At 43.1% G+C, this 230686-nt stretch carries 219 protein-coding genes, 3 tRNA genes and 3 pseudogenes (1 of these 225 running past the window's edge); 179 read left to right on the top strand and 46 right to left on the bottom strand.

What is annotated here, in order from left to right:
* The 10 genes from A5878_RS13645 to A5878_RS13600 all read left to right on the top strand — a co-directional run.
* Positions 1 to 1887, top strand: partial view of a glycoside hydrolase family 65 protein gene (locus A5878_RS13645; RefSeq protein ID WP_060791429.1) — the 3' portion only. Its footprint begins 225 nt before the window's first position; 1887 of the gene's 2112 nt are visible here — the last part of the coding sequence; the start codon falls outside the window, past its left edge; it ends in the stop codon at positions 1885 to 1887.
* A gap of 78 nt (positions 1888 to 1965) precedes the next feature.
* Positions 1966 to 3300, top strand: coding sequence for a hypothetical protein (locus tag A5878_RS13640; RefSeq protein WP_060791428.1), 1335 nt, complete (start codon positions 1966 to 1968; stop codon positions 3298 to 3300).
* 169 nt (positions 3301 to 3469) lie between these two features.
* Positions 3470 to 3838, top strand: coding sequence for a type II toxin-antitoxin system RelE/ParE family toxin (locus tag A5878_RS13635; protein WP_060791427.1), 369 nt, complete (start codon positions 3470 to 3472; stop codon positions 3836 to 3838).
* Positions 3825 to 4100, top strand: a complete 276-nt coding sequence (locus A5878_RS13630) for a helix-turn-helix transcriptional regulator (RefSeq protein ID WP_005228477.1) — start codon at positions 3825 to 3827, stop codon at positions 4098 to 4100. Before A5878_RS13635 ends, A5878_RS13630 begins: the two co-directional genes overlap by 14 nt.
* A gap of 252 nt (positions 4101 to 4352) precedes the next feature.
* Positions 4353 to 5708, top strand: coding sequence for a guanine deaminase (gene guaD, locus A5878_RS13625; protein WP_060791426.1), 1356 nt, complete (start codon positions 4353 to 4355; stop codon positions 5706 to 5708).
* Positions 5709 to 5757: 49 nt separating this feature from the next.
* Positions 5758 to 7041 carry a uracil-xanthine permease family protein gene (locus A5878_RS13620; RefSeq protein WP_086295820.1) on the top strand — a complete coding sequence of 428 codons (1284 nt, stop codon included), beginning with the start codon at positions 5758 to 5760 and terminating at the stop codon, positions 7039 to 7041.
* Between the two features lie 328 nt (positions 7042 to 7369).
* Positions 7370 to 7984 carry a LysM peptidoglycan-binding domain-containing protein gene (locus A5878_RS13615; protein WP_060791425.1) on the top strand — a complete coding sequence of 205 codons (615 nt, stop codon included), beginning with the start codon at positions 7370 to 7372 and terminating at the stop codon, positions 7982 to 7984.
* Positions 7985 to 8273: 289 nt separating this feature from the next.
* Complete coding sequence (locus A5878_RS13610) at positions 8274 to 8675, top strand: MmcQ/YjbR family DNA-binding protein (RefSeq protein ID WP_060791578.1); 402 nt, start codon at positions 8274 to 8276, stop codon at positions 8673 to 8675.
* Positions 8676 to 8904: 229 nt separating this feature from the next.
* Positions 8905 to 10614: an ABC transporter ATP-binding protein gene (locus A5878_RS13605; protein ID WP_086295682.1), complete on the top strand. Its 1710-nt coding sequence runs from the start codon at positions 8905 to 8907 to the stop codon at positions 10612 to 10614.
* Between the two features lie 2 nt (positions 10615 to 10616).
* Positions 10617 to 12386: an ABC transporter ATP-binding protein gene (locus tag A5878_RS13600; RefSeq protein WP_060791423.1), complete on the top strand. Its 1770-nt coding sequence runs from the start codon at positions 10617 to 10619 to the stop codon at positions 12384 to 12386.
* Positions 12387 to 12592: 206 nt separating this feature from the next.
* On the opposite strand, the gene A5878_RS13595 is transcribed toward A5878_RS13600, so the two are convergent.
* The gene (locus A5878_RS13595) at positions 12593 to 12910 is read right to left on the bottom strand and encodes an RNHCP domain-containing protein (protein ID WP_010749914.1); all 318 of its coding nucleotides are present in this window, start codon (positions 12908 to 12910) and stop codon (positions 12593 to 12595) included.
* Between the two features lie 514 nt (positions 12911 to 13424).
* Here A5878_RS13595 and A5878_RS13590 point away from each other — a divergent pair.
* From A5878_RS13590 to nfsA, 3 genes are all read left to right on the top strand, one after another.
* Positions 13425 to 13751 carry a hypothetical protein gene (locus A5878_RS13590; protein WP_060791422.1) on the top strand — a complete coding sequence of 109 codons (327 nt, stop codon included), beginning with the start codon at positions 13425 to 13427 and terminating at the stop codon, positions 13749 to 13751.
* Between the two features lie 136 nt (positions 13752 to 13887).
* Entirely contained in the window at positions 13888 to 14469 is a 582-nt protein-coding gene (locus A5878_RS13585) for a TetR/AcrR family transcriptional regulator (RefSeq protein ID WP_060791421.1), read from the top strand.
* A 127-nt stretch (positions 14470 to 14596) separates the two neighbouring features.
* Positions 14597 to 15337, top strand: a complete 741-nt coding sequence (nfsA, locus tag A5878_RS13580) for an oxygen-insensitive NADPH nitroreductase (protein ID WP_060791420.1) — start codon at positions 14597 to 14599, stop codon at positions 15335 to 15337.
* A gap of 693 nt (positions 15338 to 16030) precedes the next feature.
* Here nfsA and A5878_RS13575 read toward each other — a convergent pair.
* Positions 16031 to 16693, bottom strand: a complete 663-nt coding sequence (locus tag A5878_RS13575) for a GntR family transcriptional regulator (protein ID WP_060791419.1) — start codon at positions 16691 to 16693, stop codon at positions 16031 to 16033.
* 180 nt (positions 16694 to 16873) lie between these two features.
* On the opposite strand from A5878_RS13575, the gene A5878_RS13570 reads away from it, so the two are divergent.
* Positions 16874 to 18160, top strand: a complete 1287-nt coding sequence (locus A5878_RS13570; RefSeq protein ID WP_060791418.1) for a PTS sugar transporter subunit IIC — start codon at positions 16874 to 16876, stop codon at positions 18158 to 18160.
* A gap of 5 nt (positions 18161 to 18165) precedes the next feature.
* Positions 18166 to 19926, top strand: coding sequence for a beta-glucuronidase (gene uidA, locus A5878_RS13565; RefSeq protein WP_060791417.1), 1761 nt, complete (start codon positions 18166 to 18168; stop codon positions 19924 to 19926).
* 282 nt (positions 19927 to 20208) lie between these two features.
* On the opposite strand, the gene A5878_RS13560 is transcribed toward uidA, so the two are convergent.
* A complete protein-coding gene (locus A5878_RS13560) occupies positions 20209 to 21000 on the bottom strand; it encodes an L-threonylcarbamoyladenylate synthase (protein ID WP_172462582.1) in 792 nt (263 codons plus the stop codon).
* 322 nt (positions 21001 to 21322) lie between these two features.
* Here A5878_RS13560 and A5878_RS13555 point away from each other — a divergent pair, with 322 nt between their 5' ends.
* The 7 genes from A5878_RS13555 to A5878_RS13525 all read left to right on the top strand — a co-directional run bounded on the left by A5878_RS13555 (position 21323) and on the right by A5878_RS13525 (position 28662).
* Entirely contained in the window at positions 21323 to 22243 is a 921-nt protein-coding gene (locus A5878_RS13555) for a cation transporter (RefSeq protein ID WP_060791415.1), read from the top strand.
* 58 nt (positions 22244 to 22301) lie between these two features.
* Entirely contained in the window at positions 22302 to 23138 is an 837-nt protein-coding gene (locus A5878_RS13550) for a YitT family protein (protein WP_005234105.1), read from the top strand.
* Between the two features lie 270 nt (positions 23139 to 23408).
* Entirely contained in the window at positions 23409 to 25007 is a 1599-nt protein-coding gene (locus A5878_RS13545) for a mannitol dehydrogenase family protein (protein ID WP_060791414.1), read from the top strand.
* Between the two features lie 3 nt (positions 25008 to 25010).
* Positions 25011 to 26087: a mannonate dehydratase gene (gene uxuA, locus A5878_RS13540; protein ID WP_010749907.1), complete on the top strand. Its 1077-nt coding sequence runs from the start codon at positions 25011 to 25013 to the stop codon at positions 26085 to 26087.
* Between the two features lie 16 nt (positions 26088 to 26103).
* Entirely contained in the window at positions 26104 to 27492 is a 1389-nt protein-coding gene (uxaC, locus tag A5878_RS13535; protein ID WP_060791413.1) for a glucuronate isomerase, read from the top strand.
* Positions 27493 to 27631: 139 nt separating this feature from the next.
* Positions 27632 to 27958 carry an MGMT family protein gene (locus A5878_RS13530; protein ID WP_086295681.1) on the top strand — a complete coding sequence of 109 codons (327 nt, stop codon included), beginning with the start codon at positions 27632 to 27634 and terminating at the stop codon, positions 27956 to 27958.
* Positions 27955 to 28662 carry a GntR family transcriptional regulator gene (locus A5878_RS13525; RefSeq protein WP_060791412.1) on the top strand — a complete coding sequence of 236 codons (708 nt, stop codon included), beginning with the start codon at positions 27955 to 27957 and terminating at the stop codon, positions 28660 to 28662. The genes A5878_RS13530 and A5878_RS13525 overlap by 4 nt, the downstream gene beginning before the upstream one ends.
* A gap of 94 nt (positions 28663 to 28756) precedes the next feature.
* On the opposite strand, the gene A5878_RS13520 is transcribed toward A5878_RS13525, so the two are convergent.
* Positions 28757 to 29956, bottom strand: coding sequence for an enolase C-terminal domain-like protein (locus A5878_RS13520; protein WP_005234111.1), 1200 nt, complete (start codon positions 29954 to 29956; stop codon positions 28757 to 28759).
* A 290-nt stretch (positions 29957 to 30246) separates the two neighbouring features.
* Between A5878_RS13520 and A5878_RS13515 the strand changes: the two genes are divergently transcribed.
* On the top strand, positions 30247 to 32076 hold the full coding sequence (locus tag A5878_RS13515) for a glucose PTS transporter subunit IIA (RefSeq protein ID WP_086295680.1): 1830 nt from the start codon (positions 30247 to 30249) through the stop codon (positions 32074 to 32076).
* Between the two features lie 53 nt (positions 32077 to 32129).
* Here the strand turns inward: A5878_RS13515 and A5878_RS13510 are convergent, their stop codons facing one another.
* The 3 genes from A5878_RS13510 to A5878_RS13500 all read right to left on the bottom strand — a co-directional run bounded on the left by A5878_RS13510 (position 32130) and on the right by A5878_RS13500 (position 34253).
* Complete coding sequence (locus tag A5878_RS13510) at positions 32130 to 32900, bottom strand: ABC transporter permease (RefSeq protein ID WP_005228499.1); 771 nt, start codon at positions 32898 to 32900, stop codon at positions 32130 to 32132.
* Entirely contained in the window at positions 32893 to 33828 is a 936-nt protein-coding gene (locus tag A5878_RS13505; protein WP_005228500.1) for an ABC transporter ATP-binding protein, read from the bottom strand. The genes A5878_RS13510 and A5878_RS13505 overlap by 8 nt, the downstream gene beginning before the upstream one ends.
* A gap of 176 nt (positions 33829 to 34004) precedes the next feature.
* The gene (locus A5878_RS13500) at positions 34005 to 34253 is read right to left on the bottom strand and encodes a helix-turn-helix domain-containing protein (RefSeq protein ID WP_005234115.1); all 249 of its coding nucleotides are present in this window, start codon (positions 34251 to 34253) and stop codon (positions 34005 to 34007) included.
* Positions 34254 to 34446: 193 nt separating this feature from the next.
* On the opposite strand from A5878_RS13500, the gene A5878_RS13495 reads away from it, so the two are divergent.
* Positions 34447 to 34710 (top strand): hypothetical protein, encoded by a 264-nt coding sequence (locus A5878_RS13495; RefSeq protein WP_005228502.1) that lies wholly within the window; start codon positions 34447 to 34449, stop codon positions 34708 to 34710.
* A 13-nt stretch (positions 34711 to 34723) separates the two neighbouring features.
* On the top strand, positions 34724 to 35641 hold the full coding sequence (locus A5878_RS13490; protein ID WP_010749901.1) for a LacI family DNA-binding transcriptional regulator: 918 nt from the start codon (positions 34724 to 34726) through the stop codon (positions 35639 to 35641).
* Positions 35642 to 35702: 61 nt separating this feature from the next.
* On the opposite strand, the gene A5878_RS13485 is transcribed toward A5878_RS13490, so the two are convergent.
* Entirely contained in the window at positions 35703 to 36476 is a 774-nt protein-coding gene (locus A5878_RS13485) for a MerR family transcriptional regulator (protein WP_086295679.1), read from the bottom strand.
* A 114-nt stretch (positions 36477 to 36590) separates the two neighbouring features.
* Between A5878_RS13485 and A5878_RS13480 the strand changes: the two genes are divergently transcribed.
* The 5 genes from A5878_RS13480 (at position 36591) to A5878_RS13460 (ending at position 42428) form a co-directional block, all read left to right on the top strand.
* On the top strand, positions 36591 to 37472 hold the full coding sequence (locus A5878_RS13480) for an HAD-IIB family hydrolase (protein WP_060791410.1): 882 nt from the start codon (positions 36591 to 36593) through the stop codon (positions 37470 to 37472).
* Positions 37459 to 37812 (top strand): DUF1827 family protein, encoded by a 354-nt coding sequence (locus tag A5878_RS13475; protein ID WP_010749898.1) that lies wholly within the window; start codon positions 37459 to 37461, stop codon positions 37810 to 37812. The genes A5878_RS13480 and A5878_RS13475 overlap by 14 nt, the downstream gene beginning before the upstream one ends.
* Positions 37813 to 38061: 249 nt before the next feature.
* Positions 38062 to 39528 carry a nicotinate phosphoribosyltransferase gene (locus tag A5878_RS13470; protein WP_005228507.1) on the top strand — a complete coding sequence of 489 codons (1467 nt, stop codon included), beginning with the start codon at positions 38062 to 38064 and terminating at the stop codon, positions 39526 to 39528.
* Positions 39529 to 39590: 62 nt separating this feature from the next.
* Positions 39591 to 40415, top strand: coding sequence for an ammonia-dependent NAD(+) synthetase (gene nadE, locus A5878_RS13465; RefSeq protein ID WP_060791409.1), 825 nt, complete (start codon positions 39591 to 39593; stop codon positions 40413 to 40415).
* A 192-nt stretch (positions 40416 to 40607) separates the two neighbouring features.
* Positions 40608 to 42428, top strand: a complete 1821-nt coding sequence (locus tag A5878_RS13460; protein ID WP_081091699.1) for an LTA synthase family protein — start codon at positions 40608 to 40610, stop codon at positions 42426 to 42428.
* Between the two features lie 67 nt (positions 42429 to 42495).
* On the opposite strand, the gene A5878_RS13455 is transcribed toward A5878_RS13460, so the two are convergent.
* Both A5878_RS13455 and nrdI read right to left on the bottom strand, forming a co-directional pair.
* Positions 42496 to 44145 carry a DNA mismatch repair protein MutS gene (locus tag A5878_RS13455; RefSeq protein WP_086295678.1) on the bottom strand — a complete coding sequence of 550 codons (1650 nt, stop codon included), beginning with the start codon at positions 44143 to 44145 and terminating at the stop codon, positions 42496 to 42498.
* Between the two features lie 41 nt (positions 44146 to 44186).
* Positions 44187 to 44636: a class Ib ribonucleoside-diphosphate reductase assembly flavoprotein NrdI gene (gene nrdI / locus A5878_RS13450; RefSeq protein WP_060791576.1), complete on the bottom strand. Its 450-nt coding sequence runs from the start codon at positions 44634 to 44636 to the stop codon at positions 44187 to 44189.
* 136 nt (positions 44637 to 44772) lie between these two features.
* Here nrdI and A5878_RS13445 point away from each other — a divergent pair, with 136 nt between their 5' ends.
* Positions 44773 to 45150 carry a VOC family protein gene (locus tag A5878_RS13445; RefSeq protein WP_005228512.1) on the top strand — a complete coding sequence of 126 codons (378 nt, stop codon included), beginning with the start codon at positions 44773 to 44775 and terminating at the stop codon, positions 45148 to 45150.
* 93 nt (positions 45151 to 45243) lie between these two features.
* Positions 45244 to 45810, top strand: coding sequence for a GNAT family N-acetyltransferase (locus A5878_RS13440; RefSeq protein ID WP_005228513.1), 567 nt, complete (start codon positions 45244 to 45246; stop codon positions 45808 to 45810).
* 4 nt (positions 45811 to 45814) lie between these two features.
* Here the strand turns inward: A5878_RS13440 and A5878_RS13435 are convergent, their stop codons facing one another.
* Positions 45815 to 46336, bottom strand: coding sequence for an LURP-one-related/scramblase family protein (locus tag A5878_RS13435; protein WP_005228514.1), 522 nt, complete (start codon positions 46334 to 46336; stop codon positions 45815 to 45817).
* Positions 46337 to 46375: 39 nt separating this feature from the next.
* A complete protein-coding gene (locus tag A5878_RS13430; RefSeq protein WP_010749892.1) occupies positions 46376 to 47245 on the bottom strand; it encodes a Cof-type HAD-IIB family hydrolase in 870 nt (289 codons plus the stop codon).
* 132 nt (positions 47246 to 47377) lie between these two features.
* Between A5878_RS13430 and A5878_RS13425 the strand changes: the two genes are divergently transcribed.
* The 5 genes from A5878_RS13425 (at position 47378) to A5878_RS13405 (ending at position 50930) form a co-directional block, all read left to right on the top strand.
* The gene (locus tag A5878_RS13425; RefSeq protein WP_060791407.1) at positions 47378 to 48067 is read left to right on the top strand and encodes a uracil-DNA glycosylase; all 690 of its coding nucleotides are present in this window, start codon (positions 47378 to 47380) and stop codon (positions 48065 to 48067) included.
* A 141-nt stretch (positions 48068 to 48208) separates the two neighbouring features.
* A complete protein-coding gene (gene pta / locus A5878_RS13420; RefSeq protein ID WP_005228517.1) occupies positions 48209 to 49192 on the top strand; it encodes a phosphate acetyltransferase in 984 nt (327 codons plus the stop codon).
* Between the two features lie 215 nt (positions 49193 to 49407).
* Complete coding sequence (tsaE, locus tag A5878_RS13415; protein WP_060791406.1) at positions 49408 to 49881, top strand: tRNA (adenosine(37)-N6)-threonylcarbamoyltransferase complex ATPase subunit type 1 TsaE; 474 nt, start codon at positions 49408 to 49410, stop codon at positions 49879 to 49881.
* Positions 49874 to 50398 (top strand): GNAT family N-acetyltransferase, encoded by a 525-nt coding sequence (locus tag A5878_RS13410; protein ID WP_010749888.1) that lies wholly within the window; start codon positions 49874 to 49876, stop codon positions 50396 to 50398. The genes tsaE and A5878_RS13410 overlap by 8 nt, the downstream gene beginning before the upstream one ends.
* A 16-nt stretch (positions 50399 to 50414) precedes the next feature.
* Positions 50415 to 50930 (top strand): GNAT family N-acetyltransferase, encoded by a 516-nt coding sequence (locus A5878_RS13405; protein ID WP_060791405.1) that lies wholly within the window; start codon positions 50415 to 50417, stop codon positions 50928 to 50930.
* A 75-nt stretch (positions 50931 to 51005) separates the two neighbouring features.
* Here A5878_RS13405 and A5878_RS13400 read toward each other — a convergent pair whose 3' ends face one another.
* Together A5878_RS13400 and A5878_RS13395 are read right to left on the bottom strand one after the other, a co-directional pair.
* Positions 51006 to 51539 carry a 3'-5' exonuclease gene (locus tag A5878_RS13400; RefSeq protein WP_010749886.1) on the bottom strand — a complete coding sequence of 178 codons (534 nt, stop codon included), beginning with the start codon at positions 51537 to 51539 and terminating at the stop codon, positions 51006 to 51008.
* Positions 51540 to 51623: 84 nt separating this feature from the next.
* The gene (locus A5878_RS13395) at positions 51624 to 52376 is read right to left on the bottom strand and encodes an exodeoxyribonuclease III (RefSeq protein ID WP_060791404.1); all 753 of its coding nucleotides are present in this window, start codon (positions 52374 to 52376) and stop codon (positions 51624 to 51626) included.
* Positions 52377 to 52590: 214 nt separating this feature from the next.
* On the opposite strand from A5878_RS13395, the gene A5878_RS13390 reads away from it, so the two are divergent.
* The 4 genes from A5878_RS13390 to A5878_RS13375 all read left to right on the top strand — a co-directional run bounded on the left by A5878_RS13390 (position 52591) and on the right by A5878_RS13375 (position 55571).
* A complete protein-coding gene (locus A5878_RS13390) occupies positions 52591 to 52866 on the top strand; it encodes an AbrB/MazE/SpoVT family DNA-binding domain-containing protein (RefSeq protein ID WP_005234145.1) in 276 nt (91 codons plus the stop codon).
* The gene (locus A5878_RS13385; protein ID WP_060791403.1) at positions 52860 to 53210 is read left to right on the top strand and encodes a type II toxin-antitoxin system PemK/MazF family toxin; all 351 of its coding nucleotides are present in this window, start codon (positions 52860 to 52862) and stop codon (positions 53208 to 53210) included. Before A5878_RS13390 ends, A5878_RS13385 begins: the two co-directional genes overlap by 7 nt.
* A gap of 138 nt (positions 53211 to 53348) precedes the next feature.
* Positions 53349 to 54233 carry a UDP-N-acetylmuramate dehydrogenase gene (murB, locus tag A5878_RS13380; RefSeq protein WP_370447898.1) on the top strand — a complete coding sequence of 295 codons (885 nt, stop codon included), beginning with the start codon at positions 53349 to 53351 and terminating at the stop codon, positions 54231 to 54233.
* Between the two features lie 117 nt (positions 54234 to 54350).
* Entirely contained in the window at positions 54351 to 55571 is a 1221-nt protein-coding gene (locus A5878_RS13375; RefSeq protein ID WP_060791401.1) for a hypothetical protein, read from the top strand.
* A 66-nt stretch (positions 55572 to 55637) separates the two neighbouring features.
* On the opposite strand, the gene A5878_RS13370 is transcribed toward A5878_RS13375, so the two are convergent.
* Genes A5878_RS13370 through A5878_RS13355 form a run of 4 tightly spaced genes read right to left on the bottom strand, consistent with a single transcriptional unit; the run spans position 55638 to position 58609 of the window.
* Positions 55638 to 56282, bottom strand: a complete 645-nt coding sequence (locus tag A5878_RS13370) for an ECF transporter S component (protein ID WP_060791400.1) — start codon at positions 56280 to 56282, stop codon at positions 55638 to 55640.
* A gap of 2 nt (positions 56283 to 56284) precedes the next feature.
* Positions 56285 to 56842, bottom strand: a complete 558-nt coding sequence (coaC, locus tag A5878_RS13365; protein ID WP_005228528.1) for a phosphopantothenoylcysteine decarboxylase — start codon at positions 56840 to 56842, stop codon at positions 56285 to 56287.
* A 31-nt stretch (positions 56843 to 56873) separates the two neighbouring features.
* Complete coding sequence (gene coaB, locus A5878_RS13360) at positions 56874 to 57623, bottom strand: phosphopantothenate--cysteine ligase (RefSeq protein WP_086295677.1); 750 nt, start codon at positions 57621 to 57623, stop codon at positions 56874 to 56876.
* Positions 57620 to 58609 (bottom strand): acryloyl-CoA reductase, encoded by a 990-nt coding sequence (locus A5878_RS13355; protein ID WP_060791398.1) that lies wholly within the window; start codon positions 58607 to 58609, stop codon positions 57620 to 57622. Before A5878_RS13355 ends, coaB begins: the two co-directional genes overlap by 4 nt.
* A 386-nt stretch (positions 58610 to 58995) precedes the next feature.
* Between A5878_RS13355 and A5878_RS13350 the strand changes: the two genes are divergently transcribed.
* From A5878_RS13350 to A5878_RS13315, 8 genes are all read left to right on the top strand, one after another.
* Complete coding sequence (locus A5878_RS13350) at positions 58996 to 59538, top strand: helix-turn-helix domain-containing protein (protein WP_015510239.1); 543 nt, start codon at positions 58996 to 58998, stop codon at positions 59536 to 59538.
* A 16-nt stretch (positions 59539 to 59554) separates the two neighbouring features.
* Positions 59555 to 60643, top strand: a complete 1089-nt coding sequence (locus A5878_RS13345; protein WP_005234156.1) for an ABC transporter ATP-binding protein — start codon at positions 59555 to 59557, stop codon at positions 60641 to 60643.
* A 12-nt stretch (positions 60644 to 60655) separates the two neighbouring features.
* A complete protein-coding gene (locus A5878_RS13340) occupies positions 60656 to 61465 on the top strand; it encodes an ABC transporter permease (protein ID WP_010749878.1) in 810 nt (269 codons plus the stop codon).
* Entirely contained in the window at positions 61462 to 62298 is an 837-nt protein-coding gene (locus tag A5878_RS13335; RefSeq protein ID WP_005228535.1) for an ABC transporter permease, read from the top strand. The genes A5878_RS13340 and A5878_RS13335 overlap by 4 nt, the downstream gene beginning before the upstream one ends.
* Positions 62295 to 63368 (top strand): PotD/PotF family extracellular solute-binding protein, encoded by a 1074-nt coding sequence (locus A5878_RS13330; protein ID WP_074933293.1) that lies wholly within the window; start codon positions 62295 to 62297, stop codon positions 63366 to 63368. Before A5878_RS13335 ends, A5878_RS13330 begins: the two co-directional genes overlap by 4 nt.
* 442 nt (positions 63369 to 63810) lie before the next feature.
* Entirely contained in the window at positions 63811 to 65568 is a 1758-nt protein-coding gene (locus A5878_RS13325; protein ID WP_060791396.1) for a 1-deoxy-D-xylulose-5-phosphate synthase, read from the top strand.
* A gap of 290 nt (positions 65569 to 65858) precedes the next feature.
* On the top strand, positions 65859 to 67037 hold the full coding sequence (locus A5878_RS13320) for an MFS transporter (RefSeq protein WP_086295676.1): 1179 nt from the start codon (positions 65859 to 65861) through the stop codon (positions 67035 to 67037).
* A gap of 127 nt (positions 67038 to 67164) precedes the next feature.
* Positions 67165 to 68052, top strand: a complete 888-nt coding sequence (locus tag A5878_RS13315; RefSeq protein ID WP_060791394.1) for a MurR/RpiR family transcriptional regulator — start codon at positions 67165 to 67167, stop codon at positions 68050 to 68052.
* Positions 68053 to 68087: 35 nt separating this feature from the next.
* Here the strand turns inward: A5878_RS13315 and A5878_RS13310 are convergent, their stop codons facing one another.
* Positions 68088 to 68909 (bottom strand): MBL fold metallo-hydrolase, encoded by an 822-nt coding sequence (locus A5878_RS13310; protein ID WP_060791393.1) that lies wholly within the window; start codon positions 68907 to 68909, stop codon positions 68088 to 68090.
* Positions 68910 to 69380: 471 nt separating this feature from the next.
* Here A5878_RS13310 and A5878_RS13305 point away from each other — a divergent pair, with 471 nt between their 5' ends.
* Entirely contained in the window at positions 69381 to 71237 is a 1857-nt protein-coding gene (locus A5878_RS13305) for a beta-glucoside-specific PTS transporter subunit IIABC (protein WP_086295675.1), read from the top strand.
* An 11-nt stretch (positions 71238 to 71248) separates the two neighbouring features.
* Positions 71249 to 72673, top strand: a pseudogene (locus A5878_RS13300) (6-phospho-beta-glucosidase).
* 122 nt (positions 72674 to 72795) lie between these two features.
* On the opposite strand, the gene A5878_RS13295 reads toward A5878_RS13300, so the two are convergent.
* Positions 72796 to 73680, bottom strand: a complete 885-nt coding sequence (locus A5878_RS13295) for an AraC family transcriptional regulator (RefSeq protein WP_060791392.1) — start codon at positions 73678 to 73680, stop codon at positions 72796 to 72798.
* A 131-nt stretch (positions 73681 to 73811) separates the two neighbouring features.
* On the opposite strand from A5878_RS13295, the gene A5878_RS13290 reads away from it, so the two are divergent.
* Together A5878_RS13290 and rhaM are read left to right on the top strand one after the other, a co-directional pair.
* Entirely contained in the window at positions 73812 to 74918 is a 1107-nt protein-coding gene (locus tag A5878_RS13290) for a glycoside hydrolase family 105 protein (protein ID WP_086295674.1), read from the top strand.
* Between the two features lie 39 nt (positions 74919 to 74957).
* Entirely contained in the window at positions 74958 to 75269 is a 312-nt protein-coding gene (rhaM, locus tag A5878_RS13285; RefSeq protein ID WP_060791390.1) for an L-rhamnose mutarotase, read from the top strand.
* Positions 75270 to 75425: 156 nt separating this feature from the next.
* On the opposite strand, the gene A5878_RS13280 is transcribed toward rhaM, so the two are convergent.
* The 3 genes from A5878_RS13280 to A5878_RS13270 are packed head-to-tail and all read right to left on the bottom strand — an operon-like array spanning position 75426 to position 79268.
* The gene (locus A5878_RS13280; RefSeq protein WP_005234181.1) at positions 75426 to 76877 is read right to left on the bottom strand and encodes a response regulator; all 1452 of its coding nucleotides are present in this window, start codon (positions 76875 to 76877) and stop codon (positions 75426 to 75428) included.
* On the bottom strand, positions 76874 to 78643 hold the full coding sequence (locus A5878_RS13275; protein WP_060791389.1) for a sensor histidine kinase: 1770 nt from the start codon (positions 78641 to 78643) through the stop codon (positions 76874 to 76876). Before A5878_RS13275 ends, A5878_RS13280 begins: the two co-directional genes overlap by 4 nt.
* Entirely contained in the window at positions 78612 to 79268 is a 657-nt protein-coding gene (locus tag A5878_RS13270) for a DUF624 domain-containing protein (RefSeq protein ID WP_060791388.1), read from the bottom strand. Before A5878_RS13270 ends, A5878_RS13275 begins: the two co-directional genes overlap by 32 nt.
* 264 nt (positions 79269 to 79532) lie before the next feature.
* Between A5878_RS13270 and A5878_RS13265 the strand changes: the two genes are divergently transcribed.
* From A5878_RS13265 to A5878_RS13180, 16 genes are all read left to right on the top strand, one after another.
* Positions 79533 to 80843: an ABC transporter substrate-binding protein gene (locus A5878_RS13265; RefSeq protein WP_060791387.1), complete on the top strand. Its 1311-nt coding sequence runs from the start codon at positions 79533 to 79535 to the stop codon at positions 80841 to 80843.
* Between the two features lie 189 nt (positions 80844 to 81032).
* The gene (locus A5878_RS13255; RefSeq protein WP_016608843.1) at positions 81033 to 81992 is read left to right on the top strand and encodes a carbohydrate ABC transporter permease; all 960 of its coding nucleotides are present in this window, start codon (positions 81033 to 81035) and stop codon (positions 81990 to 81992) included.
* 3 nt (positions 81993 to 81995) lie between these two features.
* A complete protein-coding gene (locus A5878_RS13250) occupies positions 81996 to 82829 on the top strand; it encodes a carbohydrate ABC transporter permease (RefSeq protein ID WP_005234188.1) in 834 nt (277 codons plus the stop codon).
* 75 nt (positions 82830 to 82904) lie between these two features.
* Positions 82905 to 84518: a glycosyl hydrolase family 28 protein gene (locus A5878_RS13245; RefSeq protein ID WP_060791385.1), complete on the top strand. Its 1614-nt coding sequence runs from the start codon at positions 82905 to 82907 to the stop codon at positions 84516 to 84518.
* A 424-nt stretch (positions 84519 to 84942) separates the two neighbouring features.
* Positions 84943 to 86196: a glycoside hydrolase family 28 protein gene (locus tag A5878_RS13235; RefSeq protein WP_060791384.1), complete on the top strand. Its 1254-nt coding sequence runs from the start codon at positions 84943 to 84945 to the stop codon at positions 86194 to 86196.
* 418 nt (positions 86197 to 86614) lie between these two features.
* Positions 86615 to 88129, top strand: coding sequence for an extracellular solute-binding protein (locus A5878_RS13230; RefSeq protein ID WP_060791383.1), 1515 nt, complete (start codon positions 86615 to 86617; stop codon positions 88127 to 88129).
* A 267-nt stretch (positions 88130 to 88396) separates the two neighbouring features.
* Positions 88397 to 89065 carry a DUF1961 family protein gene (locus A5878_RS13225; protein WP_060791382.1) on the top strand — a complete coding sequence of 223 codons (669 nt, stop codon included), beginning with the start codon at positions 88397 to 88399 and terminating at the stop codon, positions 89063 to 89065.
* Positions 89065 to 89739, top strand: a complete 675-nt coding sequence (locus tag A5878_RS13220) for a YesL family protein (RefSeq protein WP_060791381.1) — start codon at positions 89065 to 89067, stop codon at positions 89737 to 89739. The genes A5878_RS13225 and A5878_RS13220 overlap by 1 nt, the downstream gene beginning before the upstream one ends.
* Positions 89714 to 92227: a hypothetical protein gene (locus A5878_RS13215; RefSeq protein ID WP_060791380.1), complete on the top strand. Its 2514-nt coding sequence runs from the start codon at positions 89714 to 89716 to the stop codon at positions 92225 to 92227. The genes A5878_RS13220 and A5878_RS13215 overlap by 26 nt, the downstream gene beginning before the upstream one ends.
* Positions 92212 to 93159 (top strand): sugar ABC transporter permease, encoded by a 948-nt coding sequence (locus A5878_RS13210; protein WP_005234199.1) that lies wholly within the window; start codon positions 92212 to 92214, stop codon positions 93157 to 93159. Before A5878_RS13215 ends, A5878_RS13210 begins: the two co-directional genes overlap by 16 nt.
* An 11-nt stretch (positions 93160 to 93170) precedes the next feature.
* Positions 93171 to 94049 carry a carbohydrate ABC transporter permease gene (locus A5878_RS13205; RefSeq protein ID WP_005234200.1) on the top strand — a complete coding sequence of 293 codons (879 nt, stop codon included), beginning with the start codon at positions 93171 to 93173 and terminating at the stop codon, positions 94047 to 94049.
* Positions 94050 to 94135: 86 nt separating this feature from the next.
* The gene (locus A5878_RS13200) at positions 94136 to 96346 is read left to right on the top strand and encodes a helix-turn-helix transcriptional regulator (RefSeq protein WP_060791379.1); all 2211 of its coding nucleotides are present in this window, start codon (positions 94136 to 94138) and stop codon (positions 96344 to 96346) included.
* A gap of 193 nt (positions 96347 to 96539) precedes the next feature.
* A complete protein-coding gene (locus tag A5878_RS13195) occupies positions 96540 to 99212 on the top strand; it encodes a beta-galactosidase (RefSeq protein WP_060791378.1) in 2673 nt (890 codons plus the stop codon).
* Positions 99184 to 100023, top strand: a complete 840-nt coding sequence (locus tag A5878_RS13190; RefSeq protein WP_008380772.1) for a sugar phosphate isomerase/epimerase — start codon at positions 99184 to 99186, stop codon at positions 100021 to 100023. The genes A5878_RS13195 and A5878_RS13190 overlap by 29 nt, the downstream gene beginning before the upstream one ends.
* 286 nt (positions 100024 to 100309) lie before the next feature.
* A complete protein-coding gene (locus A5878_RS13185; protein WP_256925791.1) occupies positions 100310 to 100960 on the top strand; it encodes a substrate-binding domain-containing protein in 651 nt (216 codons plus the stop codon).
* A 271-nt stretch (positions 100961 to 101231) separates the two neighbouring features.
* Positions 101232 to 101999 (top strand): histidinol-phosphatase, encoded by a 768-nt coding sequence (locus A5878_RS13180; RefSeq protein WP_060791376.1) that lies wholly within the window; start codon positions 101232 to 101234, stop codon positions 101997 to 101999.
* 69 nt (positions 102000 to 102068) lie between these two features.
* Here the strand turns inward: A5878_RS13180 and add are convergent, their stop codons facing one another.
* The 4 genes from add to A5878_RS13160 form a co-directional block, all read right to left on the bottom strand.
* The gene (add, locus tag A5878_RS13175) at positions 102069 to 103085 is read right to left on the bottom strand and encodes an adenosine deaminase (RefSeq protein WP_086295672.1); all 1017 of its coding nucleotides are present in this window, start codon (positions 103083 to 103085) and stop codon (positions 102069 to 102071) included.
* Positions 103086 to 103236: 151 nt separating this feature from the next.
* Positions 103237 to 104343: an alanine dehydrogenase gene (ald, locus tag A5878_RS13170; protein ID WP_086295671.1), complete on the bottom strand. Its 1107-nt coding sequence runs from the start codon at positions 104341 to 104343 to the stop codon at positions 103237 to 103239.
* 148 nt (positions 104344 to 104491) lie between these two features.
* Positions 104492 to 105214 carry a C39 family peptidase gene (locus A5878_RS13165; protein ID WP_086295670.1) on the bottom strand — a complete coding sequence of 241 codons (723 nt, stop codon included), beginning with the start codon at positions 105212 to 105214 and terminating at the stop codon, positions 104492 to 104494.
* A 100-nt stretch (positions 105215 to 105314) separates the two neighbouring features.
* Positions 105315 to 107246 (bottom strand): ABC-F family ATP-binding cassette domain-containing protein, encoded by a 1932-nt coding sequence (locus A5878_RS13160; protein WP_086295669.1) that lies wholly within the window; start codon positions 107244 to 107246, stop codon positions 105315 to 105317.
* 217 nt (positions 107247 to 107463) lie between these two features.
* Between A5878_RS13160 and A5878_RS13155 the strand changes: the two genes are divergently transcribed.
* Complete coding sequence (locus A5878_RS13155) at positions 107464 to 108138, top strand: redox-sensing transcriptional repressor Rex (RefSeq protein WP_005228549.1); 675 nt, start codon at positions 107464 to 107466, stop codon at positions 108136 to 108138.
* Between the two features lie 93 nt (positions 108139 to 108231).
* Here the strand turns inward: A5878_RS13155 and A5878_RS13150 are convergent, their stop codons facing one another.
* Positions 108232 to 108594 carry a thioredoxin domain-containing protein gene (locus A5878_RS13150; RefSeq protein WP_086295668.1) on the bottom strand — a complete coding sequence of 121 codons (363 nt, stop codon included), beginning with the start codon at positions 108592 to 108594 and terminating at the stop codon, positions 108232 to 108234.
* 220 nt (positions 108595 to 108814) lie between these two features.
* Between A5878_RS13150 and A5878_RS13140 the strand changes: the two genes are divergently transcribed.
* The 15 genes from A5878_RS13140 (at position 108815) to A5878_RS13070 (ending at position 121057) form a co-directional block, all read left to right on the top strand.
* A complete protein-coding gene (locus A5878_RS13140; RefSeq protein ID WP_086295667.1) occupies positions 108815 to 109762 on the top strand; it encodes a permease in 948 nt (315 codons plus the stop codon).
* Between the two features lie 3 nt (positions 109763 to 109765).
* Positions 109766 to 110596 carry a TIGR03943 family protein gene (locus A5878_RS13135; RefSeq protein ID WP_086295666.1) on the top strand — a complete coding sequence of 277 codons (831 nt, stop codon included), beginning with the start codon at positions 109766 to 109768 and terminating at the stop codon, positions 110594 to 110596.
* A gap of 145 nt (positions 110597 to 110741) precedes the next feature.
* Positions 110742 to 111008 carry an IreB family regulatory phosphoprotein gene (locus A5878_RS13130; RefSeq protein ID WP_005228556.1) on the top strand — a complete coding sequence of 89 codons (267 nt, stop codon included), beginning with the start codon at positions 110742 to 110744 and terminating at the stop codon, positions 111006 to 111008.
* The gene (gene ruvX, locus A5878_RS13125) at positions 111008 to 111439 is read left to right on the top strand and encodes a Holliday junction resolvase RuvX (RefSeq protein ID WP_005234242.1); all 432 of its coding nucleotides are present in this window, start codon (positions 111008 to 111010) and stop codon (positions 111437 to 111439) included. The genes A5878_RS13130 and ruvX overlap by 1 nt, the downstream gene beginning before the upstream one ends.
* 22 nt (positions 111440 to 111461) lie before the next feature.
* On the top strand, positions 111462 to 111779 hold the full coding sequence (locus A5878_RS13120; protein WP_005228559.1) for a DUF1292 domain-containing protein: 318 nt from the start codon (positions 111462 to 111464) through the stop codon (positions 111777 to 111779).
* A 104-nt stretch (positions 111780 to 111883) separates the two neighbouring features.
* On the top strand, positions 111884 to 112306 hold the full coding sequence (locus tag A5878_RS13115) for an NUDIX domain-containing protein (protein WP_060791370.1): 423 nt from the start codon (positions 111884 to 111886) through the stop codon (positions 112304 to 112306).
* Between the two features lie 145 nt (positions 112307 to 112451).
* Positions 112452 to 113555, top strand: coding sequence for an alpha-hydroxy-acid oxidizing protein (locus A5878_RS13110; RefSeq protein WP_010749842.1), 1104 nt, complete (start codon positions 112452 to 112454; stop codon positions 113553 to 113555).
* Positions 113556 to 113732: 177 nt separating this feature from the next.
* Positions 113733 to 114359: a glycosyltransferase family 32 protein gene (locus A5878_RS13105; protein WP_010749841.1), complete on the top strand. Its 627-nt coding sequence runs from the start codon at positions 113733 to 113735 to the stop codon at positions 114357 to 114359.
* A 113-nt stretch (positions 114360 to 114472) separates the two neighbouring features.
* A complete protein-coding gene (locus tag A5878_RS13100) occupies positions 114473 to 114982 on the top strand; it encodes a GNAT family N-acetyltransferase (RefSeq protein ID WP_010749840.1) in 510 nt (169 codons plus the stop codon).
* Between the two features lie 122 nt (positions 114983 to 115104).
* A complete protein-coding gene (locus A5878_RS13095) occupies positions 115105 to 115947 on the top strand; it encodes a DUF368 domain-containing protein (protein ID WP_060793123.1) in 843 nt (280 codons plus the stop codon).
* 258 nt (positions 115948 to 116205) lie between these two features.
* On the top strand, positions 116206 to 117657 hold the full coding sequence (locus tag A5878_RS13090) for an amidase (RefSeq protein ID WP_060792810.1): 1452 nt from the start codon (positions 116206 to 116208) through the stop codon (positions 117655 to 117657).
* Between the two features lie 12 nt (positions 117658 to 117669).
* Complete coding sequence (locus A5878_RS13085; RefSeq protein WP_060792811.1) at positions 117670 to 118521, top strand: transporter substrate-binding domain-containing protein; 852 nt, start codon at positions 117670 to 117672, stop codon at positions 118519 to 118521.
* The gene (locus A5878_RS13080) at positions 118521 to 119201 is read left to right on the top strand and encodes an amino acid ABC transporter permease (protein WP_060792812.1); all 681 of its coding nucleotides are present in this window, start codon (positions 118521 to 118523) and stop codon (positions 119199 to 119201) included. The genes A5878_RS13085 and A5878_RS13080 overlap by 1 nt, the downstream gene beginning before the upstream one ends.
* A 276-nt stretch (positions 119202 to 119477) precedes the next feature.
* Complete coding sequence (locus tag A5878_RS13075; RefSeq protein WP_060792813.1) at positions 119478 to 120116, top strand: GyrI-like domain-containing protein; 639 nt, start codon at positions 119478 to 119480, stop codon at positions 120114 to 120116.
* Complete coding sequence (locus A5878_RS13070; RefSeq protein ID WP_005234281.1) at positions 120113 to 121057, top strand: ROK family protein; 945 nt, start codon at positions 120113 to 120115, stop codon at positions 121055 to 121057. The genes A5878_RS13075 and A5878_RS13070 overlap by 4 nt, the downstream gene beginning before the upstream one ends.
* A 46-nt stretch (positions 121058 to 121103) precedes the next feature.
* Here A5878_RS13070 and A5878_RS13065 read toward each other — a convergent pair whose 3' ends face one another.
* Positions 121104 to 122303 (bottom strand): AI-2E family transporter, encoded by a 1200-nt coding sequence (locus A5878_RS13065; protein WP_060792815.1) that lies wholly within the window; start codon positions 122301 to 122303, stop codon positions 121104 to 121106.
* A 201-nt stretch (positions 122304 to 122504) separates the two neighbouring features.
* Positions 122505 to 122873, bottom strand: coding sequence for a PaaI family thioesterase (locus A5878_RS13060; RefSeq protein WP_016612672.1), 369 nt, complete (start codon positions 122871 to 122873; stop codon positions 122505 to 122507).
* Positions 122874 to 123061: 188 nt separating this feature from the next.
* Here A5878_RS13060 and menB point away from each other — a divergent pair, with 188 nt between their 5' ends.
* The 6 genes from menB to menC are packed head-to-tail and all read left to right on the top strand — an operon-like array spanning position 123062 to position 130402.
* Positions 123062 to 123877: a 1,4-dihydroxy-2-naphthoyl-CoA synthase gene (menB, locus tag A5878_RS13055; protein ID WP_005228595.1), complete on the top strand. Its 816-nt coding sequence runs from the start codon at positions 123062 to 123064 to the stop codon at positions 123875 to 123877.
* Complete coding sequence (gene menE, locus A5878_RS13050) at positions 123877 to 125376, top strand: o-succinylbenzoate--CoA ligase (RefSeq protein WP_060792816.1); 1500 nt, start codon at positions 123877 to 123879, stop codon at positions 125374 to 125376. The genes menB and menE overlap by 1 nt, the downstream gene beginning before the upstream one ends.
* Complete coding sequence (locus A5878_RS13045; protein ID WP_086295665.1) at positions 125354 to 126718, top strand: isochorismate synthase; 1365 nt, start codon at positions 125354 to 125356, stop codon at positions 126716 to 126718. The genes menE and A5878_RS13045 overlap by 23 nt, the downstream gene beginning before the upstream one ends.
* Positions 126711 to 128423: a 2-succinyl-5-enolpyruvyl-6-hydroxy-3-cyclohexene-1-carboxylic-acid synthase gene (gene menD, locus A5878_RS13040; RefSeq protein WP_060792818.1), complete on the top strand. Its 1713-nt coding sequence runs from the start codon at positions 126711 to 126713 to the stop codon at positions 128421 to 128423. The genes A5878_RS13045 and menD overlap by 8 nt, the downstream gene beginning before the upstream one ends.
* Positions 128420 to 129259, top strand: a complete 840-nt coding sequence (gene menH, locus A5878_RS13035; RefSeq protein ID WP_086295664.1) for a 2-succinyl-6-hydroxy-2,4-cyclohexadiene-1-carboxylate synthase — start codon at positions 128420 to 128422, stop codon at positions 129257 to 129259. The genes menD and menH overlap by 4 nt, the downstream gene beginning before the upstream one ends.
* Before the next feature lie 15 nt (positions 129260 to 129274).
* The gene (gene menC / locus A5878_RS13030; protein WP_086295663.1) at positions 129275 to 130402 is read left to right on the top strand and encodes an o-succinylbenzoate synthase; all 1128 of its coding nucleotides are present in this window, start codon (positions 129275 to 129277) and stop codon (positions 130400 to 130402) included.
* Between the two features lie 72 nt (positions 130403 to 130474).
* On the opposite strand, the gene A5878_RS13025 is transcribed toward menC, so the two are convergent.
* Together A5878_RS13025 and A5878_RS13020 are read right to left on the bottom strand one after the other, a co-directional pair.
* Positions 130475 to 132013: an AMP-binding protein gene (locus A5878_RS13025; RefSeq protein WP_086295662.1), complete on the bottom strand. Its 1539-nt coding sequence runs from the start codon at positions 132011 to 132013 to the stop codon at positions 130475 to 130477.
* A 194-nt stretch (positions 132014 to 132207) separates the two neighbouring features.
* The gene (locus tag A5878_RS13020) at positions 132208 to 132831 is read right to left on the bottom strand and encodes a DapH/DapD/GlmU-related protein (RefSeq protein WP_015510201.1); all 624 of its coding nucleotides are present in this window, start codon (positions 132829 to 132831) and stop codon (positions 132208 to 132210) included.
* Positions 132832 to 132925: 94 nt separating this feature from the next.
* Between A5878_RS13020 and A5878_RS13015 the strand changes: the two genes are divergently transcribed.
* The 4 genes from A5878_RS13015 (at position 132926) to A5878_RS13000 (ending at position 137894) form a co-directional block, all read left to right on the top strand.
* The gene (locus A5878_RS13015; RefSeq protein WP_086295661.1) at positions 132926 to 134119 is read left to right on the top strand and encodes an NAD(P)-dependent oxidoreductase; all 1194 of its coding nucleotides are present in this window, start codon (positions 132926 to 132928) and stop codon (positions 134117 to 134119) included.
* A 54-nt stretch (positions 134120 to 134173) separates the two neighbouring features.
* A complete protein-coding gene (locus A5878_RS13010) occupies positions 134174 to 134827 on the top strand; it encodes a GntR family transcriptional regulator (protein WP_061053152.1) in 654 nt (217 codons plus the stop codon).
* Positions 134828 to 134962: 135 nt separating this feature from the next.
* Positions 134963 to 136177 carry a glycine betaine/L-proline ABC transporter ATP-binding protein gene (locus tag A5878_RS13005; RefSeq protein WP_086295660.1) on the top strand — a complete coding sequence of 405 codons (1215 nt, stop codon included), beginning with the start codon at positions 134963 to 134965 and terminating at the stop codon, positions 136175 to 136177.
* Positions 136170 to 137894 carry an ABC transporter permease/substrate binding protein gene (locus tag A5878_RS13000; protein WP_005228611.1) on the top strand — a complete coding sequence of 575 codons (1725 nt, stop codon included), beginning with the start codon at positions 136170 to 136172 and terminating at the stop codon, positions 137892 to 137894. Before A5878_RS13005 ends, A5878_RS13000 begins: the two co-directional genes overlap by 8 nt.
* Before the next feature lie 119 nt (positions 137895 to 138013).
* Here A5878_RS13000 and A5878_RS12995 read toward each other — a convergent pair whose 3' ends face one another.
* Genes A5878_RS12995 through A5878_RS12985 form a run of 3 tightly spaced genes read right to left on the bottom strand, consistent with a single transcriptional unit; the run spans position 138014 to position 139917 of the window.
* Entirely contained in the window at positions 138014 to 138850 is an 837-nt protein-coding gene (locus A5878_RS12995; protein WP_086295659.1) for a histidinol-phosphatase HisJ family protein, read from the bottom strand.
* Positions 138851 to 138869: 19 nt separating this feature from the next.
* Positions 138870 to 139511, bottom strand: coding sequence for a sugar O-acetyltransferase (locus A5878_RS12990; protein ID WP_005234309.1), 642 nt, complete (start codon positions 139509 to 139511; stop codon positions 138870 to 138872).
* A gap of 13 nt (positions 139512 to 139524) precedes the next feature.
* Positions 139525 to 139917, bottom strand: coding sequence for a VOC family protein (locus tag A5878_RS12985; protein WP_086295658.1), 393 nt, complete (start codon positions 139915 to 139917; stop codon positions 139525 to 139527).
* 171 nt (positions 139918 to 140088) lie between these two features.
* Here A5878_RS12985 and A5878_RS12980 point away from each other — a divergent pair, with 171 nt between their 5' ends.
* Positions 140089 to 141069, top strand: coding sequence for an ROK family protein (locus A5878_RS12980; RefSeq protein WP_086295657.1), 981 nt, complete (start codon positions 140089 to 140091; stop codon positions 141067 to 141069).
* A gap of 89 nt (positions 141070 to 141158) precedes the next feature.
* On the opposite strand, the gene rnhC is transcribed toward A5878_RS12980, so the two are convergent.
* Positions 141159 to 142085 carry a ribonuclease HIII gene (gene rnhC, locus A5878_RS12975; protein WP_086295656.1) on the bottom strand — a complete coding sequence of 309 codons (927 nt, stop codon included), beginning with the start codon at positions 142083 to 142085 and terminating at the stop codon, positions 141159 to 141161.
* 216 nt (positions 142086 to 142301) lie between these two features.
* On the opposite strand from rnhC, the gene zapA reads away from it, so the two are divergent.
* The 8 genes from zapA (at position 142302) to A5878_RS12935 (ending at position 149612) form a co-directional block, all read left to right on the top strand.
* Positions 142302 to 142742, top strand: a complete 441-nt coding sequence (zapA, locus tag A5878_RS12970) for a cell division protein ZapA (RefSeq protein WP_005228634.1) — start codon at positions 142302 to 142304, stop codon at positions 142740 to 142742.
* A gap of 23 nt (positions 142743 to 142765) precedes the next feature.
* Entirely contained in the window at positions 142766 to 143320 is a 555-nt protein-coding gene (locus A5878_RS12965; protein WP_005228642.1) for a CvpA family protein, read from the top strand.
* Positions 143321 to 143398: 78 nt separating this feature from the next.
* Complete coding sequence (locus A5878_RS12960; protein WP_060792829.1) at positions 143399 to 145762, top strand: endonuclease MutS2; 2364 nt, start codon at positions 143399 to 143401, stop codon at positions 145760 to 145762.
* Between the two features lie 96 nt (positions 145763 to 145858).
* Entirely contained in the window at positions 145859 to 146173 is a 315-nt protein-coding gene (gene trxA, locus A5878_RS12955) for a thioredoxin (RefSeq protein ID WP_005228645.1), read from the top strand.
* Positions 146174 to 146455: 282 nt separating this feature from the next.
* Positions 146456 to 146782, top strand: a complete 327-nt coding sequence (locus tag A5878_RS12950; protein WP_015510192.1) for a PadR family transcriptional regulator — start codon at positions 146456 to 146458, stop codon at positions 146780 to 146782.
* Positions 146769 to 147449, top strand: a complete 681-nt coding sequence (locus tag A5878_RS12945; RefSeq protein ID WP_060792830.1) for a DUF2812 domain-containing protein — start codon at positions 146769 to 146771, stop codon at positions 147447 to 147449. Before A5878_RS12950 ends, A5878_RS12945 begins: the two co-directional genes overlap by 14 nt.
* Before the next feature lie 17 nt (positions 147450 to 147466).
* Entirely contained in the window at positions 147467 to 148366 is a 900-nt protein-coding gene (locus A5878_RS12940) for an ABC transporter ATP-binding protein (protein ID WP_060792831.1), read from the top strand.
* Positions 148359 to 149612, top strand: coding sequence for an ABC transporter permease (locus tag A5878_RS12935; RefSeq protein WP_005228656.1), 1254 nt, complete (start codon positions 148359 to 148361; stop codon positions 149610 to 149612). The genes A5878_RS12940 and A5878_RS12935 overlap by 8 nt, the downstream gene beginning before the upstream one ends.
* A 71-nt stretch (positions 149613 to 149683) precedes the next feature.
* Here A5878_RS12935 and A5878_RS12930 read toward each other — a convergent pair whose 3' ends face one another.
* On the bottom strand, positions 149684 to 150397 hold the full coding sequence (locus A5878_RS12930) for a gamma-glutamyl-gamma-aminobutyrate hydrolase family protein (protein WP_060792832.1): 714 nt from the start codon (positions 150395 to 150397) through the stop codon (positions 149684 to 149686).
* Positions 150398 to 150484: 87 nt separating this feature from the next.
* Positions 150485 to 150859, bottom strand: a complete 375-nt coding sequence (locus tag A5878_RS12925; RefSeq protein ID WP_005228659.1) for a VOC family protein — start codon at positions 150857 to 150859, stop codon at positions 150485 to 150487.
* A 147-nt stretch (positions 150860 to 151006) separates the two neighbouring features.
* Between A5878_RS12925 and A5878_RS12920 the strand changes: the two genes are divergently transcribed.
* A complete protein-coding gene (locus A5878_RS12920) occupies positions 151007 to 151450 on the top strand; it encodes an NUDIX hydrolase (RefSeq protein ID WP_060792833.1) in 444 nt (147 codons plus the stop codon).
* A gap of 45 nt (positions 151451 to 151495) precedes the next feature.
* Here the strand turns inward: A5878_RS12920 and yidA are convergent, their stop codons facing one another.
* The 3 genes from yidA to A5878_RS12905 are packed head-to-tail and all read right to left on the bottom strand — an operon-like array spanning position 151496 to position 154499.
* The gene (gene yidA, locus A5878_RS12915) at positions 151496 to 152314 is read right to left on the bottom strand and encodes a sugar-phosphatase (RefSeq protein WP_086295655.1); all 819 of its coding nucleotides are present in this window, start codon (positions 152312 to 152314) and stop codon (positions 151496 to 151498) included.
* A 9-nt stretch (positions 152315 to 152323) separates the two neighbouring features.
* A complete protein-coding gene (locus A5878_RS12910) occupies positions 152324 to 153694 on the bottom strand; it encodes an HD domain-containing protein (protein ID WP_010749809.1) in 1371 nt (456 codons plus the stop codon).
* Positions 153678 to 154499, bottom strand: coding sequence for a lipoate--protein ligase family protein (locus A5878_RS12905; RefSeq protein ID WP_060792835.1), 822 nt, complete (start codon positions 154497 to 154499; stop codon positions 153678 to 153680). The genes A5878_RS12910 and A5878_RS12905 overlap by 17 nt, the downstream gene beginning before the upstream one ends.
* A 223-nt stretch (positions 154500 to 154722) precedes the next feature.
* Here A5878_RS12905 and A5878_RS12900 point away from each other — a divergent pair, with 223 nt between their 5' ends.
* Both A5878_RS12900 and rpoE read left to right on the top strand, forming a co-directional pair.
* Complete coding sequence (locus A5878_RS12900; RefSeq protein WP_005228669.1) at positions 154723 to 155160, top strand: DUF1934 domain-containing protein; 438 nt, start codon at positions 154723 to 154725, stop codon at positions 155158 to 155160.
* A gap of 84 nt (positions 155161 to 155244) precedes the next feature.
* A complete protein-coding gene (gene rpoE, locus A5878_RS12895) occupies positions 155245 to 155853 on the top strand; it encodes a DNA-directed RNA polymerase subunit delta (RefSeq protein ID WP_005234347.1) in 609 nt (202 codons plus the stop codon).
* A gap of 165 nt (positions 155854 to 156018) precedes the next feature.
* Here rpoE and A5878_RS12890 read toward each other — a convergent pair.
* Positions 156019 to 156090 (bottom strand) — tRNA-Arg (locus A5878_RS12890).
* A gap of 51 nt (positions 156091 to 156141) precedes the next feature.
* Between A5878_RS12890 and rpoN the strand changes: the two genes are divergently transcribed.
* The 27 genes from rpoN to A5878_RS12760 all read left to right on the top strand — a co-directional run bounded on the left by rpoN (position 156142) and on the right by A5878_RS12760 (position 182500).
* Entirely contained in the window at positions 156142 to 157461 is a 1320-nt protein-coding gene (rpoN, locus tag A5878_RS12885) for an RNA polymerase factor sigma-54 (RefSeq protein WP_172462581.1), read from the top strand.
* A 245-nt stretch (positions 157462 to 157706) separates the two neighbouring features.
* A complete protein-coding gene (locus A5878_RS12880) occupies positions 157707 to 158744 on the top strand; it encodes a sugar-binding transcriptional regulator (RefSeq protein WP_005228675.1) in 1038 nt (345 codons plus the stop codon).
* Positions 158745 to 158784: 40 nt separating this feature from the next.
* Positions 158785 to 159786 (top strand): type I glyceraldehyde-3-phosphate dehydrogenase, encoded by a 1002-nt coding sequence (gene gap, locus A5878_RS12875; protein WP_008380858.1) that lies wholly within the window; start codon positions 158785 to 158787, stop codon positions 159784 to 159786.
* Positions 159787 to 159885: 99 nt separating this feature from the next.
* Positions 159886 to 161076, top strand: coding sequence for a phosphoglycerate kinase (gene pgk / locus A5878_RS12870; RefSeq protein WP_005234355.1), 1191 nt, complete (start codon positions 159886 to 159888; stop codon positions 161074 to 161076).
* 63 nt (positions 161077 to 161139) lie between these two features.
* Complete coding sequence (tpiA, locus tag A5878_RS12865) at positions 161140 to 161895, top strand: triose-phosphate isomerase (protein WP_086295654.1); 756 nt, start codon at positions 161140 to 161142, stop codon at positions 161893 to 161895.
* Positions 161896 to 162007: 112 nt separating this feature from the next.
* Positions 162008 to 163309 (top strand): surface-displayed alpha-enolase, encoded by a 1302-nt coding sequence (eno, locus tag A5878_RS12860; protein WP_005234360.1) that lies wholly within the window; start codon positions 162008 to 162010, stop codon positions 163307 to 163309.
* Between the two features lie 527 nt (positions 163310 to 163836).
* A complete protein-coding gene (locus tag A5878_RS17725; RefSeq protein WP_256925790.1) occupies positions 163837 to 164952 on the top strand; it encodes a hypothetical protein in 1116 nt (371 codons plus the stop codon).
* A 138-nt stretch (positions 164953 to 165090) separates the two neighbouring features.
* The gene (locus A5878_RS17720; protein WP_256925789.1) at positions 165091 to 167382 is read left to right on the top strand and encodes a Cna B-type domain-containing protein; all 2292 of its coding nucleotides are present in this window, start codon (positions 165091 to 165093) and stop codon (positions 167380 to 167382) included.
* Positions 167383 to 167522: 140 nt separating this feature from the next.
* Entirely contained in the window at positions 167523 to 168479 is a 957-nt protein-coding gene (locus tag A5878_RS12850) for an alpha/beta hydrolase (protein WP_015510185.1), read from the top strand.
* Between the two features lie 17 nt (positions 168480 to 168496).
* The gene (locus A5878_RS12845) at positions 168497 to 168769 is read left to right on the top strand and encodes a GNAT family N-acetyltransferase (RefSeq protein WP_060792847.1); all 273 of its coding nucleotides are present in this window, start codon (positions 168497 to 168499) and stop codon (positions 168767 to 168769) included.
* A gap of 155 nt (positions 168770 to 168924) precedes the next feature.
* Positions 168925 to 169161 (top strand): preprotein translocase subunit SecG, encoded by a 237-nt coding sequence (gene secG / locus A5878_RS12840; RefSeq protein ID WP_005228700.1) that lies wholly within the window; start codon positions 168925 to 168927, stop codon positions 169159 to 169161.
* Positions 169162 to 169284: 123 nt separating this feature from the next.
* Positions 169285 to 170037, top strand: coding sequence for a carboxylesterase (locus A5878_RS12835; protein WP_060792848.1), 753 nt, complete (start codon positions 169285 to 169287; stop codon positions 170035 to 170037).
* A 3-nt stretch (positions 170038 to 170040) separates the two neighbouring features.
* A complete protein-coding gene (gene rnr, locus A5878_RS12830) occupies positions 170041 to 172401 on the top strand; it encodes a ribonuclease R (protein ID WP_060792849.1) in 2361 nt (786 codons plus the stop codon).
* A 15-nt stretch (positions 172402 to 172416) separates the two neighbouring features.
* Complete coding sequence (smpB, locus tag A5878_RS12825) at positions 172417 to 172875, top strand: SsrA-binding protein SmpB (protein ID WP_008380870.1); 459 nt, start codon at positions 172417 to 172419, stop codon at positions 172873 to 172875.
* A gap of 293 nt (positions 172876 to 173168) precedes the next feature.
* Positions 173169 to 173888 (top strand): F0F1 ATP synthase subunit A, encoded by a 720-nt coding sequence (atpB, locus tag A5878_RS12820; protein ID WP_008380872.1) that lies wholly within the window; start codon positions 173169 to 173171, stop codon positions 173886 to 173888.
* 32 nt (positions 173889 to 173920) lie between these two features.
* The gene (gene atpE, locus A5878_RS12815) at positions 173921 to 174133 is read left to right on the top strand and encodes an ATP synthase F0 subunit C (protein WP_005228705.1); all 213 of its coding nucleotides are present in this window, start codon (positions 173921 to 173923) and stop codon (positions 174131 to 174133) included.
* 88 nt (positions 174134 to 174221) lie between these two features.
* On the top strand, positions 174222 to 174746 hold the full coding sequence (gene atpF / locus A5878_RS12810) for a F0F1 ATP synthase subunit B (protein WP_005228706.1): 525 nt from the start codon (positions 174222 to 174224) through the stop codon (positions 174744 to 174746).
* Entirely contained in the window at positions 174733 to 175275 is a 543-nt protein-coding gene (locus A5878_RS12805; protein WP_010749797.1) for a F0F1 ATP synthase subunit delta, read from the top strand. Before atpF ends, A5878_RS12805 begins: the two co-directional genes overlap by 14 nt.
* Positions 175276 to 175298: 23 nt before the next feature.
* Complete coding sequence (gene atpA / locus A5878_RS12800; protein ID WP_005228708.1) at positions 175299 to 176855, top strand: F0F1 ATP synthase subunit alpha; 1557 nt, start codon at positions 175299 to 175301, stop codon at positions 176853 to 176855.
* 15 nt (positions 176856 to 176870) lie between these two features.
* Positions 176871 to 177773, top strand: a complete 903-nt coding sequence (locus A5878_RS12795) for a F0F1 ATP synthase subunit gamma (protein ID WP_086295653.1) — start codon at positions 176871 to 176873, stop codon at positions 177771 to 177773.
* 26 nt (positions 177774 to 177799) lie between these two features.
* Positions 177800 to 179206, top strand: coding sequence for a F0F1 ATP synthase subunit beta (atpD, locus tag A5878_RS12790; RefSeq protein ID WP_005231864.1), 1407 nt, complete (start codon positions 177800 to 177802; stop codon positions 179204 to 179206).
* A gap of 31 nt (positions 179207 to 179237) precedes the next feature.
* On the top strand, positions 179238 to 179660 hold the full coding sequence (locus A5878_RS12785; protein WP_005228716.1) for a F0F1 ATP synthase subunit epsilon: 423 nt from the start codon (positions 179238 to 179240) through the stop codon (positions 179658 to 179660).
* A gap of 160 nt (positions 179661 to 179820) precedes the next feature.
* Positions 179821 to 180054, top strand: a complete 234-nt coding sequence (locus A5878_RS12780; protein WP_008380880.1) for a DUF1146 family protein — start codon at positions 179821 to 179823, stop codon at positions 180052 to 180054.
* A 90-nt stretch (positions 180055 to 180144) separates the two neighbouring features.
* The gene (murA, locus tag A5878_RS12775; RefSeq protein WP_016608772.1) at positions 180145 to 181437 is read left to right on the top strand and encodes a UDP-N-acetylglucosamine 1-carboxyvinyltransferase; all 1293 of its coding nucleotides are present in this window, start codon (positions 180145 to 180147) and stop codon (positions 181435 to 181437) included.
* Between the two features lie 21 nt (positions 181438 to 181458).
* A complete protein-coding gene (locus tag A5878_RS12770) occupies positions 181459 to 181635 on the top strand; it encodes a DNA-directed RNA polymerase subunit beta (RefSeq protein WP_005228723.1) in 177 nt (58 codons plus the stop codon).
* 91 nt (positions 181636 to 181726) lie between these two features.
* The gene (gene yidD, locus A5878_RS12765) at positions 181727 to 182002 is read left to right on the top strand and encodes a membrane protein insertion efficiency factor YidD (protein WP_016608771.1); all 276 of its coding nucleotides are present in this window, start codon (positions 181727 to 181729) and stop codon (positions 182000 to 182002) included.
* A gap of 39 nt (positions 182003 to 182041) precedes the next feature.
* A complete protein-coding gene (locus A5878_RS12760) occupies positions 182042 to 182500 on the top strand; it encodes an N-acetyltransferase (RefSeq protein WP_010749792.1) in 459 nt (152 codons plus the stop codon).
* A 123-nt stretch (positions 182501 to 182623) separates the two neighbouring features.
* On the opposite strand, the gene A5878_RS12755 is transcribed toward A5878_RS12760, so the two are convergent.
* On the bottom strand, positions 182624 to 183919 hold the full coding sequence (locus A5878_RS12755; protein WP_086295652.1) for an ISL3-like element ISEfa11 family transposase: 1296 nt from the start codon (positions 183917 to 183919) through the stop codon (positions 182624 to 182626).
* A gap of 227 nt (positions 183920 to 184146) precedes the next feature.
* On the opposite strand from A5878_RS12755, the gene A5878_RS12750 reads away from it, so the two are divergent.
* The 11 genes from A5878_RS12750 (at position 184147) to A5878_RS17545 (ending at position 191509) form a co-directional block, all read left to right on the top strand.
* Positions 184147 to 185028, top strand: coding sequence for an ROK family protein (locus tag A5878_RS12750; RefSeq protein ID WP_086295651.1), 882 nt, complete (start codon positions 184147 to 184149; stop codon positions 185026 to 185028).
* 284 nt (positions 185029 to 185312) lie between these two features.
* Positions 185313 to 186500 (top strand): ABC transporter substrate-binding protein, encoded by a 1188-nt coding sequence (locus tag A5878_RS12740; protein ID WP_010749790.1) that lies wholly within the window; start codon positions 185313 to 185315, stop codon positions 186498 to 186500.
* A 108-nt stretch (positions 186501 to 186608) separates the two neighbouring features.
* Positions 186609 to 187487 carry a branched-chain amino acid ABC transporter permease gene (locus A5878_RS12735; protein ID WP_005228742.1) on the top strand — a complete coding sequence of 293 codons (879 nt, stop codon included), beginning with the start codon at positions 186609 to 186611 and terminating at the stop codon, positions 187485 to 187487.
* 9 nt (positions 187488 to 187496) lie between these two features.
* Positions 187497 to 188474: a branched-chain amino acid ABC transporter permease gene (locus A5878_RS12730; protein WP_005228744.1), complete on the top strand. Its 978-nt coding sequence runs from the start codon at positions 187497 to 187499 to the stop codon at positions 188472 to 188474.
* Positions 188455 to 189231: an ABC transporter ATP-binding protein gene (locus A5878_RS12725; protein WP_015510179.1), complete on the top strand. Its 777-nt coding sequence runs from the start codon at positions 188455 to 188457 to the stop codon at positions 189229 to 189231. Before A5878_RS12730 ends, A5878_RS12725 begins: the two co-directional genes overlap by 20 nt.
* Complete coding sequence (locus tag A5878_RS12720; protein ID WP_015510178.1) at positions 189231 to 189932, top strand: ABC transporter ATP-binding protein; 702 nt, start codon at positions 189231 to 189233, stop codon at positions 189930 to 189932. The genes A5878_RS12725 and A5878_RS12720 overlap by 1 nt, the downstream gene beginning before the upstream one ends.
* Positions 189933 to 189935: 3 nt before the next feature.
* Complete coding sequence (locus A5878_RS12715) at positions 189936 to 190583, top strand: CBS and ACT domain-containing protein (protein ID WP_060792870.1); 648 nt, start codon at positions 189936 to 189938, stop codon at positions 190581 to 190583.
* A 126-nt stretch (positions 190584 to 190709) separates the two neighbouring features.
* Positions 190710 to 190943, top strand: a complete 234-nt coding sequence (locus A5878_RS12710) for a DUF2969 domain-containing protein (protein ID WP_005228752.1) — start codon at positions 190710 to 190712, stop codon at positions 190941 to 190943.
* An 85-nt stretch (positions 190944 to 191028) separates the two neighbouring features.
* Positions 191029 to 191112 (top strand) — tRNA-Tyr (locus tag A5878_RS12705).
* Between the two features lie 4 nt (positions 191113 to 191116).
* Positions 191117 to 191188: transfer RNA gene (locus tag A5878_RS12700), tRNA-Gln, on the top strand.
* 153 nt (positions 191189 to 191341) lie between these two features.
* Complete coding sequence (locus A5878_RS17545) at positions 191342 to 191509, top strand: hypothetical protein (protein ID WP_167823179.1); 168 nt, start codon at positions 191342 to 191344, stop codon at positions 191507 to 191509.
* 49 nt (positions 191510 to 191558) lie between these two features.
* Here A5878_RS17545 and A5878_RS12695 read toward each other — a convergent pair whose 3' ends face one another.
* Positions 191559 to 192164 (bottom strand): TetR/AcrR family transcriptional regulator, encoded by a 606-nt coding sequence (locus A5878_RS12695; protein ID WP_005228762.1) that lies wholly within the window; start codon positions 192162 to 192164, stop codon positions 191559 to 191561.
* A 174-nt stretch (positions 192165 to 192338) separates the two neighbouring features.
* Between A5878_RS12695 and A5878_RS12690 the strand changes: the two genes are divergently transcribed.
* Entirely contained in the window at positions 192339 to 196565 is a 4227-nt protein-coding gene (locus tag A5878_RS12690; protein WP_060792869.1) for a 2-hydroxyacyl-CoA dehydratase, read from the top strand.
* Between the two features lie 198 nt (positions 196566 to 196763).
* Positions 196764 to 197471, top strand: a complete 708-nt coding sequence (locus A5878_RS12685; RefSeq protein ID WP_060792868.1) for a GntR family transcriptional regulator — start codon at positions 196764 to 196766, stop codon at positions 197469 to 197471.
* Positions 197472 to 197664: 193 nt separating this feature from the next.
* Here the strand turns inward: A5878_RS12685 and A5878_RS12680 are convergent, their stop codons facing one another.
* Entirely contained in the window at positions 197665 to 198306 is a 642-nt protein-coding gene (locus tag A5878_RS12680; protein ID WP_060792867.1) for a YigZ family protein, read from the bottom strand.
* Between the two features lie 110 nt (positions 198307 to 198416).
* On the opposite strand from A5878_RS12680, the gene A5878_RS12675 reads away from it, so the two are divergent.
* The 16 genes and pseudogenes from A5878_RS12675 to cls all read left to right on the top strand — a co-directional run bounded on the left by A5878_RS12675 (position 198417) and on the right by cls (position 214749).
* Positions 198417 to 198710, top strand: coding sequence for a hypothetical protein (locus tag A5878_RS12675; protein ID WP_005228767.1), 294 nt, complete (start codon positions 198417 to 198419; stop codon positions 198708 to 198710).
* Positions 198711 to 198782: 72 nt separating this feature from the next.
* The gene (locus A5878_RS12670) at positions 198783 to 199103 is read left to right on the top strand and encodes a PTS sugar transporter subunit IIB (RefSeq protein WP_005228768.1); all 321 of its coding nucleotides are present in this window, start codon (positions 198783 to 198785) and stop codon (positions 199101 to 199103) included.
* Between the two features lie 106 nt (positions 199104 to 199209).
* Positions 199210 to 200520 carry a DEAD/DEAH box helicase gene (locus A5878_RS12665; RefSeq protein ID WP_086295650.1) on the top strand — a complete coding sequence of 437 codons (1311 nt, stop codon included), beginning with the start codon at positions 199210 to 199212 and terminating at the stop codon, positions 200518 to 200520.
* A gap of 196 nt (positions 200521 to 200716) precedes the next feature.
* Positions 200717 to 201193 (top strand): ComF family protein, encoded by a 477-nt coding sequence (locus A5878_RS12660; RefSeq protein ID WP_228084615.1) that lies wholly within the window; start codon positions 200717 to 200719, stop codon positions 201191 to 201193.
* A gap of 137 nt (positions 201194 to 201330) precedes the next feature.
* The gene (gene hpf / locus A5878_RS12655; RefSeq protein ID WP_005231866.1) at positions 201331 to 201888 is read left to right on the top strand and encodes a ribosome hibernation-promoting factor, HPF/YfiA family; all 558 of its coding nucleotides are present in this window, start codon (positions 201331 to 201333) and stop codon (positions 201886 to 201888) included.
* Between the two features lie 184 nt (positions 201889 to 202072).
* Positions 202073 to 203020 carry a LacI family DNA-binding transcriptional regulator gene (locus A5878_RS12650; protein WP_005228774.1) on the top strand — a complete coding sequence of 316 codons (948 nt, stop codon included), beginning with the start codon at positions 202073 to 202075 and terminating at the stop codon, positions 203018 to 203020.
* 156 nt (positions 203021 to 203176) lie between these two features.
* Positions 203177 to 204442 (top strand): extracellular solute-binding protein, encoded by a 1266-nt coding sequence (locus tag A5878_RS12645; protein ID WP_060792863.1) that lies wholly within the window; start codon positions 203177 to 203179, stop codon positions 204440 to 204442.
* 160 nt (positions 204443 to 204602) lie between these two features.
* A complete protein-coding gene (locus A5878_RS12635) occupies positions 204603 to 205892 on the top strand; it encodes a carbohydrate ABC transporter permease (RefSeq protein ID WP_060792862.1) in 1290 nt (429 codons plus the stop codon).
* Positions 205893 to 205894: 2 nt separating this feature from the next.
* Complete coding sequence (locus A5878_RS12630; RefSeq protein WP_016608756.1) at positions 205895 to 206728, top strand: sugar ABC transporter permease; 834 nt, start codon at positions 205895 to 205897, stop codon at positions 206726 to 206728.
* A gap of 10 nt (positions 206729 to 206738) precedes the next feature.
* The gene (locus A5878_RS12625; RefSeq protein ID WP_086295649.1) at positions 206739 to 207554 is read left to right on the top strand and encodes a DUF1189 family protein; all 816 of its coding nucleotides are present in this window, start codon (positions 206739 to 206741) and stop codon (positions 207552 to 207554) included.
* A 248-nt stretch (positions 207555 to 207802) separates the two neighbouring features.
* Positions 207803 to 210187: pseudogene (gene secA, locus A5878_RS12620) on the top strand (preprotein translocase subunit SecA); the annotation flags it as partial.
* 45 nt (positions 210188 to 210232) lie between these two features.
* A pseudogene (locus A5878_RS17830) lies at positions 210233 to 210307 on the top strand (SEC-C metal-binding domain-containing protein); the annotation flags it as partial.
* Positions 210308 to 210395: 88 nt separating this feature from the next.
* Positions 210396 to 211503, top strand: a protein-coding gene (prfB, locus tag A5878_RS12615; RefSeq protein ID WP_100214389.1) for a peptide chain release factor 2 whose coding sequence is annotated in 2 segments (ribosomal slippage) — positions 210396 to 210467 and positions 210469 to 211503 — 1107 coding nt in all. Because the reading frame shifts where the segments join, the coding sequence is not laid out codon by codon here.
* A gap of 112 nt (positions 211504 to 211615) precedes the next feature.
* Entirely contained in the window at positions 211616 to 212302 is a 687-nt protein-coding gene (ftsE, locus tag A5878_RS12610) for a cell division ATP-binding protein FtsE (RefSeq protein ID WP_005237293.1), read from the top strand.
* A complete protein-coding gene (gene ftsX, locus A5878_RS12605) occupies positions 212295 to 213179 on the top strand; it encodes a permease-like cell division protein FtsX (protein WP_010749773.1) in 885 nt (294 codons plus the stop codon). The genes ftsE and ftsX overlap by 8 nt, the downstream gene beginning before the upstream one ends.
* A 124-nt stretch (positions 213180 to 213303) precedes the next feature.
* Complete coding sequence (cls, locus tag A5878_RS12595; protein WP_005228785.1) at positions 213304 to 214749, top strand: cardiolipin synthase; 1446 nt, start codon at positions 213304 to 213306, stop codon at positions 214747 to 214749.
* Positions 214750 to 214813: 64 nt separating this feature from the next.
* Here the strand turns inward: cls and A5878_RS12590 are convergent, their stop codons facing one another.
* Positions 214814 to 214933: a DUF4044 domain-containing protein gene (locus A5878_RS12590; RefSeq protein WP_005237290.1), complete on the bottom strand. Its 120-nt coding sequence runs from the start codon at positions 214931 to 214933 to the stop codon at positions 214814 to 214816.
* Positions 214934 to 215265: 332 nt separating this feature from the next.
* Here A5878_RS12590 and A5878_RS12585 point away from each other — a divergent pair, with 332 nt between their 5' ends.
* The 16 genes from A5878_RS12585 (at position 215266) to A5878_RS12510 (ending at position 230376) form a co-directional block, all read left to right on the top strand.
* A complete protein-coding gene (locus A5878_RS12585; protein WP_005228786.1) occupies positions 215266 to 215634 on the top strand; it encodes a DUF3397 domain-containing protein in 369 nt (122 codons plus the stop codon).
* Positions 215635 to 215832: 198 nt separating this feature from the next.
* Positions 215833 to 216264, top strand: a complete 432-nt coding sequence (gene mraZ / locus A5878_RS12580) for a division/cell wall cluster transcriptional repressor MraZ (RefSeq protein ID WP_005228792.1) — start codon at positions 215833 to 215835, stop codon at positions 216262 to 216264.
* Between the two features lie 25 nt (positions 216265 to 216289).
* Positions 216290 to 217249: a 16S rRNA (cytosine(1402)-N(4))-methyltransferase RsmH gene (rsmH, locus tag A5878_RS12575; RefSeq protein ID WP_060792860.1), complete on the top strand. Its 960-nt coding sequence runs from the start codon at positions 216290 to 216292 to the stop codon at positions 217247 to 217249.
* A 5-nt stretch (positions 217250 to 217254) separates the two neighbouring features.
* Positions 217255 to 217674, top strand: coding sequence for a cell division protein FtsL (gene ftsL / locus A5878_RS12570; RefSeq protein WP_005228796.1), 420 nt, complete (start codon positions 217255 to 217257; stop codon positions 217672 to 217674).
* Entirely contained in the window at positions 217675 to 219870 is a 2196-nt protein-coding gene (locus A5878_RS12565; protein WP_060792859.1) for a penicillin-binding transpeptidase domain-containing protein, read from the top strand. It abuts the gene before it with no gap.
* Positions 219871 to 219889: 19 nt separating this feature from the next.
* Positions 219890 to 220852 (top strand): phospho-N-acetylmuramoyl-pentapeptide-transferase, encoded by a 963-nt coding sequence (gene mraY, locus A5878_RS12560; protein WP_010749769.1) that lies wholly within the window; start codon positions 219890 to 219892, stop codon positions 220850 to 220852.
* Between the two features lie 12 nt (positions 220853 to 220864).
* Positions 220865 to 222223 carry a UDP-N-acetylmuramoyl-L-alanine--D-glutamate ligase gene (gene murD / locus A5878_RS12555; protein WP_086295648.1) on the top strand — a complete coding sequence of 453 codons (1359 nt, stop codon included), beginning with the start codon at positions 220865 to 220867 and terminating at the stop codon, positions 222221 to 222223.
* 15 nt (positions 222224 to 222238) lie between these two features.
* Positions 222239 to 223333 carry an undecaprenyldiphospho-muramoylpentapeptide beta-N-acetylglucosaminyltransferase gene (gene murG, locus A5878_RS12550; protein ID WP_005237281.1) on the top strand — a complete coding sequence of 365 codons (1095 nt, stop codon included), beginning with the start codon at positions 222239 to 222241 and terminating at the stop codon, positions 223331 to 223333.
* 86 nt (positions 223334 to 223419) lie between these two features.
* Positions 223420 to 224403 (top strand): cell division protein FtsQ/DivIB, encoded by a 984-nt coding sequence (locus A5878_RS12545; protein WP_060792856.1) that lies wholly within the window; start codon positions 223420 to 223422, stop codon positions 224401 to 224403.
* A 153-nt stretch (positions 224404 to 224556) separates the two neighbouring features.
* Positions 224557 to 225879 (top strand): cell division protein FtsA, encoded by a 1323-nt coding sequence (gene ftsA / locus A5878_RS12540; protein ID WP_005228814.1) that lies wholly within the window; start codon positions 224557 to 224559, stop codon positions 225877 to 225879.
* A gap of 31 nt (positions 225880 to 225910) precedes the next feature.
* Entirely contained in the window at positions 225911 to 227155 is a 1245-nt protein-coding gene (gene ftsZ, locus A5878_RS12535; RefSeq protein WP_005228816.1) for a cell division protein FtsZ, read from the top strand.
* A 12-nt stretch (positions 227156 to 227167) separates the two neighbouring features.
* Positions 227168 to 227839 carry a YggS family pyridoxal phosphate-dependent enzyme gene (locus A5878_RS12530; RefSeq protein WP_060792855.1) on the top strand — a complete coding sequence of 224 codons (672 nt, stop codon included), beginning with the start codon at positions 227168 to 227170 and terminating at the stop codon, positions 227837 to 227839.
* A 16-nt stretch (positions 227840 to 227855) separates the two neighbouring features.
* Complete coding sequence (locus tag A5878_RS12525) at positions 227856 to 228509, top strand: cell division protein SepF (RefSeq protein WP_010749764.1); 654 nt, start codon at positions 227856 to 227858, stop codon at positions 228507 to 228509.
* A gap of 26 nt (positions 228510 to 228535) precedes the next feature.
* A complete protein-coding gene (locus A5878_RS12520; RefSeq protein ID WP_005228822.1) occupies positions 228536 to 228799 on the top strand; it encodes a YggT family protein in 264 nt (87 codons plus the stop codon).
* 18 nt (positions 228800 to 228817) lie between these two features.
* Positions 228818 to 229600 carry an RNA-binding protein gene (locus A5878_RS12515; protein ID WP_010749763.1) on the top strand — a complete coding sequence of 261 codons (783 nt, stop codon included), beginning with the start codon at positions 228818 to 228820 and terminating at the stop codon, positions 229598 to 229600.
* 20 nt (positions 229601 to 229620) lie between these two features.
* Positions 229621 to 230376, top strand: a complete 756-nt coding sequence (locus A5878_RS12510) for a DivIVA domain-containing protein (RefSeq protein ID WP_005228824.1) — start codon at positions 229621 to 229623, stop codon at positions 230374 to 230376.
* Positions 230377 to 230686: the final 310 nt, after the last annotated feature.

The raw sequence follows: 230686 nt of genomic DNA, 5'->3' as shown, positions 1-230686 counted from the left end.
CATCAAACGATTTGCAAACTGCCCAACTTGCGTGGAGTTATTTTGAAAATCGGCGAGGAGGATTCTTCGGTTGAGGAATGGCAAGTCGAACGAACCCAAATGAGTCTTAAATTAGCTGATGGGGTTCTAACGGAAAGTTATCAGATCACTACTCCGACTGGAAAGTCTTTTGAGTTGGGGTTAACTTCGTTTGCGTCAATGACGCGCAGTGAACTCTATGTTTGCCGCTATGAAGTGATAACAGCCGATTTTTCAGAACCGATCGAACTATCCCACACATTAAATCAGCAATTCTCTGTCAATAAAACAGATGATCCTCGAGTTGCCAGTAAGAATCATCAATTGGAAAAAGAACAAATGGGCGCATACCAAGTATGGACAGCACCAAATAGTCAAAAGAAAATCGCTATTCAGCTACATCAAGAAAAGCAGCATTTGACTGTTGGAGAACCGTCAACTTCGATTTTTCAGGTCAAATTGTTGCAAAGGATTGGTGAGACACCATTTCAGCAGAGCGTCGATGAGTTTTCTGTCTTATTAAAAGAACAAGCGGATTACTATCAATCTTTCTGGCAAGCCAGCGATATTCAAATCGTGGGGGATGACTATTTGCAAAAAGGGATCCGTTTCAATTTGTTTCATTTGAACCAAGGTGCAGGGCGTGATGGAAAAACGAATTTTGCCGCAAAAGGGCTTACAGGTGAAGGATATGAAGGACATTATTTTTGGGATACAGAAATGTATCTACTGCCTTTCTTCATTTATACGAACCCCGAGATAGCCAAAAGCTTGCTTTCCTATCGTGCAAGTATTTTGCCGCAAGCCAAAAAACGAGCAAAAGAATTGAATCAAGCTGGGGCATTGTTCGCTTGGCGTACGATTGACGGTAATGAAACGAGTGCCTATTATCCAGCAGGTACAGCACAGCTGCATATCAATGCCGATATCGTTTATGGCTTTCAATTATATGAACGTATCACGGGTGATCAACCCTTTATTGAAGAAATTGGTAAAGAAGTCGTTTTTGAAACAGCGAAATTCTGGTTTCATTATGGCACGTTTGCTGTAAAAGAAGGACAAGAGCGGTTTTGTATTCATGGAGTGACAGGACCAGACGAATACAGCGCTTTGGTAAACAACAATTTTTATACAAACAAAATGGTACAAAATAACTTACGCTATGCGGTCGAATTGGCCAAACGATACCATGTCTATCAAGAATTGATTGCCGATTGGGAAAAAGCGGCTGACTTGATGTACTTCGGTTACGATGAAGAGCGGCAGCTAACGAAACAAGATGATTCCTTCTTAGATCAAGCGCTGTGGCCATTTGAGGAAACACCTGCTGAGAATTATCCGCTTCTACTTCACTATCATCCAATGATCATTTATAAGTATCAAGTATGCAAGCAAGCAGATACGGTTTTAGCAGAGATGCTGTTTACCCATGAATTTTCAGCAGATCAATTAACAAGAGACTATGACTATTACGAGCAGGTGACGACCCATGACTCCTCGTTGTCTCGTTCCATCTTTAGTGTGATGGCTAGCCGAATCGGCGACACTGAAAAAGCGTATCGCTACTTCATGGATACCGCACTGATGGATCTCAATGATTTGCAAAAGAATGTTGTAGACGGTGTTCATGCTGCCAATATGGGCGGCAGCTGGTTGAGTTTGATTTATGGTTTTGCTGGTCTGACCTATGATCGCGGACTTCACTTGGCGAATCATTTGCCACAGAAAATCGAATCACTGACCTTTACGATCACTTATCAGCAAGAAGCAATCAGAGTGAAGCTTCAAGGGGGAGAAATCGAATGCCAGTTACAGCCGAATAGTAAATTAAAGGTGGTGGAGGATAGGAATGGCCTTTGGATTAAATAGAGGACTTGCTTATAATGACTACCTACTATCAAGAATAGAAAAAATAATAAGACTACAATCAATAGTAGAGGAATTTAGATGATATACAAAAAATCCCATACCGCACTTTTGATCATCAGCAATACGATCACGATCATCCCGTATCTTTATTTCTTATCTTTGAGCAAAGAGCAGTCGCTAAGTGCAGCATTAGCCTTTGCGCTCTTTTATACCTTTCGCATGACAGGGGTCTTTTTCTTACAGACGCTTACGGCGCTTTTCGCACCATCGCTGTTAGCAGCCAGTGTCTTGATCGGCGGTGCTGGCGCATTGGTGGGTATCTTGAGCACTTGGTGGAGCGTGGCACTCTTGCCAGCTGCTGGTTTGTTGGGGGTCAGTGCTTCTTGGCTGCCGCCAGCTGACCTGATGGTACGCCAAAAAGCCAAGCTCACTGAACAGCCGCTGAAAAATGATTGGAAGGAGGCGCTGTTCTTTCTTTTCGTTTTATTGTTTGCCTTACGGTTGCCTGATGACCTTCAGGGCATTGGTCTATTTGGCAGTTATCTTGCACTCTTTGTGCTGGCGGCTAAGAGTAGTCAAACCTTCAAAAACCTACCGAAAAGACCGCTGATGCAGCGCAACCAGTTATTCAACAAGCAATTTTTGTTGTATTTCTTTTTCTTTCTCTTACTGTTTGGCTTGCGAGCAGCCAGGCTGATCAAGTCGAATGCCCTCTTTGAGTGGGCGATCACTGGTTTCTTGTTTCTCTTTGCTTTGCTGCTGATCACTTTAACGAAACGCAGCCGATCGTGGAAACAGCCACTTCATCTAAATGTGCTCACCTTCATTCGTGGGGTGATCGGAAACTTTCTTTTTCTTTTCGGCTCGGTGTATGTTACCGGTCGATTTGGAGCACAAGCGCTAAGCACGCACGTTTACTTACCATATGCACTGGGCCTTTTTGGTGCCATGTTTCTCGGAGGAAAACTCGCACGCTTGCTAGAAAAACAGTTAGTACCGGCGTATTTGCTTGGATTGATGGTTGGTGTTCTTCTATTTAGCAGCGATCTTTTGATCCCAATAAGTTTATTTGTCATTAGTTTCTTTAATGCGGGATTGAATCAATGGCTCACGAAACAGTATTTGACGGCAAAACCCGAAGCAATCGAGCAGCGGAGTTTAGCCAAGTATGCCACACAAAGCAAAGGGAGTCTGGTACATCAATTTCTTTTGATGACACTCCTATTTGTCATTCTTCGTTTTGAACATCAGCCGCTGGCTTTCTTGTTTCAGCTATCAGGAACGACGGCAACGAATCAGACCTCAAGGATCCAAAGCTTTTTAGAGCCAGCAAAATGGGGCTCGATTGCAGGATTACTGTGTTTGCTAGTAGGTGGATTGGTGGTATTTCGTAGGAATCGTAAAGAAAAATAATGGAGAAATGATTTGGAGTTGATTCGGTTTCATCGACAAAGAGAATGTTAAGTAGTTTTGTATCAACTAGAAAAAAAGATGAAACCAATTATAGGGAATAAAGTCTAAGAAAGAATAATGAACGGTAACTTGAATCGACAAATGATGGCATATATGCTATCATTTGTATATGGACAAACCTAAGTTTGAGTTTTATGAGCGACCAAATGGACACAATGAATTTATTGAGTTTTTTGAACAGTTACCTGAGAAAGACCAGAAAAAAATGTTAGCAGTCATTGCGAATGTGGAAGAACATGGAATACTGATCGCTCAAAAAATGAAATGGGTGAAAAAACTGGGAGATAACCTATTTGAGCTGAGATCAGGAATTGGAGGAAACATTCAAAGAGCTTTATATTTTCATTGGCTAGGTTCTAAATTCATTATTACCCATGGTTTCACCAAGAAAACGCAGAAGACGCCAATTCAAGAAATAGCAAAAGCGATAGAGATCCGAAAAGAATTTGAGGAGGAGATCAAAGATGCCAACAGTTAAATTCAATGATTTTTTAAAAGAAAAAATGAAAGATACTGAATTCAAAGCTGAATATGAAGCTGAAAAAGCGAAACTTGCTAGTGCTGTAGCATTGATGAAAGCGCGAGAAAGTGCAGGACTCACACAAAGAGAACTTGCAGAGCTCGCCGCTGTTCCTCAGTCAACCATTGCACGTATTGAGAGAGGGGATAATACAAGTTTCGAAACATTATCCAAACTTGCTTCCGCCCTCGGAAAAACCCTGACCGTTAGTCTAGTTTAGGTAACGCCTTAGTTATAGATAAACCAAGCGAATATTCTCAAAAAGCAGACACTGTCTTATTTCTAGACGGTGTCTTTTTTTGAAATCGCATAAAAACCGAACGTTCAGCGTTTTATCTTCCTTTATGATAGTGAATTTTATTGCACTATTTTCGAATAGCGTTAAAATAAGAACATCGTGTTAGTGAAAAAGGAACATTAAATGAACGGCTTTTTCCTGACAATGTCTTAGAGAACGGGGGAAATCAAACAAATGGCAACCATTCGCTATTTTAAAGGAGATGTTTTCCATACGCCAAGTGATGGAAAATTGGAGTATATAGAAGAAGCTTTGATTCAAGTCGATGACGCAGGGATCATCACGAAAGTTACTGCCAAAACAGATCAAGGGTATGAGGCAGAGCTGGCAAAAGCATCAGAGAATCTTCAGGCTTTATCTGAAGGCCAGTGCTTTTTACCAGGGTTTGTCGATCTGCATGTCCACGCACCACAATGGCCGCAAGCAGGGATCGCGTTAGATGAACCGTTAAATGTCTGGTTAGATGAATGCACGTTTCCACTGGAGGCAAAATATGCCGATCCAGCATTTGCCAAAGCTGTCTATCAAGATTTGGTGGCGCAGCTATTGGCAAGAGGAACGACAACGGTTCTTTATTTTGCAACGATCCATCTAGAAGCGAGCCTTCAATTGGCGAAGACTTGTGCCGCTCTTGGTCAACGGGGATTAGTCGGAAAAGTCGTTATGGACGATCCCCAAGCCAATCCTGCTTTTTATCGAGACGCGTCAACAGAAGAGGCATTAGCGGATACAGAACGTTTTATTCAAGAAGTACAAGCAATCGCAAAGACCGCCCCACAAGGCGTTTATCCTGTGGTCACTCCGCGATTTGTCCCCAGCTGTACCGATGAAGGCTTGGCAGGGTTAGGCGCATTGGCTGAAAAATATGATGTTCATGTTCAGACCCACTGCAGTGAAGGGCAATGGGAACATGACTTTGTTCAAGAACGATTTGGTAAAACGGATACCGAAGTGCTGCAAGATTTTGGCTTGTTGCGTGAAAAAGCAGTGATGGCTCATGGCAATTTCATCAGCCCAGCTGACGGTGTTCGTTTTGTTGAAACCGGCGCCGCAGTTGCGCACTGTCCCATTTCAAATGCCTACTTTGCCAATGGCGTGATCCCAATCAAGCGCTTGAAAGAACAAGGAGTCACGATTGGTTTAGGAACAGATATCTCCGGCGGTTTTTCACCGAGTTTGTATGACAACATCAAACAAGCTGTGATGTCTTCGAGAATGTTAGAAGATGGCGTGGATGTCACGCTTCCTCAAAACACACGAGGAGTAGCTGATTCTCGTATATCCGTGATCGATGCGTTCTCATTGGCGACAAAAGGCGGCGGTGAGGCACTGAAATTACCAGTAGGTGTCATCAAAGAAGGGTATGCGTTTGATGTGCAAGTGATCGATACGCGACAAAAAGAAAATCCTTTGCCTGACTTCGGTGTGTTCACCTCACCCGAAGCAAGACTACAAAAAATCCTGTACTTAGCAACGATGCAAAATATTCGCCAAGTCTGGGTCCAAGGAAAAAAAGTACACGAAAAATGAGGAGAATGAGACAGTGGAATCAACGAAAAACAAACATTTAACGATCGGAATGAATGAAGACATTCCCTTTGGTCAAGCAGTACTTTTAGGATTACAGCATGTGTTGGCAATGGACGTGTATGTGCCGCCATTTATTATCGCAACCGCGGTGGCGATGTCCTCTTCAGACGCATCAGGTTTGATCCAATCGACCTTTTTAGGAGCAGGGATCGCTTCTTTGATCCAAGTCCTCTTTTTCTTGAAATTACCCGTATGTCAAGGACCATCCTTTGTACCCGTTGGAGCGATCATCGGTATTTATTTTGGTGCCAACGGTATGGACACGGTGTTAGGTGCCAGCATTGTTGGTGCTGCAGCAGTCATTTTACTAGGTTTTACTGGCATCTATAAGTATATCGTTCGTCATTTTATTCCTACGATCGTCAGTGGGACGATCATCATGATCGTTGGTTTGACGCTGCTGCCAACAGCATTTACCAGCAATATCTATCCTGCCACTGAAACACTAAGTGCCAATCAAAACATGTTGTTAGCTGCGATTACTGCGGCGATTTTGATCTTGTTTTCCATGTTAGGCGATTATTTTCCAGGAATGGGGAAATACTTCCGAATCAGTTCGGTCATTATTGCTTTGGTTATCGGTACCGTGATTGCTTCCTTTATGGGAGGCGTTGATTTTCAGTCGGTGGCAGATGCTTCTTTCTTTAGTCTGCCAAAACTGGTATTTCTAAACTATGGCCTGCATTTTGATGTTTCAGCGATCTTAACGATGCTAGTGATCTATATGGTTCTCCTAGCAGAAACAACAGGTACTTGGTATGCGGTCAGTTCTGTGACAGAAGAACCTGTTACGGATGAACGGATCAATAAAGGCGTGATCGGTGAAGGGTTAGGCTGCTTGGTTGCCGCCTTAGTTGGAACGACACCTGTAACTGGTTATTCTACCAATGCAGGGATTATTTCGATTACAGGGGTTGCTAGTAAAAAAGTCTTTGTGATGGCGTCCGTCTGGTTTATCCTATTGTCCTTCATGGGAAAACTTTCAGCCTTGATTCACGCAGTACCTTCTGCTGTCATCGGCGGCGTGTTCGCGGTCGTCTGCGTCATTATTTTGTTGAGCGGCTTTCGGGTCATTAAGAATGAAGAGTTTTCCGAGCGGGAGTTGTATATTATCGGGGTACCGTTGATTATTGCCATCGGCTTGTTGTTTATGCCAGCAGAAATCAAAGAATCTGCGCCTCAATTCTTACAATATTTATTAGATTCACCGATTGCTTTAAGCGCTATTGCGGCGATCATCATGAATAAATTGATCCCAGTGAAGAAAAAATAGAAAGTAAATGAGGAACGAGACCTTGTCTTGTTCCTTCTTTTGTTACAATCCTGTGTAAAAAGAGGGTTTTTTGTAATATAGGAAAGGTTTTCTAAGGTTAACTGGTTTACCTGAAAACAAAATAACTGTAATGTTAAAAATTACAGCAGAGTAAAGCTTGATATGATAGGATTCTCAAATTCTTACGAAACGTAAGGCAACTGTCGTTTTCGTAATCATCTGTAATGAATTCTTTACCTATGAAATATTCTTCGATGTTAGACTTGTTTATGCGCTTGAGTCATCTCAAATGACGCAAAATGAGTTTCAAAGAAGGAGATTTAATTATATGAAGTCTTTAAAAACTGTTTTACTTAGTACAGCTGTCCTTGCCGGTTTCGGCCTTTTCTTAGGTGGGAAAGACGCCTTTGCAGACGAACAATACACTGTTCAATCTGGTGATACATTATCAACAATCGCTACTAACTTTTATGGTTATAGCTCTGATGATACGATCAATGCGATCGTTGAAGCAAACGAGATTGCTGATAAAAACTTGATTTTTGTTGGGGAAGCATTGATCATCCCTACAGATGGCACTGCCACTTATACAGAATCTGCAAACACGACTGCTGCAGCAAGTGTACAACAACCAAGTGAACCAGCAGCTTCACAATCAAGCAACACACAATCTGCTGCAAGCACACAAAGCAGCTCAAGCTACAGCTCTTCAGCTAGCGGCTCAGAAGCTTCAGCAAAAGAATGGATCGCAAACAAAGAATCTGGTGGTTCTTACACAGCGACAAACGGACAATACTATGGCCGTTACCAATTAACCAACTCTTACTTAAATGGTGACTATTCAGCTGCTAACCAAGAAAAGGTTGCCGATGAATATGTTGCATCACGTTATGGTTCTTGGTCTGCTGCCAAAGCATTCTGGGAAGCAAATGGTTGGTACTAAGATTCTCAAATGAATCTTGTCCATGACATCTAGTAATCAATTGCCCTTATTGGCGAGTATAACTTACTCGCTGATGAGGGCTTTTTTGTGTCCTCTGAGAAAGGTGAATGAATGTAACGCCGCTTACAGCTGCATGTAACGTCATTATCAGTCGACATGCCACTGATAAAAAATCCCTTTTTCCACGACAACCATGTATAATAGTAGGAAATAGAGCAGCAAGCGATTCAATCTGTCAAAATTGAGGCAGAAAATGGCGATTTTGATAGCAGAAAGTGGGGGACACACAATGAGTACATCGATTGAAGAAAAAATTGCACAAAAAATGCAGCGATTTCAAGCTTTTGGGGAAGGCTTGCCGGGAGCCAAAGTCTATTATCGCAAAGATTGGGATGCAATCTACTTTGATTTAGTAGGAAAGCAGTTTGGGATCATGAGTCCACAACCAGAAGAAACAGCGTTTTTGACTTTGAAAAATCTGCCCGAGGTCAACGAAACGCTGCGAGAGCAATTTCCTGACGTCATCATTCCAGGGTATTATGCCAATAAGACCCATTGGAATACCATCAAGTTGGCATCTGATGCCTTGATGGAAGAAAACATCGAACAAATGATTTTGGTTTCCTACGATTTAGTCAAACAAAAGCTGACAAAAAAACAAAAAAGTGAGCTGGAAAACAGCGAATCGTAAGTCAAAGATTTAGCGACAAAAAATAATCAAACCAGTATCGAGGATCATCATAATCCCTTTACTATTCGTTATTTTCGACAACATTTATGTAATATTTTCAAAGAGCTTTCATGAAAGCTCTTTTTGTTTTATTTGTTCGCTTGTTTCCCGTCGTGATCCATGGTAAATTGTTGTGCAACCGAAATTTTTTGGCAGTCTTTTCTGCTAAACACAAAGGAGTGGTACGTATATGGATCTGGTCTTACGCCATGTCAAAAAGTACAAAGCGGCAACCGGCATTGCCTTATTATCGGTCATTTTAATGGTCGTTGCTGCATTATGGCAGCCGAAGCTCTTGCAGCAAGTGCTAGAATCAATTATTACCGAAAACAATGATGAAATGAAAAAAATTGGTGTGCAGCTGATTGGGCTAGCATTGCTAGGCCTTGTTGCAGGGATTATCAACACGATTTTTTCTGCGAAAGTGGCGCAAGGCGTTAGTGCCGATATTCGGGAAGAGATGTTTCGGAAAATCCAGACATTCTCATTTGGTAATATCGAAACCTTCTCGGCAGGAAACCTAGTGGTGCGCTTGACCAATGACATCACGCAAATTCAAAACTTAGTGATGATCTCGCTGCAATCGTTGTTTCGCATCCCGTTCTTATTTATCGGTGCCTTCATTTTGGCGATGACAACTATGCCGCAACTTTGGTGGATCATCGTCTTACTAATTATCGCTGTCCTAGTGATTACGGCACTCTCCTTTACACGGATGGGCAAACACTTTATGATCATCCAGAACTTGATCGACAAAATCAATGGGATTGCCAAAGAAAATTTGATGGGGATTCGTGTGGTGAAATCTTTTGTTCAAGAAGAAAACCAGCTACAAGGCTTTTCCAAAGTCAGTGAAACGTTAACGAAGCATAATATTATCGTAGGAACCCTGTTCTCTGTAATGATCCCCTCCTTTATGCTGGCAGCCAACTTAGCCGTCGTCGGCGCGATCTTCTTTGTCAGTGATCTAGCGAAAGATGATCCAACCTTGATTGGGGGAATTGCCTCATTCATGAATTATTTGATGCAAATTATGATGGCGATCATTATCGGCGGCATGATGATGATGATGACATCGCGGGCTGCAGTTTCGCTTAAACGGATCAAAGAGATTCTAGATACCGAACCGGATCTGCAATACCAAGATGTCCCAGAACAAGAGTTGTCTGGAAGTGTCGCTTTTGAAAACGTCAGCTTCCGTTACCCTGGGGATGAAAAAAATGCCCTAACGGCTATCAGTTTTACCATCAAACCTGGTGAAATGATTGGGATCGTAGGGGCGACTGGTGCCGGCAAATCAACACTGGCGCAGCTGATTCCTCGTTTGTTTGACCCAACGGAAGGTGTCGTGCGAGTTGGCGGCGTTGACTTGAAAGAAGTCAATGAACAAAGCTTGCGTAAAACGGTCGCTTTTGTCTTGCAAAAAGCGATCCTCTTTTCAGGAACGATTGCCCAAAACTTGCGGCAAGGGAAAAAAGACGCCTCAGAATCTGAGATGTCTCGCGCAACGGAAATCGCCCAAGCCAGTGAATTTATTCAAAAATTGACCGCTGGGTTTGAAGCGCCGGTCTCCGAGCGCAGCAGCAATTTTTCTGGAGGGCAAAAGCAACGCTTATCGATTTCTCGAGGAGTGATCGGTGAACCGAAAATTTTGATTTTGGATGATAGTACGAGTGCATTAGATGCTCGTTCGGAAAAATTGGTTCGCGAAGCGTTTGAAAAACAATTAAAAGACACGACAACGATCATCATCGCGCAAAAGATTGCCTCTGTTGTGAAAGGCGACCGCATCTTCGTTTTAGATAATGGACGTCTGGTTGGTGAAGGAAGCCATGAATTTTTAGCCAATAACAATGCCATCTATCAAGAAATCTTCGCAACACAGAAAGGAGAGGAGTAACCATGACAGATTTGTTCAAAGCGAGTAAATTTTTCTACCATTACTTAAAACAATACAAGTGGTCGTTTCTATTCATTTTTGTGACGGTGATTCTGGCAACGTATCTGCAAGTGCAAGCGCCAGTCTTTGTCGGAGAAGCGTTCCAAGAGTTGGCGAATTATGTTGGTGGTTTGATGCAAGGGGTCGATGATAAATCAGCTTTTCTATCGATCATTTGGAAATTGTTGATTTTTTATGTCTTAGCCAGTGCAGCCAATTTTGTTTATAGTATCTTGTTCACGCAAGTGGTGGGGAAATCAACCAACAGAATGCGGATCGGTTTATTTAATAAACTGGAAAAATTGACGATCAAATTCTTTGATTCTCATCAAGACGGTGATATTTTGAGCCGTTTTACCAGTGACTTGGATAACATCCAAAACAGTCTGAACCAAGCATTGTTGCAAGTGCTGACCAATGTAGTCTTAATGGTGGGAATCTTGATCATGATGTTCCGTCAAAACGTTGAATTGGCATGGGCAACGATTTCTTCTACCCCGATTGCGGTGTTGATTGCGGTGATCGTGATCCAAAAAGCCCGCAAATATGTCGATCTGCAACAAGATGAAGTCGGAAAATTAAACGGCTATATCGATGAAAAAATCAGTGGTCAACGAATCATCATCACCAATGGACTGCAAGAAGAAACCATCGACGGTTTCTTGGTCCACAACCAACAAGTCCGCGAAGCTACCTACAAAGGGCAAGTCTACTCTGGGCTGCTTTTCCCCTTGATGCAAGGGATGTCCTTGTTGAACACGGCAATCGTGATTTTCTTTGGTGGCTGGTTAGCATTAAACGGTGACTTAGAACGTTCCGTTGCTTTAGGATTAGTTGTGACCTTTGTCCAGTATTCGCAGCAGTATTATCAACCATTGATGCAGATCTCTTCTGGTTACAGCATGATTCAATTGGCGATCACCGGTGCGCGCAGAATCAATGAAATGTTTGATGAACCCGATGAGGTCAAACCAAAAGACGGGATCAAAGTGAAGGGCATCAAAGAGGCGGTTGCTTTGAATCATGTGGACTTTGGGTATGACAGTCAAAAATTGGTCCTAAAAGATGTCTCGATCACAGTCAACAAAGGCGAAATGGTCGCATTGGTCGGGCCGACGGGTTCAGGAAAAACGACCATCATGAACCTGTTGAATCGCTTCTATGATGTGAATGGTGGTTCTGTGACCTTTGACGGCATCGATATCCGGGAGCTAGATTTGGATCTGCTGCGTTCTCAAGTGGGAATCGTTTTGCAAGAATCCGTGTTGTTCTCAGGGACGATTCGCGAAAACATTGCTTTTGGGAAACCAGAAGCGACTGAAGCCGAAGTCATTGCAGCAGCGAAACAAGCCAATATCCATGAGTTTGTTATGACGTTGGAAAAAGGCTATGACACGGAGATCACCGAAGAGAACAATCTTTTCAGTACTGGTCAAAAACAATTGATGAGTATTGCCCGAACGATTTTGACCAATCCAGAATTGTTGATTTTGGATGAAGCCACCAGTAACGTTGATACCGTGACCGAAGCGAAAATTCAACGAGCAATGGATGAAGCGATCAAAGGACGAACCAGTTTTGTGATCGCCCATCGCTTGAAGACGATTTTGAATGCCGACCGCATCGTTGTCTTGAAGGACGGCGAAGTCATTGAAGAAGGCAATCACCATCAATTGGTGGCGGCTGACGGCTTTTATGCGGAACTGTATCACAATCAATTCGTTTTTGAATAAGCGCAAACCAACGTAAAATCATCAAGAAGACACTAGCAGGACAGCCCGCAATTTCGTCAACCAATCGACGAAACAGCGGGCTGTTTTTTTAGGTTACAGCAAGCGCTTCTTATGACGACAATGTTTATGAGCAGTTAGTGGTATAAGGGGTCCGTTGTTCTGATAACCAAAAAAGACCAGCCTTAAGCATGGTCTTCTTTGGTTTTTTAGTGATACGCAGCGGTTTGAGCCAACCACTCAATAAAATGGTCTGGCTGTTGCGTATCCTGTGCCACGATATTCCACTGCTGGTTTTTGCAGCGGGTGCATTCATGCAGCAGCTGATAGCCTTTTTTGGAATGTTGGCGATAGTCAATCGGTCGCATCAAGCCATGGCAAGTATTTTGACGATCACCCGGGCGAATATCCACGTGTAACGAGTAGAGACACTGGGGACAATGGTTGCGGTAAGAACCATTGGTCAAGGGTGCCACAGGCGTACTGCAGTTTTTACAAACAAAGGTCGTATTTTCATCTTTTCTCATTTTGCTTTCCTCCAAAAGAATGATTTCTTTTGAGAGAAAAGGGTTCCGTTCGTTCTTCATCAGGCTTCTTTGGCTAGGGACACATTCACCGTCCGTAACGATTACTTCTGCTTCCAGCTTCATGCGATTTCGCAATCCGTACCACGCTTAGTTTTTTCGTTTTGTGCTAAGCACTGTGTTGCGGCAGCCCACAACCCAGCAGTAAGTGTAGTCCAAAGTCACTGTCATTGGCCTCGTCCCCTAGAAAGCAATTGAGGAATGCTTTTTCATCGAGTACCTCCTATGTGTTTATGAGGGTATTATAGCAGAAATAAAGTTGGAATTCTAAGACAGATAAAACCAGATCGTAATTCATCCCTCTTTTTTATCGTTAAAAAAATAAAATGTAGATAATAATGCTATTTTGTGACAAAATATTTACATGTAGGTTTCGCTCGATTTTATTTTGGTCACTGAAGAAGAGACATAGAATCACAAAATGGAGGAAGGATGACCTAACGAAAGGAGAACAAAAATGTTTGGTACGAACAAGAAATCCGAAAATACGAATGGTACACAAGGCAAGAAACGAAAAAAGAGTTTGACTGTAGAAGACCTGATCAACCAATATCTTGAAGAAAAAGAGATCCATGAATTGAGTGATGGTCTGTCTGTTCAGATTTTTAATGACTTAGCTGCTCACCGCGGACTGTTCATGGAGATCCCCAAACTCAGTTACAAAGATCTCGGAGCAGCTATCCAAATCGATCAAAACTGGATTAAAATCAAGCAACAAGATACGATCATCAAACAGCAGGCAGAGATCATTCAGCTTTTGAAAGAAACACGAGAAATAAACTAATAAATGAAGCTTAACAATAGCATTTGTGTAAAAGAGAAGGGACAGGCAGGTGAAAACTCAAAATAATATTTGACTGGTTGGTACATAAATGATATTCTGTTTATGTACTGATCGGTAAAGAAAAGGAGCTGGAAAGATGCGAGGACGTCCTAAAAAACACAATAAGGAAGAAGCAGTGAAGATTGCTATGCATGAATTTTGGTCCCATGGCTATGAAGCCTGTTCAACCGAAAATCTATGTCGCGAAACAGGGTTGGGGAAAGGTAGCTTTTATAACACATTTGGTAGTAAGCACGATTTATACGTAGAAACACTGCGTGTATATCATGAGCGCTGGATTCAAGAGCAAAAGCAATTATTGGATCAGGAAAAAGGGCTTTTAGAAAAATTAACAGCATTATTGAATTGGGCAATTGAAGTAGATTTTCAAGAAGACAGCACTGGCTGTTATTTGATCAATGCAGCGATGGAAAGAGGCAGTATTGATCCAGCCGTGGTGTTATGGTCCGAACAACATGCAAAGGAACTTGAGGCAGAAGTTGAAAAGCATATAGAAAAAAGTCTGCTTAGTGGAGAGATCAAAACGACAAAGACAGCCAAAGAACTGTCCCTTTGTTACCTTAATGCCTATTATGGACTGCGAACCTTGAATGCTTCGATGAGAAACAAGCCGATGGCACAACAAATTGCTGAAATTACGATAAAGAATTTATTGTAGTGGTCCAATTTCTAAGCAACAATCCAGTAATTTCACAAGCTTTGCTAATGACAAAGACACACAAGTACGATGTGAAAATAAAGAATAGGTCGAGAGAAAATGTATCTATTCGAGAAAGAAGGGTATTATGAACGAAACAGTAAGCACGATTCTTAATCATGTATCAGTTCGCAAGTTTAGTGAGCAAAAACTTACACAGGAAGAAATCAAGACACTCGTTGCAGCGGCTCAAGCAGCTTCGACCGCAAGCTATCAACAATCTTATTCAATCATCGGTGTTGAAGATCCACGTCTGATGAAAGAGATTGCTGCAGTCGCTGGAAATCAGCCTTTTATTGCAGAGGGAGGGCACTTTTTTGTTTTTTGTGCTGATTTGTATCGCATAAAAAAGATGGCAGAGGCAAAAGGAATCGATTTGACAGAAACGTTGTCAGGAATTGATGCCTCAATAGTGGGTGCTGTTGATGCTTCTCTGGCAGCCCAAAATTTGGCGATAGCTGCGGAATCAATGGGGTTAGGTATTTGCTATATCGGCGGGGTGCGAGATGCAATCATCGAAATTACTGAGCTACTAGATTTACCTGATTATGTCTATCCTGTATTTGGAATCGCTGTAGGTCACCCTATTGAAACAAATGAAAAAAAACCACGGATACCATTTGAAGGAATTTATCATGAAAATACATATTCTCGTAATAAAGAAGACATCATTCATGCCTATGATGATGAAACAAAGTGCTATTATGCGAAGCGGACAAAAACCAATGCGGACCGCTCCTGGTCTACTACAGCAATAGGCAGCTTTTCCCGCTTGCCTCGACTATTTATGAAAGAGTATTTAAATCAAAGAGGATTGAGCAAACGATAAGGCTTTTTGTGGCTTGTTACACCGCTCTATTTTCGAACTAGGAAAACAGGAAAGTGATGATGCTGAGCGCATGATCACTTTTTTTGCAGCGATTTAAATTGATGTGACTTAATTCATTCGAGGTGAAAATAGGAAATTCATAGTAAAAAATCATGAAGCCGAGAAAGGAAGAAAATAAATGTTTGACAATCCCTGCAAACCATAAACACAGTAAAAAGAGAAAGAAAGCCCACACACAGTTGACAATAAATTGGCTCACGTTGACTCGAAGTAAGGAAGATAGCCACGAATTCTTAGAAGACCGCGAATATTTTTATGGAGGTTGCACATCTTTCTCACCAAAATCTTGTGAGCCCAACTCAAATCGAAATAAACTGAATCCTAATTAAGTAGCAGACACTTTTACTAAGCAATAGGTAGAAGTCATGAATTTTTTTTGAGAGTGTGCTTAGCCATTTTATGTCTACTCAAAACAGCAAGGACGATTATTCGTTGCTAAATGATACCTAAACGTTTTTGAATAATTGAACGTAATAAATCATGTCATTCCAGAAGAATAAAAGACCAGTTGGAAAGTTTCCGAACGGGTCTTTTATTCTTTGTTCTTTATCAATGCAGTTAGGGACAAACAGCGGATTATGTTTTATCCATTCATATAAGCAATCCAATTTCTGCGGATTTAAATGCGTAGAATTAATCAAAGTACTCATGAAACTCACCATAAACAGCTTCATAATTTTCATCAACGAGGTCTAAATGACGAGAAACTAAATTTGCGATAAGGTCTGCATCTTTGGCTTTCAGCGCTTCATAAATATCCCAATGCTGCTGCAGGATGTTCATCCAGTCAAAGTCTTTTACTTTTAAGGTCAAATGGCGGTAGCGATTCAAATGAACATTTAAATCCAGCAACCAAGTATAAACATGTGTTTTATCGGTCACCAGGTAAAAAAATTGGTGAAACTCTTCGTCCAATTCAAAGAATTTTTCCGAGTTGCCGTTTTTTAGGTAAATCTCTTGCATTTCGACGATTTGCCGAAGGGACTCAATTTGTGCATCATCAATAATCCCAATAGCTTCAACAACAATAGCAGATTCTAATTTTTCTCTTACAAATTTTGCTTCCCGAACTTGCTGCATATTGATTTTGGAGATAAATGTTCCGCTTTGAGGTCTTATGACTAACAACCCTTCTCTTTTCAGTTGAAGAATGGCCTCTCTAACGGGAGTATCACCGATATCCAGCATAGACACAAATTGTTTTCTTGAGATTTTTTCCCCAGGCAATAATTCCAATCGAATAATCTTTTCTTTAATGATGTGATAAGCTTCGTCTTTATAGCTTGCTATAGTCATTTGGCGTCTCCTATTTTTATTAATATATTAGTTTGTCTTTTCAGTATAACTAATAAAGATAAAAAAAACTATTGCAACCTTTGAAAGCGCATGCTAATATTCTAATATATTAGTTAACAAGTGCACATTTTAATTAATAGCAAAGGAAGAAGTTTATATTATAGAGAGAAGGAGAAACAGATGGAAAAAATAATGGCTACTTTTGATGGGGTCTTGGCAGGGGTCACGAAATTCAGTAATAATAAGTATATAAAATCGATTTCTGATGCAATGATGGCACTGATCGGTATTATGATTTTTGGTTCATTTGCAGTTATTTTTCGTGCATTCCCAATACCAAGTGTTGCGGAATTTTTTGTCACTATCGGACTTGATGTGTTTTTTGGCGCAATCAACAATTTGACGATTGGGGCAATTTCAATTTATCTTGTCTTTTTGATAGCAAAAAATTTGACGGCCAAATTTAACTTGGGAGAAGATGGTACAACTGTCGGATTGATTGCTATCATGAGCTTCTTGATCTTTACACCATTAGGCAGTTATACCGTCGACGAGGCTAATATCACTACGATTCCACTTACTTGGATTGGAACGAGCGGTATGTTTTCTGCAATAATAATTGGCCTTTTAGTTGGTCGAGGCTATGTATTTATTAAGGAACGGAAGTGGACAATCAAAATGCCTGCGAGTGTCCCACCCATGGTATCGCGTTCATTCGAAGCACTGATCCCAACTATTTTATTGGGTACACTTTCCGGTTTTGTCGCGTACTTGTTTAGTCTTACTTCCTTTGGCAATCTGCATCAGCTGATTTTTACGATCGTTCAAACGCCGTTGCAAGGAGTCGGAAGTTCTATCTGGGCGGTCATACTGATTATTGCTTTTCAACAATTTTTGTGGTTCTTGGGTATTCATGGAACGAATGTTATTGGACCAATCGTCACACCGATCTGGATGGCTTTGAATGTTGAGAATCTGACTGCCTATGAAGCAGGGCAGCCATTGCCGAATATTGTTACTCATGCATTTATCAATATCGTTTGCTGGGGAGGATCGGCATTGGGACTGGTCTTGCTGATGCTGTTTGTAAGCAAAAGCCAACGCTATAAAGAGATGGGAAAAATTTCGATCATCCCTGCATTATTTGGTATCACTGAACCGGTAATTTTTGGAACTCCATTAGTTCTAAACTTTAAAATGGCTGTACCTTTTATTTTCAATAATTCGATTTGTTTAGGAATCGCGTACTTCTTAACCAGTATCGGATTCATCGAACGAACGATTGGTGCACAAGCGATCTTTGGATTGCCAGTAGGGTTTCATGCTAGTATTGGCGGTAGTGTATCGATCATTATTCTGCAGCTTCTTTTGCAGTTGATTTTGTCGCCGATCCTTTGGTATCCATGGTTCAAATTGATCGATAAAGATGCATACTTAGAGGAACAAAAACATGCAGAAAGCAGGTAAATAAAATGTTGTATCCCGTGATGAATGAAACACGTTCGCTGATCGATTTAAGCGGCATCTGGCGTGTTCAAGTTGAAAAACAGAATGAAGCAATTGATCCAGCGAAACCTTTGAAAGATCCTTTCTTGATCGCGGTACCAGGGTCTATTGATGACCAAGTAATTGATGAAACAATTAGGAAACATGTTGGAAACTTCTGGTATGAAACAGAAATGATGATCCCAATTTCTCTAATGGATGAAAGAAAAGTGTTGCGCTTTGCCTCCGTGACTCATGAAGCAGTTGTTTATATCAATGGAATAAAAGCAGCTCACCATATTGGCGGATTTACTCCCTTTGAAATAGACATTGATTCTTTGGTTCATGCTGGGAAAAACGATTTAAAAGTGTGTGTTTCAAATATCTTGGATGAAAGTACACTGCCATGTGGATTTTATCAAGAAAAAAATGGCCGACCATCGGTAACACCTCGTTTTGATTTTTACAATTATTGTGGTATCCATCGTCCTGTGAAACTATACACAACGAAAAAAACATATATTGATGATATCGTGATCCATTATGAGTATCACGGTGGGGTAACAACGGTTCGGCCAGAAGTGTCTATTACTGGGAACTATGATACCATCAAGCTGAAAATTTGGGATGAAGACAATCAGTTGATCGCCCAAAGCAGTGATGTTGAACAACCGTTAGTAATCTCTGAAACTCGACTCTGGCAACCACTGGATGCTTATCTTTATCGATTGGAGGTATCGCTCTTTGATAAAGAACTTTTGATCGATACCTATACTGAAGAATTCGGTGTTCGAACGATTCAAATAAAACAGAATAAAGTCTATATCAATGATAAAGAGTTTTATTTTAAAGGTTTTGGCAAACACGAAGATTTCCCTGTATTAGGTAAGGGGTACAACGGCGCCGTTGCGAATCTGGATAAAAACCTTATGAAATGGCTGGGTGCGAATTCTTTTCGAACATCGCACTATCCTTATTCAGAAGAAGAAATGCGGCTTGCTGATCGTGAAGGAATCGTTGTTATTGACGAGGTTCCTGGTGTGGGACTGTTTACTAATTTTCACGTAGATGTCAATTTGAACAATAACAAGAAAAATACTTGGGAGACGCTGAGAACACATGAGAACCATCACAAGGTGATTCAAGAGTTGATTGAACGTGATAAGAACCATGCATGTGTGGTTGTATGGGCGATCGCGAATGAACCAGCTAGTCATCAAGAAGGTGCCGGAGCATATTTTAAACCGTTGGTTGAATTGGCTAAAGCATTAGACCATCAAAAACGGCCTATTGTGATACCAAACATCGTCAATGCATCGCCAGATTTAGATCAAGCAGCAGAACTCGTTGATATTCTTTGTTTGAATCGCTATTATGGCTGGTATATAGAGCACGGGGATCTTGACTCTGCAATGATAGGGCTTCGACAAGAAATTGAAAAGTGGCACGAAAAGTACCCTGATAAACCGATCATGTTTTCTGAATTCGGAGCGGACACGATTTCAGGCTTGCATTCACTCTATCGGACACCTTATTCAGAAGAATTCCAAATTGATTTTTACAAAGCCAATTTTGAAGTGCTGGATGCTTTAGATTACGTTGTTGGGGAACACTTATGGAATTTTGCTGATTTTGCAACAGCTGCGAATATTCGTCGGATCGATGGCAATAAGAAGGGGATATTTACTCGCGACCGCAGACCAAAATCGATTGCCTTTGAAATCAAAAAACGCTGGGAAGCACGATAAGAAAACATACCTTTACCCAACGGATGACTCAAACAGCAATCTATACAGCAGATAGACTAAACGATGTCCGATTTCTTAAACGTATGGTTGCTGGAGGTTCGAAAAATCAAGCGAAAGAATCAATGAAATTGCTGAAAAAAAGAGAGTGAAGACCCGCAAGGCGGTCTTCACTCTCTTTCGTTTGTTTCGATGGCAGTTTCCAACTGCTGTTGAATCTGACGAAATATAGCTGTACTGATTTAGAATAGAGGATCAACAAGCGTTTGTCTATTACAAAAAGACTTAATAGTACTCCCCGTGGCGATAGTCCCATGAGTTGAAGTGATCAGAAAGGTACATTTGGATTTTTTCAACATCGAGTCCTTTACGGATCAAGACAGGTGCGGGTGTGATGGAGCGTTGGTCTCCTTGCTCAGGAATCAAGTTGCCGTCTTTATCAACGAAAGAAACCATGACTCCTTGCTCATAGCGGGTTTCCAGCGTTTTGTCTGGTTGGATCGATGCAACATAGTCGTTGCCTTCAATGATTAGATCGGCTTCTTGCGCGATTTGTTCGCCGATCCCTTCAACAAGTCCGCGGTTTCCTTTGCCTGAAGGGTTCGCTGAGCTGGCGAAAAGCAATTTCTTTTTCTGATCCCAAAGTTCTTTTGAAATCTGCTCACCAGGGACACCGAATTTGATCACAAAACAGCTGGTTCCCCGAACGTCCGTCATCAATTCTTCTGAACCATCGTTTGGGATATAGGCTTTTCCTGATTCTTTCCAAGGCAAAATCGCACCGAATAACACGTCATTGTTCCAGCAAGTTTCGTAAACGGCGGCGGTTTCCGCATTTAATTCGGCTAATTCATGTAGCTGTTCCAATGAGCTGCAAAGAACGACGCCTGGTTTGTTACGCTTGCGATTCTTTGCTGAAAACTTGCGTTCCAGCCCTTTTTTATCAGAGACGGCAATGATATAGCCGACTTTGGTTGGGCAAACGATCACTTTGCTTTCTTCATTCAAATAGTTGATCGCACGTTGATTTGGTTCTCCTGTCCATGGGACTTGTTTTGTTTCTTTCACTCTCTTCATCCTCCCTGTCTTCCAATGAATCGCCGTCATGAAAAATATAACGGAATATTCTGAAAATTCTGATTGAATATGGTTACCCTTGATGATAAGGGAATCAATCTGTGTAGTCAAGGGGATTTACACCAGAATGTAAAAAGAGAGGAAGAGGAAAACCGTATATACGTTATTAGAGAATAGAGTGAATGATTGACAGCAACACTATTTTTTTCCGCTTTGTATGAAAAAATTGACTGTTTTTCATGTTATTTATATGGGAAGATAGGCTTATAGATAGAAGAACGCAATCAAAAGAATAGTTTTTTTGTGAAAGATGAGGAATATCATGAGTGAAAAGAAAAAAATACGCAAGCTTTTGTTGGCATCGATTGTCGCTGGGAGTATCTATGGTGGCGGTGCCTTGCTTTTTGGGTTGCTGGTCAGTTATAACGTCCTCTTGTTAGATGGGGTCTATACATTGATTGGTGCAGTGATGTCACTGATTGCTTTGTACGTGGCAAAATATATCCAAGCCCAAGATTTTGAACGTTTCCCATTCGGTAAAGAGGCATTGATGCCATTAGTGGTATTTATTCAATATAGTATCATCCTGCTGATCTCGATTTATGGGATCATTGAGTCTGCTTTTAGTTTATTACACGTCAGTGATGGCATGATTGATCCAATCGGTTTGTATTTCTCGCTGGTTGGTACGATCTACTGTTTCACTTTTTACTTGTACTTAAAAAAGAAACCACTGACCCATCCCTTTTATTGGGTGGAACTAGAACAATGGCGTTTCGGCTTTTTCTTTAGTCTGGGTGTCGTCGGTTCATTTCTTGTGTCCTGGCTGATCCAAGCCAGTCCCTATGGGGATTTTGCGATGTATGTCGACCCAATCATCTCCATCGGGATCACCTTGTTCTTTATCCAGCTTTCGATAAAAGAGTTGAAAGCAGCGATTTTAGAATTGACTTCTTCTACTCCAAAAGAAGAACTGCGGGAGACCATCATGACGATCGTTGAAAAAGAATTGCGCGCAGAAGAAGTGGTGGACTTTGTGTTACGTACCGCCAAAGTCGGTAATCAAGTCATTGTGGAATTAGATGTAGTGATTTTACCTGCAACTCCTCTCGATACAGTAGGTCAGCAAGATCCCTTGCGAGAACGATTGAATCAGGCAATCAGCCAACAGATTTCCGATTATTCCCTCTGGCTAAACATAAATTTTGTCGGTGACATCAAATGGGCGTATAGTGAGGAGTAAGAATGGCTGCAAAGCAGCTTGAATAAACCGTGAAAATAACAGGGAAAAGAGGAAACAAATGACAATTCTGAAAACCTATGGAAAAATCACCGCAGCACTTTTCTTGTTAGCGGCAAGCATCAATTTATTTTTGGGCCCGCATCATGTGGCAGCTGGCGGTGTCAGCGGAATCGGTATTTTATTAGAGTCAGCACTCGGTTGGGATCGAGCGGCTGTGATCATGGTCTTGAATATTCTCATGCTTATTCTTGCCTATGCCTTTTTAGGGAAGGGGCCTTTTTTGAAAGTCCTCTATGGTAGTTTTGCTTTTCCAGTAGCAATTGCTTTAGTCCCAGAATATATGGTGGCTGAAGACCGGTTGCTTTCCGTGATTTTTGGCAGTGCGATTTTTGCTTTAGGAGTAGCGATTTTGTACAAAAATCAGTCTTCCAGCGGCGGCACAACGATTCCACCGCTGATTTTCAAGAAATACTTTAATTTGAATCCAGCGATCGGCTTGCTGGCGACCGATGCGATCGTTGTTTCCATGAACTTGTTCGTTTTCGGGTTTGAAGAGTTCTTGTTTGCGATCTTATCGATCGTGATCACCTCTGGTGTGATGACCTACATTGAAACCGGCTTTAACCGAAAGAAATCTATCATGATCTTAAGTGAAAACCACGTGAATGAGATTCGAGAAGCGGTCTTTGATAAAACAGCTCGGGGTGCGACCCTGTTGGCTGCCCAAGGCGGTTACCAGCAAGCCGACAAGCAAGTGCTGCTGATCGTGGCCAGCGACCAAGAGTTTATGCAGATCAGACAAATCATTGAGACCATTGACCCCAAAGCGTTTGTGATCGTCAATAATGTCTCAGAAGTACTGGGGCAAGGTTTTAGTTATCATCCCATTGAGTGATGCGAAACACAGTCAAATTCTGCTATGCCTAATAAAAAACACAGCGAAGTGAACGCCACTTCACTGTGTTTTTTTGTCTTGTTCATTTAACGCAGTAAGGTCAAACCAGAAATGGAACAGTCTAGAGAAAATACTAGCCTTTGTTCGCAGGGAAGAATCATTCTTGCGAACAAAAAAATTGCAGGTTTCTCTCTTGAAAATGCTTGCATTTTTCTTTTGCGTAGATTAGAATACTAATATATCAGTTTGTGTAATTTAAGGAGGATATTCATGTTTGATCACAATGTCTTGAAAAAGGCGCACGTCATTTTTCCTGCTGAAAAAAAAGCAGCGATTGATGCTCAAACAGCAATACAGCCGAGATGGCTTCATTTTGGCGGAGGAAATTTATACCGAGCGTTTCATGCAGAAATCGCTCAATCCTTGATTGATCAGAACGAATTATCGAGCGGCATCGTTGTCTGCGAAACATTTGATGAACAGATAATCGATCAAGTATATACACCTTATGAGAATGATATTCTAGAAGTGATCATGCATGAGGATGGTCAATTAACGAAAAAACTTTTGCAATCGACAGCTGCCAGTTATTATTGTCATCCATCTTGCACCGATAGTTATCAAAAGGTACGTCAGTTGTTTAGCGATCCTTCTGTGCAGCTGGTCACCGTAACAATCACAGAAAAAGGCTATGGCTTAAAAGACAGTCAGGGGAATTTTTTGCCTGTCGTCCAAGCGGATCTCGCTGCGGGTCCTCATCAGGTCAACCATACAATGAGCATTTTGGCTAGCTTTTTATGGGATCGTTTTCAATCAGGGGCTCTTCCGATTGCTATGGTCTCCACCGATAATTTTTCGCAAAATGGGCTCCGTTTCCAAACGGCGATGGTCACCATCGCAAAAGAGTGGCAAAAGCTGGGGCATGTTTCAGAAGCGTTTGTCCGATACTTAGAAAACAACGCGCAAGTGACGTTTCCGTGGTCAATGATCGATCGGATTACGCCAAATCCTTCAACAGCAGTTGCAGAAGAATTAGCAGCAGCTGGCATTCAGCAGTTGCCAGTCATCCGGACCGATAAAGGAACGACGATCGCTCCGTTTGCTAACACAGAGGCGACTCATTACTTGGTGATTGAAGATGATTTCCCGAACGGTCGCCCGAATTTAGACAAAGCAGGGGTGATCTTGACGAGTCGAGAGATCGTAGACAAAACCGATAGTATGAAAGTCACAACTTGTTTGAATCCACTGCATACGGCAATGAGTTTGTTCGGCTGTTTACTCGGCTATACATCCATTGCTGCGGAAATGACCGATCCAGATATTGTCGCTTTGATCAAAGGAATCGGCTATCGTGAAGGCTTGCCGGTAGTGGAAGATCCTGAGATCATTCAGCCAAAGAAATTTATCGATGAGGTGGTCGGTCTTCGTTTACCGAATCCGCTGATTCCTGACACCCCACAGCGCATCGCCGCAGACACCTCACAGAAAATCGCCATCCGTTTTGGTGAAACCATCAAAAAGTATGTGGAGAAAGAAGGCTCGGCTTCTGAGCTGACTTTTATTCCTTTAGCGATTGCTGGCTGGTTGCGCTATCTCTTAGCGATCGATGATGAAGGCCATCCATTTGTCCCAAGTCCTGATCCCCTCTTAGCAGAATTGCAAGAGATTTTACATGAATGTCAGTTGGGGTCAGCCGCCGATGTTCAAGAGATCATTCGACCAATCTTAGCAAATCCGCAGATTTTCGGGTTGGATCTCTATCAAGCAAGAATCGCTGAAAACGTGGGTCATTTGTTCGCTAAGATGCTAGCAGGAACCGGCGCAGTCCGTAAAACATTACATGAAACAGTAGAAGGGATCGAATAAAAAATGGAAATGACATTTCGTTGGTATGGAAAAGAATACGATAAAATCAAGTTAGCAGATATCCGTCAAATTCCTGGGATGAAAGGCATCGTCGGTACACTCTTTGATTTGCCTGCTGGAGCAGTTTGGCCCAAAGAACGGATCAAGGCGCTCGTGGAAGAAGTCGAAGCAGCTGGACTTTCTCTGAAGGTGATCGAAAGTGTCAATATTCATGATGACATCAAGATTGGCTTGCCTTCGAGAGACCTGTATATCGAAAACTACAAAGAAACGATTCGTAATTTGGCAGCATACGGGATCGAAGTGATCTGCTATAATTTTATGCCGATTTTTGATTGGATCAAAACGGATCTCGATTATCGCTTAGCCGATGGTTCTTCTACGATGGCATTTGAAAAAGCAGGGATCGACAAAGACCCAGAAGAGATCGTCAAAGAAGTTGAGGAGTCAAGCTCTGGCTATACCTTGCCAGGCTGGGAACCAGAACGTTTGGCTCATGTCAAAGAATTGTTTGCTGCGTATAAGGATGTCGATGATGACAAATTAAGAGAAAACTTTGCTTATTTCCTAAAAGCCATCATTCCCACCTGCGAAGAGGTCGGCATCAAGATGGCTGTTCATCCAGATGATCCTCCCTATTCGATTTTTGGTCTGCCGCGTATCGTTAAAAACCGTGATGATCTGGATTGGGTCTGTAACGTGGTCGACAGTCCGTCAAATGGTATCACACTTTGTACTGGCAGTATCGCCGAAGACCCAGCCAATAATGTCTATGAGATTTTGGCTGAGTTTTGTCGCCGGGATCGAATTCCTTTTGCCCATGTTCGTAACATTCAATACTTGGGCAATGACAAAGACTTTTATGAAGCACCGCATCTCTCCTCTGAAGGCTCGTTAGACATGTATCAGATCCTAGAAGCGATGTACAAAAATGGCTTTGACGGCTATATTCGACCAGATCATGGGCGAATGATCTGGGGAGAAACGGGACGTCCAGGCTATGGCTTATATGATCGGGCGATCGGCGCTTCCTACTTATTAGGGTTGTGGGAAGCCATCGACAAGAGCGTGGGGCGTTAAGAAAAGGAGCGAAGAAATGTTTTTAACTGACGATTTTATTTTGAAAAACAGCTTTGCCAAAGAGTTATACCATGGGTATGCAAAAAAGCAGCCGATCATTGATTACCATTGTCATTTAGATCCGAAAGAGATTTTCGAAGACCAAAACTTCACCAATCTGACCCAAGCGTGGCTGGCGGGGGACCATTACAAATGGCGCTTAATGCGAGCCAATGGTGTTGCAGAATCTTTGATCACTGGCGATGCTGATGACTACGAAAAATTCTGTGCTTGGGCGCAGACCTTGGAGGCTTGCATTGGCAATCCATTATATGTCTGGACCAATTTGGAATTGAAGCGAATCTTTGGTATTGATGAGCGGTTGACACTAGCCAATGCAGCAAGCATTTGGGAAAAAGCCAATCAACAGTTGCAGACGAAGGAATTTTCACCACGAGGGCTGATCAAAAAGATGGCCGTTGAGGTGATCTGTACGACGGATGATCCCATTGATTCGTTGACGTATCATCAAAAGCTGGCAGAAGAATCCTTTGCTGTGTATCCTACCTTTCGTCCTGACAAAGCAATCAATCTGCAGAATTCAGAATTTCCAGCATACCTTAAGCAATTGGCTGCAGCTGCGAACAAAGAAATCACTAGCTATCAAACGCTGGTTGAAGCATTGGCCGTACGTATTTTTTACTTCCAGCAACGGGGCTGTCGTTTAGCAGATCACAGTCTATCACGTCTTGGAGAGGAAGCCTACGATACCGCTGCACTTGAAGCGATTTTTCAGAAGCGTTTGACCACTGGGACACTGACTAATGAAGAAATCAGACAGTTTCAAACCGGCTTGCTGATTGACTTGATGCGCGAATACGCGAAGCAAGGATGGACCGCGCAATTGCATCTGATGGCGACTCGCAACAACAGTCAAAAACTTTTCCAACAACTAGGACCTGATAGCGGCGGTGATGCGATGGGGGACGATCGTCTAGCGAGCGGCTTAAGTCGGACATTGGCGCAGCTTCAGGCGGAAAGCTTATTGCCGAAGACGATTTTGTATTCACTGAACCCCAAAGATTATCCAGTGTTGACTGCGCTGATGGGGGCGTTCCAAGAAGAGAGCAAAGGCAAGCTGCAATTAGGCTCTGCTTGGTGGTTCAATGATACGTATTCTGGTATGCGATATCAGTTGACGACCCTAGCAGAAGGCGGGATTCTTGGAAACTTCGTCGGCATGCTGACGGATTCTCGCAGCTTTTTGTCTTATCCACGCCACGAGTATTTCCGGCGGATTTTGTGTCAGGTGATCAGTGAATGGGTAGAAGACGGACAACTGCCAGCAGATGAAATATATTTAGGGCAGATCGTCGCAGATATCTCTTATCACAATGCGAAAACCTACTTTGATTTTCCAAACTAATGACTACTCGATTCGTACTTGGCTTGCTAGAGAAGGAATCGAGTGTTTGTATGGCTATTGCTAAAGTTGCGTCTGTTCATTTACTATTGGCAGGGAATCCAGTACTATGATAGAAAGAATCAAAGAAGGAGCGAACAGTATGAATCCATTCTATGAAGAAGTCTATGCGCTGGCGCGGCAGATCCCTTTTGGTAAAGTCGTCTCCTATAGTCAGATTGCGTGGAAATTGGGACAAATCAACGGCGCGCGAGCAGTCGGTCGAGCGATGCGCTTGAGCCCTCAGGATGTCCCTGCCCATCGAGTCGTGCGGGCAGATGGCGTCTTAGTTGGTCTCACCGCCAATGTGCGAAAAGCAGCACTCGTCGATGAAGGGGTGGTCTTCAAAGCCAGTGGTCGTATCGATATGAAGGCTTGCAGTTGGTCCATGAGCGAGATCGCTCCCGCTCAAATGAAGGAGCCATTATGAAAAAACGTGAATTTATCGTGCAAGATCTGTTGAGTAAAATCTATCAGGAAGAATTTTCTGCCGGCAAATTACCCAACCAAAGAACCCTTGCGCAAACCTATGGCGTTTCTCGGTTTACGATCCAGCAAGCAATCAAAAACCTTGAAGAGATCGGGATCGTCAAAGTAGTACAAGGTTCAGGGATTTTTATCCATGAAAAATGGGTCAAAAACCCAATGATCTTTAATTCCTTGACCCGCACCCCTTATGACCGCATCCATTCCAAAATGATTTCCTTGAATAAGGCGGCAGCAACGTTGGATGAACAGCAGATTTTCCAAATAGGCCCAGACGAGGAAGTCTGGACCTTTAAACGAGTGCGGATCGTCAATTATAAAATCGAACAGCTGGAAACCTCTAAATTGCCCGTCAGCCTATTTCCTGAATTGACACAAGAAATCGTGGAGCACTCGATCCAACGCTATGTCGAAAGCTGCGGATACCGCATTTCCCACTACATCACAAGCTATACCCCCATCACCACATCGACCGCGCAATCGGGTATTTTATTGTGCAAGCGGGGAACACCGGCAATGCAGATCAGCAATCGGGCGATTTTAGAAGACGGCCGCGTGTATGAGTTCAGCAATATCGTTGCCATTGATTATGCCGTGACCTACATCCGTCCCTTTGACCGTGAGATCCATCGCTCACGCATCGATTGATTTTGGGAAAGCAAAGGTGCCAGTTGCGTCGTCTTTACCCAGAGAGAAGAAAGACATCCCCTGTCGATTGGACAGGGGATGTCTTTTGTTGTGTTTAAGGAGTGATCAAAGTGCCGTCTGGTGTACGGCTCTGGGTCCATTCGTGAGGACGGTAAACCACGGGAAATTCCGCAGCTGCTGCTTCATCGAACGTGATTCCGATCCCACTTTTCTCGATGGGATAAAAATAGCCGTTTTCAGGTTGTGGACTACCACCAAAGACCGACTGGGTATTTGCTGGGATCGCAATCGTTTCTTGGATCGCGGCATTGTGGAGATGGATATTTAGATGGGTATTGACGGCTAAGCCGACAGGGCTGATATCAGACGGCGTATGCCAAGCGATCCGAATGCCCATCGCATCGCAGAAGTGAGCCAATTTCAATGCTGGCGTGATCCCACCGATTTGTGAGACATGGGCACGCATAAAGTCAATCTGTTGATTTTTGACTAGCTCTTGCCATTCCATCGGATTATTGAACAATTCGCCGGTCGCGATCGGGGTCGCCGACTGGCTGCGGAGTTGCTGCAACCACTTGTTTTGATCCGGCGGCAAAATATCTTCTAGGAAAAAGAGATTGAAAGGCTCAGCGGCTTTTGCAAATTGAATCGCTTGGTTTGGATGTAGCCGTTCATGCACGTCATGCAGCATTTGAAATTGATTGCCGTATCGTTCTTGGATCGCAGCAAACATTTTCAGTGTTGTGTCCATGTAGTCTGTTTGATCAAAATAGGAACCAGCGATGGGCTGATCGGGTGTTTGCAGTTGGCTAGGATTTCCACCATAAAAGCCTAATTGGCAACGGATATAGCGATACCCCTCAGCCAAGAAGCGATCGATTTCTTGATAAAGGTCTTCGAGATTATCTGCCACGGCATGGGTATAGGCGGGAATCGCCGTACGCGCTTTTCCACCTAACAGTTGATACAATGGCATATCGGCTAATTGTCCCTTGATGTCCCATAAAGCCATGTCGACTCCTGAGATGGCATTGTTGGTGATCGGACCATTCCGCCAGTAAGAATTGACATTCATCACTTGCCAAAGATCTTCGATTTGATTGGCATCGCGGCCAAGTAAGAGGGGGCGTAAATACTCGTCAACGACGGTTTTTACGGCTAGTGGGCGAAACTGGAAGGTTGCACAACCTAACCCAGATACGCCTTTGTTCGTTTCTACTTTAACGACAACAAGGTTATGACGATCAGGTTTGATCGCAAAGGCTTTGACGTCGGTGATGATTGTTGGTGTCATTTCATTCACTCCAATTTTTGTCTCTAGTTGCTATAGCCATTGAAACATGCTTGGCAACCGCTGTCAATTTGGTCTAATAAAAACTGGATATACACCATAAAACCAGTCCAATTTTCGCCTATTTTATAATAAAACGTTGATATATAGCGTTTTTATTCTGGTTTTATCAAAAAAGGACTGGTTTTACAAGTCTGTGTGAGCATGCTACTATGTGTGTGAAAACGGAAACACCTGAAAGGGCGCCCGTCAAAAGGATCAGGACCGTTAGCAAACAACAGGGGGAAAAAAAGATGACCAAAGAAGACATCGTAAAACAGATCATTAAAGATGTTGGCGGATCAGACAATATCAACAATGCATGGCACTGTATGACTCGCTTGCGTTTTGATTTAAAGGATGAGAAAAAAGTCGACTATGCGGCGTTAGAAAAAACACCCAAAGTCGTAGGAACAAAATATCAAAGCAATCAGCTGCAAGTAGTGATAGGAACGGATGTTGCTGATTATTATGCACCTTTAGCAAAAGAATTAGGACTTGATGAAGCGAACCAAGGGGAAACATCAGAGAAAAAAGGAGCCGTTTCCTTATTTATGGATACCGTTTCTGGCGTTTTTGGTCCGATCGTTCCAGCTATCGCTGGCGCAGGAATGATCAAAGGATTGATGGCTGGATTGGTGGCATTGAATGTCATCTCTAATCAAACAGATACCTATTTAGTGATCGACATGATTGCGAGCGGCGTATTCACATTCTTGCCATTTTTTGTTGCTGCTTCTGCCGCTCGGATTTTTAAAACCAATCAATATTTAGCGATCGCAATCGCGGCAACGCTGCAATTTCCAACGATGACCAATGCGGTAGCCGAAGGGACAATTTCCGCCTTTCGTTTGTTCGGCGTATTGCCAGTACCCGTCTTTAACTATGCAGGGACAGTGATTCCCATTATCTTTGCCGTGCTGGCGCTCAGTTATATTTACCGTTGGGTCGATAAACTCTTACCACAAGTGCTGCGTACCGTGTTTACACCGACGATTTCGTTGTTTGTCGCTGGTATCTTGACATTAACGGTCATTGGCCCAATCAGTATCCATCTAGGAAACTTATTGGCTGCTGGCGTGGCTGGATTATTCACTATCTCGCCTGTCTTAGCAGGAATCGTGGTAGGGGCGATTCGACCAATCGCAATCTTCACGGGACTGCATCATGCCATGACCCCGATCGCTTTGCAAAACTTTGCCAATCAAGGATATGATATGCTGATGCCAATGATGTTTATGGCAAATATGGCAATCACCGGCGCAACAGCAGCTATTTATTTCAAAGTCAAAACCAAAGAAGAAAAATCGATCATTCTATCGTCGGCGGTTTCAGGCTTGTTAGGGATCACAGAACCTGCGTTATTCGGGATTTTGTCGAAGTATAAAAAAGCCTTTATCGCAGCAACAGTTGGTAGTTCTGTGGCTTCTGCCTTCATCAGTTTCTTCGGTGTTCGTATTTATGGGTACATTCTTTCAAGTATTTTTAGTTTGCCAGCCTATATCGGGGAATACTTTATCTACGCCGTTCTAGGGATCATCTTGGCGATCGGCTTATCTTTTGCCATGAGCTGGTTCTTGGTACCAAATCAAGCAGCAGAAGGCGATCGTTACACCAACGAAGTGGATCTGCATGCCGTGACCCATGGTGAATACGTCCCATTAGAAGATGTACCAGATGAAGTTTTTTCAACGAAAATGATGGGAGAAGGCTATGCCATCGAGTCACAAGATGGCCAAATCTTTGCACCAGTCAGTGGCGAAGTCACCACTGTGTTCCCTTCAAAACATGCCGTCGGGATCAAAACCCAAAACGGCGTTGAAGTTCTTGTGCACATGGGGATCGATACAGTTTCCCTTGGCGGTCAAGGCTTTGAAGTCTTTGTCAAAGCTGGGGAGCAAGTAACTCCGCAAACCAAACTGGCACAAATGGATCTGCCGTTTATCAAGCAGCAAGGCAAAGAAACCATGGTGATCGTTTTGATCACCAACATGGATCGCGTGCAACAATTTTCTGGAAGTACTGATTTAGAAGGCAGACACCAAGCCGGTGCATTACTGGAAAAAGTCGTTTTGAATGCCTAATAAAAGAAAAAAGATGAGCTTCGTTAACGAAGTTCATCTTTTTTTCTTTGCAATTAACTACGCAGCCCGCGGCCTTTTTGGATCAAGTACCAGCATACGCTGTATAAGACGACAATGAACAAGACCAAAATACCGATGGAGAGGAAAATCGGGACATCGATGGTGCCCAAAAATCCGTAACGGAAACCAGAGATCATATACACGATCGGGTTGACTTTGGAGATCGTTTGCCAAATTGGCGGTAGCATGCTGATGGAGTAAAAGACGCCTCCAAGATAGGTCAATGGTTGTAAAACAAAGGTTGGCACGATGGAAACATCGTCAAAGGATTGGGCGAAGATCCCATTTAGCAACCCTGCTAATGAAAATAAGATGGCGGTCATGACAAGGGTTAAGACAACGATGACCCAAGAATAAACATGTAATGGGACGAAGAAAAGGGAAATGATGGTCACCAATGTGCCCACCAAGATACTACGGCCAAGTCCGCCAAAGACAAAGCCCCAAATGATGACGTGGGTAGGGACCGGCGCCACTAAGAGTTCCTCAATGTTTTTTTGAAACTTCTGTGAAAAGAAGGAAGATGACACGTTAGAGTAAGAACTAGTGATCGTCGACATCATGATCAGCCCAGGAACGATAAATTCCATATAAGAAAAGCCGCCCATTTCGCCGATGCGGCTGCCGATCATTTTCCCAAAGATAATAAAGTATAAGGAAGTAGTGATGACGGGTGGGACGAGGGTCTGCACCCAAATCCGTAAATAGCGGTTGGTCTCTTTGACCGCTAAACTTTTTAAGGCTGTAAAATAAAGACTAAACATGGTTTTCCTCCGCTTCGTGTGATTCTTCGGTGATTTTCAAAAATAGTTCTTCCAAGCGATTGGATTTGTTGCGCATGGAGAGGACATTGATCCCTTGCTGACTGAATTGGGCAAAAAGATCGTTGACGCCTTGATCTCGAGCGACTTCAACAGCGATGGTCTGTTCATCTTCCATTTGGATCGGATACCCAGTGATCGTTGGTGCTTGCTTGATCGGTGCGATATCAAAAAGAAAGGTTTCAAATTGCAGTTTTGCCAATAAGGACTTCATGCTGGTGTTTTCGATCAGTTCACCAGATTGGATGATCCCGATGTTGCGGCAAAGCATTTCCGCCTCTTCTAAATAATGGGTCGTCAAAATGATCGTTGTGCCCTTTTGGTTCAATTCCCGCAAAAAGCTCCACATTTCCCGCCGTAATTCGATATCGACACCTGCCGTCGGTTCATCCAAAATCAATAGCCGTGGTTCATGCATCAGGGCACGAGCAATCATCAAACGGCGTTTCATCCCGCCCGACAGCATCCGCGCACGAACATTGCGTTTTTCCCACAAATTCGACTGCTTCAAGTATTTTTCGCTGCGCTTGATGGCTTCGTTGCGAGGGACACCATAATACCCAGCTTGATTGACAACGATCTGCTGGACCGTTTCAAAGGGATTGAAATTGAATTCTTGGGGAACCAGACCAATCTGTTGTTTGACTTGGACCAATTCTTTGTCTAAATCGTAGCCGAAGACTTTGACGCTTCCCGAAGATTTATTGACAAGAGAGGTGATAATGCCGATGGTGGTGGACTTTCCAGCGCCGTTTGGGCCTAACAAGGCATAAAAGTCGCCTTCTTCCACCGTCAAATTTATGCCCCGCAACGCTTCAACGCCGGTAGCATAGACTTTGCGTAAATCGGTTAGTTCTAGTGCATAGGTCATGTTTGTTTGAACTCCTTCTATGTATGATGGTTTATTCTATCATTTTTTTTCAAGAAGAACCGCATGATTTGATTTTTTTCATTTGATTAGATAACAATTGTTGCTAATCGATGAAAAGTGGGAAAGAGGCAAAAGAAAAAACGACCATTTGATCGTTTTTTCGATAAAGTCGATTGTTAGCATAAATACCGTTCTGGTCGTTCTGTCTGTCCTAATAAGTAATCGACAGAAACATTATAGAGGGAAGCTGCGTGTAGCAGCGTCAATACATCGGGTAAGCGATCGCCTGCTTCGTATAAGGTGTAATCGGGGTAAGACACATCGAGATGCTGGCATACTTCTTTTGGGCTCAATCCGCGTTCTTCTCTTAAAAATTTGAAGCGGCAACGCAAGGTGTCTAATAAAAAAGCTTCTTCTAATGTCACTTTGCGGTCCTCCTTAAAAAATAGCGCTTTTTTTCGCACTGTTCTCTTTTTATTGTACCAAAAAAAGCAAAATATGCGAAGTGATTCACATGAAGGGCGATCGGTTTTTGTCAAAAAGCGAAACAAATGACTTGCTCTGAGACGCGTTTCATACAGTATGCTTGATTTATAAAAAGGAAGGCGGGATGGAAACATGAATACATACATGAAGAAAAATGGTGCGGAATGTTGTTATGTGACGTTGGCATTTGATGGACAACAACTGGTATTGACGAAGCCAAAAGGGTTCTTTCAAGAACGGTTAGTAGAAATTCCTGTGGATGAGATCAGTCACTTGACGTGTGATGAACACTTCGGGTCTCAGCGTATCGGATTTATCCATCACAACGATTACTATGAATTTTATACATGTGGGTTAAGTGTGATAGACTATATGAAAGAACAATTATTCGTTTAAGGAGCAGTGAGTCATGGCAAACATTCGGGATATTGCACGCTTGACCGGCTATTCGGTCTCAACGGTTTCACGAGTCATTAATAACAATCCTTATGTCAGTGAAGAAAAGCGTCGTAAGATCCTGGCTGTCATGGAAGAGGTCAACTATATTCCGAATTACACGGCGCGGGCATTAAGTGTCGGCAAAACCAAAAACATCGGCGTGATCCTGCCGTTTGTCAATCATCCCTATTTTGATCGATTATTGAGCGGCATCACGACAGCAGCGTTTGCTCGTGGCTATAAGGTGACTCTTTTAGCCACGAACTATGATCCGCAAGTAGAGGAAGCATATTTGCAAGAATTTGCGGCGAAAAGCTTTGATGCTTTGATCATTACCTCGCGGGCGAATCCGATCGAAACCTTATTGCCTTATCGTTCATACGGACGCATCGTCTTTTGTGAAAATATCTCGTATTTGACTGACGGCTGCACTTATATCGATCGAGAGGAATCGATCAAGGAGGTCTTCACGTATTTTAAGGAACAAGGCATCCAGAAAATCGGCGTGACATTGGGACGTAGCCGCAAGCTCAGCAGCAATTCAAAAATCACGGTCCGTTTGGCTCATGACTATTTTTCGACCTTTTCCGAAGACTTGATTTTTTGGGATTGTTTGACGGAAGAAGATGGCAAAGAAGCGGCTGCTTATTTTGCAGATAAAGGGGTCGAAGCGATTTTCACCAATGGGGATCATGTTGCTGCTGGGATCCAGTCGCAGGCGCCGGGAGAATGGCTCGTGATTGGACGGGACAATCTATACATCAGCGAGCTGCTGCAGCTTTCAACGATCGATCATCACTTGCAAGCTTGCGGGGAGACCGCCGTCCAATTGGCGGTAATGGAAAAAAGCGGCAACTATCGCATGCCCTATGAGTTCATCAAACGATAGCTACAGACGAAACGATGCGCAAACAGTGCCCCTGAGCGGGCAGTGCTTGCGCATCGTTTTTTTAATGGGATTTGGTGTAATGGTCAATGATCTGTTTCAACAGCTGCGCGCTGCCGAAGCCTGCTTTTTGATCGTAATAGGCGGTAAAACGCTCGTCTTGAACGTACATTTCCCCTAAAGATCGGTGATATTCTGCTGAGTAAAAGGGCGCTGCTTGTTTAAGCCATGCTTGATGCGCAGCAAAAGCCATTTGGGCTTTGTCAGAAGGGATTCGTTTCCCTTCCTTTTCAGTCAATAGCTCTTTTAACAGCTGCAATAAGCGGTTTTCGTTGTCGGTCAGTGCTTGATAATCGACTTGGGTCATCTGCTGCCACTTTTGGTTGCTTTGTTCGATGATTTCCTCACCGTAGGCTTCTCGTAATTCGGCACCGTAGTTCGCTTCGTTTTCACGAATTTTTTGTTCCTTAAAATAACGGAATTTCTCTTGATCGGTCATCGTCTTTTCTCCTTCATAATAATCAATTGTTTGCGCCAAGGTGGTCAAAAGACTGTCCAGGGCTGCTCGCTCTTGTAAAAGCTGTTGGTAATGTTGCAACAAGACCATTTGGATCGATTCTTGTGGCTCATCCAAGATTCCGCGGATTGTTTCTAATGACAGCCCAAAAGACTTAAAATATAAAATCTGCTGTAGGCGATCGACTTCCTGTCTCTCGTAGATACGGTAACCAGCTGAGTTGGTGCGTTGCGGTTGTAACAACTTGATCTGATCATAATACCGCAGGGTACGGCTGCTGACTCCTGACAGTTTAGCTAAGGCACTGATCGTATATTCCATCGGCTTTTCCCTCCTTACACCTGTATCCTAAAGGTTGACGTAACGACAAAGTCAAGAAAATTTTTTTGCGTTTTTTAAAATGTGCTATAATTATAACAAAGAAAGGAAGATAAGATGCAAATAGTTTTTTCTGATATTGATGGGACGTTCCAAGAAATGGGGCACCCGATTCATGAGATCAATAAAGAAGCCATCCGTTGTTTGCAAGCCCAAGGGGATCACTTTGTGTTTGTCACAGGGCGAGGATTTGAGCTTGTTCAAGATATGATGGCGGAAGAAGGCCTTTCCTGCGATGTGATTTTTGGAAACGGCGCTGGTCTGATGGTAAAAGGAGAAGCGCCTGTTTTGACGCATACCTTGCCCTATAAGACATTGGCGCAAGTGATTGGTATCTTAGAAACAGAAGAGGTTTTTTATTTCTTACATACTGACCATGGCATCATTTCCCCACAAGCGTATTTGTATGAAGCGCAGTTTCAAGAAAGCCGCAAGCAGTTACTCGCGGAGTTAGGGGAGCGAGGACAAATCATCGCTGACTACAAATATGAGTTCTTTTACAACGAATGTCTTCATAAAGACGACGTGCTGCAGTTTATGAAGGAACATCCAGAGATAAAGGTCATCAAAATCGAACTGATGGAAGCGTCAGACGAAAAAAGAGAACGGCTGCGGGCGATGATCCAATCAGAAACGGCTGCGATTTTTCAATCCTTTGTCCAAACACTGGAGATCGTTGATCCATTGGCGACCAAAGGTGCCGCGATCCGTTCCTTTTTAGAAGCTTTTCCCGCTGCCAAAAGCTACGGGATCGGTGATGGTGAAAATGACCTTGCGATGTTTGAAGCGGTGGATGTTTCTTTGGCTGTAGCAAATGCCAGCCCAGCGATCAAAGCAGTTTGTGATCGAACCATTGAGCGCGCGGAAGACGGCGGTGTTGGCCGCTTTATTTTAACAGAATTAGTTTCGAGAGAGGATGTTGTGCATGAAGTTGATTGAAACCCCAGTAAACCAAAATCTAAATATGGAAACTTTTTACCCGAACATCTCCAAGTATCTATTCGACAAAATAGCGATCAAATACTATAAATTGTACTCGCTTGATCGGACGCAGATTCTCTATGTGGATAGTTTTGATACGATTTCTTTAGTATTGATCAACAATAAAAAGAAAATCAGTCGGGAAGAAGTCGACACAGCGATTCATCGTTTGCTGAAGGTCGATCGCAAAGACGTGACCGTCAATGTTAATATTCGTAAAGAAATGGAAGCAAGAGGCATCACCTTTTCTAAACCGAGGAAAGATGTCATTCTTGTTCAATTGCCTGTGAAAGAATAGTAGTTGAAAGAAGTTGGGACATGCACGTTGCAAGAGCAATCAAACGTTGAACAAAGGGGCGACCTTATACGCGCGCAGGAATGATGCGCCAATAAGTAGGAGGCTGACCCATGCTTTTGAGCAATTTGTTCTCAGATGGATTGCCTTGTACTAGCAAAAACCCAACTTTTTTTTGAAAAAAACAAGATTTTCTGTCTTTTGTGTTTTTTTTGCTATAATGAGAAGAAGTAAGCTAGAGGGAGTAAGAACATGCAGAAATTATTTAAAGATGACAGCTTGACGCTGCACACCGATCTCTACCAAATCAACATGATGCAAACCTATTGGGAGTTAGGCAGAGCCGATCGTAATGCGGTGTTTGAATGCTATTTCCGTGACATGCCTTTTGAAAACGGCTATGCGATCTTTGCCGGTCTGGAACGATTGATCGACTATTTGAACGATTTATCCTTTTCAGAAACGGATATTGCCTACTTGCGAGAAATCGGCGGCTATCCAGAAGCCTTTTTAGAGTATCTAAAGGAGTTCAAGTTTGCTTGTACCGTTCGTTCTGCGTTAGAAGGCGATTTAGTCTTCAACAATGAACCGATCATTCAAGTAGAAGGGCCGTTGGCACAAGCACAGTTGATCGAAACGGCGTTACTGAATATGGTCAATTTCCAAACACTGATCGCCACGAAAGCGGCCCGCATCAAATCCGTGATCGGCACGGATCCCTTGTTGGAATTTGGTTCACGACGGGCACAAGAATTGGATGCAGCCATTTGGGGGACCCGAGCGGCTTATATTGGCGGAGCAGATGCGACGAGTAATGTGCGGGCAGGGAAGATTTTTGGCATCCCAGCCAGCGGAACCCACGCCCATTCCCTCGTGCAATCCTACGGCAATGACTATGATGCATTTATGGCATATGCCCAAACCCACAAAGATTGCGTATTCTTAGTCGATACCTATGATACATTGCGCTTAGGTGTGCCAAATGCGATTCGTGTGGCCAAAGAGATGGGGGATAAGATCAATTTCTTAGGTGTGCGGATCGACAGCGGCGATATGGCGTATATCTCGAAAAAAGTCCGTGAACAGCTGGATGAAGCGGGATTCACGGAAGCCAAAGTCTATGCTTCCAATGATCTAGACGAAAATACGATTCTAAGCTTGAAAATGCAAAAGGCGAAAATCGATGTGTGGGGTGTCGGCACCAAGCTGATCACCGCTTACGATCAACCGGCATTAGGCGCGGTTTATAAACTGGTGGCCATCGAAAATGAGCAGGGAGAAATGATCGACACCATAAAATTATCCAGCAATGCTGAAAAGGTTTCGACTCCTGGGAAAAAACAAGTTTGGCGGATCACCCGTAAATCTGACGGCAAGTCAGAAGGCGATTATGTCACGCTATGGGAAGAAAATCCACAAGCAGAAGACGAACTGTTCATGTTCCATCCTGTTCATACCTTTATCAACAAAACAGTGACGAACTTTGATGCGCGACCATTATTGCAAGACATCTTTGTGGATGGCCAGCAAGTGTATCAAGTGCCTGACTTAGAACACATCAAAGCCTATGCGACGAATTGCTTGGATTCCCTTTGGGACGAGTACAAACGTGACTTGAATCCACAGAAATACCCAGTCGATCTTTCGCAAGAATGCTGGGATCATAAAATGCGCACGATTGAAAAAGTACGTAAACAAACCAATGGCGCGATTTTGTAATCCGCAACTGCGCTGGTCCTAGGATCAGTCAGCTGCTTCAAAAAATAAGAGGAGGCGTTTCTATGACCATGCAACAAGAAATTATCAAAGAATTAGGAGTCTTACCGACCATCGACCCGAAAGAAGAAGTTCGTAAGAGTATTGATTTTTTAAAGGCGTATCTGCAAAAGAATCCGTTCTTGCATACGTTTGTCTTGGGGATCAGTGGTGGACAAGATTCGACGTTAGCTGGACGGCTTGCGCAATTGACGATGGAGGAAATGCGCAGCGAAACCGGGAATCCCAACTATCAGTTCATAGGGGTACGCTTACCTTATGGGGAACAAGCAGACGAAGAAGATGCCAAAAAAGCACTAGCGTTTATCCAACCAGACATTGAGCTGCGGGTAAACATCAAAGCCGCCGTCGATGCGCAAGTACAAGCGGTGGAAGAAGCAGGGTTAGCGGTTTCCGACTTTAACAAAGGCAATATCAAAGCCCGTCAACGGATGATCACGCAATATGCCATTGCAGGTGAAAAAGCAGGGGCTGTTCTGGGAACAGATCACGCTGCTGAAAATATCACCGGCTTCTTTACGAAATACGGCGATGGCGGTGCCGATATCTTACCACTGTTTCGTTTGAATAAACGCCAAGGACGTCAACTCTTGCAATACTTAGGCGCGCCAGAAGCGTTGTATACAAAAGTCCCAACTGCGGACTTGGAAGATGGCAAACCTTTAGTGGCAGATGAAGCAGCTTTAGGAGTGACCTACAACGACATCGATGACTATTTAGAAGGCAAGGAAATTTCGGCTGAAGCCCAACAAACCATTGAAAACTGGTGGAACAAAACGCGACACAAACGCCACTTGCCCGTCACGATTTTTGATGATTTTTGGAAATAAACGAAACCAGTGATTGAGTTCCATTCGGATAGAAAGAAGAGTCTAGGGGGCAAGAAACCTTAGACTCTTTTTTTATGAGACTTGCTTTCTTTAAAAATAACAAAAGCTTCTTACCTCGGCTTTACTTTCTTGCCTCGAAAGCATAAAATACGAGGGTACCTAGAACGTGTAGAAAAGGAGGAATGTTCCTTCGTGAAAATAAATATCCACCCTTATCTGAAGATCGCATTAAAAGGCATCGCCATCGTCCTGTTGATCATTTTCAGTAATTTATATTTGCAATGGTGTCAAAACAATCTTTCCGTTGAATTAGCTCTGAAATTTGCCTTTTCGTGGCATACAGCAAAGTTTTTCTTGGCTTGTGGGGTGCTACTGCTGGTGTATGGGGTGTTTGCCAGCTTGGCAGGTTCGGTACTGATCGGAGGCGTCTTTTATAGTGTCGTCATCGGAATCTTAGGGTATGCCAACCACACAAAGATGGTCTATCGCCAAGAACCAATCTATCCCGATGATTTAAAGATGGTCACTCAATTCGACCTTCTACGAACCATGATCGGCAATGGCGCCTTTTTCTTAGCCATCCTCTTCGCTCTGGCGGCGATCGGGGCGATCGGCTGGAGTATCTATCGCAGCCGCAAATTAAACCTGCGTTTGCAAGTGATGCGAGGAGCGGTGCTGGTCGTATGCTCGCTGGGCTTAGTCTATGTTTCTCACTTCAATGACAGCAACAACCTTTTACGCAAAGCCTACAATCAGACGGCGCTCTGGATTCCGTATTCACAAAAAATGAACTACTACAATACGGGATTTATTGGTGGGTTTTTGTACAACCTGCGGGTAGATGCCATGACGAAGCCTGAGGGGTATTCAAAAGAAGCGATCCAAGCGATTGCGGACACCTACAATGCACAGGCTGCGGAGATAAATCAAGACCGTGAAAGTGAAGCACCAAATATCGTCTATGTAATGAGCGAGAGCTTTTCCGACCCGAACCATTTAAATGGCTTGTCGATCACCGGCGATCCGTTGAAAGACTATTACCACGTCGCCGATCAAACCATCAGTGGAAAAATGCTTTCGCAAAATTATGGGGGCGGTACGGCAAACATCGAGTTTGAAGCGTTGACTGGTTTTGCCATGGGCCTATTGAATCCACAGATGACAACGCCTTACACGATGCTGGTGCCGAAATTGACGCAACTGCCATCCTTGGTTTCTTTCTTGGAACAGTCCGGGTATACGGCAACGGCGATCCATCCTTACGATACATCGATGTACAAACGCAAGGATGTCTATGGCGTGATGGGGTTTGAACAGTTTATCGATCAAGAGACGATGACCTATACCGACAAAATCGAAAATAATCCTTATATTTCTGATGAGGCGGCCTACAAAGAAGTGCTGGCATTGTTGGAAAACGATCAGCAACCGCAATTTGTCCATTTAGTAACGATGCAGACCCATATGCCGTATGCTGGTAAATACGATACCTTGAATTACCAAGCAAGCGGTCCGGGCAATATGGCTTCTTTGGAAAACTACCTGCAGGATATCTCCTACAGCAGTACAGCATTGAAAAACTTTGTAGCTGAATTAGAGCAGCTGGATCGGCGAACGCTGGTTGTCTTTTGGGGGGATCATTTACCAGGCATTTATGCCGATGAGATCAAGGAGCAAAATGAAACGGCTGCCCTGCATGAAACGGAGTTTTTGATGGTCGATTCGCAAGGAAATTTTGCCCCAGAAGATGTACCAGTAACAAGTCCCTTTTACTTTGCGCCGAACCTATTAGAAGCCAGTGACCAACCAACGAGCGGGTTTTACCAGTTGTTATTGGCCTTGCAAGATGAGCTGCCAGCTTTTGAAATGGGTCAATACTATCAAGGCGGGCAATGGCAGACGACCCTTGCGTTGGATCAAGAAGCCCAAGAAATCTATGATGCCTACAATTTGATCCAATACGATGTGTTACAAGGAGAGCAATACAGTTTAGCGACTGGTTTGTTTGACTAAATGAAACGTAAAATAGCGCCTTATCCCAGTGTTAGTCACAGGATAAGGCGCTTTTGTTTGTATGAAGTTATAAATCCTGCCATTTACGGTTTTGATCAAAATCATTGGCGGCGGCATAGGCGTCTTGAACGATCGTTTCAGGGTAGCCCATGACTTTTAAGAGGGCGATCGCGTTGCGGCTCAAGGCAGGACCGGATTTGATCTTGTAATCAAAGGAGATGCCGTCATCTTCTGTGACTTGTTCAGAAAAATGAATGTTGCGGCAATCATTTTTCAAAATTTCAGTCAGCTCAATATCATGAGTGGCGACAAATGCCAATGATGGGTAGGCTCGCAGCCAATGGATGATGCTGGCAGAAGCAGCGATCCGTTCCACCGTATTGGTTCCTTTTAAAATCTCATCAACAAAACAATAGCAGCGCTGGTTCGTGGCAACGGTGTCTAGCAGGCGTTTGATGGATTTGATTTCCGCGACGAAATAGCTGTCGCCTTCAAACAAGTCATCTTCGACAGCCATCGAGGTAATGACATGACCGGGAACCATCGTAAAGGCTTCGGCAACTGCTGTCTGGATCGTTTGTGCCAAAATGCAATTGATGGCGATGCTTTTGACATACGTCGATTTGCCCGAGGCATTGGAGCCAGTCACGAGGGTATTGTGGGTCCAAGCAACATCATTCATGACTGCTTCACTTAGAAGCGGGTGATACGTACCCGTTGCTTGTACACCTCCGCTTGTTTGGAAGGTCGGTAGGCAAGTGATGGGCATATACGTGCGAAAATTTAAAATGGCGGCTGCGACTTCCAATTTTCCCAGCAAATTCCACAGATCGATGGCTGCTTGTTGGTGCTTTGCCAGGGTAGTAGTGACCGTTTGATAGGAAATAAACGGCAGCATAAAAATGATATTGATGTATTCAAACAACATGTCTCCTTCGCTGCCGTTTTTGGCACGAAACGAAAAGGCGAAACGAGTGATCTTTTTTAATGGTGCCAAGGATTGTTTGATCTCATCTTGGAGGGGCGTGTTGATTTTAGCGATCTGACTGCCACAGGCAATCGTTTGAACCAAATAGCGCATGCTGTTCAGTTCTGTTTCCAGCTTGGCTTTTTTGATGGAGTAATAGATCGTATTGAAAACGACACTAACCAACGTCAACAGGATGCCTTGGACAAACCCCAGCAGGAGCAGCAAGATGCCGACTAACGGCAGCACACCTAAAAAGACAAAGAACGGCAGAGAGCCGATCGATTGCGCAGCTTCATTGGCCAAGTAGGCTTTCGAAAAATTATCATCTTGTTTTCCTAAACGAGCAAACGTATATTGGGATTGTTCGCGTGCGGCACTGTCAGCAGCAAAAAAGTCGATCAATTTGGTCAGCTGTTTGTCCGTCTTGAAGCGAAAATTGCGTAATTGCTGGTACAATGCTTCTGAACCAACACTGGAAAACGTCAGATTAATGGACTCAAACAACGAAAAGCCATCCAAGTCATACCAAGTGATGTCATCGACCTCGCTATCAAAATCGTGAAACTTCTTCTCAGTCAGCCAAGCCTTTTTCAAACTCGCTTCTTTATCAAAGCGGGGCTGACGGGGAAGCTTTCCCCAAGCAAGCCGAACGTAACGGCGTACTTTGTATCGATTCCAGATATCTAATGCGGTCAAGATGAGAATGCTGGCGAGTATGATTAAAATGACCATCGTTTGTGGTTCCATATGCAAAAGTCCTCCTAATGGCTAATGAATGCTGGCTAAAGTTAAGTGTTGCTGTGGGCAGGATCGCTTTCTTTCAAACAAGCATAGATCCGTTCAATATCTTGGGTCGTGCCTCGCAGCTCGAAATCCGCTAAGAACGGGATCGAAAATTGCTCCGCATATTGCTTTGCGGTCAAGCAATATTGATAATTGAAGTTTTTGTTGCCACTGCCGATCACGCCTAAGCAAAGAGCTGCGTTGTTTTCATAGTCAATGTATTCCCGCATGGTTTCTGTGAGAATCTCCTGATCGCCGTTATCGACGCCATTTCCACCTTCTAAATAGGTAGGGACAAAAACCACATAAGGTTCGTCTTCTTGTTCAAAGACACTATTGTCATGAATTTCTTTGGCTTCCCAAGTACTCGGAGTGTCTTGCTGATCCGCATAGGCCAACAAGCGGTTGACGAATGCACGGGTATTTCCAGAGATTGAAATATAAAGTAGTTTCATTTTTTTCATCACCTTCCGCTTTCTAGTATAACAGAAACCATTTATGAAAAGAGGAGAACTTCGGCAGTCTTTTCTAGTAAAATGCAGCCAAAGGCTTTAAACTGAGAGAGGAGTCCAATACAAAGGAGTGGCAATAATGTTTTCAAAAATGCATCATGTGGCGATCATCGCCAGTGATTATCAGCAGACCAAAGAATTTTATGTAGAGAAATTAGGCTTTGAAGTGATTCGTGAACATGCGCGCCCAGAAAAGAAAGATGTAAAAATCGACCTGCGCTTTGGGGAATCAGAAATAGAACTGTTTGTGGTGGAAAACCCACCAGCAAGACCAAGCTTTCCCGAAGCAGCTGGCTTACGGCATTTGGCATTTGCGGTAGAAAATATTGAAGCAGTCGTGGCAAAGTTAGCCGCCAAAGGAATTGCGTGTGAACCGATTCGTTTCGATACCTTTACGAATAAGAAAATGACCTTTTTCCAAGATCCAGACGGCTTGCCGTTGGAATTGCATGAATAAATAAGGAAAACTTTGTGTGGATCCTTTGTCGATTCAACTTGGTTTTTCTTGAAAGAATTGTTATTCTATGTATAGAAGCAAGGAGGAGAAAACGTGATAAGATTTGCAAAAAAAGAAGATCGCTTTGTCATGGCTGAACTTGTTTTAGTCATTTTAAAGGATATGGAATTGCCCTTTGTCAAAGAGATCGGTGAAGCAAAGACCTTAGAGATCTTGGCAGATGCCATGTTAGAACCCGACTATCGTTACGGCTTTCGCCGTGCGTTGGTCAATGAGATTGACGGGGAGGTTGCTGGGGTCGCCTTTGGATACCCAGACAAAGAAGAGGCGACGATCGATCAGCCTCTAGATAAAGTGCTGGAACAGTACGGTTTGAGTAAAGACATGAAGCTGTTTATCGATGAAGAAACCTTACCAAATGAATGGTACTTAGATACCATCTGTGTGGCTGAGAAATTTCGCGGTAAAGGTGTCGGCTCAGCCTTATTAGAAGCGTTGCCGAAAATTGCTTCTAGAGATGGCTATGAGGTGATCGGCTTGAGTGTTGATCGAGCAAATCCCCATGCGAAGCGGCTCTATGAAAAGCATGGCTTTGAAGTCGTGGCCCAAAGAGAGATCAGTGGCCACCTATACGACCATATGCAAAAAAGAACCAGCTGATTTTTCAGCTGGTTCCATTTGTTAGTCGTAGCTCAAGAGGATGGTCTTTCTTGCGGTGCCGATTGTACAGCCAGTAATCCATGACGGCAGCGATACAGATGCAGACTGGTGCATCCCGATCATCAACGACATCCAGTACATAATAATCCCCCGTCAATAAGGTCGCCTTATCCATTTCCATGATCTTTTTATTGAAATGATGGATCCCATAGCGATGATTGTAGATATCGCCGTGGACCGCCCAGTGAAGCTGCTGGATATAGTAGAAATCACCCGGCCAGTTAAAGATTTTCTGCAGTGTACCGACTTTCTCAAAGTCTTTGTAGATCTCAAAGCGCGTACCAAAAGTAAAACTGATTTGTTTGATACTAGCAACCATTTGCCCATTCAAGCGGTAAAGGGAAAGAGCATCACCCTTAGTTCCCCAACGGCCCACCATTAAAAACAGTGATTTGCCTGTTTCATCTTTGACAATGGTGCGTGTGACTCTGCTAAGTTGTCTGTCTTGGATGAAAAATTCTGACATACTTACGCCTCCTCATGTATCCCCAAAAAGCTGCGTGATTTAAAGATTTTCATCAATTGCCCGAACAATCGCTTTGCCGACACCAGACTCAATATTGGTGTCCGTCAAATACTTCGCGGCTTCTTTTACCTCTAACTCGCCATTTCCCATTGCAAAACTAACGCCTGCCAGTTGCAGCATACTTACGTCATTTAAGTTGTCACCGATCGTCATCACTTCCTCCAGTGAGATCATCCGATCTTTAGCGACATGCGCCACTGCGATTCCTTTTTGCGCGTTTCGGTGGTTGATCTCAATATTGTTTTGTCCAGAAGAAGTCACCACTAAATCGCCGTACCCATCGATGATTTTCGTGATAGGACCCAATACCCGCGCACCATCTTGATGGAAGCAGATCACTTTCAAAAATTCTAATTCTTCGATCGAAAACAACTCACTGAAATCATCGACATAATTGATCGGTAAAAATTCTAAACGGGCAGCTGTCATAGCGATCGCCATCTTATGGGTTAAATGGGGCATAGCTTCTGCCGTATGGATCGCAAAATTTTCGATCCGACGTGTCTGACTTTCCGAATAGATCCCATTGCTCGTTGAGATCTCAAAATAGATGTCGTTTTCTTTGAGTAGGTCGATCAACGAACGAGTTTGTTCATGGCTGATCGGCACAGTAAATAATGAATTGCCCGCTTCGTCGTAGACTTGGGCACCATTCAAGGTGATCATTGCACAGTCGATCCCGGCTTCTTGCAGCGGCGGCAAAGCCTCTTTGCGGTTACGGCCAGTTGCGACCATAAATTCGATTCCTTTGGATTGGGCATATTTGATTGCTTGGATATTTTCTTCTGAAATCTGCATACTAGCATTTAAAAGCGTACCATCCATATCAGAAGCAATTAATTTGATCATTGTCAGCGTCCTTTCTTAATCGTTTCTACAAATAGTGTACCATAAATCGCGCATTTTTTTTCTTTCGAAGAGTAATTCTTGTTTCTAAGGGGAGGGATTTGTTATCCTAGAAGAAAACAAAGGAGATTCGCCATGAAACGACTATTGGACAATGATTGGCAAGAGCAATTGCAAGAATCATTTGAGCAACCCTATTACCAACAACTACGGGCTTTCTTGAAACAAGAATATGCCCAGCAAAAGATCCATCCAGCGATGGATCATATTTATGAAGCACTTAAACTGACACCATACCATGACGTAAAAGTTGTCATCTTAGGTCAAGATCCTTATCATGGCCCTCACCAAGCCCACGGACTGTCGTTTTCCGTACAGCCGGGGGTCAAAATACCGCCTTCGTTGCGGAATATTTACAAAGAATTAGCTGATGACTTAGGGATTCCACCTGTGTCCCACGGTTATCTCGTACCTTGGGCGCAACAAGGGGTCTTATTGTTGAATACCGTGTTGACAGTACGTGAAGGGCAAGCCTATTCACATCACGGGCATGGCTGGGAGCAGCTGACTGATACGATCATCGAAAAATTGAATCAACGAGAAGAACCGGTCATTTTTGTGCTTTGGGGCAAACCCGCCCAAAAGAAAGCCGCTTTGCTAGATACTAGCAAACATATTATTATAACAGCGCCTCATCCAAGTCCGTTATCAGCGCATCGAGGATTCTTTGGTTCGAAGCCTTTTTCTAAGATCAATCAAGCATTGCTGGCGTTAGGGGAAGAACCGATTTCCTGGGCGTTGCCAGAAAAAATAACACAGTTGTAAAACTGTGTTATTTAGAATGAGTAAACTTGTGAAAAAGGTAACGATATTTAAAATAATCGACTAATACAGGATTTTTATCTGTTCTTTTTTTCGCAATTATTGTACAATGGAAGGGTATAAAAAAACTGGAGGTCTTTACCCGTGGAATTATTCGAAAGTTTAAAATTTAAAATCGTGCGTCGTCATATCAAAATCGTTTTTCCTGAAGCAACAGATCCTCGTATCCTAGGTGCTGCTAGCCGTTTACGTTCAGAAGAATTAATTGAACCTGTTTTGATCGGTAACCCGGTTGAAATCGAAAAAGCAGCGGAAGCTCGCGGAATCAACGTATCAAACTTTGAAATTTTAGATCCTGAAAATTATGATCGTTGGGATGAAATGGTTGAAGCTTTTGTAGAACGCCGCAACGGCAAAGCAACGAAAGAGCAAGCAGAAGAAATCTTAAAAGATGTCAACTATTTCGGTACAATGTTGACTTACATGGGCATTACTGAAGGAATGGTTTCAGGAGCGATCCATTCTACGGGTGATACAGTAAGACCCGCTTTACAAATCATCAAAACAAAACCAGGTGTGAGCCGTACAAGTGGTGCTTTCTTAATGGTTCGTGGTCGTGACCAAGAAAAATACTTGTTCTCAGACTGTGCCATCAATGTAAACCCAACTGCACAAGAATTGGCAGAAATCGCTGTTGACTCAGCGAAAACCGCTGAATTATTTGAAATCGATCCAAAAGTTGCTATGTTAAGCTTCTCAACGAAAGGGTCTGCGAAAGCACCAGAAGTAGATAAAGTCGTTGAAGCAACAAAAATCGCCAAAGAATTGGCACCAGAATACCAAATCGATGGAGAATTGCAATTCGATGCTGCGTATATCTCAGCAGTTGCGCAATTGAAAGCTCCTGAATCTGAAGTAGCAGGTAAAGCAACCGTCTTTGTTTTCCCAGATTTACAATCAGGAAACATTGGTTACAAGATCGCCCAACGTTTCGGTAACTTTGAAGCGATTGGACCAATCTTACAAGGATTGAACAAACCAATCTCTGATTTGTCTCGTGGTTCAAATGAAGAAGATGTCTACAAATTATCAATCATTACTGCGGCACAAACACTAATGGAAAAATAAGCAGCCAATCGCTACACTGATGAAAAACTGATCCCTTGAGGGTCAGTTTTTTGTTTTGCTCTTGGAAAGTTGAGGGCAGCAAAGCAGGGGGCGTCGGCAAAAAGCAACGATCCAGTGATCGTCGGGGAATTTTCCCAAAGCTCCTTCTTTACAATTCCTTGAAAAACAAGCTATACTAGCAACTAGTAAATTAGATTGATCAAAGGATGGGGACTATGTTTACCATTAACGACTTAGAAGCAACCGCAGCATTTGCAAAAATCATTGGAGAGGCAGCCGAGCCAGGTGATAATCTGGTGTTGACGGGCGATTTAGGTGCTGGCAAAACAACATTGACGAAAGGCATCGCCTTGGGGCTAGGGATCGAGCAACTGATCAAAAGTCCGACCTATACGATCATTCGTGAATATACCAATGGGCGGCTACCGCTGTATCATATGGATGTCTATCGGGTGGAATATGGTGCAGATGATTTAGGACTGGATGATTATTTCGAAGGGGATGGCTTGTGTGTGATCGAATGGGGCAATCTCTTAGAAACCTCCCTGCCAGAGGATTATTTAGAACTGATTTTGGAAAAAGATGATACAGATGAACAGAAACGTCTTGTGAAATGTCATGCATATGGCACCAAAGCAACCGCCTTTTTGCAACGGATCACAACAAAATGGCAGGCAGTCCATGAGTGAGATCCAATTACAGATCAAAGAAGCCACGGGTGCTGATGCCAAAGCTGTGTTAGCAGTCAGTCAGCAGCTAGGAGAAGAAACGGATTTTCTCTTGATGGACGAAAGCGGCTTGGCGTTGCCAGAAGCCTTATTGGCAGAACAGCTGGACGCTATCTATGAACGGGACGACTATTTGCTGTTGTTGGCATTTGATCAAGAACAATTGATCGCCATGGCATCAGTCAAAGGCCATGAAGAGTGGCAATTAGCCCATGTCGGGGAGATCGGTATCTCGATTTTAAAAGACTATTGGGGCTTGGGCTTAGGTTCGCTCCTGATTGAAGAATTACTGGACTGGGTAGTAGAAGTTGGCGAATTGACCCGCATCGAGTTGACCGTCCAAGCGAGAAATCTACGGGCGATCCATCTGTATCAAAAATTTGGTTTTCTAACAGAAGGCTGTATGAAAGAAGCGGTGCAAACCCGCGAGGGGCAAAAAGTTGACGTCTTGATGATGGCACGTCTTTTTGAATCATAAAAAAGGAGTGAAGGAAATGGAGTTTCGGGAACCGACGATCGCAGACTGCGATCAAATCGAAGCGTATCGGCAAGCGTTCGAGAAGAATCAAGAAGTCATCCACGGTGGGGCAGGACTTGTAGAAAGTCCCACAGCCAAAGACTGGCTAGAGGGATTGGTGGATTTTAAAACAGCAGAAACGGTACCAGAAGGATTCGTTCCCGCCCGTACCTATCTGGCTATCCAAGATCAAAAAGTGGTCGGTCTCTTGAATCTGCGTCTGACACTTAATGCGTATTTGCGCCAAATTGGCGGACACATTGGGTATTCAGTGCACCCAGACCATCGAAAGCAAGGCATCGGCTCGGCAATGTTGGCACAGTCATTGGTAAAGGCCAAACAACTTGGCTTGAACAACGTGTTAGTAACCTGTGAAGAAGCCAATCGCGCCTCCGCCAAAGTCATTGAAAACAACGGTGGTAAACTAACTGAAAAAGTCATTGATCCTGAAGATGGCGCTATAATCTGTCATTATTGGATCGATCTGACCTAAAATGAATCCTTTCTTAAATGAAAACGTGCGTCCCAAAGGCTAGCGCAATGCTGACTTTAGGACGCACGTTCTTATTTATTTGACTAAAACCAATTTTTTTAATGGATCGATACCAAATTCTTCTTCTTGACGCAATAAGATTTGGGCACATGCCCGACTATCTTCTAGTGCATCATGGTGGTTTAGTAAAGGAATCTGTAATTGCTCACAAACCGTGTTTAATTTATGATTTGTAAACTCTGGATACAGTTTGCGGCTCGTTCGCACCGTACATAAGGAAAGATAATTTGGTTGTGACAACCCATAATAATCAAGACATCCCGCCAAAACCCCAGTATCAAAACCAGCGTTATGCGCAACGATCAAACTGTTCAATTGATAATATTGTTGGATTTGTTTCCATACGTCAGGAAACTTAGGCGCTTCTTGCACATCTTCTGGACGAATGCCATGAATTTGAATGTTTTTCCAAAAAAATTCCGTTTCCGGTTGGATCAATGTGTAATATTCGCCCACGATTTTGCTATCTTGTACCATGACTAGTGCAAGGGAACAGGCACTATGCTTTTGATAATTTGCTGTTTCAAAGTCCATTGCGATAAAATTCATCAGACTCACCTCATTGCCATTCTAGCACAAAATCAAAGAATGAAAAGCGAACAAACGTTAAGAAAAACTGAAGTTTTCTTACGGTTATTTGAGATCCAGTTCCACCGGGCAATGGTCACTGCCGATGATATCTGTATGGATCTTGGCATCTAGCAAGCGCTCATTTAAGTCATCCGAAACGACAAAGTAATCGATGCGCCAGCCGGCATTGTTTTTGCGAGCGTTGAAACGGTAGCTCCACCAAGAATAAATGCCTTCTGCATCTGGATAGAAATAACGGAACGTATCGGTAAAGCCAGCAGCCAAAAGAGTCGAAAACTTTTCCCGTTCTTCAGGTGTAAACCCAGCATTTTTTTGATTGGTTTTCCAGTTTTTGATATCGATATTCTTATGGGCAACATTCAAATCACCACAGAGAATCACTGGCTTTTGTTGTTTCAATTCAGTCAAGTAAGCCAAAAAGGCATCTTCCCAAGTCATGCGATAATCTAAGCGGCGCAATTCATTTTGAGAATTCGGTGTGTAGCAAGTAATCAAGAAAAATTCAGGATACTCTAGTGTGATGACGCGACCTTCCGTATCATGTTCTTCGATTCCTAATCCATAACGGACGGATAGCGCAGGTTCTTTTGCGAAAATCGCCGTGCCGGAATAGCCTTTCTTCTCCGCATAATTCCAGTATTGATGATAGCCTGGTAAATCCAATTCAATCTGACCTTCTTGCAGCTTTGTTTCTTGTAAACAAAAGAAATCAGCATCGAGGGCTTCAAACACTTCAGAAAAATTTTTTTTAACGATGGCCCGTAAACCATTCACATTCCAAGAAATAAATTTCATTGAGACTCCTCCTTATTTTCCACTACGCCTCCCATTTTACCTAAAAAAGCCAGAAGCGCAAAGCAAGTGAGCGGAATGAGGAAAATAAGGAGGAAGAATGAGGATTAAATTTGGATGCTAGAGAAAATTCGTTTGTGGTACGAAAAAGGATTAATAAATCCTTACTTTTCCTTACATTTTATGTTACAATCGTTTTGAAAAGGGGGCAGTTCACATGACGATCAAAGCGCAAGTTTCAGCGAAAATGACTTCGAAAAATCAAATAACTATTCCAAAAAGTGTGCGGCAAAAGTTAGGCTTAAAAGAGAATCAGCGGGTAATTTTTGAATTTACTCCAGAAGGCGAGATCAAGGTAACAGGCGAAAAAGCAGCACCTTCCTTTGAAGATTTTTGGAAACAAGAATTAGCGATCGTAGAAGAAACGGGGAAATTTGATACAGGTGAGATGTTTTTTGGAGAAGATTTAGGTGAGGAGAATATTGAATGGTAAGACAAGGAGATATTCTTTTTATTGACTTAAATCCCACCAAAGGAAATGAAATGGCAAAAAAAAGACTGTGTGTGGTGGTTAGTAATGATTATTATAACAAGAGTTTCAATACCGTCTTAGTGATGCCACTCAGTAGCTCAAAAAAATATGTAGAAGAAAAATTCGCTCGATCGAATGCGTTTCAAACAGTTACCGAAACACAAAAGAGTAAAGTTCAAGGGACGATTCTTTGTCAGCATATTCGCAGTGTGGACCTCTTGCATCGCAGCAACTTAGAAGTAGTCGATAAAGTCACTACGGAGATGAAAGAACGATTATCTGAAATAACAAAACACTTTTTTTGAAGTTTACTCTTTATTAATCAGGTCATTCGATTATTAAGCTTTTCTTTGATTCACCAGAGGTAGCAACTTTTCCTTGAACATGCTAAAATAAGTGAGATGTTTATTGTGAAAGGAAACCTTCTCGTGAATAAAGACTTGATGATTGCGCAATTCCCTGAAATTGCCTTATTAAAAGATGAACCCTTATTGAACTATACGTATACAAAAACTGGTGGACCGGCAGACATTTTGGCTTTTCCCAAAACAGCAGAAGAGGCTAAACAGCTGCTTGATTATTGCCGAGAACAAGCGATTCCTTGGATCGTCTTAGGAAACGCCAGCAACTTGATCGTCCGTGATGGTGGTATTCGCGGCGTGGTGATCATGCTGTCGGAAATGAACCAAATCGTGGTAGACGGCACTTCTTTGATCGTCGATGCTGGAGCAAAGTTGATCGATACCACCTATGTCGCTTTGCATGAATCCTTGACTGGTTTTGAATTTGCCTGCGGGATTCCCGGCAGTGTCGGCGGTGCCGTCTTTATGAATGCAGGCGCTTATGATGGCGAGATCCAAGATGTCTTTGCGTCCTGCGACGTTTTGCTGGCTAATGGTCAAATCGTGACATATACCAAGGAAGAAATGGAATTTGCTTATCGTCATAGCAAGTTGCAAGAGCAAAAGATGATCATTTTGAGCAGTCGCTTTGATTTAGCAAAAGGCGATCAAGAGCAAATTAAAAAGCGGATGGATGAACTGACAGAATTGCGGCAATTGAAGCAACCGCTAGAATACCCCTCTTGTGGGAGTGTCTTTAAACGTCCAGTCGGTCATTTTACCGGCAAGCTGATCCAAGATGCAGGCTTACAAGGATTGAAATGGGGCGGAGCCCAAATTTCGGAAAAACATGCGGGCTTTATCGTGAATGTCGATCAAGCCACTGCAACGGATTACGTCGAACTGATCGCTCATATCCAACAAGTCATCAAAGAAACCTTTGATGTCACCTTAGAAACAGAAGTCCGAATCATCGGCGAAGAATAGATTAGCGAGAAGATTGTCCCGAGGGGCAGTCTTTTTTTTATGAGAGCTGATAAAAAAGAGCTTAGGTTTGTAAGCTTTCTCAGTCTTCGGTACAATAAACGAAAAGGAGTGAGCAGGATGAAAAAGTGGGGACGCGTCATTTTGTTTGTTGGGTTCGCCTTTCTTTTCGGTGGTTGTACGAAATTACCGCAAGAACAGTTTGCCGAACAGTTGACGAATCAGCAAGCAGCGAATGCTGGTGAATTCCAAGCGACGATCGATACCTTTGAGATGGGCAGCAGCAGCGAATACGGTCAAGAAGCCGATAGGTATGCCTCCATGTTGATGTCACAGTTAGTCGGTTCGTCATTTAAAGGGGACTTCGTCCAGGACAAAGAAACCAAAGCGATTTTACTCAATCTGGCAGTCGCTTTTGGGGGGCAGGAGCTGCCGATCAAGCTGATCGTCGATCCAGAAAAACAAGAAGCGTATGTGTCAGCTGAAATCTATGAAACACTGCAAGGGTATATCAGCGCATTTGGTAGTGACAGTTATGGGCCAAAACCAGACGCTGCGGAATATGAAGGCAAATACCTGCGCATCGATCAAGAAACCTTAGATTCTTACTTTGGCGAAGGAACTTTTGCAGAGGACGGTGAGGGGACAACCGAAGCAGAAAAAGAGCCTGAAAACCTCTTTACCATGAACAGTCTTTTTCATAATGAGACGTTTGCTGACTATTTGAAAACCTTCGAACCGGATGCTTTCAAAAGAGATGGAGATACGATCAGCCATACGTTTACCAAAGAAGAATTGGCAGATTATGCAACCTATGCCCAAGAACACGGCGCCGATCAAAAGCAAGTCGCCGAATTAGAAACGATGTTGGAAGAAGTCGAGCAGTTTGACTTAACCATGACCATCAATACGAAAACAAATCAGCAGAAAATGGCTTTTCACTTCGTGCAAGCGGATGAGCTGCAAACCACTATCGGAGCCACGGTGACTTTTACAGGGAAGAAAAGTGATACTGCCGTTGCGATCCCCACAGCGGAAGAATTGATTGACCCAGAAGAATTGTTTTCTCCCTATGATTATGGCTGGGATGACAGCTATGATGATGGGTATGAGAATGATTATGATGATGAGTACTGGGATAGCTATGATGAAGCCGATGATTGGTCTTCTTATATGCTGACGGATGAGGAGTTTGAAGAACTGCTGCTGCAAATCAAACAAGAGCTGCCTTATTTGACCCAAGCAGATATCGATGATTATCTGACATTTTATGAAGAGTATTTAACCCAAGAGCAGTATCAAGAGCTTGTCGAAGCACTCCAAGTGACACAAAGTTTATAAGACACTCCAAAGGGAAGCGACCGCCTAAGTTAGCCAAAAAGCTAACTTTGGGCGGTCGCTATTTTTTTAGATACGATTTTTTTTGCGGTTCATGACTAAGCGCAAAAGGACGGTTCCAACTGCCATCGTGGCGATTCCCGCTACAATGGCTTCAGGTACACCTTGGGCGAAGATTACACCCAAAATCGCTGCATAGACAGCATTGCCAGCTTTCCCCACAATCTCCGCATATTCTTGCTGGAACAAGAAGTAGATCAAGTTCATTACCAGGATCGTATTCGTCAAGCCTCCAGCAACACCAGCAATCAGTAGCGAAAGACTTTGCTGTTTGTTTTTCCAGATTTTTTGACAGCCTTTGTACACAAAGTAAGGAACGACACCAATCAAAATACGAGGAATCAACGCTACGAGGATCGCTTTCCAGCTTCCTTGATCACTCCCATAAATCGGTACGAAAGGGGAGAAGACAAAAGAAAGCGGGGTGATGATCCAGGTCGAACGCACCATACTGATGATCCCAAAGGCGCCGCCTAAAAAGCCGCCGATCCGAGGTCCCAATACAATAGAAGCGATGATCACAGGAATATGCATCGTTGTCGCATTGATTGGTCCTAAGGGAATAAACCCAAGAAAGGGAACCGATGCTAAAAGAATCAAGATTCCTAAAAAGAAAGCTGTTAAGACAAGTTCAAAAGTTGATATTTTTTTCATTGTTAGACACTCCGTACTTCCAAAGCAGTCAATGCTTTTTCGAGAATCGTTTCTGTTGCTGCTAATGCGCCTCTGCCGAAATCACCGCAAGCCAGTAACGCTTCACGGGGTTCAATCTCTTGGAAGCCGACTTCTTTCAAAATCCCCAAATTTCTTTGAACAATCGGGTTTTCGTACATGACGGTATTCATGGCTGGCGCAATCAAGCGGGGCACGGATAACGGCAACGCTAAGGCAACTGTTGAGATCAAATCATCGGCTATCCCATGCGCCAGCTTGCCAATACTGTTGGCACTGGCTGGGGCGAGCAAGAAAAGATCGGCTTGTTTGGCTAGTTCAATATGATTGATGCGATCTGGTTGACGTTCTTGCATAACATCTACATGGATCGGGCGTTTGGATAATGACTGTAACGTCAAAGGCGTAATAAATTGTGTGCTGTTTTGAGTCATTAAGACATCCACTGCATAGCCCTTTTTGGTTAATTCATTGGTTAGGTCGGCTGCTTTGTATGCAGAGATACTGCCGCTGACGCCAAGCAGAACGTGTTTTTGTTTCATGTTTCTTTCTCCTTTTCTAAAAAACATCTAGCTAAGCACGCAGGTCATTGCGTAATGTGTCAACGATCAAGGTTGCGATCTCAGCTTTTGTGCGGCCAGTCCCGATTTGTCCTTCTTGTGTCAAAAGGTGTCCGACATGCTGGTTTCCAGAAATTTGCGTCAAGTCGTTGGCCAACACATAATCCGCTTGGCTAGCCAGCAGACTTTTTCGTGCGACCGCAAACAACTCGGCTTCCGCTACGTCTACTAATAATTTGAATCCGACTAATAAGGTTGTCGGCTGTAATGCTTTGATGGTTTGGATCACTTTCGGGGTTTTCTTCAACACTAAAAACAAATGATCAGTATTGGAAGAAACTTTGCCTGCCGTTGATTCAGATTGTGAGAGCACGTGTGCCATCAATGCCGGAGTGACCTGGTTGTCATAAGCTGGTAGGGCATCGTTGATTGCTTCATAAAACGCTGCTTCTGAAAAATGAGCAGCAGGGGTGAAATCACTGACTGCCATACTGTGGATCACAGCAGCATACGAATGGGTCGTCAATAAATCGGTCAACTGCGTCAACAAGTCCGTGGTCCCTTCAATGAAATGACAGGTAACGCATGGATCGGTCGGCGGTTGTTTGGCAGTTTTCGTCGTAACGTAATCGATGGCCACCTCAGGGTATTGCAGCCATTCCTTGGCAATGGCTTGACCAAGTGAGCCCGTGGAATGATTCGTGATTGCACGGACATCATCGATTTTTTCGGAAGTACCGCCAGCCGTAATCAAAATTCTCATTGCGCTTGTGACACCTCAACGATCGTCCGTCCTTGGTGCGTGCCTGCTAATAAAGCTGCCAACGTTTCTGGCAAGTCTTCCAAAGTGATGGCTTTCGTGTAAAGCTGATCGATCACATTCCACTCACCCGCTAATTTCTCCCATAATGCCGTGCGGATCTCATGGGAAACATTGACCGAATCGATCCCAATTACGCGAATCCCACGCAAAATAAATGGTAAGACAGTCGTTTCGATTTTGATTCCACCAGCATTGCCGCATAAGAAGGCACCGCCCCCATAAGCGATTTGCGGAAGCACTGCCGCAAGCAATGGACCGCCAACTGTATCGATGACCGCTGCAAACGTTTGTTTTGCTAATGGTTTGTCCTTTTCTGGTACCACGTCATCAGGACTGACGATTTTCGCTGCGCCTAGGTCCAACAACCATTGCGCATCGGTTTTCCGAGATAGCGCCACTATATTTGTATAGCCCAGTTTTTTCAATAAAGCAATGCTGACACTGCCGACGCCACCGCTAGCGCCTGTCACCAAAATAGCAGCGTCTTTTGCTAAGTGCAGCTGTTCTAATTCTTGCACCGCTAAAGCTGCTGTGAACCCAGCAGTGCCATAGGTCATACTGTCTTTTGCTGAAAAACCAGCAGAACGTTTCACGAGCCACTCGGCTGGGACCCGTTGAAATTGACTGTAACCGCCTGGGTGAGAAACCCCTAAGCCATAACCTGTCACTAAGACTTGGTCGCCTGGGGCAAAATCAGCAGACTGACTGTCCACGACTTCCCCTGCTAAATCGATTCCCGGCGTCATCGGATACGTGCGGATCACGCCGCCATTTTCTTTTGCTGCCAAGGCATCTTTGTAATTGACATCTGAGTAATCAACACGGACAAGCACATCGCCTGCTGGCAGCTCGTCAAGGGTTGCAGTTGTGAGTGAAGCAGTAAAATTTGGTTCATTCATGACACGAAAGGTAGAGAAATTCGTCATTTCAGACACTCCTTTGATGGTTTGTACTCATAATACCATAAGTTTTATTTTTTTAACCAGTGAAGCAAGAAAAGGCAGGTCTTCTTATCAAAAAATCAGCAAAAACAGATCATTATTAAATCTACCTTTTCTTCGTTAAAATAGAAGTTGTTCTTTTAAACCTTTAAAAAGCGAAAATGCCGGGACCACCAATCGTTTCCTTTATAACACAAGCGTTTAGCGTCACTCCTTTTTTTGATCAGGGAGAAAAGAATTCAAAAAAATGAAGAAAAAAGGCTTGTGTTTTTTGCAATTATTTGTATACTAGAAAAAGTGAAATTAAACATGAAGTTTACTTATAGCAAACTTTTTTATTTGAAGTTGTGTCAATCAAAGGGGGAATGAACATGGAGATTGGCGAGAAGCTGCGCAATTTGCGCGTTCAAAAGAATTTGACCCAAGAAGAATTAGGCGAGCGGACCGATTTGACGAAAGGCTATATCTCACAGTTGGAACGTGATTTGAGTTCGCCTTCTATGGAAACTTTTTTTACGATCTTAGAAGTTTTAGGCGTGACACCAGAGGAATTTTTCCGAGAAGAAAATGCGCAGCATCAAGTGGTTTATCGCGAAGAAGACAGCACGCTTTATTATGATGAAGAAAATGGCTATGAATTGAAGTGGCTGATTCCCGATTCCAATGAAAAAGAAATGGAGCCAGTCTTGCTGACCTTTGATAAAGCGGGCGAATACAAGACCTTTGAACCATCGTTAGCAGAAACATTTATCTATGTCTTAGAGGGCAGTGTGGCCTTGACACTAGGAGAAACGCAGTACAAGGCTCGTAAAGGCCAATCGATTTATTATCAGGCGACTGAGCCGCATCAATTAAAAAATATTGCGGGCAAAAAAAGCCGTGTGCTTGTAGTCGTGACAGATTCTTATTTATAGTACAGGAGGAAAGAGTGTGGGAAAAACAATAATTTCATTCAACAATGTGGTGAAGCGATTTGATGATGATGAAACAGTTTTGAAAAAAGTGAGTTTTGATATTGAAGAAGGTCGCTTTTATACATTGTTAGGTCCTTCAGGTTGTGGAAAAACAACCATCTTACGCATCATTGCGGGTTTTTCGGACGCAACAGAAGGCGACGTTTATTTTGATGGACAAAGAATCAATGACGTTCCTGCCAATCAACGGCAAGTGAATACTGTCTTTCAAGATTACGCCTTATTCCCACATATGAACGTTTTTGAAAATGTGGCATTTGGTCTGCGAATCAAAAAATTACCAAAAGATGAAGTGAATAAAAAAGTCTTAGAAGCGTTGCGGCTAGTACAACTTCCTGGTTATGAGAATCGTGAAATCAGCGAAATGTCAGGAGGCCAACGTCAACGGGTCGCAATCGCACGAGCGATCGTCAATGAGCCCAAAGTATTGCTTCTTGATGAACCATTGTCCGCATTGGACTTGAAATTGCGAACTGACATGCAATACGAGCTGCGGGAATTGCAGCAGCGACTAGGCATCACCTTTATTTTTGTCACCCATGACCAAGAAGAAGCGTTGGCGATGAGTGATGAGATTTTCGTTATGAACAAAGGGAAGATCGTCCAAAGCGGCACACCAGTGGATATTTACGATGAACCAATCAACCATTTCGTGGCGGATTTTGTCGGTGAAAGCAACATCGTCACAGGTACGATGATCGAAGACAACTTAGTGGAGTTTGTCGGCAAGCAATTTGAATGTGTCGATGGCGGGATGCGGCCGAATGAAGCCGTTGAGATCGTGATCCGTCCAGAAGATTTGAATTTGACGACCGTTGAAAAAGGCAAGCTGGTCGTTGAAGTAGACACGCAATTGTTCCGAGGCGTGCATTACGAAATCATTTGTTACGATGAACAAGGCAACGAATGGATGGTTCACTCTACAAGAAAAGCCACTGAAGGAAGCAAGATCGGTCTTTCCTTTGAACCAGAAGATATCCACGTCATGCGTTTCAATGAGTCCGAAGAAGATTTTGATGCTCGTTTAGAGAGCTACGAAGATTAGGAGGGAAAGCTAATGACGAAAATGCGTCGTTTTTATGCGATACCCTATGTCTTTTGGTTATTGCTATTTGTTATTGCACCAGTCCTATTGATCATCTACCAATCCTTTTTTGATATGAACGGCAACTTTTCGCTGGTCAATTATCAAAGCTACTTAGGTTCTGGCAAATATTTGATCATGACCTTAAACTCGGTTTGGTATGCCTTTTTGATCACCGTGATTACCTTAGTGATCAGCTACCCGACAGCCTATTTCTTAACTAAGCTGCGTCACAAAGATTTGTGGCTGCTGTTGATCATCTTACCAACGTGGGTCAACTTATTGTTAAAAGCCTATGCGTTTATTGGGATTTTCGGCATTCATGGCAGTGTCAACAACTTCCTAGAAATCATGGGTGTTGGACCAAAGCAGATTTTGTTTACCGACTTTAGCTTTTTGACGGTTGCCGTCTATATCGAACTGCCCTTTATGATCATGCCGATTTTTAATGCCTTAGAAGAAATGAATCCCTCTTTGATCAGTGCCAGTCGCGATTTAGGGGCAAACAGCTATGATACGTTTCGACGAGTGATTTTCCCTCTGTCGTTAAACGGGGTGAAAAGCGGCGTCCAAGCCGTCTTCATTCCGTCGCTCTCCCTCTTCATGTTGACCCGTTTGATTGGGGGCAATCGCGTGATCACGCTTGGTACGGCGATCGAGCAGCACTTTCTCGTTACCCAAAACTGGGGCATGGGTTCGACCATCGGCGTCATTTTGATCATCGCCATGTTCCTCGTGATGCTGTTTACGGGAGAAAAGAAAAAAGGAGGGCAACGTAAATGAAAAAATTTCGCTGGTCGAATCTTTATCTGATCGTCGTCTTTATTCTTTTGTACGTGCCGATCTTTTATTTGATTTTCTATTCCTTCAATGAAGGAGGCACCATGAATGCTTTTACGGGTTTCACTTTTGAACATTACCAATCCGTCTTTCAAGATACCCGCTTGATGATCATCGTGTTGAACACCTTTATGCTGGCATTTTTATCAGCATTACTGGCAACGATCATCGGCACATTTGGAGCGATGGGCATCTACTATACCCGCAAACGTCGAACGAGAACGGCATTGTTGAGTTTGAATAATATTTTGTTGGTTTCACCAGATGTCATCATTGGTGCCAGCTTCTTGATTTTCTTTACGATGATCGGCAACTTGTTCCGTGGGTTTAGCTTAGGCTTTTTCAGCGTATTGCTTTCGCATATCGCCTTTAGTATCCCGATCGTGGTCTTGATGGTCTTGCCGAAACTGCAAGAGATGAACGATTCAATGATCGATGCTGCCCGTGATTTAGGCGCGAATAATTTTCAAGTCATTAAAAATATCATTTTGCCTTTCTTGACACCGGGCATCATCGCCGGCTATTTCATGGCCTTTACTTATTCACTCGATGATTTTGCCGTGACATTCTTTGTGACAGGCAATGGCTTTAGTACCTTATCGGTAGAGATCTATTCTAGAGCACGTCAAGGAATCAGTTTAGAAATCAATGCATTAAGTACACTTGTCTTCTTATTCTCCATGATCCTGGTGGTAGGCTATTACTTTATCAGTAAAGAAAACGGCGCGAAGAAATTGCGTAAAAACCGCCGTGTGGAGGTGGCAAATCTGCGATGAAACGACTACAATCTCTGATTATCGGTATTGTTGCGATCGTCCTGATCTTGCTCTTTGGTGTCCGTGAATTGGAACGCTCCTCTGGTATGGCAGGCGCTGAGGTCGTCAACATCTACAACTGGGGCGACTACATCGACCCTGATTTGATCAGTAAGTTTGAAGAAGAGACAGGCTACAAAGTCAATTATGAAACCTTTGACTCAAATGAAGCGATGTTCACGAAGATCCAACAAGGCGGTACGTCCTATGACATCGCCATACCGAGTGAATACATGATTGAGAAAATGATGGAACAAAATCTTTTAAAACCATTGGATCACAGTAAAATCAAAGGGTTAGACAATATCGACCCTCGCTTTTTGGACTTGAGTTTTGATCCTGGCAATCAATATTCCATCCCTTATTTCTGGGGAACACTGGGGATCGTCTATAACGATAAATTCTTTGATGAAGGTGAGATCACCCAATGGGACGATCTTTGGAAACCCGAATTAGCAAATAGCATCATGCTGATCGATGGCGCGCGTGAAGTGATGGGATTAGGTTTGGACAGCTTAGGCTATTCTCTAAACAGTAAAGACGACGATCAGCTGCAAGAGGCATTCAATAAGCTACGGACCATGACCCCAAACATCAAAGCCATCGTCGCAGATGAAATCAAGATGTACATGGCAAATGAAGAAGCATCGGTTGCGGTCACATTTTCTGGGGAAGCAGCCGACATGATGTACGAAAACGAGCACATTCATTACGTGATCCCTTCGGAAGGCTCCAACCTGTGGTTTGATAATATGGTCATTCCTAAGACCTCACAAAACGAAGCCGGCGCCTACGCCTTCTTGAACTTTATGCTGGAACCCGAGAACGCTGCACAAAACGCAGAATACATCGGCTATTCCACACCTAACCAAGCAGCCATGGCATTACTGCCTGACGAGATCACCGAAGACGAACAATTCTATCCATCCGATGAATTAATGGAACACCTCGAAGTCTATGAAAACTTAGGTGCTGAGTATCTGGGCATCTATAATGATTTGTTCTTGGAATTGAAGATGTATCGGAAATAAGCAAACTGCCATTAAGCAGGGAATGGATCCTGTTTAATGGCAGTTTTTTTATAATTTACTATGACATATCAAATGAACCTCTAGGAATATGTATTAGAAAAGAAAATTTATAGAGAATAAACCTGCAATTGTTTCAATAATTAGAAAAAATCAACCTCGTTTTATTCAAAATGTTTCAAAAACCACTTGACCTAAAGTCAACTCTAGGTGGTATCTTTTTAGATAGAAGAAATGAGCAGCGATTGTTGAAACTCAGAAAAATTACGATTTCCCTTTAGGATAACTTGCTATTTCACGGTTTGACAGGAATTTAAAAAAGAGCGTCCAGCTCCGATTGCCGCTTTTTTCATTCCAGAAAACGATCCACTCATTTCGACTTCGTGTCTTTTTCCTTGTGAGTAAACACACGAACCATTCAAACATTTTTACAGGAGGTACGTACATGTTATTAGAAAAAATCAAAAGCCCCAAAGCGTTAAAAGAATTGACCAGTGGGCAACTTCAAGAACTGGTAGTAGAAGCACGAACTGCTTTATTGGAAAAAATCAGTCACCATGGGGGGCACAATGGCCCCAATCTGGGGATGGTCGAGATGACGATCGCGTTGCATAAAGTCTTTGATTCCCCCACCGATAAGCTGATTTTTGATGTGTCTCATCAGACCTATATCCACAAAATGCTGACGGGACGCGCCCATGCCTTTCTTGATGCTATGCAGTATGATGCGGTTTCTGGTTACACGAATCCGAAAGAAAGCGAGCACGATCTCTTTACGGTCGGTCATACCTCCACCTCAGTTTCGTTGGCAAATGGTGTGGCGAAAGCCCGTGACCTAAAAAATGAAACGTATAACGTCGTTGCCGTCATTGGCGATGGTTCTCTATCAGGTGGCTTAGCGTTTGAAGGCTTGAACAATATTGTGGAATTAGGCACCAATACTATCGTGATCCTCAACGACAATGACCAATCGATCGCGGAAAACCATGGAGGGATGTATCAGAATTTGCGGGCATTACGGGAAACCAAGGGGCAAGCAGCAGACAATCTGTTCAAAGCGATTGGTTTTGAGTACCACTATTTAGATGAAGGACATGACCTCGCTGCATTGATTGGTTTATTTGAAAAAGTGAAAGACATTGATCATCCTGTTTTATTACACATTCATACGATCAAAGGCAAAGGCTTCAAGTTTGCGGAAGAAAATCGTGAAAAGTTTCATGCAGGCGGTCCCTTTCATTTAGAAACAGGCGAATATATTTCTGCTGGGGGCAATCAAGTAACCTACAACAGCTTAACGACGGATTATTTATTAGAAAAAATGGCGACAGATCCTAAAGTCGTGGCAGTAAACGCTGGTACACCGATGCTGCTTTTTTCTCCAGAACAACGAGAAAAAGCAGGTAAACAATTTGTAGATGTGGGTATTGCAGAAGAACATGCGGTATCGATGGTTGCTGGGTTAGCAAAAAATGGAGCGAAACCTGTCTGGGCCGTTTTTTCTACCTTTATGCAACGTAGTTTTGATCAAATTTCCCATGATTTGGCCTTAAATCATCTGCCTGGAACGATTCTGGTATACGGTGCATCGATTCATGGAATGAATGACGAGAGCCATCTGGGAATTTTTGATATCCCCTTTTTGGCACATATTCCCAACCTTATTTATCTTGCGCCAACCTCTAAAGAAGAATATCTAGCAATGTTGGATTGGTCGTTGGAACAAACCAACGCTCCAGTTGCGATCCGGGTACCGGTTGGACCTGTCAACGAAACGGCAGTGGCAGCCTATACTGACTACAGCGATCAAAAAAATGAGGTGACTCAAGCTGGCACGCAGGTAGCCATCGTCGGTGTCGGAACCTTTTATGCGCTAGCGGAAGAGATCGCAGAACAATTGAAAATGCAACATGGAATTACCCCAACGGTGATCAATCCTAAGTTTATTTCAGGGGTCGACAAAGAGTTGCTGGATGCTGTGGCACGAGCGCATAAACTCGTTGTCACGTTGGAAGACGGCATACGAGAGGGCGGCTATGGACAAATGATTGCCAGCTATCTTGGTGATCGTGAGATTGCCGTCAAAAACTATGGCTTAGAAAAGAAATTTTATGATAACTACCGAGCAGCGGACGTTTTATCCGAACTTGGTATCACTGCTGAGGCAATTACGAAAGATATCATAGAACAGCTGCAGAAATAAGTTCTCTTAGGGTGTCTTGTGTAGCTGATAGGATTGTTAAAAAATGAATGATCGAAGGAAACCTTGCAGAAAAACAGACTGCAAGGTTTTTTCGCAGACAATCGGTGACGGTCTGCAGCAAATGCAGAAGACCAATGCTTTTCAAGCATAAAGCCTCAGCGTAGGAAGCATTGGTCAAATGCTGGCGATCCAGCAAATAATAAAGAGGTAGGGAAAAGATTGCTTTGTTGACTTATTCGGTTGAGCTCAGAGAAACAAAAAAGTATTTTGTAAAAAGAAAAGGGGGAACTATGAAATTTTTTTCAATGAAGTTGCTGGCACTACTGTCGGTGGCAATGGTCGTTTATTCTGCACCAGCGATTTCTGCCAATGTTCCCGCAATTGCGGCAAGCTTTCCAGAAGTAGATGCGGTCTACGTCGGGTTACTGACCACGATTCCGTCATTATTTCTTTTGCTGGGGATTTTTACTACCGGCATGATCGAAAAAAGGATCGGCAAGAAATATACGATGGTCACCGGCTTGGACATTGTGGCTATTTTTGGCACGCTGCCGGCATGGTATCAAGGGAGCTTTCCCGTCTTGTTTCTTTCGCGCGCGATTCTTGGCTTCGGGATCGGCTTATTCAATCGTTTGGCGATTCAAATGATTAGTTTGTTGTTTCAAAATGAGCCGCAAAAGAAAGCCAAGGCCCTTGGGTTAGAAAGTGCCGTCGGTGGTTTAGGTGGTATCTTTATGACTTTGCTGGTTGGGCAGCTAGTGAAAATCAGTTGGGAAATCTCTTTCTTCGTTTATGGCTTTGCCTTGATCAGTCTCTTTTTTGTTCAGGTATTTATTCCCAACGAAACAAAAACGACCACCGATGCGGCTCTGATAGCGAACGTCACGGTTTCAACAGAACGGAAACAAAAGTCATTTGTTTTGGGTGTGCTCTTGTTTCTAATCGTTGTCTTGTTTATCAACTACAATCTGCAGATCACCCCGTTGTTGTTGGAAAAAGGAATCGGTGATGCGACCGATGGCAGTAACATGATCGCCGCCATTGCGACGGGGGCATTTATCGCCGGCAATGCCTTTGGCTTGATATATAGCCGCCTACATCGCCGGTTGCTGCCCATTGCGGCATTGCTTGCAGGAAGCAGCATCTATTTGACCTATCCCTTGCAGACGGTGGGGCTGCTCTTGGGTTGTTCTTTACTACTAGGCTTTGCCTTTCGCAGCATCATGCCTTTTTTCACCCACTTACTGACGACTGGTGGTGAAGCGGAAGCTAAGTTTGGCACGATCGTCTCGATCGTTGCTTACAATTTAGGGGTCACGTTAGCACCTTATGCATCACGCTTGCTGATACTAGTCAGCGGCAATGAAACAGCAGGAATGCAGATGATCCTATCAGGGGGCTTGTTGTGCTTGATTGGTGTCCTAGCTTTTTTGGGAAATAAATACTTTCTGTATTTTGAACGAGGATAGGCGAAAGCTAGCTTGATCCTCGTTTTCCGTCTTCATTTCATCCTTCTCATCGCTTATAATAAAAAGAAACAATGATGAGTTGAGCGTACTAGACAAACTGCAGGCGTCAATCAGAGGGGAGAACCAGATGTATCTTTTTCAAAAAATTGAAGAAGCAGCGTTTGAACAAAATGATGCGAGACGAACGATCGGTGACTTTTTATTAAGCAATCGAGAAAAAGTTAGTGAGTATAGCATGGAAGAAATCGCAAAACTGACCCATACTTCCAAGCCGACGCTGGTCCGTTTTGCAAAATATTTTGGCTTTTCTGGTTGGAAAGAATTTGTATATACCTTCATGCACGAATTGGCTCATTTTGATGATGGGTCAGCAGCAATCGATGTGAACATTCCTTTTGATGAAGCTGCAGACACATTAGAAATCATTGAAAACTTGGCGAACTTGCGTATGCAAACGATTAAAGAAACAGCGGCACTTATGACCGTAAAAGACCTGAATCAAGCTGCGAGGCTCATCAATGGCGCTCAAACCATCGTCATCTATGGGCGTAGTCCAAATTCTTATTTCGGACAGCTGTTTAAACGCAACTTAAACACGATCCATAAAAAAGCCTTTCTTGCAGATGCGGATGAATCTGGCTTGATTTCTAATACGCTGACCCCACAGGATTGTGCCATTCTGATCTCTTATTCTGGTAATAATTCAGAAACGTATCCTATGAAAAATGTGAAAACATTGTTGAAAAATGGTGTGCCGATTATCAGTATTACGAGTGGTGGAGAGAACTATTTGCGGGACTATTCGACGATCGTCTTGACGATTGCTAGCCGAGAAAAACTGTATTCCAAAATTGGAAATTTTTCCACAGAAGAATCGATTCAGTTCCTTTTGACAGTTTTGTTTGCTAAGATTTTTTCCCTCGATTATCAGGAAAATATCCAGATGAAAATCACCAATGCTCGTTTTTTAGAGACGAGCCGAAAAACGACATTTAAAGAGATGGCAGAAGAATAAAAGGACCGCACCGAATATGGTGTGGTCCTTTTTCCCTATTGTACATTGTTAGGAGTGGTTGATTTCAATTCGATTGGCTCACCGGCAGCGACAAGACGAATCCGCTTTGGATTGACGATCCGATCGTACAAAGCTTCAGGATCCCCATTAAAGGCATCGATATGCGGAGCATCCACTGTTCCCCAATGGGAGAGGATCAATTCAGCATGCGGATAGGTGTTTGCCAGCTTGACGGCATTCTCAAAGCCGATGTGCCACGCGTTGTCGTTAAAGTCAAACAAGATAGCATCTGGCTGAGGCATCTCTAATTGCTCTGGTAAAAGACGAGAATCTCCAGGAATCCACAAGGAGCCATCAGGTGTATCGATCCAAAAGCCACAATAGTCCTCAATTTGGAAGACACGATCAAATTTTGTCGTTTCATTTTGCCAAAGGTGATACGCCTTTGTTAAAGAAATCTCCAAATTTTTAACGGTGAATGAATCATAGATTTCGTGACCTTGGGCAGCAACTTGAAAGTGCTCTTGCATAAGTTCGGCAACATATTTGGGTCCATGGAAGCTATCGGTAACCGGGACTAATTTTTCAATCGTTGGAATGCCGTAGTGATCATTATCTGAATGGGTGATCAATACCGCATCTAAGTGAGGGACTGCCGCCGGTTTGATTGGCAGATCGATCAGTAACGGCAGGTCAAATCCTTCTAAGACCGGATCGACCATGATACATGTATCACGGCTGTTTAGAAGAATACCGGAGTTTCCTAACCAGCGAATGATCGTTTGATCTGTTTTTTGAAAAGCTTCTTCATGAAAGAAAATCGTTTTTGGGGGTATTGCTTGTTTCGCGTTTGTCATGTTTCTTCGTTCCCTTCGCCTGTTTTTTATAAATCCAACGCAGCATCGCCGTTCGTAACAGGCTATGCTGAATCGTTGTTCCATTATGAGGTGCTTCAACGGTTTGGGGGAAAGAAGCTGCAGTTCCAGTAATTTTAAGAGAGTATTGTGCCGCCTTTTTTTACATGATTATTCTATGGCGTGCGCTCATCGATTGTTTTTGATTGCCACAATTCAAAAGTGTCGCATTCATAGAGTAAAATATACCATTGTTTCTCCTGGCTTCGTCAAGGCAATGCGGGGGCTTTTCGTGGAATAAATTTCGAAAAAAGAGCGGTATTTAATGAAAAGGTGAAATCCATTTCGACTTTAGGAAAATGTATTGGAACCGCTCTCTAAAAATGGTACATTGCTGGCAGAAAGAACAGTATGTTTTACCGGTGAGCACATACAACATAGATTTTCTTTGAAATTTATCTAGGGGTGGAATGTATGAGTGAAAATTATCAATCATTAGCAAAAAAAATCGTCCAGTATCTGGGGGGACAAGAAAATATCACGGATGCCTATCATTGTCAAACACGATTACGCTTTAAAGTCAAAGATGAAAAGCGTATAGATGAAGGAGAACTAGAGGCACTCGATGGGGTTGCCAAATTCATCAATAATGCAGGGGTACATCAAGTCGTGATTGGAACCCATGTCAAAGATGTCTATGAAGAAGTCACAAAATTGGTTTCGCTTCAATCATCAGGGACGTCAGATCCTGGGGAGAAAAAAGGACCGGCAGCTGCAGTGATCGATTTTGTGGCAGGAACGTTTCAACCAATTATTCCGGCATTGTCCGGTGCTGGAATGGTTAAGGCAGTTTTGGCTTTGTTGATCGTCTTTGATGTGATCACCGCTGATTCGCAAACCTATTACATGCTGAATCTTTTTGCAGATGGTGTTTTCTTCTTCTTACCAATGATCCTGGCCTTCACTGTGGCACAAAAATTGCGATGCAATCCGATTTTAGCGGCTTCAGTGGCTGCTATGATGATGCATCCTAATTGGGGTGCCTTGGTCACAGCAGGCGAACCCGTTCACTTTTTTGGGGTTATTCCTTTTACATTAGCAAACTATACGGGATCAGTTATTCCGATTCTGATCGTGATTTTTCTCCAATCGTATGTCGAAAAGTTTTTGAACAAAGTGATTCCAAAATCAGTAGAACTGGTTTTTGTTCCAATGCTAACATTCTTGATAATGGGTACATTAGCCTTCTCGCTATTTGGACCGATCGGTAGTATCTTGGGGGGCTATTTGGCAACTTTCTTTACCTTCTTAAGTGTCCATGCTAGCTGGGTTCCAGCGGTTTTGATTGGGGGCTTTTTACCAATCATGGTGATGTTTGGTTTGCACAATGGGATTGCTCCTTTAGGGGTGATGCAAATGGCAGAACTTGGGTATGACAGTATTTTTGGTCCAGGGGCATTAGTCTCAAACATTGCTCAAGCAACCGCAGTAGCAGTTGTCGCATTGCGTACGAAAGAGAAAAAGACTAAGCAGTTGGCGGTATCAGGGGCGATCACTGCCTACATGGGGATTACTGAACCTGCTTTATATGGCATCAATTTGCCAAAAAAATATCCGTTAGTTGCGGCAATGATCGGTGGGGCTTCTGGTGGTTTGTATGCTGGCTTGACCAATACGCATCGCTTTGCGACCGGTTCGTCTGGTCTCCCAGCAGTCTTACTATATATCGGTGATGATACGATGCGCTATTTTTGGAACATCATTATCGCATTGGTGATTGCAGCTGTGGTGAGTGCGGTCGTTACCTATGTCTTAAGTTTCAAATATGAAACAAAAGTGACAATTGATGTTCCAGATATGAAAGCAGTAGTCTTAGAAGATACCCTATTGATCAATCCTGTACCAGGAACCGTGATGCCACTGAATCAAGTCAAAGATGACGCATTTGCTTCTGAAGCACTCGGAAAAGGATTTGCGGTCGATGAACCCATCGGTGAAGTCATTGCGCCTTTTGATGGGAAAGTCGCTGCTGTTTTTCCTACCAAACACGCGATTGGCTTGGTTTCAGACACGGGAATTGAATTGTTGATCCATGTCGGTTTAGACACAGTGGAACTAAATGGTCAGTATTTTGATGCGTTAGTAGAAGCAGAGCAAAAAGTTACAAAAGGACAGCGACTGCTGACGTTCGATGTACAGCAGATAAAAGCTGCAGGATATGTCACACAAGTACCGATCATCGTTACCAATACACCACAATATACCGCAGTCGAACTTGTGAAGGAAGGATTGGTAGCTAAAGAAGAGGAAGTACTTGTAGTCAAAGTTTAGGAGGAAATAACATGGGATTATCAGATGATTTTTTATGGGGTGGTGCAACGGCTGCCAATCAAGCAGAAGGAGGCGTATTAGCAGGAGGACGTGGCTTATCAAATGTCGACCTCTTACCAACTGGTCCTGATCGCGCAAAGGTCGCTGCTGGTGAACTGGAAATGTTGGAATGGCAGGAAGATTCTTTTTATCCAGCCCAAACGGCCATTGATATGTACCACCATTATATGGAAGATATTGCCCTTTTTGCCGAAATGGGCTTTAACGTGTATCGGATGTAACTTTCTTGGTCACGGATTTTTCCGAATGGCAATGACGAAGCGCCCAACGAAGAAGGACTGCTTTTTTATGAGAAAATCTTCAAAGAATTGAGAAAACATCAAATCGAGCCATTAGTTACGATTGCCCACTTCGATGTTCCGCTGCGTTTGATCAAGGAATTTGGTGGCTGGAAAAATCGCCGACTCATTGATTTCTATGTGACTTATGCGGAAACCGTCTTCCAACGCTATCGCGGGTTGGTCAAATATTGGCTGACGATCAATGAAATCAATATTTTGCTACATCAGCCCTTTGTAGGTGGCGGGATCGTCTTTAAAGAAGGGGACAATCGTCAAGAAATCAAATACCAAGCAGCGCATCATCAGTTAGTCGCCAGTGCCTTAGCAACCCAAAAGGCTCATGAAATCGATCCGACCAATCAAGTTGGTTGTATGCTGGCTGGTGGCAGTCATTATCCTTATACTTGCCGACCTGAAGATTACCAAGAAGCAATCAATCGTGATCGCGAAGGCTATTTCTTTATCGATGTGCAAGCCCGAGGCAAATACCCCAATTATGCCTTGAAAAAATTTGAGCGAGAAGGCTTAACAATCAAAATAACACCTGAGGACGAGGCAATTTTAGCGGCTTCTCCTGTTGATTTTGTCAGTTTTTCTTATTACTGTTCTCGAACGGTCAGTGCCCACCCAGAAGACTATGCGCAAGCGACAGGGAATCTCTTTCCATCAATTAAAAATGAACATCTATCATCGACTGAGTGGGGGTGGCAGATTGATCCGTTAGGACTGAGAAATTCATTGAATCAATTGTATGATCGCTATCAAAAACCGTTGTTTATCGTAGAAAATGGGTTAGGGGCGATCGATACCCCTGATGAGAATGGGTTTGTCGCAGACGATTATCGGATCGACTATTTAAAAAAACATATTCAAGCCTTCAAAGATGCAGTGATGATCGATGGCGTGGAACTACTTGGTTATACTACTTGGGGTTGTATTGATCTTGTAGCAGCCAGCACCGGTCAAATGAGTAAACGCTACGGCTTTATCTACGTGGATCAAGACGATCAAGGCAACGGCACCTTGAAACGAACCAAGAAAAAATCCTTTGAGTGGTATAAAAAAGTGATCGCTTCAAATGGGGAAGTTTTATAATATACAAAAAGAATGACACGTTTCCTCGTGTCATTCTTTTTGTATTGTGTCATCTAACATCAGGAAAGGGAAGCAGCAACTCTTTTTTCACGAGCCAATGATTGGCGCTTTGCAACGGCTTGCTATTTCTTCCCTGCAAAATGCGTAAAACGGACAAACTGATTTTGGGCTTCTTCTTGTAAAAATTCTTTTGGTGTCAGCTGAAATTCTTGTTTGAAGCAGCGTAAAAAATGGGTATAGGAGTTGAAGCCGCAAGCTTCAAAGGTGGCGGTGGCGCTTCTGGTTTTACGTAAAATTTCTTTGCTCTTTAAGAGTCGTTTCTTGACGACATAGGCATGAAAGGCGACGCCAGTTTCTTTTTTGAAGGTCCTTGAAAGCGAGTATGGGCTCATGAAAAGGGCTCTGGCGACGGTCTCTAAGGAGAGATCAGCGGTCAAATGCTGATTGATATAGGTAATGGCAGCCAAAATGTCTTTATTTTTGTAAAGTGAGTCGGATAAAAACAGCGGTTCTTTTTCCTGATAGGCAATCGTATTGATGGAAATCAAAAACGCGATCAAATGATTTTGATAAAGTAAGTCGGTGCCATAATTGCTATCCGTTTTTTTGCGCAAAGGACGCAACAGCTGGTCTAGTTGGTCGGCATCGATCGATAAAATACGACTGTTGATGCCGCCGTTGCTACGAAAACAGGCAGTGAGATCTGTTTGGGTAGTGGAGAGGGCAGCGAGATAACTAGGATTGATATACAGGTAGGTTCGCTCGAAAAAATCAGAAGTTTGATGGACGATTCGATGCAAGACATTCGGAGGAATCAAGATGATCGTACCAGGTTCTAGAGGGAATTCTCCGCCATCGATAAAGAAGACCGCTGATCCTTTTAAGGTACAGTGAATCTCATAAAAACTATGGTAATGATAAAGGGTATTGTTTTCTTCTACGATGTCTTTGATATGAAAGGCCTCAAAACGATCGTTGATCATCGTGTCCGCACTTTGCTTCTCCATGATTGGCTCCTTTCGTGCTCGTTTGATTTTATCATACAAGAATAGATAGTAAAGTGTCAATAACTGCTATTTTTGTGTAAATGTAAGCGTGTTACGATCAATCTATCAAAGAGAAATGAGAGGATGAACCAATGGTGATTTTAGAACAGTTATTTGTGGAAAAACGTGTCGTGGAAGAAAAAATTGATCGCATGATCGAAAATTTAACGACGATCAAGGATGATAATGGTGAATTTCTATTAGACTTTGACGGCTTGATCGTTGATGATAAAAGCTGGGGGATTTGGAACTGGCCGCAAGGGGTGGGACTATACGGCATTTATAAAAACTACCAAATCACCAAAAATCCCAAAGCGCTCCAAGTTGTGGAAGAATGGTTTGAGCAGCGGATGTTAGAAGGCGCGCCGCCTAAAAATGTCAACACGATGGCGCCGCTTTTGGCAATGGCGTATCTTTATGAAGACACCAAAGATTCTCGTTACTTGCCTTACCTTGAACAATGGGCGGAATGGGTCATGCATGATATGCCACGAACCGATGAAAATGGTCTGCAGCATGCGACCTATGGACCAGAAAATCGCAACCAGCTTTGGGACGATACCTTGATGATGACCGCTTTGCCTTTGGCGAAAATTGGCATGTTGCTGAATCGTCCGGCTTATATCGAAGAAGCAAAACAACAATTTATGATCCATATCAAATACTTAGTGGATAAAAAAACTGGGCTTTGGTTCCACGGCTGGACCTTTGAAGAACGCCACAATTATGCGCAAGCGCTTTGGGCTAGAGGCAACTGCTGGATCACCATTGCGATTCCTGAGATCATTGAAATTCTCGACTTGCAAGAAGGAGATGCGTTATGTGGCTTCTTGATCAATACCCTCTTAGACCAACTAACTGCCTTGCAAGAAATGCAAGATGAAAGTGGCCTGTGGCACACCTTGTTAGACGATCCTAGCTCGTATGTGGAGGCTTCCGCGACGGCTGGTTTTGCCTATGGGATTTTAAAAGCCGTTCATAAGCGTTACATTGACAAAGCTTGGGAAGATGTTGCCTATAAAGCTTTAGCCGGTTTGATCGAACAAGTCGCAGAAGATGGAGAAGTCCAAAATGTTTCCATCGGTACTGGAATGGGAGAAGACTTGGCGTACTACAAAAACATTGCGATTACGGCGATGCCTTATGGGCAATCACTGACAGTCTTAGCATTTACTGAACTATTGGTTTCATTTTGTTAAGTTAAACACCTTACGCAATAAAGAGAGGAGCAGACAAAGATGATCAAAAAAGCGATTCGGATGAAGCTACATCCTGGTTATGAAGCAGAATATGAAAAACGGCATCGTGAACTATGGCCAGAACTAAAAGAGCAGCTCATAGCACACGGGGCGAAAAGCTACCAGATTTTCTTAGATCCAGAAACCCTTGCGTTGTTTGGCTACCTTGAGATTGAAGATGAAACCCGCTGGCAGCAGTTAGCGGCAACCGAGATCAACCAAAAATGGTGGCATTACATGGCAGAACTCATGGAAACAAATCCTGATGATTCGCCAGTGACACAGGAGTTAAAGGAAGTCTTTACGCTGTAAGCTAGACAAAAATGTTCATTTCTTAAAACGAACACGGACGCATCAGTTGTTTGAAATCAATCACTCGTTAGTCAAAGAGGTAGTTCGCTCACATTCGTGAGCGGACTACCTCTTTTGTTGAAATAGCAAAACAATGCTTTCGTTATAGAAGAAACGTTAAGAGAGAAGGGCTTTTTCTTGCTGCTTCAAAAATTTCTTTGGTGTCATACCAGTAATCTTTTTGAACGTTTGAACAAAATATTCGGGCGCATTGCTAAAGCCCGTCATCGCTGCCACTTCGTAGACTTTGTAGTTTTTCTTCAGCAGTTCTTGTGCTTTTTGGATGCGGTATTCGGCTAATTTTTGATTGAAGCGAATCCCGGTTTCTTTGTAATAGGTTTTTCCTAAGTATTCAGGATTTAAGTACAAAAGATGGGCTGCGATCCATTTCAATGACAATGCTTCATGGTCATAATATTCTTCGATGATCAGGTTGACTTTTTGGGACAGCTGCATGTTCTCGCTATCATCTAAGCTGCCCCGCATCAAATCGATACAGTGAAGCAGCATAAACTGGAGTTCGTGCCAATTATTCAAGAGCATGATCTTTGGGGAATAGTCATCAAAGTAAATGTCTTTTTTGATGCGATGGTTTTCAAAAATTGCCGATAACAAATCGTTGACCTGCAGCCGCAATAGTTGGACAGGGTAAAGCTCCATGCGACAGGTAGAAAAAAAGTTTTCCGTAAGAACTTGGGCTAAAGTCAGTTCGCCTTTGTCGATCAATGCCAAAAGTTTTTCACGGTATTCCATATAGAGACTATTTTCATAGACATTTTCTTGTGAGATTTGGGCTTCTTGGATGACTTCAAAGGTATCAAAATAAAACTCCTTATCCAAGTTCCGCTTGCCTAAATGATAACTGAGTAAAAATTTTTCGGGAGTTTCGACCCAGCAATTGATGGCGATCCCTTTTCCTAGATGCGCAGCCTGTACCTTCGTTTTAAAAAAGAGATTAAAGGTATTTTCCGTACTGAAGTTCAGGATATAGCCAACTTTGTTTTGATGACCGATCACCAACTCGTGATGGTTCTCATAGCTTTCGATCCGCTTAGCGATGGCGTGATAGAATTTCGAATCAAATAAGTACATACAAAATGGAAAAACGAACGATTCAGGCAGCGGTTCTTCTCCGCAGCTATTGATGTATTGTTCAATTTGTTGTTTTAAATAGAGGGTAGATTCCATTTGGCGACGTTCAGAGCGTTCGATCGTCTCAGCCAACGCTTCTGAAAGCTTGCTCGGAAAAACAGGTTTTTCAAGGAAAAATTTGACCCCTAAAGCCATCGCTTCTTTGGCAAAGGAGAAGCTGCCAAAGCCTGTCAAAATAATGATTTGAATCGCAGGATTGATGGCTTTTAATTTTTTGATCAAGGCAAGTCCATTGACTTTAGGCATATTGATGTCGGTAATCACGATGTCGATGGTGTTTTGCTGACAAAATGCCAAGGCTTCTTCACTGTCTGTGTAAATTCCTTTGACCACTAATGGGAAATCAAAAGAAGCAACGAGGTTAGCGACACCATTTGCTATCAAGGGTTCATCGTCAACAACGAGGATATTTTTCATGTTTCACTCACTCCTTTTAAGGGGATCACAAAGCGCACCGTCGTCTTTTTGAAGGGAATCGAGGAGACGATGGCTAACGACGCTTGATCACCATAATGCAGTTGCAATCGTTTTTGAATATTGGTCAATCCGATGCCGCCTTCTTTTTCAATCGAGAAGTTGGCTTTAAAACCAGGGCCATTGTCAGCGACACTGACTTGGAGAAAGGTTGCTTGTTGTTCAATTGTAAGGACGAGGCGACACGTCTCCTTCATATCATTGACGGCGTATTTAAAGACATTTTCAATCAATGGTTGAATCAGTAACTTAGGAATCTTAAAGGACAAGTCATTCACCAAAATTACTTCGATATACTCGATCCGTTTCCCGAAGCGAACGTTTTGAATATTGATATAAGCATGCACGATATCTAACTCATCTTGCAGCGTCGTGAAGTCAGACTTGGTATCGATTTTTTTACGAAACAAATAGGCAAGGGAGGTGACCATCTCTGAGATCTGCCACTGCTGATTTTCAATGGCGATCCAGTTGATCGAGTCTAACGTGTTGTAGAGAAAATGTGGATCTAATTGTGCTTGCAATCCCTTAAATTCGATTTCTTGGGACAAAATACGCATTTCATAATTGTCCTTGATCAAGGCATTTAATTCATCGATCATCGTATTGTAGCTTTCGTAAAGGACCATGATCTCTTCTTGACTATTTTCTGGGACAGCGAGGGTTTTTAAAGAGGCCAGTTTTTTCGTTTTCCGCAGAACGGCCATTTGCGAAGCCAAGTCAGCTAAAGGACGGGTCAGCTGATTGCTTATTTTCCGAATCACAACAATAATCAAACATAAAAAAGGCAAACTCACAGCGATGGAAAGGCCTTGTAGTTTATAAAGATCCGCTAAGACTTGGTTTTCAGGCAGTAAATAAATGAAGGTCATATTCGGCATCGTCTTCCGATCCATTGCATAGTAGTACTGGCGATTATCAAACGTCATGGAGCCGATCGATCGCTGGAAGGTTCCCATTTTCTGCTGCAAGGTATTTTGATCCGCAGCGAGGGTTTGCTCGTCATTTGCGGTACTATAAAATTGGTTCTGATACGCCATGAAAAATTGGTTTTGTTCAGAGACAATGGGAAGACTTTCGATCTCGTTACGAAAGAAGGACGTATTGACTAGAAATATCACCGTACCAATATAGGTTAAAGAAAGATCGGCTGTTGAATAGATTTTTCGCAGGTAGACACCTTGAGAAAGGTCCTTTGCAAAAAACCAACTCCCTTTGGCAGGCTTATCGGGCAAAGTCTCGATCATATCTTTGATGGTTTGGCCATTAAAGATATGGTCGGTCTCGGCTAGAAAGTTGATCATGTTTTCGTTCGTTGGGGTAAAGAGATAGACGTTTTGAATCGTTGATTCATTGCGTACGAGGGCGTTGATTTCTGCACTTAAGGCATTCTTTTGGTCGATCGCCTCTAAGGATTGCAAGGAATCTTGTGCCAAGATCCTTTGTAGGCCATTTTGGATCGGTGCACTATCGATAATGCGAAAAGAGAGGGTTTCGACGGCAGTTAAACGTTTGGCGATATTTGTTGAAATGATCGAGACATCTTTATACGCGGCTTCTTTCAGCTGCGCCATGTAGACTTGTCGCCAAACTAAGGTCAGGAGAACAGCCAATGAGACGATAATTGCCACCGTCGCAAAAAAGACAAAATGTAACTGTCGCTCAAAAGGCTGCTTTTTAAAGTGATTGATCAGCTTCTGGGACTTCATGGACACTGCCTCGCTTTGCTTGCAATTGTTTGGTTTTTTCAATCATCTGACCATGAAAAAATTCAGCGAAAAACAAGAAAATCACCAGTCCAAAGACGAGTAACAAGGAGGTTTTGGCAGTCAATAAGAGAAACAATAAATACCAGGTAAACAACAAGGCAAGGGCTTGCAGTGGGTAGCGAAAGACTAGAAAGATACTGACGTACAAGGTCTGTTTCCAAGCGTGTTGTTCGGCTTTGGCATAGGTCATAAAGCTGATGAATGCAGTGTAAAGGAGGAGAATCGTTAAAAGTAAATAGACAGGACGCAGCCAAGCCATTTCAGTCGGGAAAAAATGAGTAATCCGTAAGTTAAACAACAACAGAAGTACTGTACTTAATAGTCCAATGCCAAAAAGGGAAAAGGTGCGAAAGGCTTGCTTGTAGGCTTGCCAGAAGGCAACAGCTGAATAGTCATGGCCAGTTTTACGAAAATCATGTAAACATTTGATCGTGACAGCGGTGGCAGGACCGAAGCCAAAAATCCCCAACCCTAAAAGGGTAAAGAAAAGCCATAAAAGGTTTAATTTAGCAAAATAAGCTGTTACCGTAAAAAGACGAAACAGTCCGGTTTGTATTTTTTTCATTGTTTCCACCTACCTTGTTTTTTGAAAAGTAAGCCTTTTCAACGCTAGTATAGCATAGTATATTGGAAAAAATAGAGCATGTCTGTTTTTTTACATTTTTCATCTGTTTTTCTATTTTTTTCTAGCTATTGCCGGTGAAGGCTTAGCCTTCAGCAAAAACGGCAGTCTAGTTTTTCACATATTTGCTCTTGTTTTTTCATTTTTATTAACGAGGATTTCCATTACAATCACCTTGTAAGCGCAAACAAAAAGGAGTGTAGAAGAATGAAGAAAACTTTTTTAAAAGCAGCGAGCTTGTTGTTTCTTGGTGCGACCTTAGCAGCTTGTGGCAACAACGGCAATAGTAGCGGAAGCTCAGAAGCTGATGCAGATGGGAAAACGACGATTTCCTTTACCTGGTGGGGCTCAGAAGTCAGACACGAGAAGTATATCGAATCGATCAAAGAATTTGAGAAGCAAAATCCTGACATCAAAGTTGAATATGAGTATGGTTCTTGGGATGACCATTGGAAAAAACTAGCAACAAAAGCGGCTTCTGGAGAATTACCTGATGTGATCCAGATGGATGTGCAGTACATTGCGCAATATGGAACGAAAAATCAATTAGCAGATATGTCGGAATTTATCGGCAATGAGATTCAAACCGATGATATCAAAGAATCAATTTTAGCAACTGGCGAGTTAGATGGAAAAGTTTTTGGCATACCAACTTCTGTCAATACTATGGCGATGCTCTACAATCCATCATTGGTAGAACAAGGGGGCACTGGGATCGACTTTAGCAATTATACCTTCGATGACCTTGTAGAAAGTACGGCAGCGATCGCTGAAGCAACCGGTGATTATGGTTGGAATGATAACAATGACAACAGTACGATTTTGCAATACTTTTTACGTACTAAAGGCGAAGATCTATACCAATACGATGCAGACGGCAAACCAGAGATCGGTTTTTCCAAAGAAAACTGGGTTGAATTTATGGGGGCTATCGCGGACCTTACGGAAGCCAAAGCAATGCCAACCGCAGAAGTGACTAGCAATGCCAACAGTATGGATCAATATCCGTTTTCACAAGGAAAAGCAGCCTATATGATGACTTGGTCCAATCAATACTTGACCTATAAGGCCTCCGCCGCAGAAGATGTCGAAATCAACTTGGCTCGTCCATTCGACTCAGAAAACGGGGCGATGGCGTATCGACCAGGGTTCTTTTATTCGATCGCGAATGCTTCTGAATCAAAAGAAGCAGCTGCGAAGTTTGTTGACTTTTTAGTAAATAGTGAAGAAGCCAATAAGATCATCGGTACTGAGCGGGGGATTCCTTCCAATGATGCCATCAAAGAATTGCTTTATGCCGACATGACACCAGAAGAACAAGAGTCCTCTGATTTCTTAGATGATATTGCAGACATCGTTGGTGATCCATCCCCAATCCCACCAATTGGGTTTGCTGAAATCAACACGTACTTTAAAGAGCTGTACGCAGAGATCACTTATGGCACGATGACACCAGAAGAAACTTATGATGCCTTTACGCAACGCTGCGAAGAAATTTTTGCAGAAAACTATCAATAAGCATAGCTGCGGCGCCTTTACTGACTTTTTCAGTAAAGGCGTTTTTTTAGGAGAAACAATGGAGGCAAAAAATATAGGTCCTCTAGTTTTTCACATTTCTGTGCTTTTTTTTCTATTCATTCTTAAGAAGCACTTCGTTAAAATCAACTTGTAAGCGTAATCAACTATAGGAGGTAGGAAGTGAAAATTATGGAACTACAATCAAAATCACCCACGGCAAAAGAGCCTGGGAAACTCAAAAGCTGGTTTAATCGATTACCAGAATCAAAACAGAATATGGTTACAGGCTACTTATTTATCTCACCCTTCATCATTGGCTTTTTTGCTTTTATTATCGTCCCGATGGGGATTTCTCTTTTTATGTCTTTTCATGACTATGATCTATTGACAGAGGCGCAATTTGTTGGCTGGAATAACTTTAAGACGATTTTTACGAATGATCCCAAGTTTGTTCAGTCACTGACTGTTACGCTGAAATATGTTGTGTTGGCAGTCCCTTTACGGCTGATCGTCGCATTAGCAGTGGCGATGCTGATCAATCGCCCATCGAAATTAAGCGGTGCTTATCGGGTATTATTTTATATCCCTTCGATTTTAGGTGGGAGCGTGGCGGTCTCGATCATGTGGCGGAATCTTTTTGGCGATTCAGGGTTGATCAATGGCGTGCTAGCGGCGATCGGCTTAGACCCGATCTACTTCTTTAAAAGTCCTGGCTTAGCGTTGATGACCTTGATTTTATTAGCAGCGTGGCAATTTGGCTCGTCGATGTTGATTTTCTTATCCGGTTTGAAAAATATTCCGAAAGATTATTACGAAGCTGCGGAAATTGATGGGGCAGGAAAAATCAGACAGTTTTTCAATATCACGGTTCCAGTCCTGACGCCAATCATCTTTTTCAATCTGATCTATCAAACGATCATGGCCTTTTTGACGTTTACACCTGCGTTTATCATTTCGAATGGGACGGGTTCACCTCGTAACGGCACGTTAGTCTATTCCTTGTACATGTATCAACGAGCCTTTACCGATTTCAAAATGGGCTATGCTTCAGCCTTAGCGTGGATTTTACTGGTCATCGTTGGGTTGATTACGATTCTGTTGTTCGCAACATCGAAATTTTGGGTGTTTAAAGAAAACGAGGAGGTTTGATTGATGCGTGAACAAAAACAAAATTATTTTTTTGATGCCGTGATCTTAGTTGCTGCATTACTGATGCTTTATCCGATTTTCTGGCTGCTGTTTAGTGCCTTTAAACCTAGTAGTGACATTTTTCGAACGGCAACGGAGTTGATCCCCCGAAGCTGGACGTTAGAAAATTTTACCAAGGGGTTTGAAGGGATCGCAGGGATTCCCTTCATTCGCTATATTTTCAACTCGTTGCAAATCGCGTTGATTTCAATGGTAGGGGCGGTCTGTTCTTCGGCTGTCATTTCTTATGGATTTGGTCGAATTCCTTTCAAAGGAAAAGGCTTTTGGTTTGCTTGTATCTTGGTCACGATGATGCTGCCGCAAGAGATCATCATGGTGCCTCAGTATCTTTGGTTCAATCAATTAGGCTGGCTTAACTCGATTCGTCCGGTAACCGTTCCTTCATACTTCGGACAAGCTTTCTTTATTTTCATGATGGTTCAATTCGTCTCTGCGATCCCGACAGATTTAGATGAAGCAGCAAAAATGGACGGCTGTGGACGGGTCGGTATTTTCTTCCGTGTGATTCTACCGTTGATGAAGCCTTCCTTGGCAAACGCTGCGATCTTCTCTTTCTATTGGAAATGGGAAGAACTGATCGGGCCGATGCTGTACCTTACACGTCCGCAAAACTACACGGTATCGATTGCCTTAAAGCAGTTCCTAGATGCTAGCAGCACCTCCAATTGGGGAGCGATGTTCGCGATGTCTGTCGTCTCCTTGCTGCCTGTGTTGATCATCTTCTTTATTTTCCAAAAATACATTGTTGAAGGCATCAGCACGACTGGTCTTAAATAAGTGTGGAAAAAGATATTCGCTGTTTTGGAATATCTTTTTTCTATTGAATGAATTCGTTGAAGAAAGGACAAACCGATGCAACCATTTCAAGTAATTGATTTTCATGTCGTACCAAGCACGATCGGCGATCATCAAGCGACCCTTATTTGGGAGAAGCCGCTGCACGCCCAAGCTATTTTGGGTTATCAATTGTTTTTAGACAACGATTTGATCCAAACCAGACCAACAAACAAGACGCATTGGACATTGACAAACTTATCTGCCGATCAAACGTATCAAGTAACGATCATCTGCCTCGATCATCAGGGGTGCCTGCTTACAAATACCGCAGTCACGACGACCTTTCGTACAAAGAAAAAAAGTGTTGTGTTAGATGTTACGCAAGCACCCTACCATGCTGATAGCGCAGGCAAAGAAGATAGTACCGCCATTCTCCAGCAAGCGATCAACGATTGCCCTAGCAATGGCACTGTCTGGATCCCAACAGGGGCGGTGATTCTTTCTGGTGCTTTGGAGCTAAAAAGCAATATGATTTTTCAGGTAGATGGCACATTGCAAGCAAGCCTCGACATAGAAACGTATCGGGTTGCCCCTCACGAGTATTTAGGAAGCGTGAATCAAGAGGGCTTACCATTAAGCCGTTATGAAGGCTGGGAATTGTTTTGCTTCCGTTCATTGATCAACATTGGGTATATCGATCGGGGCGATCGAGGGCGTATCGTTTGTGAAAATGTCCGTCTTTGTGGCAAAGGGACGATCATTGGTGGCGGGAATCCATTAGGACTAGCGATGCGAAACTCTTATGCAGACCGTGAACAGTATCCAGAATATGTTTCTGATGGAAAACCTGGAAGACGAGTAAGGGGACGTTTGATCTGTATGATGCAGGCCAAAAACATCCATTTGACAGAGCTGACGTTGATTGATCCACCATGCTGGACTATCCATATGATTTACTGTGACACCGTTGTGACCCATGGGGTGACTATTCAGTCCAAAGGCATCGACAATGGCGATGGATGGGATCCAGATTCTTCGCAAAACTTGCTGATTTTTGACACCGTTTTTGATACGGGTGATGATTGTATCGCAATCAAATCTGGCAAAAATCCAGAAGGAAATCAGATCAATAGACCAGCGAAAAATATTCGGCTGTTTGATTTGGCTATTCGTGGGGGACATGGCATCGCGATTGGTAGTGAGCAATCTGGTGGTGTCGAAAATATCACTTTTCGAGATTGTCAACTGACCAATACGCTTTATGGGCTAGAATTGAAAGCGCAGAATGATCGTGGTGGCTATATTCGTCAAGTGACGATCATCGATTGCCTGTTGGATCGTTTCATGGCTCATCCTGTTGCTTACAATGCCGATGGTCAGGCAGCCCAACAGTTACCAATCATTTCGGATATTTTGGTCAAGAATACCTGTATCGTAGGGCAGAACCCTTTGGTCGAGCTAAAAGGGTTTGTCGATGAACAAGCACAGCAGGTTTCACCGATCCAACGCGTTACTTTTGAGTCAGTTGCCTTTGAATCAGCTAAAGGGCAAAAGAAAATGATTTTTGAACAGTGTCAGGAGGTCAGTTTTAAAGAAGCAGTGATCATTGATCGAGCGGCCATAAGTGACGCAATAAGTTGCCAAGAAACCGTCGAACTATCCATGGTGGGGCAAAAGAAACTCACGTAGAACAAGCTTTTGAAAATGACATGCGTTGTTTCTCCCAATGAGAAACAGTTAGTTAAGCACCTTATTTCCTCCCTTGACAGGTTGCGCCTTTTTGCTTTTGTAGACAAAAAGGCGCATTTTTCTAACAAGAAAGGACGATGCAAAAAAAGACGATCCCCAGAAAACAAAAAGGACTTTCTTTTCCCGCTAAGGGGACTATAGTAAAGAATGTAGGAAAAAAGGACGCCAGAAAGCACATGGGAAAGGACAACGAGATGTGCCACGAGGATCACTTTACTTGATGGCCAGCGCCAGTAAGCACCACTCAGTTCTATCCAACGAAATGATAGATGAAAAAAAGGTTGGCAATGCGCAAAGTTTAAAAGTCATGGGTATCGACAAACCTATTTGCAGCTTAAAACAAAAACATAGGAGGCAAGCAAGAATGGAAGACATCACGCAATTATTGCAACGAGAAATTGACCAAGCATCAACTGTGCAGGGAACAGTGATTACACCACCCGGCGCCTATCAAATCGGCGCATTGTTTTTAAAAAGCAATGTGCACTTGATTGTCTCAGAGGATACGATTCTGTATGGTAGTCAAGAACTGGCCGATTATCCCGAAGTAGATAATCGGGTCGCAGGGATCAATATGAAGTGGCCTGCAGCGATGATCAATGTTTTTCACGCAGAAAATGTCATGATCTCTGGAAAAGGAAAACTTGATGGTCGTGGAGAAACATGGTGGCAAACGTTTTGGGGAACAGATGAAGCCAGCGGGATGATGGCGGATTATGCAAAGAAAGGCTTACGCTGGGCAGCAGATTATGATTGCAAGCGCCCACGAAATATCCTTGTTTATGAAAGTCAGCAAGTAACCATCAAAGATATTTCGTCTGTACAGTCGGGTTTTTGGAATACCCAAATCACGTATTCTCACCACATATTGATCGACGGCATCACGATAGACAATGGAAAAGGGCCTAGTACTGATGGCATCGATATTGATTCCTGTGAAGAAGTCACGATTCAAAATGCCCACATTTCCTGCAACGATGACAATATCTCGATCAAGGCGGGACGTGGGGCAGAAGCCATAGCCCAGCAAAGAAGCTGTCGGAAAATCACGATCAAAGACTGTCAGTTAGGGTATGGTTCAGGAATTGCTATTGGTAGTGAAACTTCGGGTGGGATCGAAGAGATCAAAATCCAAAAAGTCGTCTTTGAGCAAACTGGCGCAGGGTTTCGGATCAAATCCGCCAACAATCGAGGTGGATTTATACGCAAGGTCACTGCTTCGGATTTAACGATGAAGGATGTTGGCTTTCCTTTTCTCTTACAAACAAATTGGTACCCAGATTATAGTTACCCAGAACTGCCAGCTGATTATGAGGAAGAGATTCCCGACTATTGGCACAAATTGATGGCACAACCAGCTATTCCAGTAGGTCCAGCAAAGGTCTGCGACATTACTATTGAAAATGTGCAAGCCACCAAAACAGGACAACAAAGCGTGCGTGCTTTTTTCATCGAGGCCAGCCCAGCAGAACCGATCCGCAATCTAACATTAAAAAATCTTTCCATCCATGCCGACGAGTTCGGCAAGATTGCAGGGGTTGAGAACTTAAAGATGGTGGAAACGATCGTCACTGCGTTAGCGCCAACATTGGATCAAAATGATGTGTATGAGCGGTAGTACTCTTTCTGTCAAATATGAATGAGTGTTGATCCGCTTAGTACTAAAAAACTGATGAATTATCAAAGAAGACCAATGAGTTGGTCTTTTTTTCATGATAAGATGTTCCCAAAGCTCTAACGAATAAGAACTTCAGTACGTAGGCTATGCTTTCTATAACTAGAATTTAAGAATGATAGGAATCAGAAAAACTGCGATAATAAGATTGATTGAGCGAACTAAGAACACGAAGAACTATTTATTCTTTTTCCTATAATTTACGATACCTGCAAATGTAAAGCAAAACTCCCTATCTAGCCATATATCAACGATTAACAAAAAATGTCAATTGCTGGAAATCCTGCTTTTCGTTATGCTTTTGGTATTGAAAGCGGTTTATTTAATCGGGCTCAACAACAAAATCTAAGGAGGAAAAGTAGTGAAAAAATTAAGTACGATTCTTGGTTTGGGGTTACTATCAGTCGCCTTTTTGTCGGCATGCGGGAAGGAGGAAGCAGGCTCCACAACAGATTATGATACGATTTCGATTTTATCGCCGTACATTGAAACTGAACCACCTGCAAGTGACAACGAGATTTTGAAGCAATTAGAAGCTTACACTGGCAAAAACATTGATATTACCTGGGCACCCAATACATCCTACGAGGATAAAATGAATATTACGTTAGCTTCAGATGATATTCCAGAAGTGATGGTCATTCAAGGAAAATCAGGAGGGTTTATCAAGTCAGCAGAAAATGGCGCTTTTTGGGATTTGACCGACTATTTAGCTGATTATCCTAATCTCTCTCAATCTAACGAGGATGTTTTGCGTAATTCTTCTGTGAATGGCAAAGTGTACGGAATTTATCGGAAACGTGATGCGATGCGGACGGCGGTGATCATCCGAAAAGATTGGTTAGAAAACTTAAACTTAGATGTACCAGAAACGATCGATGATCTCTATGAGGTTGCCAAAGCATTTACTGAGAACGATCCCGATGGGAATGGTGAAAATGATACGTTTGGTTTGATTATTCCCCAATGGCCTGGCTCGATCAATTCAAATAGTCCTTACGATGTGTTAGCTACTTGGTTTGGGGCAGGAAATGCTTGGAAAGAAATAGACGGCACTTTAGAGCCATCCTTTATGCAACCAGAATACCTAGAATCAATGCAATTTGTTAAAGATATGGTGGAACAAGGCTATGTCAATCGTGATTTTGCAACCATGGCAGCAGATAAATGGGATGAGCCGTTTATCAATGGACGTGGTGGGATCATTATTGATACGTATTCACGAGCAGCACAAATCAGTAATAAATTATTGCAAGCTGGAGAAGAAGACCTCGTCGTCTTTACAGGGAATTTAAAAGATAATAGCGGTACGATGAATGCGTTACCGACAGATGGCTATTCTGGTTTCTTGGCGATTCCTAAGTCGAGTGTCCAGACAGAGGAACATCTAAAAGAGGTGTTGACGTTCCTTGATAAATTAAATGATAAAGAAGTACAGGTATTGCTGAACAACGGAATCGAAGGAATCAATTTTGAAGTAGTGGATGGAATGTCCGTCGCATTAGAAGGATCAGAAGCTGAAGCGTTAGCCAATGCGGTCAAAGGGTACTCACAAATTGGGATGAATGTAACGGAAGATACCCTGTACTATATTGCTAAGCCTGATACAGAAGCGGCTACTGAAAGCTATGAAAAACGATTGTCATTGATGGAAGCTGATTTAGAGCACGCTGTTTTTAACCCAGCAGCCTCCTATAATACAGATACGTATGTAACAAAAGGGGCACAGCTTGATCAGATCATTAGTGACGCGCGGGTTCAATTTATTGCAGGACAAATCGATGAAGGGGGTTGGGAAGCTGCGATCGAACTTTGGAAGAATCAAGGAGGCACGCAGCTGATGGAAGAAACGAATGCCCTTCATCAAGCACAATAACGACAGTCGAAGAAGGTTGAGTGGATCTTGCTCTCAACCTTTTTCTTTTTCAATGATTTTTTTCAGCTAATAAAATGGAGTACTATTCAGGTGAGACGAGACAGGTAGTAAGAAATCAGAAAAGAAAAAATGGAAAAAGACAAGTGAAAAACCTAATCTAACGCTTGATATCAAGGAATTCAAAAAAAGTCAATTGTTAGAAATGTAGGTCAAGTTTACTATGAAAAGAGAAAAGTAGCTCATATACGCATAAAAGGAGAAGAAGAAATGGTAGCGAAATTGATCTATGAAAATCCGCTGAATCAAGCAGCAGATATTCAACACTTTATTGCTGAAGGAGAGCCCAAAATTACTTTCCAAGACGGGATGATTCTGGCGAATACGTATTCTGAAGAATCAAACAAACAACCACATTTTGTTTTATGGCTGCCTCAACAATTTCCAGCGGACCTACGAATCACCTGGCAGTTTCAACCACTGGCTGAACCAGGCTTATGTATGCTCTTTTTTGCAGCAACCAATCGCAAGGGTGGCTCGATCTTCGATTCTGGAGTACCCAAACGAACCGGAGCATATCCCGAGTATCATTCTGGAGGGATCGATGCTTACCACCTTTCTTATTTTCGAAGAAAGTATGAGGAGGAACGGGCGTTTGAAACGTGTAATTTGCGCAAAAGCCATGGGTTTCATCTGGTCGCCCAAGGCGCAGATCCACTTCCGAGTGTAGCAGATGCCCGAGGGTTTTATCACCTAAGAATCGATAAGGTAGGTGCAACGATTTCCTTTTGGATCAACGACTTATTGGTGTTAAGGTACCTTGATGAGGAACAGTTTGGTCCCGTATTAACCAAAGGAGCGATCGGATTTCGGCAAATGGCGCCACTGAAGGCCCGCTATAAAGACTTAAAGGTATATTCCTTAGAGGAGGAACGGTGATGAATTGGCAGAAAGCATATCAAGCAGCAGATTTTGTCTTTTATTGTTTGCTGATAAATGTAACCGTTATTATAGGTGCACTAGTAGGTGGGATCATCTTTGGACTGGCGCCTAGCGTACAAGCAGGATTCCACGTAGCAAAGAAAACCCTTAAACAGGAATCGCCGCCTTTTTTTCAAACGTTCTTTGGGTATTACCGCAGGAACTTTTGGCGATCGAATCGCTTGGGCTTACCGATCATTCTCTTTTATTTGTGCCCCATGGTGGTGATCCAGCAAGGATTTTTAGCGGCATTGACTCAAACAGGCTTGATCCTATTGATCGTTAGCCAATGCGTCGCGATCGCTGTGATCAATACATTGCATAGCATGTACGAATATTATGTGCTCCCAACGAAGAAGTACCTAGGCGCTTCGCTACGCTTTCTTTTTTTTCAACCTATTGGCACCTTTTTAGGCGTCCTTTGGTTTGGGATTTGTAGTACGATCAGCTTTTTTCTCCCCGGTCTCCTTCCTTTTTTAAGTATTGGGATGTGGATCATTGGCACAATGGGGATTTACTTGAAATTATTTGATGAAAATGAACAAAAGCTAAAGCAACAAAACGATGCAGTTCAACCTGCAGAGAGGGAAGAGGAGGAGATCGAACATGGCATTGAAATGGCTCAAAAATAAACCTAAGGGAAAACGTGGGCTGAGTTTTGGGTATCCATGGGAAAAAGGGGCTTTACAACCTGAGGTTCTAAGGGAGGAACTGTTTTTGCTGGGGGAGGAGCCGCTGCAAACGAAAGTACTGGCTTACTGGCCAGATGGCAGTGTGAAATGGACAGGACACAGTGGTCTGGTGGCAGAAACGACGCAGTTACTTTTTCAAAGAAAACAGCGTGTCCAGAAGAAACAGGCGATTGCTAGGGAAGCTTACAACGGTATTTATTTTGACAACGGTACGATCAAAGGCTTCTTCCCGAAACATGGGGAAGGGAAAAATGTATTGGACTGGGTAGCGGTCAATGGGCAGAAAAAATTGCAAGATCTTCACGCAATCCTGCAATACCAAAACAAAAAGGTGCAGTCCAAAGTAACGGACTTGATGTTGGAAGAAAATGGTTCCGAGAAAGCCGTTATCAAAGTATCGGGCGTCATTGAGATCAATCAAGAAGTGGTGCAAGAGTTTATTTTACGGTTCCGTATCTTTCGCGAAATCAGCAAATTGGAAATCATTCATACGGTCATTATCATCAAACCACTTGTTTATGAAGGCATGGGGATAGCATTTGATTATGCGTTCACAGGTGAAAATTGGAATCGACAAGTCAAATTTATTGCAGATGCTGTGTATCATGAAGCGGCGCAATTGTTACTTTCACGGCGACACTATCAGCAAAACATTCCCTATCAAGAACAAGCCAGTGGCCAGCTCGTTTCATTGACCCCAGCGGACGAGCCGATGCTGTCTCATGCGGTGGAAAATGCTATTTGGGACAATTTTCGGGTCAATCAAATCAATCATCGGTCATTTGAATTAGAAAAACAGACCGAAGCTGGGTACTGTTGGTTGCCCATTGGGGATGGCGAGCATTATTCAGGTACCTTTTACGCTGGGGGAGAAACCGGCGGCGTTGCTTGCAGCATGGAGAAATTTTGGGAAAAAGCACCATCTGCGATCGAGGTGACAGGCATCACCCAAAAAGAAACCCAAATCACGATGTGGCAGTGGTCACCGAATGCCAAGCCAATGGATTTTCAGCACTATTCCAAACGGGATCATATGCTTAGCGGATACGAAGGAATGGAAGAGATTCGTTCGACCGCAGTTGGTGTAGCAAATACGACGCGTTGTTGGTTGGATCTATATGAAGAAGCCCCGTCAGAAGAAGTGTTGCTGGGCTTAGCTCAAGAAAACCAAGAACCTGCCCAGATCGTTTCATTGCCAGAGCGTTATCAAGAGACGAAGGTTTTTGGCAGGATCAGTTTACCAGATGAATCAACGAAAACGAAACAGTTGCTGGAGCAACAATTGGCTGAGATGCGTCAATTCTATTTAGCAGAAGTCCAACAAAGAAGTTGGTATGGCTATTGGAACTATGGTGATGTCATGCATACCTATGATCAGTTTCGACACCAATGGCGCTACGATCTTGGTGGGTACGCTTGGCAAAACACTGAATTGGTCCCTAACATGTGGCTTTGGCTAGATTTCTTACGGACTGGTGATCCAAGCGTCTACTATCTGGCTGAAAGCATGACGAGACATACTTCAGAAGTCGATCAGTATCATGCTGGTGAATACAAAGGATTAGGGTCACGGCATAATGTCGTTCATTGGGGCTGCCAAGCAAAAGAAGTTCGAATTTCAATGGCGGGTCTCCATCGCTACTACTACTATTTGACAGCGGATGAACGCATTGGGGAGATTATGGAACAAGTCAAAGACAATGAAACCTATGCTTTTGATGCGTTACCACCGATGCGCGAGTTTTATGAACGAGAAACGAAGCGGATACCGATTCGCATCGGACCAGATTGGGCTGCGCTAGTCTCGAACTGGTTTACCCAGTGGGAACGGACGAATGATCCTGTTTACCTTGAAAAAATTCGCACGGGCATCACCTGCATCAAAGCCATGCCCCAGCGCCTATTGTCTGGTCCCACAGTGTTATTTGATCCACAAGACAAAACCTTATCTTATATGGGAACTGGGAATTTTGGCGGCTATCACATGGTCATCTCCTTTGGGGCGCCGCAAGTTTGGTTAGAACTTGCTCAAGTGCTGGAAGACCCCGAGTGGACAGAGATGTTAGGGGAGTTTGGCTGGTTTTATAGCTTGAGTCCTGAGAGAAAAGCAGAAGAATCAAACGGGGGACTGACGGAACCTCATTTTGCCTGGCCAATGTTTGCGTCGACGATGATGGCCTTTGCTGGGCGAGTGCGTAACGATCAAGCAATCAGTCAAAGGGCTTGGCAGTTATTGCTTGATAATGACAAATCGGGTGTTCCATTGCCGATCGAAGCGACCATTGAAGCAGCGACAACGTGGAAAAAAATAAAAGAAATGCCGTGGGTATCGACCAATGTGTTGTCACAGTGGGGTCTAAATACGATTTGTTGTTTAGCACTGATCGGAGCGGAGTTAGAGGAGGAGAATGAATGGAAACAACAATAAAAAAAGTGCCGAAAACGAAAGAGCAATGGGGGAGTTTTCTCAACCATTTTAAACAAAATAAATGGCTCTATATTTTGACGATTCCCGGGATCATCTATTTTGCAGTATTTCGTTATGCACCGATGTATGGGTTGATCATTGCTTTCAAAGATTATGTGCCTTTTTTAGGAATCGCAGATAGTCCATGGGTCGGAACACAAAATTTTATGGATTTCTTCAATAATCCTGATTTCTTTCGGATCTTGTGGAACACGTTGATGATTGCCTTTTTAAACATCTTCTTTTCGTTTCCAGCACCCATCTTTTTGGCACTGTTACTGAATGAATTGCGCAACAAGCTGTTTCAGCGGACCATTCAAACCTTCGTCTATGTACCACATTTTCTTTCATGGACGATCGTCGTTAGTCTTTGGCATATCTTATTCAACATCGATCATGGAGCGATCACTCAATTTATCGCTTCGTTGACAGGCGTTGAAATCGACTTTCTCTCAGACCCGCAATGGTTCCGCCCCATGATCGTAATGCAATCGATTTGGAAAGAGATCGGTTGGGGGACCATTATTTATTTAGCTGCCTTATCAGGTGTGGATCAGGAACAATACGAAGCCGCGATCATGGATGGTGCAGGACGTTTTCGTCGTGTGTGGCACATCACTTTGCCTGCGATTCGTTCGACGATCATCATTATGCTGATCATGCGGATCGGGTCGATTTTGTCTACTGGGTTTGATCAGATTTTCTTGATGACCAATCAGTTGAACCGAACAGTAGCAGATGTTTTTGATACGTATGTGTATATGATGGGGATCACCAATGGCGCTTACAGTTACTCAACAGCCGTCGGATTATTTAAATCGATCGTTGGGATCATCCTCGTACTTTGTACCAATAAATTAGCGAAACGCTTTGGCGAAAGCGGCTTATACTAAGGAGGAAAAAGATGGATACTTTACACAATACGAAGGCAGGGAAAATATTTGACATTTTTAATGCGCTATTTTTGGCATTGATTGGGTTATTCATGGTGATTCCTTTTATTTATGTGATCGCCGGTTCATTTGCTACGGAGTTAGAATTGACCACACGTTCGTTTTTCTTATGGCCAAATGAGATCAGTCTCGACTCCTATCGCTTTATTTTTTCAACCAACACCTTTATCCGTAGTTTGCTTGTAACGGTCGGCGTTACCATCGTTGGCACGCTGGTGCAGCTTTTCTGTACCTTCACCTTTGCCTATCCTTTATCACGCAAGCACCTAAAAGGACGGAACACCTTGTTGAATCTCGTGATTTTTGCAATGCTCTTTTCAGGTGGGATGATCCCAACGTTTATCGTGGTGAAAAATTTAGGACTGATCAATTCTTATTGGGCATTGATTTTGCCAATCGCGATCAATCCGTTCAACTTAATGATCATCAAAAACTTTTTCCAAGAAATGCCGATCGAGTTGGAAGAATCCGCCAAGATGGACGGCTGTACGGAACTAGGGATCTTATGGAAAATCATTTTGCCTTTATCAAAACCAGTGATCGCGACCTTCACCCTTTTTTACGCCGTTGGTATCTGGAACGACTTCATGAGTGGATTGCTCTATATCAACGATTCAGCAAAATGGCCGATTCAGTTATTGTTAAGACAGATCACGATGGCCTCCAGTGGTGCCAATGCGTTAGCAAGTATGGACCCAAACTATGTGCCGCCTGAACAAGGAATCAAATTTGCAGTCATCATTGTGGCGACTTTGCCAATTTTGATCTTCTATCCGTTTTTGCAAAAACATTTTGCCAAAGGAATGCTGATTGGATCCGTCAAAGGATGATACACTTCAATAGTTGTGGATAGGTTGTCATGCGTTTTTTCGCATGACAATTTGTTACATAAAATCTATTACAAGGGTGTTTGGGAATGAAGTACTTTAAAACAGGCGGTTTTCATCGAAAACTGCAGCTAGCCAGTCTATGGATCGTCGTGCCGCTATTAGCCGTTGCAATCTTTTTGCATGCCTATTTGATCGGACCATTACAACGATCGTATCAAGAACTAAATAATCGCCAAGTCGAAGGAATCGTTAGTAACATCAACCAACAGTTCTCGCAGCTGGAAGTGACTTTAAGCGTTTGGGGGCAATCGTTTCAAAGGCGCTACCAAGAAGATTTATTGGAAACGACAAATTATCAGACGCTGATCCAGCTGTCGGAAGAATTGTTTTATTTAACAAATAGCTCCAATTATGTCAATCGAATCGGTATTTATTCACTAGGCGAGACGCCTTTTGGGATTGAAAGTGGCGGCACGTATGAATTAACGCTCGAGCAAACCAAAACAGCATTTGAACGCTATCGGATCGATAATGGTAGGCAGTACCAGTGGAAGATCATTGAAGAAGAGGATGAATTGATTTTTGTACAAAACATTGATAGCCAAGGCGAAGATCAGCCTAAAATTTTTTTAGTTGCAACGATCGACGAGCAATCATTATTAAAGTATTTTTATGATACCCAAATTGAAAATGGACTCGCAGCGATTTCCTTTAATCATGAGAGTTTTCGTTTTATTGGCGATCAGAACTTAGCAAATGTTATCCAACCACTGAGTGAAGAGCATCAAGGAACCTGGGTCGAATCGATCAATGGCAATGATTATAGCATGATCGCCGTAAACAGTACGCGGCTCAACCAAATATGGACCTTTTATACCGTTGTTCCCTTAGCATTGATTACCGAGCCAGTCACTCATTTGGCTAGAGTGCTGATCGTCGTAAGTATTCTTTTTATTGCTTGTGTGGCAGTCATGAGTCTCTTTTTAGCCAAAAAACAATACCAACCTTTTGAAAAAACAATGGATCAGCTCTTTGGTAATACCCAATGGAAAAAAGAAAACGATCTGGAGTTTTTGGTGGACCGTTGGCAACAATTAAGTCGTGAAAAAGGATTGTTACAAAATCAGGCGGAACGCTTTCAAGATTCGCTGAAGCGACAAGTGATCCAACATTTGATGGAAGGGTATTATGGCTATTTGTCAGAGGAAGAATCGCAACAATTACTGCAGCAAAAAAACTGGCGCTTAAGTGACCCAGGGTATCGCTTGTTTTATTTCCAACTCAATGATCTATTAAGCAATCAAGCAAATTCCCAAGATGAAACCCATATTTTGTTTGCGCTAGAAAACATTATAACGGATGTCACAGCCATGTTTTTCCCTGAATCAACCATCGTTTCTTCAAATGAAGGACGGATTTTGGTTTTTGTGGTCAATCAAGAGCAACAACTGACAGATTACTTCACGATGGTCACCAAGCAAATCAATTTGATCGTCTGCCGTTATGTCACCATCGTTAGTTCGCAACAAGAAACAGAGATTCGCAAGTTGCCTGAAGTTGCCCAACGTCTCAAAAAGCAAATCCATCTGCAACGGTTGATTTCCGAAAATCAAGTGCTTCAAGGAGAGAAAATGCGCCCACTGCCGAAGTATTCTCTTTCGCAAGAAAATTTGATTTTAACAGCGCTGAAAAGTGGCTATCATGAAGAATTGCAACGAAGTCTCCAGCGGTTTTTAGAACAGGTCGTGGCAGAAAACAATCAACAGGCTGCGGTGATCTATGTGGTCAATCGACTGTACGATCAAGTCGATTACCTTTTAAATGAAAATGGGGTCTCACGAACGGATTATGTATCGAAAACGGTTGTGTTAGAGCGAATCGAACGACTTTTAGCCATCAATCAGATCCAAGCCTTTTTGTACCATCATTTCTTAAAACCCGTCTCCATCCTCTGGCAAGAAAATGTCGCTAATTCTTATAGTGAAATGATCCAAAAAGTAGCGGAGTACATCCATTCTGATTTTCGCAATGAACAAATTTCGTTAGAATACGTTGCGGATCGTTTCGAAGTAGACCCAATCTTTTTGAGTAAGGAGTTCAAGCGTGCCAAGCAGGTCAACTTTATTGATTATTTAACCAATGTTCGCATCGTAGAAGCAAAACGGCAGTTGCTCGAAACTGATCACCAAATCAATGAAATTGCAGAAAACCTTGGGTATAATCCCAGTTACTTCAATCGTTTATTTAAAAAGTGCACGGGAATGACCCCAGGACAATATCGAAAAGGTCAGAGCTGATCACTGTTGGTTGCTGCGGAAAAGCTCGTATTTTCGCAGCTTTTGCTCTGATTTTTCCATGTTTTCGTCAGCAAATGTTTTGTATAATAGAAAAGAAAGCGATTTCCAATGCAGCTTATGTTCAGCAAGAAAACCAGTGGACTTGTCGAAGCTGTTGGAAATCTGATAGTAAATAGATGGAGGAAGAAAAGAAATGAAAATCGTTCTAGGCGGAGATTCAACCGTGGCGGATTATCCCCTTGATCAACAGCCAATGATGGGCTGGGGACAAGCTTTACCAAGCTATCTGTCCCCAGAAGTAGACGTACACAATTTTGCGAAAAACGGCAGTACGACTCGTTCGTTTATCGAAGAAGGGTTGTTTAAGCAGCTCCTGCAAGAAGTCGAACCGAATACAGTCGTCCTACTGCAATTTGGACATAATGACCAAAAAGAGAAAAATCATGTCACGATGGAGGCGTACATTGCTCATTTGACAGACATGATCCGTCAAATCAAAGAAAAAGCAGGAATCCCGATCCTGTGTACACCTGTTGAACGACGTGTAGGGGAAGAGGGACGACTGGCGCATACGTTGTCAGCGTTTTTATCGGTCTTAAGAGAACTTAGTCGAACGGAAGAAGTGGATTTGTTTGATTTAAATCGCTATACCTATCATTATTATGACACATTAGGACTAGAAGCTTCCAAAGCGCTCTTTGTTTGGTTAGCACCGGATGAGCACCCCAATTATCCTGCAGGTCTCGCAGATGATACCCACTTTTCAAAGGTCGGGGCGCATATGATCGCTCGCTATGTAGCGATTCGTTTACAGGCGTTTTTCCATGAGCAACCACTGTTTCCTGATATTTATTACGGCGCCTGCATGTATCCAGAAGTCTGGTCGGAAGAAATCATGCAAAGTGATAGTCAAACGATGAAAACGTTGGGCATGAATTTTGCTAGAATTGGGGAATTCATGTGGCGTGACTTGGAGCCTCAACCTGGAGAATATGATTTTGCGTTGTTGGAACGTGCGCTAGAACAGTACCAAGCAAATGGCATCGATGTTTGCTTATGTATTCCAACGCCAACTCCGCCCCGCTGGTTTACAAAACAGTACCCAGAAGCTTTAATCACTAATCAAGATGGGACGAAGATGCATCATGGCTCAAGACAGCATGTCTGTACCAACAACGAGGACTTTCGCCGCTATGCCTATCGTTTGACGAGAAAAATCGCTGAGATTGCCGAAAAACATGAAAATGTCGTTATGTTGCAATTGGACAATGAGTTTAAATGTCATGTCGATCTATGTTACTGTACGACGTGCCAAACGCGTTGGCATACGTATTTAAAAGACAACTATCAATCCGTGACCAACCTCAACGAGTGTTGGGGCACGAAGGTGTGGAGTGAGTGGTATGACGCATTTGAGGATGTCGTCTTGCCACTAACGACCCCGTTTTTGCATAATTCTTCCCTGATGAATGCCTTTCGCCGCTTTACCACCGATACGTTGAATGAGTTTGCGCATGATCTTTGTCATTTTATCCGAATGGAGACCGCGTTACCCATTACCCATAACTCCGCTTTTGGTTTTAACTTGCAAAATGATGAGCTATTTGCTGATTTAGATATTGCCGGTTTTGATACGTATGCACCGGCAGACAACTACCCAGCGTATACGATGAACTTGGATCGTTGGCGGAATGTCAAACCGCGCAACAAAGAAATGTTATTGTTAGAAACTTGTACTGCCAATGCTGGTCATATTGAAAATTATGCGACTCCTCGTCCTCATGGGTTTGTCACAAGTGAAGCGTTCATTGGCTATGCTGGTCATTTGAAATCCTTCTGCTTTTGGCATTTTCGTGGACATCGCTATGGTGTGGAGCAACCCCATAGTGCCGTGTTAACTGCTTGGGGAGAGCCAGATTGTGGGTATGAAGAGGTAGTTCGGATTGGCGAACTAAGACAACAGATCGCACCACTTTTAGCGGAAACGAAGTATGTATCGGCAAAAATAGCCATTATCTACTCGGATTACTCGAAACGTTTTTACACGATCGATCATGGGGGTGTTTATGATTATCGCAGCCTGTTTACCGAATTTTACGGCAGTCTGATTCGCCAAGGGATTCGTGTAGAAATCATTCAAGAAAATAGTCCGTTAGAAGAGTATGATGTTGTTCTTGCCCCATTTGTTCGTTGGATCAGTCCTACCTTGTTGAAAAAATTTGCCGCCTTTACTGAAGCAGGAGGTAAGCTGATTTTAGGCCCGATGACGGGGGATCGGACCAAAGAGCTGGCGTGGCCAGCGACAAATGGCTTAGATCGTTTAGGAGAATGGCTCGGGTTTGACGAAATCCAGCAATTTACGGTGAAAGGACTGACTTATCAGCTAACCTATGACGGCCTAAAAGAACCTTTGGATCATTTGGTCACAGTTTTTCATTGCCCAGAAGATTGGGAAACGATCGGACGAGGGAATGACCAAACGCTACTAGCTAAGAAACAACTGGCTCAAGGAGAGATCATCTATTTAGGTGCGCTACCTAGCAATTTAACAGACAGTTTGATATGGCAGTCGTTTTGTCACAAAGAACTTTTCCCTTATGAATCAGAGCGCCTGTTGATCAAATGTTCGGAAGGTGTGATGAAGTATCGCCGAGAGTCAGCGACCCATGTCCAACTCTGGATCAGTAACTTAGGGATGACGACAGCTGACTTTACCTTACATCTCCCCGGTTTCGAACGCTTATCAGGTGAAGCGCTGGCGCGGGGTAACCATAGGTTAGAACCTTATGAAAATTTGATTATTGAATGGGAAAAAACAGTAGAAAGCGAGGAGTCAGATGATTCATTTAGCCATCCGAGGGCATGACCTCTCAGGAGAATATACACCCAAGCAGCTAGCACAAGCGGTAGGAGCAAAGAAAATAAGAAACGTTCAGTTTGCCTTGAATGCGTCTTTTCCAGACCTAAGTGCTCCTGAAAAAATGAGTCCAGGTATGGGGACCTTCTTCAAGAATGAATTCCAAGAACAAGGCGTTCAAATCGCTTTGTTAAGTTGTTATAGTAACTTGATTCATCCCGAACCAGAGGAACGAGAGAAAATCTTACAGAAATTTGAGCGCTACTTATTCCATGCCCGTTATTTTGGTGCCAGCATGGTGGCTTCAGAAACAGGCTCAGTCATTGCCGCGCTGGGATATAGCGAAGAGAATTTTTCGGATGAGGTTTTTGAAGACTTGATCCATGTGATCCAGCGACTCGTTCGAGTAGGAGAAAAACATAAAACCATGGTAGGGATCGAAGCAGGAATGAATCATCCGTTGTATTCGAATCAGCGCATCGCCGAGCTGATTGAACGTGTTCCTTCTGATTATCTAGGGATCATTTACGATCCAACGAATTTGATCACCGCAAAAACGGCTGCTGATCAAGTTGCATTGGTAGAAGAAGCGTTTACTCTTTTTGGCGAGAAAATCGTCTGCTTGCACCTAAAGGATTTTCAACTCTCGAGAGAAGAAGTGATCCCTGTCCCGTTAGGTGAAGGACAAATACGGTATCCAGAAATTTTACAGCTTCTGATCAAACACAAGCCATACTGTTACGTGGTGTTAGAAGAAACAAAAGACGCTGGGATCGATCGTGCGGTGGCGTTGATTGAAGGCTTAGATTTAAAAAATTAGCTGGGTGCTTTTGTAAATGATTGTTTAAGAGAACACGGGAGTGATTTTCTTGTTTTCTTCAAAGACGCTGACATTAATGCAAACTTTTATCGAGCATAGAAAAGTTGTTTATGGTGAGATTTCATCTAAACAGCTTTTTTATTTTCATAAAAACAGAAAATATGATGCAAGGTTTGTTATTATAGAATAAAAAGAAAGCATTTTAGAGTGTTGCATTCGGATAATAGATCAAATGGAAAAGGATTTAACAATTACGAGACATGAAAAAGAGAGAAAGGAGGGACCAATGGCAAACATGCAAGATGGGGTAATTTTATGTACCAACCTTTGTACGCAAGGTCCGTTGTTGCAAAAGGTTCTCAAATTACCTCTAGTGAGTGTGGGTAGAGTCCTTAGCGATGAAGTATCCTCCGTTTCTGCGGATAATACCTCAGGTGGACAGTTGGCAGCACAGATCTTAATCCAAAATCGTTGTCGCGAGATCCTCTTCGTTAATGGACCAAAGACATTACATTCCGTTCAAGAAAAATCAGCTGGTTTTTATCAAGTGATGGACCAATACCCAGAGATCCATGTTCACGAGGTCATACTCGATTTTGTAAATGTCACGCAAACATCCTTTGATCAACTTTTTCGTCAATGGCCTTCTATCGATGGCATTTTTGAGGCAAGCGATTTTTTGGCAGCCTGCGCTTTAAGTTCCCTTCATTCAGTGGATAAAAAGGTTGGTGAAGCGATTCAAGTGATTGGTTATGAAAACACCAATGTTTGTCTTTGTACTAGCCCTTTGCTTTCGTCCATCGCACGACCTTTAGAGGAGATGGTGGATTGGACGACCCAGCTACTTTTTCAAGAGGTACAAGGAGACAAAACCGCACCAAGACACGTCCTCTTGAAAAATTCATTTGTCCCAAGAGAAACGACTCAATGGAAGTGATGGGAAAAGAAGCAACCGTTTGCAGCTTTCTTTTGATTGTCTTGGGATAGCCGCAATTCTATAATGAAATGGACTGGAATAAATCCAGATTGATGAAGTTGCTAAGTGATAGGTGTTGATAGCTAGGAATATTTTTAAAAAAATGGTTCCGCTTACAAAATGTTCTGTAAAATAGCGAACGGCTTGAAGGATAACGCCTCAAGAAGAGCGTACCTAAAATGCGATCACAAGAACAAATTAACCTAAATGTAATATGAAGGAGTGATTAACCATGTGGAAAGCAAACTATCATACCCACACAACTCGATGCAAACATGCACGGGATTCTGATGAAGACTATGTAATCAAAGCCATCCAAGCTGGCTTTAAGGAAATTGGCTTCGCTGATCATTGTCCCTGGCCCTTTGAGGCTGGGTATGTCTCCCTCATGCGGATGGATGTTGCGCAATTGGAAGATTACGTTTCATCGGTGAGAAGCTTACAGGAAAAGTACCAAGGACAAATCGATGTGAAATTAGGATTAGAGTGTGAATATTTTGAAACAATGATCCCTTGGCTAGTTGCAGAGAAAGAAAGGCTGTCGATCGACTATTTGATTTTTGGCAATCACTTTCCTGAAATCGAAAGCAATCACTATTACGACCATACACCCGGGGATTCGGTAAAAGCGATCAAAGATTATCTCCGTGTTTCTTTACAGGGAATTGAATCAGAAATTTTTGCTTATATGGCACACCCAGATGTGTTCATGCGGGGCTATAAAACCTTCGATTCTCATTGTGAAGAAGTTGCCTACCGCCTATGTGAAAAAGCCAAAGAGTATCAGCTGCCGTTGGAGTATAATTTGGCAGGCTATACGAACGGTGGCTATCCGCATCCTGAATTTTGGAAGATCGCCAAGGAAGTCGGCTGCTCTTGTATTATTGGGATCGATGCCCACGAGAGTGCTGCTTTAACGAATACAGAAATTTACGAAAGAGCTCTTTTAGAAATCGATGCCTTGGGGTTAACACGGATCGATCGGCTCTTCTTTGCGTGAAGGAAAGAAAGTTGATCGTTTTGGAAATAAAACATGGACGCCAGTGGGGATCACTAGCGTCCATGTTTATTAGAATTGCCATTCTTGAATTTTTTTCAAGAGTACCGCTTTGTCGGCAGCTTCCGCAAAGGAATGCTGAACGGCAGTTTCGTTTAAGAAGCGCATCTCTGATTCGGACATGTCGCAATGATGAGCCATTTGCAGGTATTCATTGGTCAATGTCGTGTTTGAGACCGTTCGGTTATCGGTGTTCAAACAAAAAGGGACCTTGGCTTTCAGCCATTCTCTTAATGGGTATGCCGAGTATGTGGGAATCGCACGCGTATGAACATTGCTGGTAGGGCAGCCTTCGATACAGCGATTTTGTTCTCGAACAAACGCTTGAGCAGTAGGATCTCCTTTTAAGGCGATGCCGTGGCCAATCCGCTGCGCACCGCTTTCGATGGCTTGATAAATGTTTTGCACACAGCCGCATTCGCCTGCGTGTAAGGTCAGCTGGACACTTTGGTCCTTGAGGAACACTTGATAGCTGGCAGCTAAATCAGGGACGTACCCGTCTTCTTCTGGACCTGCCAGATCAATGCCGACGACTTTTTCATCGGTAAGAGCGATCGCTTCATCAAAAATCGCCGTAATAGCTGGTAGGTCTTCTTGACGCATCCCAATGACCAAAACATTGCCTTTGATTGGGTAGCGTTCTTCTGCTCGTGCGATGCCTTCGATCACGGCTTGGATGGTCTGGCTGCAAGTGAGTCCTTTGTCCATCGATAAGCTGGGAGCAAAGCGGATCTCAATATAAGCGACCCCATCTTGAGCGGCTTGTTCCATCACGTCATAGGCGGCAGCTGCTAACGCTTCTTGTGTTTGCAAATACGGCCGAACGAAATCAAAGCAGCGAAGATAATCCCTCAGGTCATGACAATCTTTGGGGGCTTGCATCTGTGCTTTCACAGCTTCTATGTCTTGCTCGATCGGTAGTTCTTGCTGATTGGCGATGGCGATCAATGTTTCTGGACGAATGGAACCGTCGAGGTGGCAGTGAAGTTCTACTTTGGGAAATGCTTGGATTTGTTGTTGAGTAAGCACAGTGTTCCTCCTGTCTAGGTCGAATTTTTTTAAGTATGAATATAGCATACTTCCAAAGCCCATGCTACCCAAAAAAGGAAATTCTCATAGAAAGCAAAACAGCAGCCGCGAATTACTTGTGCGGCTGCTGGTTTTATTGTGGGAGAGTGGCTCAAATCAATTCCGATAGATCGGTAAAAGGCAATGACAGATCGTGAGCGGCTTCTTTTGAAGTAAATGCGCCCTCATAGGCGATGACCCCTTTGGCAAGTGCCTGATTTTCTCGCAACGCTGCTAAAGGATCGTTCGCTAGCTGCTGGGCATACGGCAAGGTGGCAATGCTCAATGCGATGGTTGCCGTTTGCGGCACAGCACCTGGCATATTCGCGACTGCATAGTGAATAACTTCTTCCCGGATATAGGTTGGCTCGTCGTGGGTAGTGACTTTGTCTTCGGTCTCAAAAATTCCGCCTTGGTCAATGGCAATATCGACGATCACGGATTTTTCAGGCATCTGTTTCACCATGTCGCGGGTCACTAAGCACGGGGCTTTTTGTCCTGGCAATAAGACGGCTCCTACCACCAAGTCTGCGGATTGGATCGTTCGTTCGATATTCAAGCGATTGGAATACAAGGTTTGAACTTGACCAGAAAACTGTCGATCCAGCTCTTGTAAGCGTGGGATCGAAACGTCTAAAATCGTCACTTGTGCGCCTAAACCTACAGCGACTCTCGCGGCATTCTCACCGGCAACGCCACCACCAATGATCGTTACCCGACCTTGACGGACGCCGGGAACACCTGAAAGCAGGATCCCTTTTCCGCCATATATTTTTTCGAGAAATTGTGCGCCGATTTGAACAGACATTCTTCCAGCGATCTCACTCATAGGCGATAGCAGAGGCAGGGTGCCGTTCGCCAGCTGGACGTTTTCATAAGCAACAGCGATCACTTTGCTGTCGATCAATGCTTGAGCAAGCTGTTGATTGGCGGCTACGTGGAAATAGGTGAATAAAACCAGTCCCTCATGCAAAAAGGGGTATTCTTCTGGTAAAGGTTCTTTGACTTTCATAACCAATTCAGAGGCCCAAACCTCTTCAACGGTAGCAATCGTAGCACCGACTTCCTGATACGCTTGATCAGAAAAGGTTGATCCTGCACCAGCGCCTTGTTCAACGAAGACTTCGTGTCCGTCTTGGACTAACTCATAGACTCCCGAGGGCGGCAATGCCACACGATTTTCATTGTTCTTGATTTCTTTTGGGATACCGATTTTCATAGACTTCACACCTTTCTTTCTTCCATTATAATAGAAAGCGGATTCCTAAGGGGAGAAAGAATGGTTTTTTTATTAAAAAAGTAAGATCCAGTTGCTGCCTACGCCACGACAAAGAAAAAAGCCCCGAAAGGGGACTTTTTTCGATCAATCAGCTGAAGGTCCAAAAGCGTAAGCTTTGATCAGCGATTTCATCTAGTGTGTAATAGATAGCGTAATGGGATTTTTCTGGATCATCATTTGGATCTAAGACAAACACTTGATCGTCCATCATTCCACCTAAGACCATAATATGGCCGCCATCTGTAAATTCCCCTGGAGTCACAGAAACGATGACCGGATGATTTTGTTGCAAGTAAGCTTCAACACTGGCTAGATCTGTGCCAAGATCATAGTAGTTGTAGCCGTTTGCATCGGCAAAATCAGAAAAAATCCGCCAGTCCGTTCCTTGGCCGTCAACGTAATAATGATCTCCTGCCCAATTGAGGACTTCCAGTGGCGAAATGGGATAGCCTTCAAGATAGGATTGAACCATCGCAAGAGAAGCAATCGCACAGCCGTTTTCTGCTAAGGTTTGGCTGCCGTCATTGCCATAGGATCTATCGGCCCAATCTTCGTTCGTCTGCAAGAAAATCGGTGTCGTGATGTCCATTTCCCATAAATAAGCATTGATGTCATCACTAAAGATAGCCTGAGAATAAATATATTCGTCGTCATAACTCTCATCATAGGCAACGACGGTATGCACGTGTTCAGACAACTCTCCGTACAACACGTGATGAGAGATTCGATTGAACCCTATCCAAATCAACACCAATCCTGCCAAAACAACCATTGGCCGACGCTTTCGATAAACATCTGTCTGTTTTTGCATTTTTCCCTCCTTGTTTTACGAATCGTACGTATTCATCCTGTTCTTTTAAGTAAAACAAAGGAGAGGGCGCTTGTCATCGGCCTACAGACCGATTCCTCGATCAACTGTCAAATGCTTCTAGTTCTAAGCTAGTATTTTCCCATGCTTCTAGTAGAGCTTCTTGTTCAGTGCGGGCTTGTTCTAACGCTTGATTCAACGCGGTCAATTTGACATGATCATTCAACGCATCTGGTGCGGTCATGTCTTGTTCCAGTTGTTGGATCGTTTCTTCTATTGCGGCAAGTTCTTCTTCGATTTGGGTGACTTTTCGCTGTAAGGTTCTAACGGCTTTTTGCTGTTCCTTGCTTTGGACAAAGTTTTGCTTGCCCGCTGAGAGGGTGGTTTCGGTTGTTTTTGCTTCCAACATCGCTGCGATCTCAGCTTCTTCTTGTTTCTTTTCTAAATAATAATCGTAATCGCCGAGATAGAGCTTGCTGCCGTTTTCAGACAGTTCCACGACCTTGGTGGCGATTCGATTGATAAAGTAGCGGTCATGAGATACGAAGAACAAAGTGCCTTCATAATCGATCAGGGCATTTTCTAAGACTTCTTTGCTGTCGATGTCTAAATGGTTGGTTGGCTCATCCAAAATCAAGAAATTGTCATGGTCCATGGCTAATTTTGCCAAAGCGACACGGGCTTTTTCGCCGCCGCTTAACAGCGTGATCGGCTTTTCAACATCTTCTCCCGAAAATAAGAAGCTGCCTAATATATTGCGAATCTCGACTTCAGGTGTGGTACTGTGGTCATCCCAAAGCTCATGGAGGATCGTTTTGGTTGAGTGCAGATCGGATTGGGTTTGGTCATAGTACCCGATTGAGACATTGGCGCCAAAATGCACCTTTCCTTGAATAAAGGGGATTTTATGAATCAGCGATTTCAATAAGGTTGATTTGCCGATCCCATTCGGTCCCACTAAAGCGATCGCATCTTTGCGCCGAACATCTAAGTCGATGGGCGCCGATAAAACTTCTTCTTCAGAATAACCGATAGCGGCATTTTCTACTTGCATCACAACATTTCCTGAAGGCTTTTCAATAGAAAAAAGGAAGTGGGCGGATTTTTCATCTCCTTGCGGGCGATCCAGCCGGTCCATTTTCTCTAATTGCTTACGGCGGCTTTGCGCGCGTTTGGTGGTAGACGCACGGACAAGGTTGCGGGCAACAAAGTCTTCCAGTTTATTGATTTCTTCTTGCTGTTTTTCAAAGGCTTTCCATTCACTTTGCAACTGCTCCGCTTTCAGGGTCAAATAGCGGCTGTAATTGCCTTTGTAATGGCGCATTTTTTGACGACTCAGTTCGTAGACTTCGTTGACGACTTTGTCTAGGAAGTAACGGTCATGGGAAACGATCAGCAACGCACCGGCATATCCTTGCAGATAGTTTTCCAACCAAGATAACGTTTCGATGTCTAAATGGTTGGTCGGTTCATCGAGGATCAAGATATCAGGTTTTTGCAGCAGCATTTTTGCTAATGCCAAGCGGGTTTTTTGACCACCAGAAAGGGTGTTGATAGCTTGCGTGTAAAAAGAAGGATCAAACTGAAAACCGTGCAAGACGGAGCGAATCTCATTTTCATAGCCATAACCGTTTTTTTCTGCAAATTCATGTTGCAACTGGTCGTATTCTTTCAGGAGATTGCCAGAGTCAGCAGCAGGATCTGCTTCGGAGATGGCGATCTCTAAGGTACGCATGCGCTGCTCCATCTGCCGAACCGTTGCAAAAGCTCCTAGCATTTCTTCCCAAACGGTGGCCTCACTAGCAAGTCCGGTATCTTGAGCTAAGTAGCCCATCGTAGCGGTCTTGTTTTTAGCGATCGTTCCTTTATCAGGACTTTCGAGTCCAGCAATAATTTTCAGTAGCGTTGATTTACCAGCACCGTTGCGCCCAACAAGCGCGATTCGGGAATTGCTGGCAATCTCTAATTGGATATTTTCAAATAAAACCTCGGCTCCGAAAAGACGGGCGATTTGGTTGGCTTGTAATAAAATCATGTATATGTCATTCCTATCTTTAAGAAACTTGTCTGTATCAAGGTTGCAATACTACAAGTCTATCATATTTTAAGGGAAACGGCGATTGGGAAAAAGTTTGATTTTACCATTATAAAATTTATATTTCAAATTATGAGCATTCAAATTGATTTTTGAACAATGTATTTGTTATGATAGCTTCATCACAAGTGAATTTTTCACAATGGGGGAGTATTCTTTGAAAGATCATCAAATTCCAAAGGCAACAGCGAAGCGATTGCCTTTATATTATCGTTACTTGCGTATTTTGCACCAAGCTGGCAAATTAAAAGTTTCTTCGACCGAACTAAGTGAAGCTGTTCAAGTTGATAGTGCGACGATCCGCCGCGACTTTTCCTACTTTGGTGAATTAGGAAAACGCGGCTATGGCTATGATGTTGAAAGCTTGATGCAGTTCTTTGCGAAGACATTGAACGAAGACCACATGACGAATGTAGCTTTAGTCGGTGTCGGAAACTTGGGGAGCGCCTTGTTGAAATACAAATTTCACCAAAGCAACAGCATTCGGATCAGTGCCGCATTTGATGTCAACGAAGATCTAGTTGGTCGAATCGTAGATGGTGTGCCGGTCTATCCAATGGATGACATGAAGGAACAAGTGAAGATCCAGCAGATCGATGTGGCTATTTTGACGGTTCCCGCACAACATTCACAAGATTTAGTGAACGAGCTTGTGAAAGCTGGCATTAAAGGAATCTTGAACTTTACACCTGCACGGATCACTGCACCAAAAGGCGTGCTGATTCAAAACGTTGACTTAACCAATGAATTGCAAACGTTGATTTATTTCTTGCATTCAGGCAACGTCTTGTCCCATGAAGAACCAGTAGAAGAACCATCACTAAGCGAATAATCGCATCACATAAATAGGAACCAACAAAACAGCTGCCAGATCGTAGTATATACAACGATCTGACAGCTGTTTTTTGCTTTTTCACCACTGATCTTACTCGTCTAACTGGTCAAAAAGTGATTCGTAGGAATCTTGCTCTTCAACGCTTGTGAGCGCTTCTTGATATCGCAAGATTTGTTGAGTCAAACGTGTGAAATCGATGATGCGGGCTTCACGATGCACTTCTTTCCCATTCGCGAACAAGAGGACGACAGGAACCGTCAAGACCAAAAATAAAGTGGCTGCTTCTGGCTCTGCCAGCGTGTTGATGGTAAATAGGGGGAGTTGCTGGGATTGTGCCAGTTTTTGGATGCGTGGTTTGTCTGCAACACAAATACTGCAATTCGGTTGAGAGAGATAGAGTAGTGCCAACGGTTGTTGGGCGAGCTGCTCTTGGATCGGTTGATTTTTTTGCATAAGTCATTCCTCCATGGAAAATGTACGCTGTTCTTGAGGAAAAGTCAAAATATCTGCTAGCAGCTGATCGCTTAGGTGAGTAAGAAGGATTCAAAGATAAGGGAAATCTAAAGCAACGATTAAAAAAATAGGCTGCTTTAAAAAAAACGTTGTATAAAAAAAGGAAAAAACGTATAGTAATTCCAGCGTTTCGAATTTATTGATAAAGAAGGTTAAAGTTATGTTTCAGGCATTACCGAATTCTGTCCTGCAAATGAGTGTTATTTTTTTATCTATCGTCATTGAAGCCTTGCCGTTTGTCCTATTGGGCTGCTTGATCTCAGGTGCCTTACAAGTCTTCTTGACACCAGAAAGAGTCACGAGACTCTTACCAAAAAACAAATTGGCATCGATCACAGTTGGTTGTGGTCTGGGGGTCTTTTTTCCTTCCTGCGAATGTGGGATCGTACCGATCGTTAATCAGTTCGTAAAAAAAGAGGTGCCAGTGTATACGGCGTTTGCCTTTATGCTGACTGCACCGATCATCAATCCAATCGTGATTTTTTCTACATTCATTGCCTTTGGAAATTCCGCGAAGTTCGCCTTTTTGCGTGTACTGGGCAGCTTATTGGTCGCAATGGTCGTGGGGATCTGGCTGGCGTATTTTAACAAACAAGAGGTCTTAAAAACACGGCTTGCCAATCAATTAAGTGGCGGGAATGAGCAGGCAGCTCACCCACACCATCAGGGGCATGATCACGCCCACCATCAAACGGAAAAGAGCAGTCATCCGCTCCTTCGGCAGATTCGTCATTTGCTGCAGCATAGTTTGGATGAGTTTTTCGATACTGGGCGTTATTTGATCATTGGTGCGTTGATCGCCTCAGCGATGCAGACCTATCTGCCAACTGGTTTGATGCTGACATTAGGCTCCACGAAGCTGTTAGCGGTCTTCGTCATGCTGCTGTTAGCATTAACGTTATCCCTATGTTCCGAAGCAGATGCCTTTATCGGCTCTTCGTTGTTGAGTTTATTCGGCACTGGACCAGTCGTCGGTTTCCTGGTTTTTGGTCCAATGGTAGATATTAAAAACCTGTTGATGATGAAGCGGTACTTTTCGGGGCGTTTTATCGCTTCTTTAGTTGGATTAGTCGCAATCGTCGTTTCAATTTATGCATGGGTGGTGTAAAGAATGGTTCGTTTTTTGATCTTATCAGGCTATTTTGAATTGATGATGTACTTGCAAGTGACGGGCAAACTCAATCAGTTTATCAACATTCATTATCGCTATCTCGCTATTTTATCCATGATCATTTCTTTATTATTGGCTTTGGTCCAGCTGTATTTTTGGGTCAAACAAGAGCCTGAGCATCATCATGACGATGAGCATCAGCATGGATTGGAGAAAAAACACCAACGAGTGATTGCGTATTTTCTATTAGCCTTACCGATCATCGTGGGTCTCTTTTTCCCCACCGTTAGCTTGGATACGACGATCGTTGAAGCAAAAGGGTTTAATTTCCCCCTAAGTGAAGAATCTGTGGGGGATCCAGAAATGACGACCCAATATCTGAAACCCGATACAAGTCTTTATTTTAACAAAGAAGATTATGACACTCAGATGGATGCAGCGTTGGTACGTTACGCCAAAGATGAGACGATTGCGGTAACGGAAGAAAATTACTTGGAAGTCATGGAGTTGATCTATACGTACCCGAGCGAATTTATTGGCAAGAAAATCACCTATGATGGATTTGTGTACCATGCAGATCAAGATGATGCCAATGAAATCTTTTTGTTTCGTTTTGGCATTATCCATTGTGTGGCTGATTCAGGCGTTTTTGGCTTGCGAGTGGAATTACCGCAACAAACAACGGCAGAAAATAACCAGTGGCTCCATGTAGAAGGGACGATCCAATCGAAGTACTATCAACCCTTTAAACGAGACTTACCGATGGTGGTAGCAGACCAAGAGAAGACGATTGAAGCACCAGAAAACCAGTATGTCTACCGCGCTTTCTAGCTTTTTTTAAGAAAGTTCATAAAAACATCATAAACCTTTGTTATAATGGAGAAAATCTAAGCATATGTTTGTAGTTTTATCAAACGTTTAGTACAATATAGTAGGAACATATGCTAAAATCTATACAAAAGAGAGGTGTCGTGAAATGGGTTTTACAGATGAAACAGTTCGCTTTGATTTTGATGATAGCCGTAAAAAAGAAGTCAGCGAAACATTAGCTATCGTCTACCGAGCATTAGAGGAAAAAGGATACAATCCGATCAATCAAATCGTCGGTTATCTCCTTTCTGGCGACCCGGCTTACATTCCTCGTTATCGGGATGCCCGGAATTTGATTCGTCGTCACGAACGGGATGAGATCATGGAAGTTCTGATCCGTTATTATTTAGGCAATCACGGGATCAACCTATAATGAGAATCATGGGATTGGATGTTGGTTCGCGGACAGTCGGCGTGGCGGTCAGTGACCCAATGGGCTGGACAGCACAAGGGATCGAGATCATTCGCATCAATGAAGATGAAGGCAATTTCGGTTATGATCGACTTGCTGAATTGGTGAAAGAATATGAAGTCTCACGTTTTGTGGTAGGACTACCTAAAAATATGAATAATACGATCGGACCTAGAGCGGAAGCTTCTATGGCTTACGGCGCAGCGATCGAACAGCAATTCGGTTTGCCGGTCGTTTACCAAGACGAACGTCTGACGACCGTTCAAGCAGAACGAATGCTGGTAGAACAGGCGAATACATCGCGTGCCAAACGAAAAAAAGTGATTGATAAATTAGCAGCAGTCATGATTTTGCAGAATTATTTAGATGGTGCTGGGAAACAGCTGTTTTAATTTACAGAAAAGAGGAAAATAAATGTCAGAACATACACACGATCATAACCACGATCACGATCATGAAGGACATGAACACATTACTTTAATCGATGATCAAGGAAATGAAACCTTATACGAAATTCTATTAACGGTTGACGGTACGGAAGAATTCGGCCGCAACTACGTCTTGCTTTATCCAGCAGGCGTACCAGAAGAAGAAGACGTTGAATTACAAGCGTACGCTTATATTGAAAACGAAGACGGTTCTGAAGGTGAATTAGAACAGATCGAAACAGAAGCAGAATGGGATATGATTGAAGAAGTCTTCAACACATTCATGGCGGAAGAAGAAGAGTAATAAGTTGCAAGTGCTGACCCTTTCCATAAGGGATCAGCACTTTTTTTGATTTAACGACTGTTTATTTTAGAAGCATGTCTGCTTTTTTGAAAGGAATGAGAAAAATGAGTAACGTAACGATATTCGAGCTTGAAAAGATCGCAGAAGAGCAGCTAGTTTTTGCCGTGATCATCAGCAAGTACCAAGAAAAGTTCGTCTATGTCAAACACAAAGAACGAGACACCTTGGAGATTCCTGGAGGCAAGCGAGAACTAGGAGAAAGCATCACAGAGTGTGCTGCCCGTGAATTAAAAGAAGAAACAGGCGCCAAGCACTTTACCCTAGAACCGTTATTTATCTATGGTTTAGAAAAAAACGGGGAGGCCGATTACGGCTTGGTGTTTGAAGCCCAGATCACGGACTTGCAGGATGAATTGACCTCAGAGATCGAAGCAATCTATGTAATGGCAGAGCCGCCTGCCAACTGGACATATCCAACGATTCAGCCGTTGTTATTGGCAGAATATTTCGTACGAACAAAAAAATAATTCAGCCCACTCAAATGGAGGGCTGTCTTGAGTGGGAAAGTAAAAGAAGCCTATTTGACAGGAGTGAGCGAATGAGTTGCGTGATCCTGCAATCAGGGGTAGGATGAAAATGTAAACGTTATCTTATTGGAGAGTAGGGAAAGGCATGGAAAAAATTTATCAAGCAAGTACCGCAGAAGGAGCAATCGATTTTATCAATATGCGCGATTTGGAGATCGCGGCAGAGGAAGTGATTCCTAAAGGTGGGTATGGCTATATCAGCAGTGGTGCGGGGGATATTTTTACCTATCAAGAAAATGAACGCGCCTTCAATCACAAATTGATCATTCCTCATGTCTTAAAGGACATTGAATTACCGGACACAACGTTGTCCTTTGGCGGCGATACGTTGTCAGCGCCAATCATTATGGCGCCTGTTGCCGCCCACGGCTTAGCAAATGTTGCGGCAGAACAAGCGTCAGCCAAAGGTGTTTCACGTTTTGGCACGATCTATACGGCGAGTTCGTATGCCTCTTGTACGTTGGAAGAAATCCGAGCAGCTGGTGGTCAAGAAGCGCCGCAGTGGTTCCAATTTTATATGAGTAAAGACGATGGCATCAATAAAGACATCTTGGCGATGGCAAAACGCAATGGCGCCAAAGCGATCGTTTTGACCGCAGATGCAACTGTTGGGGGCAATCGAGAAACGGATCGCCGCAATGGCTTCACCTTTCCGTTGGCAATGCCGATCGTTCAGGCCTATCAATCAGGGATCGGACAAACGATGGATGCCGTTTACGGCTCCTCAAAACAAAAATTAAGTCCCCAGGATGTCGCTTTTATCGCCAAAGAATCTGACTTGCCAGTTTATGTCAAAGGGGTGCAATCAGAAGAAGATGTGGAACGAGCTTTAGGGGCAGGTGCACAAGGGATTTGGGTCTCAAATCACGGGGGACGCCAATTGGATGGTGGTCCAGCTTCCTTTGATTCCTTACAGATCGTGGCTGAAGCAGTGGCAGGTCGGGCGCCGATCGTCTTTGATAGCGGGGTACGGCGAGGACAGCATGTCTTTAAAGCGATTGCTTGCGGAGCAGATCTAGTGGCGATCGGCCGCCCAGTGATCTATGGGTTGGCTCTAGGTGGTGCTACCGGTGTTCAACAAGTCTTTGATTTCTTCAAAAAAGAATTGGAGATGGTCATGCAGCTTGCGGGGACGCAAACGGTGGCAGATATTAAAAAAGCCGTTTTACGGGACAATCGCTATTTATAAGTAATCCCTCAAAAAGGCGCTAGAATCGCTGATTCTGGTGCTTTTTTTAATGGATTTTTCTAATCATGCCCAGGAGCAGGAGCAACTGCTTTCGCTGAAAAAAGTGTATATGATTTTGAAACAATTGCAAAATCAGCTACACTTAAAAGAGACCAATAAACTAAAGGAGAGAGATTGATGATTCCAAAAATTATTCATTATTGCTGGTTTGGCGGCAATCCATTAGGTGAACAAGAAAAGAAATACATGGATACCTGGAAAAAATATTGTCCGGATTATGAGATCAAACGTTGGGATGAATCAACGATCGACCTTTCAAAATTCGGTCCTTATCTAAAAGAGGCCTATGACCAAGAAGAATGGGCCTTTGTGTCAGATGTGGTTCGTTTGTATGCGTTAGTGACAGAAGGCGGTATTTATATGGATACCGATATCGAGGTGGTCAAACCTTTAGATGAGCTCTTGACACTGGAGGCATTTATGGGCTTTGAGATCGAAACCAAGATTTCTACTGGGATCATTGGAGCGGTGCCGCATCATCCCTTTATGGAAGAATGGTACCACGATTACGATGACCGAAAATTTGTCCGGGCAGAAAAAACGGAAGATGTCGTCACCAATGTGATCCGAGTGACGGAACTGTTGCAAAACCACGGATTAGAATTGAATAATCAACGACAAACCGTTAAGGGTGTAGAAATCTTCCCGCAAATGACGTTTTCACCAAAAAGCTATATCACTGGTGAGGTCGAGGAAGATCCGAGTACGATGGTGATCCATCAGTTTTCTGGCTCTTGGTTATAAAAGAGTAAGTCTATGAAAGGACGGACAGTGGGGAAAGCTGTCTGTCCTTTTTGCTTTTGCAAGGGATGATGGAGATGTGATAGAATAGCTTGAAAAAATGAGGAGGCGTTTTGATGGCTATCAAACGATGTACTTTGGCAGATTTAGAAGAATTGGGAGAAATCAGCGTATCCACCTATTACGATACATTTGCTCCTTTCAATACGGAGGAAAATACTCGTATCTATCTAGAAGAAGCCTACAATCTGCCGAAACTGACCCGAGAGTTAGAAAATCCGCAGTCGGCGTTTTATTTTTTACAAGATAATGATCAAACCGTAGGATATATCAAACTTAACTGGGGTGAGGCGCAAACGGAAGCAATCGCCCCAGAGGGGTTGGAAATTGAACGAATCTATATTAAAAAAGAACATAAGCGCAGAGGCTATGGCAAAACACTGCTGCTGTTTGCCCAAGAGACCGCTAAAGAGCTGCAGAAAAAGTCGATCTGGTTAGGCGTTTGGGAATTTAACGACAATGCGTTGGCTTTTTATCATACGATGGGCTTTGAAAGAGTTGGCAGTCACTCCTTTTTTATGGGGGATGATGAGCAGACGGATTTCTTGATGCTGAAAGAACTTTGAATTCTGCCTTTGTATGAGGAATTAGAAATTACTTTCCATTTTTTTGGCAATCAAGTATAGTTAAAGGGATTGATGAAAAAAGAACGATTGGTGAAAACCATCGCTAAGGAGAGCAATTGTAAATGGAAAAACAGAGAAACGAAAGTATTTTGTCACGTTTTCTTAAAGGCGTGGTGATTGCCTTGGGCTTTATCTTGCCTGGTGTTTCAGGTGGCGTATTGGCAGCCATCTTAGGCATTTATGAGCGGATGCTGCGCTTTATGGCACATCTGACGAAGAATTTTAAAGAGAATCTCCTCTTTTTCCTGCCAGTAGGGATCGGGGGAATCGTAGGGATCGGGCTTTTATCAAAGCCATTAGAGTGGCTGCTGCAAAACTATCAAATCATCGTTTTGTGGGGCTTTGCGGGGGCAATTATTGGGACATTACCGGCACTTGCCAAAGAATCTACTTTAAAAAGCAAACGAACAACCGGTGATTTGATTTGGTTCTTCGGCAGTATGGTCATCGGCTTCTTGTTCCTCTATTTTATGGGTGATATCTTAGGAACGATCCCTGCCAATTTCATAGGTTTTGTGATCGCCGGCGGTCTGATCGCGTTAGGTGTTTTGGTTCCTGGCTTGAGTCCTTCAAACCTTTTGCTCGTTTTGGGACTTTATGATCCGATGTTGAAAGGCTTTAAGAGCTTTGACATCATGGGGGTCTTTCTACCGATCGCCATTGGCGGCTTGGCAGTGATGCTGCTGTTTTCGAAATTGATGGAGTGGCTATTGACCCATTATCATTCAAAAGTCTATCACTTCATTTTAGGGATCGTTATTGCCTCAACGATATTGATCGTGATTCCTCCGGTGGCAAACTATAGCGGCTTTACTTGGGTAACGGCTGTCATCGGAATTATTTTGTTTGTCTTGGGGGCTTGGTTAGGTCTTTGGATGAGCAAGCTGGAAGAAAAATATAAGTAAATCAAAACGGCACATCGTTTGGCGATGTGCCGTTTTTGTTAGGTAATGATGGGGACAGCTAAGAAGAAGCGTTGGTCGACAACTGGTAGTAAAAAGATGGGAACGTTTGATAACGATATGATACAGGTTTAAAAACTGTTCTATTTTTGTTGAAAGATTTCCTAGTGTTTGGTATATTGTAGTCTATATAAAGAAGAATTTTTCATGTGTTACAGTTTAGATAATTGTTTGAGGGTTTGAGGAAAAGGAGGGGCAAGCATGCAAGATGCGACCTATTGGGCGGAACAATTGCGGCAAGGAAAAATCAGTTTTGCAGAGCGGGTGGCGATGATCGAAGAAAAAGTCAATCAACAAAATCCGCTTTTGAATGCGCTTGTAACATTTGATCCGCAAGCAGCGATCCAGCATTACGAGCAGCATCTTCAAAAAACGGTTTTTGGGGGACAACCCATGCCGTTAAAAATACTCGGCCAAACCAAAGCAGGGTGGCCAGCAACGTCAGGAGCCAAACTGTTTGCTAAAGCACGAGCCAGCCGCACGGCACATTTTGTCTCTCGTTTAGAAGAGGCAGGCTTTGTGCCGTTAGGGCAAACCAATGCACCAGAATTTGGATTCAAAAATATCACTGATCCAACATTGTATGGGCCTACACGTAATCCGTGGAATCCTGCCTATTCAGCTGGTGGTTCCAGTGGTGGTGCGGCAGCGGCAGTGGCTTCGGGGATGTTTCCGATTGCGGGTGCCAGTGATGGCGGCGGATCGATCCGCATTCCAGCATCCTTTAGCGGATTGATCGGTTTGAAGCCAACCCGTGGCACGATGCCAGTGGGTCCTAGTGAATGGCGCAGCTGGCAAGGCGCTTCTATCAACTTTGCGTTGACGCTTTCCATGCGTGATACGGAACAGTTGTTTTATGCGTTGCGGACGTCACAGCCGACTGCCCCTTATCAGGCACCGCAAGTAGAATGGCATCATCAGCAAGCGAGTCAAAAAACGCGGTTGAAGGTTGCTTTTACTATCGCATCGCCGACCGGTGGCCAAGTGTCTGAAACCGCCATCCAAGCAGTCCGAAGTGCAGCCGCATTTTTAGAAAAGCAGGGGCATGAAGTCGTTGAAGTGGGCTATCCAGTGGCTGGTCAGCAAATGATGACCACCTATTACGCCATGAATGGCGGCGAAACAGCTGCGATGTTTGCTGAGATCAATGCTGCTCGTCAAGTACCGGTCAGACGGGAAGAGATGGAATTGATGACCTGGGCACTTTACCAATATGGCAAAAAACTGCCTGCCGCCGATTACGTTCTTGCCTTGCAGTGGTGGGATCAATTGGCAGAAAAAATGGAAGAAGTCTTTTCAACCTATGATCTCTTTTTGACCCCGACGACGGCTTATCCAGCCCCTTTGATTGAGGAAGCCTTACAAAGCGATAGCATTCGCCAAAGACTGCATGAGATCGAATCGCTTGGAAAAAGTGCTGCGGGTGAGTTGATCGAAGAAATGTTTGCCAAGAGCTATGCTCTGACACCTTACACTCAATTAGCCAATTTAACGGGGCAGCCAGCCATCAGCTTGCCAACTGCTCTTAGCGAGGAAGGGTTGCCGCTAGGGATCCAATTTATGGCGTCTAAAGGCAGAGAAGATCTACTTTTCCAAGTCGGCTATTTATTTGAAACACAGCAACGATTTCTGTTGCCAAAACAAGGAGACTAAGAGGAGGATATTATGAAACAAGTTAGAAAAGGGAAAATCGTTGCAATGGTTGGCTTTTTAGGTTTATTTGCGGGAGTCTTGTTAAGTGCCTGCAGCAAACCAACGGAAGAAGACACCAGTCTAAGCAAGGTGGAAGAAGCCAAAACATTGGTTGTTGCTACTTCGGGAACCTTGTATCCATCGTCTTACTATAACGATGAAAATGAATTAGTGGGCTATGATGTCGATGTGGCAAAAGAAGTCGCCAAGCGATTAGGCGTAGAGATCACATTTAAAGAGTACAATGTCGATGGACAAGTTTCTTCTTTAACACGTGGAGAAACTGATTTTGCTGCCAACGATTTTGGTTTGACGGATGAACGGGCGGAAAAATTCAGTCTCTCAACGCCTATCAAATACTCGTTCGATAGTATGATCGTGCGAAAAAGTGATGACTCTGGGATTGCTTCTTTAGAAGATTTGGATGGAAAAAAAGCTGCTGGTGAACCGAATACCAGCTACATGCGCTTAGCGGAATCCTATGGGGCAGAATTAGTGACTTACGACAACGCAACGAATGATCAGTATTTGACAGATGTTGCGAATGGTCGAACGGATGTGATCTTGAATGATTACTATTTGCAAAAAATGGCAGTCGCTGCTTTGCCAGATATCCCTGTAAAAATTTTGGAAGATGTCTACTTTAATCCGAATGAAACGGGCTTCTTATTCGTGAAAGATCATCAAGCATTACAGGAAAAAGTGGATGCTGTTTTAGCAGAAATGAAAGAAGACGGCCGTTTAAAAGAACTTGCGGAAACGTATTTTCAAACCGATATTTCAGTAAAATCTGATCAAGCGATCCAAACGGTTGAAACAGACTAATGTATATTCCAACCCTTGATTTGCCGTTGATGTGGGAGTCATTGCCCTATTTGCTGTCGGGCTTGTCCTATACGGTCGGCATTGCTGTCGTTTCGTTTCTAGGAGGCAACGTATTAGGGATCACACTCACCTTCTTAGGGATGTTGGAAAATCCATTCATTAGAGGGTTCGTGCGGGGCTACCTCTCATTTCTAAGAGGCGTCCCAGCGTTGGTCTTGTTGTTCCTACTGTATTTTGGCTTGCCTTATCAATTGTCGGCGCTCAGTGCTGCGATCATCTGTTTTACATTGACCAGCAGCGCATTTATCGGGGAAATCTACCGAGGATCAATTGCTGGTGTGGATCGTGGGCAATTTGATGCTGCCTATGCGTTAGGGTTATCCTTTACGAAAACGATGCGTCTGATTATTTTGCCGCAAGCCTTTCGTATTTCTGTACCGGCATTGAGTAATGTGGCAATGGATTTGTTGAAAGGAACCTCCTTGGCAGCAATGATCACGATTCCTGATATTTTTCAAAAAGCTAAGATCGTTGGCGGACGAACCTTTGATTATATGTCCATGTATGTGCTAGTTGCCATCATCTATTGGCTGTTGTGCATTTTGATTGAAGCCGGGCAAAAGCGATTAGAACAACATTTTTCAAAACGCTTTGCCGCTAATGAGGCTGTAAGACAATAAAAAAAGAGCCGAGGCTCGATCACTGCAGAAATCACTCTCTTCTTGAATTGATTTCTGCAGTTTTTGTATTTGAAAAGATAGAAGAAAGGAGATTGCCATAGTAAAACAATGAGCAAAGGCAAGGAAGATAGAGAAATTTCTGTAATGTCAAACTAGTTTCAGTATGAAAATGGTGCTGACCAAGTTATTTTCCTTCACTTAAACACCCTATATTTCATTCGGTCGGCTCAAGTGATTCATGGTAAAATAAAGAAAAGCAAATCGAGGAGGGTCCTTATGAAGTATGAATGGCGCAAACTAGAAAAAGAGCTCTATCTTCCCAAAAAACCAACAGTGATCGAGGTGCCAACGTATCAATTTATCAGTTTAAGCGGCAGCGGCAATCCGAATCGACCTGAATTCAGCGAAGAGATCGCCGCTTTATATACGATTTCTTATTCACTCAGGATGGGGTTAAAAAAAGGGGCTTTTGGCAATGAACCCTTTGAATACACGGTCTTTCCTTTAGAAGGTGTGTGGACCTCTCTGAAAAAGCCAGACGGTGCCGTCAACAAAGAAGAATTGATCTACAAAATCATGATTCGCCAACCAGAACCAGTCACGGAAACACTGTTTCAAGAACAGCTCTTGGCCGTCAAAGAGAAGAAAGACAATCCAAATCTAGAGAAGCTCATCTTTGAACGTTATGAAGAAGGACTGTGTCTGCAAGCAATGCATACAGGCTCTTTTGATACTGAAGCGGAAACATTTGCGCAAATGAAGGAGCTGTTAAAACAAGAACAGTTAGTGATCCGTCCAACGATGGACACGTTCCAGCATCGAGAAATCTATTTGTCTGATCCGCGAAAAGTCTCACCAGATAAAGCCAAAACCGTCCTGCGATGGGCAGTAGAAGTAGAAGGTGGGATTCAGTGAATAAAAACTATTTAAGCATCGACATCGGTGGCACGAAAATCAAATCGGCTGTCATTGATCGTTCGGGGAATATTCTGACGCGAGGACGGATGGATACGCCGAAAAGTCTTGCGGAATTTTTGACGGGGATTGAAACGATCGTTGAGGACGTTCATGGAAGCATTCGGGGCATTGCGGTTAGTACCCCGGGAAAAGTCAACCCAGAGACAGGGACAATCTCGTTTGGCGGGGCATTGCCTTTTTTAGATGGGGTCTCCTTAAAACAGCTGCTGGCAAAGTATCAAATGCCGCTGGCTGTGACCAACGATGGCAAAGCAGCCGCATTAGCTGAATGGTGGCTAGGAAACCTTAAAGGGATTCAAAACGGAGCTGCCATAACATTAGGTACTGGTTTGGGCGGTGGCGTAATCGTTGAGGGAAAACTGATCCAAGGTGCACATTTTCAAGCCGGGGAATTAAGTTTTCTACTAAATGCCACTAAGAGAAGTGACACTCAAGAAAACGCTGAGCAACCAGTCAATCAGGGATTGACCCTGCAGCAATTGGCAGGTTTTAGCGGTTCAGCGGTCGCCATGATTCGTCGCAGCGCCCAACTGCTAGGCTTAGCTGATCTTGCGGATGGTGAAGCAGTTTTTGACGCCATCAATCAGAAACAACCACAGGTCTGGGCGCTGTTTACAGCGTATTGCCGAGAAATCGCGTGTGTCATGCTCAATGTTCAAGCCGTGATCGACTTAGAGCGCTTCGTGATTGGCGGGGGCATCAGTGCCCAAGCGATCGTGGTGGAAGAAATCGACCGTCAGTATCAGCAACTGCTAGCTAGTTTACCGATTTTGCAGCAGACTTTGACGAAGCCGGAGATCCAAGCGTGCAAATTTCAAAACGATGCCAACTTATTAGGGGCGCTCTATCATTTCTTTTTGGAACATGAGATGAAATAAAATAGACCAAAAAACTGCCGCGAACCAACGATTCGCGACAGTTTTTTTAAGCTTTTTTCTTGGTGTCTTTGTCTTCGTCACCTAGGTAATCTTTGCTAGTGAAGGCACTGTGGAAGTATTTGCCTTCTTGACCGTAATAGCGGTTATAGCGCTGCTTGAATTTGCGGAACACGTAAACGACAAGAACTTTTAGCAGACAATAAATTGGGATCCCGAAAATCACCCCAACGATCCCCATCAAATCACCCATCACTAATAAAACAACCAGAATCGTAATAGGATGAATTTTCAATCGGTCACCCATCACACGGGGCACGACTAAATCCCCATGAAGCAACTGTACAGCAAACCAAGCAATCAAAAATTTAACCAACATCCCGGTGGAGTCTTGTGCGGCAATGAAAAGTCCCGGGAAAAAGACGATAAAAGGACCAATATAGGGGATGATGCAAAGCAGACCAGCGGCGATCGCCAGAATACTGGCATACTCTAAGCCGATTAAGAGGAAAACGACCCAATAGATCGCCCCTAAAATCAAGGAAGAAATGATTTGTCCTTTCAAAAAGGCACCGACTTGTATGTCAGAGATCTTGACGATTTCATTAAAGTCTTTGCGAAAACGTGGTGGCACTAATGAGAGGACCGAAAAATAAAACTTGTTGGGGTTGCGCAATAAGAAAAAGGCAATGATCGGTCCCGTAAACAAAGCGATGAACAAGGTCGAAATCGTTGAAAACAAACTGCTGAGCCCAGCAGCACCAGTTTCCCAATAGTCCCCAATAAAACTCATGATGTTGTTGGTGATATTTTGCAATGTGTCTGTAATTTGTGCCATCTCATCTTGAAACGGGGTATTTTCTAAAAAGGCGGTCGCGTTTTTCTCAAAGTCACTGACCAAACTTGGTAAGCTGTTGATCAGATCGGTGGTTTGCTGCTCCAAAATCGGGTAAAGCTGGAAACCAGCAAAGACGATCAACAAAAGAATCAAAAGATAGATCCCAGCAATCGAAACACTGCGGGGAATTTTTTTCGATTCCAATTTATCGACCACCGGGTTAAACAGATAGTAAAGGATCAGCCCAAATAAAAAGGGGGGGATAATAGCTGTAAGTATGGCTGAAAAGGGTGTAAATAAAAAAGAAATCTGATTTAGCAAAAAGACAGCAACTGCCGACAAGATAATCAGTCCTAAGACATAATAGCTTGTTTTGCCGCCTAAAAAGTGGATCAATCGGTTATTTTTCATAATAAGCCTCGCTTTCTTAGCTACATTATAACGAAAGACCCCTATTCTGTAAAAAAACAACGTACCTTTTGAAAAAACTACGCTCATATTCTCAATATCTTTATAATGAAAGAATACCTTTGATAAGGGGTTAACTGGTGGCACCTTTCTTCAAAGCAGGCCAAAAATGCTCCCGTGTTTACAACACAGGAGCGAAAAGAATTATTTGCGCACTGTCGTCAAGGTACAGCGACCAACGGCAGTTTTTAACCCGCTAGCTAACCAAATAGTGGCTTGCCAAGTTTGGATACGAGCGCCGATACGATCAGGACTAGCTTCTACGATCAGGGTTCCTTCTTGAGCGGCGGCTAGATGGTTGACTTGTAGGTCAATGCCGGCGGCGAAGGCTTCTTCTTGAGCCAAAGCTTGATTGGCGCCGATGCTGCAGGCAGTCTCGATCAAAACGCCGTTAATGCCACCGTGAACGAGACCAAAAGGCTGTTTGTGCTGTTCTTTGATTGGCATCCGTAAACGAACAAAATCGGCTGTTGCTGCTTCTACTTCGATTTCTAAGGCTTCTAGTAAGTTCATTTTTTGCTCCTTTTTCTAAGAAAGTTACCATGATTATAGCACGAGTTTTGGTAGAAATAGCCGAAGTTCTCAGAAAGTCGGCAACAGGGGGAGAAGTCTTAAGAAATTCCCTTAACCAAAGCAATTTCTAACGAAAAGCGACTAGATATGTGTATAATAGAGCTATGTGAATTGAGGAGGAACAAGTAATGAGAGAATGGAAAACCTTAAAAGAGTACGATGAAATTTTGTTTGAACAACATGGAAAAGTGGCGAAAATCACGATTAACCGCCCAGAAGTCCACAATGCGTTTACACCAAAAACGGTGTTTGAAATGATTGATGCATTTTCGATCAGTCGCGATGAACCAGGCATCGGCGTGATTATTTTGACAGGCGCCGGCGATAAAGCCTTTTGTTCAGGCGGAGACCAAAAAGTCCGTGGTCACGGTGGCTATGTTGGGGAAGATCAGGTTCCTCGCTTAAATGTATTGGATCTGCAGCGCTTGATTCGCACGTTACCAAAACCGGTGATCGCCATGGTCAAAGGCTGGTCGATCGGCGGCGGAAATGTTTTACAATTGGTTTGTGATTTAACGATCGCCGCTGATAACGCTAAATTTGGTCAAACAGGACCAAATGTCGGTAGTTTTGATGGTGGCTATGGTTCGGGCTATCTTGCACGGACAATCGGTCATAAAAAAGCCAAGGAAGTTTGGTTCATGACAAAACAATATACCGCCGAAGAAGCATTGGCGATGAACTGGATCAATACAGTCGTTCCTCTTGATCGAGTAGAAGATGAAACGATGGAATGGGCAGAAACGATGCTGCAAAAGAGCCCGTTGGCGTTACGCATGATCAAAGCATCAATGAACGCCGATACGGACGGATTAGCTGGTATTCAGCAATTAGCTGGCGATGCGACCTTATTGTATTACACGATGGATGAAGCCAAAGAAGGTCGTGACGCGTTTAAAGAAAAACGTCAACCAGACTTCGACCAATTCCCTAAATTCCCATAATGACTGGGAGTTGGCTGCAAAGGCAAGCACAACTTCATCCAGAACGACCAGCTTTTTATTGGCATGAAAAAAGCTGGTCGTTTGCTGCCTTGCAAAAAGAGGTTTATGCTTACGCTGCTTATTATCAAGCCCAATTCGTTGATCAGCCAAACCGGGTAGCTCTTTTTAGCAATAACGCCCCTGAAATGGTCTTTACGATCCTTGCGTTATGGGAGTTGGGGATCGAAGTCCAGCTGCTGAATACGCGATTGACAGCCGCTGAAATCTCCTTCCAATTGCAAGATGCCCACTGCGACTGGGTGATCACGGCGGATCAGGCTGCGGTTTCGGATGTTCGCAGCTTGACCTTTGGACAAGCGATCAAACAGGCGGAGGCTTTTATCGGTTCTGTTGTTCCTTCGTTTGTTCCTAATAAAGCAATCTATCAAGCAGAGCAAGTGGCTTCAATTATGTATACCTCTGGTACGACTGGCAATCCCAAGGGTGTGCCCCAAACCTTTGGGAATCATCTAGCAAGTGCCGAAGCGACTCAAAAAAACTTAGCCATCACTAGCGAGGATTGTTGGCTTTGTGCAGTTCCGCTGTATCATATCAGTGGGTTATCAATTCTCTTACGGTCCTTGCGACTTGGGATGAGTGTTCGTTTGTATGAGCGCTTTGATGCTGGAGAAATGGCAAAAGACCTTGAAGCAGGGAAAGGGACGATCGTTTCTCTGGTGGCAAAAATGTTGACAGATTTGCTGCCCTTGGTGCCCCAACAAGGCTTTGATTCGTTGCGTTATATCCTGCTAGGCGGCGGTCCGATTGCCAAAAGTGTATTGGAAAAATGCCAGCAAAATCAGCTTTCTGTGATTCAATCCTATGGGATGACAGAAACCTGTTCACAAGTGGTGGCATTGCCGCCAGAAAAAGCTTCTGAAAAAATCGGCGCCTCTGGGGTTCCCCTGCAAGGTGTCCATTTACGAATTGCGACTGATGGGAAAATGGCAGACCACCAGACTGCTGAAAATACCCAGCCGATCGGAGAAATCCAACTGCAAGGACCTGCGATCACGACTCGTTACTTGAACGATCGCAGTCCACAGCAGTGGGACCAAGAGGGCTGGTTTGCCACAGGAGATCTAGGTTATCTTGATCAAGAGGGCTTTTTGTATGTAGTCAGTCGTGCAAGCGAACTGATCATATCTGGTGGAGAAAACATCTATCCCGCAGAAGTGGAGCAAGCCTTGTTGCAGCATCCAGCGGTCAAAGAGGCAGCTGTGGTGGGGGAACCAGACGAGGAGTGGGGACAATCTGTCGCGGCTTATTTAACGTTAAATGAACCGATCCACTTCCAAGCTTTATTGGATACGTTAGAAGGGCAGATCGCCCACTATAAATTTCCGCGCCGTTTTTATCACGTGCGAGAAATGCCGCGCACAGCAAGCGGTAAAGTTTTAAAAAGGCTATTGCTGAGTGAAGAAAGAGTGAACTACATTGAACAGCAAATCAACAAGTAATTATGAGGCAGCGATCGCTGCCGGGAAAACCTATTTGAGTGAGTATCAACCTATAGAAAGGTGTGACTTACTGGCTCTTTATGCAGCGGCACAAGAATATCGAGGGGAACGCTATTTCTGGCGTACTCCTGATGAAACGACTAGTATGGTAGGGTTGGGTTGGTTAGCCACTTTTTCGCAACCCAAACTTGCAGACTTTTCAGAAGTCCGCTCTCTCTTAAAGCAAGCCCACTATCAACCAGAGGCACCTTTTCAGGCGCAGTTAGTTGGCGGTTTTGCTTTTGATGAACAGGCAGAAGTCAGTCAGGATTGGGCTGAGCTAGGTGCTGGTCTCTTTGCGTTGCCAGAAATACTGGTCAGCAAAACTGGAGATCAGTGTGGCGTCGTTTATACAGTAGCCGCTTCTTCCGAGGAACAACGACAACAAAAAGTCGCTGCCTTACAGGAAAAAGTCGCAAGCTGGTTGCAGGCCAATTCGGACAAGAGTCTTGTAGCAGAAACGCCTGCTTTTCAGGCACAAGAGGAACTAGATGTGCCCCAATGGCTGCAAGCGGTCGAAGAGACAGTGGCAGCCATTCGCTCAACTGAAACACCGTTGAAAAAAGTGGTTCTGGCAAGACGAATGAAGGTAGAAACGAAGCAGTCGATCATTAGTGCTGCGGTGTTGCAACGGTTGGCGCAACAGCAGCCGAATACCTATCTTTTTGCCATCGAACATGGGGGCCATGTTTTTGCTGGTGCGACGCCAGAACGCTTGCTAAAAGCGACTGTCGATCAATTTGAAACGGTAAGTATCGCAGGTTCCGCACCAAGAGGCAAAACCAAAGAAGAAGATGAGGCACTGGCACAAGCCCTCTTAGCGGACGCAAAAAATACCCATGAACATCAAGTAGTTGTCGATCGCTTAGAAAAAGCATTGGCCACTTTGTTAGCTGACGGCTTTCAATCAGAAGCCCGTTCCGTGATCAAAAATCGTGACATTCAGCATTTGTTTGTTCCTTTAGCAGGGCAAAGAAAGGCAGGAGTCAACTTTCTGAACGCCGTACAAAAACTACACCCGACCCCAGCATTGGGGGGAGAACCGAAAGAAGCAGCCGTCTCATGGATTCGTACCCATGAACCAGCCAGCAGAGGGATGTACGGTGGACCGATCGGTTGGTTGGGTATTCAAGAAGATATTGGCGAGTTTGCTGTGGCGATCCGCTCAGGATTCTTTAGCGGCAATCAAGCAACGCTGTATGCGGGCTGTGGGATCGTTGCCGATTCAGATGCGGAATCCGAACGTCAAGAAACACGGTTAAAATTTCAACCGATGAGGAGAGGGATCTTAGGAGATGAATAACCAGACAGTCATGACAGACTATTTACTAGCGGCGATCCAAGGACTAAAAGCAGCGGGTGCGAAGCGAGCAGTCATTAGTCCCGGTTCACGCTCCACGCCATTGGCGCTACTATTGCATCGTGATCCTGAGATCACCTGTACGGTGGCTGTCGATGAACGTTCGGCTGCTTTTTTTGCTTTAGGGATGTCCAAAGTTGATCTCCAGCCAACGATCTTACTGTGTACTTCTGGAACTGCAGCAGCCAATTATTATCCAGCTGTTTGTGAAGCAGAAGCTACCAACTTGCCACTGATCGTCTTAACGGCTGATCGCCCACCAGAACTGCGGGGCGTTGGGGCGCCACAGGCAATGGATCAACAGAATTTGTATGCCTCTCATGTCAAAAAGATGGTAGAGATGACGGTGCCAGAAAACGATCCTGCTTTGTTGCGTTATAGTTTTTGGCAAGCTGCAACTTGCACGATCGAAGCGCAAAAACAGCCGAAAGGCCCTGTCCAAATCAACTTTCCATTACGGGAGCCGCTGTTGCCTGACTTTAGTCGCCAATGCAGTATGCAGCAAGACGTGAGCTATCTGGCACCACAACAAGAGCTGTCAGCAGAGATGATCACCCAGCTAGCCCCTTACTTTGAGAAAAAAGGTATTCTGATTGCTGGAGAAAGCCTTACGATCGAAGAAGCGCAGCAGTTGCTGGCTTTTTCGGAGAAATTAGGCTGGCCGATCGTCGGCGATCCATTGACCAATCTGGCGACAGCCGGTACCAAAGTAGGAACATTTATCAGTCAAGCCGATCTTGTTTTCCTACAATTGACTTCTGCCTTCCAACCAGAAGTGGTCGTGCGTTTTGGTCGCTTACCAGTCACCAAAAATGTCCTATTATGGTTGAACAAAGCAGCCGATACGACGACGTGGCTCTTTGTTGATCCATCAGGGCAGTGGCAAGATCAGCTGCATCGGGCAAACTATTTGATCGAAGCAGCGATCAGCGCCTTCGTGGCGGCCATCACCCAGTTGCCGATCGTCAAACATACGGCGTGGCAACAACAATGGCAAGCACTTCAAGCGCGGGCAGATCAGGTGATTGCTGCAAGTCCCCAGTTGCAACAATGGGATGAGAGCAGCGCTGTGCGCATGCTCCAACAATGTCTACCTGAAGAAGCGCAAATTCTTTTGGCAAACAGCAATGCGATCCGTTTCTTTGATCGCTACGGCAGCAAAACTTCCTCCACTTATCGAGTGTATGGAAATCGGGGCGTCAATGGGATCGACGGCCTTGTCTCGACCGTAGCTGGGATTGCTTCCGCCAGTCAAAAGCCTACCTACTTGTTGATTGGTGATTTAGCGTTGTACCATGATATGAACGGCCTACAACTACTGCGCCAGTATCAATTGCCAGTAACGATCATTTTACTGAATAATAACGGTGGTGGGATCTTTTCCTTTCTGTCACAAAACACCTTAGAACCAAACGACTTTGTCCCGCTCTTTGGTACTCCGTTAGATCTTGAGTTTCAAAAAGTGGCGGCCTTATATGAGGCAGATTGGCACACACCGACCTCTTTGCTAGAGTTTCAAACGATTTTAGCGGAAACAAGTCAACAGCCGCGCTTTCAAATAATCGAAGTGAAGGGTGAGCAAAAAGATCCGGTCAACACTTGGCAAGCACTCCAACAGCAGTTTAGCGAGGCAGGAGCGCAGCAATGAAGGACACGATAAATGGCGTCAGTTATTTTTATCAGTGGCTGCAGCCGTATCGATCATCCTTACCAACCCTTGTGGCATTGCATGGCTTCACGGGTTCTTCGGAAAGCTTTCGACCGGTTTTTGCAGAGGAAGGTTCTTACAATGTATTGGCAATCGATTTGATTGGACATGGACGCTCATCGATTTATGTCCATCCCATGCGTTATGAACATCCTTTACTGGTGGAGGATCTCGCACACCTTTTAGCGAAGTTAGGGATTGAACGTTATGGCCTGTATGGCTACTCGATGGGGGCGCGAATCGCACTTGTCTGGGCGGTCATGGAACCAACGGCAGTGACCCATCTTTTGCTTGAGAGTGGTTCACCTGGGTTAGCTGATCCAGCGGAACGACTCGCTCGTCAGCGGCACGATCGTCGCTTAGCGTTGCGCTTACTAAGGGAGCCTTTGGTCGATTTTGTCGATTACTGGCAAGAACTGCCGTTGTTTGCTAGTCAAAAGGAGCTACCTTTAGCGCAGCAGGCTGCTGTACGGCAAGGACGCTTGCAGCAAAACAAATTTGGCTTGGCAGTAAGCTTGGTTTACGGTGGTACTGGCAAACAGCCAAGCTGTTGGTCGGCACTTCCGCAGCTAGCTTGTGAAATTCTTTATTTAGCGGGGGAAAAAGATTTAAAGTTTCGTAAAATCGCCCACCAAATGAAGCAGCTGCAACCAGAGATGACCATCAAAGTCGTTGCTAATGCTGGACATTGTATCCATTTAGAACAGCCGACACAGGTTCGTCATGAAATCGATCAATGGTTTGTAAAAGGATCGGGGCCACAGTCAGCTGATTGACAAGGAGAGAACGCAATGAAGATTGAAAAAATTGAACGCATCGCCTGTCGCTTGCCCCTCAAACAACCCTTTGTGACAAGTTATGGACAATTAACAGAAAAAGCTTTTGATCTTTATTTGGTGACGACAGAGGATAAAACGATGGGCATCGGTGAATTGGTCGCTTTTGAGCAGCCAGATTACATTGAAGAAACCCTCTTTTCTGCTCGACAAGTGATTGAAACAGCACTGATCCCATTATTGATTGACCAAGAGATCGAGCATCCGCAAGAAGTTTGGCAGCTGTTTCAAACGGTCCAAGGAAACTACATGGCAAAATCGGCTTTGGAAACAGCGATTTGGGATCTATATGGCAAGCAAACGCATCAAAGTGTGAAAGAGCTTTATACCGCAACCCGACCGAGTGTCGCTGTTGGCGTTAGTCTTGGCATACAAGACTCTGTCGAAAAACTAGTGGCTCTTGTTGCCGATTATGTCGCCCAAGGGTATCAACGAATCAAATTAAAAATCAAGCCTGGGCAAGATCTGGTACCCTTGCGAGCGATTCGACAAGCCTTTCCAGAATTGCTTTTGATGGCAGATGCAAACGGAGCCTATCAGAGTGAGCCAGAACGCATTTTGGCACTTGATGACTTAGGCTTGGTGATGATCGAGCAACCACTTAAGGTACGAGATCTGGTGGGGCACAGTCAGCTACAGCGGCAGATGAAGACGCCTCTATGTTTGGATGAAGATATTCGAACGGCAGAAGACGTCGATACCGTCGCAGCCCTGGACAGCTGCCGTGCGATCAACCTGAAAATCCCCCGTGTCGGTGGGATCACCGAAGCCTTGCGAATCCTTGATCGATGTCAAACCCATGGACTACTCGTTTGGTTAGGCGGCATGTTTGAGTCTGGTGTGGGACGAGCCATGAATTTGCAATTTGCGAGTCAAGATATTTTCCATTTTCCCGGGGACCTTTCCGCTTCTGACCGTTACTTTTATGATGATGTCATTACACAGCCTGCAACTTTGCATAAAGGAAAGCTGCTGGTACCTGATGGAGAGGGCTTTGGTATCACGTTAGCTGAAACAAAGCTAAGTCAATATGGGCAACCTAAAGAACGTATCTACTCAAGAAAACGATCAGCGAAAGAATAACAGCAGCCAAAGAAAAACAGCGAAAGCAAAAGAAACGGCCAACAGGGAAATCTGCTGGCCGTTTCTTTTGTTTTATTCTGCGTTTTTGAATTCTTTTTCAATTTGTAGTCGTTGGACTTTCATGGTTGCTGTTCGTGGGATATCTTCGTAGTCGCGTAAAATTGGCTGATTGAGGTGAGGGAGATCTTCCACCATTTTCCACCAAGCATCCCAATCCATTTCACGATTTGGCGCTAAAGCAATGATTGGTTGTGGTGAGTTTTCTTTGTCGCGAACGATCACAACTTCGGCAAGGAAGTCTAAATGATCCAGCAAAAGGTCTTCCAAAGCAAGATTGCTTTCAATATTTTTGATCAAGTCCACTTGACGGTCTTTTAAGTAAAGATGTCCCTGATCATCCATCATGCCGTAGTCACCACTGTCCCACCAAGCGCCATAGACATTGTCAGCAAAACGCTGATCTTCTTTATAATAGGTCAACGCGCGTCCTTTTGAAAGGAAATGGATGTGCCCATCGGTATTGGCTGGCAGCTCGTTGCCCTCTGCATCGGCGATCCGTGCTCTCGTTAAGTCCTCTAGACCAACACCCATATCACGGGCATCGTTGGTAGCGATGCTTTCTAAGGTATGTGCTTTTAGGATCATTGGCCCGCATTCACTTTGACCATAGACTTGCAAAAAGATTGCTTCTTTTGTTGCTGAAGTATTTAAAAAAGTGGCCATTGTTTGATTGTTGATGGCATCAAAGGTTGAGTGATAGTAACGAATATTGGCGAAAGCATCTGGTTGTTCTTTTGCCACGAAGCTCCATTGGACAAAATTGTTTGGATGAGTTTCCAAAGCGATTGGTGGATATTCTTTTAACATGCTTACGACATGAGCGCCGTTGGCATTGGCTAATGGCATCATCGGAAAGCCCATCGCCATCAAGGATGAGATGCCGATATTGAAGCGGGAGTGCACCGGTGAAATATGGAACGCAATTAAATCAGAGTCTGCCTTGGTGCGATCAATCTTGGTGAAGATCGTTTTTTGCCATTTTGTCCGCCAGCCCATGGAGTTTGCCGAATGACAAATCAATTTTGGAATACCCGTTGTTCCAGAAGTGTGGGTCATATAGGAAATTTGATCCGCCGGTAACTCAGTTTGTGCCACGGGTTCCGCTGGTTGTTGCAGCAGATGACGAACAGAAATCTGTTTATCAGTACTGCTATTTTTCACTTGTGCGACGCGGCCTTCGGTTTCTTCATCAAATAAGATGAATGGATCTTCTAAGCGATCCACAAACACTTCGATGGTTTCAGCAGGGAAATGGTAAGAGATCATAGCAGGCACTGCGCCAAGGTAAGAAGCAGCCGTTACTAACAAATACGTATCGAATTTTGAAGATTTATACAGAATGATTTTATCTCCTGCTTGCACGCCAAGTGAGGCAAGTTGATAAGCACGCTTTAAAATCATTTCATGGCTCGAACGGTAGGTACTACGATAGCCAAGCTCAGGAAATGCTGGCAACACTTCATCATGGATGATGGGGGTGTCAGGAAACGTCTCAGCAGCTTCGCGATAATTGGTGTATAGATTCAATGGACGATAGTCTAAAATGGACAAATAGAACACTCCTTTAAAAGTTCGTGAAAAACTTCATTTGATTTCTCCATTTTAGCACAGGAATTCCTCGATACAATAGATATTTTGTGTTTTTTATTTATTTCTAAAAAATCATCCGGGCAAAGACTTTCGAAGAATGAATGACTGTGATGTGTTATCATTCATTCCTCGTACTAAGCGGAAAAAGTGCATAATCAACGGGTGTATTTTGCTACAAAATCTTCGATTGGGAGGCGAAAGTCTAAATAGCGTGCTTTTAATTCTGCACGATTCCAATTCCACCAAGCGATTTCTTGCAAAGCAGTGATCGTTTCTGGATCAAAGCGGTATTTGATCACTTTTGCTGGAACCCCGCCGACGATCGCATAAGGCGGCACATCTTTGGTTACGACTGCGTTTGAGGCGATCACGGCACCATCACCGACGGTCAAACCAGATTGGATCACGGCACCGTGGCCGATCCAGACATCATTGCCAATGACGGTCGTTTTTGCTTTGCGTTTTTCTAAGAAGGACTCGTCCTTTGGCGCAAATCCATAGCCTTCGCCATTATAGGCAAAAAGATGCTGACTAGGGCGTTCATAGGGATGATTGGTAGGGCCGATGCGGACCATCGCTGCGATACTGATAAAACGTCCTAATTGGCTGTTCTGAATAAAGCAATATTGCCCCGTATAGGTATAATTGCCGATGGAAGAATGATCAATGTGATTGGCTTCGCCAATTTCGACATAGTCTCCTAAAGTTGTGTCTTGAAGCTGCGAGTCTTTGCCAACGATCGGCTGTTCATCTGGAAAATTTGTGATCGACAGGTGCATAGAAATCATCCTCTCTTGCGTATTGCTATCATTTTACCGCACTTTTTTGTACTATTTGACTAATACGCACTAAAGACAAAAGGAGGTCTGCTTTATGGAGACGATTTATCAGTTAGATAAGATGACCGAAACGATAGCTAAGCGAGCAATCAAAAAAGGATACTCGTTAAAAAATCAAGCGGCCCCAGAGGCGCTGTTTGTGCGCAGTTCAACGGTTCCTAACGAATGGATCACACCAGAATTAGCTGTGATCGCTCGCTCAGGAACAGGCACCAATACGATCGATTTGGCACGGTGTACTCAAAATGGCACAGTAGTTTTCAATAGTCCTGGTGTCAATGCCAATGCAGTCAAAGAGTTGGTGCTATCCAATTTATTTCTCAGCGTTCGCCCCTTATTCAAAGCGATCCAGACGGTAGCCGATTTACAAGAAGAACTAGCGTCCGGTCAAATTGAAGCAGAAGAGGTGTTGAAGGTAGCTGAAGAACGGCGAAAAGAAGTGATTGGCGAAGAATTAGCTGGAAAAACCATCGGTATTTTAGGGTTAGGAGAGATCGGTGAACGGGTGGCAAAAGCCTGTCATCAGCTAGGGATGGAGGTTTTGGGCTATGCCCGAACGAAGAAAGCAGCACACGATTACGAGCAAGTCAGTGACCTGCAAATGCTGTTGACCGAATCAGATTTTGTGGTGGTCTTGCTCCCTTTAAGTCAAGAGACCAAAGGCATGCTGAATCGACAAACGATTCAGCAGATGAAAAAAAATGCAGTGTTGATGAATTTTGGTCGCGGGGAAATCGTGGAAGAAGCAGCCGTCTTAGAAGCATTAGCCAAAAATCAGCTCAAACAATACATCACTGATTTTCCTAGTGCGGGCTTGATCGGACAACCGAAAGTGTTGTGTTATCCGCATATCGGCGGCAGTACTACCAATGCCTTGGAAAAGGGGGATCACGTAGTTTTTGATCGCATGCATGCCTATTTACGCGCTGGGACGATTCAAGAATCGGTCAATTTCCCCCATGCAGAGTTGCCTTTTTTGGCACCGTATCGCTTAGCGCTGTTTTATCACGACAAGCCTGGTGCTTTTGCCCCATTATTGCGGATCATTTCTGAAGCAGGCGTGGATATCGATAATTTGGCGAGTGAGAGAAAAGCCGGAGTTGCCTATACTTTGATTGATCTTGATGAGACAAATGAAACACTGCTGCAAGATCTACAGCAGCAGATACAGCAAGAAACAGCGATCATTCGTGCCCGCTTGATCAAAAATTCGCGAACCAGTGAATAGTTGCCACCAACAATGTTTCTTGTTATGATGAAAAAAAAGTAAAGGAAGTTCATCATGACGAATAAGTTTCAAGATAAAAAGAAGGTCGCTTTGCCTCGTTATCAGCAGATTGCCGTAGCGATCGCGGAACGAATCGTTGAAAATCGCTACCAAGTTGGGCAAAAGATCCATGCACGCTCAACATTAGCCAGCAATTTCAATGTCTCTCCTGAAACAGCCCGCAAAGCGATCAATGTATTAGTTGATTTAGAAATCATGGACGTCCGTCATGGCAGCGGCGCCTATATTGCTTCAAAGGAAAAAGCACAGGCCTTTGTGGAACAATACCAAGATGTGCAGTCGATCCAAGAAATCAGACAAGACATTTTAGACAGTGTGGAGCGGCAGCAGCAAGAGCTGGATAATTTTTCTGACTTGTTGAACATGTTAGTGCAGCAGACCAAAAAGGTACACCATATGAGTCCGTTTGTGCCCTTTGAACTTCAGTTGACGGAACAAGCGCAGCATTTGGAAAAAAGTATCAATGAATTGAATATTTGGCAAGCCACAGGGGCGACGATTATCGCAATCCAAACAACCGAAGAATTGTTGTTGTCACCAGGACCTTATGCGAAATTCAGTGCAGGCAATACGATTTATTTTGTCGGAAATGAACTGGCGTTGCAGCGCATGACCAATTTCTTCTATCCAACGGACCATTCAGCGTAATTCTTTTTCCTGATTCCCATGCTTTTTTTGCAAAAGAAAAAGCATTGGGAAATTTTTTTTGACAAAGTGACCACATCTTGTTAAGATAGTATGGTCACTTTCGTGAAATTTTTCAGAAAAAGGAGTATTAATCATTTGAGTAAAGTTAAAGTGGAACACTTAACCAAAATCTTCGGTAAGAAAAAGCAGCAAGCTCTTGCCATGGTCAAAGAACAACGCAGCAAAAACGAGATTTTAGAAAAAACGGCTGCCACCGTCGGGGTCTATGATGTGAACTTTGAAGTCAACGAAGGCGAGATTTTCGTCATCATGGGCCTTTCTGGAAGCGGGAAGTCAACATTGATTCGACTATTGAATCGATTGATCGAGCCGTCTGGCGGAGATATTTACATAGATGGCGTGGATGTTGCCAAAATGAGTAAAGAGGAACTACGAGAAGTTCGCCGTCACAAAATCAACATGGTTTTCCAAAGCTTTGGCCTTTTCCCTCATCGGACAATTTTAGAGAACACAGAATACGGACTAGAAGTCCGTGGGGTCTCGAAAGAAGAACGAACAGCGAAAGCGGAAAAAGCGTTAGAAAACTCAGGATTGCTTTCTTTTAAAGACCAATACCCTGACCAGCTGTCTGGAGGGATGCAACAGCGTGTGGGACTTGCCCGTGCGTTAGCCAATGATCCAGAGATCCTCTTGATGGATGAGGCCTTTTCAGCATTAGATCCGCTGATTCGCCGTGAAATGCAAGATGAACTTTTAGAATTGCAAGCCAATGTTCAAAAAACGATTATCTTTATCACCCATGATTTGAACGAGGCCTTGCGGATCGGTGACCGGATCGCTTTAATGAAAGATGGTCAGATCATGCAGATCGGTACAGGAGAAGATATTTTGACGAATCCTGCCAACCAATACGTGCGTGATTTCGTGGAAGATGTCGATCGTTCCAAAGTCTTGACTGCGCAAAACATCATGGTCCCAGCATTGACGACGAACATCGAGATCGATGGACCAAGCGTAGCATTGAACCGGATGCGGAAAGAAGAAGTCAGCATGCTGTTAGCCGTCGACAAACGTCGTCACCTAAAAGGAAGCCTGACAGCCGAGTCTGCTCGTGAGGCACGGAAAAACAATCTGACCTTGAAGGAAGTTATTGATAAAAATGTTAAAAAGATCGATAAAGATATGCTGGTAACGGATATCTTCAATTTGATCTATGATTCGCCTACACCTTTAGCTGTGGTAGAAAACGATCGTTTGATCGGAGTCGTGATCCGCGGAAGTGTGATTGAAGCATTGGCTGAGACTGATTCAGCCGCTCAAGCAGAGGAAGGGGTAGTGACAAATGGATAATTTCTTACAACATACGATTCCGGTGGCTGATTGGGTCGAAAACTTTACTGATTGGCTAACAGGAACTTTCAGTGGATTGTTTTCAGCCTTACAGTCTTTCGGACAATTTATCATGGACGCTATTACAAATGTATTACTGTTTGTACCACCGTTATTAATGATCGTCTTATTGACGGCTGCTGCCTTTTTCGTTTCACGCAAAAAATTTGGCTTGCCAGCTTTTACTTTTGTCGGGTTGCTGTTCATCTATAACCAAGGGTTATGGACAGACTTGATGAACACCGTCACGTTGGTCTTATTGTCGAGTTTGGTTTCGATCATCATTGGGATTCCACTAGGAATCTTAATGGCGAAAAGCGAAAAAGCGCAAAGTATCGTGACGCCGATCTTAGACTTTATGCAAACGATGCCTGGTTTCGTTTATTTGATTCCTGCGGTTGCTTTCTTTGGGATCGGAATGGTTCCTGGGGTCTTTGCCTCAGTGATCTTTGCTCTACCACCAACCGTTCGGATGACGAACTTAGGGATTCGCCAAATTTCTCGTGAATTGGTAGAAGCCTCTGATTCCTTCGGTGGGACTGGCTGGCAAAAACTGATCAAATTAGAATTGCCACTAGCCAAAAGTACTATTTTGGCTGGGGTCAACCAAACCACGATGCTGGCATTATCAATGGTCGTGATCGCGTCAATGATCGGTGCTCCTGGGTTAGGGCGCGGCGTCTTGTCCGCCCTACAACGAGCACAAGTCGGTAACGGATTTGTCAGTGGGGTATCCTTAGTTATTTTGGCGATCATCATGGATCGCTTTACCCAGAATTTGAATCGTTCGGCACATCAAAAAGCAGCGAGCAAGACAAGTCGCAAACAAAAACGTCTTTTTGGCGGGATTGCTGCAGCGGCAGTCGTTGCTTTGATTGGAGCATCGTTTGCCTTTGGAAATGTTTCTGACAGCAAAGGCACGGTGAACTTGGCGTATGTCGAATGGGATACGGAAGTTGCATCTACCCATGTGGTGGCAGAAGTTTTGTCGCAAATGGGCTACGAAGTCAATACGACGCCTTTGGATAATGCCATCATGTGGGAATCGGTGGCAAAAGGGGAAGTTGACGGGATGGTTGCTGCTTGGCTGCCATCTACCCATCAATCCCAGTATGAACAGTACCAAGACCAAGTTGAAAACTTAGGTCCTAACTTAGAGGGGGCAAAACTGGGGATCGTTGTCCCAAGCTATATGGATGTAGATTCCATCGCCGACCTTTCTGACGAAGCTGGAAAAACCATCACTGGTATCGAACCAGGCGCTGGTGTCGTAAATGCAGCGGAAAATACGGTTGCAACGTATGACAACCTTTCCGATTGGAATGTCGCTACCTCTTCTTCAGGAGCAATGACAGTGGCATTAGGCCAAGCCATCAAGAACCAAGATGAGATCGTTATTACTGGCTGGTCTCCACATTGGATGTTTGCGAAATATGATCTGAAATATCTGGATGATCCAGAAGGAACAATGGGTGAAGCAGAAAGCATCAACACTGTTGTACGCCAAGGATTAGCAGATGACATGCCAGAAGTCTACGAAGTACTTGATCGTTTCAACTGGACACAAGAAGACATGGAAGAAGTCATGTTAGCAATCAATGACGGAACGTCAGCCGAAGATGCAGCCAAAGATTGGGTAGCCAATCACCCAGAAGAAGTTGCTGCATGGACGAACTAATGTCTAAAAAAAGAACGACCGCAGATTAAAGCGGTCGTTCTTTTTGTTGTTTAAAATACTTAGGTTCATAACGAAAGACGAGGGGATGATTTTTGCAAAAGACGGAGCTTTTGTGCAGGTTAAGCAAAACGATGAAAAATCGGCTGCATCTGTTCAAACGTACAGAGTTCAGTAAATCCTAATGATCGTAAAAGATCTTGTCCCTCTTTGATTTGAAACCCGAGCTGCTCTGGTTTATGACTGTCGCTGCCGATGGTTATCACGCTTCCCCCCAAGTCACGATAAAGCTTGAGGATCTCGATCGATGGCGTATACCCATTGATTCCGTAACGGTGGGAAGAGGTATTCAGTTCAATGCCTTTGCCCTCTTTGATCACGACTTTCAAGATCTCTGCGATTTGTTCTTTCGTTTGTTCAAAGGCATCCTTCTCTTTATCTAAATAACGACGAATCAAATCCATATGAGCTAAGACGGAATACTCTTTATATGTCGTGACCAGCTGATACATTTCATCATAATAGCGCTCGTAGCATTCCTGTTGGCTGCGTCCTTTTTGAAATTCTCCAGTCCAAAATTCTTGATCGTCTACCTGATGAACGGAAAGTAAAATGAAGTCAAAGGGATGCGAATGATAAAGACGGGTAAATTGTGGGATCGTGTGCATTTGCATCCCAAATTCCAGCCCAGTTTTTAGCTTGATTTGGTCACTGTATGTTTCCTTTAAGCGTGCCAGTTCGGTAAAATACAAGTCGTAGTAGACATTTTTTACGACTTTATTGGCTCCGACGAGGTACGCATTCGTCGCTTGCCAGTCTTCTTTGATCCCATAATCCACATGATCGGTAAAGCAGATTTCTGCTAAGCCTAGGTTAATGGCGTCTTTGACTACATCTTCCATCAAATACCAAGAATCATCGCTGTAATCACTATGAACGTGATAGTCTGTAAAAATCATGGCGTCTCCTTTTGTTTCGTTATTTTTGCTGCTTCTGCCAGTCTGCTCGTTTTTGATAATAAAGCTGGGCGGCCGTTTCCCAATGCTCTTTGTCAGTCGGCTGAATCTCACGGATCAGACGGGCTGGATTGCCGCCGACGATCGTATTCGGCGGCACATCTTTTGTGACGACGGAACCAGCAGCGACGATGGCATGTTTGCCGATCGTGACACCTGGTAAAATCGTACTATTGCCTCCGATCCAAACGTAATCTTCGACGGTGATCGGTAGGCCAAATTCCAAATCTTGACTGCGGATCACAGAATCGATCGGATGGCCGGCTGTATAGAAGCTGACCCGTGGTCCCACCATCACATGATCACCAATCAGAATCTTATTGACATCTAAAAAAATGCAATCCATATTGGCATAAAAGTGATCACCAATCTCAACATGGCGACCATAGTCGACAAAAAGGGGTGGTTGGACAAAGCAATGCTGCCCAAATTTGCCAAAGAGTGCTTTTTCTTTGGCGATGATTCCTTCTCGGTCATCGACTGGTAAAAGGTTGATTTCCTGGGCACGTTTTTTCCCCTCCACTGAGCCATTCTCAGGGAGAATACCGGCAGCTTGATACAGTTGACCAGCCAACATCGCTTGATAATCAAAATCTTCTTTCATTGCAAAATCCTTTCTAAGACGGTAAATCGTCGGTGGTTAATTCAATCAAATTGCCTTCGGGGTCTTGGACAACTGCTTCATAATAGCCATCGCCTGTCATACGAGGACCATTTAAAAGAGGGTAGCCATCTTCAACAAACCGTTGAGCGTATCGATCAACGTCAGCTTGATCACCTACTTCAATCGCAAGGTGAGTGTAGCCTAAGCTCTCACTGACACGAGGACTTAAAAATTTCTTGGTCGTTAATTCTAACCGACTTCCAGAATCAAAGGTCAAAAAATAGGACTGAAAGCCTGTTTTCGGATTATGATATTTTTGGTTGCTGACCGCCTGAAAGTAGGTTTCATAAAATGTTCTCATTTTTTCTAAATCATTGACATATAGTGCGATGTGTTCAATTTTCATTATTGACAACTCCTTTAATAAGCAACATGCGTCGTTCTTTCTTCGTTCCTTTTTGAACTTAGTAAACTTTGTTTAATAAGTTGCTTCTATTTATACCTTTGTTAACAAAATTAATAAAGGTGTATTCCCAGCTTTTTATCTGTTAAAATAGGAGCGTTGAGGGGGAGAAAAATGAAAGCTTATCAGCCAACGACCATTAAATTACATAATCAGGCAGTATTGCTGGATTTGCTAAAACAGCAGCAAGCGCCTGTGACCAAGCGCCAACTGGCAGATGCCTCTCAATTAAGCGTGGTAACAATCAACAAGCTGCTTCCTGAATTGATTGAAAAGCAGTTGCTTTTGACGACGGATCAACCGCAACGAACGGGAGGACGTCAAGCTGCGGCTTACCAGTACAATGCGCAACGGACACTGTTGTTGATCATTCAGTTTATCGAAGAAGACCAGCAGATCGTGATTCGTTTTTCAGTCGTCGATCTCGTCGGGAACATTTTGCATCATGAGCAGTCAGCAGAGGGCCGATTGCCGCAGTTCTTGCAAGTGATTCGTCAGATAAAACAGGAATACCCGAAAATCAGCTTGGCAGTCGTGGGAATTCCTGGTGTGGAAATTGCTGGAAGACTGAAGATCATGGATGCTCCAGCATTTAAGGACATGGCGCTAGGGGAATTGATTGAAAAGGAGATCGCTGTAAAAACGCTTATTGAGAATGACGTGAATGCTGCGGTATTTCATTTCAAAGAAGAGAAAAAAATCGTGGCTGGCATTTATTTTCCGAAAAATTATCCGCCAGGTGCGGGACTGGTCATCGACCAACAGCTCTTTAAAGGAGCCAACCATTTAAGTGGCGAAATCAAGCATTTGCCGCATCTCTACACGGCTTCTTACCCTTTGGCAACAGAGGCGATCCCAGAACAAGTGACTGCCACTCTTCAAGCGATCGTGGCAGTGACGGACCCGCATCAAGTCATTTTGTTTTTGCCCTCTGAATGGCAGGCGCTCGTGTCGCGCTCCTTTTTGGAAAAGCAGCTGGCAGCAGTGTTTCAATATGGCGTCTTGCCAAAATTACACTTTTCCGATCGGTTTTCAGAAAATTATTTGGATGGGTTGATCACGATGGGAATCGAAGCAGCTGGCTTAGGGCTTTGATTCCCAGCATTCAACTGGTACTGAGGAGAAAAACTGCCGCTGCTTCCTTTATTCATAAGTAGCGGCAGTTTTTTTGAAAATACGAGAACTCACAGCTTGGCGAGTTTCTGTGCTTTTTCGGTATTCGCAAAATGCAGTTTGGCATATTGGCCTAATAGTGCTATGCCACCTTGCTGCAGTAATTTTGCTGCAACTTGATCAGCAGCTGCGTGGGCGCCAGAAGGCAAGCGCAAACCGACTTCTTTAGAGGCTGCATCTAATTCATCCAAAAAGACTGTACGACATAAAATAGAGGCTGCCGCTACTGCTAAATGATATTGTTCACCTTTCGTCGCAAAATAGAGCTTTTCAGTGACCGCTCCTTGTTCCGACTTTAAATAGGTGCGATAATTTTTTTCGCTCGTGAACTGATCGATCAAAATGGCATCTGGTGTCTCAGGAGTAATCTTTTGCAAAAGCAAACGAATGGCTTGATTATGCAAAGCAACTTTCATTCGGACTGTGTTGTATTTTGGTTGGATCTCGTTGTATTTGCTGGGCGTGACGGTGAGCAATTGGTAAGGAACCAATTCTTTGATTTTCGGCGCCATCTTACGGATCTCTGGATCTGTCAGCATTTTTGAGTCCTTGACTCCTAAAGCTTTCAGCTGTGGTAATTGCTCTTTTTTTGCATAGACGGCACAGACCACCAAAGGACCGAAATAACTGCCATTACCGACCTCGTCACTGCCGACGACGCTTTTTTCTCTAAATCCTGCTGGCAACGCAGTGGATGAAACAGTCGCTTTTTTCTTATCTGGTACAGCACTTGCCGTATCGCCCCATAAGGAAGCTTCTTTTTCAGCAGTCGCTCCTTGGAACATGACTTTTCCTGACGTATAAGCAGTGATCGTCGTTGGCCCTTTTTTGGCGACAAACACTGTATAAGGAACTTTCTTAGCTAGCAAATCTCGTTGGTAAAATTGCTGCATCTTTTGGATAGTTGAAGTTGGTACTTTGATAACGATCGTACTCATTTGATTCCTCCTGATTTTTTGTCTTTTTTTAGGTAGACAAAAGGATACTTTAAGATTTTACCATACTTCTTATTCTTTTTTACTAAGACGATCAGCAAACAAACGATTGGCATGGAAATTCATAAGAAAATCACGTATAATAGTTAAGAGTTTGCGACACATGTTCAATAAGTGATAGAATAGAGCAGAATGTAAGCAATGGGAGGAAATATTCCTATGACGGAGCAAAAGAAACGTTATAAAGCAGTTATCGCGAATCAAAGTTACACGATTATTGGACGCGAAAGCAAAGAACACATGGATATGGTGACAAGATTGGTCAATGACCAACTGCTTGAGATCATGCAATTATCGCCACAAACCGATCAAGAACAAGCGTCGATCTTATTAGCGATCAACGCTGTTTCCGACCAGCTGAAAAAACAAGAACAGCTTTTGGTCCTACAAAAAAAGGTGGACGAGCTGCGAGGACAAGCCATTAAAGCAACGGAGCTTGAGAATCGCATTAAGCGGATCGAAGCGATTGAATCCGAAGCACGGAAAGTTCTCGATGAGACAGGTCGCAGTGATGTGGAGATCCATAATCATGTGGAAGCACAACAGATCTTAAATGAACAAAGGAAACGAAAAATTCAAGAAAAGACAGCCCATGGGTAGTGCGGCGTAGAAAGGATACCTAAATGATTGGATTATTTGTCTTGGTTTTGTTGTTGGCAGCCTTTTACGGCGGCGCACGGCGCGGAACCAGTTTACAATTGGTCTCAGTTTTGGGCTATTTGATCTCTTTTTTCTTTGCAGTAGCAAATTACCAAGAAATTGCGAAGAAAATTGAGCTCTATGTTCCTTATATGTCAGTAACGGCGGACTCAAAGTTAAAATACTACGATATGGAACTGGCTTTAGATTTAGACAAAGCCTATTATGCAGCCATCGCTTTTGTGATGGTGCTCTTTGCTGGATGGCTGATCACAAAACTAGTGGTGATTTTTGCAGACAGTTTGCGTTACAAACGCCTACGTTTTTTAGGTGGTTATGACTGGGCAGTTGCGGGTGTTTTGAATGTTATCTTGATGTATATCAATTTGTACATGTTTTTCATGATTCTCTCAATGATCCCGTTTGCCACGATTCAAAATCTGTTTGAAACGAGCGGAACTGCGAATTTCATCGTTGATCGGTCGCCGATTCTCTCAGATTACTTCTATCGATTGTGGATCACAGATGTGATTGGGTAAAAAGCAGGCAGATGGTTGCAGAGCCATTCTGCCTTTTTCTTAGGAACAAAAAGTTAAAACAAAGCAGGTGAGAAAAGAATGAATACTAAGATCCTTGATGTTTTAGGATTTGAACAAGTAAAGAGTCAAATCGGTCAGTATATTGTAACAGCCCAAGGAAAAGAAGCCTTAGCAAAGCTTGCGCCATCAAGTGATGCGCAAGTCATTTCCTCTTGGCTAGCAGAAACAGAAGACGCGATCAAGATCCAACGTTTAAGAGGCGGAATCCCTGTACCAAAGATTGAGAATATTCGTCCCCAAATGAAACGGATCGAAATTGGCGCCGATTTAAATGGCATTGAGTTGGCACAAGTTGCCCGTGTCTTATCAACTACGCAGGAATTGAAACGCTTTTTTGCTGATTTGTCTGAAAGCGAGATTGAATTTTCCCGCTTGTATCACTGGGAAGAGCAGTTGGTGTCTTTGCCAACCTTGAATCGACGCTTGAAAGAAGCTATCGATGAGGATGGCCGAGTCACAGATGATGCCTCTCCAGCACTACGTGGAATTCGCCAATCGATCCGACGAGCAGAACGGACGATTCGCGAGACATTGGATGGCATCGTCCGAGGTGGCAATGCAAAGTATCTAAGTGATACGATCGTAACCATGCGAAATGAGCGTTATGTGATTCCAGTCAAACAAGAGTACCGAGGTGTTTTCGGCGGGGTAGTCCACGACCAAAGTTCCTCTGGTCAAACCTTGTTTATCGAACCGAAACAAGTAGTGGAACAAAATAACCGTTTGCGCCAGCATCAAATTGCGGAACGGGATGAAATTACACGTATTCTAGCAGAATTGTCAGCAGAGTTAGCCCCATATCAAAGAGAGATTCTCCATAATGCGTATGTGATCGGGATCATGGATTTCATGAATGCCAAGGCTCGTTTTGGAAAAGAGATGAAGGCAATCGTACCAGCGATCAATCAAGACAACCATGTCTTTTTTAAGCAAGCACGTCATCCATTGATCGATCAAGAAAAAGTCGTTCCTAACGATATTACGATTGGAAAAGACTATCAAGCCGTTGTCATTACTGGGCCGAATACCGGTGGGAAAACCATCACCTTAAAAACATTAGGGCTATTGCAGATCATGGGCCAAGCTGGTTTACCAATTTTGGCAGAAGAAGAAAGCCAAATGGGTGTCTTCAATGAGATTTTTGCGGACATTGGGGATGAACAATCCATTGAGCAAAGTCTATCGACTTTTTCTTCTCATATGACAACGATCGTTGAAGTGTTGAAAAAAGTCGACGAGACAAGCTTAGTTCTCTTTGATGAATTAGGCGCAGGAACCGATCCTCAAGAAGGGGCGGCACTAGCGATTGCGATTTTGGACGAACTTGGGGCTAAGTCGGCTTATGTCATGGCGACGACCCATTATCCTGAATTGAAGGTTTATGGCTATAACCGATCCAATACGATCAATGCCTCTATGGAATTTGATGTTGATACCTTAAGTCCGACCTATCGCTTGTTGATCGGGGTTCCAGGACGAAGCAATGCGTTTGAAATTTCGAAAAGACTTGGCTTGCCAGAGACGATCATTGATCAAGCCAAAGAGATCATGGATGGAGAAAGCCAAGACCTGAATGAAATGATCGCTGATTTAGAAAATCGAAGAAAAATGACGGAAACCGAGTATCTTGAAGTCCGTCATCATGTAAAAGAAGCGGCCCGCTTGCACCAAGAGCTAGAAGCAGCCTATAGTTATTTCTTTGAAGAACGTGAAAAAGAATTGGCGAAAGCTCGTCAAAAAGCCAATCAGATCGTTGAAGAAGCCAAAGAAGAATCTGAAAAAATCATTGCCGATATTCGTAAAATGCAGTTAGCCGGCGGTCAAACGAAGGTCAAAGAACACGAGCTGATCGACGCGCGCACCAAATTATCAGGTCTACAGCAAGAAGAACATCTGCAAAAAAACAAGGTTCTGCAAAAAGCCAAGGCAGCCAAGACGCTGAAAGAAGGAGACGAAGTGCTCGTAACTTCTTATGGGCAGCGAGGAGTCTTGTTGAAAAAAGCAGGCAAAAATCAATGGCAAGTCCAAATCGGTATTTTGAAAATGAATTTGCCAGAAACAGATCTCCAACCAGCAGCGCCAGTGAAGGAGCCTACACAGCGTATCGTCAATACGATTCGTTCTGCTGACAGCAGTCCAGTGGTCAATCAGTTGGATTTACGAGGCAAGCGGTACGAAGAAGCCCTCAATGAAGTGGATCAATATTTGGATGCGGCGATTTTGGCAGGTTATCCGCAAGTGACGATCGTCCACGGAAAAGGAACCGGTGCGCTGCGTCAAGGGATTACCGATTATTTGAAAAACCATCGCTCGGTGAAAAGTTTTGAATTTGCGCCAGCAAATCAAGGGGGCAATGGGGCGACCATTGTGAAGTTTAACTAACCTTTAAGAACCCTTACCTTTTGTAAGCAGACGATTTTAAAAAACTTCCGATACGTGGTATACTTTTTTTAGTTTTAAAAATGGAGGGGAAGTACGATGGCAAAAGAAATTACTGATAAAACTTTTTCAGAAGAAACCGATAAAGGCTTAGTCCTTATTGATTTTTGGGCAACTTGGTGTGGTCCATGTCGGATGCAAGCGCCGATCTTGGAACAATTAGCGAATGAATATGAGGAAGACGAATTGAAGATCGTGAAAATGGATGTGGATGAAAATCCTGAAACACCAGCTTCATTCGGGATCATGTCTATTCCAACTTTGTTGTTGAAAAAAGACGGCCAAGTCGTTGATAAAGCAATTGGGGTGCATACAAAAGATCAATTGAAAGCTTTAGTTGCGGAACATATGTAATAGAAGAAACGTTTTTGAAGCAATAGCCGAAAGTGGCTATTGCTTTTTTTATTTTGGGGACAAAGTCTTTGAAGAATGCCTTTGACGTTTCTAACTTCTACTCTTTGTTCCATGCACTGCTGTTGGGGTTCACTCAATTGCTAACGAGAAAAGTGAGAATGAACATTAAGAAAGCAGTCATTCTCCAGCAATGTTAGCAGATCAGAAAAAAAAGATTGACGCTGGTTATATCATTCGATAATATATCATTAAGTGATATAGCTAGTGGGACGGAGGAATCAAATGGATGAGGCATTGACAGATTCAACCTATTTGATTTTATTAGCGCTTTTAAAGCCGAAACATGGGTATCTCATCATGAAACAGATCCATGAGCTAAGCCAAGGGACGTTTGAGATTGGTCCCGCAACGATGTATACGATTTTAAAGAAGCTGACGAAAAAGGGGTGGATCGATTTAGAGGAGAGCGTTGACCGAAAAAAAATCTATCAGATTACACCAGAAGGAAGACAAGTTCTGGAGAAAGATATTCAACGGCGCAAATTATTTTACCAAATCGGAGAACAGGTTTTCGAAGCGTTAGGGGGAGAGCAAGATGGGCATCAATAAGAAATACCTTCTTTCACTTGGTGTAGCCTATTACCCAGAAAAGGAAATGGTTCGTCTGCAAAAACAAGCGTCGTCAGGGTGGCACTTTGTGAAGATGAATCGGTTAGGGTTTTTGAAGTTTATCAAAGGAGACCCAGAAACGACCAAATATGCAGTAGACTTTTTCGAAGGAGAGCCCTCTGAGATCGTTGATTACTTAGCGATGTATCAAGCAGGAGGCTGGACTTATATCAGCAACTATAAAGATCGCTATTTTTATTTTAAAGCGTCTCCTGACACACCTGCGATTTTCAGTGACCAAGAAAGCTATCAAGAACGGATCGATAATGAAACTCGGTATTTAATGAAAAAATCGATTCTACTTTCGGTGATCAGTTTAGTGATATTAGCAGCAATTTATTTTCTAATCCGTTATTTCAATATTCGCACAAATCCATTTTGGTCCTTTGGACTAGGTTTGATTACGGGGCTGGTGTTTATCCCGATTGGGGTAGGATTAACCACGATCCTGATGAAATTCTTATATAAAAATCGAGCAAGTTATTACAATGAACCAGAGAAACTGGCGAAGCGTCAACGAGTGATCCGCGATACCGTCATCTTGATGTTTGTCGGAGCGATCATTGGCGCCGGTATCGGCTTTTTCTTTAGTGATATATTTTATTAGACAGGGAAGGTGAGCATGTGTTAGAAGCAAAACAATTAGTAAAAACATTTGGCGATTATACAGCAGTCGATCAATTGTCCTTTACCATCAATGATGGACAGATCATGGGCTTGATTGGTCAAAATGGTGCTGGTAAAACGACGACATTCCGATTGATCTTGGATTTCTTGAAAGCTGATCAAGGGGAAGTATTGTGGGATGGCCACAAAATTAGTGAAAAAGAATACAATCTTATTGGTTATCTGCCAGAAGAACGCGGCTTGTTTCCAAAAGTAACGATTGAAGATCAATTGATCTATTTCGCGCGGTTACGAGGCAAGAAGAAAGAAGACATCGTACCAAAAATCGACTATTGGATGGACAAATTTAAAGTCAAAGGCAAGAAAACTGATAAAGTCAAATCGCTATCAAAAGGAAATCAGCAAAAAGTTCAGCTGATCTCAACGTTGATCCATGAACCAAAATTGGTGATTTTAGATGAACCATTTAGTGGGTTAGACCCCGTCAATGCAGAACTGTTGAAAAATGGGATCATTGAACTGAAAAAAAATGGCTCATGTGTCATTTTCTCCAGTCATAATATGGATAATGTGGAAAAAATCTGCGATCACTTGATTATGCTGCGGGATGGTCAAACCGTCTTAAACGGAAAAGTTCATGAAATTCGTGAATCCTTTGGGCGGACGAAAGTCTATTTAGAATCCAACTTGACGAAAGAACAGCTCTTGGCAGTGGCAGGTGTCGAGGAAGTTCTTGCCAGAGAAGATGGCAGCTATGATATTACGATTGCTGATCCTGCAGTAGGAAAAACCTTATTTGATTTAGCAACGGCGGATGGTTATATCCCTATGTTCAATCAACAACCGCCAACGTTAGAAGAAATCTTTAAGCGGAAGGCGGGAAAAATAAATGAGTAAGTTTTGGGTAATCGCATTAGATGTTTATAAAAAAAATATCAAATCAATTTCGTTTTTGATTATGATTCTCGTGCCATTTATTGCAACGGGGGCATTTTATCTCATTGGTTATTTTGCTGATGGTATGAACAGTGTCGACAAAATTGCCGTTTATGCGAATGAACCAGCCATTGCGCAGACCTTTGTGGACCAAAGCGGCGATGATTTTGAATTTGAAATTGTTGACAGCGAAGAACAAGGGCAGCAACAGATGGCAGACAAAGATGCTGATGCTTTGTTACTTATTACTGCTTCAGGGGATACGCTCCAAGGGGAATTACTAAGCGAGTCCTCAATGGGGCAAGCATTAGAGCTGACGATCCAACAGTTATTGACGGGGTTGCAGTCTTCCTATAGAGCTAGTGAGCTTGGCTTGACTGCTGAGCAAGTGGCAGTCCTTAGTGAAGTCGCACCGCTTGATCGTCAAAAAGTTTCCTTCGGTGAAGATGGCGAAATGACTTATGGGGAAGACAATACCGCGATGCAATCACTAGTAAGTATGATCGCAACAATCATCCTCTTTTTCTTTATCATTACTTACGCACAGATCATTGCACAAGAGATCGCTTCTGAAAAAGGAACACGCATCATGGAAGTCATTTTGTCTAGTACACGGGCGCAAATCCATTACTATGCCAAATTGACTGGTGTAATCATGGTTGCAGCGACCCAGCTAGTTGCTTATGTTGCGATTTTTGGCGGGAGCTATTTCTGGATCAAGGATAACCCAATGGTAAAAGACTTGTTGGCAAACTTTTCGACAGATGGCATTTTTGGTCCCTTCCTGGTGTTTGCGATCGTTTTCGTCTTCTTAGGAATTTTGATCTACTCGGTCTTGTCAGCCCTTTGCGGGTCGTTAGTGAACAAAGCAGAAGATACGGCGAAAGCCATCATTCCAGTAACGTATCTTTCATTAGGCGGGTATATGCTTGGAATCGTGCTAGGCGGTATGGATCCTCATAACGTGGTCTTGCGAGTAACTTCCTATGTACCATTTTTATCTTCCTTCATTATGCCAGTACGGCTTGCTAATGATACAGTGGGTATCGGCGGTGCATTGATTTCAGTAGGGATTCTTGCTGTTACCACAATTGTCCTGATGCTGGTTTCTGCAAAAATGTACAAATCAAATGTCTTGATCTATAACGACAATGGCATTTTAGCAACGTTGAAACAATCACTAGTGTTAATGAAAAACGAGAAATAAGCAAAACGCCCGATCCTTTTCGTGATCGGGCGTTTTTTATTCGCTAAAATCTAGAAACAAGGGGCAAGACTTTAGAATTCCTGCACTAAAAAGTTGAAGATCGATTGCTCAGAAGGCAGCTTGTGAGCGGCTAGCTCAGGATGCCACTGAATGCCTAAAATCGGTGCGCCATAGGCAGTGGATTCAATGGCTTCAACGACACCATCAGGAGCGGTGGCAATCACGTTGAAATCATCCGCAACTGTTTTGACCGCTTGGTGATGAAAAGAATTGACGTGATAGGTTGTGCCTAAAAGAGCAGCCAAACGACTGTCTGCCTTGATTTTTACCCGATGTGTAGGGAATTGAAAGAACGTCGGCAATTGCACGTGTTTGATCGTTGGGTGATCGATCAAAGAGAGATCTTGGTACAAACTCCCGCCAAATGCGACATTGAGTAACTGCATGCCGCGGCAGATTCCAAAGATCGGTTTGTTTTGAGCCACTGCTTCTTTGATCAATGCCAATTCAAAGACATCACGATCAGGATGAATACCTTGAATCAAGGGATGAGGATCTTCGCCATAGTGAACAGGGGAGACATCGTGACCACCGGCTAACAAGAGTTTATCGATTTTGCTGATGTAAGTCGCAGCATCTTCCACGACACCCATTGGTAATAATAGGGGAATGCCTTGAGCTTGTTGGATATGGGTCACAAAATTTTTGGGTGTATAGGACAACCAATGTTCTGCTTCTTCAATCATTGGTCGTTCATTGGCAGCGATGCCGATAATGGGTTTCATTTGATCAAACCTTTCTACTAGTAAATGAATCGAAATGAATCGAAAAAGAAAAAAGGACACGAGGTCCTTTTTTCGATCACCTTCGCTTTATTTTTCGCGAATAACTTCGATTTTGTAGCCATCAGGATCTTTCACAAAATAGTAAGATGGAGAAGTCCCTGGTAGTCCTTTCAAGTCAGTGACGTCAAATCCGGCAGCTTGGTGCTTCTCATGAAGCGCTTCTAGATCATCGGTACTGATGGCGATGTGGCCATAGCCGTCGCCTAACTCATAGCCAGGATGGTCATAGTTATACGTCAACTCTAGCTCGTAATCATCACCAGGCAAAGTTAAGTAAACCAAAGTAAATTTATGTTCAGGAAAATCACGACGGCGAGATTCTTCAAAACCAAAGGCAGTTTGATAAAAATCTAGAGAAGCCGTTAAGTCTTTGACGCGGACACATGTGTGAGCCATTTTCATGGGTAAATCATCCTTTCGATCTTGATAGTTGTATGATAACATATTTTCTCTTTTTGTAACGAATAAAAGACAACCGAGCGTTATTTCCAGCTTGTCCAGACTATTGGCATAGGGTAAAATGGAAAGAAAGTGTTGGTGGAGGGAATCATGCCAGAAAAGGAAATTGTGTTCGGGGAAAAAGAAGCGGGAAAACCATACAAATCACGCTACGGGGCGTATGTCGTTCTTCCAAATGAAAAAAATGAAGTGATCTTGGTGCAAGCACCCAACGGCGCCTATTTTTTACCAGGCGGTGAAATTGAACCAAATGAAAGCAAAGAAGAAGCGATCCAGCGAGAATTAATAGAAGAACTTGGATTTGAAGGAGAGATCGCTGAGTATCTAGGGGAGGCAGTTGAATACTTCTATTCGCGCCATCGCGACACGTTTTACCATCACCCCGGCTATTTCTATTTAATGACCAAATGGAAAAAAGTCTGTGAACCGACAGAAGAAACCAATCAGTTGTCATGGCACACGCCAGAAGAAGCGATCCAACGATTGAAACGCGGCAGCCATAAATGGGCAGTTGAACAGTGGTTGGCAAAATAAAAAAGTCAGGCTTCCGATAAAATGGAAACCTGACTTTTTTTACACTTAGTTATTTGCTAAAACATACTTGTTGATTACTTCTGCCACACCATCTTCTTCGTTTGAAGCAGTTAGGACATCTGCGGCATTTTTCACGTTTTCAGTAGCATTGGCCATCGCCACACCGATACCAGCATATTCCACCATGGTTAAATCATTTTCATTATCGCCGATCGCCATGACTTCTTCTTGTTTGATGCCTAAGTGCTCCGCCAATTTTTTGACAGCAGCTCCTTTATGGGCTTGTTTATTTAGGACTTCCAAGAAGTAAGGAGCACTTTTAACCACATTGTAGTTGTCGGTCAAACTACTCGGCAATTGTGGGATGATCTGATCCAGTATTTCGGAATCATCGATCATCATCATTTTGATGATATTCAAGTCAGCAGTCATTTCTTCTGGTGTCCGATATTTCAATGGCATGTTGACTAAGAAGGCTTCATAAATCGTGTAAGGACTGATATCGCGGTTAGCGGTATACATGGTATCCTCAGTTTCTACATGAAGGTGAACCCCTAATTTTCTCGCAGTCATCTCAACAAAGAGATAGTCATCTTGGGACAAGCCGAATTCAGAGATGATCTCTTGATTTTTGGTTTTTTGAACCAAAGAGCCGTTGTAGGTAATCACGAAATCATTGTCCGTAAATAAGTCTAGTTCCTTCAATAAATCTTGGACACCAGTTAAGGGGCGTCCCGTACACAAAACGATGCGCACGCCTTGTGCTTCTGCGTCTTTTAATGCTTTGTAAACTGCTGGAGTGATCTTGCGGTCGTTGTTCAGCAGGGTGCCATCGATATCGATGGCGATCAGTTTGACACTCATAAGTTCCTCCTAGTGGCTTGGTTTGATCAAAGCACCATTGCGAATGTGCTTGGCAAACTCTTGATACGTCTCTCCAAATAAATCATAGTGATTTTGGATGTTGGGGTCAATCATTTCTTTTGGAAAATAAAAGCGTTGGTCACCTTGGGTTTGTCCTGCTAAGGCTGCAACAAGTTGACTGGCTTGGGATAATTCTACAAGGGAACCATCTTTTTCCTGTAATTCGATCTGTGTCCGATGCTTACCAGAAGTTGGTCGATAAAAATCATAAGGCAGATCGAAGCTTGAATTGATGGCAGTATAGTAGCGGGGATTGAAGCCGACTTTTTCCACCAGTCCCTGCATTTCTTCAATCATCGGCAACTGCGTCTCATCGTCAAAGCGAGCGGATTTTAGCGGTTTACGATTTAAGAACCGCTTGGCTAAATCGCTGAGGATCGGATCATTCTCTTCCGTCCATTGGGTAAAGTAGGTATTCAACACGCCATCGTCGAGTTTCAAGTATTCATCTAAAGTGAATTCTTGTTTTAAAAATGGGAGAAGCAGTTGCGAATGGCTTTGAAACATTTCCTGATCCACTTGATAAAGTTCTGCAGCACGATCCAGCAAGTGGGCTAAGATCACTTCCATCCCTCGAGAACTCGCATGGAAATAAACTTGCACATACATTTGGTAACGACTGACGATGTAGTCCTCCACAGCGTGCATGCCATTCATAGAAAAAGCAATACCGCCTTCGTACGGACGAATCACTCGTAAAATTCTGGTCAGATCAAACGTGCCGTATTCAGTGCCGGTAAAATAAGCATCGCGCAGCAAGTAGTCCATCCGATCAGCATCGATTTGACTGGAAATCATTTGAACGACTTGGGGATTTGGATAGGTTTTAGTGATGACACTTGCCACTTTCTCAGGAAATCCAGCCTCCACTCGGTTCAATATCTGATGAACTTCCGTTTCAGGAGAAGTGATGATCGCCACTGTGATGGCTTCATGGTCTGTATGGAAAATATGCTCAAAGGTGTGGGAGTATGGACCATGGCCCACATCATGAAGCAATGCTGCACACAAGGTCACTAAACGCTCCTTATCATCCCAGCCGTTCGGTCCAACTTTTTCAATCGAATAATTGCGTTGGAAAATATCGCAAATGCGGCGGCTGATTTCATAAACCCCCAAGGAGTGAGAAAAGCGGCTGTGTTCTGCTCCGTGAAAGGTGAAAGAAGCAGTCCCTAGTTGTTTGATTCGTCGCAAACGCTGCACTTCTTTGGAATTGATCAAGTCTAAAATCACTTGGTGCTGCACATGGACATAGTTGTGAACAGGGTCACGAAACACTTTTTCTATCGCTAAGGTTTGATATTTATATGGTAGGCTCATCGCTAAACTCCTTTATTGGTTGGTTTCGCTTTTCCATGCCAGCTAAGCGTTGCTGCATTTGTTCGCTAAGGTTATTTTCTGAAAGCCATTGATCCAGTGATTTAAGCGGATATAGAGATTGGTCTGTGATCAAGGAAAGCAGGGCTTTTTGCAAGCGGTCAATCACCTCTTGTGTGGTAAACTTACGGCCGAGGGCTGCTTCTAAAGTGGTCATGCTCGCAGGATTGACGGCTGGATAGCCATCTTTACCAAAGCGCTCTTTCAAACCTGCTTGGTAAAAACGACGAACGAGAGAACCGCGGGCTGGTTGGTCGCCATTGATGCTCAGATACATCATGACAGCCACGCCATCTTTGATCCGTCGTTGTGCTGTACCAGCAATTTTTTTTCCATCAATACTCAGGTCATAGGTGCCTGGGCAATACGAGTCAGCAATTTCATAAGCCAAAATCGTCCGCTCAGGAAAGGCGGTTTGCAACAATGTCGCCATCATTTCATAGGCTGCATCCGTAGTGGCAGCCAAATGTTTAGGGAAAATGAGGGAGACATTCAAAATACCGGCATCATTGATGACCCCAAGCCCGCCTGAGTTGCGGATGATCGAGGCATAGCCAGCTTCTTTCAAAACCTGCAGACCAGCTGTCAAAAAAGGCAACCTGGTATCTTTCATTCCTAAAATCATCGTATCGGACAACTGCCAAAAATGACAATAAACTTGTTCCTGTTTGCCAGCAGCTTCGGTGGCAACATCGGTGAAGGCAAATGGCTCATAAGGATTGTGGATACGTGGTAAGGTTTGATCCATTATATAGATAGTCAAATCGGTTAAACTCCTTTAAAAATACCTGTTATCCTTATTATATACGATTCTTGGAAAATTACTTGGAGAAAAGAATGAAAACTTGCTTTTGTTTTCGCTTTTTTATTTTCAATGAAGAAATAGACCAAGGAGAATCAACTGAAATGATTGACAAACGAATGAAAAAAAGCAAGAATGAAACTGAAATCTTCAAAGGAGGCACACGTACATGCAAGAATTATCAAAAGGAATCCCAATCTCGATTCATTTAACAACCAATGTACGACAAGCAGGGGAAACAGAGAACTTTCTGTTTGATCTGCAAGGACAAGCAGTCAAGATCGGTGATACCTTATATATCCGTTACAAAGAGATCCAGCCAGACGGTACCGACGTTCCCGTCACGATGAAAATCATGCCAGACGGATTGATTCAATTGATTCGCTCAGGGGAAATGCGCATGCGCTTGAAATTTTCTTATAAGGAACGTTTAGAGACGAGCTACCAAACCCCGTATGGCTTGATGATGTTCCACACCTTCACCAATCATTTGCACGTTAGCTTGAAAGACCGTCCATATTCGGGAAAGATCGATATCGATTATGACTTGTTCATGGCTGCTGACAAAGTCGGCGAATACAAACTATCTTTAGAATTTACCGCTTGATCAAAGGGAAATTGAAAGAAAAAATTGCAATTTGAGGCGTAATTTTGTATGATTAGGAGTAGACTGTGAAAGGACGTGTCCCGTTTGGAAATTAATGTATTTGAAGGTGTAAATAAAAACGAATTGTCGATGATTGAAGTTGCCCATGCGATTTTAGAGCAGCGCGGTGACGTGATGGATTTTTCTGATTTGGTCAACCAAATTCAAAACTATCTTGAAACTTCAGACAGCGAGATTCGTGATTCATTGGCGCAGTTTTATACAGACTTGAATATCGACGGTAGTTTTATTTCTTTAGGCGACAATCGTTGGGGCTTACGTTCATGGTACGCCATTGATTCGATCGATGAAGAAGTCAACCATGGCATCGAAGACGAGGATGAAGATACACCACGTCGTCGCAAACGTAAAAAAGTCAATGCCTTTATCAACGATGATGAAGACGCAATCGATTATAACGATGATGATCCTGAGGATACTGATTTGTCAGATGACGAAGAAGATGATCTCTTTGATGATGATGATGACGAGGATGAAGAAATCTCGGCATACAATTCAGACTTGCAAGAAATCGGCGCCGACAATAGCACCGATGATGAAGAAGAATTACCTGACAGCATTGAGGAAGATCTAACCATTATCGATGACGATGATGAAGATGATTTTGCGGATGAAGAGGAAGAAGAGGAGTAATCCTCTTCTTTTTTTCGCCTTTGGGCTGCAAGCAGCTTTTAATCGCTGAAGGACGATTTCGTCTTCTTACATAGATACAAATAAAAAAAGGAACCGCATCAGCGGTCCCTAAGTGCTTTTGAATTATTGATTTGAATCGAGTATACTTGTAACGAAAAGAAAAAACGCGCCTTGAGGGAATCGAACCCCCGTCTCAAGAACCGGAATCTTACGTGATATCCACTACACTAAAGGCGCGAAGCACAAATATTAGTTTAACCAATTTCAGTGAAAAAAACAAGAGGTAGAATGATGAAATTTCAACAGCAATTTTCACAACAACAAAAACAGACGCAAAAGCTTGCTATGACGCAGAAATTACAGCAATCAATCCTAGTGCTGCAATTTTCTGCAGACGAATTATTGTCCTTCATAGATAACCAAGCATTAGAAAATCCATTGATTGATCTGGGGGAATATGATTCGCCCATCACACCAAGCAAGAGCAGCGGCTCATCAGAACAATTGATGGATTATTTAAGCCAGATCCCTGACCAGCATACGTCTTTATTCGAATACCTCATCGATCAAGTGCATTTAAACTACCGAGATACCTTCTTGCGGACGATCGTTTTATTTTTAGTCGAGTACATTGATTTAAACGGCTTTTTGACGATTGACTTGGAAGAATCTGGAAAGCTTGTTGGTGGGACCCCGATCCAAATGCTCGATGCCTTGACCTTGATCCAGCAGCTAGATCCAGCAGGCGTCGGTGCCCGTGATCTAAGAGAGTGTTTGATGCTGCAAACGGAAAGAGATGACTATGCGCCGCCAATGGCCTATCTCATTTTAGAAGAATTTTTTACGGAAATGGCAGAGCGCAAGTGGGACAAAATCAGCAAAGCGCTGCAGATTCCCTTAACTGAGATCCAAAAGGTCTTTGATTATGTTCAAACATTGACCCCCACACCAGGGGCTGCGTTTGGGTCAACGGATGGGCTTTACATCGTTCCTGACCTGCGAGTGACGGTTGAAAAAGGACAACCGATCGTGAAATCAAACAAACGCGCCTTACCAGAGGTTCGCTTTCAGCAGCAGTACTTTGACCAATTGAAGCAAAGCGGTGATCCGGAGGTCTTAAGTTATTTAGACAATAAAGCCCAAGAGTTCGAGTGGCTAAAGAAGACCTTGCAACAACGAGGCGATACCATCTATCGTGTAGGCGTGCAGATCGTTGCACGGCAAAAGGAGTTTTTCACTCAACCAGATCGTCCATTAAAGCCATTGGTTTTAAGAGAAGTTGCCGAAGAGTTAGGGATTCATGAATCAACGGTCAGCCGGGCAGTCAATGGGAAATACTTGGAGACCTCCTTTGGGGTGTTTGAATTAAAACTATTCTTTGGACAGAAAGTTTCGACGCAAGAAAGCGGTGATGACCTGACGACGGCATCGATCAAACAGCAGCTAAAAGCACTGATCGATGAAGAAAATAAAAACAAACCATTGTCAGACCAAAAGTTGACAGATGCCCTCAAAGCCCAAGGCATCGATATTTCTAGACGAACGGTGGCAAAGTATCGTGAAGCCATGAATATCCCTGGTTCTTCCAAGCGGAAACGATTCGAGTAAAGCAAAACTTACTATTAACGATGAGTAGGGAAGGCAGCAAAGCCTTTCCTTTTTTTATCGATCCTTTCCTCATTTTCATTTTTGACGATTTTATGAAAAGCAAGATTTTGTGACTGAAATAGTTGCGTATCAAGGCGATAAGTGCTACTATTATTGGTGTAGGAAACAGATTTAAATTTTTTTTGCAATCGATGGGTCATTTTAAGTCATTGTAGGACGAAAATTGTCCAACGGGAGGATATAAAATGCTCGATGAATTAAAATTGATTGAGGCAATCACCCCGGATATTCTCGCTGTACTCCAAGAACGTTACCGTATCTTAAGAAATATTTATTGGATGCAGCCCGTTGGCCGCCGGACACTTTCGGAAAGTTTATCAATGACGGAACGCGTGTTGAGGACGGAAACAGATATCCTTAAAAAGCTAAAACTGATCGACTCTTCAAAAAGCGGCATGCAATTGACCGCCTATGGAGAAGAAGTGTACACAAAGATCGGTGCACTGATGGATCAGCTGTTCGGAATGCACCAAATCGAAAAACGATTATCAGAGACCTTTGGCATCGAACGTTGTTTGATTGCGAGCGGCGATGGTGATCGACAACCGAAAGTGATTGCTGAATTTGGTCAGTTGCTGAATGAATCGTTGGATCTCTTATTGCCAGAAGGCAAAAACACCATCGCAGTGATGGGAGGGACGACAATGGCGAAAGTTGCCGAGGAATTGGGCAATTTGGAAACCGCCAAACGTCATAACTTGTTTGTTCCAGCCCGTGGCGGTATCGGAGAATCAGTCAACGTGCAAGCAAATTCAGTCAGCTCAGTAATGGCGATGCAGACAAATGGCGATTATCGCTCCTTGTTTGTACCAGAACAATTAAGCATGAACACCTACGAGTTTCTCTTGAAAGAACCCGCCATCGTTGATGTCTTAAACTTGATAAGTCAAGCAAATTGTGTTATTCATAGTATTGGACGGGCGTTGCATATGGCGGCTCGAAGAAAAATGTCAGAACAAGAAATTCTGATGTTGAAACAAAAAAATGCAGTTGCAGAATCCTTTGGGTATTTCTTTAACGAAGCAGGTGAGGTCGTTTACAAAGTTCCTCGCATCGGACTTCAATTAAAAGATTTGCAAAAAGTCCCAATCATTTTTGCGGTCGCTGGCGGACAATCAAAAGCCAAAGCGGTCAATGCATACATGAAAAATGCACCAAAACAAACCTGGCTCATCACCGATGAAGCTTGCGCAAATGAGATTTTAAAAGGGGCAACCCTTTAAAATAAATATTTTTATGATTTTCATAAGGAGGAAATCTTAAATGACAGTTAAAGTAGGTATTAATGGATTTGGACGTATCGGACGCTTAGCATTTCGTCGTATCCAAGAAGTAGAAGGAATCGAAGTTGTGGCTATCAATGACTTAACAGACGCTAAAATGTTAGCTCACTTGTTAAAATATGATACAACACAAGGACGTTTCAACGGTACAGTTGAAGTTCACGAAGGTTCATTCAATGTGAACGGAAACGAAATCAAAGTTTTAGCTAACCGCAACCCTGAAGAATTGCCTTGGGGCGAATTAGGTGTTGAAATCGTGTTAGAATGTACTGGATTCTTCACTTCTAAAGCAGCTGCTGAAAAACATTTAACAGCTGGTGCAAAACGTGTAGTTATCTCAGCTCCTGGTGGAAACGATGTTCCAACAATCGTTTACAACACAAACCATGAAACTTTAACAGGTGAAGAAACAGTTATCTCTGGTGCTTCATGTACAACAAACTGTTTAGCTCCTATGGCGAAAACATTGAACGACAAATTTGGTGTGATTGAAGGATTAATGACTACAATCCACGCTTACACAGGTGACCAAATGACTCTAGACGGACCACACCCTAAAGGTGACTTCCGCCGTGCCCGTGCTGCTGCTGCAAACATCGTGCCTAACTCAACTGGTGCTGCTAAAGCGATCGGCTTAGTAATCCCAGAATTGAACGGCAAATTAGATGGTGCTGCTCAACGTGTTCCTGTTGCAACTGGTTCATTAACTGAATTAGTTACTGTTCTTGACAAAGAAGTAACTGTTGATGAAATCAATGCAGCAATGAAAGAAGCTTCAAACGAATCTTACGGTTACAACACAGACGAAATCGTTTCTTCTGATATCGTTGGTATGACTTACGGTTCATTATTTGATGCAACTCAAACAAAAGTTATGACTGTTGGCGACAAACAATTAGTTAAAACTGTTGCTTGGTACGACAATGAAATGTCATACACTGCACAATTAGTACGTACTTTAGAATACTTCGCTAACCTATAAGAGTTGCGAACGACTTTAATTTAAACCATCGCAAGAGAAAGCGGGGAAGCATCGCGCTTCTCCGCTTTTTTTAACAATTATGCTAGGAGGAATCTGTTCATGGCGAAAATGACAGTTCAAGATATCGATTTAAAAGATAAAAAAGTTCTTGTACGTGTGGACTTCAACGTTCCATTGAAAGATGGAGTGATCGGAGACGATACACGGATCAAAGCAGCATTACCAACAATCAATTATGTTATCGAAAACGGCGGAAAAGCAATTCTTTTCTCACACTTAGGTCGTGTGAAAGAAGAAGCAGATAAAGCTGGAAAATCTTTAGCGCCAGTTGCGAAACGTCTAGGCGAATTGTTAGGCAAAGAAGTAACTTTCGTGGATGAAACCCGTGGCGAAAAATTAGAAGCAGCGATCAACAACATGCAAGATGGCGATGTCGTTGTTTTTGAAAACACTCGTTTCGAAGACATCGATGGCAAAAAAGAAAGCAAAAACGATCCTGAACTAGGTAAATACTGGGCTTCTTTAGGCGATGTTTTTGTAAATGATGCCTTTGGTACCGCACACCGCGCACACGCTTCAAACGTAGGGATCGCTTCAACAGGTATCCCAACAGTTGCTGGTTTCTTAATGGAAAAAGAAATCAAATTCATCGGTGAAGCAGTCGAAGAACCAAAACGTCCAATGATCGCGATTCTTGGTGGAGCAAAAGTATCTGACAAAATCGGCGTAATCGAAAACTTGATTCCTAAAGCAGACAAAATCTTGATCGGCGGCGGAATGACGTATACGTTCTACAAAGCAAAAGGTATGGAAATCGGTAATTCTCTTGTGGAAGCAGACAAAGTAGAATTAGCAAAAGAATTGATCGAAAAAGCTGGCGATAAATTAGTATTACCAGTTGATTCAATCACTGCTGCTGAATTTTCAAATGATGTCCCAACAGAAGAACATACTGGTGATGTTCCTGAAGGACAAATGGGCTTAGATATCGGACCTGAAACTATCGCTTTGTTTGCTGAAACATTAAAAGGCGCAAAAACAGTTGTTTGGAACGGACCTATGGGTGTGTTTGAAATGTCTAACTTCGCAAACGGTACGATCGGTGTTTGTGAAGCAATTGCCAACCTTGAAGATGCAACAACGATCATCGGTGGCGGTGACTCTGCAGCTGCAGCAGAACAATTAGGTTTTGCTGACAAATTTACCCACATCTCAACAGGTGGCGGTGCCAGCCTTGAATTGCTAGAAGGAAAAACACTTCCTGGCCTAGCTGCGATCAACGATAAATAATCAATGACAAGCCGTGCAAAGGATCTCCTTTGCACGCTTGATAACGAAAAGGAGTGCCAGAACATGCGCAAACCAATTATTGCCGGAAACTGGAAAATGAACAAAACTGCGAAAGAAGCAAAAGAATTTGCTGAAGCAGTCAAAACAAAAATTCCTAGCAACGATACAGTTGACTCTGTGATCGGTTCGCCAGCTTTATTCTTAGAAACATTAGTGAATGCTGCTGAAGGAACAGAATTAAAAATTGCTGCTCAAAACAGTTACTGGGAAAATGAAGGTGCCTTTACTGGCGAAACTTCACCAGCAGCTTTAGCAGATCTAGGTGTTGACTATGTCATCATTGGCCATTCAGAACGTCGTGAATACTTCCATGAGACAGATGAAGACATCAACAAAAAAGCCAAAGCAATCTTTGCAAACGGCATGATCCCAATCCTATGCTGTGGTGAATCTTTAGAAACCTATGAAGCTGGCAAAACAGCGAAGTGGATCGAAGGACAAATCACTGCTGGCTTAGACGGTTTAACAGACGGTCAAGTAAGTAATCTTGTGATTGCTTACGAACCAATCTGGGCGATCGGTACTGGTAAATCAGCGGATGCAAACATCGCAGACGAAATTTGTGGCGTTGTCCGCAAAACCGTTGAAAAATTATACGGCAAAGAAGTTTCAGACAGCGTACGTATCCAATACGGCGGCTCTGTAAAACCTGAAAACATTGCTGAATATATGGCAAAAGAAAATGTTGACGGAGCATTAGTTGGCGGCGCAAGCTTGCAAGCTGATTCATTCCTAGCATTATTAGATGCTGTAAAATAATTTCATTTTCATGAAAATAACATTTGCAGAATCGTCATTTTTTCACTACAATTAAGTTGTTCGCAAGGGGCATTCCCCTTAAGATAAAACAAACTCAAAGGAGAGACAAAACATGTCAATTATTACTGATGTTTACGCACGCGAAGTCTTAGACTCACGTGGTAACCCAACTATCGAAGTAGAAGTCTACACAGAATCAGGTGCTTTCGGCCGCGGAATGGTTCCTTCAGGAGCTTCAACAGGTGAACACGAAGCAGTTGAATTACGTGATGGCGACAAAGCTCGTTATGGCGGTAAAGGTGTAACGAAAGCAGTTGACAATGTAAATAACATCATTGCAGAAGCTATCATCGGCTACGATGTACGTGACCAAATGGCTATCGATAAAGCAATGATCGCTTTAGACGGAACTCCTAACAAAGGCAAATTAGGCGCAAACGCGATTCTTGGTGTTTCTATCGCTGTTGCTCGTGCAGCTGCTGATTACCTAGAAGTACCTTTATACCACTACTTAGGCGGATTCAATACAAAAGTATTGCCAACTCCTATGATGAACATCATCAACGGTGGTTCTCACTCTGACGCACCAATCGCTTTCCAAGAATTCATGATCTTGCCTGTAGGCGCACCTACATTCAAAGAAGGCTTACGTTGGGGTACTGAAGTATTCCACGCTTTGAAATCAATCTTGTCTAAACGTGGTTTAGAAACTTCAGTAGGTGACGAAGGTGGTTTCGCTCCTCGTTTTGAAGGAACTGAAGACGGTGTTGAAACAATCTTAGAAGCAATCAAAGCTGCTGGTTTAGAACCAGGTAAAGACGTATACCTAGGATTTGACTGTGCATCATCAGAATTCTACGAAAACGGTGTTTACGACTACTCTAAATTTGAAGGCGAAAACGGCGTAAAACGTACTGCTGCTGAACAAGTTGACTACTTAGAAGAATTAGTTAACAAATACCCAATCATCACTATCGAAGACGGTATGGATGAAAACGACTGGGATGGTTGGAAACTATTAACTGAACGCTTAGGCGACAAAGTTCAATTAGTAGGGGATGACTTGTTCGTTACAAATACTGAAATCCTTGAAAAAGGAATCAAAAACGGTATCGGTAACTCAATCCTTATCAAAGTTAACCAAATCGGTACATTGACTGAAACATTCAATGCTATCGAAATGGCGAAAGAAGCTGGTTACACTGCAGTCGTTTCTCACCGTTCAGGTGAAACAGAAGATTCAACAATCTCTGATATCGCAGTTGCAACAAACGCTGGCCAAATCAAAACTGGTTCTCTTTCACGTACTGACCGTATTGCAAAATACAACCAATTACTACGTATCGAAGACCAACTTGGTGAAGTTGCTGAATACAAAGGCTTGCAAGCTTTCTACAACTTAAAAAATAAATAATCAATTTCATTGATTTGCTCTGATGTTCTGTGGGCGGCTGATTCTTATCAGCTGCCACGACATCAGAGTTTTTTGTTTAATAAAAGTTAAGAGATCTTATAAATAGACAGAAAATAACCATAAGGTTTTAAAGAATCTGCTAAAATTTTTTTAATATAAAATGAAAATAAATGGATGTTTTATGAAAGCTTTCATCGGTATTTTCAAAATGATATTTTCTAACAAGTGAAATTTTGTTGAAGGAGCGGCAAAGGCTTTGGTTAGTTGAGTTGAAACAAAAAGACTTTGGTCACGATCAAAAGAATCTTTATCGATTTTGACTATTTTTTATGAAAATATTATTCTTTTACATTTTGATTTTAAAGAAATCCTATTTCATCTTCACGAATTCGCTTGGAATCAAAAGACAGGTATCAATGGTTTCTCTCACTTTTTTCACAGAATCGAAATTTCATTAGCTTTGCTTTTTTTCTTCTTTCCGATTAGGATAATCACCTGAGTAAAATTTGTTGTTTGGAGGAAGAGAAATGTGTACTTATGTGAAAAAAATAGCTTACCCAATGTTCATGCTGTCCTTACTTATGTTATCCTATTTGGCGCCTTTATTATCAGTCATCACAGCCAATGCGGACACCGAGGAGAATCCCAAAACAATCCTATTTCAAAACGAAAAGGGCACTGCGCAAGTGACCTCATTACCAGATCCTACCACAGGAGAAATCACTTGGACGATCGAGGTAGAAAAGAATCAGCAGTCTGCTGCTAATCAACTAGCATTCAGTTTGAGTGAAGGAGAACAAACGGTTCTGCCAGAATCAATCCAAAGCAACGGCACGCCATTTACATATGATCCGCAAAGACAGCAGCTGATGGAAGAAAGTACTAGCAGCTCCTTTAGCCAAATGACGCTAACGTTTCAAACAAAAGCTCTTGAAACATTGACAATCAAATCCGCCTTTCTTCAAACAGAGGAAGAAAATGGACAAGTGAAAGAAGACATCATCAATTCAACAGATGTAGCAGTTGTTCTACCTGAAAATGAATCCACAGAAGCAACGAGTGCCGAAGCAGTGCTTGCTGACAGTCAGGAACAAACAGGGGCTTCCGAAAAACAGCCTGCAACAAAAAGCAGCGAGTCACAACCACAAGCAGAGTCAACTACCGCATCAACAGCCATAGAATCACCACTTAATACACAAGCAAGTGCACCAGCAGCTTCAAAACTGTCAAGTGGCGGCAGCTTTAAAAATGATGTGCCAGAAGTTGATGACGTACTTCTAGGAGAAGCCCAGTTTTTTCATATTTTTGCTAACCATGCGACGCTAAATACCCACACGAACGGAAACTTAGCAGTGGGAGAACTAAATGGAAATGTCAATTTTGGAACCAGTATTCAGGATGGTTCGTTGGCAACAGAAATCAATTATATTCAAAAGGTCAATACGATCGCAAATTCTTCCTTTGTGTCAGGAACTGATAGCAGAAAAAACAAAGTTGTTTTTGGCCCATCAGTCACAGTAGATTTAGCAGATCAAAATCAACAACCTGCCGTTTTTGTAAATGGACAGAGAATGGATCACTTGAAAACTTCCGAAGTTTTCCAAGATCAATCTGCAAGTGAACCGTATATAGATTTTAAATAGGTATTTTCAACGTTACAGGCGACGTCAGAAAGGCTAGGAGCCTATCCGCAAACACCCGGTGTAACCAAAGACTTTACTGATAATAATCAGCGGGTCATCAATACCGCCCGTGCTGAAAATGATACGCAAGAGGTTGTGTTGACCTTAACGGATGAACAAGGAAACCCGCTTGATGACGGTGTTTACGAACTTCAAAATAAAAAGACACATAAAGAGGTTGATGAAGAGGTCACAAATGATGATGGACAAGTAATCGAAACGGATCTTCCAGAAGGGGACTATTCCTTTGTTGAAACAGAAGCGCCAGATGGTTATCTAATCGACAAGAAACCAATTTCCTTTTCGGCAGATACTATTGATGAAGAAGATCAAAAGGTAGTCGTTACTCTTTCAAAAACAGAATTAGAAAAAGATACACCCATTACCATCAAAGGGCTAACAAAAGGCACGTCTCCTGTACTCATCAATGTGGATACTGAAGGAGCAAGTACCGTTAATATCAAGTCGCAAATCAAACTAGAATATACAGATGGCACGATGCGCAATAGTCATGAAACAGAAGCGTTTGATGATGCCGTTATCCTGTGGAATTTTATTAATCAGCCAGAAAATCAAATGATTTCGATCAATAGTCCCTTCCAAGGAACGATTTTGGCTGTTGGTGATACAGTTGATGTCCACCAAAATGTTGACGGCAGTATCATTGCTGATACGGTATTGGTCAATGCGGAAACCCACCGCTGGGATCTTCAAGCCAATGAAACGGTTGTACCGATAATCAAATTAGCTGCAATGAATCACCTGCTGTCTCTTGATACAACGACAGTCAGCGGAACCAAAACGTGGGACGATTATGACAACAAATTTAATACCCGTCCGACAAGCATTACGGTTCAATTACTGCAAAATGGTGAAGTGTTCCAAACAAAAACGGTTACCCAAAATAAAGAGGGAGAATGGCATTATGAATTTACTGATCTACCGACAACCGACGAATCTGGTCAGACCTATGACTACGCAATTCAAGAAACACCCGTTGAAGGATACACCACCAAAGTAAATGGCTATGACCTAGTCAACACCTACCGTAATACTGAAACGACAAAAGTATCAGGAACGAAAACATGGAATGACTACGAAAACAAGTTCAACACACGTCCAGAAAGTATCACTGTCGACTTAATGCAAAACGGTAAAGAGATTGACAAACAAATCGTAAAAGCAGTTAACCAAGGCGACTGGACCTATCGATTTGACAATTTGCCTAAGTATGATGCCGAAGGAAAAGCCTACACTTACACGATTCAAGAAGCAGACGTTTCTGGATATATCAGTGAAGTAAACGGCTATGACCTAGTCAATACGGAAACAACCACAGTTTCAGGCAGAAAAACTTGGAATGACAACGACAACCAATTCAACACCCGCCCTGAAAATATCACTGTCAAGCTGATGCGAAACGGCGAAAAATACGCAGAAAAAAATGTAAAGTCAGATAACCACGGCAACTGGACCTATCGCTTTGACAATCTGCCTAAGTACGATGCCAAAGGAAAAGCCTACACTTACACGATTCAAGAAGAAAATGTTCCAGGATATATCAGTGAAGTAAACGGCTATGACCTAGTCAATACGGAAACAACCACAGTTTCAGGCAGAAAAACTTGGAATGACAACGACAATCAATTCAACACACGCCCAGAAAGCATCACTGTCAAGCTGATGCGAAACGGCGAAAAATACGCAGAAAAAAATGTAAAGTCAGATAACCACGGCAACTGGACCTATCGCTTTGATAAGCTGCCAAAATACGATGCCGAAGGAAAAGCCTACACTTACACGATCCAAGAAGAAAAAGTTTCAGGATACACCACCAAAGTAAACGGCTATGACTTAGTCAACACCTACCGTAACACCGAAACGACAGAAGTATCAGGAACAAAGACATGGAATGACTACGACAACAAGTTCAATACCCGCCCTGAAAGCATCACTGTCAAGCTGATGCAAAACGGCGAAAAATACGCAGAAAAAATCGTAAAAGCCGATAAAAAAGGCAACTGGACCTATCGCTTTGACGATCTGCCAAAATACGATGCCGAAGGAAAAGCCTATACCTACAGGATCCAAGAAGGAAAAGTTCCAGATTACACCACCAAAATAAATGGCTATAACTTAGTCAACACTTATACAGGGCCAGAGACACCGAAAACCCCGAGTGATCCTAAAAAGCCGCAGGTCCCGTTGTCACCTAAAAAGCCAGATACATCTAAACAACCGGAAGATGACAACAAGAATGACGCAAACCATGCGACTACTGAAAAACGATTGCCTAAGACAAACGAGCGCTCTTCTTATGTGTGGAGTATCCTTGGAAGTATTTTACTCGTTACAAGCGTTGGCATGCTTTATCGACGAAAACATAGTTAACCAATCAAAACTTTGCCCTGACTTCTAACAGATAAGCAGGGCAAAGTTTTTTTTAAAAGTATAGGACTTATTTAAGACCTGCGACAAAACTTTGGCTGAAATCCATTGTAAATGGTAAACTAAAATGAAGGGGGGATCCTATGGTTTGGCTATTGCTACTACTGCTTATTTTTGGTTTTTTGGTGTACTATGTTTATCGCACGTCTGTTTTGAAAAAGGGCGTACGCTATTTTGTTTCGGCGATCATTATGCGAAACAATGAATGGTATGAAAAAGAAGGCAGAAAGAAACTGGGGATTCCATACAAAGAGCGGATCGCAACAAAGAGTTCAGCTTTTTGGGCACAAGGTTCGGATTGTACGGTAACGACCGCCGATGATCTGATCCTAACAGCGGAAGTCTTTGATCAGTGTGCAAAAACGTGGGTGATCTGCTTGCACGGGTATCGCAGTGATGGACAAGCAGATTGTCAAGAGGCAGCCGAGAAATTCTGGTCTGCCGGTTACAATGTTTTAGTTCCTGATTTACGTGGACATGGCCGCAGTGAAGGCAAAGAGATCGGTTTAGGGTGGCTAGATCGGATGGATCTGCTTTTGTGGATCGATAAGATTTTGGAAAAAGACCCACAAACACAAATCTTCCTCTATGGTTTAGGAATGGGGGCTGCGACTTTGCTGCTGGCTAGTGGAGAAGTCATGCCTGTGCAAGTGGCTGGGTTGATCTCAGACAGCAGCTATACGTCCGTTTACAGTGCGATCCGATCAAGCTTGCCGCAATTTTCTCGGTTACCGATCAAACGCTTTTTGCGCTTAGCGAATCGCTATAGCAAACAATTAGTCGGTTATCCCTTCTTGCAGATCTCGGTGACCCGACAAGTCGGCAGCAACCATTTACCTGTGCTGTTTTTACAAGGAGAAAAAGATTCGTTTCTTTCGGAAAAAGAGATCAATACCTTAATGGAAGCAACGGCTGGACCGAAACAAAAAGTCCTCTTTGCGAATATGGGACATTTACAGGCAGTGAAAGATGCACCAGAATATTGGCCAACCGTTTTGCAATTCATTGAGAATATCAAACAAAATACAGACATCGTCTGATAGAAAGGAAGAAAGCAATGGAAATCAAAGAAGAAAATAAACGTTTTGCTTTGTATGATGGAGAAAAAGAGGTGGGAGAAATCACATGGCAAGAAACGCCAGATAATGTTCTAGAAGTAGACCACACCTTCGTCAACCCTGATTATCGCGGCCAGCAATTGGCGCAAAAATTACTCAAAGCGGTTGTTGAAAAAGCAAGACGGGAAGAGAAAAAAATTATGCCTGTCTGCTCCTTTGCGGTCAAAGAGTTCAAAGAAAAACCAGAATACGATGACGTACTCGTTCGCTGATTTGAACGAAAGTGATCTATGAGAAAAAGGCTGTCAGAAAGGACAGTCTTTTTTTAAACCGTCCTGCAACGGGCAATGACAAAAAGAGAGTAGTAATTTCCAGCGGAAAATGCTAAAATGGAAAGGACGACTTTAGCAAGCAAGGAGGAGCTAACGTGTATAACATCTTATTAACTGCTGTGATCGTTATTTCGATTTTAATGGTCATTACGATCATGATGCAGCCTAGCAAGCAAAATAGTGCAGCTAGTGCCTTTACCGGCGGTGCAGATCAATTGTTTGGTAAGCAAAAAGCCCGTGGATTTGAAGCGGTGATGCAGCGTTCAACGGCCATTTTAGGTTTTGTTTGGATGGTCTTGCTCTTTATTTTGGCTTTTCTTTCATCAAACTAATCACTTTGTTAGCGAACCTCTCGTAAAGAGAGGTTTTTTTCTTTTTAACGGGAAGATTTTGATCGCATTTGTCGAAGTATTCTTGCTAACTATGGTAGAATTGGACGTGAGGTGAAAGGAAACATGAAAACATTTAATCAACCAAAACCGGTTTTTGCTGAACACGGCAAACGAGCGGTCATTTTGTTCCATGCCTATTCAGGCAGTCCTAACGATGTGCGCATGCTTTGTCGTTCGTTAGAACAAAAAGACTACACGGTTTATACACCGATGTTTACTGGACATGGTACACCGAATCCAGATGATATCTTAAATCAAGGAATGACTGTTTGGCAGCAGGATGCTGCGGATGCAGTTGCTTATGTGAAAGAAAAAGGCTATGAGGAAGTTGCCGTTCTTGGACTTTCGATGGGTGGGATTTTAGCGATGGATCGTTTGACGCAAGACCCAACATTGATGGGGGGCGGACTGTTTTGTTCTCCATTATTTGAAACCAAGAATGAAGTGCCAGTCAATTTTGAAAAGTATGCGGAAATGGTCATACCCTACGCTGATTTAGATGAGGCGACCCAAAAAGAAATATTGGCAGAAGTCCCTCGTAAGGTCAGAGAACAACTGCAAGGAATCGAAACAGTCGGACAAACCACAGCTGAGCATTTAGGAAAAATCGAGCGCCCAGTCTTCTTGGCGCAAGCAGGAAGGGACCAAATGATCGATCCACAGACGGTTTTCAAAACCGCAGCGGCATTGTCCCATGTTCCCTATACGCTTCAATGGTATCCCGAAAGCGGTCATGTGGTGACCGTGGGACCAGAACGGAAAAAATTAGAGCAGGATGTGTTTGCTTTCTTAGAAACACTTGCTTGGAAAGAGTGAGTTATGACAGAAACGATTAAAACAAAAATCATTCAGTTTCTCGAAGAAAGCCGTAAAAAAAGTTTTTCAATGGAAGAAATTGCTGAAGGTCTAGGACTTCAAAAAAGTACAGACTTTAAGAATCTTGTCCAGACAGTAGCGGCGATGGAACGAGAAGGCAGTGTGATTTTTAACAAAAAAGGCAAAGTGAAATTACCCATGAAACGTGTGTTTGTGGAAGGAACCTTCCGTGCCAATGAGCGAGGCTTCGGCTTTGTCACGTTGGATGAAGAAGAAGACGATATTTATATACCTAAAGAAGCAACAGGCTATGCCATGGACGGCGATACCGTTGCTGTAGACATCGTGCATGTTGCCGATCCTTTTTCAGATCGCGGCGCAGAGGGAAAGGTCGTAGAAATCAAACAACGCGCCATCAGTCAGTTGGTCGGCGAGTTTACATTATTTGACGAAAAAGAGATCGAAGAATCGGATCTATATGGCGTTGTTCAACCTAAAGATAAAAAACTAAGCGATTTAAAGGTGTTTATCGGCGCCCAAGGAATTCGTCCAGTAGACGGCAGCATCGTGATCGTTGAGATCAGCCATTATCCAGAAAAAGGCTATTCGAAAAGCTTAGAGGGGTTGATCACAAAAGTTGTGGGGCATAAAAACGATCCTGGAATGGATATTTTATCGATCGTCGTGGCGAATGGGATTCCCACAAAATTTGAGGAAGAAACCTTGGCAGCGGCAGATGCAGTACCCGATACGATCGATCCTGCTGACTTTCCAGAACGACGGGATTTGCGAGATCAACAGATCGTAACGATCGATGGAGCGGATGCCAAAGATTTGGATGATGCGGTGACGGTAAAAGCATTGCCTGACGGCAGCTTCTATTTGGGCGTGCATATCGCCGATGTTTCTTATTATGTGACAGAAAACAGTGCGTTGGACAAAGAAGCTTTTGAGCGGGGAACGAGTGTCTATCTAACGGATCGAGTGATCCCGATGATCCCACAACGTTTATCAAACGGGATCTGTTCGTTGAATCCGAATGTGCCAAGGTTGGCCATGAGCTGTGAAATGTGGATCAACCAAGAGGGGATCGTCACGGATTACAATATTTTCCAAAGTATTATTCAAACAAGTGCCCGCATGACTTATCAGGCAGTCAATCAAATTATTGAAGACAATGATCCAGAAACCAGCAAAGAATATGCGAAACTAGTACCGATGTTCCATGATATGGCCGCCTTGCACCACGTGTTAGAAACGATGCGCATCAAACGTGGGGCGGTTTCTTTTGAAGACCGAGAAGCAAAAGTCTTGGTCGATGGAGAAGGACACCCGCAAGAAATCGTTCTGAGAGAACGTGGCGTCGGCGAACGATTGATCGAGTCCTTCATGTTGGCAGCCAATGAAACCGTGGCGCGCCATTTCAATCGGAAGCATTTACCATTTATTTATCGGATCCATGAGGAACCAAAAGAAGAGAAAATGCGCCGCTTCTTTGATTTTGCATCTGCTTTAGGGATCGTAGTCAAACAAACCAACGGCTCGATCTCACCAAAACAACTGCAAAAAGTGGTTGAAGATGTCGCGGATAAGCCAGAGGCAATGGTTGTCAATACGATGCTGCTCAGAAGTATGCAGCAAGCGAAGTATTCAGAAGAAAACGTCGGCCACTATGGTTTGGCAGCGGAAGATTATACCCACTTCACGTCACCGATCCGTCGGTACCCCGACTTGATCGTGCATCGCTTGATTCGTTCTTACAGTGAAGATGTCTCTGAAGCCAACCAAAACAAATGGGCGGAAATCTTGCCTGACATCGCCATGCACAGCTCCCAAATGGAACGACGAGCAGTCGATGCAGAAAGAGAAGTCGATGCGCTTAAAAAAGCTGAGTATATGGCCGATAAAGTAGGAGAAGAGTTTGAGGGTATCATCAGTTCCGTCGTTAAGTTTGGCTTGTTTATTGAATTGCCTAACACGATTGAAGGGCTGATCCATATCAATAATCTGAAGCAAGATTACTTCCATTATTTGGAAAACCATCTGGCACTTGTAGGGGAACGGACAGGCTTGACCTTTAAAATTGGTCAAAAAGTTCGTATCAAAGTCGTGAAAGCTGATCCTGAAACAAGAGAGATCGATTTTGAATTGGTAGCAGCAGAAGAAGTCGAAAAACTGCAAGCACCAAAAGCTAACAAACGAAACAACCATCAAAAAAATGAAGCGAACCGTCGCGGGAAAAAGCAACGCAACCCTGAGAAAAACCAAGGGAAACGCTTTGAACAAACCGGTAAAGGCAAATCAAAGAAAGCTGGCAAAGTGAAAAAGAAAAAACCTTTTTATAAAGGAATCAAGAAAAAATAATTGGAGGGATGGCCCGTGCCTAAAGGAGAAGGGAAATTAATCGCCCAAAACAAAAAGGCCCGCCATGATTACACGATCCTCGATACGATCGAAGCGGGGATCGTCTTACAGGGAACAGAGATCAAAGCGATCCGTAACAGTCGGATCAATTTGAAAGACGGCTTTGTACGCATTCGCAATGGTGAGGCATTCTTAGTCAATGTGCATATCAGCCCTTACGAGCAAGGAAACATTTTTAATCATGATCCACTACGGACAAGAAAACTGTTACTGCATAAAAAGCAGATTGCTCGTCTGATTGGCGAAACAAAAAATACCGGCATGACGATCGTTCCATTAAAGGTGTATATCAAGGATGGTTATGCCAAAGTTTTGATTGGTTTAGCGAAAGGAAAACGCGAATATGACAAGCGGGAATCCTTGAAACGCAAAGATCAAGAAAGACAAATTGACCGAGTTCTTAGAAATTTCTAATTTTCTAAGAACTTCTTTTAGAATCCGATAGAGGTTATTGCTTTGAAAATCGCGCTAAATTTGGTAGCATTTAAGGGAAAGCTGTTGATATAACAGGCTTTTTCTTCCACATAGCGACACGGGGATTTTTCATTTAATTTAGGATTTTTAGCATTGTGAGTTTTTTGTCTAATTTTCTTGAAAATGCTTTGAAATTTTCCATTCGTGGTGGTATGATACCGATTGTTATGAGAGGAAACGCATTGTAACACCAGATTTTTTTCTGGAGATGACAGGAAAAGAGGTGAGAAAGATTGGAAGATAAATCGCTTATGTTTCATATCGGTCCTATATGGTTTGATGGAACTGTAGCTATGATGACAATCATTTCTTGTATTATTGTTTTTTTGGTGGTCTTTATTTGTACACGTAATCTGCAAATGAAACCGAAAGGGAAGCAGAACTTCATTGAATGGGTCATTGACTTTGTTCGCGGTATCGTAGCGGACAATCTACCAGGATCTCAAGTGAACAACTTTCATTTGCTCGGTGTAACAATGTTTCTTTTTGTGTTTGTGGCAAATGAGATCGGGTTAGTCACAAAAATCGTGACGACAGATGACATTACCTTATGGAAAAGTCCGACAGCAGACCCGTTTGTTACACTGACACTCGCACTTATGGTTATTTCCTTGACACATTTCTTTGGGATCAAGTCGTTGGGCTTCAAAAATTACTTGATCAATTCGTACTTGAAACCGGTGGGGTTCTTATTGCCGCTAAAAATCATCGAAGAATTTACGAATGTCATCACGTTAGGCTTGCGTTTATATGGAAATATATTCGCAGGGGAAGTGTTATTAGGATTGATTGCCAACATGTTTATTAGTCTTGGTTGGTGGTCATTACCGATCGTGATGCCGCTAGAAATGATCTGGATTGGCTTCTCACTCTTTATTGGAGCGATCCAAGCTTATGTATTTGTTACATTGACCATGGTATTTATGAGCCACAAAATCGTGGCAGAACATTAATCGAATCGACATACAATTAGGAGGAAAAAAGAATGAACTTTATTGGAGCAGGACTAGCAATTATCGGAGCAGCAATTGGTGCAGGATATGGTAACGGACAAGTAATCGCAAAAACGATCGAATCAATGGCACGCCAACCTGAAATGTCAGGTCAACTACGTTCAACAATGTTTATCGGGGTAGCGTTAGTCGAAGCTGTACCGATTCTAGGGGTAGTTATCGCGCTGTTATTAGTCTTCCGATAAGACAAGCACGAAAAGGCAGAAACGAACAATTGCACTCGTTTTTGCTTTTTTCTAATGAAACAATGACTTTCAGAAAGGAAGAATCGTTATGCTAAATCAGTTGGTTATAGCGGAAGTTCAAAATCCAATGCTTGGCAATATTATCGTTGTCAGCGGATCAATTCTTCTTTTGCTATTCTTATTGAAACATTTTGCATGGGATGCCATCAGCAGCATGATGCAAAAACGGGAAGATAAAATCGCCAATGATTTGGATTCAGCGGAACAATCACGCTTGAATGCAGCAAAATTAGAAAAAGAACGCCAAGAAAAATTGGCACGTTCTCATTCTGAAGCTGCGGAGATCATCAAGAGCGCCAAAGATAGCGGGGAATTGAGTCGGCAAAATATTTTGAGCGAGACCAAAGAAGAAGTGGCTCGTTTGAAAGAAAAAGCAAACTCAGATATCACCCTTGAAAAAGAAACTGCGTTAAAAGAAGTGAAAGATGATGTTGCAGAACTTTCGCTTCAAATCGCAGAAAAAATCTTAGGCCGCGAATTGACTCCCGAAAATCATGAATCCCTAATCAATCAATATATCGAAGGATTGGGTTCAGTTAATGAAACTCGATAAATTCACAGTGGGAAAACGCTATGGAAAAGCCTTGTTCGAATTGGCGATGGAAGAACAGCGCTTGACAGAAGTTTACCAAGAATTAATGACCTTGCGTCAGATTTATCAGGAGATTCCAACATTCGGTCAGATCGTGACGGATAACCGCTTGGATCTCCATGAAAAAAGACAATTAGTCGATCAATTGCTGAAGGGCTTTGAAGGCTTGGTCAGAAATTTCTTAGAGATCGTTTATGAATATGATCGCATGGATGATCTATTGCTGATCATTGATGAATACGAACGTCGTTACGATGAATATCAAGGTCTTGTTCTCGGAACGATCACAACGGCTGTTGCTTTGTCAGCAGAACAAAAAAGCAAAATCGAAAAGCAAATCGCCGATAAGCTTGGGTACAAGCAGGCACAATTGAAAGAAACGGTCGATCCAACGATTTTAGGCGGAGTCATCGTTGAAGCAAATCATCAAGTGATCGACGGTAGTATTAAGAGCCAACTGGATTATCTGCGACAAAAAATCGGCAGATAAACAAGAGATAAGAGGTGAATCGGATGGCCATCAAAGCAGAAGAAATTAGTGCCTTGATCAAAGAGCAAATTAAAAATTATCAGAACGAACTTTCTGTAGAAGAAATCGGTACTGTCACATATGTTGGGGACGGGATCGCCCGCGCCCACGGTTTAGAAAATGCCATGAGTGGAGAACTGCTTGAGTTTTCAAACGGTTCTTATGGGATGGCACAAAACTTAGAATCAAACGATGTCGGTATCATCATCCTAGGTGATTTTGAAACCATTCGTGAAGGAGACAAAGTAAAACGAACCGGTAAAATCATGGAAGTTCCTGTCGGCGATGCATTAATTGGCCGGGTAGTGAACCCATTAGGGCAACCGATCGATGGCTTAGGTCCGATCGAAACAGACAAATCACGCCCAGTTGAAGCAGCTGCACCAGGTGTAATGCAACGGAAATCCGTATCGGAACCAATGCAAACAGGGTTGAAAGCTATTGATGCTTTAGTACCAATCGGTCGTGGCCAACGGGAATTAGTCATCGGTGACCGGAAAACCGGGAAAACAACGATTGCGATCGATGCGATCATTAACCAAAAAGGGCAAGACATGATCTGTATCTATGTCGCTATTGGTCAAAAAGACTCAACGGTTCGTGCACAAGTAGAAACATTACGCCGTTACGGTGCACTTGATTACACGATCGTTGTTTCAGCAGGTGCTTCACAACCAGCACCATTGCTTTACATCGCACCTTATGCCGGGGCAGCAATGGGAGAAGAATTCATGTATAACGGCAAACATGTTTTGATCGTCTTTGATGACTTATCAAAACAAGCAGTCGCTTACCGTGAACTTTCTCTCCTTCTACGCCGTCCGCCAGGTCGTGAAGCATACCCAGGGGATGTCTTCTACTTGCACTCTCGTTTATTGGAACGTGCAGCGAAATTAAGTGATGAACTAGGTGGCGGATCAATGACGGCACTGCCGTTCGTTGAAACGCAAGCGGGGGATATCTCAGCCTATATCCCAACCAACGTGATTTCTATCACAGATGGACAAATTTTCTTAGAAAATGACCTATTCTATTCAGGTGTGCGTCCTGCCGTAGCGGCTGGATTGTCCGTTTCACGGGTTGGTGGTTCTGCACAGATCAAAGCGATGAAGAAAGTTGCTGGAACCTTGCGTTTGGACTTGGCAAGTTACCGCGAGCTAGAAGCCTTCACACAATTTGGGTCTGATCTAGATGCTGCGACACAAGCCAAATTAAACCGCGGTCGTCGTACCGTTGAAATCTTAAAGCAAAAACTACATGAACCATTGGCAGTCGAAAAACAAGTCGTGATTCTTTATGCGTTGACGCATGGATTCATTGATAGTGTACCTGTCAATAAACTATTGGACTTTGAAGCAGAATTATTTGAGTATATCGAAGCAAACGCAGCAACGATTTTTGAAACCATTCGGACAACGAAAGACTTGCCAGAAGAAAGCTTGTTAGATGACACCATTAAAGCATTCAAAGATATTTTCATGGCATCCAACAGTTCTCGGGTGACACCGCAAGATAAAATATCGACAATGCAAAACGCATAAAAGAGGTGAGAGAAAATGGCTGCTTCATTAAATGAAATCAAGCAACGAATTGCCTCAACAAAGAAAACCAGCCAAATCACAAAGGCCATGCAAATGGTTTCAGCTGCAAAATTAACAAAATCTGAAGCTCATTCGAAACAGTTTCAAGTGTATGCCAACAAAGTACGTGAAATCGTTACGCATTTGACTGCGCAGCAGCTTTCCGATCTTGCAGGTTCTGGTCCTAAAGATGGTGTGAACTATAACAGTATGTTGGTTAGTCGTCCGGTCAAACGCACAGGCTATATCGTCATCACTTCTGATGGCGGTCTAGTGGGCGGCTATAATAGTTCCATCTTAAAACAAATGATGACCATGCTGGATGAAGACCATGCAAAAGAAGAAGAGTATGTCATGATTACCATTGGTGCAACTGGCGCTGACTTTTTCAAAGCACGGGGCATCAATTTGGCGTACGAGTTAAGAAACCTTTCGGATCAACCAAGCTTTGATGAGGTACGTAAAATCGTAACATTGGCAACCACGATGTACCAAAACGAGGTCTTCGATGAATTATATGTGTGTTATAACCATCACATCAATTCATTGACTAGCCAATTTCGTGTGGAGAAAATGTTGCCGATATCCGATTTAGATCCTGAAGAAGCCGAAAGTTATGAACAAGAATACTTGTTTGAACCTTCCAGAGAAGCGATTTTGAATCAATTACTGCCTCAATACGCTGAAAGCTTGATTTATGGTGCGATTGTTGACGCAAAAACAGCCGAGCATGCTGCCGGAATGACAGCGATGAAAACAGCAACAGATAATGCCAAAAATATTATTGGGGACTTGACGATCTCATACAACCGAGCGCGCCAAGGAGCGATCACCCAAGAAATTACTGAAATTGTGGCGGGGGCATCCGCGTTAGAATAGTTTCAAGAACGAATGGAGGAATACGAATGAGTTCAGGCAAGATTGTTCAAGTCATTGGTCCCGTTGTTGACGTGGAATTCTCTCTAGACCAATCATTACCAGATATCAACAATGCGTTGATTGTTTACAAAAAAGATGAGCAGAAAACAAAAGTTGTGTTAGAAGCTGCCTTAGAACTTGGCGACGGCGTTATCCGTACGATTGCCATGGAATCAACAGATGGCTTACAACGAGGAATGGAAGTAATCGATACAGGCGCCTCCATTTCTGTTCCAGTTGGGACAGAAACCTTAGGACGGGTGTTTAATGTCTTAGGGGACACCATCGATTTAGAAGCGCCGTTCCCTGAAGAAGCACCCCGCAGTGGGATTCACAAAAAAGCACCTGACTTTGATGAATTGTCAACAAGTACGGAGATCCTTGAAACTGGGATCAAAGTTATCGATTTGTTAGCCCCTTATTTAAAAGGGGGGAAAGTTGGACTTTTCGGTGGTGCCGGTGTTGGTAAAACCGTCTTGATCCAAGAATTGATCCACAACATCGCCCAAGAGCATGGTGGGATCTCTGTCTTCACAGGTGTTGGTGAACGGACACGTGAAGGAAATGACCTTTATAATGAAATGAAAGAATCTGGCGTTATCGAAAAAACAGCCATGGTGTTTGGACAAATGAACGAACCACCAGGTGCTCGGATGCGGGTAGCCTTGACTGGTTTGACATTAGCCGAGTACTTCCGTGATGTGGAAGGACAAGACGTGCTCTTGTTTATCGATAATATCTTCCGCTTCACTCAAGCAGGTTCTGAAGTATCTGCCTTACTAGGTCGGATGCCGTCTGCCGTTGGGTATCAGCCAACATTAGCAACTGAGATGGGGCAATTACAAGAACGGATCACATCGACGAAGAAAGGTTCCGTTACGTCTATTCAAGCCATCTATGTCCCTGCCGATGACTACACTGACCCAGCACCTGCGACTGCTTTTGCCCATTTGGATGCAACAACCAACTTGGAACGTAAATTGACCGAACAAGGGATCTATCCTGCCGTTGATCCACTGGCGTCTTCTTCTAGTGCGTTAGCACCTGAAATCGTTGGTGAAAAACATTATGAAGTAGCGACTGAAGTACAGCATGCGTTACAACGTTATCGGGAATTACAAGACATCATCGCCATCTTAGGGATGGATGAACTGTCTGATGATGAAAAAACCTTAGTTGCCCGCGCACGCCGCATTCAATTCTTCTTGTCACAAAACTTCCACGTAGCGGAACAGTTTACGGGACAACCTGGTTCTTATGTGCCAGTTGAAGAAACCATCAAAGGATTTGCAGAGATTCTTGAAGGAAAATATGATGATCTTCCAGAAGAAGCCTTCCGCAGTGTTGGACGAATTGAAGATGTCATTGAAAAAGCGAAAAAAATTGGCTATTAATTAACCAGCCTTGAAGAAAGAGGGGAACCTCATGGATCAATTTTTAACAGTCAATGTGGTGACACCTGCTGGTTTGGTTTACGATCATCACGCGAAAATCGTGGTTGCACGTACGACAGATGGTGAGATCGGTATTTTGCCGCATCATGCCCCAATCATCGTTCCATTGACGATTGATGAAGTCCGGGTCAAACGGATTGATTCAGATACCCATGTCGACTGGGTCGCTGTCAACGGCGGTATATTAGAAGTGCGAGACAATGTTGTCTCGATCGTAGCCGATAGTGCGGAACGTGATCGTGACATCGACGTTTCACGTGCAGAAAGAGCAAAACAGCGTGCAGAACGCCAAATCGAAGAAGCCAAACAAGTCGAAGATATCGACCAGCTTCGGCGCGCAACGGTTGCTTTGCACCGCGCCATCAATCGAATCAACGTGTCAAAACATTCCTAAAAAACAAGGGCTTCTTGCCTTTGTTTTTTTGTTTCTCCAAGAAAACGTTTTAAAAACTTTTTAAAGTCTTTTCATGAAGGTTTCAAGAAAGATTATTTTTTATCTTGACATCTTTGTGGTATGATAGGAATGTTCAATTATGAAAAAAGGAGCAGAAAGTATGCAAGTGTATGGAATTGATGCAATCATTCGAATCGTGAGTCATTTAGCGTTCATCTATTTAGCATTTTGGGCATTGCAATCTGTGCGGATCGATGCTTTTTTTAAAGCCTTACGAACGACTCAGATACGAATGGTCATGGTGTTTCTTGCGATTGCATTAGGCTACACCGCCAGTACTTTTTTCCTTGAGTTGATTGCGTTATGTCGTAATTTATTTTTAACAGGTTTTTAAGAATTTCATTAATATATGCAAAAACACCGAATATTATGCTATAATTGGCAAGATTTGTGTGAGTCACTGCATTATTTGGAGGGAACATAAATGGAAGAGATGATCGTTCAAGGTGGTAATCGATTAACTGGAACAGTGAAGATCGAAGGGGCAAAAAATGCTGTTCTACCTATCTTAGCGGCAAGCTTATTAGCGGAAGAAGGAACAACGACATTAACAAATGTACCGATCCTTTCCGATGTATTAACAATGAAAGAAGTGATTCGGCATTTAAATGTCGCAATCGATTTTGAAGAAGAAAACAACACAATGACGATCGATGCGTCACAAGAATTAGCAATCGAAGCACCGTATGAGTATGTGAGCCAAATGCGCGCTTCAATCGTAGTCATGGGGCCTTTGTTAGCCCGTAATGGACATGCCAAAGTGGCAATGCCTGGCGGCTGTGCAATCGGCAAACGACCAATTGATTTACATTTGAAGGGATTTCAAGCACTAGGCGCGCAAATCATCCAAAAAGATGGATACATAGAAGCGATCGCCGATGAGTTAAAAGGCAATAGCATTTACTTGGATTTCCCAAGTGTCGGCGCAACGCAAAATATCATGATGGCTGCCGTAAAAGCTAAAGGCATCACCATCATCGAAAACGTCGCTCGTGAGCCAGAAATCGTTGATTTAGCAAACATTTTGAATAAAATGGGTGCCAAGGTCTTTGGTGCAGGAACCGAAACGATGCGTATTGAAGGTGTCGAACACCTGCATGCAGTAGATCATTCGATCGTGCAAGACCGTATCGAAGCAGGAACCTTTATGGTTGCAGCAGCGATGACTCAAGGAGACGTTATTATTAAAGATGCGATCTCAGAGCACAATCGTCCATTGATTTCAAAATTGATCGAAATGGGTGCAGAAGTGACTGAAGTCGCTGAAGGGATTCGTGTGGTCGGACCAGAACGCTTGAAAGCGACTGATGTAAAAACGATGCCACATCCAGGTTTTCCTACGGACATGCAAGCGCAAATGTCTGCTATTCAATTATTAGCGCAAGGAACGAGTGTTGTGAATGAAACGGTATTTGAGAATCGTTTCCAACATTTAGAAGAAATGCGTCGCATGAATGCCCATGTAAAAATTGACGGCAACGTTGCAGTGATCGAAGGCGGTCATGAATTACAAGGTGCGCTGGTCTATGCGACAGATTTACGTGCCGCAGCAGCGTTGATTTTATTAGGTTTGCGTTCAACGGGACGGACGCGTGTTCGCAATCTAAAATATTTGGATCGCGGCTACTACAAATTCCACGAAAAATTGCAACAATTAGGGGCATCTGTTGAACGAGTTTCTGACGCAGTAGAAGAAGTCGTACCAGTTAACGCCTAATAGGAGTAGGAGAGAAAAAAAGTGAAGTTGAACCGTTATATTTTAACTAGCTTGATAAAAATTTTAATCGTCATTTTATTAGCTATTTTATTGTTCCTAGCAGGAACGATGATTGGTTATGGAGTGATCGGTGACGGCAGTCCTTTTAAAGTATTCTCTCCAAGTCTTTGGAATCATATCTTTGAGTTTATGAAATAAACCATAACTAGGACTTACGCCACGTGCTGAGTCCTAGTTTTTTCTATCTATCTTTACTGAATCGTACGCTAAAAAGAAAGGCTGGCAAGGAATGAGTAAACTTTTGATCGGCTTTGTTCGTTTCTATCAACGTTTTATTTCCCCATTATTTCCTCCTAGCTGTCGTTATTATCCGACTTGCTCAGGATACATGATCCAAGCCATCCAAGTCCATGGAGCAGCCAAAGGAGGCTTGATGGGGGTAGCTCGTATCTTACGCTGCCATCCCTTTGTAAAAGGCGGAATAGATTACGTACCCCAGACGTTTACTTTAAAACGAAATACGAAAGACAAAGTCAAACCAACGTACCGTTATCGGAAAAGTTAAAAGGAATCAACAGAAATATAAAAAAGGAGCCAAAAAGCCATGATTCGTCCAATCGCCCCTAATGAAGCGTATCCTTGGGCGTTGCTGCTGGATGCAGATCCTGATAAAGCAGTCGTAGAAAGCTATCTATATAATAGCCAAACACTTGTTTATGAAGAAGCTGGAGAAATGATTGGTGTGCTAGTTTATCAAAATCAAGGCAAGAACTGGGAGATTATGAATGTGGCCGTTTCGCCAGAAAAGCAAGGAATGGGCATCGGTCGTCAATTGCTGCAAGCTGCCGAAGAAGCGATCCTCAGTCAGCGCCTCGGGGCAAAACGGCCGATCGTAGTGATCAAAACTGGTAGTCTGCCCTCTGCAGCCTTGACTTTGTACCAAAAGCAAGGCTATGTTGAAAAAGAGCGGGTGAAGAATTATTTCACCACCCACTATGTCGAACCGATTTTTGAGAATGGGCAGCAGCTGTTCGATCAAGTGATTTTGGAAAAACAACTCTAATGGATGAAGAGACAGTCTAAGTGAATGAGACTGTTTTTTTCGGCTCTTTGTCAATAAGGACTGATGAGTTGTGCAAAATCAAATCTGGGTCAGAATGAACCTCATTCTGGCTCAGATTTTTTGTTATCTCACTTTGATTAATTGATTGATCAAAAAGATTCTAATTCTCATGTTCTCGAATGATTTAAATCCGTAGGATACTCGTTTCATTGTCTTTATGTGGGTATTCTTCGCTTCTATTTTTCCATTGGAATAAGGATAGATCATTGCGTTGGTGATGCCTTCTTCATGGGTAAGAAGGTTTTGAAGCTTTTCCCGAAAGCTGTCATCTAACGTTTCGGGAAGTTCTGCCAATAAGGAGAAAAATAAGTCAGGGTCTTTGTCTCGAAAGGCTTCAACTAATTCATGAAAAAAGGGATACGCCTCCTTTAGGGGCGGAGAAAACTCAAGCAATCGATCAATCATCATTGCTTCAGTAAGAAATGGGTATTTTGGTGCTCGGAAACTTTTCCATGTTTTGTATTCATAATGGTTGATGTTTGCACGATTTTTTAGCAAAAAGCGCCAGTTCTTTTTCAGTTTTTCTGCCTGGCTTTTCTGTCCGGCTTTACGAAGTTCATTCATTTCACGGATACGCAACTCATTGAACGCTTGATTCATGTGTTTGACAATATGAAACCGATCAATCACTACTTTCGCATTTGGCAGAACACGTTTGGTGAGCTGAAAGTAGGCGGCGTTCATGTCTGTCACCAAGAATTCTACTTCTTCCGGATTGGTACAACCTAAGAAATAGCTTGTTAATCGGGGTAATTTACGCGTAGGCAAAACATCTATTAATTTTCCTGTTTCGCCATCTGCGCAAATAAAGCTCATTTTATCTTCTATGGAAGCATGCGAACGAAATTTATCAACCATCAATACTCTTGGGAGAATCTTCTTAGATTGCTTTGGTAAATAGCTTTTAAACTCTTTCAATGTACGAATAACGGTGGTCAAAGATACCTGACAGCTTTTCGCAATAAAAGATAAAGATACTTTTTCAGTCAGTAAAGAAGCAATTTTATATCTAACATGATTTGCGATTGAATGTCTGGGTTGGACAAAATAACTTTGAGCAGTCCAATGGGTGCGACAGTTTTTACAGGTATAGCGCTGCTTTTTTAGGCGCATAACCAAAGGCATATGATTGTATTGTTCAAAACGGACAATCGTTTCCTTCTTCCCATTTTTCACTATAATTGCTTTCCCGTTTCCATCTACCACAGTAGAACCACAACTTCTACAAGCACGAGGAGTAGGCGAGAGAACAGCATCGACGACCAACGTCTTTTTCTTCTGAAGGGTCTCGTAAGAGACCTCTGTAATCATCAAATCTTTCTCTATTATTCTCAGCATTTTTTTGATAGAATCATTCATATAGCATATCGTCCTCTCAGTTGTTTATTTTGTGGTGATTTAATCATACTAGAGAACGATATGTTTTTTAATACCTAAAATGAAAATGGGGCTGAAGAATCAATTCTGATTCATCAGTCCCATAAATTATAGAGCCTTTTTTTCTTGTCATCGGAAATCGCTTTCTTCAAGCGCTGACTTGCGGTAAAATAGACAGTATCAGAATAATAAAGGATTGAGGGAAAAAAATGGCGATTTTAGTCTTTGATATGGGTGGTTCAGCAGTAAAATATGGCGTCTGGGCACAAGATTCTTTGGTGAGTAAAGGGAAGTTCACTACTCCAAATACTTGGGAGGAAATGAAAGCACAGCTGCAGCAAGTGAGGGCAAGCGTAGATGAAGAGATTGAAGGCGTTGGAATCAGTGCGCCAGGTGCGGTCAATGCCCAAGAACGGCGGATCGACGGCATTAGTGCGATCCCTTATATCCATGGGTTTGATATTTACTCAGAACTCGAAGCAGCGTTTGGGGTACCCGTAACCATCGAAAATGATGCCAATTGCGCTGGGATGGCTGAATTTTATCAAGGAGCGGGCAAAGAGTATCAGCAAGCAGCCTTCGTTGTGATCGGAACAGGCGTTGGCGGTACCCTGTTTCAAAATGGTGAGCTAGTCCGTGGGGCACATTTATACGGTGGCGAATTTGGGTTGATGATCCTAGATCAAGGCAAAACATTTTCGCAACTAGGGACAGCGGTTCAGATGGCCTGGCGGTATTGTGATCGGATCGGAGTGGATCGAACGACGATTACCGGTGAAGAGGTCTTTCAACGTGCAGAAGATGGCGATGCCATTGCGATCGAGGAAGTCAATAAATTTTACAACTATTTAGCACAAGGACTGTTCAGTATTCAGTTTGCTTTTGATCCTGAAGTGATCATTATCGGCGGTGGTGTCAGTGCCAAAAAAGGCTTGTTAGAAGAAGTTGACCAGCGCTTGAAAAAAATGTTGGCGAATCAAGCATTAAATGATTTCGTCCCACTGATCAAGCTATGTGACTATCGCAATGATGCCAATTTAGTTGGGGCGGCGGCAAATTTTCAAGCATTGTATCCACGAAATAGCCGCTAACATGAGGATGTAATGTTTTCAAACGTCCGTTTGAAAAAAAAAGTATCAAATCAAAGCGTATCGGCAGCAAGCAAAGGGGAAAAACCTTTGCTTGCTTTTCTTTTTATCCGAAAATTAGAAAAGCGATTCCATTGTTGCTGGATCAATGTTTTAAAAGCACCATTTTTTATCGGCGAAAAAAATAAATTCTGAATAGGTGAAATATTCTGATAATTCGTTGACATTTCCTAGATTTTTCAGTATATTGGATAACATATTCAGGGGAAGTAAAGGAGAGGAAAATTATGAAAAAGAAATTTGCATTTTTGTTTGCGAGTTTGTTTTTATTGACAGCTTGTAGTGCAGGACCAACAGGTGGACCAACGGATAGCAGTGGTGCTGCTGAAGGTGGCAATAAACAAGAGGGAGATACCATTAAGATTGGTGCCAACTTAGAGTTGTCTGGAGCAGTTGCTGCTTATGGGACGGCTGAAAAAGAGGGGATCGACTTAGCAGTCGAAGAAATCAATGCTGCCGGCGGCGTTCTTGGAAAACAAATTGAAATCATTTCGAAAGATAACAAATCAGATAACAATGAAGCTGCGACAGTAGCAGCCAACTTAGCAACCAATGATAAAGTCGTTGCCATTATTGGACCAGCAACTTCAGGTGCCACAAAGGCGGCTTTACCGAATGTGACGAGAGCCCAAGTACCGATGGTCACTCCTTCAGGTACCGATGATGCGATTACTTACACCAGTGGAAAAGTCCAAGAATTTGCGTTCCGTTCTTGTTTCCAAGATAGCTTCCAAGGAACAATCTTGGCAAAATATGCAGCAGAAAATTTGGATGCTTCAAAAGCCGTAATCTTGGGTGATAACTCAAGTGACTACGCAATTGGTTTGACGGAAGCATTTAAAGAAAGCTACCCAGGCGAAATCGTCTTAGAGGATAACTTTACTGAAGGCGACAAAGATTTCCAAGCAGTTCTTACAAGAATCAAAGATGTCGACTTCGATGTCTTGTTCATTCCAGGCTACTACACAGAAGCTGGTTTGATCATCAAGCAAGCGCGAGAATTAGGAATTGATCAAGCAATCATTGGTGCGGATGGATTCGGTGATGAAAAAATGGTTCAAACAGCTGGTGCAGAAAATGTCAGCAATGTTTACTATACAGGTCACTTCTCTACCAAAGCACCAGCAAACGACAAAGTTGAGCCGTTTGTGGCAGCTTTCAATGAAAAATATGGCAAAGAGCCTTCTGCTTTTAATGCATTAGCCTATGATGCTGTTTATATGATCAAACAAGCGATCGAAGATCAAAACTCAGCAGATTCATTGGCGATCGCAGCTGGTTTGTCTGAACTGAAAGACTTTGTCGGTGTGACCGGTGAAATCACGATGGATGAAAATCATAACCCTGAAAAATCAGCAGTTGTTTTAGGATTGACTGACGGGAAAGAAACCTCAGCAGACACTGTGGAACCTTAAAAAACCCGCAGTTGTTTGGCAGTGAAAACTGGGACAGACCTGATGTGTTTGTCTCAGTTTCTTTTCTCTAAAAGAATGACCATAATAAATGATATTGGAAGTGAGTATATGGAAATGATGATCCAACAATTGATCAACGGCTTGTTTCTAGGCAGTATCTATGCCTTGTTAGCGTTGGGTTATACGATGGTGTATGGCATCATCAAGTTGATCAACTTCGCCCACGGAGAAGTTTACATGATCGGTAGTTTTATCGGTTACTTTTTGATCAATCAATGGCAATTAGGGTTTTTCCCCGCGTTGTTCATTTCAATGATCGCCAGTGCAGCTCTTGGGGTAACGATCGAATTTTTAGCGTATCGTCCCTTACGCAATTCCACGCGAATTTCGGCACTGATCACGGCAATCGGGGTTTCTTATTTTTTGCAAAATGTCATGATCTTTTTCTTTTCAGCCAATGTGCGCCCCTTTCCGCAAGCGATTGAACGACAAACTTATTCCATCGGGTTTGTTCAAGTAAGTAATGTCCAGTTATTGATCTTGGCTGTTTCGGTTACCTTAATGATTCTCTTGCAATTGATCGTGAAAAAGACCCGTATGGGAAAAGCGATGCGGGCAGTAAGTGTTGATGCAGATGCAGCGCGTTTGATGGGGATCAATGTCAATCGAACGATTTCCTTTACCTTTGCCTTAGGCTCGGCTTTGGCTGCAGCTGGCGGGATGCTGATCGGTTTGTATTATAATTCCATTGATCCATCAATGGGCGTCGTTCCTGGTCTGAAATCTTTTGTTGCAGCGGTTCTTGGCGGGATCGGGATCATTCCTGGAGCAGCCTTAGGTGGCTTTGTGATCGGTTTGGTGGAAACAGCAGCGACAGCGCTTGGTTTTTCTGATTATAAGGATGCTTTAGTGTATGTCATTTTAATAATTATATTGTTGGTTCGTCCAGCTGGGATCCTCGGCAAAAATATCAAAGAGAAAGTGTAGGTGGCAGAAATGAAAAAGAATTTACGTTACAACTTAATCTGGCTCGCTCTGGCAGCTATTCTTTATTTTGGATTATTTGCAGCCTACAATGGCGGAATGATCAATTTGTTCTCTGATGCCATCATCGTCAATATCGGAATCAATATCATCTTGGCAGTCAGTTTGAATCTGATCATCGGCTTTTCAGGGCAATTCTCCTTAGGACATGCTGGATTTATGGCAATCGGTGCTTATGCTGGCGCGATCCTGTCGGCAAGCAATCCAACCTTTGGCGGCTTTTTAACTGGTTTACTGGTGGGGATGCTGGTTTCAGGTGCAGTCGCATTAGTGGTTGGGATTCCGACCCTCCGTTTAAAAGGCGACTATCTAGCGATCGCTACCTTAGGTGTGGCAGAGATCATTCGGATCTTGTTGGTGAACCTACGAGGCTTGACCAATGGTCCTGCAGGAATTTTCGGATTGCCCCAATTCAGTAATTGGCAGATCGTCTTTCTCTTTGCCGTTTTATCGATTCTTGTCGTGTCAAACTTTATCCATAGCGGACCAGGTCGGGCGACTTTAGCGATTCGGGAAGATGAGATCGCTGCAGAATCAATGGGGGTCAACACAACGAAATACAAGGTAATTGCGTTTGTAATGGGGGCAGTGATGGCAAGCATTGCTGGTACCCTTTATGCCAGCTATCAGCAGTCGGTTTTCCCACGAGATTACGGTTTTATGAAATCGATCGATGTATTGATCATCGTCGTTTTTGGAGGGCTTGGGAGTACCACAGGAGCAGTTGTCTCGGCAGTAGTGCTAGGAATCTTAAATATGTACTTGCAAGGCTTCTCTGATTTGCGCATGATCATTTATGCATTGGCTTTGATCATCATCATGATCTTTAAACCAAGCGGACTTTTAGGGACATGGGAATTCTCCGTAAAAGGACTGCTGGATAAATTTAGAAAAAAGGGGGATGACAACGATGCCTCTATTAGAAGTTAAAAGCTTAACGAAAAACTTTGGCGGTTTAGCTGCTGTTTCTCATGTAGACCTCCATTTAGATACCAATGAACTGGTCGGATTGATTGGACCAAACGGTGCTGGCAAGACAACGCTCTTTAATCTCCTGACAGGTGTGTATGAACCTAGTGAAGGGGAAGTGCTTTTTGAGACCCAAGGGAAGCCAAAACGTTTAAATGGCGTGAAGCCCTATAAAATTGCAGATTTAGGTCTTTCAAGAACCTTCCAAAACATTCGCTTGTTTAAAAATTTGACTGTGATGGACAACGTCTTGATTGCTATGAACAGTAAGCATAAAGAAGGACTGCTGACTAGCATCCTGCGTTTGCCAAAGTACTACAAAAACGAAGCGTCCATGAAGAAAAAAGCCTTAGAGCTGTTACGGATCTTTGATATGGATGGCAAAAGTCAAACGTTAGCGAAAAATTTGCCTTATGGCGAGCAGCGTCGGTTAGAGATCGTACGCGCATTGGCTACAGAACCAAAAATTCTGTTTCTTGACGAGCCGGCTGCGGGGATGAATCCTCAAGAAACAACAGAACTGACAAAGCTGATCTATAAGATCCAAAAAGATTTTCAATTGACGATCCTCTTGATTGAGCATGATATGAGTTTGGTCATGGAAGTGTGCGAACGGATTTATGTGCTGGAATACGGCCAAGTCATCGCCCACGGTGAACCAGAAGAGATCAAAAACAATCCGCGGGTGATCGAAGCTTATCTAGGAGGGGAAATCTGATGCTGGAAATTCAAAATTTAAGTGTACACTACGGCATGATCCAAGCGGTCCATGATGTTTCCTTCCACGTCAATCAAGGGGAGATCGTTTCACTGATTGGTGCCAATGGTGCAGGGAAAACCACGATTTTACGGACGATTTCTGGATTGATCCGCCCCTCAAATGGCTCAGTCACTTTTGAAGGAAAACGAATTGAGAAAGAAGCACCGCAAAAAATCGTCGCAAACGGCTTGTCGCAAGTGCCAGAAGGGCGGCACGTCTTTTCAGGATTGACGGTTCAAGAAAACTTAGAGATGGGCGCCTTCTTGCGTAAAGACAGTGGTGTCAAAGAAGACTATGAACAAGTTTACCGCAAGTTTCCTGTATTGAAAGAACGCCTCTCGCAAGATGCGTCGACATTATCTGGCGGTGAGCAGCAGATGTTGGCAATGGGGCGGGCATTGATGTCAAAACCGCGCTTGCTTTTGCTGGATGAGCCCTCGATGGGCTTGGCACCGATTTTTATCAAAGAAATTTTTTCAATCATTCAAGAAATCAAGCAGCAAGGAACGACTGTGCTGCTGATTGAACAAAATGCAAAAATGGCTTTATCGATTGCCGATCGCGGCTATGTATTAGAAACCGGGAAAATCGTTTTAGAAGGTACTGGAGAAGAATTACTAGCAAGTGATGAAGTAAGAAAAGCGTATCTAGGAGGCTAAACAATGAGTGTAAGTGATTTTATGACGAAGACGGTCGTCACCGTCGATTCGCAGACACCGATCTTTGATGCAGTAGATTTAATGAAGCAGCACGATATCCACCGTCTGCCCGTCGTTGACGATGATAAATTAGTAGGGTTGATCACAGAAGGAACGATCGCTGAAGCAACTCCCTCAAAAGCGACAAGCTTAAGCGTTTATGAAATGAACTATCTCTTAAATAAAACGACTGTCGCTGATATCATGTTGAAAAAAGTGACCACGATTGAACCAGATGCACTATTAGAGGACGCCATTTCCGTCATGCGTAGTGAAAACGTGGGGGTTTTACCAGTCATGGATGATGATACCCTAGTGGGAATCATTACCAACAATGATATTTTCGATGCCTTTTTGAAAATCACTGGCTACCATGATGGTGGAACCCGAGTGTCCATCGAGATCACGGATGACCATGTAGGCGTGTTAGCAGACGTGACCAAGCTGCTTGCCGATCATCAGATGAGTATTTTGACCATCGTAGTCAATCGGATGGCGCTAAAAACGATTGTTGAGATCCAAGTAGAGTCGCGCCAAGTCGCAGCGATTGAGAAAATCTTAAGCGATGCGGGGTATACCGTAACCAGTGCTGTCTTGACGAACCAGAAATGAGACAAAGCAGCAAAAGTAGTCGATCGTAACGATTGACTACTTTTTTTCGTTCCAGATGAGATTTTCTTTTTCTTTTGCTGGTTTTCTGTTAAAATAGGAAGGTGCTGTAAAGAAAGAGGTGCAATCATGTCTAAGAAAAATAAAGATATCGAAGTCCGTATTGAAGAAACAACGAAAGCCATTCATGGCAAAGACTATACCGTCAATGAATTATTTATTGGTAAAAAACGTATCGGTGAGATTTTAACGACTGGACCGAAAGAATTTCAAAGCTTTTTAGGGGATGAAGATCTAGGTTCAAGCAGAAGTTTAGAAGCTGCGATCGAGATGATTATTCGCCAATGGAATTTACATGAATAATTTCTAGAAAAATTTACTTTTTGCTCTTGCAATTTGTTATCTTTTTCGGTATTATAACTATTGTCAGGTTTGAGAAAAACCTTTTGGAGGAGTAGCGAAGTGGCTAAACGCGACGGACTGTAAATCCGTTCCTTAGGGTTCAGTGGTTCGAATCCACTCTCCTCCACCATTATTGGGGTATAGCCAAGCGGTAAGGCAACGGACTTTGACTCCGTCATGCGTTGGTTCGAATCCAGCTACCCCAGTCAGATGAATACGCAGAAAAAAACAGCAAGTAGTTTTGCTGTTTTTTTTCGTTATTTAACCATTATTTTTTTTGGTTTGAGGAAGGGCTATAAGTTGAAGATTTTTTTTATTTGCGATACGCTAGTAGTAAAGCATTCGGGAGATGAAAACACATGAAATTTAAACTGAATCTAAAAGAAAAAGTAACGGAAGTTGCAGAGCATGTCTATGACGTTGTCAAAAAGGAAGACTATGCGATTCGTGTGGCTTCAAAAGGAATCAAAGTAACTAAACAGCGTAAGACAAAAGACACGATCAAATGGCGCGCAAAAAATCATTGATTAAAGGGCAATTAGCATAAGAGAAACTGCATATAGGCAGTTTCTTTTTTTATTCCTCAATTTCAATCCCCAAGACAGTTAGATGACCGTTTGCCACTAGTTTGATGACGAGTTTTGCTAAATGGTCGGCGTGCATCGTTGTTTCTGCCGTTAGCCACCAATGCAGCGTGCCAACAAATATTGAGGTCATATAATCAATGATGAAGTCTAAGGGCACTTCAAGATCGCCTTCTGTAATCTTCAAGGTTGAAAAGATCTCTTGATACCGTTCCGTTAAAATCAGCCCCAGTTTTTTACGAATGATCTCAATGGCAGAGGCATCCATGATCGTCAAATAAAAAGAGCGATTCTTTTGAATGTGTAAAAAAAGTTCGGTCATGGCCGCTTCGATTTTACGGATCTTGATTCGATTGCCTTGAACGAAATCTTCAAAGTCAAGGATCGAGGTAAAAGATTCGACGGCCAAGTCAAATATTTTTTCATACAAGTCTTGCTTGTCTTTGTAATGGGCATAGAAGGTCGCGCGGTTGATCATGGCTTCGTCTGCGATATTTTGGACAGTCACTTGCTCGAAGCCTTTTTCTTCAACTAAGCGAATAAAGGCTTCAATAATGTACTTATTGGTTCGTTTGACACGTAAATCCAATTTTTTCATATTGTGAATTTCCTTTCAAAATAAACGACAAAAAACGTCTAATTGTTGTTTATCCCACACCTTCGTTGGAATTGTTTGTTGAATTATCAATTAAAAGAATTACAATGAACATAAGTATTATAACAAACGGCTTGTTAGATAATCAACAAAGTGTTGTTTAGATGGAGGCAACAAATGAAAAAATATAAGGCGGGCATCGATGTCGGTTCAACAACGGTCAAGATGGTTCTGTTAGATGAACGCAATCAAACGTGTTTTTCAAGGTATGAACGACACTATGCAGACATCCAAAAGGCAGCGGAAAAAATTATTAAAGAAGCGCAAGCAGTAATCCAAGATCAGCCAGTTGCGCTGGCGATTACCGGATCAGGCGGAATGGGGCTGGCAGAAGTTTTGCGGATCCCTTTTGTCCAAGAGGTCATCGCTTGTACCAAAACAGTCGAGACAGTGATCCCAGAAACGGATGTGGCGATCGAATTAGGCGGTGAAGATGCGAAGATCACCTTTTTTGAAGGTGCGTTGGAGCAGCGGATGAATGGCAGTTGTGCCGGTGGGACCGGTGCGTTTATTGATCAGATGGCGGTTTTATTGAAAACGGATGCCAATGGGGTCAATGAGCTAGCCAAGGGATACCAAACCCTTTATCCGATTGCCTCACGCTGCGGGGTCTTTGCCAAAACTGATGTGCAGCCGCTGATCAATGAAGGAGCGGCAAAAGCGGACATTGCTGCGAGTATTTTTCAAGCGGTGGTCAATCAAACGATTGCTGGCTTAGCTGCTGGTCGTAAAATCAAAGGCAAGGTAGCCTTCTTAGGCGGTCCACTGACGTTTATGTCGGAATTGCGTCAACGATTTATCGATACGTTGAACTTGCAAGAAGCAGATATCATTTTTCCCGAGAATCCAGAACTGTTTGTGGCGATGGGGGCTGCACTGTATGCAGAAGAAGCGCAGCAGCTTTCTGTACTATGCGACCGCTTAGCCAATGAAGAAGACGGCACACTTGCGCCAACAGATACGCTAGATCCTTTATTCAAAGACGAAGCAGAACTGGCTGCTTTTCGTGCCCGCCATGCCCAAGCGGTTGCTACAGAAAAACCTTTGTCGGAGCATAAAGGTGCTGCTTATTTGGGTATCGATGCTGGATCAACGACAACGAAAGTCGTCTTGATCAATGATGCAGGGGATTTGTTGTTTTCTTTTTATGGCAACAATGAAGGCGAGCCGTTAGCGACAACGATGGCGGTTTTACAAGAGCTTTATCGTCAGATGCCTTCTGACGTTTACATCGCAAAGTCAACGATCACAGGGTACGGTGAGCATCTGATCAAACATGCACTGAAGGTCGATATCGGTGAAGTCGAAACGATGGCCCATTACAAAGCTGCTGAACATTTCCAGCCAGGGGTTGATTTTATCTTGGACATTGGTGGGCAAGACATGAAGGCGATGACAGTCAAAGACGGTGCACTTTCTTCGATTCAGCTAAATGAAGCCTGTTCGTCAGGATGCGGCTCGTTCATTGAGACCTTTGCCAAATCTATGAATCAGGATGTCAAAGAATTTGCGCTGGCAGCGACAAAAGCCCAAGCGCCGGTTGACCTGGGTTCGCGTTGTACCGTCTTTATGAACTCAAAAGTCAAACAGGTCCAAAAAGAAGGAGCGTCTGTTGGCGACATTTCGGCTGGCTTGTCTTACTCGGTCATAAAGAATGCTATCTATAAAGTGATCAAGGTTCGGCGCCCCGAAGATCTTGGCGAGAAAATCGTCTGCCAAGGAGGGACTTTCTATAATGAAGCGGTTCTACGCGCCTTTGAATTGATCAGCGGCCGTGAAGTCGTACGACCATCGATCGCTGGCTTGATGGGCGCTTATGGGGCGGCGTTGATCGCGTTAGAAGAAGCGGCGATCGACGATGTCAGTACGTTGTTGTCTCCTGCAGAAATGGCCGATTTTCAAGCAGAAAAAGAATTTACAAATTGCGGGCTTTGCGAAAACAATTGTTTATTAACCGTGACCCTCTTTTCGGATGGTCGAAAATTCATTACGGGGAATCGCTGCGAACGTGGTGCGCGGATCAAAATCAAAAAAGAAGACCGCAAAGTCAATCTCGTGGATGAAAAATACCGCCGCTTGTTCAAGTACCGTTCTTTGCGTAAAAAAGATGCCCTCCATGGGGAAATCGGCTTACCAAGAGTGTTGAATCTTTATGAAAATTATCCGCTATGGCATACCTTTTTCACCCAGTTAGGGTTTCGGGTAACCTTGTCGCCGCGTTCTAATAAAGAACTATATGAGCAAGGGATCGAAACGATTCCTAGCGATACCGTTTGTTACCCAGCCAAACTAGCCCATGGACACATCCAAGCACTGATCGATCAAAACATACCGTTGATCTTTTATCCAGGAGTCATTTTTGAGCGAGTAGAGAACACTGCCGCTGAAAATCATTTTAACTGTCCAATCGTACAAAGCTATCCAGAAGTGATTCGTAACAACGTCGATGCGATTCGTGAAGGGGCGGTTGACTACCGCTGTCCATTTTTAAATCTGGCAGATGAAGCCTCAATGGTCAAAACCTTAATGGGGACGTTTCAAGATTTTGGTTTTTCTGAAGACGAAATTGCCCAAGCGCTGCGCAGCGGCTTCGAGGAACTAGATCAGTTCAAAGCAGATATTGCGCAACGGGGAGAAGAAACGCTGCGAATGCTGATGACGACCAACCAAAAAGGGATCGTTTTATCTGGAAGACCGTATCATTTGGACCCTGAAATCAACCATGGGATAGCGGAAGTCATTACCCAAGAAGGCTTTCATGTACTGACCGAGGACAGTATTGCTCATTTAGCAAATGTCGGCGATCTGCGGGTCGTGGATCAATGGGTCTATCATTCACGGTTGTATGCGGCTGCACGAGTGGTGGCGAAAAACAAGCAGTTAGAATTGGTTCAATTAAACTCCTTCGGCTGCGGGATCGATGCAGTGACCACCGATCAAGTCGAAGAGATTATGGCGCAATATGGCAAGCTGTATACGGTGTTGAAAATCGATGAGGGTGCAAACCTTGGGGCGATTCGGATTCGGTTGCGTTCCTTGAAAGCAGCAGTCAACGAACGGGACAAACAGCACTTTGTTCCTAAAAAGCAATACGAGGAACCAGCAAAGATTATTTTTACCAAAGAAATGCGCAAGCAGCACACGCTCTTATTGCCGATGTTGAGTCCCATCCATCAAAGCGGATTAGTAGATGTCGCTTTGCAGGCTTCTGGGTATCAAGTGGTCTGTCTGCCCAGTGAAGATCGAGAAGCAGTCAATGTCGGTTTGCGCTTTGTCAATAACGATGCCTGCTACCCGGCCATCATTTCCATTGGACAGCTGGTAGAAGCGCTACAAAGCGGGCAATATGACGTCGAAAACACCAGCGTATTGATGACCCAGACGGGCGGTGGGTGTCGCGCAACGAACTATATTCCCTTGTTACGTAAAGCATTGAACGATGCAGGATTTCCGCAAGTACCGGTGGTATCTATTTCGATGGGCAATACTGGTGTTGAATCAAATCCGGGCTTTCGCTTTACCTTGCCGATGATGAAACGCTTGGCGGTGGCATTTTTATACGGGGATCTCTTTGAACGAGTCGTTTATCGCACCCGTCCATATGAGCAAGAAGCAGGGGCTGTCGATCGGCTCCACCAAGAATGGCTGGAAAAAATTGCCAAAAATGTCCGCAATGGCTCCTTCAGTCTCTTTAATCGCAATATGAAGAAAATCATTCAAGACTTTGATCAAGTGCCGTTAAATGCTATCAAGAAGCCACGTGTCGGTGTCGTGGGAGAGATTTTAGTGAAGTATTCACCGACTGCCAATAATGATGTCGTTCGCCTGTTAGAAGCAGAAGGAGCGGAAGCGGTCGTACCAGATATTGTCGGCTTCATGAATTATTCCCTCTACAATCAGATTTGGCGCTACGAGCATTTGGGGATGGCGAAGAAAAGCAAAATGATCGCTGATTTTGCGATCATGGCGATTGAACGGCTCCAAAAACCAATGGATAAAGCGTTGCGGGCGTCAACGCGCTTTGAGGGCATTCATTCGATCCATCAGCTTGCCGAGCAAGCGAGCGAGATTGTTTCCATCGGCAATCATACGGGAGAAGGCTGGTTCTTGACCGGTGAGATGATTGATCTGTTGGAAAATAATGTCAACAATATCATTTGTCTGCAACCATTTGGCTGTCTGCCCAATCATGTGGTAGGAAAAGGTGTTATGAAAGAATTACGTCGTCAATACCCGCAGGCGAACATTGCAGCGATTGATTACGATCCAGGTGTCTCGATCGTCAATCAATTGAATCGCATTCGCTTGCTCATGGCAACTGCCAATAAAGCGTTGGCTGAATAAATTCTCAAGCCAGCGACCGAACCAATTTAAAAGCAAAGAGACTGCTCTTGTTTGGACAATTTGTGATAACTTCTTTTTCTGCCTATAAAATGGGGAAAGAGTTCGCACAAATTGAGAAAAACTGAGCAGTTTTTGCTTTTTTTATTAGCTATTTAGGTATATACCAGTTATAATAGGAGGGGAACGGAGGAATGTGTAGTGGTGGAAAAATTACCTGTTTATATCCAGATTCATGATCAAATCAAAGCCAATATCGAAAACAATACATACAAAATCGGGGATCGTCTACCTTCAGAACGGGAGTTGTCAAAACAATTCGGCGTGAGTCGCATGACGTTGCGGCAAGCGATCCAAACCTTAGCGGATGAGGGGATTCTTGAGCGCAAAATCGGTTCTGGCACTTATGTGGCTCGCCAAAAAGTACAGGAGAAAATGACGGGCACGACGAGTTTTACCGAAATTATGAATTCTCTTGGTCGTAAGCCTTCCAGCAAAGCGGTCGCTTATTTCTTGACTGCACCTAGCTCCAGTGAGATGGAAAAGCTGCAATTAGAAGGACACGAAACGATTTTACGGATGGAGCGGATTCGGTATGCGGATGATATGCCGATCTGTTTTGAAGTAGCGAGTATCCCTGAAAAGTTTATTCATGACTTTAGCAAGGAGGAGATCATCTCTTCCCTCTATAAAGTGTTGGAAGAAAAAGGACAGCGGAAAATTGGCGGCGCTTCGCAAACGATCTCAGCTATGGTCGCTTCCGAGCAAATTGCTGATTATTTACAAATCAAACGCGGCGATGCGATTTTACGTATGCGGCAAATCACTTCATTTGAAGATGGGCAACCATTTGAATATGTGCGCACCCAATATGTCGGCAATCGTTTCGAATTTTATATGGAAAAATAAGCTGCCTGAGACGGCTGGAAACAAAAAAGACGCGAAAAAGCCGAAAGGACACTGCGAGCATACGTGCTGTTGCTCCGCATCGGTCAATTCGGTTTTTCAACGATTGGGCGTTCCTGCATTCGCTGCAGCAAGCGGCATTAGAGTCCGTGCTTTGAGGAAAAGAGCAAACCTGACAGGTGCTTGTCCTGCATAGTTACTCGGTTGGCTCCTCGATGAGGCGCTCTACATATTCGGTCTTGCCTTTGTTTAGCTGCACTTGCCCTTGCAGCAAATCAATCAAAGCGACTTCTTGGTCGGCAAGCGTTGCTTCGGGAATCATTAAGGTAACAACGATTTTCTCGGTATAAGCAATGTCTTTTACGTAGATGTTCTGCAGTTCTAAATAGTTTTGCAGCTTACCTAAAAGGGGATAATCAATGGTCAATGCAAGCTCTTGATGCAAAACGCCTTCGACGATTCCCACCGCTTTGATGCCAGCGGAAGCTGAACTGGAATAAGCGCGGATCAATCCGCCAGCGCCAAGTTTCGTTCCACCGAAGTAGCGGGTAACGACAGCGACCATATTGATCAAGTCATTTTTCTTCAATACTTCTAAAATCGGTACTCCAGCGGTGCCGCTAGGTTCACCATCATCACTGCTGCGTTGGATCTCATGGTTTTCGCCCAATACATAGGCGCTGCAATGATGATTCGCCTTCCAATGTTCTTTTTTGAGGGCTTGTATAAACGCTTTGGCTTCATCTTCTGATTGGATTCGTTTTAACGAACAGATGAAACGCGATTTTTTGATTTCTATTTCCGTTTCTCCATCTTGTCGGATCGTTCGATAAGTCACGCGTACGATCGCCTCCTTTATGTTTCTAGTATAGGCAATCGGAAGGAAAGTTACAAATAGAAGAAAGAAAAAGGCACCAACACAGACCTGAAAAAGAGGAGGCAGTTGCTTTGGGTAGACGCAAAAAGTACGATACGATCACGCACTATTTAAAAAACAACGGCGGTTCACAAATTACGTTAACCTTTACCCAGTTTGATGAATTTCTTTTCCCAGCATCCGGTTTGCCCAAAAGTGCCCGCACGAGTACGGATTGGTGGGCAAATGATTACCGACATCCTGAAAACGGGGCTTATGCGTGGCTGAATGCCGGCTATGAGGTAGTCCTCGTCAATTTAAAAAAAGAATATGTCGTTTTTAACCGTTTAGTAAAATCAAACTGGCTGCTGGATAGAAAGCGTTGACAAATTTCAAACTTGTTCTATACTAGAGATAGGAAATGTTATCTTATTCTTAAAATTCAAGGAGTGTTCGATATGGCGAAAAAAACAATTATGTTAGTTTGTTCTGCAGGAATGAGTACAAGCTTATTAGTAACAAAAATGCAAAAAGCAGCTGAAGCAAAAGGATTAGAAGCAGATATTTTTGCAGTTTCCGCTTCAGAAGCAGATCAACATTTAGAAAGCAAAGACGTAAATGTTTTATTATTAGGACCACAAGTTCGTTTCATGAAAGGCGATTTTGAGAAACGTCTAGCGCCAAAAGGAATTCCTTTAGAAGTAATCAACATGGCAGACTACGGCATGATGAACGGCGAAAAAGTCTTAGATCAAGCTTTGACATTGATCGGCGAATAAGCAAGACCTGCTGTTGAAGCAAACAAGAAACCTGTAATCGGTTCAAGTACTTTTCAAAAAGTACTTGAACCGATTTTTTTGCGTACTTAAAACTGAGGTGTATGTTATGACCAATCAAAAAGGAAGACAATTTTTTGTTTTAGATGAAACAATGAATCTAGGAAAACCCTTTGATTCTCGACCGGCAATGCTCGAGCAGGGGCAGAGAATCGTTTGTCAGCGATGCGGTTCTTCCCACCGCAAGCCGTCGGTGCAATTACCGATAGGCAGCTATTACTGTCCAACCTGTATTCGCTATGGTCGGATCACATCAAATGGGCGACTGGTGATTCAACCTACGGAAAGTCCAGCCATTGATCACCACATCGTCTGGCCAGGAGCATTGACGCCGTTTCAGCAAAAAATTTCCCAGCAATTGGTGTCTAATTGTCGACAAAAGCGATCCTCGCTTGTTTGGTCGGTCACGGGTTCAGGGAAGACCGAAATGATCTTTGAAACGATCCGCTACGTTCGGCAAGAAGGTGGTCGAGTGGCGATCGTCTCACCTCGGATCGATGTTTGTCGTGAATTGTTTCCGCGGATTCAGCAAGCATTTCCACAAGAGGAAAGCTTGCTCCTTTATGGAAAATCAGAAGAGCCATATCGCTACACAAACATCCTTATTGCCACCACCCATCAGCTATTGCATTTTTATCGGAGCTTTCAACTGATCGTGGTGGATGAGGTAGATGCATTTCCCTACGAGGGCGATGCGCAGCTGCGTTACGGATTATACAATGCCTTAGCCAAAAACGGGTGTCTGATCTATTTAAGTGCGACGCCTTCAGAACGACTGCTGCAAGAAATTCGTGGGAAATTCGCTGTCTTGAAAATGCCGCTGCGGTTTCATCAGCGTCCATTGATCGTTCCAAAACCTGTTCATTATAGTCACTGGGCGCAGGCTTATCGCAGAAAACGTTGGCTGCGACCATTGCTGCTGCAGTTGCAGCGGCTGCTTCAAAAAAACTTTGTCTTGGTGTTTTGTCCAAGCATTGCGCTGATGAAGGAAGTAGAAGCGGCTGTCCGCCGACAAGGCACGTCATGGTCTTTGACTAGCGTTTCGTCGCAAGATCAAAAACGGAGCGAAAAAGTAGCGTCTGCTCGTCGACAGATTTACAAGGTGTTGTTTACAACGATGATTTTAGAGCGTGGGGTGACGTTTGAAAACGTCTCAGTCATCGTATTGGGTGCTAATCATCCAGTCTTTACAAAATCGGTGCTCGTGCAAATTGCTGGTCGTGTCGATCGTAAAGGGGCCTATACGGAAGGGGAGGTCATTTTTTTCTACGACCAAATGACGGAAGCGATCCGAAAAGCACTCAACGAAATCAAGGAAATGAACCAATTGGCAAAAAGCTGGCTGACCGATGGTGTGTAGTTGGTGTAAAAGGACTTTTCCTAGAGAACGAACGATCATTGAGGTGTTGGCTCCTTGGCGTATCCCAGAAAATGAATTGTGCCCGCAATGTGCCCAACAGTTTTCAGTGATCGATTGGCGAACCTGCTGCCCTTCGTGTGGAAAAAAAGAAACTGAGTTTTGCAGCGATTGTCTCTATTGGGAAGAAACGTGTCCCATGATACAATTGCAGCACCGAGCGCTATTTGCTTACGATCAAGGAATGAAGGATTGGCTTCACGAATACAAACTGATGGGAAACTATCAGTTGCGGGGGACGTTTGCGCCTGTGATCAAACAGAAACTCAACAGGTTTGACTATGAGTGTTTGATTCCCATCCCACTATCGGCAGAGCGTTACCAACAGCGAGGGTTTAATCAAGTCACCGCTGTGCTGGAAGCCGCCGGAGTCAGATTTCAAGAGTTACTGGAGAAAGTTGTTGATACCGCACCACAGGCACAACGTTCTCGCAGGCAACGATTACTAGAGGCGCAACCCTTTGCAGTGAAGCCAGATGTAGCGTGTGAAATCAAAGGGAAAAAATTATTGTTGATGGATGATGTTTATACTACCGGTAGAACGTTATATCATGCAGCTGAAGCATTGCAGTCCTTTTGCCCCCAGTCGATTCGTTCATTTTCTATTGCTCGTTGAAACGTTATTTTGAAAACGCTTAAAGAAAATTGTTCGATTTACTAGGCAAATGACCAAGAGTTCGATATAATAGAGTTAAGAAGAAGAAAAGAGTGGTCCTTTTCCTTCTTTACTGGTAGACGAAAGGGGTAATTTTTATGTTTAGATATAATGTGCGTGGCGAAAATATCGAGGTAACAGAAGCGATCCGTGATTACGTCGAGAAAAAAGTAGGTAAATTAGAACGTTATTTTAATGATGTGCCAGAAGCAACAGCACACGTTAATTTGAAAGTTTATACAGAAAAAACTGCAAAAGTAGAAGTAACGATTCCTTTACCATTCCTAGTTCTACGTGCGGAAGAAACTTCACCTGATCTATATGCTAGTATCGATTTGGTTGTTGACAAATTGGAACGCCAAATCCGCAAATTCAAAACAAAAATCAATCGCAAATCTCGTGAGACAGCGTTGGTTCCGCCAACAGATGGTGATTTGTTCACAACTGAAGCAAACGATGAAGAAACCAATGGTTCTGATTTAGACATCGTACGTACAAAACGTTTGTCTTTAAAACCAATGGATAGTGAAGAAGCTGTTTTACAAATGAACATGCTTGGACACAACTTCTTTATCTTTGAAGATGCGGAAACGAATGGAACGAGCATTGTGTATCGTCGGAAAGATGGTAAATACGGGTTGATCGAAACGGATTAACACGTGTGGGATCCTTTTCTCGACACCCCCAAAAAAGTCTTTTTTGACAGAGTAGCTGAGAAGCTGCTCTGTTTTTTTATCTTTTGGAATGAAGCAAGAAATCTTTCTATATAAAAGTTGGCTTTGTTTCTCTTTCGTTTTATTGTGTTATACTATAGATGAAATCATACAGGGAGAGTGAATCATGACTACGTTAGCAGATGTCGCCAAAAAAGCAAATGTTTCCGCAATGACCGTTTCTCGAGTGATCAACCATCCAGATAAAGTGACCGAAGAGCTAAAGCAGCTCGTTCATCAAGCAATGCTGGAACTGGATTATCAACCGAATATTGCTGCCAAATCATTAGTTTCCAAGCGTTCTCATATCATCAAAGTGTATATCTTAGAGGAGATGGACACGACGGAGCCATACTATATGAATTTATTAGTGGGGATCGCTCGTTCCATCGGCAAAGCGCATTATTCGTTGCAGCTGGTTACGACGGATGGGGTGGATCGTGGCCCAGCAGATGGTTGTATCATTACGGGATTTCGCCAAAAGGATATGGACTGGATAAAAAATTTGAAGAAACCCGTCGTTCTATTTGGTGAAAATGAAGCTGGATTCAGCTTTGTTGACAGTGACAACTACCAAGGGATCGTTTCTGCTTGTAAACACGCCCTCGATACTGGCTATCAACACTTGGTCTATATTGGTTTAGAGTTGGAAGAAGCATTTACGAAAAGTCGAGAAAAAGGGTACATAGATACAGTCACAAAAACAGGACAAGCACCAAAAATCCATCGTTTTGAGAACCGTTCTTCCGCAGCCCGCACCTTTATCACAGCACAGAAGGAGCAATTTGCGGAAAATACTTGTTTTATTTGTGCGACGGATCGTTTGGCACTAGGCATCAATCAAGGCTTGCAGTCGATTGGCGCGCAGATACCAAAGGATTTTGGGATTGTCGGCTACGACGGGGTATTCCTGGATCAGGTCAGCTCGCCCAAGTTGACGACTATGAAGCAAGCCATCGTTGAGATGGGCGAAGCTTGTGGTGAATTACTGATTCAAAAAATTGAACAGAACGATACGAGCCTGCGACAACAGCGCTTTTTACCGCAACTCGTGGTTCGTGAATCCACAAGGTGAAAAATTAAGCAAATGGTTGCGCAAATTCATTTCAATTCCTCAATATCTTAATTTAAAGGCTTTTTCAATTTTTGTTATCGCTAACATTTAGAAAATGTTTGCCATTTTAAGAAACCGGTTGCATAATAGAGTTACAAATTGCAGGAGGTAAACAGGATGAAAGTGAATTGGAAAAAGGCAGCTCTAGGATTAGTTTCAGGAAGTGCGTTGTTAACGCTTGCGGCGTGTGGCGGCAACGGCGGTAGTACCGATGGTAGTAATGCAGATGCAGGTTCAGGTAGCGATGAAAAAACGATCACGGTCTCTGTAGGCGCAGACTATATTGATTATATCAATGAAGTGAAAGCTGACTTTGAATCTGAAAATGATGTCACCATCAACGTTGTAGAAATGGACATGTTCGATCAAATGGATGCGCTTCAACTAGACGGTCCTGCTGGGAAAGGTCCAGATGTTACGATGTCTCCTTATGACCGTGTGGGTCAAGTAGGCTCCCAAGGGCATTTGGCAGAAATGACTTTACCAGATGATGGACGTTACAGCGATACCGACAAGCAACAGGTAACGATCGATGATAAGATCTATGGCGCACCAGCAATGATTGAAGCAGTTGTCATGTTCTATAACAAAGATTTGATCGATGAAGCGCCAGCAACTTTTTCTGATTTAGAAGAACTAGCAAAAGATGATCGTTTTGCAGAAGGCGATGACAATGTTGGTTTCTTAGCTCGTTGGACGGACTTTTATTATACGTATGGTCTATTAGCGGGGCATGGCGGGTATGTCTTTGGTGATGAAGGAACAGATCCATCTGATCTAGGGCTGAACAACGAAGGTTCTGTTGAAGCAATCACGTATGCAACTGATTGGTTCCAAAATGTCTGGCCGCAAGGAATGCTTGATGTATCAGCCAACGAAAACTTGATGTTGGATTACTTCAATCAAGGCAAAACAGCAGCTATCATTTATGGACCATGGGGCGTGAACGGCTTTGAAGAAGCAGGCATCAACTATGGTGTAGCGAAAATCCCAACGCTAAACAACGGCAACGACTATGAAACATTTGGCGGCGGAAAAGCGTGGGTGGTATCTAACTACTCACAAAACAAAGACGTTTCTCAACAATTTGTCGAGTATTTGACCAACGAAGCCAATCAAGAGAAATTGTATGACATGCGTCATGATATTCCAGCGAACATTATGGCTCAAGAAACAGTCGCTGCTTCTGATGATCCAGTAGCAAAAGCAGTGATCGAGCAATACAGTGTTTCACAACCAATGCCAAATATCCCTGAAATGTCTGAGGTTTGGGTAGGGGCTGAAAACATGCTGTTTGATGCAGGTTCAGGCAATATGACTCCTCAAGAAGCAGCGGATAATGCTGCCAAAACAATCGAAGAAGCGATTGAGCAGAAATACTAATAATTAGCCGATTACGGTCTGTCATTCATGTCGACGATTCTATAGAGGATGTTTGTCAAAAGGATTCCTTGCAACGTAGCACGCAAGAAATTGCTTGACGAGAGTGTTTTCTATCGATCGTCGGCCGCTTGGCAGACTTTCGATTTTAAGGAGGATACATATGAGGACGAATTCACAAGCCATGCAGACAGCGCTTCTTTCAATCATCCCTGGTGGGGGACAATTCAAAAATGGTCAGAAATTCAAAGCGGGTCTCTTTTTTGCAGCCTTTCTGATTTTTCTGGTCGAAATGTTTTTGTTTGGTGGACAAGCACTTTATAACTTTGTCACACTCGGATCAGTACCGATGGAAGACAACTCTTTGTTCTTGTTGATTGAAGGAACATTGCAGGTCATCGTTACCGTTATTTTCATTATCTTTTGGGTTTTAAATATCAAAGATGCTTATCAGGTTCGGCAAAGCATTGAAAAAGGCTTCCCGGTAGCTGTTACGAGAAAAGAATTTTTCAAAAAATTATACGAAGATGGGTTCGCGTACTTACTGACGATCCCTGCCTACTTGGTAATGATCGTAGCAATTATTTTTCCAGTAATGGTGACGCTCTTTATGGCATTTACCAACTATGATTTTCGACACATTCCGCCAGCAAACTTAATCGACTGGATCGGTTTTTCGAATTTCACGAATATCTTCACCTTAAGTTCTTACCGCGACACCTTTGTAAAAGTATTCAGTTGGACGGTGATTTGGACCGTTTTAGCAACCACCTTGCAAATTACACTCGGCATACTGACAGCAGTTGTTGCCAACCAAAAATTTGTGAAGTTTCGTCGCGTCTTTGGGGTGATTTTCTTGCTTCCTTGGGCGGTGCCAGCGTTTATCACAATCATGAGTTTTTCAAATATGTTTAATGATACCGCAGGAGCGATCAATACGCAGGTGATCCCGCTATTGAACAATCTGCCTTTTGTGGATATTGGGAACATTGCTTGGAAGACTGATCCGTTTTGGACGAAAACGGCGATTATTTTGATTCAGGGTTGGTTAGGGTTCCCCTACATCTATGTAATGGTTTCAGGGATTTTACAATCCATTTCCGAAGATTTGTATGAAGCAGCAAAAATGGATGGGGCCAATGCGTTGCAGCGTTTTCGGAACATTACGCTGCCGGCAATCTTTTTGGTAGCAGCCCCAACCTTCGTTACGCAATATACAGGGAACTTTAATAACTTCTCGATGATCTATCTATTTAACGAAGGTGGACCAGGAAGTTTAGGCGGAAATGCTGGATCGACAGATATTTTGATTTCATGGATCTACAAACTGACGACCGGCGGCTCACCACAATATTCGATTGCTTCTGCATTGACCTTGATCATTTCCTTTGTGGTGATCTCCATTTCATTACTGGTGTTTAAAAAGACGAATGCATTTAATATGGAGGATTGAGGATGAAAAAGAAGAAGTTTTCTTTCAGCAAATTATTTACCTACTTGTTTATGATCGCGTTATCGATCATTATCATCTATCCCTTGTTGATTACCGCAACCTCAGCCTTCAAGGCAGGGAACATGATCGCTTTTCGCTTAGATTTTGATGCGGATTGGACATTGAACAACTTTCGACGTTTATTCAATGAAACCCCGTATTTGACATGGTATAAAAACACCTTGATCGTGGCCGTTTCGACGATGATCATTCAAGTAATGATCGTAACGTTAGCAGGGTATACTTACAGTCGTTACCGTTTTGCTGGTCGTAAAAGTAGTCTGATGGTGTTCTTGATCGTTCAAATGGTACCGACAATGTCGGCGTTGACCGCTTTTTATGTCATGGGCTTATTAGCAAACGGTCTAGATAGCTTCTGGTTCTTGACACTGATTTATATCGGTGGTGGGATTCCGATGAATACTTGGCTGATGAAGGGGTACTTTGATACAGTACCCATCGACTTGGATGAATCAGCAAAACTTGATGGTGCAGGGCATTTTCGCATCTTTTGGCAAATCGTTTTGCCCCTCGTAAAACCAATGGTTGCCGTCCAAGCATTGTGGGCCTTTATGGGACCATTCGGCGAATTCTTGCTGGCGCGATTCTTGCTTCGCTCACAAGAGCGTTTGACCGTCGCAGTCGGGCTACAAACCTTTATCAATGATGCCCGTAACCAACGGGTCGCACTCTTTGCGGCAGGGGCGATTTTGATCGCCGTACCGATCGCTGCACTGTTTTTCTTCTTACAAAAATACTTTGTTTCAGGTTTGACCTCTGGCGGAACAAAAGGATAGGAATGATAGGATGTCTGAACAACGATTTCCCTTAACGTACTTTGGGGCCATTTTTTCTCCAACAAAAGTCTATGCATGGCGTAAAAAATTAAATCGCCGGCAGCAAGTGTTCGTCTATGTTTTCTTGATGTCCTTGCTGATGATCCCGTTGACCTTAATGATCAGCAAGCAAACGGATCAAGCCTTTGCGGCATTTTTTCCCCATGCAAAAACACTCGTGACGGCAGAAACGGCAGCAAAATACAATGAGCTGCAGGTGGAAGATGGCAAACTTTTAGCGGATGAGTCACAAGTCTTTTCCCAAACAGAAGCGGGGATCATAGGCGTTGCGCTTTCAGAAGCGGCTCTTGAAAAAGCGAAATACGCCATCAATTTTCGGGAAACAGACTGGACCATCAAAGAAGAAATCGATGGACAAACCTATCACTATGAAATGCGGTACACGGCGGAAATGGCACCTGATCAAGTAGATGATGCGGCTTCGTTTCAAAAAGCAATCGAAGACGGCTTCTATCGCAACAACGAGACGGCGATTTTCTTCAGTCAGACGATCACAGTGGCATTTTTATTGGTGGCAATGAATAGTATTCTAGTCATAGGCGCAGCGTTTTTCCTCTGGTTGACGAAAAAATCACGACTATCGACAATCGGCAGCTTCAAAGAAAGCACGAACGTGATTTTAAATGCACTGGGGGCAGGCTCTCTCGTTGCGATGTTGGCAGGATTTATTGGCGCTGATATCGTCTTGATGATCGGGATTCAGTCTTTAGGCATGCTACTGATGCTCTTCTTAGCTTTCTTAAAAACCCGTTTTAAAACGGCATAATTTGCAAACCTTCGCAACAAGACGTTTGGGCGTGTGCTGGACTTTCAGCGCCGATCAATGGCTTGTTGCGTGTTTTTTTTCCTGCGTTTCTTTAAAATCTGTGAAAAAAGGTTAAGAATCCGTTTATCACGCAAGATTGATGCGATAGTTCTATCGAAAAATATTTCATTTATGGTGAACTAGTGCTAAAATAGTTAGGAGAGTTTCCAGCTAGGATAATGCAGAAGTAAAAGGAGAATTATTAAGGTATGGCCAATTTTTTTAGAAAATTAATCGAAAACGACAAAAAAGAATTAAAACGTCTTGACCATATTGCGAATCAAGTTGAATCACATGCGGATGAAATGGCCGCTTTATCTGATGAACAATTACGCGGGAAAACCGATGAATTTCGTCGTCGTTTCCAAGAGGGAGAGACTTTGGATAAATTATTACCTGAAGCCTTTGCAGTAGTACGTGAAGCTGCAAAACGCGTTTTGGGCCTTTATCCTTACCACGTCCAATTAATGGGTGGGATCGTCTTGCATGATGGGAATATCCCAGAGATGCGTACTGGTGAAGGGAAAACCTTGACGGCGACATTACCTGTTTATTTGAATGCTTTGAGCGGTCAAGGTGTCCACGTCGTAACTGTCAATGAATACTTGGCAACTCGTGACTCGACTGAGATGGGGGAGCTGTACAACTTTTTAGGGTTGACGGTCGGCTTGAACATTAACTCAAAATCAGCAGAAGAAAAACGTGCGGCATATGCTTGTGATATCACTTATAGTACAAACAATGAATTAGGGTTTGACTATTTGCGGGACAACATGGTGGTTTACCGTCATCAAATGGTACAGCGTCCATTAAACTATGCCATCGTCGATGAGGTCGATTCGATCTTGATCGATGAAGCGAGAACACCGTTGATCATTTCAGGACAAGCAGAAAAATCAACTGCGCTATACAATCGGGTCGACAATTTTGTCAAACGCTTGACGGAAGAAGAAGACTACAAAATCGATATCCAATCAAAAACGATCGGTTTAACAGAACGTGGGATCGAAAAAGCGGAAGAGACCTTCGGCTTAGAAAACTTGTATGATATTGAAAACACGGCATTGACCCATCACTTGGACCAAGCACTACGGGCGAATTACATTATGATTCGTGACATTGATTACGTGGTGCAAGATGGGAAAGTAATGATCGTTGACCAATTTACAGGTCGGATCATGGATGGTCGCCGCTATTCTGATGGGCTCCATCAAGCGATCGAAGCGAAAGAAAGTGTCGAAATCGAAGATGAAACCAAAACGATGGCGACGATCACATTCCAGAACTACTTCCGGATGTACAAAAAACTGTCTGGGATGACCGGTACAGCGAAAACGGAAGAAGAAGAGTTCCGAGAAATCTATAACATGCAAGTCATTCAGATTCCTACGAACAAACCAATCTTACGGGATGATCGTGCGGACTTGCTTTATCCAACGCTTACGAGCAAATTCCAAGCAGTCGTTCAAGACATCAAAGAGCGTCACCGCAAAGGACAACCCGTGCTTGTAGGGACGGTCGCTGTTGAGACTTCTGAATTACTGTCATCAATGCTTGATCGTGAGAAAGTTCCTCATGAAGTATTGAATGCCAAGAATCACTTTAAAGAAGCAGAAATCATTTTGAATGCTGGACAAAAAGGCGCTGTAACGATCGCGACCAATATGGCTGGTCGGGGAACGGATATCAAGTTAGGTCTTGGTGTTGCAGAACTTGGCGGCTTGGCAGTTATCGGTACTGAGCGTCATGAATCGCGACGGATCGATAATCAGTTACGGGGACGTGCGGGACGTCAAGGAGATCCAGGGATGTCGCAATTTTACTTATCGCTAGAAGATGATTTAATGAAGCGTTTTGGTTCTGAACGAATCAAAGTGTTCTTGGATCGGATGAAGATCGATGAAGGCGACGCCGTGATCCAAAGCAAGATGCTTTCAAAACAAGTAGAATCTGCCCAACGACGAGTGGAAGGCAATAACTACGATACTCGGAAAAACGTCTTGCAATACGATGACGTAATGCGAGAACAGCGGGAAGTTATTTACGGACAACGTCAAGAAGTGATCATGGAAGAAACGGATCTTTCACCACAATTAATGAATATGGTGAAACGTTCCATCAGCCGGGTCGTCGACAGTCATACGCAATTAGAAGAAAGCAATTGGAATTATGAAGGAATCGTTGATTTTGCTGCGAATGCACTTGTTCATGAAGATACCATCAGTATCGAGGACATCAAGGGCAAATCAGCTCAAGAGATCAAAGACTACCTAAACCAACGGGCAGAAGAAGTCTTTGAACAAAAGAAAGCACAACTTAATAGTCCAGAACAATTACTGGAATTTGAAAAAGTAGTCATCCTACGAGTTGTCGATACGAAGTGGACCGACCACATCGATGCTATGGATCAGCTGCGTCAATCGGTTGGGTTGCGGGCTTATGGACAAAACAATCCATTAGTTGAGTACCAAACAGAAGGATTCAATATGTTTGAGAACATGGTTGGAGCGATCGAATATGAAGTAACTCGTCTCTTTATGAAGGCAGAGATTCGCCAAAACGTTCAACGGGAACAAGTTGCTCAAGGGGAAGCACAAGGGGTAGAAGAAGCACCGGCTGCCCAAGCACCAAGTTTCAAAAACGTTGGTCGTAACGATCCTTGTCCATGCGGCAGCGGGAAAAAATTCAAGAATTGCCACGGGAAAAATATGTAACACGTTTTGAAAAAGTTGAGAGTAGGCTGGCAGACGTTTTTGTCCAGTCTACTTTCGTTTGTAAGAAAAAAAGAAAGAAGGAATTTTAATGGAAATCGCAGATATTCGGAATCAATTGACCCAGATGAATGAAAAAATAATCAGTTTTAGGGGGTCTCTTTGACTTAGATCAGTTAGAAGAGGACATTGCGGAAGCGGAACACCAAATGGCAGATCCCACCTTTTGGGATGACTCGGAAAAAGCCCAACAAGTCATTAACGCAAACAATGCCAACAAAGAGACCTACGATCAGTTCAATCAGTTAGCAGAAGAATTGGAAGAACTGGAAGTGATGTTGGAAATGATTCAAGAAGAAGCAGACCCAGAAATGGAAGCAGAACTTGAAGCACGGATCACGAAGCTAAACGAGAAAATGGCGTCTTATGAATTGTCGATGCTGTTAGATGAACCTTATGATCGAAATAACGCCATCATCGAGCTTCATCCTGGTGCAGGCGGTACCGAATCACAAGACTGGGGCAGCATGCTGTTACGGATGTATACTCGTTTTTGCGAACAACATGGGTATCAAGTAGAGACCCTCGACTATCAAGCTGGTGATGAAGCGGGGATCAAAAGTGTCACTTTACTTGTAAAAGGCCACAATGCCTATGGGTATTTGAAATCGGAAAAAGGCGTTCATCGTTTAGTTCGGATCTCACCTTTTGATTCAGCCAAGAGACGGCACACGTCATTTTGCTCGGTGGATGTGATGCCAGAATTAGATGGGGCGATCGATGTGGAAATCAACTCAGATGATTTGAAAATCGATACGTACCGCGCAAGTGGTGCAGGCGGACAGCACATCAACAAAACCGAATCTGCTGTGCGGATCACCCATATTCCGACAGGAACGGTCGTTGCTAGCCAAGCCCAGCGCTCACAATTGAAAAACCGTGAGCAAGCGATGGGGATGTTGAAAGCCAAGCTGTATCAATTAGAAGTGGAAAAGAAAGAGCAAGAGGCAGCAGCCTTGCGAGGCGAGCAGTTAGAAATTGGTTGGGGCTCGCAAATCCGTTCTTATGTCTTCCATCCCTATTCGATGGTCAAAGATCACCGAACGAATTTCGAAACTGGGAATGTACAGGCAGTCATGGATGGCGATTTGGATGGCTTTATCGACGCGTATTTGAAGCTGAAACTGAATCAAAAATAACCTTGTGTGACTTAAACAGATTGAAACATAATTGTAATCTGTTGCAAGCAAGGTGAAATATATTCATGCTATAATAAGCCAGAATGAAAATTTGAGATGGAGAGATAGCTGTATGATAGAAATGAAAGATATAATGAAAAAGTACTCTAATGGTACGACTGCTATCCGTAACCTTTCGATTTCAATTGATCAAGGAGAGTTTGTCTATGTCGTTGGACCATCAGGCGCCGGCAAATCAACCTTTATCAAATTGATGTATCGGGAAGAAAGAGCAACCAAAGGCGTTTTGAATGTCGCAGGATATGATTTGGTCGGCATGAAAAACCGCGAGATCCCTTTGATGCGTCGGGAAATCGGCGTGGTCTTTCAGGATTATAAACTTTTACCACGGAAAACGGTCTTTGAAAATGTTGCTTATGCAATGCAAGTTATCGGCCGCAAGCCTCGTGATATCAAAAAACGGGTGATGGAAGTTTTGGATTTGGTCGGACTGAAACATAAAGTTCGGGTCTTTCCAAGTGAGCTTTCCGGTGGGGAACAACAACGGGTGTCGATCGCTCGTGCCATCGTAAATACGCCGAAAGTATTGATTGCGGATGAACCAACGGGGAATCTAGATCCTGAAAACTCATGGGAAATCATGAAGTTGCTTGATCGGATCAATGCCCAAGGAACAACGGTCGTTATGGCGACCCATAATAGTACGATCGTAAATACGATTCGTCATCGCGTGATCGCGATTGAAAATGGCCGCATTATTCGCGACCAAGCGGAAGGAGAATATGGTTACGATGATTAGAACATTTTTCCGTCATCTCCTGGAGAGTATCAAAAGTTTAAAGCGTAACGGCTGGATGACTATTGCGTCATTGAGTGCGGTGACGATCACACTGACATTAGTCGGTATTTTTCTAGGTGTAATCTTAAATGCAACAAAACTAGCCGAAGACATTCGCGAGAATGTGGACGTTTCGGTTTTCGTTGATATTGGTACGGAACAAGAAGACATGGATGCTTTGGAACAGTCCTTAAATGATCTGCCGAACGTTTCAGAAGTGAAATTTTCTAGCCGAGACGAAGAATTGCAGAAGATCCAAGATGCAATGGGGGATTCATGGAACTTGTTCGAAGGCGACAGTAATCCGCTGTATAACGTGTTTGTCGTCAGTGCAACAGATCCAGAGTATACGACAGAGATCGCTGAGCAAGCTGGCGAATTGCCAAATGTTTTCAAAGCCGATTACGGCGGAGATTCTTCTGACCGAATCTTTGAATTGTCTGCTGCTGTGCGGACTTGGGGCTTAGCGGCTGCTGTCTTATTGATTTTTGTGGCAATGTTCCTGATCTCTAATACGATTCGGATCACGATTTTGTCTCGTCAAAGAGAAATTCAGATCATGCGTCTGGTGGGGGCGAAAAACGGCTACATTCGTTGGCCATTCTTCCTTGAAGGCGGCTGGATCGGACTCTTAGGTTCGATCGTTCCGATTGCATTAATGTACTTCGGCTACCACCAAGTTTATGCAATGGTCAATCCATCCTTACTGCGTTCAAATTACAGTTTAATTGCACCAAATATGTTTCTATTACAAGTTTGCGGTGTGATGGCACTGATTGGGATCGTGATCGGTTCACTTGGTTCTGTCTTATCAATGCGCCGTTTCTTAAAATTCTAAACCGATGTTTTCTTAAAGTCGATCGTCAAGATCGGCTTTTTTTGTTTCATCACAGTGTTTCTTTACTTTAGGTACTATTTTTTGATATGCTTTAGTAGCGGGAAATCGGGGAAGAGGTGGAGAAATGGTTGTAATGGATAATTTGGTAACCATTTTATTTATAGTCAATATTTTGTTATCAATCATTATCATTTTCAGAGAAAGGCGGCAGACTGCTCAAACGTGGGCCTGGCTTTTGGTCTTGATGTTCATTCCAATCGTTGGCTTTGTGCTTTACTTTTTCTTTGGTAGAGGGATCTCTAAGGAAAAGATCTTTGATATGCGCTCACAGGCAAAGGTGGGGCTGAATGTTGAATTAGAAGAACAAAAACAAGCGCTCGCTCGTCAGCTGTTTCCGCATCCGCCGACCGCGCAGGTAGAAGTGCAGCAGCTGGTCTACCTGTTGACAGTCTTTGGGCAATCCCTGTATACGACAGCGAATAGTATGACGCTTTATACCGACGGACGGCAGAAATTTGATGCCTTGATCGCGGATATCGAACAGGCAAAAAATCACATTCATATGGAATATTACATTTATCGCAGTGATACATTGGGAAATGAAGTCAAAGAGGCACTGGTGCGCGCGGCGAAGCGGGGCGTAAAAGTAAGAGTCTTATTAGATGCTTGGGGCAGCACCCAAGTATCATTGAAGTTTTTTGATGAGTTGCGTCTACATGGCGGTCAAATTGCCTTCTTCTTTCCTTTATTCGTTCCTTATGTCAATCCGCGAATCAATTATCGAAATCATCGGAAAATCGTGGTGATCGATGGAGAAATTGGCTATACAGGCGGTTTTAATGTGGGAGATGAATATCTAGGGCAAGTGGAAAAATTCGGTTATTGGCGAGACAATCACTTGCGAATTGCCGGTTCAGCTGTCTATTCGCTGCAAAATCGGTTTTTGATGGATTGGAATTCACAACATGCGTTGGAGATCAAATATGATCCTTCCTTGTTTCCTGAAATTAAACAAGTCGGGACAGTTGCAGCCCAAGTCATCACGAGTGGTCCTGATACGGAACATGAAGAAATCAAAATGACCTATCTGAAAATGATCAACTTAGCCAAAAAGGAAATCTTGATCCAAACACCTTATTATATTCCGGATGAAGCCATTCACAATGCCTTGAAGTTGGCACTGCTTTCTGGGGTGAAAGTTCATATACAAATCCCTAACAAACCGGATCATCCCTTGGTATATTGGGCGACCTATTCCTTTGCGGCTGAGCTACTGCATTTTGGGGCAGTCATCGAAACCTATGAGAAAGGGTTTATGCATGCAAAAACGATGATCATTGACAGTGGGCTCGTTTCGATTGGTTCAGCAAATATCGATGTCCGATCGTTTCGTTTAGACTTTGAGGTCAATACGATCATCTACGATGCACAACTCGCGACGCAAACGAAAGAAGCGTTTCTGGCGGATTCGATCGATTCTAAGCACTTAACGATCGAAGCGTATCAGCAAAGAAAGCTGACGATCAAAATCAAAGAAGGCTTGGCACGCCTTGTGTCACCCTTGCTGTAAAAAAAGTGCCCTTTTCCAAAAGATGGAAGCCATCATTTTGGAAAAGGGCACTTTTTTAATAGGATTAACCCATAATACTTGTGTATGCTGCTAAGAAAATCGAGCCAACAGTGAGAATAAGCATGGTCCAGATCACGACTTGCGTGATTTTTGCAAAGGTACTTTTTGGTTTTTTCTCGTTCATTCTAATCCACCTTTTAGAGTTATTCTAGTGACAGTTTACCCTCAAATACACAAGAACTCAAGTTGGACCAAGGAGAAATTAAGAAAATTTCAATTTCAGGATAAAAAAAATCACTAGAATGGCAAGATAGACTTGTTGAAGATACGCCCTTCTGTTTTAATAGGTAAAGAAATGCATTCTTCAAGACTTTCAAAAGTCAGCTGATGAACAAAGAGGCTCCTTAAAAAATTTCATGGCTGTCTTATTCCAGCTCAGATTTTTAAAAGAACTGAAACACGGATGTAAAGAAAATAAAGTATAGTGACACTAGTTGTTAGAAAGGATTTTGCTGTATGTCTGGATTTAATCCAATCGTTTTGTTTTGGTATATCTTTCCTGTGCTCGTCTATTTCGCCTGTCGGTTTATTGTTTCCGCGTTGTCCTTGAATGATCGTTACCACGTGAAGGCACCGGATTTAGCGGTACCATTTTTGATGGTCGGGATTCATCAATTATCAAAGTATACTTTTGATCAAGCAATCACATTGTACTATTTGATCTCCATTTTTTTATTGGGGATTCTGCTGGCAGTCTTTCAAGCGTATTACTATGAGGAGATCCAATATGGTCGCTATTTAAAGATGTATTGGCGTAGTATTTTTCTATTTACGATCATTTTTCATGTCGTTTTGATCATTCTAAATATTGTTAGTTACTTATAGTGTTTTGACTCTTGATAAACGCCCATTTTTTCACTTAAAGTTTTTTTAAAAACTTTAAGTAGTCGGTTTTCCTCTTTTTCCTCATTTGGTAAAGAAAAGTCAAACAACTTCCCTTTCAAATTTCATATAATTTGTGGTAGAAAGTGGGGGATTGTGGTAGACTGTGAATATCAGGTGGAGATCGGGGGTTATTTATCGATGTTTATGGGTGAATTTCAACATTCGATAGATGCAAAAGGCCGACTAATCGTCCCTTCAAAACTACGAGAAAAACTCGGAGAAAAATTTGTTGTGACACGTGGATTAGATGGCTGTTTATTTGGCTACCCCTTATCTGAATGGGAAAAACTTGAAGAAAAACTAAACGAAATGCCTTTAGCGAAAAAGGACGCTCGGACATTTGTCCGCTTCTTTTATTCTGCTGCAACAGAGTGCGAAATCGATAAACAAGGACGAATCAATATCCCTGTTACATTGAGAAATCATGCAGACCTTACCAAAAGCTGTGTGATCATCGGCGTTTCAAACCGAATCGAGATTTGGGATGAAACGCGTTGGCAAGCATTCTCTGAAGAAGCAGAAGAAAACTTTGATGAAATTGCTGAAACAATGATTGATTTTGGCTTATAGGCTTGATAGGAAGAGGAAAAAACACATGGCAGATTTTCAACACTACACCGTTATGCTACAGGAGACCGTTGATGGGTTAAAGATTCGTCCAGAAGGCGTCTATGTCGATTGTACATTAGGTGGAGCCGGTCATAGTGAATATTTATTGTCGCAACTGTCTGAAGAGGGACATCTCTTTGCTTTTGATCAAGACCAAACTGCTATCGATCATGCGAAAGAACGTTTAGCACCATATGTTGCTAAAGGAATGGTTACGTTCATTAAAGGTAATTTCCGCTATTTAAAGGAAGCATTGCATCAACATGGTGTGAGCCGAGTTGATGGGATTTTGTACGATTTAGGTGTTTCCTCACCCCAATTAGATGAAGCCGAACGCGGCTTTAGCTACCACCAAGATGCACCGCTGGATATGCGGATGGATCAAACTGCAGCGTTGACTGCCTATGAAGTAGTCAATCAATTCGACTACCACCAATTAGTCAAAATCTTCTTCCGTTATGGAGAAGAAAAATTCTCGAAACAAATCGCTCGTGAAATCGAGCGGGTGCGACAAGATCATCCAATCGAAACAACGGGTGAGTTGGTCGATATCATCAAAACAGCCATTCCTGCGCCAGCAAGAAGAAAAGGCGGACACCCTGCAAAACGGGTTTTCCAAGCCATTCGCATTGCAGTCAATGATGAGCTAGGTGTGATTGAAGAATCACTTGAACAAGCGATTCATCTTTTAGCAGTCAACGGACGTGTGAGTGTCATCACGTTTCACTCTTTAGAAGATCGCATCGTGAAATCGATGTTCAAGGAATACAGCACACCGAAGGATATGCCGCCAGGTTTGCCGATGATACCAGAAGAATTCCAACCAACACTTAAACTTATAACAAGAAAACCACTTCTTCCAACTGAGGAAGAAGTAGCTGAAAATAATCGTTCTCGCAGTGCGAAACTGCGAATCGCGGAAAAAATCAAGGAAAGCGAAGGGTAACAACTATGGCAGAACTAAAAGTTCATGACTATGAATTCAGAGAACCACTTGAATCACAACCTATGGAACACTCTGAACCGACAACTGAAAAACTGCCTACTGATCCCCAGCGTCCTGAGGTCATCCGCGTACCAGCATCTCCGGCTCGTCGGTTAAAAAGCATTTCTACTCTGGAAAAACTGATCGCTGCCTTTGTGATCATCTCTGTATTGACGTTGGCGATCTTGACCATCAATATTCGAACCAATATCAGTCAAGTCGAACACGATATTTCTTTGATCCAATCGGATATCAATGAAAAAACAACACAAGCAGAACAGTTGGAACAAGAGAAAAATGAACTTTCTAAAACCGAGCGCATCCAAAAGATTGCTGAGGATAATGGATTGTCGATCGATGACGGCAATTTAAGGAAAGTGGACTAAATGAAGTTAACAGATAAATTCAAGCAATACTTAAAAAAGAACAATCAAACTACAACGAACAATCGCAAAAAAGTAGGTATTATTCTCTTTGCTACGAGTATTGGATTGTTCTTTTTGTTTGTCACGCGTTTGAGCTACATCGTCATTGTCGGAGATGTCGCTGGGACTTCCTTAGCTGAAAAAACGAAAAATCTTTATGAAGGCAGTGAAGTCATCAAAGCGAAACGTGGAACGATCTATGACCGCAATGGGATTCCAATTGCTGAAGATGTGACTTCCTATTCAATTTACGCTGTTTTGAACCAAAATTACAAAGATGGCAAAAAGAATCTTTTTGCAGAAAAAGCAAACTTCAACAAATTGGGCAAAATCTTGTCGGATGTATTGTCCATCGACCAAGAAACAGCAGTCAATACATTAGAAGAAGGGCTTGAGCAACAATTATGGCGTGTTTCTTTTGGAAGCAAAGGGAACAATATTACATTAGAACAAAAGAATGCGATTGAAGATGCAATGGAAAAAGAAGGGATTGCTGGCTTTCATTTTGACAGTCATCCAGCTCGTCTTTATCCGAATGGTGTCTTTTCTTCTCACTTTATCGGGTATGCTGTTGCCAATGATGACGATACTGGTCTAGTTGGGAAAACCGGGCTAGAAGCTGCGTACAATGACGTGCTTTCAGGGACCGATGGCGAGATCGTTTATCAAAAAGACAACAATCAAAATCCGTTGCCAGGAACCGTAGCCGAAACTGTTGCAGCGGTGGATGGGAAAGACGTCTATACGACCATCGATAGTCGGATCCAAAGCTACTTGGAAACGCTGATGGACAGTGTCTTTAAAGAAAACAAACCAGAAAACTTAACAGCGAACTTAATGGATGCAAAAACGGGTGAAATCGTGGCGATGGCGCAACGACCAACCTATAATCCAGAAAATTTGGATTCCATCAATGATTGGCAAAACCTATTAGTTGAGGACAACTACGAGCCAGGATCAACCATGAAGATCTTGACGACGGCAGCAGCGATCGATCAAGGGATCTTTAATGAAAACGAAACTTTTACCCCAAGCCCTGATGGAATGAAACTTTATGATGCAACCATCAACGACTGGGACTTCGGTCAAAAAGGAACACTGACGATGCGCCAAGCACTTTCATGGTCGAGTAATATTGGAATGGTGACCTTGGAACAGCGAATGGCAGATCGTTGGCAACAATACTTAAAAGAATTTGGTTTTGGTCGCAGTACCTATTCAGGATTGCCTAACGAAAATACTGGGATCACACCAGAGGATAACCCTGTCAGCCAAGCGATGACGTCATTTGGTCAAGCGATTGGTGTGACGAATTTCCAAATGATGCAGGCCTTTACGTCGGTGGCAAATAACGGAACGATGTTAAAACCACAATTTATTAGTAAAATCGTTGATGGCAATACAGGAGAAGAAACGGTCACACAACCAGAAGAAGTTGGCCATCCCATCACAGCAGAAGCGGCAACAAAAGTACGGGAATATATGCGTGATGTTGTCGAAAGTGAAAATTACGGAAGTGCTTATGGTGTCTATGAACTACCAGGCTACAATATTTCCGCGAAAACGGGGACAGCCCAAGTAGCCGATCCAACGACCGGTAAGTATTTGTTTGGTGGTACCAATTATCTGTATTCTGTTGTTTTGATGTTTCCTTCAGAAGAACCTGAATATATTTTGTATTTGACGATCAAATTGCCAGAGAAGCACGAAAGCACCGTGTTGGGTGAAATTGCCAATCCATTGATGAAACGAGTCATGGATCTAAAAAATTCTGCATTAGAAGATAGTACAACCTCTGGTAGTGAAACGACTGTAGGGGATTATCGTAATCTTGATACAGAATCAGCGGCAACTGACGTTCAAAAAGCTGGGTTGACCCCTGTTGTCATCGGTGATGGCGAGAAGGTCATCGCACAGTCCGTTGACAGCGGCACTTCGATCATGCCTGGCGGACGGGTACTGCTGATTACGGATAGCGACAAGTATTACATGCCTGATACGACCTCCTGGTCCAAAGCAGATTTGATCAAATTTGGCAGTCTGTTGAATGTGGACGTCAGTTTTGAAGGGGACGGCTATTGTACCAAACAGAGCGTGGAGCCTTATACTGAGTTATCGGGACAATCGATCAAGTTTACACTAAGCGAAAACGAATAGAATAATAGGAGAGAACGATATGGAATGGACAGAGATGATATTACCTTTGGCAAGCGGCTTTGCGATCGTAACAGCCGCGATGCCTTTGTTTATCGGCTATTTTCAAATGAAGAAATACGGACAGGAAATACGTGGTGACGGCCCTAAATGGCATAACGTAAAGGCTGGTACACCAACGATGGGTGGGTTTGTATTTTTGATTTCTGCAATGATCACTGCAATTTGGGTAGGGGCATGGCAAAATCAACTGACTGCTTCATTGTTCATTCTTTTGTTCATTACCTTGGTTTATGGTGCATTAGGATTTCTTGACGATTTCATCAAGATTTTCCGCAAAAGAAATATGGGCTTAAACTCGCTGCAAAAATTGATTGGACAAATTTTAGGCGGACTCGTCTTTTACTTTGTTTTTCGAGCGGAAGGCAATGCAGACGTGTTAAATTTCTTTGGGATCGATGTGCCACTGTCGATCTTTTACGGAGTGTTCGTCATCTTTTGGCTGGTCGGTTTTTCAAATGCAGTCAACTTGACCGACGGTATCGATGGTCTGGTCGCAGGACTGGGCACGATTTCTTTTTCAACTTACGCACTGATTGCTTGGCGGCAAGATCAAATTGATGTGTTGATCGTTTGTCTAGCAATCATTGGCGGATTGATCGGCTTCTTTCCGTACAATCGCAAACCGGCTAAAATTTTTATGGGGGATGTCGGTTCGCTGGCTTTAGGCGGTCTGCTGGCAGCAATTTCGATTCTTTTACACCAAGAATGGACCCTCTTGCTTGTCGGACTGGTCTATGTTTGTGAAACAGCAAGCGTGATGCTGCAAGTTGCCTCATTCAAATTAACGGGCAAACGAATCTTCAAGATGTCACCCATCCACCATCATTTTGAAATGAGCGGATGGTCTGAGTGGAAGATCGACACTGTATTTTGGTGTATTGCGTTAGGTTGCTCGTTGCTCACAATAGCCCTTGTATGGTAGGAGATGAAGAAAATGAAAAAAATTAAAACATATCAAAATAAAAAAGTTCTTGTGCTAGGATTAGCGCGTAGTGGATTCAGTGCGGCCAAATTGTTACATGATTTGGGCGCACTTGTGACCGTTAATGACGGCAAGCCATTTGCTGAAAATCCCGAAGCACAAGATCTTTTGGCGTTAGGGGTCAAAGTGATCACTGGCAGCCACCCAATCGAATTATTGGATGAAGGCTTTTCGTTAGTTATGAAAAATCCAGGAATCCCTTATTCACAGCCACTTGTTCAAAAAGCTTTAGAGAAAAAAATTCCTGTAATCACGGAAGTGGAGCTAGCGTATCAAATCTCTGAGGCACCGATTATCGGCATTACTGGTACGAACGGAAAAACCACCACAACGACCATGATCGCCAATGTCTTAAACGCCGGGATGCAAAAAGGGCAGGCACTGCTTTCTGGGAACATTGGGTTTCCTGCAAGTTCCGTTGCTCAAACGGCCAAGCCTGAAGATCGCTTGGTGATGGAGCTTTCAAGTTTCCAATTGATGGGAATCGATACCTTACGGCCGAAAATCGCCGTGATCACCAATATTTATGAAGCCCATATCGATTACCATGGCAGTCGTCCAGAGTATGTCCTAGCAAAGTGGCGGTTGCAACAGCGAATGACTGCAGATGATTATTTGGTGATCAACTGGAACCAGCCAGAACTAGAAGCACTGTCGGCAAAATCAAAAGCGCAAATCATTCCTTTTTCCACCAAGGAAAAAGTAGCAGGCGCGTACATGCTTGACGGTATCCTCTATTATAAAGAAGAAGTGATCATGGCAGCTGATGAACTGGGCGTGCCAGGAGATCATAATATTGAAAATGCATTAGCAGCGATTGCTGTCGGTAAACTTTGCGATATGCCAAACGAAGCCATTAAGCAAGCGTTACAAACCTTTACAGGCGTGCCCCATCGGACTCAGTATGTCACCACCATCAATCAGGTGAAATTTTTCAATGACTCCAAAGCAACAAACATTCTAGCCACAGAAATGGCATTAGGCGGCTTTGACAATGAGAAACTGATTTTATTGGCAGGTGGTCTGGATCGGGGGAACAGCTTTGATGACTTAGTTCCCGCACTAAAAGGGCTAAAAGCCATCGTGTTGTTTGGTGAAACAAAGGAAAAATTAGCCGCTGCTGCTCAATCAGCAGGGGTAAAAACAATTGAAATGACAGACAATGTTGAAACAGCCGTCCCATTAGCCTTTTCTTTAAGTGCTGCTGGAGATACGATTTTATTGTCACCTGCGAATGCAAGTTGGGATCAATACCCTAATTTTGAAGTTCGCGGCGACAAATTTATGGCGGCAGTAGCAGAACTTAAATAGAAATGAGTGACGGATATGAAAATACTTGTGACTGGCGGCGGTACTGGCGGACATATTTATCCAGCGTTGTCTTTTGTCGATTATGTAAAAGAGATTGACCCGACAGCCGAATTTTTATACATTGGTGCAACAAGGGGCTTGGAAAATAAAATCGTCCCTCCAACAGGTATTCCTTTTAAAACATTAGAAATCCAAGGCTTTAAGCGTAAGTTGTCCTTCGATAATGTAAAAACGATCCAACTTTTCATGAAAAGTTATTACGCAGCCAAAAAAATCATCAAGGAGTTTCAACCGGATGTGGTGATCGGCACCGGCGGCTACGTTTCTGGCGCGGTGGTCTTTGCCGCAGCGAAGTTGAAAATACCTACCATTATTCATGAACAAAATAGTGTTCCTGGAATCACCAATAAGTTTCTAACAAAGTATGTGGATAAAATCGCCATTGCCTTTCACGATGCTTCTCAATACTTTCCAGCAAAGAAAACGGTGCTGGTGGGGAATCCTCGAGGTCAAGAAGTACGGAATAGTCAAAAGTCGACGATTTTGTCTTCTTACGATTTAAATCCGGCGAAAAAAACGGTTTTGGTTTTTGGTGGGAGTCAAGGAGCACTGAAAATCAATCAAGCGATCATTGATGCGCTGCCGCTGTTTGCTCAAAAAGAGTATCAGTTACTTTATGCATCTGGCGAAAGGTATTACAAAGAGATCGAAGAAAAAATCGGCATGTCAAAAGATGCCTTTCCTAATATCAGTATTCGCCCTTACATTGATCAGATGGCGGAAGTGATGGCAAATAGTGATTTGTTGATTGGACGAGCAGGAGCCACATCGATCGCAGAATTCACTGCATTAGGGATTCCAGCGATTTTGATTCCTAGTCCTTATGTGACCAATGACCACCAAACGAAGAACGCCCAAAGTTTAGCCAATGCAGGAGCAGTCAAAATGATTGCCGATCATGAACTAAACAGTCAAAACCTCGTGGAAGCAGTAGACAGTATCATGCAAGATGAAGCCCTTCGTAGTAAGATGGCAAAAGCCTCAAAAGAACAAGGGATCAGCGATGCCTCAGAACGATTATTTCGACTTGTGCAAGAGGTAATCAAATAGTACAATGTGTGGGATAGAAAGGAGCGATTATCATTAGTAAAGACAAAACACCTCATGATGATCAAACCCCCTCGTCAACGGAAGAGTTGACCCCTTGGCAAAAAGAAAATCTAAAGTATTTGCAAGAAAAAGGCAATCAGCCAGCTTGGTCTTCTCCTGCTCCTGAAGAAACAGAAGATACGTTAGAAGACCATGAAGACGAGCAAGAAGAAGCGTTTTTTGAAGCAGATCAAGCGATGGAAGAGTCCGTTGATGAGAAAGAAGCATTGCCAGAGCCAGAAAAAAAGGCCCGCTCCTTTGCTGATCGGCTGCCTAACCTAAAGGCGTACCGCAACCAAGTGTTGATTCGCCGTTTAGCCTTGATTATTGGATTGTTGATGATTCCTTTATTGATTGTTTTGTATTTCGTTTCGCCCCTTAGTCGTTTGGCGAATGTGGTCGTCAAAGGCAATCATGAAGTATCCGCAGAAGCAATTCTCGAAAATTCGGACCTAACCGTCAATGAAGAGATGTGGCCGCAATTTTTCGAACGTAATCAAAGCGTGTCTGCCATCAAAAAAGAATTGCCACGTATAAAAAATGCCTCAATTTCTCTATCTGGTATCAATCGCTTCGATATCACTGTCACTGAATTTCAAGAAGTTGCTTTACTAGCCCAAGATGGTGGCTATGCGCCGGTTTTAGAAAATGGCGTTGTGTTAGATGAAATCAGTGAGCAGCCAGTGGAAGGATTGCCGGTTTTAGAAAATTTTTCGGCTGAAGATAAAATCAAAGCAACACTTAGTGCCTATCAAGAATTAAGTTCAGAAATTCGCGATGGCGTTTCTCAAATCAAATATACCCCCCGTGACAGCAATGATGAGCTGCTGACTCTCTTTATGAATGATGGCAATCAAGTGATCGTTAACATTTCGAATATGGTGAGTCAAATGCAGTATTATCCGCAAATTGCCAAAGATTTGACCGAGGACAGTATTGTGGATATGGAAGTTGGAATCTTTACTTACCCAATTTCAAATACACAAGAAGACGATGCAGACGAAAATCAAACAGCTGATAGTGATTCTTAGGAAAAATTCAAGAGTTTTTTTCATTAACTTGTTTCTAAAAAGCGCCATTATATGGTAGAATTGGTAACAGTGAACAAATTATTCGAATGAACTCTAAAAACGGACTGTGATGGTTCGCTATATATCCAATTTAAGTAGGAGGGAACCCCATCCATGGCAAAAACGGGAATGTATGTTGGCCTTGATATCGGTACGACATCTGTAAAAGTTGTAGTAGCCGAATACGTTGACAGCCAAATGAATATCATTGGTGTAGGTAATGCAAAATCAGAAGGAATCAACCGTGGGATCATTGTAGATATCGATAAAACGGTACAAGCCATTCAAAGAGCAGTAAGACAAGCAGAAGAAAAAGCAGGAATTCAAATTCGCAGTGTAAGTGTTGGTGTACCAGCCAATCTTCTTGAAGTGGAAAATTGTCAAGGAATGATCGCTGTCAATAGTGAATCAAAAGAGATCACCGACGAAGACGTGCGTAATGTTGCCTCCGCAGCACTCGTTCGTTCTACCCCTCCTGAAAGACAGATCATTGCTATTTTACCGCAGGAATTTACCGTTGATGGTTTTGAAGGAATCAAAGATCCTCGTGGCATGATCGGGGTTCGCCTAGAAATGTTTGGTGTTGTATATACAGGACCAAAAACCATCATTCACAACATTCGCAAATGTGTTGAAAAATCTGGTCTGATCGTTAATGAAGTAGTCATTACGCCATTAGCACTAACAGAATCGATTTTATCAGATGGTGAAAAAGATTTTGGCACGATCGTCATCGACATTGGTGGCGGCCAAACAACCACCGCAGCGATGCACGACAAGCAATTGAAATTCACCCATGTGAACCAAGAGGGCGGCGAATTTGTCACAAAAGACATTTCGACGGTTTTAAATACCTCTTTCAACAATGCAGAAGCATTGAAGATCAATTATGGGGATGCGTATCCTGAACGCACTTCAGCCAGCGAAGAATTTCCGGTTGATGTGATCGGGAAATCAGAACCAGTGAAAATCGATGAACGCTATTTATCAGAAATCATTGAAGCCCGTATGGAACAAATCTTCACCAAATCAAAAGAAGTTTTAGACGAAATCGATGGGCTTGATTTACCGGGTGGCGTGATCTTGACTGGTGGCGCTGCAAGTCTTCCTGGTGTCGTAGATCTTGCTCAAGAAGTATTCGAAACAAACGTCAAGCTTTACGTTCCTAATCATATGGGACTTAGAAATCCTGTTTTCACGAATGTGATCAGTATCGTTGACTATTCGGCAAACTTAAGCGAAGTGTATCAGCTTGCCAAAAGTGCAATCACTGGTGAAAAAACAGTGGCGCAACAGCCCGTTGCTATTCAACAACAAGAAGTGCATTACGAACAATATGAAGCGCCAGAAGAAACTTATGAAGAAGCAGAAGAAGAGAAAAAAGGTGAGTCGATCACAAACCGAGTAAAAGATTTCTTCTCAAATATCTTTGAATAATCTAAAACGATTCTCAGGAGGAAGATAAATTATGGAATTTTCAATTGATAATAACATCAATGACGGCGCTGTGATCAAAGTCATCGGAGTCGGTGGCGGTGGCGGCAACGCAGTCAATCGTATGATCGAAGAAAATGTCAAGGGCGTAGAATTTATTGCAGCCAACACTGACGTTCAAGCATTAAAAAACTCAAAAGCAGAAACAGTCATTCAATTAGGCCCTAAATATACCCGCGGACTTGGCGCTGGCTCTCAACCAGAAGTTGGTCAAAAAGCAGCGGAAGAAAGTGAAGATTCTATTCGCGAATCATTAGAAGGCGCAGACATGATTTTCATTACCGCTGGTATGGGTGGCGGAACCGGAACAGGTGCTGCACCGATCGTAGCGAAAATCGCTAAAGAAATCGGCGCGTTGACAGTCGGTGTCGTTACTCGTCCGTTTACATTTGAAGGACCAAAACGTGGCCGTTTTGCGGCTGAAGGCATCGCTAAATTAAAAGAGAATGTCGATACCTTATTGATCATCTCAAACAACCGTTTATTAGAAGTTGTTGACAAGAAAACGCCAATGCTTGAAGCATTCCGTGAAGCAGACAATGTCTTGCGTCAAGGGGTTCAAGGGATCTCAGACTTGATCACTGCACCTGGCTATGTCAACTTAGACTTCGCTGATGTGAAAACAGTAATGGAAAATCAAGGCACAGCCTTGATGGGAATCGGTGTTGCTAGCGGGGAAGAACGTGTGATCGAAGCAACGAAAAAAGCGATCTCTTCACCATTACTAGAAACGTCGATCGATGGCGCAGAACAAGTGCTATTGAACATCACTGGCGGATTGGATATGACTTTATTTGAAGCGCAAGATGCTTCTGATATCGTCGCTCATGCGGCAACAGGCGACGTAAACATTATCTTAGGTACATCAATCAATGAAGACTTAGGCGATGAGATCCGTGTGACAGTCATTGCAACCGGCATTGACCCTTCAAAAAAAGAACGGGGTTCTCGCTCTAGCAGACAAAGCCAAGGTCAAATTCATTCTATCCCTCAAAAACCAACATTAGATATGGATCAAGCACGCCCTGCGCAAGCAGAAGAAAGCAATGGCTTTGGTGATTGGGATATCCGCAAAGAACAAAATGTACGACCTAAAGTAGAAGAAAACACATTTGAAAATGTAGAAAAGAAAGAATTCGATACCTTCAGCCGTGATGAAGTACGTTCGAATGATGACGACGAATTAAGCACACCACCATTTTTCCGTCGTAAACGCTAGGGGGCAGAGCACATGATTTCTGAGAACTTGCACAAGATTCAGCAAGAGATACAGGATTCCTGTGCTCTTGTTTCTAGAAATGCCAGTGAGGTCTGTTTGACAGCTGTGACAAAATCCGTCGATACAGAAACAACAAGAGTCCTTTTAGAAAATGGTGTGCGGGATTGTGCAGAAAATCGAGTAGAAAAACTACTTGAAAAGAAGGCAGCACTAAAGGATTATCCAGATGTCCGTTGGCATTTTATTGGCAATTTGCAACGCAGAAAGGTAAAATCAATTATAAATGAGATTGATTTTTTCCATGCGTTAGATTCAATCAAACTGGCACAAGAAATTCAAAAACGAGCAGAGCATCCGATCAACTGCTTTGTGGAAGTGAATGTTTCGCAGGAAGCAACGAAACAAGGGATTTTTGTTGAAGAGGTAATGGCTTTTATTGAAGCACTCGCTTCGTTCGACAAAATTCGTGTTGTTGGATTGATGACGATGGCCCCGCTCACTGCTTCCAAAGACGAGCAGCATCAGATTTTTAAAGAATTAAAAAGGATTCAACAACAGATCGCTGACCTGCATCTTACACATGCCCCTTGCTTAGAAACGAGTATGGGAATGAGTAATGATTTTCCCATTGCGATTCAAGAAGGTGCAACATTTATTCGTGTAGGAACAGCATTATTTCAATAAAAAAGGAGGTTGACCGATGTCGCTCAAAGAGAAACTGACCAATTTTTTTGGATTGACTGACGAAGAAGATTACTACGAAGAAACATTTGCCACGGAAGAACCGGCACGCACAGCGTCTAAACAAGCTGTGAACCAAGGAGGAGCTTTTACAGCCCCCAGAGCAACCACGAATACGTATGCATCTGGCCAAGCGGCAACACGTACAACAAGTCAACCACAAAATCAAGCCTATCAATACAGACAGCAACCACAAGCTGCTGTCTATCAACAAGCCTCAGCTGCGGCTGAACGGGTAAGACCGGTGACGAAGACGGAAGAAAAAGTCGTTCCGATGGCACAACAAAGAAGCAATACGAGAGTCAAAGAAACAAAAGCAAAAGAAACACCCGCACAAGCAGCTGGTAAAATAACGATCGTCGAGCCACGCGTTTATTCCGAAGCGATGGGGATTGCCAAGCAGGTCATCAATGGAGATGCTGTACTTGTTAATTTTCATTTAATTGAAGAGTACCAAGCTCGTCGAATAGTTGATTTTTTAACAGGAACAGTGTACGCTGAAGATGGTGATATCAAGCGTGTTGGCGATGAAATTTTTCTTTGCACGCCTAAGGGTATGGAAATTGAAGGCACTGCCCAAACATTAGCAGATACCAATTTTTTTGATATCTAAAGTGAGGAGGAACGCCAATTTTATTTTTGAGATTCGTTAAATTACTAAGTGATGCTGTTTATCTGTATACCATTTTATTAGTGATCTATGCACTTTTGTCTTGGTTTCCAGGAGGGTATCAATCCGCTTTTGGCCGTTTCTTAGCAAAAGTGTGTGAACCGTATTTGAGTTTATTTGATCGATTGAAATTAAGTTTTGCTGGTATTGATTTTACGATTGCGTTTGCAATTATCGTCTTACAGCTAGCATCACAAGCATTGATATTGATCTTACAATCAATTTTATTTTAACGTAAGGGGTGGTTATCGGTGAACGCAAATGTCTATCAACATTTTCGAAACGATGAACGCCCTTTTATTGATTCCGCTCAAGGATGGATCGAACAAGTGCAAATGCAGTATGCGCCTTACTTAACTGATTTTTTAGATCCGAGACAAGCGTATATTTTAGAAAGCTTGATTCGTCAATCAACGGATTTAAGCTTCCGCTTTTTTGGTGGTTACGAAGCTGCTGAAAGACGACGTTGTTTGATTTATCCCGATTATTATGAGCCCACCACCGATGAGTTTGACATGACTTTGTTTACGATTCAATACCCGAAAAAATTTACGGTGTTGAGTCATGGAAAAGTTTTAGGCACGTTAATGGGGACTGGAGTCAAGAGGGAATACTTTGGAGACATTCTTTCCGATGGTGAAATATGGCAAGTATTCGTTGCCGCTGAAGTCAGTCATTTTATCCAACTCCAAGTGGATAAAATCGGAAACGTATCGGTGCGCTTGGAAGAAACAAAATACACCGAGTTGATCGTTCCTAAAGATGGCTGGACCGAGGAAAGAGAAACGGTTAGTTCATTGCGTCTTGATACAGTGATCTCTGCCGTATACAACATCTCACGTCAGCGTTCGAAACAGTTGATCGAATCAGGAAAAGTAAAAGTAAACTGGACAGAAGCACTACGACCAGATTTTGTTCTGGATTTACTGGATATCGTTTCAGTAAGAGGATTTGGTCGGATTCAAATACAGGGGTTAGAAGGAACCACGAAAAAAGAAAAAGTTAGATTGTTATTAGGTGTATTACGTAAATAAATCAAAGAGGTGTATAGAATATGGCATTAACTCCATTAGACATTCAAAATAAAAACTTTTCAGTAAAAATGAGAGGATACAACCAAGACGAAGTCGATGACTTTTTGGATATGATCGTCCGCGATTATGAAGAAGCGGTTCAACGCAATCGCGAGTTAGAGAAATCATTGAAACACGCCGAAGAAAAACTAGAGTATTTCAATGAACTGAAAGACGCCTTGAACCAATCCATCATCGTGGCTCAAGATACCGCGGATAAAGTAAAAACAAGCGCAAGCAAAGAATCAGAAGTGATCGTTACGTCTGCCCAAAACCGTGCGGATGAAATGGTTGCTACTGCAGAAAAACATGCCCATGCCTTGATGACCTCAGCGGAAGAAAAAGCTAAAGAGATTTTGACGGATGCAACAGACAATGCCCGTCAATTGGCAACAGAAACAAATGACTTGAAGAAGAAAACCAGAGTCTTCCACAACAACTTATTGGTTATGTTACAAACCCAATTAGAACAAGTGAAGAGCCCTGAGTGGGAAGAAATTTTGGCGCCATTTTCAAGCTACGTGCAAGATTCCCATCAAGTAATCAGAGAAGTTTTATCAAAAGAACTTGACAGTGAAAATGGTTCTGGAGTAAACTCAGAAGCAGTGGACACATTTGATGTGGACGTTGTTGAATCAGATGAAAAAATCGTTGATGTAAGCGAAAGCCCTGAAGTGAAAACATTAGATGATGCGAGAAACTTATTAGACGAATTGAACAAAACAGATAACAACTAAGACACAGAACAGAAAAATTTCTTATAATTTTCAAGCGAGTTTGGGAGAGTGGAAGCCAAATAAAACCCTGTAAGAAATCAGATCATCTGTGAGTTGCGTTCTTTAAAGAGCCGATTATCCAAAGACTCAAGTAGAGAACGACGCCTGATCCCGTTACCGATCATCAAAGAATTGTCTAACGACAATAAAAATTTGGGTGGTACCACGAACACGTTCGTCCCTTGCCAGGGACGGACGTGTTTTTTGCTGTGAATCACTATGATTGGCTTGCGAAGCAAGACAGAATAGATGATGAACAGTACTAGGCGAC

The organism is Enterococcus sp. 3G6_DIV0642 (genome assembly GCF_002140635.1).
Classification (GTDB): Bacteria; Bacillota; Bacilli; order Lactobacillales; family Enterococcaceae; genus Enterococcus_D; species Enterococcus_D casseliflavus.
Note: the sequence above shows the minus strand (reverse complement) of the source record. Positions and strands in the feature narration are given on the sequence as shown.

Bases quoted from the DNA above. Each gene is read 5' to 3' on its own strand.
- yidA (WP_086295655.1), bottom strand. From the start codon at position 152,314: ATGAGTGTCAAACTGATCGCCATCGATATCGATGGCACCCTGCTGAAC.
- A5878_RS12625 (WP_086295649.1), top strand. From the start codon at position 206,739: ATGTCTGAACAACGATTTCCCTTAACGTACTTTGGGGCCATTTTTTCT.
- A5878_RS13015 (WP_086295661.1), top strand. From the start codon at position 132,926: ATGGAGACGATTTATCAGTTAGATAAGATGACCGAAACGATAGCTAAG.
- A5878_RS13390 (WP_005234145.1), top strand. From the start codon at position 52,591: ATGACGATCAAAGCGCAAGTTTCAGCGAAAATGACTTCGAAAAATCAA.
- hpf (WP_005231866.1), top strand. From the start codon at position 201,331: ATGTTTAGATATAATGTGCGTGGCGAAAATATCGAGGTAACAGAAGCG.
- A5878_RS13570 (WP_060791418.1), top strand. From the start codon at position 16,874: ATGGAAAAAATAATGGCTACTTTTGATGGGGTCTTGGCAGGGGTCACG.
- menE (WP_060792816.1), top strand. From the start codon at position 123,877: ATGACTGGGAGTTGGCTGCAAAGGCAAGCACAACTTCATCCAGAACGA.
- rnhC (WP_086295656.1), bottom strand. From the start codon at position 142,085: ATGAGTACGATCGTTATCAAAGTACCAACTTCAACTATCCAAAAGATG.
- nadE (WP_060791409.1), top strand. From the start codon at position 39,591: ATGACCATGCAACAAGAAATTATCAAAGAATTAGGAGTCTTACCGACC.
- A5878_RS13095 (WP_060793123.1), top strand. From the start codon at position 115,105: ATGGAAAAACAGAGAAACGAAAGTATTTTGTCACGTTTTCTTAAAGGC.
- A5878_RS13135 (WP_086295666.1), top strand. From the start codon at position 109,766: ATGGTTCGTTTTTTGATCTTATCAGGCTATTTTGAATTGATGATGTAC.
- menB (WP_005228595.1), top strand. From the start codon at position 123,062: ATGAGAGAATGGAAAACCTTAAAAGAGTACGATGAAATTTTGTTTGAA.
- A5878_RS13400 (WP_010749886.1), bottom strand. From the start codon at position 51,539: ATGAATTTTATCGCAATGGACTTTGAAACAGCAAATTATCAAAAGCAT.
- A5878_RS13560 (WP_172462582.1), bottom strand. From the start codon at position 21,000: ATGAAGAGAGTGAAAGAAACAAAACAAGTCCCATGGACAGGAGAACCA.
- atpA (WP_005228708.1), top strand. From the start codon at position 175,299: ATGGCCATCAAAGCAGAAGAAATTAGTGCCTTGATCAAAGAGCAAATT.
- A5878_RS13470 (WP_005228507.1), top strand. From the start codon at position 38,062: ATGCAGAAATTATTTAAAGATGACAGCTTGACGCTGCACACCGATCTC.
- A5878_RS13000 (WP_005228611.1), top strand. From the start codon at position 136,170: ATGGATAATTTCTTACAACATACGATTCCGGTGGCTGATTGGGTCGAA.
- A5878_RS13325 (WP_060791396.1), top strand. From the start codon at position 63,811: ATGTTATTAGAAAAAATCAAAAGCCCCAAAGCGTTAAAAGAATTGACC.
- mraY (WP_010749769.1), top strand. From the start codon at position 219,890: ATGGAATGGACAGAGATGATATTACCTTTGGCAAGCGGCTTTGCGATC.
- A5878_RS12965 (WP_005228642.1), top strand. From the start codon at position 142,766: ATGATTGGATTATTTGTCTTGGTTTTGTTGTTGGCAGCCTTTTACGGC.
- ftsL (WP_005228796.1), top strand. From the start codon at position 217,255: ATGGCAGAACTAAAAGTTCATGACTATGAATTCAGAGAACCACTTGAA.
- A5878_RS12735 (WP_005228742.1), top strand. From the start codon at position 186,609: ATGGAAATGATGATCCAACAATTGATCAACGGCTTGTTTCTAGGCAGT.
- menH (WP_086295664.1), top strand. From the start codon at position 128,420: ATGAAGGACACGATAAATGGCGTCAGTTATTTTTATCAGTGGCTGCAG.
- A5878_RS13555 (WP_060791415.1), top strand. From the start codon at position 21,323: ATGAGTGAAAAGAAAAAAATACGCAAGCTTTTGTTGGCATCGATTGTC.
- A5878_RS13190 (WP_008380772.1), top strand. From the start codon at position 99,184: ATGATTCATTTAGCCATCCGAGGGCATGACCTCTCAGGAGAATATACA.
- cls (WP_005228785.1), top strand. From the start codon at position 213,304: ATGGTTGTAATGGATAATTTGGTAACCATTTTATTTATAGTCAATATT.
- pgk (WP_005234355.1), top strand. From the start codon at position 159,886: ATGGCGAAAATGACAGTTCAAGATATCGATTTAAAAGATAAAAAAGTT.
- rhaM (WP_060791390.1), top strand. From the start codon at position 74,958: ATGATCAAAAAAGCGATTCGGATGAAGCTACATCCTGGTTATGAAGCA.
- A5878_RS13615 (WP_060791425.1), top strand. From the start codon at position 7,370: ATGAAGTCTTTAAAAACTGTTTTACTTAGTACAGCTGTCCTTGCCGGT.
- A5878_RS13105 (WP_010749841.1), top strand. From the start codon at position 113,733: ATGATTCCAAAAATTATTCATTATTGCTGGTTTGGCGGCAATCCATTA.
- yidD (WP_016608771.1), top strand. From the start codon at position 181,727: ATGAGTAAACTTTTGATCGGCTTTGTTCGTTTCTATCAACGTTTTATT.
- A5878_RS12695 (WP_005228762.1), bottom strand. From the start codon at position 192,164: ATGAAAAAATTGGATTTACGTGTCAAACGAACCAATAAGTACATTATT.
- A5878_RS12930 (WP_060792832.1), bottom strand. From the start codon at position 150,397: ATGAAACCCATTATCGGCATCGCTGCCAATGAACGACCAATGATTGAA.
- A5878_RS13515 (WP_086295680.1), top strand. From the start codon at position 30,247: ATGACCAAAGAAGACATCGTAAAACAGATCATTAAAGATGTTGGCGGA.
- A5878_RS12945 (WP_060792830.1), top strand. From the start codon at position 146,769: ATGGGCATCAATAAGAAATACCTTCTTTCACTTGGTGTAGCCTATTAC.
- A5878_RS13595 (WP_010749914.1), bottom strand. From the start codon at position 12,910: ATGAGAAAAGATGAAAATACGACCTTTGTTTGTAAAAACTGCAGTACG.
- A5878_RS12995 (WP_086295659.1), bottom strand. From the start codon at position 138,850: ATGATTTTTACAGACTATCACGTTCATAGTGATTACAGCGATGATTCT.
- A5878_RS12880 (WP_005228675.1), top strand. From the start codon at position 157,707: ATGCTCGATGAATTAAAATTGATTGAGGCAATCACCCCGGATATTCTC.
- A5878_RS13525 (WP_060791412.1), top strand. From the start codon at position 27,955: ATGAAAAAACGTGAATTTATCGTGCAAGATCTGTTGAGTAAAATCTAT.
- A5878_RS13180 (WP_060791376.1), top strand. From the start codon at position 101,232: ATGTGGAAAGCAAACTATCATACCCACACAACTCGATGCAAACATGCA.
- A5878_RS12935 (WP_005228656.1), top strand. From the start codon at position 148,359: ATGAGTAAGTTTTGGGTAATCGCATTAGATGTTTATAAAAAAAATATC.
- A5878_RS13410 (WP_010749888.1), top strand. From the start codon at position 49,874: ATGAGTGAGATCCAATTACAGATCAAAGAAGCCACGGGTGCTGATGCC.
- uxuA (WP_010749907.1), top strand. From the start codon at position 25,011: ATGGAAATGACATTTCGTTGGTATGGAAAAGAATACGATAAAATCAAG.
- A5878_RS13100 (WP_010749840.1), top strand. From the start codon at position 114,473: ATGGCTATCAAACGATGTACTTTGGCAGATTTAGAAGAATTGGGAGAA.
- menC (WP_086295663.1), top strand. From the start codon at position 129,275: ATGAAGATTGAAAAAATTGAACGCATCGCCTGTCGCTTGCCCCTCAAA.
- A5878_RS13320 (WP_086295676.1), top strand. From the start codon at position 65,859: ATGAAATTTTTTTCAATGAAGTTGCTGGCACTACTGTCGGTGGCAATG.
- A5878_RS13490 (WP_010749901.1), top strand. From the start codon at position 34,724: ATGGCAAACATTCGGGATATTGCACGCTTGACCGGCTATTCGGTCTCA.
- A5878_RS13065 (WP_060792815.1), bottom strand. From the start codon at position 122,303: ATGAAAAATAACCGATTGATCCACTTTTTAGGCGGCAAAACAAGCTAT.
- A5878_RS12920 (WP_060792833.1), top strand. From the start codon at position 151,007: ATGCCAGAAAAGGAAATTGTGTTCGGGGAAAAAGAAGCGGGAAAACCA.
- A5878_RS12585 (WP_005228786.1), top strand. From the start codon at position 215,266: ATGTCTGGATTTAATCCAATCGTTTTGTTTTGGTATATCTTTCCTGTG.
- A5878_RS13370 (WP_060791400.1), bottom strand. From the start codon at position 56,282: ATGAAAAAAATATCAACTTTTGAACTTGTCTTAACAGCTTTCTTTTTA.
- A5878_RS13385 (WP_060791403.1), top strand. From the start codon at position 52,860: ATGGTAAGACAAGGAGATATTCTTTTTATTGACTTAAATCCCACCAAA.
- A5878_RS13495 (WP_005228502.1), top strand. From the start codon at position 34,447: ATGAATACATACATGAAGAAAAATGGTGCGGAATGTTGTTATGTGACG.
- A5878_RS13270 (WP_060791388.1), bottom strand. From the start codon at position 79,268: ATGAAAAAAATACAAACCGGACTGTTTCGTCTTTTTACGGTAACAGCT.
- A5878_RS13220 (WP_060791381.1), top strand. From the start codon at position 89,065: ATGAATTGGCAGAAAGCATATCAAGCAGCAGATTTTGTCTTTTATTGT.
- A5878_RS13575 (WP_060791419.1), bottom strand. From the start codon at position 16,693: ATGACTATAGCAAGCTATAAAGACGAAGCTTATCACATCATTAAAGAA.
- A5878_RS13630 (WP_005228477.1), top strand. From the start codon at position 3,825: ATGCCAACAGTTAAATTCAATGATTTTTTAAAAGAAAAAATGAAAGAT.
- A5878_RS13115 (WP_060791370.1), top strand. From the start codon at position 111,884: ATGAGTAACGTAACGATATTCGAGCTTGAAAAGATCGCAGAAGAGCAG.
- A5878_RS13290 (WP_086295674.1), top strand. From the start codon at position 73,812: ATGGTGATTTTAGAACAGTTATTTGTGGAAAAACGTGTCGTGGAAGAA.
- A5878_RS13215 (WP_060791380.1), top strand. From the start codon at position 89,714: ATGGCATTGAAATGGCTCAAAAATAAACCTAAGGGAAAACGTGGGCTG.
- A5878_RS17545 (WP_167823179.1), top strand. From the start codon at position 191,342: ATGAAATTTAAACTGAATCTAAAAGAAAAAGTAACGGAAGTTGCAGAG.
- A5878_RS13475 (WP_010749898.1), top strand. From the start codon at position 37,459: ATGAAGTTGATTGAAACCCCAGTAAACCAAAATCTAAATATGGAAACT.
- A5878_RS12565 (WP_060792859.1), top strand. From the start codon at position 217,675: ATGAAGTTAACAGATAAATTCAAGCAATACTTAAAAAAGAACAATCAA.
- trxA (WP_005228645.1), top strand. From the start codon at position 145,859: ATGGCAAAAGAAATTACTGATAAAACTTTTTCAGAAGAAACCGATAAA.
- ftsZ (WP_005228816.1), top strand. From the start codon at position 225,911: ATGGAATTTTCAATTGATAATAACATCAATGACGGCGCTGTGATCAAA.
- A5878_RS13080 (WP_060792812.1), top strand. From the start codon at position 118,521: ATGTATATTCCAACCCTTGATTTGCCGTTGATGTGGGAGTCATTGCCC.
- A5878_RS12715 (WP_060792870.1), top strand. From the start codon at position 189,936: ATGAGTGTAAGTGATTTTATGACGAAGACGGTCGTCACCGTCGATTCG.
- A5878_RS13130 (WP_005228556.1), top strand. From the start codon at position 110,742: ATGGGTTTTACAGATGAAACAGTTCGCTTTGATTTTGATGATAGCCGT.
- A5878_RS13505 (WP_005228500.1), bottom strand. From the start codon at position 33,828: ATGACCTATGCACTAGAACTAACCGATTTACGCAAAGTCTATGCTACC.
- eno (WP_005234360.1), top strand. From the start codon at position 162,008: ATGTCAATTATTACTGATGTTTACGCACGCGAAGTCTTAGACTCACGT.
- A5878_RS13480 (WP_060791410.1), top strand. From the start codon at position 36,591: ATGCAAATAGTTTTTTCTGATATTGATGGGACGTTCCAAGAAATGGGG.
- A5878_RS13335 (WP_005228535.1), top strand. From the start codon at position 61,462: ATGAAAAAATTTCGCTGGTCGAATCTTTATCTGATCGTCGTCTTTATT.
- A5878_RS13620 (WP_086295820.1), top strand. From the start codon at position 5,758: ATGAATGAAGACATTCCCTTTGGTCAAGCAGTACTTTTAGGATTACAG.
- A5878_RS12510 (WP_005228824.1), top strand. From the start codon at position 229,621: ATGGCATTAACTCCATTAGACATTCAAAATAAAAACTTTTCAGTAAAA.
- A5878_RS13085 (WP_060792811.1), top strand. From the start codon at position 117,670: ATGAAACAAGTTAGAAAAGGGAAAATCGTTGCAATGGTTGGCTTTTTA.
- A5878_RS12530 (WP_060792855.1), top strand. From the start codon at position 227,168: ATGATTTCTGAGAACTTGCACAAGATTCAGCAAGAGATACAGGATTCC.
- A5878_RS13205 (WP_005234200.1), top strand. From the start codon at position 93,171: ATGGATACTTTACACAATACGAAGGCAGGGAAAATATTTGACATTTTT.
- A5878_RS13120 (WP_005228559.1), top strand. From the start codon at position 111,462: ATGTCAGAACATACACACGATCATAACCACGATCACGATCATGAAGGA.
- A5878_RS12845 (WP_060792847.1), top strand. From the start codon at position 168,497: ATGGAAATCAAAGAAGAAAATAAACGTTTTGCTTTGTATGATGGAGAA.
- A5878_RS13340 (WP_010749878.1), top strand. From the start codon at position 60,656: ATGACGAAAATGCGTCGTTTTTATGCGATACCCTATGTCTTTTGGTTA.
- A5878_RS13435 (WP_005228514.1), bottom strand. From the start codon at position 46,336: ATGTCAGAATTTTTCATCCAAGACAGACAACTTAGCAGAGTCACACGC.
- A5878_RS13150 (WP_086295668.1), bottom strand. From the start codon at position 108,594: ATGCAAAAAAATCAACCGATCCAAGAGCAGCTCGCCCAACAACCGTTG.
- A5878_RS12525 (WP_010749764.1), top strand. From the start codon at position 227,856: ATGTCGCTCAAAGAGAAACTGACCAATTTTTTTGGATTGACTGACGAA.
- A5878_RS12780 (WP_008380880.1), top strand. From the start codon at position 179,821: ATGCAAGTGTATGGAATTGATGCAATCATTCGAATCGTGAGTCATTTA.
- A5878_RS13165 (WP_086295670.1), bottom strand. From the start codon at position 105,214: ATGCAAAAACAGACAGATGTTTATCGAAAGCGTCGGCCAATGGTTGTT.
- A5878_RS13585 (WP_060791421.1), top strand. From the start codon at position 13,888: ATGCGAGGACGTCCTAAAAAACACAATAAGGAAGAAGCAGTGAAGATT.
- A5878_RS12785 (WP_005228716.1), top strand. From the start codon at position 179,238: ATGGATCAATTTTTAACAGTCAATGTGGTGACACCTGCTGGTTTGGTT.
- rnr (WP_060792849.1), top strand. From the start codon at position 170,041: ATGACAGAAACGATTAAAACAAAAATCATTCAGTTTCTCGAAGAAAGC.
- A5878_RS13075 (WP_060792813.1), top strand. From the start codon at position 119,478: ATGAAGTATGAATGGCGCAAACTAGAAAAAGAGCTCTATCTTCCCAAA.
- A5878_RS12990 (WP_005234309.1), bottom strand. From the start codon at position 139,511: ATGAAAGAAGATTTTGATTATCAAGCGATGTTGGCTGGTCAACTGTAT.
- A5878_RS12725 (WP_015510179.1), top strand. From the start codon at position 188,455: ATGCCTCTATTAGAAGTTAAAAGCTTAACGAAAAACTTTGGCGGTTTA.
- A5878_RS12660 (WP_228084615.1), top strand. From the start codon at position 200,717: ATGATACAATTGCAGCACCGAGCGCTATTTGCTTACGATCAAGGAATG.
- A5878_RS13210 (WP_005234199.1), top strand. From the start codon at position 92,212: ATGGAAACAACAATAAAAAAAGTGCCGAAAACGAAAGAGCAATGGGGG.
- A5878_RS12805 (WP_010749797.1), top strand. From the start codon at position 174,733: ATGAAACTCGATAAATTCACAGTGGGAAAACGCTATGGAAAAGCCTTG.
- A5878_RS13160 (WP_086295669.1), bottom strand. From the start codon at position 107,246: ATGATTTTATTACAAGCCAACCAAATCGCCCGTCTTTTCGGAGCCGAG.
- coaB (WP_086295677.1), bottom strand. From the start codon at position 57,623: ATGAGAATTTTGATTACGGCTGGCGGTACTTCCGAAAAAATCGATGAT.
- A5878_RS17725 (WP_256925790.1), top strand. From the start codon at position 163,837: ATGTGTACTTATGTGAAAAAAATAGCTTACCCAATGTTCATGCTGTCC.
- A5878_RS13510 (WP_005228499.1), bottom strand. From the start codon at position 32,900: ATGTTTAGTCTTTATTTTACAGCCTTAAAAAGTTTAGCGGTCAAAGAG.
- gap (WP_008380858.1), top strand. From the start codon at position 158,785: ATGACAGTTAAAGTAGGTATTAATGGATTTGGACGTATCGGACGCTTA.
- A5878_RS12690 (WP_060792869.1), top strand. From the start codon at position 192,339: ATGAAAAAATATAAGGCGGGCATCGATGTCGGTTCAACAACGGTCAAG.
- A5878_RS12740 (WP_010749790.1), top strand. From the start codon at position 185,313: ATGAAAAAGAAATTTGCATTTTTGTTTGCGAGTTTGTTTTTATTGACA.
- A5878_RS13430 (WP_010749892.1), bottom strand. From the start codon at position 47,245: ATGATCAAATTAATTGCTTCTGATATGGATGGTACGCTTTTAAATGCT.
- A5878_RS12795 (WP_086295653.1), top strand. From the start codon at position 176,871: ATGGCTGCTTCATTAAATGAAATCAAGCAACGAATTGCCTCAACAAAG.
- A5878_RS13485 (WP_086295679.1), bottom strand. From the start codon at position 36,476: ATGGAATATACGATCAGTGCCTTAGCTAAACTGTCAGGAGTCAGCAGC.
- A5878_RS13375 (WP_060791401.1), top strand. From the start codon at position 54,351: ATGAAAAAGTGGGGACGCGTCATTTTGTTTGTTGGGTTCGCCTTTCTT.
- menD (WP_060792818.1), top strand. From the start codon at position 126,711: ATGAATAACCAGACAGTCATGACAGACTATTTACTAGCGGCGATCCAA.
- A5878_RS12950 (WP_015510192.1), top strand. From the start codon at position 146,456: ATGGATGAGGCATTGACAGATTCAACCTATTTGATTTTATTAGCGCTT.
- A5878_RS12665 (WP_086295650.1), top strand. From the start codon at position 199,210: ATGACCAATCAAAAAGGAAGACAATTTTTTGTTTTAGATGAAACAATG.
- A5878_RS13520 (WP_005234111.1), bottom strand. From the start codon at position 29,956: ATGACACCAACAATCATCACCGACGTCAAAGCCTTTGCGATCAAACCT.
- A5878_RS13195 (WP_060791378.1), top strand. From the start codon at position 96,540: ATGAAAATCGTTCTAGGCGGAGATTCAACCGTGGCGGATTATCCCCTT.
- ruvX (WP_005234242.1), top strand. From the start codon at position 111,008: ATGAGAATCATGGGATTGGATGTTGGTTCGCGGACAGTCGGCGTGGCG.
- A5878_RS13225 (WP_060791382.1), top strand. From the start codon at position 88,397: ATGGTAGCGAAATTGATCTATGAAAATCCGCTGAATCAAGCAGCAGAT.
- A5878_RS13635 (WP_060791427.1), top strand. From the start codon at position 3,470: ATGGACAAACCTAAGTTTGAGTTTTATGAGCGACCAAATGGACACAAT.
- A5878_RS12925 (WP_005228659.1), bottom strand. From the start codon at position 150,859: ATGAAAATGGCTCACACATGTGTCCGCGTCAAAGACTTAACGGCTTCT.
- A5878_RS13605 (WP_086295682.1), top strand. From the start codon at position 8,905: ATGGATCTGGTCTTACGCCATGTCAAAAAGTACAAAGCGGCAACCGGC.
- atpD (WP_005231864.1), top strand. From the start codon at position 177,800: ATGAGTTCAGGCAAGATTGTTCAAGTCATTGGTCCCGTTGTTGACGTG.
- A5878_RS13275 (WP_060791389.1), bottom strand. From the start codon at position 78,643: ATGAAGTCCCAGAAGCTGATCAATCACTTTAAAAAGCAGCCTTTTGAG.
- A5878_RS13640 (WP_060791428.1), top strand. From the start codon at position 1,966: ATGATATACAAAAAATCCCATACCGCACTTTTGATCATCAGCAATACG.
- A5878_RS13200 (WP_060791379.1), top strand. From the start codon at position 94,136: ATGAAGTACTTTAAAACAGGCGGTTTTCATCGAAAACTGCAGCTAGCC.
- A5878_RS12980 (WP_086295657.1), top strand. From the start codon at position 140,089: ATGAAAGCTTATCAGCCAACGACCATTAAATTACATAATCAGGCAGTA.
- A5878_RS12910 (WP_010749809.1), bottom strand. From the start codon at position 153,694: ATGAGCCTACCATATAAATATCAAACCTTAGCGATAGAAAAAGTGTTT.
- A5878_RS13280 (WP_005234181.1), bottom strand. From the start codon at position 76,877: ATGAAAAATATCCTCGTTGTTGACGATGAACCCTTGATAGCAAATGGT.
- A5878_RS12720 (WP_015510178.1), top strand. From the start codon at position 189,231: ATGCTGGAAATTCAAAATTTAAGTGTACACTACGGCATGATCCAAGCG.
- A5878_RS13600 (WP_060791423.1), top strand. From the start codon at position 10,617: ATGACAGATTTGTTCAAAGCGAGTAAATTTTTCTACCATTACTTAAAA.
- tsaE (WP_060791406.1), top strand. From the start codon at position 49,408: ATGTTTACCATTAACGACTTAGAAGCAACCGCAGCATTTGCAAAAATC.
- atpE (WP_005228705.1), top strand. From the start codon at position 173,921: ATGAACTTTATTGGAGCAGGACTAGCAATTATCGGAGCAGCAATTGGT.
- A5878_RS12835 (WP_060792848.1), top strand. From the start codon at position 169,285: ATGAAAACATTTAATCAACCAAAACCGGTTTTTGCTGAACACGGCAAA.
- A5878_RS12755 (WP_086295652.1), bottom strand. From the start codon at position 183,919: ATGAATGATTCTATCAAAAAAATGCTGAGAATAATAGAGAAAGATTTG.
- A5878_RS13305 (WP_086295675.1), top strand. From the start codon at position 69,381: ATGAGTGAAAATTATCAATCATTAGCAAAAAAAATCGTCCAGTATCTG.
- A5878_RS13590 (WP_060791422.1), top strand. From the start codon at position 13,425: ATGTTTGGTACGAACAAGAAATCCGAAAATACGAATGGTACACAAGGC.
- A5878_RS13315 (WP_060791394.1), top strand. From the start codon at position 67,165: ATGTATCTTTTTCAAAAAATTGAAGAAGCAGCGTTTGAACAAAATGAT.
- A5878_RS12590 (WP_005237290.1), bottom strand. From the start codon at position 214,933: ATGAACGAGAAAAAACCAAAAAGTACCTTTGCAAAAATCACGCAAGTC.
- A5878_RS12750 (WP_086295651.1), top strand. From the start codon at position 184,147: ATGGCGATTTTAGTCTTTGATATGGGTGGTTCAGCAGTAAAATATGGC.
- A5878_RS13610 (WP_060791578.1), top strand. From the start codon at position 8,274: ATGAGTACATCGATTGAAGAAAAAATTGCACAAAAAATGCAGCGATTT.
- guaD (WP_060791426.1), top strand. From the start codon at position 4,353: ATGGCAACCATTCGCTATTTTAAAGGAGATGTTTTCCATACGCCAAGT.
- zapA (WP_005228634.1), top strand. From the start codon at position 142,302: ATGACGGAGCAAAAGAAACGTTATAAAGCAGTTATCGCGAATCAAAGT.
- A5878_RS12760 (WP_010749792.1), top strand. From the start codon at position 182,042: ATGATTCGTCCAATCGCCCCTAATGAAGCGTATCCTTGGGCGTTGCTG.
- murB (WP_370447898.1), top strand. From the start codon at position 53,349: ATGATTGCGCAATTCCCTGAAATTGCCTTATTAAAAGATGAACCCTTA.
- ald (WP_086295671.1), bottom strand. From the start codon at position 104,343: ATGAAAATCGGTATCCCAAAAGAAATCAAGAACAATGAAAATCGTGTG.
- A5878_RS12635 (WP_060792862.1), top strand. From the start codon at position 204,603: ATGAGGACGAATTCACAAGCCATGCAGACAGCGCTTCTTTCAATCATC.
- A5878_RS13110 (WP_010749842.1), top strand. From the start codon at position 112,452: ATGGAAAAAATTTATCAAGCAAGTACCGCAGAAGGAGCAATCGATTTT.
- uxaC (WP_060791413.1), top strand. From the start codon at position 26,104: ATGTTTTTAACTGACGATTTTATTTTGAAAAACAGCTTTGCCAAAGAG.
- A5878_RS13425 (WP_060791407.1), top strand. From the start codon at position 47,378: ATGAAACGACTATTGGACAATGATTGGCAAGAGCAATTGCAAGAATCA.
- A5878_RS13310 (WP_060791393.1), bottom strand. From the start codon at position 68,909: ATGACAAACGCGAAACAAGCAATACCCCCAAAAACGATTTTCTTTCAT.
- A5878_RS13355 (WP_060791398.1), bottom strand. From the start codon at position 58,609: ATGACGAATTTCTCTACCTTTCGTGTCATGAATGAACCAAATTTTACT.
- A5878_RS13245 (WP_060791385.1), top strand. From the start codon at position 82,905: ATGCAACCATTTCAAGTAATTGATTTTCATGTCGTACCAAGCACGATC.
- tpiA (WP_086295654.1), top strand. From the start codon at position 161,140: ATGCGCAAACCAATTATTGCCGGAAACTGGAAAATGAACAAAACTGCG.
- A5878_RS12960 (WP_060792829.1), top strand. From the start codon at position 143,399: ATGAATACTAAGATCCTTGATGTTTTAGGATTTGAACAAGTAAAGAGT.
- A5878_RS12730 (WP_005228744.1), top strand. From the start codon at position 187,497: ATGAAAAAGAATTTACGTTACAACTTAATCTGGCTCGCTCTGGCAGCT.
- A5878_RS13250 (WP_005234188.1), top strand. From the start codon at position 81,996: ATGCGTGAACAAAAACAAAATTATTTTTTTGATGCCGTGATCTTAGTT.
- mraZ (WP_005228792.1), top strand. From the start codon at position 215,833: ATGTTTATGGGTGAATTTCAACATTCGATAGATGCAAAAGGCCGACTA.
- A5878_RS13185 (WP_256925791.1), top strand. From the start codon at position 100,310: ATGGCAAACATGCAAGATGGGGTAATTTTATGTACCAACCTTTGTACG.
- A5878_RS12650 (WP_005228774.1), top strand. From the start codon at position 202,073: ATGACTACGTTAGCAGATGTCGCCAAAAAAGCAAATGTTTCCGCAATG.
- A5878_RS12630 (WP_016608756.1), top strand. From the start codon at position 205,895: ATGAAAAAGAAGAAGTTTTCTTTCAGCAAATTATTTACCTACTTGTTT.
- A5878_RS13295 (WP_060791392.1), bottom strand. From the start codon at position 73,680: ATGGAGAAGCAAAGTGCGGACACGATGATCAACGATCGTTTTGAGGCC.
- rsmH (WP_060792860.1), top strand. From the start codon at position 216,290: ATGGCAGATTTTCAACACTACACCGTTATGCTACAGGAGACCGTTGAT.
- atpF (WP_005228706.1), top strand. From the start codon at position 174,222: ATGCTAAATCAGTTGGTTATAGCGGAAGTTCAAAATCCAATGCTTGGC.
- A5878_RS13010 (WP_061053152.1), top strand. From the start codon at position 134,174: ATGACGAATAAGTTTCAAGATAAAAAGAAGGTCGCTTTGCCTCGTTAT.
- A5878_RS12850 (WP_015510185.1), top strand. From the start codon at position 167,523: ATGGTTTGGCTATTGCTACTACTGCTTATTTTTGGTTTTTTGGTGTAC.
- A5878_RS13020 (WP_015510201.1), bottom strand. From the start codon at position 132,831: ATGCACCTGTCGATCACAAATTTTCCAGATGAACAGCCGATCGTTGGC.
- rpoN (WP_172462581.1), top strand. From the start codon at position 156,142: ATGATGAAATTTCAACAGCAATTTTCACAACAACAAAAACAGACGCAA.
- A5878_RS13330 (WP_074933293.1), top strand. From the start codon at position 62,295: ATGAAACGACTACAATCTCTGATTATCGGTATTGTTGCGATCGTCCTG.
- A5878_RS12905 (WP_060792835.1), bottom strand. From the start codon at position 154,499: ATGGATCAAACCTTACCACGTATCCACAATCCTTATGAGCCATTTGCC.
- ftsA (WP_005228814.1), top strand. From the start codon at position 224,557: ATGGCAAAAACGGGAATGTATGTTGGCCTTGATATCGGTACGACATCT.
- ftsX (WP_010749773.1), top strand. From the start codon at position 212,295: ATGATTAGAACATTTTTCCGTCATCTCCTGGAGAGTATCAAAAGTTTA.
- A5878_RS13090 (WP_060792810.1), top strand. From the start codon at position 116,206: ATGCAAGATGCGACCTATTGGGCGGAACAATTGCGGCAAGGAAAAATC.
- A5878_RS13530 (WP_086295681.1), top strand. From the start codon at position 27,632: ATGAATCCATTCTATGAAGAAGTCTATGCGCTGGCGCGGCAGATCCCT.
- A5878_RS13235 (WP_060791384.1), top strand. From the start codon at position 84,943: ATGGAAGACATCACGCAATTATTGCAACGAGAAATTGACCAAGCATCA.
- A5878_RS13395 (WP_060791404.1), bottom strand. From the start codon at position 52,376: ATGAAATTTATTTCTTGGAATGTGAATGGTTTACGGGCCATCGTTAAA.
- uidA (WP_060791417.1), top strand. From the start codon at position 18,166: ATGTTGTATCCCGTGATGAATGAAACACGTTCGCTGATCGATTTAAGC.
- A5878_RS12985 (WP_086295658.1), bottom strand. From the start codon at position 139,917: ATGAAAATTGAACACATCGCACTATATGTCAATGATTTAGAAAAAATG.
- ftsE (WP_005237293.1), top strand. From the start codon at position 211,616: ATGATAGAAATGAAAGATATAATGAAAAAGTACTCTAATGGTACGACT.
- A5878_RS12645 (WP_060792863.1), top strand. From the start codon at position 203,177: ATGAAAGTGAATTGGAAAAAGGCAGCTCTAGGATTAGTTTCAGGAAGT.
- A5878_RS13265 (WP_060791387.1), top strand. From the start codon at position 79,533: ATGAAGAAAACTTTTTTAAAAGCAGCGAGCTTGTTGTTTCTTGGTGCG.
- A5878_RS12710 (WP_005228752.1), top strand. From the start codon at position 190,710: ATGTCTAAGAAAAATAAAGATATCGAAGTCCGTATTGAAGAAACAACG.
- A5878_RS12670 (WP_005228768.1), top strand. From the start codon at position 198,783: ATGGCGAAAAAAACAATTATGTTAGTTTGTTCTGCAGGAATGAGTACA.
- A5878_RS13140 (WP_086295667.1), top strand. From the start codon at position 108,815: ATGTTTCAGGCATTACCGAATTCTGTCCTGCAAATGAGTGTTATTTTT.
- A5878_RS13350 (WP_015510239.1), top strand. From the start codon at position 58,996: ATGGAGATTGGCGAGAAGCTGCGCAATTTGCGCGTTCAAAAGAATTTG.
- A5878_RS13455 (WP_086295678.1), bottom strand. From the start codon at position 44,145: ATGGAACCACAAACGATGGTCATTTTAATCATACTCGCCAGCATTCTC.
- A5878_RS13445 (WP_005228512.1), top strand. From the start codon at position 44,773: ATGTTTTCAAAAATGCATCATGTGGCGATCATCGCCAGTGATTATCAG.
- murG (WP_005237281.1), top strand. From the start codon at position 222,239: ATGAAAATACTTGTGACTGGCGGCGGTACTGGCGGACATATTTATCCA.
- A5878_RS13545 (WP_060791414.1), top strand. From the start codon at position 23,409: ATGTTTGATCACAATGTCTTGAAAAAGGCGCACGTCATTTTTCCTGCT.
- murA (WP_016608772.1), top strand. From the start codon at position 180,145: ATGGAAGAGATGATCGTTCAAGGTGGTAATCGATTAACTGGAACAGTG.
- coaC (WP_005228528.1), bottom strand. From the start codon at position 56,842: ATGAAACAAAAACACGTTCTGCTTGGCGTCAGCGGCAGTATCTCTGCA.
- A5878_RS13405 (WP_060791405.1), top strand. From the start codon at position 50,415: ATGGAGTTTCGGGAACCGACGATCGCAGACTGCGATCAAATCGAAGCG.
- murD (WP_086295648.1), top strand. From the start codon at position 220,865: ATGAAAAAAATTAAAACATATCAAAATAAAAAAGTTCTTGTGCTAGGA.
- A5878_RS12900 (WP_005228669.1), top strand. From the start codon at position 154,723: ATGCAAGAATTATCAAAAGGAATCCCAATCTCGATTCATTTAACAACC.
- nrdI (WP_060791576.1), bottom strand. From the start codon at position 44,636: ATGAAACTACTTTATATTTCAATCTCTGGAAATACCCGTGCATTCGTC.
- A5878_RS13060 (WP_016612672.1), bottom strand. From the start codon at position 122,873: ATGAACTTACTAGAAGCCTTAGAAATCGAAGTAGAAGCAGCAACAGCC.
- nfsA (WP_060791420.1), top strand. From the start codon at position 14,597: ATGAACGAAACAGTAAGCACGATTCTTAATCATGTATCAGTTCGCAAG.
- A5878_RS13550 (WP_005234105.1), top strand. From the start codon at position 22,302: ATGACAATTCTGAAAACCTATGGAAAAATCACCGCAGCACTTTTCTTG.
- A5878_RS13255 (WP_016608843.1), top strand. From the start codon at position 81,033: ATGGAACTACAATCAAAATCACCCACGGCAAAAGAGCCTGGGAAACTC.